This window comes from Arcicella sp. GW822-FHT02H01 (assembly GCF_058802005.1).
Window position 1 is genome coordinate 1,510,172 of record NZ_JBXANT010000001.1, and the last position, 230,686, is coordinate 1,740,857.

Here is a 230,686-nt window from a genome sequence, read left to right on the forward strand (position 1 = left end):
ACCCTTCATGGTGGATTGTACGCTGTATTTATCCACAAAGGAGCTGCTGCAACCGGTCCACAAACTTTTCAATACATCTTCGGGACTTGGTTGCCAAATTCTGAATATGATTTAGAAGACAGAGTCCATTTTGAAATATTGGGTGATAAGTATATTAATGATGACCCGAACTCGGAAGAAGAGATATGGATACCTATTAAGCAAAAAATCATATAATTTTGATGTTAATTGACTGATTTCCTTAACTTTGAAGCAAGATTAGACAACTTTTAAAAAGTTGTCTAATCTAAAATTCCAACACTTATTTCAATAATGTTCCTACAATTTAAATATATGCATAATATCACATTTGAGTGTAAAAGGTGGAATGAGATTCCTAGAGAAGTTAAAATCTCAATGTTAAAGTTGAGGTATAATGTTTTTGTAAAGGAATTAAAATGGACAGCAGGATTAATTATTAATGATGAGATGGAAACTGACCAATATGATAACAATAATGCTATTTATATTTTTTCTAAAACTGAAGAGGGAGAAGTAAATGCCTGTTGTAGACTAATTTCTACTAATTTCCCTTACATGATTCACGAAATATATCCTCAATCTGTTAGCAAAATTGAACTTCCAAAGTGTTCTACAATATGGGAAATTTCAAGATTTTGTACTTCACAAGAAATAAGAGGTAAAACAAAATTAAAAATCATGGCAATGATGATAGGCTCTGTTATAGAATTTGGGTTGAAAAATGGTATTATCAATTATATTTCCCTTTCAACAGACTCGATTCTGCCTGTAATTAGAAGGTATGCTGACTGGGACCCAACTCCTATTGGAAAGTTAATTGATACACCCGACGATAAGTCTTTTGCAATAATTTTAACTGTTAGCGAAGTTATGTTACAACAAGCTTGTAAAAAGGCTGGGGTTGATATGACCCATAAATTCTTATAATAAAAGATACGATTAGACAACTTTTTAAAAGTTGTCTAATCTAAATCCTAAACCTTATACAAACTTTGAACCCATGAAAAATACATTCGCCTTCATTATCACCATTTTTATATTTATTGCTTGTAAACCCAAAACAGAAGTCAATACCAACGAAACATTAGTAAAACAATATTTCGAGTATTTCAACAAACATGAATGGCAAAAGATGGCTGATATGTACACTGAAACTGCCGACTTCAAAGACCCTTCCTTGGGTCAAGGTATTGTTAAACAAACAAGAGCACAAACCTTCAAAAAATACAGCGAGCTGAATCAACTATTTCCCGATTTGAAAGATTCTGTTATTAACATTTATCCTTCGGGTGATAACAATATTGTAGTAGAATTTATCTCTACTGGCACTGCTCCTGATAAATCTGTTTTTAAATTACCTATCTGTACAATTTTCACCATTGAAAATGGACTGATTACTAAAGACTTTACCTATTACGATAATTTTGAATAGCAGATAAAAGCTACTTTTTTTATCGAAACGGAAATATAATACCTACTTATCCATATTTTTCTATAAAATAAGCTTTAAACTGACCTGTTTTGCCTGCTTTTAGGCTTTATAGCCCTTGTTATCCTTATTGAATTTAGCCAACTTGTAAGCACATCCAATCTAATTACGCTCTTATAACTATGGCTAAGTTTTCTCTTATCTTACTTATTAGCTTTTGTACGGCTCTATGGAATAACTTGGTGGCTCAATCAAAAATTGATAGCCTTCTTCCTACGCGTGGTTTTTGTATTACTGCTCCAAAAGCACAAAAAATTGACGATTTCGTTAAGTTTATCCAAGAAGAACTTGCTCCTCGACAAGTAAATACGTTGATTCTACGGGTTGACTATAATTATCAATTTGAAAGTCACCCCGAACTCAGAGACCCTGAGGCTCTTTCTAAAAAAGATGTTAAAAAATTGGTAAAGGTTTGCCAGAAAAACAATATCCGCATTATCCCACAAATCAATTTATTGGGGCATCAGTCTTGGGCAAGCACCACTACTAATTTACTAAAAGTATATCCAGAATTTGATGAAACGCCTGCTGTAAAAATGCCAGAAAAATACGTTTGGCCTAATCCAGACGGATTGTATTGTAAAAGCTATTGTCCTCTACATCCAGGAGTACATAAAGTAGTTTTTGAGCTTGTGGATGAAATCTGCGAGGCATTTGAAAGCGAGGCGTTTCATGCAGGAATGGACGAAGTATTTTATATTGGCGATGATAAATGTCCAAGATGTTCGGGAAGAGATAAAGCTGAATTGTTCGCAGGAGAAGTAAATGAAATCAGAAATCATTTGGCATTGAAAAATAGAAAACTTTGGATTTGGGGTGACCGTCTAATTGACGGCAAAACAACGGGCATTGGTATGTGGGAAGCTAGTTTTAACAACACTCACCGAGCCATTGACTTGATTTCTAAAGACGTTACCATCTGTGATTGGCACTATGAACGTCCTGACCAAACGGCTGTTTATTTTGCGATGAAAGGGTTAAACGTAATCACTTGCCCGTGGAGAATGCCCAAATTTGCAGTAACTCAAACACAGGATATGGTCAAATTCAGACAGTCGGCAACATCAACGATGAAACCGCATTTTCAAGGAATGATGCAAACGGTTTGGTCTAGTGCTGAAAGTTTTTTAGATGAATTTTATGGAAGAAATTCCAATAAAGTAGCGGAAGAAAACACTTCTGCTAATTGTTTTAGAGCAATGTTTACAGAGATAAATCGCCTTGAGAAATAATAGCTAACTTTATAACCTGATGGAAACCAAACGTATTTTTTCAATCGATATATTCAGGGCATTAACAATGCTGTTAATGATTTTTGTAAATGACCTCTGGACATTGAAAGATATACCTCTTTGGTTAGAACACACCGAAGCCGAGCAAGATGGTATGGGACTGGCTGATACTGTATTCCCATGTTTCTTATTTATCCTTGGCATGGCTATTCCCTTTGCCATTAAAAACCGTATTGCCAAAGGCGATACTTCTCTACAACTAACCAAACACATTATTACGCGTTCGATAGCTTTGCTAATCATGGGTGTGTTTACGGTAAACGTACCCGAAATTAATGAAACAGCTACGGGAATGAGTAGTGAAGTATTCCAGATATTGATGGTTTTAGGCTTCTTTTTGATTTGGAATGTTTATCCTAAAACAGAAGGATTGAAAGGTAAAATATTTTTGGGATTACAGGCTTTAGGAGTAATGCTATTATTAATATTAGCCTATATTTTCAAAGCGGGACCTGACAATAATACAATAGGTATGACACCACAATGGTGGGGAATTTTAGGTCTTATTGGCTGGACTTATCTTACAGCAGCCCTTATTTACTTATTTACCCATCAAAAAACATATTTACTCGTTTTTTTTACTGTGCTTTTCAATCTTTTTGCCATTGCTGGTCATGCAGGATTGTTACAGAAAATTTGGAGTACAGGTCCTTCTGATTGGATTTTGGCGAATGGTGCTTTCTTTGCTTTTGCTTTTGCAGGTATCATGGCTAGTGTGTTGTTAGAACAATATGCTAGTTCTGAAAATCGTCAAAAACTGGTAGGGGTTTATGTGATAATCGGTATCGTATTATTAATACTGGGCTTTATACTAAGACAGTATTTTATTATTTCAAAAATTCTAGCAACGCCTACTTGGGTTTTCCTTTGCTGTGGCATTTCCTTTATTTTTTATGCTTTGATTTACTACGTCGTTGACATCAAAGCAAAGGCTCATTGGTTTAAAAGTATCAAAACTGCGGGTACTAGCACGCTGACTTGCTATTTGATTCCTTATTTATATTATAGCATCGCTAATCTATCAAGTATTGCCTTACCTGCTTTTCTCACTACGGGTATAGTAGGCTTAGTAAAATCATTGATTTACTCGTTTATCATTATTGGTATTGCTACTTTACTGGGTAGGATAAATATTAAATTGAAAATTTGAGATTTGTGGCTCGACTTGGAAAGTCGAGCTACTTATCCTTTCAATTTATCTTTAATCAAGTCTAAGTTATCTTCATACGATGCTCCAATCGGTATTTCTATTCCTTGGATAAAAACTGCTTGGCGGGCTATTTTTTCTACTTTATTATAAGCAATAATGTAGGAACGATGGATACGGACAAATAGCTTTTCGGGTAATACTTGTAAAATATCAGACATGGTTTGACGACTGAGCAATTTGCCATTTTTCAACATAAAGGTGAGGTAATTCCCTTCGGCTTCGATGTATATTATATCATCAAAAAACACTTTTTCTTCTTCATAGCCCGTCTTGATAAAAATAAAATCTCGCTCCTCTCCTTCTTTCAATTGCTTTATAGATAGTGCCTTGTTGCAGGCTTTCATAAAACGAGCCAGTGAAAAAGGTTTCAAAAGATAGTCGAGGGCATCTAGCTCAAAACCTTGAACAGCATATTCAGAATAGGCTGTAGTAAATATCACCATCGGTACTTTCTGCAAACAGTGGACAAACTCTATCCCCGATATGTCGGGCATTTTGATGTCTAAAAAAATAAGGTCTATTTTATTGTTTTGTAGATATGGAATCGCTTCGAAGGCATCAGTAAAAGTTGCCTTCAAATCCAGAAAGGGAATTTTGGAGGCATGAATTTCTATTACTTCTAATGCTTTTGGTTCGTCGTCGATAGCAATGGCTGTCATTTCTTTTTGAGTGATTGGTTTGTTTGAGTGATTAGTGATTGGTAAATAGTGATTAGAAAATTATTTATACGTGATTTCTTTGTTGAAGTGTAATAAATATAGTGTAAAATTAAGACATTAGCTGTTTGCTTTAAAGTAAACACACATCTAATCACCAATCACTATTTATTAATCACTCAACCAATCCCTCAAAAAATAACAAACGTTAATGCCACAAAATAATCCTGTTCCGATTGTTGAATGTCCAAGCTATATCGTTGGGGGTAAATCAACTCTAGTCGTTTTTTTACATTTTCTAGCCCAATCCCAGACGAGTGTTTTTCTGTGTCGTTTTCTTGTTTAGGATGCAAAGAATTATGCACTTTAAAATAAAGTTTATTGGCATCAAATGTAAGCGTAATATATATCCAAGAGGGTTTTCTGAAACTAATACCGTGTTTAAACGCATTTTCTACAAACGGATTCAACAACATCGGTGCTATGTAAATTTCATGATTGAGTGGCTGAATATTTACCCGAATTTCTATCTCGTGAGATTCATCCAAACGCATTCGCTGAATATCGATAAAATTCTCTAAATACTCAATCTCTTTACTTACTGGAATACGGTCTTGGTGGTTTTCGTGCAACATAAACCGCATCATATCGCCTAGTTTCTGAATACCAGTAGAGGTTTTATCTGCATTTTCTTTCAATGCAACAGCGTATAAGGTATTTAAAGCGTTAAACAAAAAGTGTGGATTTATTTGTGTCCGCAAAGTATCCAGTTCAGCAGATTTCTTAAATACTTGTGTTTGTAATTGTTTCTTTTCTTCAAAGAATATCCAACGAATAATGGCTGAGATTCCTCCGAATACATTGGGCAAAATAACCGTTCCTGCAAAATATCCTCTATTGCCCATTCTATACCAAAGTAAATATAAAATGATAACCGACAGGAAATAGGAAAAAATCAATAGTGTAGGTACTATCAGGTTTTCTCGTTTACTATAATTGAGCTTTACAAAATAAGGAATTATCTTTTTATAACAGAAATAATGGATCCCAACCGTTAAGAGAATTTGAGTAACCCCAGTGACAAGCCCCGTACTGCCTACAATTAGGTTTGCTACTTTTCCAAAAAGGGAAAAAAAGGTAATAGCAAATACACTTATCCCAAGAATAACATTACTTAGTATCTGATGCTTAGGTGCTTGTTTGGTTTCATACAATTCGGCAGTATAATAATATAACTGAGCAACAACTTCGTAAAAACCGATGATAATCATTACTCCAAAAGCGTCTGTCAGCACATGTAATTTTCGATAAAGAGAAAACACTTTAAAACCAATAGCATTCCCGTAATCATCATACCGAAACCGCCAAAAAAGTTTAAACTCTTTGAATACATAACAACTAGCTACTACCAAAGCCATTGATAAAAGTAATAGGATAATTGTGGAGGCATCAATATGCTTCTTTTTGATTTCAGGGAAAACAATAAAATGAAAAATACCCCATGCTGTAGTAAAAAGTAGTGCAGCGACTACTGTTGGAAATATATTATTGACATATTGATTATAGTCAGAAAGATCTGCCCAAATAATACGGTTACTTATAGGAATATGTTGCAGGTATTCTATATCAGAATCAAAATCAGAAGCAATCCCAAAGAGCCTTCTGAGGATGTAAAGGGTAATGGCTAAAAGAATAAAAAACAATTCGTAAGGTCTGAGTCTCTCGTGTGCATTCATGTCGTTTTTTTTCTTCAAAACTAGTATGCTAGCCTTTTGCGTATTTTAAAATGTTTTAAACACATGGATATTTGGGGTGAAATGTAAGATGTTATCCTTTTTAGAGGGTAAAGTCAGTATTATTTTATCAAAGTGTCCTGTTTTTTCCCAAAAGAATAATAGAAAAGGACAGAAAAATAAAAAAAATCATTTTTTATTAAATAATTTGGTATTGGAAAAATACAACGATTGCCGTTATTACCATCCTGAATCATGGGCTTTAAAATAGCTATTTGTTCATTATAATTGACAATTTATGGGAGGATAAATCACTATTTTAAGTATATATATCATTAGCATTTTTTTTTGACTTTGCGTAGTGGATATTGATTTTCAGCATTTTTGCACCAATTGACTATATTAATCTATCTATTCACTTGTCTGTTAAAAAGTAAGGTATAACACTTTATTTCAGCTTTTTACGAAATATAACTCATCTGCCTAGTGAGTTAAATATCTTTGCTAATCTCTCGTTTTTTTTTATCAACAAAGTAGTTAGACGATATAGCTTATCCTTAATTATTCTTTTATTTTTTTAAAATATACTCTCCTCTTATTGACCTCCTCAAAAAAATAATTAAAAAAAAATTACAATTCAATGAGTATCAATAATTGCACTATTCCGACATTTAACAGTACTTACAGGATGGTACATGATGGTCAGGGAAAGCTTAATAGGTTATTTTACAATAAATAATTCATAAAATACAAAAATGGTTTTTATGAATTAAATCAAATCAGTCTTTAATAGGCTAGAAAAAACAAACAATTTCAAGATTATTAAACCATAAATCAAACTTTTTTATCCCTAAAAGCTAGTCTAAAAGGGTTTTCCCAAGTCCAAAGTATCATTAAATCACTATATAACACAAACTATTTTATATGAGCAAAACAGTACTTCTTCATAAATTACTTGAAATGTGTTAAGGAGACACATACTCAAACAAAGCCACATTTCATTACCACAATAATTGCTACTATTATATAAGATAACACTCTAAAAAGGGTTTCATCCAATTTTATTTTAAGAATCAATGAAGGTCAAAAATCTTCGTGTGAAACCTGTTTGTTTAAAAATTAGCAAAATCAAAAAATTCAAATCACAATCCTATAATATACATAAACCATAAAGAATGATGTATCAATACTCTTTTCGTTATTTTTTTGTCATGCTTGGCATCGTGTTCACTTTGCTTAGTAGCTGTACTAAAGAAGAGCTGGATATATACAAACGTCCAGAAACATTAGAGCCACCCATTTATCAAACACTCCAAAACAAAGGGAATTTTACCACATTGCTAGGAGTCATTGATAAAAGTGGCTATCAACGTACCCTTAGTAGTGCTGGCTATTGGACATTTTTTGCGCCCAATGATGAAGCCTTCAAAGCTTATTTTGCTACAACAGGCCTTACATTGGCTAGCTTAGATTCTATCAAATCTCGCGAACTTATACAAAACGTTTTAGTTTTTAATGCTTTTGATAAATCTCGTCTGGCTGACTATCAGTCACCCCTAGGCTGGCAAGAATCAAGAGCTTTCAGAAGAAAAACGGCCTTTTATACAGGTTTCTATGATGAAACTACTTTTGAAGGTACTAAACTAAAAGCTGTTTCATTAAACCGCCCTTATAATAACTATATCGTAGGTGATAATAACAACAAGCATATTTCATATTTCATCGACGAATATTTCACAGCCATAGGATTGAGCGCTGCTGACTACAATTACTTCTATCCTACTTCAGCCTATACGGGCTTCAATGTAATGGAAGCGAAGGTAGTGAATGCAGATATTTTTGCTGAAAATGGTATGATTCACGAAATCGATCATGTATTAACACCACAGCCTTCTATCGATGAGTTTCTACGTACTAAGCCTCAATACAGTGTTTTCAGAAACCTGATTGAGAAATACGCTGCAACGTATGCCTTGAATGACCCAATGACTACTAAGTATGCTAACCTAACTGGAAAAGGCGACAAAGTGTATGTCAAAACATTCAACAAACAAGCTAGTAGTGCTAAGTATTTGACTTTCGCTCCTAACTGCGAGAACTTTTTGAAGAATGCAGATAATGATTCTCAGTTAGATATGTGGACGGCCTTTATTCCTACCAATGATGTCCTGACACAGTATATTAATACTGTATTATTAGAAAACTATACTTCGTTGGATGCTATGCCTCCGGGAATTATCATCGACCTTATCAATGCGCATTTGTTCCCGACGACAGTTTGGCCAACGAAATTCAGAAACAGCTTTAATGCTTTGGGCGAAGAAGCTCGTTTTGATGCAGCTAGCAACGTTGTTGAGAAAAAAGTATTGAGTAATGCTTTGTTGTATGGTACTAACAAAGTTCAAGAATCTAACCTTTTCTCGTCGGTTTATTCAAAAGCGTATCTAGACCCTAAATACAGCATCATGACAAGAGTATTGGATATGGACTGGAAAAATACCATCCTTAACCCAAGAGTAAATTATACCTTGTTTATGATTAGCGACGAAGCCTTCAAAGCGGCTGGCTATGACTATGACCCTTCAAAGTTTGTATCAAACGTGGCGAATAGCGAATGGGGATATACCGCACCGGGTACTACTACGCGTACATCTGGTACTTCTATCTTAGCAAACCTTCAAAGAATTGTGGCTACTAGTGTTGTTTACACTCCACAAAATCAATTGAATGATTTATCTGGAAAAGGTGTAATTGATGCAATCAATGGTGAATACATCAAATACGAAAACAACAAAGTAACGTCTACAGGTATTAAAACGGCTCCGTTAAGCATTGTAAAATCTAAAACGGCTTCAAACGGTAAGGTTTATTATACTACTGGTTTATTGAATTTTGCACCAGCTAATACCATCATTGCTGACCCTATCGGTAAAGACCTTTCTGTATTGGGTGCTACTTCAGATTTACCTTATTATAATTTCTATCAATACCTTAAAAACTCAACGATTTTCACGGCTGCTACATTTGCCATTGCCAATGTAAACGAAGGTAGTTTTTATACATTCTTTGTACCTGACAATGCAGCGATTCAAGCGGCAGTAAACGCTGGTGTTTTACCAGGAACGGGTACGGGAGCTGTAAAAACGCCAGATTTCAACCCTGCTAGTTTGCTTGATAAAAAGAAGGTAGAAGACTTTATCAGTTATCATATCCTAAACAAAAAATCAATTGCACCAGACGGTAAAGAATCGGGAGCGATGGAAACCTTGCTTAAAGATGCTGTAGGCGACCCTGTAAAAGTCACTGTACTCAATAGCGTAGGGGCGATGCAATTGGCAGATGCTACTTCAAAGAAATCTAATGTTCGAGTTGATAAAAGTAACAACCTTTCTAACAGAGCGATGATTCATTTGATTGATGGTTATTTAAAGGCCAACTAGACCCCAAGGGTAAACAACTAGTGGATTTATAGGTCATACAACTCGTTTAAAAAAACTTGCAAATAAGCCAATGAAAATTTTTACCAAATTACTAATAATAACAGGTGTATTGCTATTATGCCAACATTTGTCGATAGCACAAACACCCAATTTACATACTGTTAGAGGTAAGATTATTGACCTCAAAGATAGCTCTGCTGTAATAGGTGCTACAGTAGCTGAGCTTGACCGCGACAACCGTATCATCAAAGGGGTAAGCTCGGATGTGGAAGGTAACTTCGTTATCAGGGTTTCTAATGCCAATAACAGACTCTCGATTTCGAGTATCGGGTACAAAACTCAAAAGATTGATATCAAAGGACGTACTTCGATAAAAATCTGGTTTGAGGCAACTACTTCAGACCTTGACGAAGTAGTAGTTTCGGCTCGTCCGACTGATAATGGTTTGATGTCGGTTTCTGAAAGAAATACTACGATTGCCGTTGCGAAAATTGATGCAAAGGCTGTGGAAGATATGCAGGGAACATCTATTGACCAAATGTTACAAGGTCGTTTATCAGGGGTAGATATTACGGCTGCTTCGGGTGACCCGGGTACAGGTATGCAAATCAGAATCAGGGGTACATCATCAATCAACTCATCTGTTGACCCTATGATTGTAGTAGATGGTATGCCTTATGAAACATCTATTCCGTCTGACTTTAACTTTGGTAGTGCCGATGAAATGGGTTATGCTTCTTTATTGAACTTAGCGCCGTCGGATATTAAAAATATTGCTGTGTTAAAAGATGCTGCTGCTACTGCAATGTGGGGTTCAAGAGCGGCTAATGGTGTAGTTGTAATCAATACTAAAAGAGGTACAGTAGGTACGCCTAAGGTTACTTATACGTTTAAAGGTTCGGTTTCTAAACAACCAAATGCTATTCCAATGCTTTCGGGTGACCAATACTCTATGCTGATTCCTGAAGCTGTCATGAACAGAAACGGTGTGCCATTGAATACACAAACAGTAAAAGAATTTCAGTATGACCCAAATGACCCTTATTGGTACAACAACTACGGGCAAAACATCAACTGGGTAGATGCTATTACACAAATTGGTTATTCTCAAGACCACAATGTTTCTATTACGGGTGGTGGTGAAAAAGCTAAATACTATGCTTCTACTGGCTATTTTACTCAAAAAGGAACAACAATTGGTACTGGCCTAGACCGTTTGAATACACGTATTAACCTTGACTATAACGTATCAAACAATATTCGTTTCAAAACTGACTTATCGTTTACACACTCGTCAAATGCAAGAAACTATGTTTCAGCATTAACAAGTAATAAAGATTTAATTCGTTCGGTAGCGTATAGCAAAATGCCTAACATGAGTATTTTTGAATACAATGACTTAGGAACATTAACAGGTAATTACTTTTCGCCATTAACAAACATTCAGGGTGCTTTCCCAGGTACTTATAACCCTGTTGCGATGGTTGAGTCTGCGAAAAACAATATTATTTCAGAAAGAATTATTCCTCACTTTCAAGTACAATACGATTTAGTACCTGAAAGATGGATAGCTACTTTTGATATTCAGTTTGACATCAATAATAATAAAACAAACTCTTTCTTACCACAAGTTGCTACAGGACAAACATTCACTAGCCCTGCGGTAAACGTTGCTACAGATGGTGATGCTGATGGTTTTGCGGTAACAACAAAAACAAGTTTGATTTACACACCAAAATTGAAAAACACCAAACATGACTTCACAAGTTTGTGGGCATTGAATACATCTGATGTAAAATCTGTTTGGCAAGAAGCTTATGTTACCAACACGGCATCATCTGATTTAACAGATGTTACTAACCCCGCTCGTTTAACTACTTCAAAATTATCATCAGGTGTTTCACAGACTCGTAACATTGGTTTGTTATGGAACATTCACTATGGCTTTTTAGATCGTTATATCTTCGATGTTGGTCTTCGTGGTGATGGTAACTCTCGTTTTGGTCCAGACTACCGTTATGGTTTATTCCCTTCTATTTCAACAAAATGGATTATTTCGGATGAACCTTTCATGAAAAGATTCGATAACTTAATTGAGCACTTAGGCTTAAGAATGAGTTACGGACAAAGTGGTAATGCTCCACGCAAAGACTATTTGTTCTATGGCAAGTACAATACTTTAGGATGGTCTTACCTTGGTTCTGCTGGTGTTGTACCACAAACGATGCAGTTGAACAATCTCCGTTGGGAGCGTATCATTGGTAGAAACATTGGTGTCAACTTAATTACTCGTAACAGAAAATTAACGATTGATGCTGAATTCTACAAAAACAGTACTAAAGATTTATTCTTTGAAGACCTACAGATTCCAGCGTTTACAGGTTTCAACACTGTTCAAATGAACGTGGGTACGATGGAAAACTCAGGTTGGGAATTCAGCTTAAACTTGAATGCTTATAAGACTAAATCATGGTTGGTAGATTTCAACATGAACATTGCTCATAACGTCAACGTAATCCGCGAAATCTCAGATTTATATCCTCGTCAAGGTGGTATTTCAACATTGAATGGTGCTTACATGACATATATGCAAGTAAACAATCCGTTTGGTTCATTCTATGGCTACCGTTATTTAGGAGTTTATAAAGACAAAGCAGCTACTGTAGCTAGAGGTAAAAGTGGCGAGCCAATCATTACACCAGATGCTCAGTCGGTTTATATGCGTTTCAATTACCCACAAACTGACTACGTGTTCCAACCGGGTGATGCGATGTACGAAGATGTTAACAAAGATGGAAATATTAACTACATGGACTTAGTGTATTTAGGAAACAGTAACCCAGCTTTCACAGGTGGATTCGGAGCAAGTGTTACTTATAAATCTTTCAAATTGACTACCTTCTTCAACTTCCGTAACGATTACGACGTAGTAAATGCTACACGTATGAATACAACCAATATGTATGGTTTCGGAAATCAAAGTACTGAGGTATTGGCTCGTTGGAGAAAAGAAGGCGATGAAACAATGGTACCACGTGCCTTATACAACACAGGTTATAACTGGTTAGGGTCTAACAGATATGTTGAAGATGCTTCATTCGTACGTTTCAGAACAGCTACAGTAAGCTATACATTCAAGAAAGAGCTTTTGAAAACCTTGAATATTACAGCATTGAGAGCCTATGCAACGGTAGAAAACTTAATGACTTGGACAAACTATAGCGGTCAAGATCCAGAAGTACAGATGCGTGGTAGTGACCCATTCAGAGTAGCGACAGACAACTCGATGACACCAGCACCTAAAACGGTGACCTTTGGTATAGCGGCTACTTTCTAAGCCAACCAAGCATAATCAATATAGATACAACAATTATAGATAAAAATACAATGTTGAAAAAAATATTTTATAACCTGATTTGTGTAAGCTCATTACTGATTGCTAGTTCTTGCGACAGTTGGTTAACACTGAGCCCACAAGACGGAATCGTGCAGAGCCGATTCTGGCAAAATAAAGAACAAGTAGAGTCTGCAGTAGGTGGTATCTATGCTTCTTTGATAGATGGTTTGCCTGAAAAAATGTTCATTCTGGGTGAAATCAGAGCAGATATGGTTACTAGTTCATTCAGAATTACCAATGCTGAACTAGACATCATGAGTAGTAATATTCTACCAACGAATGCCTTGACAGACTGGAGAGATTTCTATCGTATTATTAATTACAGTAATACTGTAGTAGAGTTTGCTCCAACTGTATTAGACAAAGATAAGACTTATACAGAAACAGCTTTGAAAGGGCACGTTGCTGAAGCAAAAGCCATGAGAGCATGGATGTATTTCTATTTAGTAAGATTATACGGAGATGTGCCATTGAAACTGTCGGCAACTAGTAGTGATGATGAGATTGTTCCTTTAGCAAAATCGGGTAAAGATATTATTCTTGCACAGATTGTAAAGGATTTAGAAGAAGCAGAGAAGGATATTCCAAGTACTTATGGCAACAAAGAAAAAGACCATAGTAGAATAACAAAACACATGGTAAATACCTTACAGGCTGATGTGTATTTGTGGATGGAAAAACCAACTGAAGCGTTGGCTGCTACGAATAAAGTAATTGCAAGTGCTAAATTCGGTTTAGTTTCAAGCCCAGAAAGAAGTATATCTTGGTTCAATACCATCAAAGCGGGAAATTCAAACGAAGGTATTTTCGAGTTGGCTCATGGTAGTGATTATGTAATCAGATTTGTAGCTACTACTTATCCTTTCTATGCCATTTTTGGTTCGGGTGCTTCTAGTACTTATAGAAGATACCAATCTACCACTTATGTAACTGAAACACTTTTCACAGAAGATATCATAGACCCTACTAATTATGACACACGTGCTGATGATGCTTCTTTAAGTACAGCTACGGGGGTAATTAGAAAGTACGACCGTCTGACAGGTGATACTCCTTTTAACTTTATCGTGTATCGTTATGCAGATGTACTCTTGATGAAAGCTGAAGCTTTAGCCTTGCTTAATAGAGGAACAGAAGCGTTAGCCATTGTTAAGCAAATTCGTCAAAGAGCTTGGGCAATTCCACAAACTGAAAAGTCGCCAGAGCCTACCAATATTGATGGTGTAGGGGGTGTGTTGGAATATATCTTGGATGAACGTGCCAGAGAATTTGCCTTTGAAGGAAAACGTTGGTTTGATGTACTTAGACATGCCAAAAGAAGTAATTATAAGCGTCTTGACTTATTGATTGATTTAACAGCCAGAAGTGTTCCGAGCGAGAGACAACAATCTGCGATTGCTAAAATCAAGGACCCTAATAGTCACTATTTGCCGATTTATCTATATGAACTTCAAACAAATACACTTTTGGTTCAGAATCCATTTTATAAGTAACCAGCAAAGGTTATAACAAGATTTTTCAAGATGATTTTGGAGACATTAAAAAAATAAGAAAATGAAAAAGTTAATACAATCGCTCACATTACCATTGCTTAGCCTATTAATAGGGCTAGGTATTATGAGCTGTACGGACGTAAAAATTGTTGAAAGCACCACGGGTGATGCCAACTTATATAGTTACCTCCTGAAATACCCTGAAAAGTATTCAGATTTTGCCAAAGTGATTGACAAGTCTGGCTATAGTGGTTTTTTGGATGCTTACGGAGCTTATACGATGTTTGCTCCTACTAACACTGCCGTGAAAGCTTATTTAACTCAAATTGGCAAAACAACAGACCAACTTACTAAAGAGGAGGCTCAAGGTATCGTGAAAATTCACGTAATCAGAGATACCCTTACTACCAACTCTTTTAAAGATGGTAAATTACCTTTAGTAACGATGTATGGACAATACTTGCTATCAGGAGTAACTAATGGCACTGAGGGTTCAAGCTATACATTAAATCGCCAAGCGAATATCACTGAGTCGAACATCAAAACGGGTAACGGAATGTTGCATATTTTGGATGCAGTATTGAAACCTGCTACTAAAACAATTGCACAATTTGTAGGTGATAATCCAGACTATTCAATCTTTACACAGGCATTGAAAGAAACTGGCTATTATGATTCGCTAAATGTCATTAACGAGAATATCGACAAACGCTTTATGACTTTGGTAGCGGAGTCGAACACTGTATTAGCAAAGGGTGGTTTTACAGACTATGCGAAGCTGAAAGCGAGATATTCGAAGACGGGTAATCCAAAACTTAAAACAGACAGCCTTAATATTTATGTGGCATACCATATCCTAGATGGGGCTAAATATTTGGGGGATATTATTACGGCTACGTCACACATCACAAAGGTATCTACAGAACCTACAGTAGTTAGTTCTAAACTAGAGGGACAAACTGTATTATTGAACGACGATATTTTTAACGGAGTAAGAGAAGTAGGTGTTGAATTATCACGTACACTAAGCGACAACACTGCCACTAATGGTGTAGTACACAGCAGTTTAGGAGACTACAACGTAAAGTTACGTTTACCTATCAGAATTGACTGGGACGTTTGCGATTTCCCTGAAATCAAAAAGCTTTCGACATATTATGGTAAAAGAACTTATGCTTTCCCAGTAGGTACTGTATTGAAAGACATCACTTGGGCAAATGCCAGCTTCCCTCCTACTTATGTATATGCGGGTTCTGAAAACGCTGCCAAAAGAGATTACCTACAAGTACCAATGGGTGTACCTAGTAGAAACTTATGGCTTGATATGAAAACGCCAATTATTCCAAAAGGTAAGTATAAAGTATGGATGTGCTACAGACGTCAACGTACATCAAACAGCTTTACAATTACTTGTACAGGGGCTATTGATGGCGAAACGCTTACGCGTCCTTTCTTATTTATCGATCAAGTTCCTTCATTATCTGCTGGAGAATTAGAATCATTAGGTTGGAAAATTTTTATGTCGCCAGGAACAGACATCAATGCGGCAGCACGTTTGCTTGGAACGATTGATATTAAAACGACAGATAGACATACTTTCCGTTTGCAGGCTATCAATGGTACGCACTCGCCAAACAACATCGATATGATTCAGTTCATTCCAATCAATCAGAATCAAATTAGTCCTCGCCATTTACCAGACGGTACGCTGATTAATGAGTAACCGCTTGTATTCCGATGATAGAAACTGGTCAATAAAGAGACTTATATTATAAATATTAAAAGCATTCAAATGAAAATAAGATACTTATACTTTTTACTAATTGCCTTTTGGGGAACAATCCTACTATCGTGTAAGACTTGGGATGACCGCTTAGTATCTGCAAATGATGATTTAGGAAAAACCTTATTTGCTGAAATTAGTGCACAAACTAACTTGAGTAAGTTCAAAGAACTTTTAGAGAAATCGGGGTATAGCAAAGTACTTTCTTCTTCTAAAAACTATACAGTGTGGGCTCCTACCAACGATGCCTTAGCTAGCTTAAGTACTACCATCATCAACGACTCGGTAGCGTTAAAGGCCTTTGTAGGTAATCACATTGCTTTACAGAGTCATATTATGCCTACCACAACCTCCACCGAAACGGTTGGTTTGGTCAATGGTAAATATGTTACTTTCGGGAAGGATGTTTTTGCTACAGCAGCCATTACATCTTCTAACAAGTATGTAGGCAATGGTATATTACATGTTATTGGTTCGGCGGTTTCTGTATTACCTTCTTTATGGGAATATGTCAATAGTACCAAAGCTACTTTTTCTCAAAATGCAGCCATTATCAACCTTACATCACAGGTATTTAATGCTAGTAAAGCTACGATTGATAGTATTAGCGCAACTACTGGTTTGCCAGTATATCGCCCAGGAACAGGTTACGAAACAGTAAACTCTTTCACAAAAGGCGTATATGATTTGAATGATGAGTCGAAAAAATACACCTATTTTCTTTTGGCAAATGATGTATTCAGTCAGGAAGTGACAAAAATTTCTCCATATTTCAAAACTAGCACAACGGATAGTACTTACCGCAAAGCTGCTTATGAAACCATTAAGGATTTGGCTATTGAAGGAGAATATTCAATCAATCAACTTCCAGCTACGTTAAAATCAAAATTTGATGTAAATCTTACGATTGATAAGTCGGCTATCGTGCAAACGATTAAAGTAAGTAATGGAACGGTATATGTATTGAATAAAATTAGCGTAGCTGTCAACGAGAAGTTTAAGCCAATCATTGTTGAAGGTGAAAATTATGCTAGCAGAATGCCAACAGCATCAAGCCTTGCCTCTACTGTAATTGCGACACGTACTTTATTAAATCCATTGACTAATACAACTTCGAAATCAGTTTTTGTGGTTGGGCATGGTAATGCAGGTTTCTGGCTTCGTTATAACTTACCTGAAACACCATCTATTAAATACAGAGTGTACTGGGTAGCGATAAACGATTTGTATGCTTCAAACACTGCAACGGGCGAAACAGCCACTTTTACCATTAACCAAAAGTTAGCGATGGCCTCGTTGAGTTCAGCAACCTTTGCTTATCCAGCAGCGGCACTGCCAGTGAAGAATTATACAGAACAATTACTCGGTGAGTACACAGTAAGTTCTTATGGTACACTAAGCCTATATTTAGTAGCCAACGGAACCAATGCCATGTCTCTGGATTACATTAAGCTTGTACCAGTTCTTTAGTTTGCTACATAATATTTTGCCAAAAAACGAACGATGATTCTAATGAAGTATTTCATAAAAAATATACAAACATTCCCCAAAACGACTGTCGCTTTAGCATCTTTTTGTGGATTAGTACTGTGCGGCTCAGCTGTACAGGCTCAGGAAACCAAAATTCAGGAAGTAGTTAAAATTCATCCAAAATATAATACCGAAATTTCGGGGGTTATTATCAGTGCATCAACAGGTAAACCTGTGACTGGTGCAAGGGTGTATTATAAAAGCATGACTTCGTCTATTACTGCTGAAGATGGTACATTTAAATTAAGTATTCCTAATCCAATGGTTTCAATTTCGGTTGAATGCCCAGGGTATGAGAGTACTGAAATTGCTGTAGCAAAACGCAGTAAAATCAACATTGTTATTCAAGACCAAACTGGCCTTGAAAAATCATATGTTTTGCCAACAGGAATTTCAATAGGAAAGCGTGTAGTAGGTGCTACAAGTTCATTGCCTGTGCCAGATGCTTGGTCAAAAATTACAGATTCTCCAGATAGTTATTTACAAGGTAGAGTAGCAGGTTTGAACAACACACGCTATTCGGGTACTGCTAACAGCGGAACATTCACTACTTTGCGTGGTTTAAATTCATTGCAAGGTACCAATCGCCCGCTTTATGTAGTTGATAATATCATTTATGATGCTGGCGTATATGGAAGCTCGCTGAATAGTAATTATTTCGATAATCCATTAGGATACATTGATGTAAGAGATATCAGTAACATTACGGTGTTAAAAGATGCCTCTGCAGCAGCATTGTACGGAACAAAGGCGGCGAATGGCGTAATTTTAATTACTACATCAAGAGCGAAAGAATTAGGAACAAAAATTGACTTTGCGATGTATGGCGGGGTAAACATGGCTCCTAAAGATTTGCCTGTTATGAATGTTAATAGCTATAGAAGTTATTTATCAGATATTTTATCTTCGTCAGGCTATTCAAATTCACAGATTGAAAGCTTGCCATATATGAATGATAATAAGGCTACCAACCCTGACTATTATACTTATCATAACGAAACAGATTGGCAAAAGAAAGTATATGCTAGCAAGCCATTAACCAACATGTATTTGCGTGTAACTGGTGGTGACAACATTGCAAAATATGCTCTTTCAATCAATTATTTGAGCAATAAAAATGGTGTGGTTGGTTCTACGTTAGAAAAATACAGCACGCGTTTTAATGCAGACATGAACCTTAGCCGTAAGCTTACTGCTGCTGCCAATTTGAGTTTCTCTTATAACGAAGCCGAAACAAAAGATTTTGGTTTTGCTTCTAAGACTAACCCAATCTATTTATCATTGGTAAAAGCACCATTCTTAACAGATTATAGTGTTTCAAATACGGGTATATTCTCGCCATTTTATGCAGACGAAGATATTTTCTCAGTAGGTAACCCTGCGGTGGCTGCTACAAGCACGATTGGTGGTAACAAAGCTTATCGTTTCTTTGGTGTACTTGATTTCCAATTTGCTTTTTCGAGTGCGTTAAAAATCGGAACTAACATTGCTGTTACGTTTGATAAAATCAAAGAAAACCGCTTTATACCAAACTATGGTTTAGTGAGCGATACCCTTAAAAACGTATTGGCTCTTAACCAGTTGAGCTCACAAACGAAGCGTTTGTTCAATGTTTCAAACGAAACGTATTTAGCATTTAATAAAACTTTTAAAAACGTTCATGATTTATCAGGACGCTTAGGAGTACGTTTTATTAATTCAAGAATAGAACAAGACAAAATCTTCGGGTATAACTCAGCTACTGACCAATTAATCAGTGTGGGTAATGGTTCTGTTATTTACAATGATATTCAAGGAGGCATTGGTACATACAACTGGATGAACACTTATTTGAACTTGAATTATGTTTATTCAGACAAATACTTCTTATCATTCAACGTAGCAATGGATGCGTCGTCTCGCTTTGGTAAAAGTGTATCAACCAGCGATGCTATCAGAATTGGCAACACACCATTTGCATTGATGCCTTCGGTTTCTGCGGCTTGGTTGCTTTCTTCTGAACAATTCTTAGCAGATGGTCCTTTCGATTTATTGAAACTTCGTGTATCTACTGGTCGTGTTGGCAATGACGATATCGGTAACTATGCTTCTAAGCAATATTATGTTGGCCAAAACTTATTAGGTCTTCAAGGTATTGTACGTGGAAACATTGCTAATCCGAACTTGAAATGGGAAAGCGTTTCAAAATTCAATGCTGGATTAGACATGAATATTCTTCATGAGCGTGTGAGTTTAAGTGTTGATGTATTTAACAATAAAACAACCGATATGATTGTGGCTGAAAAATTGCCAACAGTAACGGGATTAAGCTATGTAATGACAAACGGTGGAGCGATGAGTACTACAGGAGCAGAAGCTAGTTTGAATATTAAATTATTGAACAAATCAGACTTGAAGTGGGATTTTGGTGTTACCATCGCCACATCAAAAACAAAGTTAGATAAGCTTCCGAATGGTAATGCAGACATCATTTCTAACTACGGACAGGCTTCGTTCTTGAGCAGAGTAGGTGAAAGTCCAAATGCATTCTATGGCAATGTTTCAAGAGGTGTATATGCTACGGATGCGGCAGCAGCAGCAGATGGTTATATGTCGAGACTGGCAGATGGTTCTTTAAGAGCTTTCAAAGGTGGTGACATAAGATTTGAAGATGTAAATGGCGATAAAATAATCGATGACCAAGACAAAAAGATTATCGGTGACCCAAATCCTGATTTTTATGGTGGTATCAACAACCGTATAATCTATAAAAACTGGACGTTAGATGCCCTTTGTAGCTTTGTATCTGGTAACGAAGTATATAATTATACACGCAGAGTGTTAGAGTCTGGTAATGGTTATTTAAATCAATCGCAAGCAATGGTAACTCGTTGGAGAGGAGAAGGACAAATAACAGATATTCCAAGAGCTACGTATGGTGACCCTGTTCAAAACTCACGTTTCTCAAACAGATGGATTGAAGATGGTTCATATTTTAGATTAAAATCAATTTCAGTTTCTTATAATTTCTCTGTCAACAAAAGTCTTTTGAAGTATTTAACAGTGTATGCTTCGGCAAACAATGTATTGACACTGACAAAATACCTTGGGTATGACCCAGAATTTAGTGCAACAAATGCAGTAGTAGGACAAGGCGTTGATAATGCATTAGAGCCTATCCAAAAATCATTTCACTTAGGCGTTAAAATAGGTTTATAAGATTAAGCTTAACAAGAACCCTCAGTAAACTGAAATTATTAATCGTTAAAATTATCGAAATAAGATGAAATCAATTTTTAGAAAAATAATCATCAATCTAGGTGTACTTTCTTGTGTGTGGATTGGTACTTCCTCGTGTTCAAAGGTATTTGACCTTGACCCTGAAGAAGCCCTAACTACCCAGCAAATGTATCGTGACATCTATGATGCAGATGCTGCCATTATTGGCTTATATGGTAAGTTTTCGAAGCTTGCTAAACAATATGTAGTATTAAACGAACTTCGTGCTGACTTGCTCGATGTTACTGAAAATGCTGATTTATCACTCCGTGAAATCAACAATCACAGTGTTTCTGCTAATAATGCTTATGCTGACCCTCGTCCTTATTATGAAGTAATTCTTAACTGTAACGACATCTTGAAGAATTTCAAGATTATGGTGGAGTCTAACAAAATAAAAAGAACCGAATACAACCAACGTTATGCTGATGTAATAGCCCTGAGAAGTTGGCTTTATTTACAATTGGCAATCCATTTCAATAATGTACCCTACATTACTGAAACGATAGAACAAGTGTCAGACGTTTCGGCTATTGCTAGTAAGCCTTCTATTCCATTAAAAGAAATGGTAAAACAGCTTATTACGGCCATGGAAACGATTCCAAGTGTGTATCTTGACCCTTATACGTTAGATAACACTTTTGTGTCAAACAACGTAGATGGCTACTCTCCTACTACTTTCTTTATTGAAAAACACGTGTTGTTAGGTGATTTGTACTTATGGGATAACCAATTTAACAAGGCTGCTACGATGTATAAATATATCATGACGACATCTGACCGTCTTGGTTATGAAGCAACAGACATCAATACTTGGTATCACTTATACAAAATTACACGTGGACAAATATCAAGTGGTATGGGGCCAGTAGCGGTAAGTTATGATAGTAATATCAACGACGAAAGTAGATTATTGGATAACAATAGTACTGGCTGGCGTTCACTTTTCGCACGTGATCGTTCGAATACTAACTATAATGGTACTTCTAATACATCCTCTATCTCGCGTGACCCTGAATGGTTGTGGTTACTACCATTTGACAATAAATTTTTACCTCAAAACCCATTCATTGATCTTTTCTCGAATGTAGGTGGTAGCTATTTATTACAGCCTTCGCAACAAGCACAGGATATGTGGAATTCGCAAACACAAACGAACAATTTCTCATTCGATGCCCGCGGAAGAATGTCGTATAAAATGGTCAATGGTAGACCTGTTGTGTACAAGTATTTGTATAACTATCTTAATCCAAACTTAACGGGTTCGGTACTTACTTTAGTTGGTAAAAGTTTACAAGAAAAGAATGGTCGTTGGTTCTTGAACAGAGCAGCTAACGTACACTTAAAATTTGCTGAAGCAGCCAATCGTGAAGGTCGTAGAAAATTGGCCTTTGCTTTAATGAACAGTGGAGTAGCCGCTACTTATAATGGTACATCTACTGATAAAACTAACTTGATGAATACTTTTGATGTTCCTCCTTATGACTTTGATGCAAGAAACGGTGATGCCCCAGTGCGTTATCGTTCATCATGGCACTTGGCTACGGGAATCAGAGGTAGAGCGATGTTGAAAGACGTAGCAGTAGTTGGTGATAGTACATTATCTATTGAAAATTCTATCTTAGATGAAGGAGCTTTAGAGCTTGCTTTTGAAGGCCACCGTTGGAGCGACCTTTTAAGAGTAGCACTTCGTAGAGATAACCCTGCATTCTTAGCAGATAAAATCTATGATAAATTAAGAAAAGCTAACAACCCTAACGCAGCTGCGATAAGAAGTAAATTGATGAATAAAGACAATTGGTTTTTGCCTTTTAAGATTCAATAGATATATTGAGTCAGAGATTGGTCAACTTTTTAAAAGTTGACCAATCTGATATTGACGAATCTAATAAAATCCATCCGTTCTAGTAGAGCGGATGGATTTTTATTTATTAGTCTTTCCTGACCGCAGTCCCATATCTCTTATACAAAACCAACGATATGATAGCGGTAACAATAATCAATATCAATAAAGCCATTACTATTTTAACATCCTTGAATATTGAGGTGAGTGTGCTGAATAATAATGATTCAATAAAGAAAACAAGTCCTGTATATATCCACCATGCATTATAAGTAGGTAGGTTTTCCAGTTCAATATTTACGGTAAAGTTATCTGAGAAGAAAAGTGTTTTCCATTTAGGGAAATCCCACAGTAATAATCCGATTGAGGCTATCAATAATAAGAATGTGATATAGACTGTCCCCGCAAAATTCATCGAAAAGGTTATCAGAAAGATATTGGTAATGATACCTAAGAAAATAAGGTTTCCGATGGTAGCAAACCGTTGTGTCATTAATAATAATGCAGCAAGTATTTGTGTAAAACCTAAGAATTGCCAGTAGATACCTGTTTGGTACATGGCTTCAAAGAAGAATCCGATTGGATTAGAAATTGGGATAGTTGTAAAACGGTTTCCCATTAATTTGGTAAGCCCAGAGGGCACAAAAGCAAAACCAATGAGATACCTCATCCAAATCACAAAAAATGAAAGGTACTCGTTACGTCGTACACTAAGGTAAAGGTTGTATAGTATATTCACAAAGTTGTGGGAATGGTTTAGTTGAAGATATTCAAATATAGTAAATTATATAGGTTTGTCAACTTTTTGAATAGCTTTGACAACTTTTAAAAGTTGTCAAAGCTGTAATTCCTCACTGCATATTCCAATACGCTACACTCCAAATCAATGTGCTTCTAACCAATTCAAGCCAACGCCCATACCTGTTTCCATTTTTACAGGGAAAGGAAGCGCATTTACCATTAATTCATTTACTTTTTCTTTCATCAATTCCAATTCTGATTTATGTACATCGAATACTAATTCATCATGCACTGTCAGAATCATACGTGATTGTAATTTTTCTTCTTTGATAAAGTTATTTACTTTAATCATCGCCAACTTAATCATGTCCGCAGCCGACCCTTGAATCGGTGCGTTTACGGCGTTACGTTCAGCAAAACCACGCTCTACCATGTTATTTGAATTGATGTCACGCAGGTAACGTCTTCTTCCCAAAATGGTTTCTACATACCCTTTATCACGCGCATTGATTACAGCAGTATCCATGTATCGTTTAATAGCTGGGAACTCTCGCCAATAGCTATCAATAATTTCTTTGGCTTCGGTTCTGGAAATAGCAATTTGCTGTGCCAAACCAAAAGCCGAAACGCCGTATATAATACCAAAGTTTACGGTTTTGGCTTTTCTACGCATATCAGAGGTTACTTCATCTAAACTAACATTGAATACCTTGGCTGCCGTAGTTGCGTGAATATCTCGCCCTTGGTTAAAGGCTTCAATCATCGACTCGTCATTGGCAACAGCCGCCATAATACGTAATTCTATCTGCGAATAATCGGCTGAAAGAATTAAAAAATCATCATTTTTAGGAATAAATGCCTTCCTAATTTCACGACCTCGCGGTGTACGAATAGGAATATTCTGTAAGTTAGGATTGGTACTTGACAAACGACCAGTAGCGGTAACAGCCTGATTAAATGACGTATGAATACGACCAGTTCGTGGAGAAATCATCAATGGCAGGGCATCTACATACGTAGATTTAAGCTTTTGTAATTCTCTAAAATCCAGAATTTTACGAGCAATCTCGTGTTCAGATTCCAATTTAGACAATACCTCTTCACCCGTCATATACTGACCAGTCTTTGTCTTTTTAGCTTTAGGGTCGAGTTTTAATTTATCAAATAAAATCTCTCCTAATTGTTTTGGCGAGCCAATATTAAATTCTTGTCCTGCTAATTCAAATACTTTGGTTTGTACCTCTAGCATATCTTTCTCCAAAGTTTTTGACATCACTTTTAAGAAATCTATATCTAGCTTCACTCCCTCCATTTCAATATCACAAAGCACTTGGGTCAGAGGCATCTCTACTTCTTCTAATAGCTTTACTGCACTCGGATTTTGGGCTAGAATAGGATGTAATTTCCCTTTTAACTGTAAAGTAATATCAGCATCTTCGGCAGCGTATTCTTTGATTTTCTCAAACTCTACCTCACGCATATTGCCTTGTTTAGCACCTTTTTTACCAATCAATTCTTCAATCGAGACGGGGGTATACTGCAAGAAGTCCTCCGCCAAAATATCCATCCCGTGGCGTTTTTCAGGCTCGATGATGTAATGGGCCAACATCGTATCATACGTTTTACCTTTTATCTCCACACCATATTGCGAAAGCACCATTAAGTCATATTTGATATTTTGGGCAATTTTTTCAATTTTCTCATTGGCAAAAATTGGCTTAAATTCATCTACGATGGCTTGCGCCTCTTCTCTGTTTGCAGGGGTAGGTACATAATATGCTTCGCCAGTTCTGTAAGCAAACGACATTCCTACTAATTCTGCTTCTACAGCATCTACACTAGTAGTCTCGGTATCGAAACAAATTTCATCTTGCAAACTCAAAAAATGAATTAATGACTGGCGTAGTTCTGGTGTATCAATCAAATGATATTGATGTACCGTTGTATTAATTGTTGCTTTTTGATGGGATATATTATCATCACCTTCGCTAATATCAAAAAGTTCTAATTTCTTTTCTTCCACAATACTTCCGAACAAATCAAATTGTCCAGTCGCTGTTTTTGATTTACCCGAAGCAATAGATTTTTTCGGTTCCGTATTAACAGAAACTTGCTCAGTATTCTCTTCTCCTAATAATCTTCGGCGTAATGTTCTAAATTCTAGTTCATCTAAAAGCGGAGAAAGTAATTCTTTATTTACGTCACAAACCTTTAAATCCTCCTCATCAAAAATTACAGGTACTTCACAGTGAATCGTCGCCAATTCTTTCGATAACAACCCTTGTACCGCAAAATTTCTAACATTTTCCTGCTGTTTTCCTTTCAGTTTATCTACGTTTTCGATAAGGTTTTCCAAAGTACCATATTCCTGAATGAGCTTTTGGGCAGTCTTCTCTCCGATTCCCGGAATCCCAGGAATATTATCAGATGCATCGCCCATCAAACCCAAAGTATCTATCACCTGCGAAACATCCAGAATACCCCAACGGTCTAGAATCTCTTTTACACCCAATACCTCTGCTGGTTTGCCCATAAAAGCAGGCTTATACATAAAAATACGTTCTTCAACGAGCTGACCGTAATCTTTATCGGGCGTCATCATATAAATCTCCATATCTTCATGTTCGCGAGCAGCCCTTTTGGCAATCGTTCCGATAATATCATCAGCTTCATAGCCCTCCATGATTAACATGGGAATATTCATGGCTGCACAAAGACGTTTGATATAAGGAATGGCAATGGTAATATCTTCTGGTTGAGCCTGACGCTGAGCCTTGTAAGCTTCAAACTGAATGTGTCTGAAAGTCGGAGTAGCCGTATCAAAAGCCACACCAAGGTGCGTAGGTTTTTCCTTAGTGAGTACTTCCAACAATGTATTAGTAAACCCAAACACCGCACTGGTATTCAGTCCTTTAGAAGTAATACGAGGAGTTTTCTGGAAAGCAAAGTGCGCACGATAAATCAAGGCCATTGCGTCGAGAAGAAATAGTTTTTTCATCTGATTGTAACGAAGAGTATATGTCTTGAAAGACAAGATTTCCTCAAAAATACCAAAATCTATTGGTTCTGTTTCACGAAGATTGAAAAGATGGTTAATATTGTGTAAATAAATGAAAAGAAGATGTTACGAAAAGTAAGAATACAGAACTTCAAGAGCCTTAAAGATGTGACGCTCGAACTCCAAAAAGTAAACCTACTGATTGGTCCAAACAATTCGGGGAAGAGTAATTTTTTGAAAGGGTTGGAGTTTTTTACAAAAGAAGATAAAAGTATATATGACAGTACTTTACTTTTTAAGAGGAATTTGGAAAATATTTTAAGCATTTCTTTCTACATAGAAAATTATAACAAAAAAAGCTTAATAAAACTTGAAGGTACAAGTGATAAATTTGGTTTATTCGTATCAGAAGAAATTAATATAAATCTTTCTAACAAAAATTTAGAAGATACAATAGTTCTTGTTAAAAATGGACATGATTCAATATCTTCTTATGTTGAGGAATCCAACATTTATAAACCAGACCCAAATACGTTTACAAAACTTGCGGATTTAAACTCGGCGGATAAATTATTACCTAACTGCTCAAACTTAGTTCCTTTCTTATTTAATTTAGGTCAGAATCATAAAAAGTTATTCAAAACCCTTGAGGATAATTTAGCCAAATGTATAGAGGATTTAGTTTCAATTGGTACACCAGCAGAAGGAAATAAATTAAGATTAAAGCTTTTTGATAAAGAGGATAATGATTACTGGGCAGACGAAGTTTCAGAAGGGGTTTTATACTTTCTCGCTCTTCTCTGTATTATTCATCAACCAAATCCACCCAAATTATTATTATTAGAAGAACCAGAAAAAGGTATTCATCCACGAAGAATTCATGAAATCATGAAATTTATTTTTCAATTAGTAGAAGATAAAGATATTCAGGTAATTATGACAAGTCATAACGAACATGTTTTGGAAGAATTTAGCACAATGCCAGAATCAGTTTTTATTTTTGATAAAGACGAAGAAGGAGCAACTTTTGTTAAAAATCTTCAAAAAGATATTATTGAACCTAGTATTGTTAAAGCAAAAGAATTTGGTATTGAACCAATTAACTATACAGATAATATTGGCGAAAATTGGTTTATGGGTCTAATGGGAGGTGTACCAGCATGAAAGAAAAATTAATCTACACCTTACTTGGCGAAGGATACGCTGAGTATGCATTTCTAGAAACTTATTTGAAAAGAGTTTTTGAAATAGAAAAACCTAATATTCAATTGGTTTCAAGCAGACAAATGAAACCTAGTGGAGGCAAATCAAGCTCATCTGTTATTTTATCGAAAATTAAAGACCATTATATCACATCATTTATAAATAGAAATGATGTAAAACTCTTTATTGCGGGTATTGATTTAGATGAATCAGATTTTGAAGATAATATGCCCAAGTATTATGCAAAAATCGAAGAAATGAAAAATAAGTTAGGAAACCTTTATAGTAAATTTGAAGATAAAACAATATTATTCGTACCGATTCAAGCCATAGATTATTGGATTTTATATCAGCAAAAAAGTGAAAATAAAATCTCAAATAATTCTCTTGAAAGTAGAAATAAAGATGAGATAAAGAAAAGGTTATACGGAGATAGTAACGCAAATCAAATTAAAATCGAAAAGATATCCCTTGAAATTGCAACTAAAGCCGACTTTGAAGAACTAGCCAAACAATCTAAAAGCTTCAAGCTTTTCCATAACCAAGTAAAATCATTTATTGAAACACTCTAAATAAAACAACGGCTGTCTCCATCCCAGAAACAACCGTTATTTTCCTTTAAATCCTTTCAATACTCATCTTTCAACATCTTTACAAAATCATCTTCATAGGCTTTTAGCGCCTTTAATAATGCTTGTAATTCGTTGTATTCCGACGAGCCTTTTTTGGCATTGTAAAGTTTGTCTGCTCGTTCCGAGGCTTTTTCGTATTCAGCTTCGTTTTTAATCTTAATCATTTGATTTATCTGTAATTGTTAGTGTGTTTTTTCTTCCCAAATTTTACACAAATTTACAATAGTTTCCGTAGCTTTTTCCATATCTTGTACAGAAACCCACTCATGTTTTCCATGAAAAGCATGCTCGCCCGCAAAAATATTTGGACAAGGCAAACCCATAAATGAAAGCCTTGACCCGTCCGTACCTCCTCTGATACTCATTTGTTTAGCTTCAATGCCACTTCTTTGAATAGCTTCTAAAGCATAGGTTGTTACTTGTGGTGTTTTGTCCAATACTTCCTTCATATTGCGGTATTGTTCAAATACTTCAAAGATAGCTTTTGAGTGTGAATAATTAGCTAAAACATCGTCCATTATTTCTTTCAATTTAGCTTTATGGGCATGAAGTTTTTCTTCAGAAAAATCGCGAATGATGAATTCAATGGTGGCTGTTTCTACCATGCCCGAAATACCAACAGGATGGATAAAGCCTTCCATGCCTTCTGTTGTTTCTGGCGATAGACTGTCTTTTGGAAGACTCGCTACAATTTCGGCTGCAATTTTCAACGCACTTTCCATTCTACCTTTAGCAAAACCTGGGTGCTGACTTACTCCCTGAATAGTAATTTTCACACCATCAGCAGAAAAGGTTTCATCTTCTAATGAACCTAAAGTTTCGCCATCTATCGTATAGCCAAAGTCTGCTCCTAATTTCTGTAAATCTACTGCTGCTGTTCCTCTTCCGATTTCTTCATCGGGTGTAAACAAAATCTTGATAGTACCATGTGTTATAGCAGGATTATTGACTAAATGATAAGCCGCATCCATTATCTCAGCTACACCAGCTTTGTTGTCTGCCCCTAATAAAGTAGTTCCGCTTGCCGTTATGATATCGTTGCCATATTGATGTGCCAAGTCTGGATGTTCGGTCAATTTGAGGACTTGCGAATTATCATCTGGTAAGGCAATATCTTGCCCTTGATAATTATAATGAATAATTGGCTTTACGCTAGCACCTGAACAGTCGGGAGAAGTATCTACGTGCGAACAAAAGCAAATGACAGGAACATTTTTGGCTGAATTACTAGGAATAGTAGCATAAACATAGCCAAATTCGTCTAAATGGGCATCTTTCACGCCCATTTCAATCAATTCCTGAACTAAAACTTTACTTAAATCCTTTTGTTTAAAGGTAGAAGGTTGAGAAGGTGAATTGGGGTCAGACTGCGTATCAATTTGTACGTATCTCAAAAATCTTTCTGTCGATGTATTTTTATAATTAGTTAGCATTTAGCGTGTTTTAAATTGTCTGTTTAATTATTAAGGTATTTTATTTACAAAGGTAACAAAGGTTTAAATTTTCGTGATTAACTTGCGACGAGATTATTACAGAATATAAGGTTCTTATTGAAAAATAGAATTTTTTCAACAACTATCTAAATTTTGCAAAGAAAAACCCACTTATCCATTAGAAAGAGGATTTTTCATTTAATTTCGTATCAACAAAATAAAAACATATTTTTTCAAGATAAAGCCCAATAAATTATAGGTTATGTCAGAATTTGCAGAACTCTCGTTAGGTGACAAAAAGTATCAATTTCCTGTAATAACAGGAAGTGAAGATGAAAAAGCAATTGATATTGCCAAACTCCGTGATGAAACAGGTCATATCACCATTGATTCTGGTTATAAAAACACTGGAGCAACAAAAAGTGCTATTACGTTTTTGGACGGTGAACTAGGGATTCTTCGTTATAGAGGTTATTCTATCGAAGAATTAGCAGAAAAAGCTACTTTCTTGGAAGTTGCTTATTTGTTAATCTACGGTGAACTACCCACTACAGAGCAATATGCCGCCTTCGAAAACGAAATCAAAATGCACACCATCGTTAACGAGGATATGCGTAAAATTTTTGAAGGTTTCCCTGTAAATGCACACCCTATGGGCGTACTTTCTGCAATGGTTTGTGCAATGTCTGCTTTCTACACAGGCGACAAAGCTGGGGCTGATGAATTAAACATTATTCGTTTAATGGCTAAAATGCCTTCAATGGCTACTTGGTCTTACAAAAAATCTCAAGGTCATCCAGTAAACTATCCAAACAACTCTTTAGATTATTGTTCAAATTTCTTGAACATGATGTTTGCTTTACCAGTTGCTCCTTACCAAGTTAATCCTGTGGTTGCGTCAGCTCTAAATAAATTATTGATTCTTCATGCTGACCACGAACAAAACTGTTCAACTTCTACAGTTCGTTTAGTAGGTTCTTCTCATGCTAGTTTATATGCTTCAATTTCGGCGGGTATCAATGCACTTTCTGGACCACTACACGGTGGTGCTAACCAAGAAGTAATTGAAATGCTAGAAGCTATCAAAGCAGATGGTGGTGATACTTCTAAGTACATTGCGATGGCGAAAGATAAAAACTCTGGTTTCCGTTTGATGGGCTTTGGTCACCGTGTTTATAAAAACTTTGACCCTCGTGCTAGAATCATCAAAAAAGCAGCAGACGATGTGTTAGCAGCTTTAGGTATCAATGATCCAGTATTGAAAATTGCTTCAGAATTAGAAGCAGCAGCTTTGAGTGACGAATACTTCGTAGCACGTAAGCTATATCCAAACGTAGATTTTTACTCAGGTATCATCTACCGTGCATTAGGTATCCCAACTGATATGTTTACAGTAATGTTTGCAATTGGTCGTCTTCCAGGTTGGATTGCTCAATGGAAAGAAATGAAAGCTAACAAAGAGCCTATCGGCCGCCCACGTCAAGTATATGTAGGTGCTACTGAACGTGCTTATGTTAATCTTGCTGATAGAAAATAGTTTTTCTTAACAGATATATTGAAAGAGGTGTTTTGCGATAAGTAAGACACCTCTTTTTTGTTTTTATTGTGGGTAAAAACTCCCATTATCTCACTGATAAGCTATGTCGAACTGAATACAAATTATAAAGTTATGTTAGTTACCTATCTAACCTATCAATTTACATAAAAGTAATTTCAATAATTATCATAAATTATATCCCTAAAAAAACATATAACCATTAATCAAATTTGAAAAACTTAGAGGCTTGTGCAGTAACCGCAGACGATAATACCTGCTCACTAAGCCCACAAAATAATCCTAACAATAAAGCTACTTTTAAATCTTTGTTGATATTAGTAGTTACTAACTGACCAATAGTAATATTTAGAACATTAGTTACAAATATTAGAGCTAGTGTAATTGTTAAAAGACCAGCAAATATTAATCGAATAATAGGTTCTAAGCGGTCTTCTTCTAAAATATGTAGAGTCTCAAATTTCAAAATAGTCTTTCTTGAACCGAAGGATAACCAAACACCCGTCATACATCCACCCCAAATGGCAAAAAAACAAGTAGTTGCCAAATCAATTATATTATATTGTAAATACAAATAAATAGCTATTATAGATGGGATAGCCATATACAAGGCATTTATACCTAATTTTTTCATATAATTATTCTTTAGCCGTCCTCCTTCTCGTGCTACAACGTCTGCTTGATAAATAGCAAGTGCACGAAGTCCATATGATGGCTGTGCAAGAGAACCAACAACAGCAAACTGGCATAAACCCAACAGACTATTATAATAACCCAAAAATTTAGGATTACCATCAGGAAATAAACCTTGAATAACTGTTAAAGTTCGATGAACTTCTTCTGAGAATATTTGCTGGTCTTCTGGGATTTCCGTCACATTGGAAGCAATATGGAAATAAATATCTCTCGAGTCACTGGGATTCTGAGTTACAATAAATGCTCCTATAGCCATTTTTATAATTTTAGACCACAGTGAGGACAAGTAATTGAACCACCATATGATTTAATCCTTTCTGTCAACACTCCTTTTTCGATAATATTAGGAATTACAATGTCTTTATCTAAAAACACAAGTTCTTCTAATAATTTATCTTCGTTAGCACTTCTAGCATTATCTCCCTTGTCAATAAGAGATTTTTTTAATCTACCTAATTGTTCTGTCAGCATAATTATTATATTTCTATTAATTGAAAATTATGTTAAAAATATCTCTTGATAAGTTAATTAAATCTTATACTAAGCTAAATAAAAAATAGAATATAAGTTTCTTCTTTTCTATTTAAGAATATGATTTAAATATAAGTTATGTAAGAACATATTGAAAGAACTATTTGAATAATTATGCAGTATATTTATTATTCGGTACTAATAGTCTGTTATTATAGAGACACGATTAGTTCAAGTGTCAAACAAACCATCTCTTGAACTAATGATGTAACAAATATTTTCGAGATTGCTGATTAGGTTATATCTCATTGCTAATATTCTTGAATATAGTTGATTTATACGCTAAATTAGGTATATCAATATATTATTTAACTTTCGTTGATAATCACTTTTTATTGCTAAAATGAGGATTCAAACTTTATTCCACATTCAGTCATGAATCAGGTAACGCTCAATATTCCCGAAAATAAGTTTGCTTTTTTTATGCAGTTAATTAACTCTTTGAACTTTGTTCAAGTGGCTGACCCTAAAAGCGAGTACAACCCTGAATTTGTAGATAAGATTCAACAAAGCCGACAAGAGTATAAAGACGGTAATTTTATAAGTGTTGAAAAAGAAAATCTTAAAGACTTTTTAGGTATTGAATAAGTTACCGCATAGATTTTATAAACTACTCATGGCATGCCTTTACTAGTTTCATCATATTTGCCAAGCAAATGGAATTCATGCCTAAACCGTGGTCTGTGGCACACAGAACACAATACTTGGCTTGACTATTTTAGTTTATAAACTATGGATATGAAAATTTAGCGTTATGTTCTGTGTGCCACAGACCATGGTTAGAAAATTCAAAGAACATCTCACCCCCAAAACATTCCTAGCTAATTCTTAGAACGAGCAAATGCTCTATGTGGTTTTAGGTATTAGGAAATCCAAAGACCAGTACTTGAACCAATGAGGGAATATAGCCTTTTTTTATTAGATTTGTTAAAATCTAAAATCCTTCATCAATCATGAAAAAAACGCTACTATTTTTAGTTTTACTATTATCTCACCTATCCTTTGCACAGAAAGGAAAGGAGAAGATTTTGGTTACTGACATGACCAAAATCAAACAAGCTGGCAATGTATCTATCTCGCCCGATGGCAAAAGAGCTATTTATGTATTAAGAACCAACGAAGGTAGCGAAACCGATAAACTAGACTTTGATTATCGCTCGCATCTATGGCTTACTGACTTCCAAACGGTTAAACAGTTAACTCGCGGTACTGAAAGCGTAGGTGGTGCTACATGGTCAGCAGATAGCAAACAGATTGCTTTTGCTCGAAGTGTAAAAGGGAAATCGCAAATATTTATTATGCCCTTAGACGGTGGAGAGGCATATCAATTAACAGACTTTAAATACGGCGCTAACAATCCCCAATGGTCGCCAGACGGCTCTAAGATTCTCTTTTCGATAAGTGTTACTTTTTCAGATATATTGAAAGATTCCTTATTGAATCCTAACAAAAAACTCCCTTCTTGGTCGATTGAAAAAGCTGGTTTTAAAAACAACGATTTCTTGAAAGGTGATAAAAAGATTAAAGCGAATCCAAATGGAAGCATTGAAGAAATCAGGGCTTATCTTGAAAAAGATGTGGAAGATAAGAAAGCGAAAGTAATTAACCGTCTGAATTTTCAAGGAGAATCTACGACTGAACCTGAAATTCGTTTTAGCTTATTGTTTGTGGTTGATGCGAAAGAAGGAGCAAAACCTTTTCAGATAACAAAAGGCTTCTGGTCGTATAGTGGTGGAACGTGGTCGGCTGATAGTAAGAAAGTATATGCTTCGAGCGGTAGAGATAGTTTGCAACACCCCGACCGTGAGCTTAATTCAGCTATTGTGTTACTAACCGCTGATGGTTCGGATTCAAAACAACTTATTGCTGAAAAAGGTATTTCGTATAGTGGTGCTACGCCATCACCCGATGGAAAATTGTTGATTGCTACGATGTCGAAAACAGATTGGTTAGGATTCAATCAAATTATTTTAGCCAATGCTGACGGTACGAATAAAACCAATGTAGTATTTGATAGGGCTGCCAATAATTTTGAATGGACAGACGACAGTAAGTATGTTTATTTTACGGCAAGCTCAAACGGGGTACTCCTATCTATCGATTAGATGTTCAAAGCAAGAAAATAGAACGACTAAGCGATTTTGATTCGGGCATTAGCGGTTTTGACATCTCAAAAGAACGTATCGTTTTTGCAAAAACAGAAGTAAAAAATCCTTCTGAATTATATACTGCTGATGTATTGATGAAAAACGCCATCAAATTAAGTGCGCATAATGATGAATGGCTACAAAATAAAGCCTTGAGTTTCCCTGAGAAAAGGGTTTACAAAAACTCTAAGGGACAGTCGGTAGAATACTGGATTATGAAGCCTAGTAACTATGAAGCTGGTAAAAAATATCCTTTATTGTTAAATATGCATGGTGGACCAACGGCGATGTGGGGACCAGGCGAAGGCTCGATGTGGCATGAATTTCAATATTTCTGTGCACAAGGCTATGGTTTAGTATATGCTAACCCACGTGGTTCTGGAGGATATGGAAAAGATTTCCAGTTTTCAAATTATCAGGATTGGGGTAAAGGACCTACGGAAGATGTATTAGCTGCTGCAAGCGATGCTGCTAAAGAAGGTTGGGCGGATACTTCTAAACAGTTAATCACAGGAGGTTCGTATGCTGGTTATTTAACAGCATGGATTATTTCGCACGACCATCGTTTTAAAGCTGCCTTTGCACAAAGAGGGGTTTATGAACTATCTACCTTTATGGGTGAAGGTAACGCGTGGCGACTAACGCCTAATTATTTCGGGGGTTATCCTTGGGAAGAAAATATCAAACCTATCTTAGCACGAGAATCTCCTTATACGTATGTCGATAAAATCAACACACCATTTTTAATCAAGCATGGTGAAAATGATTTAAGAACTGGTGTCATCCAATCTGAAATGATGTATAAATCATTAAAGATTATGGGTAAAGAAGTAGAATATGTACGAATGCCAGGAGGTACACACGAGCTTTCGAGGTCGGGAAATGTTCGTCAGAAAATTGATAGAATGCTTAGAATTTATGAATTCTTTGAAAGATATATCGGGACAAAGTAAGCAAATGAGTATTTTTTACTATAGAAATGGGGAAAATCAACATGATTTTCCCCATTTCTTTTTTGCCCATCTATTCCTTAATAGACGTATAGATATGCAATCGTGTAAAAAATGCCACACATTAAAGGAATTATTAAGATGGAATAGGTTTTTTCTATATCTCTACATCAAACAGAAGAATAATATTTCTATCTCTTCATTAAAATTATTAAAATATGAAAAAGCTATTTTTAACATTCGCCATCCTTGCTACGGCTTTAGTTGCTACAACTCAGAAAGCTACTGCACAATTCTCATTAGGTATTCATGGTTCATATTTCGCTCCAGATGCTAAAGATGCTAAGGGTCTTTATGGTGGTGGTTTACAAGCAAAAGTATTTGTAACTGAACAATTTGCGGTGGGTGTGGGTGTAAAATCTATCCAAGAAGAATTCAAAGGCACTGGCTACGAGTTCACAAATACGATTATTCCTGTTACAGGGATGCTTGAATACTATTTAACAACAGGTGTTGTTCGTCCATATATTGGTGCAGAAGCAGGTGTTTTTACTTCAAAAGTAAAAGGAAATGTATTAGGTGTAAGTTCTGAGAGTAGTTCTTCAAAATTCGGAGCCGCTCCAAAATTTGGTATCGCTATTCCAATCGGTAATCTAGGTATTTTTGCTGAAGGTACTTATAACTTTATCTTCGATAACAAAAACGGAAATGATAATGGCTCACCTACAAATGCAGACTTTAGTACTTCTTCTAAATTCTTCATGGTAAATGCAGGTTTGACTTTCGGATTCGGAGGAAAATAATTCAAATGATTAGTTTTAATCATAAAAAAATGCTTCGCTGTTCGGCGAAGCATTTTTTTTATTCTTTTACTGGTAAACTCATCGGTCTGGTAGCGGTTGAATCCAACCTAAACCTTCCTTCTGAATCTCTGACAACCATCATATACATTGGTTTTCTGCTTAATAACACATCAACCATTGATATTTGTTGAGTACTGTCTATACCCATTGGTATTTCATCTTCCTCTTCATTCAAACTCACAACACCATCACCAAAAGAGAGTACTTTAATCTTAACTGAGGCTGTTCCTATGCCTATCAACCCTAAATCTTTAGCCGCAGCATAAGAAACATCCAAAACTCTTCCTCTACTATGTGGCCCTCTGTCGTTTACTTTCACTACCGTCACCAAACCATTTGAAGGATTGGTTACTTCTAATAAAGTACCAAATGGAAGGTATTTGTGTGCAGCTGTTCTGCGAGTGGCTTTGTAGCGTTGACCGCTTGAAGTTTTTCGCCCTTCGAACTTACTAGCATAATACGAAATCTTTCCATGTAAAGTCTTCTTAGGTTTGGAAGGAGTTGATAAACTAGTAATTGTGGCTGTAAAAAGCAGGAAAACTGTTTTTAAAATCATAATAACATATTTAGAAACCTACCGCAAAAGCCTAGCGATGTAGTACAATTGATATTGAAAAAGATTATATCAAATCGTTTTACAATAAGGGTTTCGTGAAACAATCATTTAATATTCAGATACGCTACCGTTAACTTAAACCTTAAAAAATTGCAAAAAAAATTCACCAAATACTATTTCTTTAAATACCATTTGTTAAATCAAGTGTGCAATTTACACTTTTTTATCCAAAATTCGGATGTATAGACTATGACAATCCTTAACAAGTATCAAGGCTAAATGTATAAAATCAGGTTAATATCTTAATTTCTCAACTATTTTCACTGTACCCCTTACTCCTATTCCACTTGTAAATTAGCTGATTATCAACACTTTTCAAATTTTCAAGCAATAATTCTCTTAAACTGTCCACCTATAGCCTATCTTTTATGAAGTTTTCATATTAAATTTTGAAAATTTTGCTAGTTTAACAAACATTAACAAAGAATCACCAAGGTATATTTATTAAAAAAAGAGGTTTCGCTATCAACGAAACCTCCTCAAAATTTCTCTTCATCTATTCGTTACTACAAAGCTCCAGCTTTTATTTCTTCCACTACTGCTGGGTCTAACAAAGTAGAAGTATCACCTAAATTATTGGTTTCTCCTTCGGCTACTTTTCTTAGAATTCTCCTCATGATTTTTCCAGAGCGTGTTTTAGGCAGGCCACTTACAAATTGTATTTTATCTGGTTTGGCAATAGGTCCAATTACACGGGTTACAGTCGCCAAAATATCTCTACGTGTTAAGTCTGAATCATCTCCCTGAACTTTTTCGCAAATGACATACGCGTAAATACCTTGTCCTTTAATATCGTGTGGATACCCCACTACCGCAGATTCTACAACGCCTAAGTGCATATTAATCGCATTTTCTACCTCTGCCGTACCAATTCTATGACCCGATACATTAATTACATCATCCACACGTCCCGTAATTCTGTAATATCCATCTTCATCACGCATACAGCCATCGCCTGTAAAATAAAGATTTTTATAGGTAGAAAAATACGTTTGGATACAACGCTCATGGTCGCCATAGGTAGTACGAATAATCCCTGGCCATGGGAACTTGATACATAAATTACCCGAAACGCCATTGCCTGTTATCTCCTCTCCTTTTTCATCCACCAAAATTGGTTGCACCCCTGGCAAAGGCAACGTAGCATAAGCTGGTTTTGTTTTGGTAACGCCCGCAATCGGTGAAATCAAAATACCGCCTGTTTCGGTTTGCCACCAAGTATCTACAATCGGACATTTGCCTTTACCGATATTTTCGTTGTACCAATTCCAAGCTTCTTCGTTGATTGGCTCTCCTACTGAACCTAATACTTTTAACGAACTTAAATCTTTTCCGTTGACATAGTCTAACCCAAAGCCCATCAATGAACGAATGGCTGTTGGTGCTGTATATAAAATATCAACTTTATGCTTATCAATCACGTCCCAAAAACGACCCGCATCTGGGTAAGTTGGTACGCCTTCAAACATTAAAGAGGTTGCCCCGTGGCACAATGGACCATAAACGATGTATGAATGTCCCGTAATCCAACCAATATCTGCCGTACAAAAATGAACCTGACCTTGCTGATATTGAAAAACATTGGCAAACGTATAGGTAGCATATACCATATAGCCTCCACAAGTATGTACTACGCCTTTAGGCTTGCCTGTTGAACCAGAGGTATAAAGGATAAATAGCATATCCTCTGCATCCATTTCTTCTGCTGGACAATCAGACGATACCGTTTTTACTTCATTTTCCCACCATACGTCACGACCTTTCAACATTGAAACTGGTGTGCGTGTACGGGTAGAAACAATTACTTTTTGAACGGATGGACATTGAATTAAGGCATCATCTACGGTAGATTTCAGGCCAATTTCTTTATTTCCTCTGAACGAACCGTCTGAAGTAATGACAATATTACATTGTGCATCGTTAATACGGTCGGCAATTGATTGTGCTGAAAAACCTCCGAAAACTACTGAGTGGATTGCTCCGATTCTCGCACAAGCTAATACTGCAATAGCCAATTCTGGAATCATTGGCATGTATATACAAATTCTATCTCCTTTTTTAGCACCGTGTTTCTTCAACACGTTGGCAAACTGACAAACTCTTTGATGAAGCATTTTGTAAGTAAGCGTCACGGATTCCTCATTAGGGTCATTAGATTCCCAGATGATGGCCGCTTGGTCTCCACGGGTTGCCAAATGACGATCAAGCGCATTCTCAGTAATATTCATTTTACCGCCAGCAAACCATTTTGTAGTGGCTGTTGTAAAATCCCATTCCAATGTTTTTTTCCAAGGTTTACGCCATTGAAAATTTTGAGCGATTTCTGCCCAAAAACCTTCAGGGTCTGTTACTGACTGATTATATGCTGATTCGTAATCTTCAAAAGAGCTAATTTGTAAATTCATCATTAATTTGGATATATAAATTGTATGATATTGACTCGCTTCAGAATTTAATATTTTGTACCGTAAAAGTACAAGACATTTTTTTTATTCAAATACACTTTTCTAGGTTTTACGCTAAAATAATATAGCTATTCTTACTAAACAAAGTATAGTTTTTTGATTGATATTTTGAACTTTTACCATAAAAGTATCTTATTTTGCTTAAAAACCTATCAATGACGTATCTATAAGGTGAAATACAAAACATTGCAAGCATCAGGACATTACTACCTCCTAATTTGAAACAATTCCTAATGCCAAAGTATTGATTTTTGCCACTAATGTTCTTGTTGAAAACGGTTTTGAGACATACAAATCTGCACCAGTCAGGTACCCTTTTTCAATATCTGCTTCTTTGTTTTTGGCACTTAAGAATACAATTTTGATATGCTGAAACCGAATGCTTTCTTTGATAATTCTACATACTTCATACCCATCTACACGGGGCATCATAATATCTAATAGAATAATAGAAGGTACTTCTTTTTCAATAATTTCTAAGGCTTCAGAGCCATCACGTGCGATAAAAACACTGTAGCCTTCTTTCTTCATTAAAAATTCTAAAGACATCAAAATGCTAGGTTCATCATCAACGATTAATACTTTTATTATCTTTTTCATATCTTTATTTCAATAGTATATGTGATTATTATTGATGGGTAAGCTAAACAACCGAAATCATAAAAGTGAATTTCGCACCCTTTCCGACTTCACTTTCTACCCAAATTTCTCCGTTATGTAACTCTACAATCTTTTTGGAAATAGCCAACCCTAAGCCACTGCCAATTGGTTTTTTAATGGTTTGGTCTTCTGCTTGAAAAAACTTATCAAAAATCAACCGTTGAGAATGCTTGTCAATTCCAGCACCATTGTCTTGCACACTGATGTAAATATTGTTGTCAGCGTAATGGGTAGCTAATATAATTTCTCCTTTTTGTGGTTCGCAATATTTAACAGCATTCGATAAAAGATTGACTACTACCTGAATTAGTTTGTCTTTATCAGCCTTGAACTTTGGTGCAAAACGGTCAGGAATAAAAACAACCTTTATTTCCTTCTCTTTGGCTTGTTGGTATAGGGCATCGATAGAATCTTTTACAATCTCTTGAATATCAACATCTTCTAAAATCAGCTTTTGCTTACCCGATTCATATTTTTCTAAATCCAGCACTTGATTGATTAGCCTGCTGAGTCTGTCGGATTCCTTTACTACGGTGCTTAAAAAATGTTCTCGTTCCTCCAAGTCCATATCAGGATTATCATAGACAATTTCTGATAATGCCCTGATGGAAGTAAGCGGTGTTCTGATTTCATGGGCAACAGTTGATAAAAAATCGTCTTTGAGTTTATCTGTCTTTTGCAGTATCTCGTTGGCTTCTTTTAGTTCAGTGGTGGCTCTTTCTAAAGCGACAGATTTTCTTTTTAGTTCTTTGTTGGCTGATAATAAACTTTGTGATGATTTCAGTATTCTAATTACTTCTTCTGTCGAAATACTTTCTTCTTTTGAAACCGACGAAATCATCATTCTCGCCGAAGCCGTTCCTACAATACCTGCTAACAATTTTTCAACGTAGGTCACAATTTGTGGGTCAACCTTCGTATTAATCAGCCTAATTTTATGTTTCTGGGCATATAAATTCAATATTTTCTCTGCTCTTTTTTCCCCTAGAAAGTTACTCAATAACGATTGAATATCTGATAAATGAGCCGTCCCTCGCCAAATCGTTGGGTTTTCTACTTGCTCTGAATATTCAAAAATATCTACAAAAATTACTGCCTGATTATGCTCTATCGAACTGACATGACTATTGATGGAGAAATAAACATAACAGAAAATATTCAAGAGTAAGCTCCAGAACAAACCATGCGAAATACTATCCATGCCTTCTAAACCAAACAATGAATAAGGTTTCAAGACCGAAAAGCCCATCAATCCCGTTTCGACAATTGATTCTGGCAGAAAACCAGCCCTCACCATCGACGGGACGACTAAGGTATAAAACCAAAAAAATGTGCCTACTAATAACCCTATTAAAGCTCCTTTTTTAGTAGCATTTTTCCAAAAAATTCCGCCTATAATGGCAGGTCCAAATTGTGATACCGCAGCAAAAGACACCATTCCGTTGGAAACCAACGAGTAATGTTCGGCAATGGTTTTGTAATATAGGTAGGCTAGTAGTAAAATCAAGATAATTGACGCACGACGGATGTATTTTACTAAAGCACTTAAATTCCCTGCAAACCTGTCTTGCATAGTTGTTTTCTTTAGTATCACTGGCATGACGATATTGTTGGAAATCATTACACTCAGGGCGATGGTTTCCACAATAATCATACTAGTGGCTGCCGAAAACCCACCTATGTAGGTAAGGAGGGTAATAAAATCTTGGTTGAATTTTAGCGGAATCGCTAACACGTATCCATCAGAATTCACTAGATGATTGGGAAATAGCAATGCCCCACCCATCGCTATCGGTATTACAAAAATATTGATTAACAATAAATACAAAGGAAAAAGCCAAAGGGCTTTATTGAGGTGCTTTTCATCAACGTTTTCTACGACGGCTACTTGAAACTGGCGTGGTAAAAACATGATGGCCATCATGGATAACAATAAATGCCAAAACCAACCCGAAGTATCCTGTTGGGCGTCTATGACAAAAACTTTCTGTAAGGCAGGGACTTGGGATGCTTTTTGAAAAATATCTCCTAAGCCATCAAAAATAACATAGCTGACAAAAATTCCTACTATCAAAAAAGCGACTAGCTTAATGATAGACTCTACCGCAATGGCTGTTACCATGCCTTCGTGACGCTCGGTAGAGTCGATAGTACGGGTACCAAAGATGATGGTAAAAACGGATAGTACGATGGTAATATAAAAGGCTAAATCATTTGCGAAAAAACCTTGGCTACTGATTTCACCAGAGGCTTCGGCTACAATTAGGAAACTATTTGAAATGGCTTTTAGCTGAATAGCGATGTAGGGTAAAATGCCTAAAATACAGATTATGGTTACGATGACGCCCAAGGTGGCATTTTTGCCATAACGAGAAGAAATGAAATCGGCGATAGAAGTAATCCGTTGGACTTTACAAATCCTGATAATTTTACGAAGGACTATCCACCAAAGGGGCATCATTAAAGACGGTCCGATAAACACCGTTACGAACTCAATGCCATTAGTTACTGCCCTGCCTACTGAGCCATAGAATGTCCATGCCGTACAATAAACTGCTAGAGATAAAGCATAAATATAGGGATTGTTGACAATGCTTTTGCCTTTAGCAGAACGTTGTTCAGCCCAATAAGCTACTCCGAAAAGGAAAACCAGATAGAGCAGAGAGGTTAATATCAATACTGCACTATTCATCTTTATTAATTTCTTGCTCTTTGTTGCGGACGCTCCAATAAATGATAATGATGAATAATACCCAAATAGAAAAGAAATAGAAGTAAAGTGTAGGGATACCATTAATCTTTGTGTCGTGATTGACAATCGAAAGAATAGGGAAATTAAAGAGAATTGTAAACACAACTCCTAAAACCAAAAGTTTTTGATTCTTTAATTTCTCTTTCATGATAAACGATAAGACCTTTGACACCAGACCTTAATTTTATCACAATTTAAGGTAAAAATTTAACTCTTCTCAGAAAGAGATAACTATAGTTGGTAAAATATTATACACAATCATTTTAATAGAAATATCTAAACAAAAAAAATATGAGTCATTTTGATTTTCAATTAAAATAGAGAGGTTTAATAAGCCTCATAGAGGCGATATATCGGTAGTGTTTAAACAACATTTTTCTCTTAGCCCCATCGGGGCGAAATATTTCGCCCCGATGGGGCTAGATTGGGATATTAACATGATATTTCTACCGATATTCTGTTCCTAACGGAACTATCAATCATAAAACATGAGTCATCCCGAATTTCAAAATCATAAAAAAGCGGTTGAAAAACTAATTTGGACCGCTTTTTTATGATTGATGAACAACGAATTCCTACTGTTTGAGCGAAGCGAGTCGGTTCGCCGATGCGATTAGGAATTCTTGATTTTCTTTTGCGGTCCGCCGCGCGGTTACTTTTCTTGTATCAAGACAAGAAAAGTAAGGACAGAACGATAATAAATATCAAACTTCTAAAACTTTTTATTCTAAAGAAAATTTCTTTAAAAACTTTTTCAATTAATTTAATCCTCAGTATCATACTCTCCCGAAAGAGCATACTTTCCAAAAATCAATAATCCTCCAGTAATGATTGGTGTCAATACAATCATGATGATAATACCAAACACTAAATCTTCCTGATTCCCCGAAGCAAATTTAGGAATGCCCAATTCAAAAATCCCAAAATAGGCAGTTGCCAACCCTAAAAGTATCCAAACGATACCTAATATTTTCTTGATGCTATTCATCTCTTTTTAATGATAATGTGTTTTAACATAAATGTTTAATAACGTCGAAATCGTTTAATCTTGAGCAATTAATCTCTGATACTTTTATCCTCCTTGATATATAACAAGCCAATTACAAAACATACGCTTGCTATCAATATTGGATAGTTCAATCCTTCTAAATAAGGCTGAGTATTGATAACAGCCTGCCCAGTTTTTTCAGCTATTTCATTCGTGTCTTTCGCTTTAGTAACCAAATAAGTAGCAATAGCTGGCATTAATCCTCCGAATACACCATTACCTATGTGGTATGGCAGAGACATAGAAGTATAACGAATTTTGACAGGGAACATCTCTACCAAAAAGGCAGCAATGGGTCCATAAGCCATTGTGACAAACACTAATTGAACAAACACTAGCCAAACCAGCGTCCAATGGTCGCTATTGTTGATTTTAACAGTTTTACTGATTTCAGGTTTAGGTTGTTCAGTTTCTGATTTTCCAGCGAGTAAAGTTTGTTTTTTTACTTCTTTATAAGTTGTACCATCTGTATAAACCTTGCTGATAGTCATGGTAATCAATGAATCTGTGGTTGAATTGGCTACTAAAATATGCTTTGTTTCTATTTTTGTTTCAGCACTAATCTCATCTTTATGATTCAAGTTAGTGGTCTGGTACATTTTCTCGTAAATAGGTCGATAGGCAAGAATTGCAAACAACATTCCTGCTAACATGATAGGCTTGCGACCCACTTTATCTGACAACCATCCAAAAAATACAAACAGAGGCGTCCCCATCATTAAGGCAATGATTAATAATGTATTGGCTTGGTCGAAATCTACGTTCATGATTTTCAACAAGAATGTTTGTGCATAAAACTGACCTGTGTACCACACTACGCCTTGTCCCATTGTAGCTCCAAATAAGGCTAATAATACAAATTTGAAGTTTAATTTATTACCAAACGATTCTTTCAATGGGTTGGTTGAAGTTTTTCCTTCCGCCTTGGCTTTGGCAAAAAGCGGTGATTCCGACATATTTTTACGAATCAACACCGATACATAAACCATGATGATAGAAACCATAAAAGGTATACGCCAGCCCCAATCTTCCCATGATTCTTTCGACATCATGTTTTTGGTCAATAATATAACGCCTAGGGAAATAAACAAGCCTGCAGTTGCCGTAATCTGAATCCAAGACGTCCAAAATCCACGTTCATTAGCAGGGGAATGTTCGGCTACATACGTGGCTGCTCCGCCATATTCACCCCCCAAGGCTAGGCCTTGTAAAAGTCTAAGCACTAACACAATCAATGGAGCAAAAAAGCCTATTGTTTCATATTTGGGTACTAAGCCGATGGCAAAAGTAGCTCCGCCCATCAACACTAACGTAACCATAAAGGTATATTTACGACCAATTAAATCGCCCAAGCGACCAAAGAATAATGCTCCGAATGGACGAACAACGAAACCTGCGGCAAAGGTAGCTAACGTAGAAAGGAAAGCTGCTGTAGGATTATCTTTTGGGAAAAACTGGGTTGAAATGATTGTTGCTAAACTGCCAAATATATAAAAATCGTACCATTCAATAAGTGTTCCTACCGACGAAGCGCCAATAATTGCAGCGAGTTGTTTAGTCGAAGTTTTCTTTACTGTGTGTTCTACTGTCATAACGTTAATTAGATAAGGGGTTTTATTTTTAGAGTGAATATTTTATAGTGATTAAAAGCATTAGTACATTATTTATAAGTTTATTGCTAACAGTTATTTCATATTTTAATACAAAAATTCAGTGGCTGAAAACAATTAGTACAATACTAATTTTTATCCTATTTCAGCCATATATTTTTTTGTACTTTAACGTGTTTTTATTGAACACGAACCACCAAAGGTCAAAAAAAAAACTATCTCTTCGACAGCATTGGTATAGTAACGCTATTTAAGTATAGTTCAACAAAAAAAGGGCTAGAAAAATATCCTAGCCCTTCTTCAAATATGTCTTTTATTTATTGACGGAGTATCAAAAATTTAATGTTTCAGACGCTCCCATTTTATCAACATAAACTTATCTCCTAATTCAGTGACAATCATCCCAGAATCCCTCAGATTTTCTCTATCCGCATAAAAAGCCGCTAACTCTTTATGATTCATTATCTTATAGGTAGGGTAATAATCAGAGTTTTTAGGTATTTTGATTTGATATTTTTTCACCCAATTCATCACAGATACGTGCGAAACCCCTAGTAGTCTTTCTATTTCACGATAGCTTACTCCTTCTATATATAATTGTAAAGCTTTGATAACATAATAGGCTGAGATTCCCTTTCCTAGCTTTTCTACTGTAAAGTTATAATTACAGTCTTTACATTTAAAACGTTGTTTTTCTTTGATTACGCCACTTTTAGTAACATTTTGGGAGTCGCAGCGGGGACAATTTGGATTTTTCATAGAAATAATACGATATAGTATATTTAGCAAATATATATCAATTAAGCAACAATACAATACTTAGGATAAACTTATTTTTACACGTGAAAATGGTTTTAAAATCATTTTATTTCAAAATTTTATTTTGAAATAATTAAAATATCAGAATTTTATTCGTTTTGTACAACAAACCATATTAACCCTTGTACATTTCAAAGAAATCAATTCATCAATACTTAGGCTTAACTCAATTTTGCGATTGATTCTTTTATTTTTTCTTTGGCTTGTCTTTTTTGCAAAACATACGGAGGTCTCATTCTCTCTGCACAATCTACAGCTCCACATCTTTCGCACGTTTCATTTACTTTTCGATGTTTCAGGGCTGAATCTTGTAAAAATTGAGCCATACCTTTTAGGGTATCGTCAATGGCAAAACCCAAAGTAACGCTACTATTCATTCTTAAATTTGGAGGCGAAGGCTTTGCCAAACAGATGACTAAATAGTGGTTGCCAGTATCCATGTATTCAGAGACCTGTGCCTTGCATAATACCTTTTCTGCATCATAGCCTTCTGCCTTTTGTATTTTCTCTAAATCTTTTAAAATCGTTAATGCCATCCATCTCCTGCAATAATGTTCGGGGAGTGCCGTGCCATGCGGGGTATGAAGTTTGGCTAGGTGCATTTCTTTGGTTAAATAGAACAAATCATCATCTATTTGATTATTGAAACGAAGGAAAAAAAGATTATTAATCTTAAAATGGTTCGTCATCAAATTAGACAATCTGTGCATAAATATCTCGGGCGTTACATTGAACAATCGCATGATGCTCAACAACATATTTTCGTCCCATTTTGGGGAAGCGAAAAAATATGTCAATCTATCAATCAGAATATCTTTGTTAATCAAAATCGCTCCTGCGAAATAAGATGCCCTAAAATTATTAAGGACTTCTTCGAAAGAATCTACTTCAATAACCGACGAAACATTAGACCTTTTTTTCAATTGTAAAAACTGATAGCCTATTTCTCGCCCATACGTAAAGGTTTTTTGTTCGGTACTTAAATCCTTATTGATGAGTAGTTTTGAAGTAGCTGGATTGAACACCGACCGAATCGAAATTAATTCAGGATATTGTTCTTTTGAAAACTCTTCGATATGATAGCCATAGAAATTTTGAAGGATATCGGCCAAGAGTTTTTCATTAGGCGAGGTAGTAGCAGATATTTCAAAGAGTTTTCTAAATTGCTGGGCTGACTGTTCTAAATCTTCAAAATAGTTATCATACATTTCTTGATATGACCGCAATACTGAAAAGTAAAACTGCTCGACACTCATATCATAATTCCGCCCAATTTCTACAATTGTACTAATAAAGGCACTGATTTTGGCAGGAGCTTCCGACATCAACTCAATAAAGTCAGAAGGTTCAACGCCAAAAATCTCTAAAGGTAACTCCGTAAGAATATTAGAGTTCAATAGTTCAGCAATGGGTTCTAATTGCTTACTCAGCTTTAAGGAAACAAGCGAATCGTAATCTATTGCTAAGGCTTCAGACAAAGCCATTATTTTTTCAGTTTTAGGATATTTCTTCCCTTTTTCAATTTCATTTAAGTATGAAATCGAAAGTTTAGATTTTTCGGCTACTTCGCTTAACGAGAGTTTTTTATCCAGACGCAACTGTCTGATTTTTAGTCCGAATATTATTTTTACTTTATCGCTGTTCACACTCATTGTTATAAAATTTCCACAAAGCTAATACTATTTGCTGGAACATTATACTGGGAAATAAAAATAGCGAATTTTCGCTTTACTCTTCTGTACTCTCCTTTTTTTAATCAATGCTGTGAATTATTTTTCAAATTAATCTAAAAATTGAACTATTATAATATTATACATGAATTTTAACATAAAATTAAATTTATTTTCATATTAGCGAAATTTCGCTTGTTTTTAATTTTACGCTAATATAATTTTGTAAGGCTTTCGAAGGCTTCAATATTTTCAGTTTCGTTTTGATCAAATTAACAATTACAAACATGAAAAATGATACGCTTACTTCTGACCTTAGCGCTATCGCTAAACAAAAAGTGAACCACCCGACCCTAAGCCTTCATACTGATATTCATCTGAATCTCAGTGTTTCAACTTTGATTGAAGAGGCTTTGAAAAACGGAGAAGGAACGCTTACTGACAAAGGTGCATTTATGTGCGACACTGGTAAGTTTACTGGTCGTTCGCCAAAAGACAAGTTTACGGTCTATGACGACAAGACTGCCGACACAGTAGCTTGGGGTGCAATCAACCAAGCCTTTGACCCTGATAAATTCGAGGCTCTTTATCAAAAAATGTTAACATTTGTAGCTAATAAAAAGCTGTACGCTCGTTATAGTTATGCTTGTGCTACTCCCGAACATCGCATCAATGTTTTAATTATCAACACGTTGGCTTGGCACAACCTGTTTTGTCATCATTTGTTTCTCAGACCCACTACAAGTGAAATAGAAATCTTTGAGCCTGAATGGACAATCTTGAATGTGCCTGATTTTGAAGCGAATCCAACGATAGATGGTACTCGTCAAAGTAATTTCACCATCATTGATTTTACCCGAAAAATCATTCTGATTGGCGGAACGGCTTATGCGGGGGAAATGAAAAAGGGAATTTTTACGGTACTGAATTTTACCCTTCCTGAGGAGAAAAAAGTACTTTCGATGCACTGCTCTGCCAATATTGGTGAGGATGGCGACACGGCTTTATTCTTTGGTTTGTCGGGTACAGGAAAAACTACTTTATCTGCCGACCCACACAGAAATCTGATTGGCGACGACGAGCATGGTTGGGACGATAAGCAAGTTTTTAATTTTGAAGGAGGCTGTTATGCTAAAGTAATTAACCTGAGCGAAGAGCAAGAACCTGAGATTTTTAGGGCTATTCGCTATGGTGCTATTTTAGAAAATACTCGTTTCGTTACAGGTACAAAAACGGTAGATTATAGTAACCGAAGTGTGACAGAAAATACTAGAACGGCGTATCCAATTAATTTTATTCCGAATGTAGCAATGCCTTCAGTAGGCAATGCCCCGAAGAATATTTTCTTTCTTACGGCAGATGCCTTTGGAGTGTTACCGCCTATCTCAAAACTGAGTACTGAGCAAGCGATGTACTACTTTGTGGCAGGTTATACGTCTAAATTGGCGGGTACGGAAATGGGCATTAAAGAACCTCAAGCTACCTTTTCGGCTTGCTTTGGGGCTGCCTTTTTACCGCTCCATCCACTTAAATATGCCCATTTACTGGGAGAGAAAATTAAGGCTAGTAACGTACAAGTTTGGCTCATCAATACTGGCTGGTCGGGTGGTGGTTATGGTGTAGGGTCAAGAATAAAATTGACTTATACCCGTGCTATGATTCATGCAGTATTAAAAGGTGAATTAGCGCATACAAATTTCAATAAACATGATATATTTGGTTTAGAAATGCCTGAAGAATGCCCAAATGTGCCAGCAGAGTTGCTTAACCCCAAAAATACATGGGCAGACAAAGACGCTTATGACCAAAAAGCTAAAAGTCTAGCGAAGGCTTTTGAGGAAAATTTTTTAGCGATAAGCTTTTGAGCTGTGAGCTGTGAGCTGTAAGCTTTGAGCTATCAGCTTTCGGTCGTCGGATTTTTTAGCTTTGAGCTATGAGCAGTGAGATTTGAGATTTAGCACCGATTTGCATAAAAAAACCCTGTAGCGGTAACCGCTACGGGTTTAATAAGTTTAAAAACCAAATTCAGTACTTGTATATTCAATACGTGCATATATTATACTTAATACTTAAAAGCTGAAATCCCAAAGCTCATAACTCACGGCTGACAGCTCAAAGCTAAAAAAATCCGATGACCGAAAGCTTACAGCTCACGGCTCAAAGCTCATATCTCACAGCTAAAAAAACCCTTTATACTATGACTAATAATCTGACACTAGCTTTACCTGTTGGCACAACGCTTGATAGATTTATTAATCGTCAACAGGAGGCTTTCCCTTATGCAAAAGGCGAGCTATCGCAATTATTACGAGATATTGCCCTTGCTTCCAAAATCATTAACCGTGAAATCAATCGCGCAGGCTTGATTGATATTACAGGTGCTTTAGGGAGTTCAAACATTCAAGGGGAAGCGCAACAGAAACTGGATATGATTGCTAATATCCGATTTATTCGGGCATTAGTAAATGGTGGTGAAGTAGTGGGGATTCTTTCTGAGGAAGACGATGAGATTATTCAAACAGGGAATTATAATGCCAAGTATGTAGTAGCAATGGACCCCCTAGATGGTTCGTCTAATATTGATGTAAATGTTTCCATCGGAACGATTTTTTCGATTTATAGACGTGTAAGTGATATTGGCTCTCCTGCGGTTGAAGATGATTTTTTACAAGGCGGACGCAAGCAAGTGGCAGCAGGGTATATTCTGTACGGCTCGTCGACTATCATGGTTTATACTACTGGCAAAGGTGTGAATGCCTTTACTTATGAAAATTCATTAGGCGAATATTTTCTGTCGCATGCAGATATAAAAATGCCTGAAGAGGGTAAAATTTATTCCGTGAATGAGGCTTACTTTGAAGAATTCACTAATCCTGTGAAAGACTTTATTCAAGATATGCGCAAGCATTCTGGATGTATGGCTCGTTATATTGGTTCTTTAGTTGGCGATTTTCACCGAAATCTATTGAAGGGAGGTATTTATATGTATCCCCCAACTCGAAAAGCAAAAGAAGGTAAACTAAGATTGCTGTATGAATGCTATCCGTTGGCTTTTGTGATTGAACAGGCAGGCGGATTGTCGTCTGATGGTATGCAAAGTATTTTAGATGTTGTTCCTGAAAGCATTCACCAACGGAATACCGTCTATCTGGGTTCTAAAAATCAGTTAACGCAGTTACAGAAGAAACTGGAAAAATATCACACTTTTTTAATGGAACAAATAAAAGCAGGGCTTTAGTATCCTTCCAAAAATCAATCTCTATTGATTAGTAACATAAAACAAATAAGGCAGGATAATACTTCCTCAACAAAAAAGATTATTTTGCATTCCGATACAATCTCTGTGCAAAATAATCTTTTTAACATGAAAAATATTTACCATATCATCTTCATCATTGGCTTATACTTCATTAACCATTTTGATATAAAGGCTCAATCTAAAAATGCAGAAATTTGGCTGACGAGTCCTGATAAATCTATATTATTCCAGAAACAAGCAAAGACGTTTAACTTTGAAGTTACCAGTAACACTTTGCCCAGTATCATGGTAGACGAAAGTAAAACTTTCCAGAAAATGGATGGTTTTGGGTTTACCCTTACGGGCGGAAGTGCGATGTTGATTAATCAAATGGGGGCTAATGAAAGAAGTGCTTTGTTAAAAGAGCTTTTTGCGACCAATAACAACAATATTGGTGTCAGTTATCTAAGAATTAGCGTGGGTGCTTCCGACTTAGACGACCATGTTTTTTCTTATGATGATTTGCCTAACGGACAAACAGATACTGAACTAGCTAAATTCAACCTCGCTCCCGACCAACAATACCTTATTCCAGTATTAAAACAGATTTTAGCCATTAATCCCGACATTAAAATTCTTGCTTCACCGTGGTCTCCGCCGACTTGGATGAAAACGAATGGGAGTTCAAAAGGTGGAAGTTTGAAGCCCGAATATTATACTACTTACGCTAAATATTTAGCTAAATATGTGCAAGAAATGAAAAAGGAAGGTATCAGAATAGATGCCATGACTGTTCAGAATGAGCCATTACACCCTGGCAATAATCCAAGTCTATTAATGTTGCCAGAAGAACAGGCACTGTTTGTAAAAAAACACCTTGGCCCAACTTTCAAAACAGCGAAAATAGACACCAAGATTATCATTTATGACCATAATGCCGACCGCCCAGATTATCCTATCAGTATTTTAGACGACCCCGAAGCCAAAAAATACATTGATGGCTCAGCCTTTCATTTATATGGCGGAAGTATCCACGCTTTGACGGATGTTCACAATGCCCATCCTGATAAAAACCTATATTTTACAGAGCAGTGGATTGGCAGTCCGGGGAATTTCCCAGGGGATTTAGGCTGGCATATCAAAAGCTTGATTATTGGTGGTCCACGAAACTGGTGTAAGACTGTGTTGGAATGGAACTTAGCCGCCGACCCTAAACAAAACCCACATACTGAAGGTGGCTGTACGGAATGTTTAGGAGCCATTACGATTGATAAAAATAATATTATCCGTAATCCTGCTTATTATATCATTGCCCATGCCTCTAAATTTGTCCGACCAAATTCTGTAAGAATAGCCTCTAACAATACGATGACATTGACAAATGTAGCATTCAAAACGCCAACAGGCAAAAAGGTTTTGATTGTACAAAATGAAAGCATTAAGCCTCAGAAATTCAACATTTCCTATCAAGGCAAAAAAGCAGTGCAGACGTTAGAAGCGGGAATGGTGGCTACTTATGTTTGGTAAGTGTCTTTGAGGAGTATTTATTAATAAAATAAATACTCCTCAAAGTTTTATTGAAACATCTAAATGTCCGTCTAAACCTAGTTCAACAATTCTTTAAAATTTTTATACCCTTTTTTTAATTTCTCTCGCCGTGCTGAGCCACGTTTGCTGTAATACTTATCCTTAAATTTATCAAGGGTTAAAATATTATTTTCTGTTTTCATATTCTTCTTTTATTACATCAAAAATAACACTTCTAACGATAACACGATTCTTAATCAATTAAAAAAATCCCCCACTATCATCCACAAATCCACAAAAGTCATTATTTTTGTTTATACACTTAATACTACACTAAATGAACGAAGCCTTTCTACACTTTCTATGGCAATTTCAATATTTTGATAAATCTTGCCTACAAACTACTGATGATGAAACGATTCAAGTTTTAAGAATTGGACAGCCCAACACCAACGCTGGGGCAGATTTTCAAGATGCCAGACTACTGATTGATGAGGTAGAATGGGCTGGTACGGTTGAAATTCATGTAAAATCTTCTGATTGGAATATCCATGCCCATGATTCGGATGTGGCGTATCAAAACGTAATTCTTCATGTGGTTTGGCAAGATGACAAACCTATTGTAAGAAGTGACAAAACCAAAATACCAACACTGATTCTTTCTAATAAGACGGATTATTCTTTGGCACAGAAATATCAGGCTTTGCTTGAAAGCAAACAGTCTATGGCCTGTTATTCGCAATTCCAGAAGGTATCTGGAGTAAAGAAATATGCGATGCTTGACAAGGTATTGATGCAACGACTAGCAAATAAAGCTTTGTTTGTACATCAATATTTATCCGAAAACAACCAAGATTGGGAAGAAACGGCGTATCAAACATTGGCAAAAAACTTTGGTTTTAAACTAAATGCTGAACCCTTTTTTCGCTTAGCAAAAGCTTTACCTTTGAAAGTACTGGGCAAACATCGTGATAACCTTTTTCAGCTTGAAGCATTGATTTTTGGTGTAGCTGGTTTTTTATCAGCGAATAGTTTGGAGGATGAATATCAAACAAAACTAGCCAAGGAATTTCAATTTCTTTCGGCTAAATACCAACTACAAGGTGATATTCTTGGAGCACACGAATGGAAATATTTACGACTAAGACCTGCTAATTTCCCGACAGTCAGGCTAGCACAATTTGCTAAGATCATTCAAGAAAATATCAATCTGTTTTCGGTAATACTGCATCTCGACAATATCGAAAATGTTTCCAAGACCTTTAAGATAGAACAATCGGATTATTGGCAAGAACACTATGTTTTTGGGAAGGAAGCAACGGGGAAAGTCCCGATTATTGGAGAAACTTCGGTAGAGAATATTGTCATCAATACCGTTGTACCATTGCTAGTATCTTATAGCAAACAAAAAGATGATGAAAGATACCTCGAAAAGGCTATCCGATTTTTAGAAGAATTGCCTGCTGAGAACAATAAAATCACTAAACATTGGCAAACATTAGATTTGCCAATGAAAACAGCTTTTGATTCCCAAGGGGGTATTGAATGGTTCAATCAGTTTTGTAGTACCAAGAAATGCCTTTCTTGTGAAGTAGGCATTAGCTTGTTACGAGAAAAGCTATAATTTCAACCCAAAAGCTAAATCGCCAGCATCACCTAAGCCCGGAACGATGTAATATTTTTCATTCAGATGGTCATCTATTGTTCCAACGAAAAACTCGGCTTCGGGCATATTTCGTTGTAAGTAAGCTATTCCTTCGGGGGCAGTAATGGCAGCAGCAATAATTACTTTGGCAGGTTTGCCGTAGGCTAAGAGTGCCTCATACGATTTTAACAAAGATTTCCCCGTTGCCAACATGGGGTCTATTAAAATAATAGTTTTGCCCGTTAGGTCTGGACTTGCCAAATAATCCATTTGAATGTCAAATGTTTCATCTGCCCGATGTTTACCTCGATATGCCCCAATAAAAGCATTCTGTGCCTTATCGAATACATTAATAAACCCTTGATGAAAAGGCAAACTAGCCCGTAAAATAGCCACCAAAACAGGTTGTTCACTCAAAAGCTCTGTTTTAGCAATGGCTAATGGACTTTGGATAAAAGCCTTTTCATAACTAAGTGTTTTAGAAATCTCATACGCCAATACCTCTCCTAGTCGCTCCATATTTCTTCTGAAACGCATCGCATCTTGTTGAACGGTTACATCACGCAATTCAGCGATAAAATGATTGGCAATTGTGTTGGTTGAAGTTAAGATAAACATAAGTAGTGAGTAGTAAATAGTGATTGGTGAACGATCCGCAGTCGCGGTAGAATTCCTAATTATCCGTTATTTACGATAAATAAAACGTTTCTTCAATTGTATTGATTACTTAATTGTCTGTCTTTTTAGATAGTATTTCAAAGATAATTAACCATTTTTGAACAATCAACTTACTCTATCACAATATCATACTGATATAATAATCCTCTCAATCCATCATAAGAAAACCTTGCTTTTTTGATGGTATTCTTTTCAGGATTAATCGCAAAATGTTCTGCACTCCTAAAGTCTGTTTTTGACAAATTGGTTTGTTCAAAAACAGTATTCAACAAATCGCACTGATTGAAGGAAGCACCCGTCAAATCTGCCTCTGTAAAATTTGCTTCTTGAATTTGGCAATTATCAAATTTCGTTTTCTGAAGTTTCTTTTTGAAAAAGTAGGTATAATTTAAAGAGCAATTTTTGAAATATACTGCAAACAAAAACTCTTTACTGATGCTAAAATCTACCCCTATTATTTTACAATCAATAAATTTTACGGTTTTTAAACTGGTATTATTGATGTTAGCGCTACTAAGATTACAACTTTCAAAAGTACAATCTATAAAATCGTTATTGGAAAGGTTAGCATTAGAAAAATCACAGTTTTTAAAGGTGCAACTATCGTATTCTTTATGGGTAATTGCTTGTTTTGAAAAATCAATCTTCTCAAAAGTTTGCTCATAGAATTCTTCTTTCATTATTGGGTTAGATAATGTTAAGGGCTATTTGGTATTATTATTTTCCAGTTTTTTACTAATTTCAGTCAATAAAGCAAATTGTTTGGCTTGTGTTTCAAAAAGTGTTTTGATTTGCTCTTCCAACAATAAATCCATCTTTTGCTGTAAACTCCTGATTTGAGTTTCTGCTTTGAGGTTAACCAAATAGTCATTTTCGCTTTGTATCCTGTCTTTTTCTTCTTGTCGGTTTTGACTCATCATAATGATGGGTGCTTGCAAGGCTGCAATACATGATAACACCAAGTTCATTAAAATAAAAGGATAAGGGTCAAATCGGAATTTTGCAACTATCAGTGAATTAAAAATTATCCATACAGTAAGGATACTGATAAACATGATAATAAACTTCCAGCTTCCCCCAAATTGAGCTACTTTATCCGAAATAGCTTGTCCTCGTGTAATATTTTCTATCGGTGGATTTAGTTGATCCTCTACGATAAGGCGTTCCGATTTAATCGTATCTTCAACGATTTGGTGAAGTTTTTCAATATGTTGGCTTTCATCAGCTAAAAGCTTGTCTATTTCAGAGTTCTTTTTCATGATTGTAATTGTGAGTTAGTGGGTTGTGAGTTAGTGAGTTTTTAATTAGTGAATTGCGAGTTAGTGTTTTTTTAGTTAAGAGGAATTGTAAATTGTTGGTATTACTTATCAACGTAGAAAAGTTAATTCATTAATTATCAATTAAAAATTCACTAACTGATAATTCACTAACTCACAATTCGCAACCCACTAACTCGCAATTCACTAACTAAAAACTCACAATTGAAACAGTTTCTCCAAATGATGGTATTCAATACCAAAATAAGCTTTGGTTGCTTTTAGTTTTTCTAAAATCTCTGGGTTCTTTTGTTGCACTTTCGGGTTCCTAATGCCTACTACTAATACATTTTTAGGCGTATGGGCATCCGAAATAAATTGAAACACTTTGGTTTTATAGCCAAAATATTCCAGAATCATCGCCCTGATACCATCCGTCACCATTTCTGCCTGACGTTCCAGAAAGATACCATATTTTGTCAGGAAGTCTAGTTCATTACTAGCTTTATGTTTTTCTATTTCTCGTCTAATCTGTTTATGACAACACGGAGCTACCACAATCAAATCGGCTTGGGCCGTGATTCCTTTATAAATAGCATCGTCAGTTGCAGTATCGCAGGCATGAAGAGCAATTAAAATATTCGTGCCAATGCTATTATAGTCTTCAATGGTACCTTCTACAAAATTAAGCTTCTCAAAACCCGTATTTTGGGCAATACGATTACATAATTGCACCATATCGGGTCTAAACTCTACGCCTGTTACCTCCGCTTCTAGTTTTAATACATTCGTCAGGTAGTCGTATAACGCAAAGGTTAAATATCCTTTCCCCGAGCCCATATCTGCTACTTTCAAAAGGTTTTGTGTAGGAATATCTTTGATTAACGTGCTTAGTATTTCTACATAATGGTTTATCTGTCGATATTTATCTTGTGCATTTTTATAGACATTCCCCTCTTCATCCGTAATCTTCAATTCATGCAAATAAGGCTTTTCTTGCGGTTTTATTAAGCGATTTTTAGCCTTGTCGTGTTCTAAAGAAGTAACATTCGGATTGGTAGAAGCATTTTTTCGAAGTACTGTTTTCTGATTGATTTTTTCTATCATCAAATCAAACTGTGTGCTAAAAAGCGTAGCAATATTAAAGCCTTCTTGTAAAGCTTTTTCTATTAAATCGATGCCTTCTGTTACACCAAAGTTTTTTACAATGTCTCGGGTTTTATAGCGATATGTAAAACTAAGTTTCTCTTCTTTTTTTATTAAAACTCTTTTGATATAAATATTTTTGAGTTGTTCTTCAGCACCTTTATAATTGCCTAATGATATTTTAACGAAAGAATTATTGAGCAGACTTTCATGGATAGTCTGGATAAATGTCGCTAAGTGTTCTGGTTGGTTCATGGTATGTGGATATTACTCAGCGATTTCAAATATTTTTGGCAAGCCCATTTCTCTAGCATAATGCGCTGTGCCGTGCTTGTGAACGAATCCTAACAAAGTGTTAGTATCAGCATGAAAGTCAAACTGAATATCTGGGTGAAGTTTCACGAGCTTTTTCAATAAAAAATCTACTCGTTTTACGATATAAAGGGCTAATGTATCCGACTTTGAATTGTACTTTTCTATCCATTTCAGTTGTTTCTCAAAACAATCTTTCAGGAGCTTCAACGTCAATTCTACTTCACCATACTTATCTTTCGTCACTTTTACATGACGGGTAATCTGAGCGTTGGTAAAACGCATATCCATCATCAAATAACCCGATGAGAAAACAGGCGTATCATATAAAGTATCAATGATGATTTTGATATCTTCTCGTCTCGACTCAACCGTTAGCCCTTCTTCTACCAAAGTAAAGGTTAATTGTTGAATCAATACCTCATCTTTGCCAATAAGCCTTAATAATAATTTATCTTTATCCTTCTGAGGCATTGAAACAATTGCCTGTTGTAGTTCTTTTTCTAATTTTGCCATTCCTAATACAAAAAGTGAAGCAATGATTTGTTGTTATCTTCATAACAAAGTTACGGATAAATGAGTTTTTAACGTATTAAACTGAAATTACTTGCTCGGGTACATCTTTTCCATGAGACATAAAGGACTATTCTTTGCCATCAGCATCATTTCGCTTTGGGCATTGTCGCTATTATATTTACTGAATTACCCAATCGATTTCGCTAATCCTTTGGTGTATGTTTTTATATTAATACAAATGCAGTTGTACACAGGCATTTTTATTACTGCTCACGATGCAATTCATGGCGTAGTGACACCCGATAACAAACGATTGAATAATGCCATTGGCTTTGTTTGTGCTACGCTTTTTGCCTTTAATAATTATTATAAATTATCAAAGAAGCATCATCTACACCATAAAAACGTAGTGACCGATGAAGACCCAGATTATTATGCAGGAGGGTTTTTCAGATGGTATTTGAAGTTCGCTTTAGAATATGTAACCCTCTGGCAGATTTTGTTGATGGCTATTACTTATAATTTATTAAAGCTGGTGTATCCGATGGAAAACCTCATTGTATTTTGGGAAATTCCTGCTATTCTGAGTACGCTACAGCTTTTTTATTTTGGCACATACCTCCCCCACCGTGGCGAACATGAAGCCCACGACCTCCACAAAGCTCGTAGCCAAAAACTAAACCATGTTGTGGCGTTTATTTCTTGCTATTTTTTTGGTTATCATCACGAACACCATGCTTACCCCTATTTACCTTGGTGGAAATTGGCGGAGGCTAAAGAACAAGAAGAATTGATAAATAATAAAGCATAAAAGGGAAATGTAAATCCCGAAGAGATGTCAGGATTATAGCAATGATTGCATTGTTGTTTACAGAACCCTGAAAGGGTGAAAGAAAAGTTGTAAAGAATTCCTGTATCACCCCTTTGGGGTTTTAGCTTATTTGCTATTTTCTTGTCTATAATCCTGATATCCCTTCGGGATTGGCTTTATTCAGCTTTCTAAATTCACTTCACATTCAAAACTCAAAACTAAGAAAGTCCTAATTGTTTCAAATGATGGTCAAGATGGCGAACATAATCATTTGCCACAAATTCAAGGGTCACTAACTCTTGTCCCAACATAGGGGTCGTTGCATTTCCCCAATTAGTGATAGTGTCATAGTTCTCTTTGGGTAAATTAAGCAACACCCTACAAAAATGCTTGTTTAACAACACCCACAATTGCAGTAAATCTTTGCTATCATAATGTTGGTAATCAGCGGCTTTTACCCATTCGTTTTGTCGGTAAATAATATGTGCATTTTCTTGATATTGCCCTACTACCATTCTGCGAATATTACTTTGGGCAGAATCTATCAGATGTCCTAATACTTCTTTCTTAGACCACTTCTCTGGACTTCCTTTGGTTGCTAGTTCAGCTTCTGAGCATTGCGAAATATAGTTTTCTACTGCTGTAATTCTATCTTGAAGGGTAGCGACTACTGTTTCCATGCTATTGATATTCGGGATGTTTGGCGATAAATTTACGAAGGTTTCCCATAGCTCGCTCTCTTACTTGTTTTTTCAAGAAGGGAGTCCAACCTAAGAGCTTTCCTATCATTCCTAACGACTGCGACGACCAGCGATAAAAACTGAATTTATCACGATGCGTGAGAATCTTACCGTCTTTAAAAGTAAAACTAGCCTCTATGATATTATGCACTTTATTGCCCGATTGCGAGAAAGTGTACCACGCCTCCCAGTGTGCCTGCCCTGTATTGTCATCTGCTTTTACATCTGAATATTCTATGATGGTGCTTGCTCCTACTCCGCAAAGCATTCGCCACATGGCAGGAATTTCTTTGCCTTTCAAGTCAAAGGCTTCGTCTTTAAAGGTAGCTTCTGGATGATAACAATCACCCATTGTCTTGAAGTCTTTTACCTTAAAAGCTTCATAAAATGTCTGTATTAGTGTTTCGTTGGGAGTCATATTAAGTTTTGAGTTGTGAGCTGTGAGCTTTGAGCCGTGAGTTTTGAGCAGTGAGTTTTGAGCAGTGAGCTATGAGATTTCTTTAACTTATCAAACCTCTACATTAACATAGTCAAAAATATAATAATTGAATTTAATTTCTATTTGCTTATAAATAAGTTGATATTTATGTCAACCTATTTTAGGCAAACACACATAAAATCTCATAGCTCACTGCTTATAGCTTATAGCTTATAGCTTATAGCTAAAAAAAGCTACACCTTCACTTCCTTACCCGTCTTAGCTGCTTTAAAAATAGCTTCAATCAGTTTCATATCTCTTAAACCTTCTTCTCCAGGGGTAATATTAGGTTTGTTATTGATAATACAGTCGCAAATACCATCCAGTTCAAGTACTTGATGATAAACGATTGGCAATTTCATTTCTCCTTTTGATGTTTTTCCTTTTAATGGACCATAATCATAGGCGGGCGACATCTCTAAATTTCCATTTTCATAGCCTACATACAAACGTTGCAAACCACTGTTATAAGTAGTAGTATGGTTTGAAACCGCTCCACTCGGAAATTTCATTTGCCAGAAAAGCGTTTCTTCTACGCCTGGTAAGTATATATCTGGTCGTGTTTTTACGGTTTGTGCCGTCACTGAAATTGGTTCTTCGCCGGTGGCATACCTAGCCGCATTTAAGGCATAAATCCCCACATCCATCATTGGCCCTCCGCCTGACAATTTAGGGTTCAATCGCCACGCTTTTAAGTCACGCAACGGAAATCCGAAACTTGCCTCTACAAAAGTAACCTTGCCAAAATCTTTGTCTTTTGCCAAACGCATTACTTCGTTGGTAAATGGTTCGTAATGCAAACGATAACCAATAGCCAACTGAACATTGGCAGCTTTGCAGGCAGCAATCATTTCTTCGGCTTCTTTTACCGAAACAGACATCGGTTTTTCGCAAATCACGTGCTTGCCAGCTTTGGCAGCACGAAGGGTAAACTCGTGGTGCATTGAATTGGGCAATACCACATACACCACATCAATGTCTGGATTGTTGGCAATTTGGTCAAAATTTTGATAATTGTAGATATTTTTGTCTGGAATATTATACTTTTTCTTCCAAGTTTCCGCTTTTTCAGGCGTGCCCGTCACGATACCAACTAATCGGCAATTAGTCGTTTTTTCTAGTGCTGGGGCTAATTGATAGGTAGCATAATAACCCAAACCTACCAAGGCAACGCCTAATTTTTTCTCAGGAAAAGCGGCTTCGGCTTGTAAAGCTGAAAGCATAGGAACAGTAAGCGACGTAGCCGCAAAGGTTTTTAGGAAATCTCTCCGTGTGTTTTTCATAGTTAATCAGGAATATAAAATGGGGTTTATCGTTATTCAGTCTTGTATAGTTAACAGTATTTCAATTGATTTTCTTAATTTTAACGAATACATTTTTAAACTATTCGTCATCGACATTCACTCAATAAAATACCTTTATGAAAACTTATTTTTATGCCATTGCCTTCCTCCTATTTACTTGTTCGTTATCAGCAGACAAACCTGCTTATATGCTTTATAACAAGCAATTAAAAGAAACTTCTTACCAAAAGATGATAAAAGAATTGGCAACAGCCGATATTGTTTTCTTTGGTGAATTACATGATAATTCTTTAAATCATTGGCTTGAATTACAGGTTACTAAGGATTTATTTGCGCTCAAAAAAGAAAAATTGGTACTCGGTGCCGAAATGTTTGAGGCGGATAACCAAACTGTGTTGACAGAATACCTCAAAGGTTTTATTACTGCCAAACAATTGGAAACCGAAGCAAAAGTATGGCAAAATTATCAAACTGATTATAAGCCTTTGTTAGATTTTGCGTTGAAAAATAAATTGAACTTTGTAGCCTCTAATATTCCTCGTAGATATGCCAGTATGGTATCAAAAGGTGGATTAGAAGCCCTCAATCAACTATCAGAAGATGCCAAAAAGAATATTGCTCCCCTACCCATCGAAGTAGATTTAACATTGCCTGCCTATGCCGAAATGATGAAGATGGGCGGTATGCACGGCAGTGGTGGCTCCAATATCTCTGCAGAAAATATTACCAAAGCACAAATTATTAAGGATGCCACAATGGCAAACTTTATTTTAAAGAATTGGCAACAAGAACAGTGTTTTTTACATTATAATGGAAGTTATCATTCAAATAATTTTGAAGGGATAGTTTGGCATTTGAAAAGAAAGAATCCTGCGTTGAAAATCGTGACGATTAGCACGATTGAAGAAAGTGACATTGAACATCCATCAGACAAAGCTAAAAACTCAGCAGACTTTATTATTGCTATTCCTGATGATATGACGAAAAGCTACTGAGGGGGTTAAGGACTAAAGGACTTTATGACTAGAAGACTAAAGGATTTTAGACACAAGATATTAGACTTTAGGATGTTGGGAATTAGAGAAAAAGAAGGAAATATTAAATCACTAATTAAAAAACAATCACCAACTCACAACTCACTCAATCACTAACTAAAAACAATCACTAATTCACAACTCACTCAATCACTAACTAAAAACAATCACTAACTCACAACTCACTAACTCACAATTAAAAAAATGCAAGACATAGAACCATTTTATAATTGGGAAAACCTTTATGTAGCTTCCAAAGATCCACGCTCACCTTTTTATGAGCGTCTTTATAATACGTCCTATTATGAACACGATATTTATGGCTACTTTATTCATCCTTTTTGGGATGAATTTGAATCGGAAACATTATATTGTAAGATATTATTTTGTGATTACGACCTCCGTTTTGTCATCATCGAAATGTTTGGTGAATGGAATGATACCCTCCACAATGATATCATGTGGTTTAAACGAAATGTGATAGACCACCTCATCAATCAAGGTATCAATCAATTTATCTTGGTGGGCGAAAACGTGCTGAATTTCCACGGGAGCCACGAGGACGATTATTATGCTGAATGGTTTGAAGAGGTAGAAGATGGCTGGATAGCAGCCTGTAATTTCAGAGAATTTATCCAACAGGAATGGACAAAATTTCGACTAGATTATTATCTTAACTTTGGCGGAACGCTAGATGTAGTAAATTGGCGAGTATTAGCTCCCCGACAATTTTATGAAGTAATCAAAGCATTAATGACACGACGATTAAACTAATATTTTCCTTACAAAAGCAATGAGCGTAATTTTCACCACTATTACTAAAGACGAAGAAATCTGGCAGTTATTGGATTTACAACAAAAGAACTTAACCCGAAATATTTCAGAGAATGTAGCCAACGACCAAGGCTTTGTAACGGTTGTTCATAATTTCAAATTGCTTGCTCGCATGAATGATGCCTATCCGCAAATCATTGCCAAAGATGGCGACCAAGTGGTGGGCTATGCATTGGTAATGCCCGAAAGTTTTAGAAATGATATCCCCGTGCTTACTGCCATGTTTACGATGCTCGATGAACTGGAATATAAAGGCAAATTGGTGAAAGATTACCGCTATTATGCAATGGGGCAAATTTGTGTGGCGGAGGGCTATCGTGGGCAAGGACTTTTTGATGGACTATACGCCAAACATAAAACTGAATTGTCAGATAAATTTGAGCTATGCGTTACCGAAATTGCCAAACGTAATACTCGTTCTTTGGCAGCCCACAAAAGAGTAGGCTTTGAAATTATTCACGAATATTTTGATACTACCTATCCTGAGCTTTGGGAAGTGGTAGTGTGGGATTTGAGGGAATAGTAGTTCATAATTAATAACTTCCTCTTAGCGAGCGACTTATTAGCTTTCATAAAATAACCGTTCCTTTTGTATTTTGGTTAATGTTTTTACAGATTGTTCCAAGAAAGTCCTCTATGTTCAACAATCCTACGTCATCATAATTTTGATGTGTAGCTAACAAAGGCTAAAAGAACGATTATTTCATGAATCTTAATAAGTCGCTCGCTAAGAGGAAGTTATTAATCCGTATTCTGTATGCCTAACCCGTGTTCTGTGGCACACAGAACACAACATTTGACTATTTTGGCTTATAAAAACATTGATATGAAAATTTAGCTTTGTGTTCTGTGTGCCACAGACCACGGTTATAATTTTTAGCCACAAGCATATAAGTATTTCAAAATCAATAACTTATCACTAGCGAGGGACTTAAGTCCCTCGCTAGTGATAAGTTAGAAATTACCAAACAATCGTTTTGCCAAAACTAAATCTACCAATCCATCCTCTGGAATTTCTAAGAAATACGCTAATTGCCATTGTTGGGTCTTCAAAGCTTGTTTGCTATTGGCAATATCCCAAGGAGGATATACTCTAAGGGCTCTTTTCCCTTCTTTATGATTACCTGACAATATCCCTTTTTGGAGTAAAACAGCCTTAGGAAAGATAAATTGCCCAAAATGATTGTCACTTCTGGCGCTAATTACTACTAAATCTATCTCATCATCAATGTCGTAAGGTTCAATAATTCCTTCGTTATTTCTTTTCCATAAGGTAACAAATTGCCCCGTTTTTGTTGGTGTAATTTTAGCCATACGATATTTGATATTTAGACTATCAAGCTTAAAATCACAAGCACCATATTCAGCACTTTCAGCTTCTGGAGTAGGTGTAGTACAATTGACACTACATTGATTATATACTAATGCTTTAGCAAGGAGAAAATCATTAGTATATAATTCGTTTTTTGATTTCATTACTTATTTTTTACTCTTATATATTTCTCCACAATTACGCGGTCGACGCCTAGTTTTTCTAGCTTCTCTACGCCTTTTTGGATTAAAGTATCGTTCTGGATTTTCACGACAAAAGTGAATTTATTATTCTCCCAATTTTTGTCGATAAAATACTCTAAGTATTCAGTGTAAACACTATCTACCAACGTATACTCACCTCCACCCGCTGTAAAGGCAATGGCTGAATCTTGTTTAGCAATTGGGTGGCTTAAAAAAGCAAAATGACTGGGGTTGATAATTTTAATCATTTTTACTTTCGTGTTAAAGGTTGAAAAGGAAGTATCTTTTTCAATGGTTTCTGCCGAAACCAATTCCCATGTGCCAATGATAGGAAGGCTCTCTTTTTCTTTAACTTTACAAGCAAACATGGTAGAACATAGCAGTCCCCCTAAAATAATTCTAGTTGTTATTTTCATAGTTTTTAGTTTTTTACAAAAATCAAATTATTCCCTTGAATTTGTAGCTTGTACTATCCAGATAGAAAACAAAGACACGCCTTTGATGAAGCGTGTCATGGTATTATTATCACGCGTGTTCTAACCCGTGGTCTGTGGTACACAGAACACAAAACTAAATTTTCATATCCATGGCTTTACCAACCAAAATAGTCAACTATTATGTTCTGTGTGCCACAGACCACGGTTGAAGAATATTTTTGGGTTTCAATCTTTATTTTTAGCGAGGGAATTAAGTCCTACTGATTACCCACATCTTTTAAAAAGTTGAAATGGAAATGTTATTATTGATTAAATTAGCTTAAATGTACATAAATAGTCTTTAAAACCAGCCATTAAATCTCTCATCTCTAGCGAGGGACTTAAGTCCCTCACTAAAAATAAATTATCATCAACCTACACCTTCCCCTTTAAACTTTTTAGCTCTTGAAAAATCTAAGCCTAGTACAAGGATTATTATCAACTTCAGATTCCTTACAGAATCCTTCCTTAACTTTGTTTCATCAAAATCAATAATACATCAGCATTTATATAAAATCGTATGAATAAATTACTAATTGTAGTGTTACTTGTCATGAGTAACTTTTTTGTCTTTGCACAAACTAAACCAAGTAACAGCCTATCTGGTAAATTGATTGATGGTACTACTAAAGAGCCTCTCCCTTTTGCTTCTGTTATTGTATTAAAATCGCTTGAAACTGGAAAAGATTCTTTGCTCAAAGGCGTTAATGCTAACGAATTAGGCATGTTTCAACTCACTAATTTGCCTGCTGAAAAACTTAAAATCAGGGTATCTTTTGTAGGCTATCAGAACTATGAGCAAGTTGTTGAATTAACCAATCTGGAGACTGTCTTGGCTGACATCTCTCTGTTGCCAGAGCCTAAAATGTTGAAGGAAGTAACGGTAACGGCCACCAAAAGTACTACCTCAATGGGGATGGACAAGAGGGTTTTTAATGTAGAACGAAACCTCACTACGGTAGGTGGTACGGCTGAGAATCTACTGCGTAATTTGCCTTCGTTAACTATTAATGCAGATGGCTCTGCTAATTTAAGGAATATGGGGGCTACGATTTATATCAACGGTAAACCCACACAATTGAGTTTAGCACAAATTCCAGCGGGACAAATTGAATCGGTTGAAGTAATTTCAAACCCTTCGGCTAAGTATGAAGCAGCGGCTTCGGGCGGAATTGTCAACTTGATTTTGAAGAAAAATCGTGAGGCTGGTTATAACGGTACCGCAAGTGTAGGTATTGGCAATAATTCACGGTATGATGGCATGGTAAACCTGAATGTGAACCAAGGAAAATGGAATTTTTCAACCATCTATAACTTTAATGCGACCAAAAATCCGCTGAATGGTTATGCTTATCGTACAAACTTCACTAATACAGGGGTTATTGCAAGTTATTATAATCAAAATACGGATGTTTCCTTGAACAACCTTTTTCATAATATACGTTTGGCAACAGATTATAACCTTGATAAAGCTAATACACTTTCGTTGGCGGGTAGTTATGTGACGGGTGAATATAATTCAGAGACCAACCAACAGTATCAGAATTTAGATGCTAATAAGGCATTAGTAAGTTATGGTGGCAGAACTACGAAACCGCACAACACTTTTAATAACGTGGGTCTTGAATTCGACTGGAAGCATAATTTTGCTCAGAAAGGAAGAACGTTGAGTTTTGTGAGTTCGTTTACCAGAAATAATTTATCGAATGCTGCCAATTGGTTTACAACGGCTTTGAATGCCGATGGGAATAGTCAGGCGGGGTTTCCTGAAACGGATATTATTGCAGGAAATACCGTGGGAAGCCAGATACTTGCCCAATTGGATTATGTAAAACCTATCAACGATTCTACTAAGCTTGAGATGGGCGTAAGAAGCTATACCTATATACGTGACCAACAATATCTTTTTTCAAAACTAGATGAAGCAAGTAATACCTTGATTCTTCAGAAGGATTTTTCACAGGATGCTAACATTACAGAAACCATCAATGCTGTTTATGTGATGTATGCTACCAAATGGAAAAGGAATGTTAGTTTTGAAGCTGGCTTACGCTTTGAACAGTCGAGCCTGACGGGCATTTCAAACCTTGATGCTAAATCTAGCTTTGGCTATAAATTTCCCTCAAGCGACGGCTCTAATTTAATTAAAGCGTTGTTCCCTTCGCTATCTATCAGTAAAAAACTGAATGCCGACTCGGAGGTTGGTATTAATTTTAGCAGAAAAGTTGGTCGTCCTAATTTCAGACAATTGTTTGTCGGAATTCAGGCAAATGATAAACAGAATATTACGATTGGTAATCCACAAATTCAACCTGAGTTTGTTAATACTGCTGAGTTGAACTATAATACTTCGTTAGGAAAGGTAAACTGGCTGTCGAGCTTCTATTACGTATATGAAGACAACACTATTAAGCAAATTGTACAAGCGTCGCCAACAGACCCTTCTGTATACGTCACTACCTTTATTAATGCACAGGCTGATATTCAAACAGGTTTTGATAATACATTGACTTTTGCGATAGGTAAACGCCTTAACTTCTTAGCCAATTTGAATGTACTCAATATGGTATTGAAATCGGCAGATTATGAAAAAAGGTTATGGCGTTTTAATAGTAAGTTGAACATTACTTATAAAGTAAGCAACAGTATTTCGGCTCAATTGAATTCAAATTATGACAGCAAATCGGCACAACTACAAGGCTATCGTCAAGGGATAAAAGCAATGGACTTTGCCCTTAGAAAAAGCTTTATGAACAACAAGGCTAGCGTATTGTTTACGATTAATGATATTTTTAATTCAAGAAAACCTATTACGATTTACGACCAGCCAACGTCATACCAAGAGTCGATGAACAGAAGGGAAGTAAGATTTTATAAAATCACCTTGCAATTGCCAATAGGTAACAGCACTGCTGCCAAGAAGAAGGAGCAAAAAATTACGCGTCCAGATGTTGATTTTAATAATTAGATTGATTACTGATGGCATGACTTGAAGTCATGCCATCAATGAAACCCTTCCTATTTTTTAAAATTATCCATCAACGTATATTATGAGCGTTATAAAATATAAGCAACTATTTCCACTCCTTGCATGACTAATACTACATAGTCTTGTAGTGAAATGCCTATCTTTTGCTTTGGTAAAAAATACCACAGCACTGCAGAAGCAAAGCAGAAGCAAATACCACAGCACTGTAGAAGCAAAGCAGGAGCAACTACCACAGCACTGCAGAAGCAAAGCTAGTATAATAAAACTATTAAAACTTAAGAAAACTATATAAACCATTAAAACAATAACAACAACAATGATAAAAAAAAGTATTGTTGTTAAGATGAATAACAATGCTTTATTTTTTTTGCCTTTGATTGCTATGACAAAATCAAGGGCAAAAATCAGGTGGAAAGGTTTTGTTTTTAAAAGAAAAATCGCTATATTTATATAAAGTTTTACAGCCTGTTATCTTCCGTGTTTTTGTTAAAATCAAAAAATCTTGCGCAGTTTTTTTATGGATGGGAATATTTATTGTTCCCTGATTAAGCTATTTTTTGTCCCCAAAAACCCTACTATACCTACCCCGTGAGACCACAGGAGAGTTTTAGAGCGTTGTAACCCTTAATTTGTATTATCATTTAAAAAAGATAAGATAGTCTTATTTTAATACAACGATTTCTTTTTTTATAGGACTTTATACATAATTCAACGCTATCACATTCAAGATGAATAAATTTAAGGGATTATTATTGGGTATTATTTCCACATTTTCTTCTTTGTACACTTTTGCTCAATCGCCAACTAGCTTCAAATTTGACTTTGGTGCTGGAAAAGTTGCTAAAGGATATACACAGGTCTTGCCTGAATCCGTTTACACCAAAGAAAAAGGTTTTGGCTTTTTGCCAAATGCACCCATCGTTTCAGAAACCAGAAAAGGTAAAGATGCGTTGACCTCAGATTTCTGTACCAGTACGCAGTCTTTCTATTTTACGGTAGATATTCCAGAAGGGAATTATAATGTAAAGTTATACCTAGGAGATACAAAAGGCACTTCAACCACCACCGTGAAAGTGGAAAACCGCAGGTTGATGTTAGAGAAAATAATTACACCAACAGGCAAAGTTGAAACCAAAGAATTTACGGTAAATGTAAGAACTCCTCGTATCAATGATACTGAAAGTGTAAAACTTAAACCGAGGGAATTTGAATACTTGCATTGGGATAATCAGTTGACATTTGAATTCGCTGATGTGAATCCTAAAATCTGTGGCTTAGAAATCACTAAAGCAGATGATTCAGTTATAACTGTTTTTTTAGCAGGCAATTCAACGGTAGTAGACCAAATCCAAGAACCTTATGCGGCTTGGGGACAAATGATTCCTAGGTTCTTTAAAGCCAAGGAGGTAGTTTTTGCCAATTATGCTGAATCAGGAGAGACTATCAAAAGTTTTGCAGGTGCCAAACGTTTGGATAAAGTAATGAGCCTAATGAAAGCTGGAGATTATTTCTTTATAGAATTCGCCCATAACGACCAAAAGGCGGGCTCTGGCGTTGAAGCAAATACGACGTACAAGGAATTTCTAAGATCATACATTCAGAAAACAAAAGAAAAAGGTGGCATTCCCGTGTTGGTAACTTCTATGCTTAGAAGAAATTTTGATGATAGTGGTAAAATCATCAACACACTAGGCGACTTTCCCGATGCGATGCGTCAGGTAGCGAAAGACGAAAATGTAGCTTTGATAGATTTGAATGCCATGAGCAAAGTGCTTTTTGAAACGATGGGACCCGACAAATCAATGAAAGCCTTTGTGCATTACGAAGCCAATACTTTCCCTGAGCAAACAAAGGCTATCCACGACAACACGCACTTTAGCAATTATGGTGCTTATGAAATAGCCAAATGTATCATTGAGGGCATTAAGCAAGCAAAATTAGGCATTGCTACATCAATCATCAGTGATTTACCTAGTTTCGACCCTGCTCATCCAGACGACGAAGCTAGCTTTAATTTTCCCCACAGTCCACTAGTACATGTTGTTAAACCTGATGGTAATTAAGACGCTCTAACTCAACTAACAATGAAATTAACTATTTTAAAAAGTATCATTTTCCTTTGTGCAGTATCGTTCCAAACGTCGGCACAACGTTTAATGGAAAACCTCAACAGAGGTATCATCGCCATCAACCAAGGCGGTGGGAAAGTATTTGTAAGCTGGCGTTTATTGGGTACGGAAGCACCTGATACCAAATTCAACCTTTACAAAACAACAGGCAATGCCAAAGCCGTTAAGCTTAATAAAGAGCCTTTGACAAAAGGTACCAACTTCGTAGATGAAAAGGTAGATTCTGCTAAAGTAAATACCTATTTCGTGAAGACTATTACGGGTAAAACAGAAGGAAATGCGAGTGAGTCTTTTGTACTAGCAGCTAATTCCCCTGCACAAAACTATCTTTCTATTCCTTTACAAACGCCTGACAGATATACTCCAAACGACGCGTCGGTAGGTGATTTAGATGGTGATGGTGTGTACGAAATCATCCTTCATCAAACAGGTATCGCTAAAGATAACTCTCAGAAAGGGGTTACTGATGAGCCTATTTTTGAAGCATATAAGCTAGATGGCACATTACTGTGGAGAATTAATTTAGGTAAAAACATTCGTGATGGGGCACATTACACGCAGTTTATGGTATATGACCTTGACGGTGACGGGAAGGCTGAATTTGCTTGTAAAACGGCTGATGCTACAATCGATGGCAAAGGCAAAGTAATAGGCGATGCTAAGGCTGACTATAGAAATGCTGATGGCAAGATTTTAGATGGCCCAGAGTTCTTTACCATTTTTGATGGCTTAACTGGTGCGGCTTTAGCGACTACCGATTATATCCCTGCCAGAGGTGACCTTGGCGGATGGGGTGGCAAAGGTGGAAACGGTGGCAATGACAAATCAGGTAATCGTAGCGACCGTTTCTTGGCATGTGTGGCTTATTTAGATGGAAAACTACCGAGCGTAATCATGTGTCGTGGATATTACGGAAGAACCGTTTTAGCTGCTTGGGACTGGCGTGGTGGCAAGCTAACCTCTCGTTGGGTGTTTGATTCTAAAGATGGCAGTAACCCTTTTTCAGGACAGGGTTATCATAACTTAACGGTAGCAGATGTGGATGCTGACGGCAAAGATGAAATTGTCTATGGCTCAATGGTCGTTGATGATAACGGGCAGGGGTTGTTTACGACTGGCTTGCGTCATGGTGATGCACTGCACGTTACAGATTTAGACCCTTCTCGCCCTGGCTTAGAAGTATTTGGTGTACATGAAATTGAAGAAAAAACCGAAGGTCCAGGTGCTGCTTTGTATGATGCTAAAACGGGTGAAATCATCTGGCGTAAAAATGAAGGACAAGACGCTGGCAGAGGTGTAGCCGAAGACATTGACCCTAGTAACGAAGGGGCAGAAATGTGGTGGTCGGGCTCAGGCGGACTGTTTAATGCAAAAGGTGATAAAATTGGTGATAATCCGAGTTCAACCAACTTTGTGATTTGGTGGGATGGTGATTTATCGCGCGAGCTACTAGATGGCAACCATATCGACAAATACAAAGTGAGCAGGTTGTTTACTGCGGAAAACTGTTCTTCAAACAATGGTACAAAATCAACGCCTGCATTGAGTGCCGATTTATTTGGCGACTGGCGTGAGGAGGTAATTTTTAAAACCAACGATAAAAAGGAATTGCGTATTTTTTCAACGACGATTCCTACAGAACACCGTTTACCGACGTTGATGCACGACCCGCAATACCGACTAAGCATCGCTTGGCAAAATGTAGGCTATAACCAACCGCCACATACAAGCTACTTTTTAGGAACAGGCATGAAAACTCCACCGAAGGCGAATATAAAAGTGAAGTAAATTATTGAGTGAGTGAGTGATTTGTGATTGAGTGATTGATTTAGTTGCGAGTTACGAGTTAGTAAATTGAAAGTCAATGAGTTGATAAATATTATAACACATCTATCATTCATTTGCAGCTAAAACAATCACTAACTCACAATTCCCTCATTCACAACTCACAACTAAAAACAATCACTCAATCACTAATTCACTAACTCACAATTCACTAACTCACAACTAACTCAAACAAAAGATATGAAAAAAAACATAACAACGCTCTGTCTTCTTGCACTGATAAGTATCTGTCAGCTACAGGCACAGAAACTTCCTAAAAAGCAGGAAATGTTAAAGGCTTTAACAGTAGCCAACGATTATTTTATGACCAAATGGGCTGATGTTTCTGCCCCGATTGTGCGTCCTGATAAAACTCGTCCAAGTAATATTTGGACACGGGGGGTATATTATGAAGGGTTGATGGCCTTGTATAGTGTTGACAAACAAAAACGTTATTATGACTATGCCGTGGCATGGGGAGAAGCCCATAAATGGGGTTTGCGTAATGGCATCAAAACTCGTAATGGCGATGACCAATGTTGTGGACAAACCTATTTGGATTTGTATTTGATTGACCAAAAACCTGAAAGAATCCGTGATATCAAAGCATCAATCGATAGCATGGTAAACAGTACTAAAAAAGACGATTGGTCGTGGGTAGATGCTTTGCAAATGGCAATGCCTGTGTTTGCTCGTTTAGGACAAATCTACAAAGATGATCGTTATTACGAAAAGATGTATGAGATGTATATGCATACCAAGACGATTCATGGAGACAAGGGATTATATAACCCTGCTGAAGGACTTTGGTGGAGAGATAAAGATTTTGACCCTCCTTATAAAACGCCTGCTGGTAAAAACTGTTACTGGTCGCGTGGAGATGGCTGGGTAGTGGCTGCGTTAGTAAGGGTTTTAGAAATTATGCCTAAAAACGCCCCCCATCGTGAAGAATACCAAAAGACTTACTTAGAAATGATGAAAGCCTTGCCTCCACTTCAACGTGCTGATGGCTTCTGGAATGTAAGCTTAACTGATGAAACTGATTTCGGTGGTAAAGAATTAACAGGTACGGCTTTGTTTACTTATGGCATGGCATGGGGTATCAACCACGGACTATTGAGCAAAAAACAATACTTGCCTATCATCGCCAAAGCAAGCAATGCGATGCTGAAAGACTGTGTACAACCTAATGGATTTTTGGGTTATGTACAAGGCACAGGAAAAGAACCTAAAGACGGACAGCCTTTGAGCGTTGACAAACAACCAGATTTTGAAGATTTCGGACTAGGCTGTTTCTTATTAGCAGGTTCAGAGGTTCTGAAAATGAAATAGGCGGTTAAGCGTTAATCCTTCCTATTAGCTGGTGACTTAAGTCACCAGCTAATAGGAATAAATTTGATAATCAAAGTATAAAAACAACAACATGAAGCGCATTTTAATTCTATCAAGTATTATTTTTCTTTCTTTTACCTTCTTTAAAAAAGAAAAACCTACGCTGTATATCATCGGTGATTCTACCGTGAGAAATGGCTCAGGTAAAGGTTCTGACGGACAATGGGGTTGGGGAAGTGTAATTCAAGATTATTTTGATACCACTAAAATCCATATCGAAAACCATGCGATTGGTGGCAGAAGTAGCCGTACATTCTTGACAGAAGGACGTTGGGATAAAATCATGGCTAATCTTAAAAAAGGAGATTATGTGATGATACAGTTTGGTCATAATGACGGCGGAGCATTGAATGACAGTACACGTGCCAGAGGAAGCATCAAAGGAATCGGCGAAGAGACCGAAGAGATTGATAACATGATGACTAAAAAACATGAAACCGTACATACTTACGGCTGGTACATGCGTAAATACATCAATGAAACTAAAGAAAAAGGTGCGCAAGCCATCGTATTCTCGCCAGTGCCACGCAATGTGTGGAAAGGTGGAAAAATCCCGAGAGATACTTATGGAAAATGGGCTGCTGAAACAGCTAAAACTACGGGGGCTTTCTTTGTAGATTTAAACGAATTAGTTGCAGTAAAATACGAGCAGTCGGATGAGGCTACTTTAAAGAAAAACTACTTCCCTATCGACCATACACATACTAATTACGAAGGAGCAAAAGTGAACGCTCAGACAGTAGTAGAAGGCTTGAAAGGAGTGAAAAAATGTAAATTGAATAAATATCTAAAGTAATCATACTGATTGCCAATCTCAAAAATACTGAGGATATGACTTGGAGTCATACCATCAATGCTCTTATCACTAGAGAGGGACTTAAGTCCCTTTCTAGTGATTAACTATTTAATTATCAAAAACTTACAAACTTATAGATAATCTATAAAACTTAAGTCTCTCTCTAGGGATAAGGATTCCCTACTCTCCACAGAACCATACAAACCAACTTGTACATTTCGACTTATACACTTAACTTGGAAGACTATGAAAATTCAACTCTAAACAATTCCTCCAATGTCCAAACATACCTTGTTGCTGTTATGTTGTGTAATAATTTGTTTTTTAAAGTCAGTCAGTGCTCAAAAAAAGGCTTCCCTTTATAAAGGCACTCCCTATCAAGATGCTTTGTATAAAAAGGGCGCACAGAAAATCCCAGGAAAACTGCAATGTGAATACTATGATTTGGGAGGTGAAGGTATTGCTTATCATGATGCTGATAGCATTAACTCAGGAAGCGGTCGCCTCAATAAAGTGGATGGCAGTTATTTACATTCCTTTCGTATTAACGAACCCGTTGATATTTCATACACTAAGTTTCAAGACCCAGCCATCGACAATTCAAGCTATAATTTGGCACCCACCAAACCAAATCAATTATATGTGGGCTGGACGATGCCCGGTGAATGGATAAAGTACACTATCGACGTTCAACAAGCAGGTACTTATCAATTAGGAATCATGTTTACTGCCAATAAAAACGGGGTAATTTCCTTTTCGGTAAATGATGTCGCTAAAACGGGGCAGATTACCATTCCTTCGACCTTTGCAGCCGCAGATACCATCGCTTGGCGTCAGTGGCATCACTGGAATTATCTTGATAATATAGCAACAATTAAACTTCAAAAAGGCATTCAAACTTTTACGATTCATACTGTTGATGTAGGTAATATGAATTATGATTATATTAATTTTAGGAAGATAGATTAAGTGTTTTTAAGTTTTGTAATCGCTCACAACATAAGTACAAAAAAGAATTCTTCTTATTGTATCATTCTGATACATTTTTGTATTATTTTTGAAATGAAAGGCTAATTTTCAATCAAAAACAATCAATCGTATCTTATTTGTATTCCTCCTCGATTATGAAAAATCCCAGATTATTCACCAAAATCATGGCTCAGTGTCTGTTGATGACTTGGCTGATATTAGGTAATGCTTTGTATTCCTCAGCACAAAGTCCCAACAATAAATTACTTTTCGGGGTAGCTTATTATGACGAGTATATGCCTTACGAACGTTTGGATAAAGACGTTACCATGATGAAAGAGGCAGGTATTAACGTAGTTAGGATTGCAGAATCGACATGGAGTACCGTTGAACCACAAGATAATGTCTATGATTTTTCGCATATCGACCGTGTATTAAATGCCATGCACAAAGGAGGAATCCATGTGATTATCGGAACGCCTACTTATGCCGTACCGACTTGGTTAGTCAAAAAATATCCTTCGGTATTGGCTACTACTGCTCAGGGACAAAACCGATATGGCGTTCGTCAGAACATGGATATTACGAATGAACACTTTAGGTTTCATGCAGAAAGGGTGATTCGTAAAATAATGGAACATGTAAAAGACCACCCTGCCATCATTGGCTATCAGGTAGATAACGAAACCAAGCATTACAACACCGCAGGCGATAATGTTCAAAAAGCATTTGTAGCCTATATGAAAGCAAAATACAAAACTTTAGAGGCTATCAACAAAGCTTTTGGGTTAGACTATTGGAGCAATAGAATTAATAATTGGGATGATTTTCCATCGACAGTGGGTTCTATCAACGCCAGTTTGAATGCTGAATTTTCTAAGTTTCAAAGACAATTAGTGACTGACTACTTGGCGTGGCAAGTGGCTTTGGTAAAAGAATACAGCAAACCTACTCAGTTTGTTACTCAAAACTTTGATTTTGACTGGCGAGGAATTTCTTATGGTATTCAAACCGATGTAAACCATTTTGATGCAGCCAAAGCAATGGATTATGCGGGTGTTGATATTTACCACCCAACACAGGATTTTTTGACAGGTATCGAAATTTCTTTTGGTGGTGATTTAGGTCGTTCGATGAAGAATGGCAAAAACTATTTGGTGATTGAAACAGAGGCACAGGGTTTTCCGCAGTGGGTTCCCTACCCTAATCAGTTACGTTTACAAGCCTTTAGTCATATTGCCTCTGGGGCAAATATGTTGGAATACTGGCATTGGCATTCTATCCATAACTCAGCAGAAACCTACTGGAAAGGCTTATTAAGCCACGATTTTGAACCAAACCCTACTTACAACGAAGCAAAAACGATTGGTAAAGACTTTGAAAAATTAAGCCCAAAGTTAATCAACCTCAAAAAACAAAATGATGTAGCCATCCTATTTAGCAACGAAGCCCAAACGGCATTCAATGCTTTTAGTTTTGGTTGGGGCGCTAGAGAGCGTTATAATGATATTCTTCGTCCGCTTTACGACGCCCTTTATCGGATGAACGTCGGCACCGACTTTATCGACCCGAGTACTGCTAATTTCGAAAAGTATAAATTAATTGTGGTACCTGCACTATATGCTGCCTCTGACGAACTATTGAACCGACTAAACACTTTTACCAAAAACGGAGGGCATGTAATATATACCTTTAAAAGTGGGTTCTCGGACGAAAACGTAAAAGTAAGAACTAGCCTTCAGCCCGGTATCGTCAATGAGGCGTGCGGTATTTCATACAGCCAGTTTACTATTCCCAATAATGTTTCGTTGAAAGGCGACCCTTATCAGGTAGGAACAGCCAACAACAAAGTAAACACGTGGATGGAGCTTATCACGCCAACGACTGCCAAAGTATTGGCGTATTACGAACACCCAGCTTGGGGTAAATACGCAGCCATTACTCAAAATGAATATGGCAAAGGCGTAGCAACCTATATCGGCTGTATGACGACTGAAAAAATTACAGAAGGCGTATTGAAAGAAGCACTAAAGAAAGCGAATCTTTGGGGAGCGAATCAGAACTTGTACTTTCCTTTAATCACTAAAGAAGGCACGAATATGGCAGGCAAAAAAATCCATTATTACTTTAACTATTCTGCCGAAAGTAAAAGCTTAAAGTATCCTTTTAAATCAGGGAAGGAATTGATTTCAAACACTGGTATTCAGCTAAATCAAAATATTGATTTAGAGCCTTGGGGATTTAAGATTGTTGAGGAGGAATAGGGTTTGCTTGCTTCCCTTCTCCGTGGTCTGTGGCACACAGAACACTTACTCCACTGTGTTCTGTGTGCCACAGACCACGGGGAAGGGAAGCAGATAATAACGACAATATTTTTACAACAACTATAATGACAGATATAGACCAAAAACTTGAAACACTCTACGATTTGTTAATTGATAATTCTGAGCTACTTGAAGCTGAGTTAAAAGACTTAATTGCTAATCCAAACAAAATTAAAGATACTAACAAATTTGCATCATTATTAAGTGAACTACACAATTCAGCTTTTATCAATCCGCTATTGTCAACAATTAGTCTATCTGATAAAGATGATATTTGGTTAAGCGATTTTTTATATGCTGTAGTAAATTTATTGGAAGAGAGTTCAGAAAATGATGCCTTTGATGTGCCAGAAAACCTTGTTGACAATTTAAGCATTTGGATTCTTGAAAACAAAGGTGAACTATCTTGGAAAGCTGTCATCTTATTAAAATTCTACCAGTCTGAGGTGGCAGAGGAGATATTTTTGAAAAAATTAGAAGAACGGGATGATTTCTTTTTAACTTATATAGAATGTGTTTCAGGTCTTTTAAAGTATGATAAAGATAAATATTTCCCATTATTGGTACAAATTGCCAATGATGAAACAAGAGATATTCATCTAAGAGAATTTTGTACTGAAAATATACTAAAATACAGTTAATCTGTTTTTGCATCTGTATAAAAAACATCAACCTAATATCTTAATTTTGTTTACTCTATGACATTAATTGCAATATTCTTCCCTTTTCTTTCATTCCTTCTGCGTGGAAGAATACTCACTGGGATTATCTGTTTGCTTTTACAGATAACATTAATTGGTTGGATACCTGCGGCAATATGGGCTGTTATATCATTACAAAATGCTAGAGCAGAACGACGTAATGACAAATTGATTAAAGCTATTAAATATAGATAGGCAACGTATGATTTTTATATCTCTCACCGTGGTCTGTGGCACACAGAACACTTCGCTAATGGTGTTCTGTGTGCCACAGACCACGGAGAAGAGAAAGAACCACGGAGAAAGAACACAGGCGATAATCAATCCCCATCATCCATAATAATCCGCGACAAAAGCCAGCGGGTCATCAGGTGTTAGGATGATTTTTTCGTCTTCGGTTGTTCTTACCAAAACGGTATTGTCTTTTCTGGTGGCATACCATGTCATACTTCCCATTTTGGTATTGGCAAATTTCCCGAAATACCCATAGTATCCTCCTACGCCAAAGGTTCTGAGTGAATAAGCTAAGTTTTCAGGATTTAATACCTCCACACTCACGATTTTATACCGCTCTATCGCTAAATCTTTGATGGGTCTGTGGATAATAAGGCTACTATCGTTGATGGTATAACTCATAGGTCGATAAGCATAAGCTAGTCCGAAGACTAATAGCAAGAATATTCCTGTTATCAATTTAAACTCTAACCCAACTTCTTTCATTACTGTAAAGAAACTGATGATTGAAACGGCGAATAAGATATTAATTGCAACCGTCGTTACTTTTACGAATTTATCTAAGGAAGCTGTATGTGTCATAATCTGTTAGCTAAAAGGGTTCATAGAAATCAATGGCAAAGTAATCACTAAACCGATAACTTAAATTCAACGACAAACGTTGTTCCTTTATTTACTTGACTAACAACTGATATAGTAGCATTGTTCAGCTCAACAAATCTCTTAACCAACATTAAGCCAATACCAATGCCTTTTTCTTTTTTAGTGCCATAGGTAGAGATACTTTTCCCCGACTCATGAAATATTTGTTTTAGCTTTTCTTCTGACATTCCCAAGCCGTTGTCTTTTACTAAAACTTTAATATTGTCTGCTGTCTGCTCATAGCTTATCATAATTTTACCAGTGGGTTTGGTAAACTTAATAGCATTGGCAATGAGGTTCTGAAAAATGATACGAACCTGATCAGCATCTGCTTGTATGATGGTTAATGCTTCTTTTTCATGAATAATTTCTATCTTTTTTTCATTGGCCACAGCTACAAAAACACCTAATATTTCATCAATTACCCCTGTTAACGATAAATCTATTATTTCAGTTTTCAGACCATCGCGTTGGCTATTTGCCCATGTCAACAGGTGTTCAAGCATGGCTGATGTTACCGTCATTTGCTCAAATACTTTGTCGAGCATCATCTGTTTTTCATCCTCCTCTAACTCTTCCGATTTAAATAGTTCTAATGTACCCAACATCGCTGCGAAGGGACTTCTCAGGTCGTGCCCTATGATAGAAAACAGCCTATCTTTCGTTTGGTTAGAATTATTTAGTTCATCATTTTTCTGTTCAATCAATTGATTTTGGGTATTGATGTAATCAGATTTCTTCTGTAAATCGTCGTATAATTTCTTCGTTCTAGAGGCAGTCCTAAAAGCCATTACCGCAATCACCATCAAGAATAAAGCGACAAGGATAATGAACACAATAAGCATCCTATCGGCAAGCTGTTTTTCTTGTGCTATTTGATTCTCTTTGGTCAATACTTCATTTTCAGCCTGTTTTTGTTTCAGATAGAGGGCGTTTATTTCTTTATCCTTCGATTCATTAAATAGGCTATCGCTATATTGTTTATCCATCAAAAGGTACTGATAAGCCTTGCCTGAATCTCCGACAGCACTATAAGATTGATGCAATATCTTTAAGGCTTGCTCTATATCCCACTTAGTATTTGTCTTTTGAGCTAACACAAGTCCTTTGCGACTACAGAATACAGCCGCTTTATATTTGCCCAATTTGTAATAACATTTCGCCAGACCTGTATAGGCAAAACTATTCTCCCAATCGTTCTGATAACTAGTATTTTTAATGACAGATGAATAGTAGAAAATGGCTTTATTTAATTGTTCTTTCTGTAGATAATAATCTCCAAGCCTGTTGTCTGCCATAGCCAACAAATGCTCTTCATTGATTTGTTTACTTACTGATTTAGACAGCAAGAGGTAGTAAATAGTGCTATCAGATTTATTTTCCAGATAACACAAGCCAATATTAAAGTAGTTGGCCGAAAGCCTATTTAGTTTATTAAGGCTTTTATTGACGGCTGCTGCTTTTAAAAATTCTTTTAAAGCTAAATTAATTTTGTTCTGAGCAAGATAAATAAGTCCGACGATATTTGAAGCATTAGCCACCCCCAATTTATCATTATTTTGGTTACTAATCGTTAAAGCTATCAGGCTATTGTTTAATGAAAGGTCATAATTTCCTTTCATGTAATGCATCTTGCCAAGCATGGCATAAGCCCTTGCACGACCTTTATTATAATTTATTTGCTCTGCTAATGCCAATGCTTTGTTAGAGTAAATAAAGGCACTATCAGATACCGTTTCCATGTATTCAGAGGAAATGGCATTTAATAAATTAATCGTTGCAGTATCAGGTTTTGTCTGATTTACAACCGTAAGTTTATTCCATTTAGAGAGCAATTGCTCTAGCTTTTTTTGTTGAGAAAAAACGATGAAAGGAAATAAAAGAAGAAAGATTATTAACCTAAAAACTTTAAAAAACATAATCTTAAAAGGATAATATGGTAAAAATACTGCTTGGGCATTCATTCAGTAAGTTATCTCAACTTAGCTTACTATAAATATAGTATAAAGAAATTTGATTCTTGAATACATATCGGATAATTTTAAATGGAAAGTTTTGTTTACCCCCTTGCTTATTTATGTTTCATAAATAAGCAAGCAATATATTTAAAGCTTACCCTTTTGTTAGCAAAAATCATATCTTATGATAATTACTAAAAATTAATATCGCTTGTTTCTATAGATTAATTAACTAAAAATGATACCTTAAATTAGAAATATCGGAAACAAAAGAATCAGACTTTAATTCAGACTCCTCTTTAATACTAAAACACTTAAAATTATGAAACCTTCAAATGAAATTCAATCTCTTCGTTCTGCTTTTTTTGATAATGCTGAGCTACATTTTTTACTATTTGATAGTGACTTGCACGTATTGGATGTTAATGAATCTTTGCTTAAACATTACCATTTAGACAGAGAAGTATTAATTGGGAAACATATATTCGAGATTTCTCCGAATGCTAAAGAGAGAGGCTTGCATGAAAAATATATGGAAGTAATACGTACTGGTAAGCCTATCATTATAGAAGAAAGCGTTACTCACCCCATCCATGGCAATCAAAGTAATCGATTAAAAGCCTTTAAGGTGGGTAATGGCGTTGGGGTAACTGCCTCCAATATTACTGAATATAAAAATGCCATCGAATCATTAGAAGTGTTTACATATAGGCTCTCCCACGATATTAAAAGCCCTATCTCAAGTATTTTAGCACTAACAGCGCTTACTCTTGATGAAGAAGAACCGATTGATTATACTACCTTAAAGACTTATTGCGGATTAATTCATGAAAGTGCAAGTAGATTGTTGGAAACCGTAAAACAAGTAAATCAATCTTTGAAAATTCAAAAACAGGCTCCCTCCTTTGAATTGATAGATTTTTATACTGTAATTAATGAGGTAAAAAAATCCTTGGCTAGTATGGAAGGTTACAATCATATTGACTTTGTAGAAAACATAGCATATCCTTTTGATTTTTATTGTGACAAAACCATCATAGTCTCATTATTTCAAAATATTATTGATAATGCCATTAAGTATAGAAATATTAATAAAGAAGATTCTTTTCTAAAAATAGAAATTTCAGGGGATAATAGTTTGATAAAGATTGTTTTCTATGACAACGGTATTGGTATTAAAAAAGAACTCCAGAAAAACATCTTCAAGTTATTTTATCGTGCTACGAAACAATCTGAAGGTACCGGGCTTGGACTTTATACCTTAAGGTATCTAATAGAAAAGCTAGGAGGTTTGATTGCTTTTGAAAGTACAGAAGGAATTGGCACTATTTTCAGAATTACTTTACCTAATAAAACTAATAGTATTGCATTATAACAAACATATGAAATTTAATAGTCTTAGACCCATCCTGTGGACGAATCAATTAATTGAAACAATTGATTTTTATACCAAAATATTAGGCTTTGCTGTAGCTGAACAAAATGAAACATGGGGATGGGCTTCTCTGTACAAAGATGGAGTAGAAATTATGCTGGCTAAACCCAACGAGCATATCCCTTTTGATAAGCCTGTTTTTACGGGTAGTTTTTACATCAATACCGATAAGGTGGATGAACTTTGGGATGAATTAAAAGATAAAGTAGAGGTGTGTTATGAAATTGAAGAGTTTGAGTGGCAAATGCGGGAGTTTGCTATTTATGATAATAATGGGTATTTGATTCAGTTTGGGCAAGATATTATTGACAAGATGTAGATTGATTATTAAAAGATTTTTTTATTTACCTCACCCCCAACCCCTCTCCTTCAGAGAGGGGAGCAAACTTTGTTACTTAAAGCTCCCCTCTCTGAAGGAGAGGGGTTGGGGGTGAGGTTTGGAGGACAGAAAACAAAGAGTACAATCCTACAATTTTCTAAATACCAAATCTAACTTAATAGGTATCTCATCAGCGATTAAATCGTCTTTAATCGTTGAAATAAAATTGGGTGTTTTATAAGTGATTCCCCATCTGGAACGATAGATACTCAAATCACCTTTGGCAACAACATTATCTTTACTAACATTAATAAAAGCTGTAAAGACAATTTGGTTGGAGATACCCTTCATAATAAAATTCCCCGTTACCGAATATTTATTAGGCTGAGCCGTTGGTTGGACTTTAGTGATGATAAAATTCGCTTGTGGATACTTGCTGACTGCAAAAAAATCCTCTGCTTTTAAATGTTCCTCTAAATTCCGTTGTCCTTTTAAATCTTTTTGGTCGGTATTTTTGATGCTGTTCATATCAATGACAAAAGTGCCTCCTTGTATCTTTCCATCATTTGAAACAATCATATTTCCAGACGAAAACTTTAAAGTACCTTCATGTCCTCCATAACCAAATGCGGGCGTACCTTTCCAAAAAATCTGACTTTCGGTAACTGACAAATTGAATTTTTGTTGAGCATAACCTGATAAATAACCAAACAACAAGAATAAGGTGATAAGTTTTTTCATAGTAAACAGGATTTAGAGAAAGAATATTTTAGCTATCGGTCAATTACCTATTCAACCGTGATTTCATTATGGGGTAAGGCATATTGGTCAGAACTGGTTAATAAAACTATCGTATCCCCTTTTTTGCATTTTGTCAACACGTTTTGAATATCAATATTGGGAAACACTTCTTTAAAAGAAAGCTTTATCGTTCCTGTTTTTTGGTCTTTGATAGCGATGCTAAAAGGTATATTATTAATAGCCTTTGCCTTATCCTGTGATAGTTCAACAGTACTGACTGCCAAAGAACCTTTGGCATTTAATGAAACCTTACATTTTGATAAATTATCATATTTCTCAACAATCATTTTGCTATTTAAGAAGGCAGCGGTGCAGTCAGTAAATGTACTTTGTGCTAGCAAAGAATGAGAAAAAATAAGTAACGAAAAGATGAGTATTTTTTTCATGATGATTACGAAAGTTTTAGGATATATTTATCGATTACTATTAGGGTGCGACTTAAGTCGCACCCTAATAGTAAGTAAGATTTGAGTAACCGTTTTTACACTTCAAACCTTTTTCCTTATTCACTTACTTTATTAGCATCAACTTGTTTATCTGTACTAGCTAATAAAACTGATGCGTCCTTCTTTTTGCAGGTAACAGGAACATTATTAATATTAATTTTTGGGAAGATTTCATTAAAAGAAAGCATCTTTTGTACTAAATTTTGGTCTTTGATAGCAACACGGTAAGGGAAAGTAGAAGTAATTGCTTTCGTTTCTTTTTTTGATGATTCAATAATAACCGTTTTAACAACTGTTTTGGCTTTTGATGATGGCTTACAACATTTCTTTGCATTAAACTTTTTAACCATTGTTTTACTATTAAACAATACGTCTGAATAATTTTTAGCAGGTGTCTCTGCTACTAAAGCATAAGAAAATAGCATAAGTGAAAGGGTGAGCATTTTTTTCATGTCGATATTTGTTTATGTTTGAATTAACTGACACAAACCTATCTAATGGAAGGTGGTAGGTAGTAAATCAAATGTAAAAAAGTGTAAAAGCCATGTAAATACAATTGAAACAAGCTATTTATCCTTTAAATTGCCCCTGATTATGAAAACAAAATTTTATATACTATCTGCCGTGCTAGTGATTGGGTCGTTATTTTTTATGGCTACTACTACCACTAAAAATGACGACTATGCAGAAAAACACCTGATAGTGGTGCTACGCGACATTGGGCATCAGTTACTATTACATGCTAAGGACTCAACGTCTCGAGTGTTGCCCATCAAGAAAATCAAAGACAATACTTTCCAGATTACTTTTCAGAGCAATTTTACCTTTGTGTCTGATACGCTTGTAAGCTTGGTAGATAAGAAACTAAAAACGACTAATTTACCCACAGAATACATCGTAAATGTGATAGATTGCGGTAATAAGGAATTGATTTTTGCCTACGAAGTAAGTATTAAAACGGACAATATTTTGCCTTGCTTGGGTAGAAAACAACCCGTAGGGTGCTACATGATTCAAATTGAGTTTTTGAAAACAAAATCACTCAGTCTTTACAATTATCTATTGCTGTTAATTCCTTTGGGTATAGTCGGGTATTTTATGCGGGGTAACTATTTTAACCGTAAACAAAGTACTACCCCTCCTCCACCGCCTATTTTAGATTATACTAGTATCGGTAAATATGCTTTTTATCCTGATAAAAGTATCTTGAAGTGGGATGATGAAACCATAGAACTGTCTGAACGAGAGGCAAAACTATTAGCAATATTTGCCATCAATCAGAACCAATTGATTGAAAGGGAACGACTTTTGAAGGAGGTCTGGGAAAATGAGGGCATATTTGTGATAAGTAGAAACCTAGATGTATTAGTATCGAAACTTCGTAAAAAATTGCAGAAAGATGACCTTGTAAAAATTACTAATCAGCATGGGAAAGGGTATAAATTGGAGGTAGGAGTGTAAAGTTTTCAATCCTTATTACTAGCGAGGGACTTAAGTCCCTCGCTAGTAATAAGGATTGAAAAAATACTCATGGCATGACTTGAAGTCATGCCATGAGTGACAGCATTTTTATTTAATTAGTCGTAGGCTTCTTAACCTTCAGTTCATCTGGAGCATCCTTTGTATAAGTTTTGAAGGTTGATTTATAGTTTTTATCAAACAATGCCTTTATTTCTTTGATATCCACCGAAGAAGATGGATTGAATCGCTCGGAATTCATATATGTTTTCAAGCTGTATAATAATTGACTAGCGACAAAACGTTTGTCAGGGTCTGAACTTAAATCGGCACTTGAAATAATCAGTTTACCTTTTCCTACTTTAGCTTCTAAGATTAATCCCAATTTACGGTTCAAAAACCAAGTATCTATCGGCTGAACAATAGGGCGAAAGCCTGCTGGAAAACTATCCAATAACATCACCTGCGAACGATTCACGATTTCCCACCATTGCAAATTACTATGAAACTCTGTAGGGAAGTTTTGGAACGCAGGATGGGCTGGGTCGACTAAAAATCCTAAAGTATGTGGCGGACGCATCTTAAACCAAGAGGTATTCCAGAACACAGGTTGGAAATAGTTGACTACTTCTTTGCCTTTTTCTACTTTCCCTGCGGCTTCTAAAAATACTTTCCCACCATTTTGTAAAACCTCCTCAGCCTTGGCATCCAACTCTTTACAGAAATAAATTTGGTCGGTATTAATAGTAGGTAGCGTTTGTGGATATACCCAAAACTCCCAATTATTTTTAAAGTTGGTATCGTCAATTCGTACTTCAAATACTAATTTCTGAGCCTTCTCAATGCTACTCAATGGAAAAGTCACATTACCGATATGGAAATTGTTTCCAATCGGAATATTCGTTTTATCAAATTTCCCTTTGGCAATTACTTGCTTATTTCCATCCAGAATTTGCCATGAAATTGTTGCATTTATTAGGGCTTCTTTCCCAAAATGATACATTTCAATATTGGCTTCAAAGCTTTCTGAGTTCTTGTAAACAAACTTTGGAATACGTGCCAAAGGAACGGTGGTATTACAAAACTGGGCAAATTCTGGCTGGGTAATGTAGCCTTTTTCTTCCCAGAATGAATCTAAGATACCAACCAGTGCTGTTCCTTGACCAGAGTAGTCGTTTAGTCCCAACATCTGAATTCCTGCTGAAATAGGCGTTCTTAAAGCCATTTCTATTTCAGTTTTATAACTCAATGCTTGTAGTTTTCCCGAAGCCATGAAAAATTTCTCGCCAAGGTCTCCCATGTCTTTATCTTTTAGGTCTTCTTCAAAAAGCTCGTAGTTTTTAGCTTTATAAACCCCAGTATATTTTTTAATTTCCTTAAAATTCGGGAATACACACCATTGTCCTAACTCATGTGTTAGATAGGGTACTTTAAAATCTTTTACTTTATCCGCAAAATCTTCATTACTACTCGGTAGCTTGTTCCAAGGTAAGCCTCTTGGCCCCGATTTAATCATGTATTCATTGGAAGGGACTAAAGGCCAGCTCATGGCTACTGATGCTCCAGTGTACTTACGACGAGGGTCTTTAGTCTTCCAATAGTTTATGAATTTGGTTAGGTAATCTACTTGTTTGCCTCCTCTTGGCTCATTTCCATAAGCCAACATACAATAAGAAGCATAATTTCCATAGGCTTTTGCCATACGGTTGGTTTCGTCCATGATAAATTGGTCGATAGGATGTCCATCGCCTAAAGACGAACCATGATTGGCCCAACTTGGGCCTTCGGGTTGTAAATAAATACCCACGATGTCGGCTGCTATAAAAGCCGCTTCTGGTGGACAGAATGAATGAAAACGAAAATGGTTTAATCCATAAGCCTTGGCTGTTCTAAACACTTTTTCCCAAGATTTTACATCCATTGGTGCATAGCCCGTTAATGGAAACTGACAGTTTTCTACGGTTCCTCTGAGGAATATAGGGCGACCGTTAATTTCAAAACGAGTGCCTTTTATGGCAAAATCACGCATCCCAAACTGTACTTTTCGGGCAGACTGTACCTGTTTTTGTACAATGACTTCAGCAGATAGATGATACAAGGCTGGGGTGAATTCATCCCAAGTTTGAAAATCATCACCCATCGGATAATCGATAGTAATGGTTTTTTCTTGGTCATCTATCTGGAAATCGGTTACGAGTAAATTGGGTGTGTGTGATTTAATGCTGTTAAAACTTTGGGCTTTTATTTTTATTTGCCCATTAATAGGCTTTTTGTATGCATTTTTCAAAACGATTTTTACCTGTGCTGAATGTTTTTTCAAATCAGGGTAAATCTGAATATCGTCAAACCAAATTTTACCTTCGGCTTCTAATTCTATTTTGCCTACTATCCCATTCCAGTTTCCTTGGGTATGGTCGGTCAAGCTGTGTGAATCTTTCCCTACATTAATGGCTTTGATACGGTTATCTACCCTGATAGAGATGGTATGCTTTCCAGTAGAAAGCTTATCGGTCAAATCAAAGGTTTGGGCAACACACATCGAGTTTTCTAAGCCTATTTCTTCATTATCAATCCAAACGCGGGTCTCAGTATGTGGTCTTTCTAAGGTCAGCACAATACGTTTATTCGACCAATTTTTAGGCACATTTACTTCTTTTTGATACCATGCTGCCCCAACATAATATTTAGCAGGTGTCAACCAAAAAGGAAACTTTAGGTTATCAGGTGTACGGTATTTAGCTAAATGCGGATTAAAATACCATGAGCTATCGTATATACTACCCGTCCACTGTGTATTAATCGTTACGCGGTTTCCCTTTCCATTTTCAAGCATCGAGCCTGGTAATTTGATGGTTTCGGGAAGTTTAGTATTAAACCATTTATCTTTTACGCCAATATCTGTTGAATCAGTTTTAAAACGCCAATCACCAGCCAATGAGATTTTCTGGGCAGAGACCATATTGCTCACCAGCAAGCATACAATAAAGCAATAATATTTAAACATAAGTTTGAAAGATAATTTTAATGATTTGTCGATTTAGGTTCTCTTTTTATATGATACAAAGCCTCGATAATAACTCCCTTTAGGTATAAGAAACCCTGCCGAACATACTCTCAGCAGGGCTTAGTCTTTACACCAAAAAATCTATTTTATAATGCTTTTGTTATTTTCAATCAAAAACAAGGTAGTCGAACTATCAAGGATATTGCTAAATGTTTCCGTTATGTTGGAAACACATACTGCCAATTTTGTAAATATTCTTATAAAGAAAAAATATTTTATAAAGAATCTCGTTGCTGAAATACAAATTTAAAATGTATAAATTTGATAACAAATATTGATTATCAAAGAAAAAACACTATCCTGTGCCTTCCTGCTATAGCGTCCTCACTAAACAAAGCAGGAAAGTTAAACACAATAACAATTTGTACTTTTACAATATTTACCACTAAGGTTGATATAGTGGAGATTATTTAATAGTATCTCACTTTTATAAGAAAAATACAACGATTTTAGCATGTCATCGTTATCGGGAACGTTGCCATAAAATCGTCAATGGTGTATTTCCATGAAATTGATATGCCAAAAAAATTGTATTTATTCAAAGTGGGTTTTGGCATTAATGTATTTTACCATTATTCAAACTGGAGAGCAAATAAGAGAGGCTTAAAAAAATATTTTTCATTTATTTTTTAAGCCTGCCCCAGTACTCGAAAATCATGGTTGATTTTTATCAGAATGTCTCTTCTAAAAAATTATATATTTTCAGAAAATATTACTAAACGCATGACATCACAGGATGCTTCAGGTAAGTCGTTGATTTTTCTTTGCAAGAAATAAAAACCATATTTGATGAAACAGCATAGATCAACAAAAGCCTTTCAAACTTTTTTTCTCTTATCAATTACTTGCTCTTTAAGTTTCGGACAAGCAAAGTGGAAACCAATCACGCAACAAACCAAACCTTGGTCACGCTGGTGGTGGGAAGGTAACGCAGTTAATCCCAAAGATTTAACGTATAATATGGAAACCTACCAGAGAGCAGGTCTGGGCGGTTTAGAGATTACACCTATCTATGGTGTAAAAGGGGAAGAATCGAAATTTATTGATTTTCTTTCACCAAAATGGGTAGAAATGTTCAAGCATACCTTGAATGAAGGTACTCGCTTAGGCTTAGGTATCGACGTTGCCAATGCTTCGGGCTGGCCTTTTGGGGGCAGATGGGTAACCCCAGAAGATGCTTGTAAGAGTGTCAATTTCAAAACCTATCAACTAAAGGAAGGTGAAAAGCTTTCGGAGGTGATTACCTTTCAGCAAGCTCCATTGCTACGCTATGTTTTGCCAAATAAAACAGAACTTTCTGCCTTAAAATACCCTGTTTCTAAGAATGAGAATCTCCAAGAATTAGCGATAGACCAAGTAAGATATGAAAGACCATTGCCATTACAAACCCTGATGGCGTATTCGGATAAAGGCGAGGTGCTCAATTTGACGGCTGAGGTTAGTGCTATGGGACAATTAAATTGGCAAGCCCCTAAAGGAAGTTGGAAGCTGTATGCTATCTTCCAAGGTTGGCATGGCAAATTGGTAGAACGTGCTGGACCAGGTGGCGAAGGCGATGTAATCGACCACTTTTCAGAAAAAGCCATTCAGAATTATTTAAAAGAATTTGATAAAGCCTTTGCGAACACGGATGTTTCGAGCATGCGTGCTTTTTTCAATGACTCTTACGAAGTAGACGATGCACGTGGACAGTCGGACTGGACAGAAAATTTATTCCAAGAATTTCAGCAAAGAAGAGGCTACGATTTAAGAAACTATCTCCCTAACCTTTTCAGTAAAGAAAATACAGATTTAAACCATAGAGTATTGTTCGACTACAGGACGACAATCGGAGATTTGATTCTGGAAAAATACACTGGCGAATGGGCTAAATGGGCACATGGACGTGGTAAAATTGTCAGAAATCAGGCACATGGTTCACCTGCTAATACCCTTGATTTATACGGATTGGTAGATATTCCAGAAATTGAAGGGACTGATTTATTGAGAATCAAATTTGCCTCATCAGCTTCCAACGTATTAGGCAAGAAACTAACGTCATCAGAATCGGCCACTTGGGAAAACGAACATTTCCTATCATCATTAAGCGATGTTAAAAAAGCATTAGACCTATTCTTGGTCGGTGGTGTAAACCATATCTTCTATCATGGGATTAACTATTCTCCTAAAGACGAAGCCTTCCCGGGTTGGTTATTTTATGCAGCCGTACACTTTACGCCACACAACCCTTTTTGGAAGAATTTCTCTACTTTGAATGGCTACGTAGCCCGTACACAGGCATTCTTGCAAGATAGCAAACCTAATAACGACGTATTGTTGTACTTCCCCATTACCGACCGCCTTACCGAACCTTCACATAAAGGTTTATTAGAACACTTTGATGGCGTAACACCAGAATTTAACGGAACAGACTTTAAAGAGGTAGCCCAAAAGATGATTGACCGTGGTTATGGCTTCGATTTTATCTCGGATAAACAAATTGCTAATCTACAATCTCAAAATCAGCAAATTATTACTGGTGGCGTTGCCTACAAAACAGTACTATTGGCAGAGAGCGAGCAAGTACCTTTGGAAACGTTGGAAAAATTGGTGCAGTTGGCAAAACAAGGTGCGACTATTGTTGTTCATCATAAATTACCTGCTGATGTACCGGGCTTAGGAAACTTAAACGAACGCAGAGCGAAATTCAAGGCATTGTTAGCAGTATTGAATTTTACCAAAGTAAACGACAAAGTAAGCCAAGCGAAGATTGGCGAAGGTTCGTTTTTATTAAGCGATGATTTAGAAGCCATGATGACTTACGCTAAAGTGTATCGTGAAACAATGACCGATAGTGGCTTGCAATTTGTTAGAAAAACAAGTGCTAAAGGTAACTATTACTTTATCAATAACAAATCTGGGAAACCTTTTGAAGGTTGGGTAAAATTGGAAGTTGAAGCAAAATCTGCGGCTTTGTACAATCCTATGACTGAAGCATTGGGCATGGCAAAGTTCAGAAACAGCAACGAAGTTTATTTGCAATTGGCTATAGGAGAATCGTGCATTCTTGAAACATTAAAAGCAGTAGAAAAAGGTGCGGAATATCCTTATTGGAAAGCAAGTGCTGATGCTGTGGAGTTGAAAGGTACATGGAAAATATCATTCTTGGATGGTGGACCAACTTTACCTAAAACACTTGAAACGACTAAGTTAGGCTCGTGGACAAAAGCAGGTAAGGAATATCAGGATTTTTCAGGAACAGCTTCATACCAATTGAATTTTGCGAAGCCTAAAACTGTTGCCAAAGGTTATTTGTTAGACTTAGGTAAAGTAGCGGAAAGTGCTTCGGTAACTTTAAACGGGAAATCATTAGGTACTTTATTAGGTCCAACTTACAAAGTTTTTGTGCCTACTACTTTATTAAAAGCACAAAATGTGTTAGAGGTAAAAGTATCTAATTCAATGGCAAACAGGGTAACGGCCTTGGAAGCACAAGGCGTAGTTTGGCAGAAGTTTTATAACATCAACGTATCGGCAAGACTAAAACAAAATCTAGGAGACAAAGGCTATTTTACTACTAAAAACTGGGAACCAAAGGAATCTGGATTATTAGAAAAAGTAACGTTAACGCCTGTGGAATCATTGAAATAAAGGTTTGAGACTGAGATACGTTGAATGCAGATTTGTATTTTCAACCATTTTAAACAATATATCAATCATGTTAAAACGTATCTCAATTTTTACTATTTACCTGTTTATCGCCACTTTTAGTAGCTTAACTTTTGCCAAGCCTCAATCGGAGTATTACGAAACTAGGGTATACAGTTTCAAAAGCGTAGAGCAGAAAAAGGTAGTAGAAGATTATTTCAAAGATGCTGCCATTCCTGCGTTCAATCGTTTAGGAATTAGTCCCGTAGGTGTTTTTAATGAAGCTGACCAGAAAGATGGCATTAAGCTATATGTATTGATTCCTTATAAATCGTTGGATCAGTTTAGCAAAATAGCGAGTAAATTATCGGCTGATGCGGTATATCAAAAAGCGGCAAAAGCGTATTTAGATGCCAATTTTGCCACACCAGCTTACGAACGTTATGAAAGTTCGCTGTCGGTAGCTTTTAAAGACTGGACGAAATTGAAAGCACCTACTACTACTGCACCAAAGGCTGAAAGAGTATACGAATATCGTTTGTACGAAAGCCACAGTGAAGTAAAAGGATTAAGCAAAATTCATATGTTCAATCAAGGTGGCGAAATCAATATTTTTGTAAGATTAGGATTTAATCCTGTGTTTTATGCACAGACTATCATTGGTGGCAAACAGCCTAATTTGGTGTATATGACCACTTTTGATAACAAAGCATCGAGAGATGAACACTGGAAGGCTTTCGGGGCAGACTCTGAATGGAATCGTATTAAAGGACTCCCTGAATACGACCACGCCATGACTAAAGCCGAAATCCATTTCTTAACACCCACAGATTTTTCACAAATCTAGATAGCGTTTATGAGTTTAAGGTTTTGATTCATAAACACTAAACTCATAAACTTTAAACCCTAAACTCAAAAACACTAAACTCAAAAAAATGCAAGAAATCGCTTTTACGATGAAGCTCAAAAAAGGATTTGAGCAAGAATACAAAAAACGTCACGATGAAATTTGGCCAGAATTGTCTGAGTTACTAGTAAAGTCTGGTATTACAGAATATGCTATTTATTTAGATGAAGCGTCTGGAATTTTATTTGCTGTTCAGAAAAGAGTAGATAATCATACTCTTGACGAATTACCAGAAACTGAAATCATGAAAAAATGGTGGGCATTTATGGGTGATATTATGGATACTAATCCAGATAACTCTCCTGTAGTTACCAATTTATCTTGTGTATATAGAATGTCTTAATGACAGATTTCCGAGTGCAGTTGTATCATAAAAAAGCACAGCTTTAATGTTTATCAATGTGAAGATTGATGACTTAATCTGTGCTTTTTTGATTCAGCGGGTTTATTTTTTCCCGCTGATTTACGTGGAGAAATTAAAAAATCTCCAAAATCTGCGATTGTTTATCTCTGTGAATCTGCGGGTAAAAAAATAATCCCGCTGATATACGCTGATTATTATCGCTGATTTTCGCAGACAAATAAAAATCATTTTTTAATTCACTAATTCTCAACTATCTAGTCTATGAAAAACCTAAAACTATTTTTCATTTGCATTTACGCTTTACTTGTTCAACATACTTTTGCACAAGGTAAAATCGACAGAAAGGCTTTGGTACAACGCCACACAGTTGTACTATCCAAGATTGACACCTTAGCATCATTGTCTGTGGGCAATGGAGATTTTGCTTTTACTACCGACATTACGGGTCTACAAACTTTCCCTGATTTTTATGCCAAAGGCATTTCATTAGGCACTCAATCCGTTTGGGGCTGGCATCGTTACCCCAATACAGAAAACTATAAAATAGAAGAGACCTTCAAAGAGATTAATTCGCACGGTCGAAAAATACCTTATGCCGTACAGGCCTCAAATAGTGAGCGCGCCAAGGCTGCTAATAACTTCCTCCGCCAAAATCCACATCGTTTACAATTAGGCAATCTCGGTTTTGAACTCTTCAAAAAAGACGGTTCTAGCGTAAAACCAAAAGATTTAACCAATATTCACCAAACATTGAATGTTTATACGGGTGAAATTACTAGTCAGTTTGCTGTCGAGGGCGTTCCTGTAAAAGTGATTACAGTTGCTCATCAACAAAAAGATTTGATTTCGGTAAAAGTGCAGTCTGAATTATTGAAAACTGGTCAGTTAAAATATCGTTTACGTCTGCCTTACCCAACCAACCAGTTTACAGATGAAGGAAATAATTGGAAGAATGCAGATAAGCACCAGTCTTCGTTGATGTTATCAACAGATAAATTTTTCGTTTTCAACCATCAATTAGATGATACTGAATACTTTATCAAAATAGAAAGTAGCCAGCCGTCGAAGGTACTACAAAGCGAAGCCCATTATTTTGTGGTGAGTCCAGATACAAAAGAAAACACGCTTGAATTCAGTGTAATGTTCTCTGAAAAGCTTCCAAAAGAAACAATTCCAAATTTTACCAACACTTTATTGAGTACAAAATCAACTTGGAGAACTTTTTGGAATACTGGGGGAGTCGTAGACTTTGCAGGAAGTACCGACCCAAGGGCAAAAGAGTTGGAGCGACGCATTATTTTATCACAATATCTTACCAAAATTCAGTGTGCTAACAACGAGCCTCCACAAGAAACTGGCTTGACTTATAATTCTTGGTTTGGCAAACCGCATTTAGAAATGCACTGGTGGCATGGTGTTCATTTTGCTTTATGGAACAGAACTGATTTGCTTGAAAAAAGCATGGGTTGGTACAAAAAAGTAGAGCCAGAAGCTAGAATCATTGCAGAGAGACAAGGTTTTGAAGGTGTTCGTTGGCAAAAAATGACCGACCCCGATGGTAAAGAAGCACCATCGTCGGTAGGAGCGTATTTACTTTGGCAACAACCTCATTTTATTACGTTTGCAGAATTGGCTTATCGGAAACACTTAGATAAAGCTACTTTAGAAAAGTATAAAGACTTAGTATTTAAAACAGCCGACTTTATGGCGTCGTATGCTTATTTCGATACTGAAAAAGGCAGGTATATTTTGGGCAAAGGAGTAATTCCTGCTCAGGAGCGTTTTAAACCCGAAGAGACTTTTAATCCGACATACGAGTTGGCTTATTGGCAATGGGCATTGACGACAGCACAAACTTGGCGTGAACGTTTAGGATTGAAAAGAAATGCTAAATATGATGATGTGCTGAAAAAACTATCTCCCCTACCCGTACAAGATGGGGTGTATTTAGCCACAGAAAGCGCTAAGGATTCTTATACTAATCCTGTGTTTTTAACCGACCACCCGAGTGTGCTTTGTACCTTAGGGATGTTGCCAGCAAGTACGATGTTGAACATGACAACCATGCAAAGCACTTTTGATAAAGTATGGAAAATATGGCATTGGGATGATACTTGGGGTTGGGATTTTCCGATGGTAGCCATGACTGCTACTCGATTGGGACAGCCAGAAAAGGCAGTGGATGCATTGATGATGGACATCAGAACGAATACCTATTTACCCAACGGACATAATTACCAAGATGCTCGCTTACGTTTGTATTTACCAGGAAATGGTGGCTTACTATCAGCAGTAGCCATGATGTGTGCAGGGTATGATGGTTGTAAAACAGTTAATCCCGGTATTCCTAAAAATGGCAAATGGAAAGTTCGTTGGGAAGGGCTGAAGAAAATGTATTAAGCAATTGTTATTTAGTGAGTTAGCGATTGAGTGAATGAGTGATTTTTATAATAAGTTTGTTTTCAATCTCACAATGTACAATCACTAAATCACCATTCACTAAATCACTCAATAACAAACAAATATCTCTCAAAATAATAAATTATGAAAAAAACGTATTTTGTTTTTGCACTTTTGCTATCATCAGTAAGCTCTTTTGCCCAAAAGAACCTTACACTTTGGTACAAACAGCCTGCTCGGAATTGGAATGAAGCCTTGCCTATTGGCAATGGACGCATCGGAGCAATGATTTTTGGAAGACCCTCCAACGAATTGATTCAACTCAATGAACAAACACTTTGGTCGGGGAAGCCTATCAATCCGAACCCCAATCCAGAAGCCCCAAAGTATCTTCAACAAGTAAGAGAAGCGCTGTTTAATGAAGATTATAAAAAGGCAGAACAACTTACACACAAATTACAAGGACTTTATTCAGAGGCTTATCAACCATTGGGAGATTTGCTTTTGCAACAAGATTTTAAAGGAGAAGTAAGCAATTATTACAGAGATTTAAACATTGCTGAGGCAACTGCTAGTACACGTTTCAAAGTAGGTGATACAGAATTTACCCGTGAGTTTTTTGTGTCTGCACCTGCGCAAGTGATGGTTATTCACTTAAAAGCGAGTGCTAAAGGAGCATTGAATTTCACTGCTTCTACTACTTCACCACACCCTATTCAAAAATCTATTTTAGGGACAAATGAATTGGGAATTAGAGGTAAAACACCTGCGCATGCCGACCCTAATTATGTCCGCTATAATGAAGTTCCTGTTATTTACAAAGACTCTACAGGTTGCGGAGGCGTTCGTTTTGACTGGAGAATTAAAGTAAAATCTACCGACGGAAAAGTAACAACCAATGCAGAGAGCATCACTATTTCAGATGCCAGCGAAGCTGTATTGATTATTTCAGTAGGAAGCAGTTTCAATGGTTTTGACAAATGTCCTGATTCGGATGGAAAAGATGAAAAAGCCATTGCAGATAAATTCCTTAAAGCATCATTGCCACTCAGCGTAGATGCCCTGAAAAAAGCGCACATTGCTGATTATCAAAAGTATTTCAAACGTGTAAGCTTCTCTTTGAATGGAAATCCTGCTGTAGATTTACCAACCGACGAACGATTGATACAGTATGCTAATGGTGGTAAAGATTCTGCCTTAGAAAGTCTTTATTTCCAATTTGGTCGTTATTTATTGATTTCCTGTTCTCGTCCTGATGGCATACCAGCCAACCTACAAGGTATTTGGAATAACTCGGTTCGTCCACCTTGGAGTAGCAATTTCACCACCAATATCAACACACAAATGAATTATTGGATGGTTGAGATGTGTAATTTATCTGAATTGCACACGCCATTATTGAAATGGATTGGCTACATGGCTAAAACAGGAAAAGAAACCACTAAGAATTTTTATAATGCCCGTGGCTGGACGGTTCACCATAATTCAGACATTTGGGCTTTATCCAACCCTGTGGGTGACAAAGGCAAAGGGTCGCCTTCATGGGCCAACTGGGCAATGGGTGGTGCATGGCTAAGTCAACACTTATGGGAACATTATGCTTTTACGGGGGATAAAAACTACTTACAAAATACAGCTTATCCATTAATGAAAGGTGCGGCGATTTTCTGTGAGGATTGGCTCGTTGAAGACAAAAACGGATATTTAGTAACGGCACCCTCTACGTCACCAGAGAATGTTTTTATTACTGAAAAAGGTGAAAAAGGCTCTGTTTCTATCGCTTCTACCATGGACATGGGTATTATCTGGGATTTGTTTACTAATACGATTGAAGCCTCAGAAAAACTAGGCATTGATGCTGATTTCAGAAAAGAATTGATTGCTAAGAAAGCAAAAATGTTCCCTTTGCACATCGGCAAAAAAGGGAATTTGCAAGAATGGTACAAAGATTGGGAAGATGTTGAACCACAACATCGCCATGTTTCGCATTTGTTTGCGTTGCACCCTAGTCGCCAAATTTCCCCTCTTCGTACCCCTGAATTTGCCAATGCTGCTAGAAAAACGTTGGAAATTAGAGGTGATGACGGCACAGGGTGGAGTAAATCGTGGAAGATAAATTTCTGGGCTAGGCTACACGACGGTAACCATGCCTACAAACTAGTGCGTGAACTATTGAAATTGACAGGTATGGAAGGTACTAATTACACAAATGGTGGTGGTACTTATCCAAATCTATTCTGTGCACATCCTCCATTTCAAATAGATGGTAACTTTGGTGGTACTTCTGGTATTTCAGAAATGATTATCCAAAGTCAAGACGGACTTATTAACATTTTACCTGCTATTCCAGACGACTGGCAAGATGGTGAAATCAAAGGAATGAAAGCTCGTGGCGGTTTTGAAGTAGATATTACTTGGAAAAACAAGCAAGTAACGCAATTAGTTATCCGTTCATCAATAGGTGGAATTTGTAGTATTAAAACGCCTAATCAATTGAAATTAGCAGGAAAATCAACCTTGAAAAAAGCTAAAGCATTTGATGCTTATAATTTCCAAACGACTAAAGGAGGCGTTTATATTTTAAAGAGTTTGTAAGGTATATTATTTATTAAGTTAACAGATGGCATGACTTGGAGTCATGTCATCTGTGTTTTATAGCGAAATGCTAGTAGATGAACACTTATTTTTAAACCCTGAAAGGGTGAAATGATTATAGAATAACAATTGCAAATATCTCTTAGTTTTTCATCTTTCTTCCATTAAATTTGAGGCTTATTCAATCAAATGAATACTCAAAATTCTATTTTCTACAAAACATGATTCTTACCCTATGGAAACTTTTTACACCAATGAGCAAATTTTCATCCCTATAATCTCAGACTATGGATTTAAGGCAACTTTTGGAAATGAAACTAATACACTCTTTTTACGCAAAGCTTTACAAGCATTAATAAAATCTAAAATACCTATTAAAGAAGTTAAATTTGATAAAAACACTTTCGAGGGAATAACACCAGATGGTAGAGGCGGAATTTTTGATTTAGCTTGTACTGATGAAAATAACAATCATTTTATTGTAGAGATGCAATATGGCGAAGCTCCATATTTTGTACAACGCATGAAATTCTACGCATTGCATAAATTCAATGCGATGGTGAAACGAGGCAAATTTGATTATGGAAGACTTACTAAAATCTACTGTGTTGCTATTTTAGCAAACAATATTTTCCCTTACCCTCAATTTCATTCAGTTGCTAATCTAAGAAATGAACAAGGTGAACTTTTTGATGAACAAATGTCGTTTATTACGGTAGAATTAGATAAATTTGTTTTACAAGAGTCTGATTGTCAAACCGATTTAGAAAAACTGATATATACCATGAAAACGATACATACAGTTACAAAACCAACTCAATTCCCTCAATTTTGGGATGAAGAATGGTTGAAAATTGCTATTGATGAATTGGATAGCAGAAAAATGACTCCAGATGAAAAAGCATCCTTTGAGATACTAATTGCTCGAAATGCTGAAGCTGTAAAGGCTGAAAGTAGAAAAATCAAGCAAGCAATAGAGAAAGACAAGGTTGAAACTATTAATAATGCTTTAGAAATGGGATTAACGATAGAACAAATTGTTAAGCTAACTGATGTTTCAATTGAGTTTGTTAATAATATTGTACAAAATAATTTGAAATAATATACATAGTTTATCATGTAAACTTGAGGAGTAACTGATGGCATGACTTGAAGTCACGCCATCGTATTTTATAGAATAATTATTCCAAATATATCCCTAGCTTTCCTCCATTCTTCCTGTAAATTTAAGCCTAATTCAATCAAACGCAATAAATATGCAATTAATACCCTTCTTACAAAAAGGCTTTGCACTGTCAAATAACAGAATCACTAAGCTGGCTAGTTTAATTAATCAAGAAGAAGCCTTTTTCCGTCCTTATGATAAGGTAAATCATTTTACATGGGAACTTGGGCATGTAACTTTTATTAGGAATACCATTATCAAACTATTGAATCCGACTGAAAAGCTATCAGCTTTTGATAACGAACGCATAACCTTTGCACCAGGCACAGCACTGTTGGAGAATGAAATGTATCCGACCTTGGATAATCTAGTAGCTACTTTTCAACAAAGAGGAGAAAGAATTATAGCATTGCTTGCTGAAATAAATCAAGAAAGATGGGATACTGAAAGTCCTTATAAATTGCCAGCAGGGAATACCGTAGGCGACCAAGTTTCATTTTTCCTTCTACATGAAAATACACATTATGGAGAGATGAGTTATTTGAAGAATATTATTGTCAGATTAAGAACCGAATAATTCAAAGCTGAGGAGTGAGCCTTTCAAAAAGCACACTCCTCAACTAATATTATAACTTACTGACTTCACTGCTAAACAGAGCAACCACCATTGCTACAACTATGATTACTACACAAGCTAACGCTTTGCAGAAAAATTTTAAACAGTCTCTCATCTTAATTTGAAGTTTATCCCAATATTGAATCCAATTTTATTGGGCTTTATTAATAATAACGAATTTGAATCACTCTGCTGATTCAACGAATAACTAAAGGTCGGCTCAACAAACAAATAAGCCTTATCTCCTATCTGTCTGGTAATACCATAGGCTATATTTGCAAACCCATTTAATTGGCTAGTGCCATTAATTTTGTAAGCTCCCTCCACTCCTACATTCACATAATGTGAAAGTGATTCGCCTCTCAGAAAAGTATATTGTAATTCTACCTTAGTACCTAAATAGTAAGCAGACTGTGAATACACTTTTTTAATCTCTGCAAAACTTACATCTACGCCTGAATTGTCAGGCGACTGAACTACCAATGAATCTGTACGCACCTGATAACTAAAACTATGATTGGTTTTAGTAAAAGTCAGCCCCGTTCTAAGCTTAAATCTGTCTGATAAAGTAAATACTAAACCTGCCTGTGTGTAAAAGCCCAGTCTGTCGGCATCATCATTCACCGCAATTTTATACACATAATTAGCGTCGTTTCCATTAGCAGTGATGGTATAGTAATTAATAAGTGGCATCGCACTTACATACCATTCTAATGGTTTAGATTCTTTAAAATATACAGTAGGCTTTGGCCCACGATATCTTATTTTAGGTGTTCTAAAATGATTGGTAAACGGATGATACTCTTTTGAATCAAGTGCTGAAAGCATCTTAAAACGATTTTCTGTTACTTCATTTAATTGATTATTACTATTTACTACATTATCATTAACTGTGTTGTCGGTTCTATCTGAGAATACACCAGAACGCCCCTTTGTATTGCTTTTGTTAAAGGAATATTTCTGAGTATTACTATATGTTATATTCCCTTGTTGTTCACCAGCACTTGACAATTCACTTTGATGATTGTCTGTCGGTGTAATAGGTGGTACTTCGCCAATATAAGTTTTATTACCTTTCTTAGCTTTTGAACCTATCTGCTTTTTATACGATACTATTTCCTCTTTTTTATGGATACTTGCCCATTTGGATGCATTTATCTTTGAAGATATACCTACTGATTCTTCTGTTAATTCATTACTATTTGTAGCATCATTAGGGTTTTTAGTTATATTTTTTGATGACAAAGCACTTATCTCTTCAGTAGGTAAATCTTTCGCTATATTGTCTGATTTATTTGTTTCAACGTTACGGTTTTCATTGTTCTCACTATTTTTCTCTGCCTCTTTCGGGCTAACTACAAGCTTTTCGGCAGGCTGTTCTATCTTGGCTTCAGTATCGTTATTTATTTCAGAAGGCCATAGGTATACTCCTATGCCCGTCAGCAATAATAAGACAGCCACTGCGGCAAATTGCCAATAAGGTATTTTCCTTGCTGGATTAGCAGGAAGTTGAGGCTCTATAGCTTTCCAGAGTTTGTCGTTTGGTTCTGACTCAAAATCAAACAAGTTATCTCGGAAAAGGTCCTCAAAAGGATCTTTATCTTTATCAAGTGCGCTCATAGCTGATAATTCCCAGTTGTTTTAGTTGCTTTCTAAGCAGTTCTTTTGCTCTTGAAAGCTGTGATTTTGAAGTATTCTCGCTCACACCCAACAGCTCCCCTATCTCTGCATGATTATAACCATCTATCACATAGAGGTTGAAAACCATGCGGTATCCATCAGGCAATTGGTTAATCAGCGCAAGAAGTTCTTCGCTTGTAAGAGTTGATAATAGGTTGGGGTAATCATCATTGCTTAGTACAATATTTTCATAGTCTGTATTTTGTTGAAATTTTAAATTAGCATGATAATAATTGATGGCAGTATGTATTACCGCCTTTCTAACCCAAGCACCTACGGCCTTGGGGTTTTCTAGGGAATGAATATTATTAAATATTTTCACAAATGCTTCTTGGTAAATGTCTTCGGCTTCCTCGGGCGTGCGAGTATAACGACGACAAACACCCATCAACTTACTTTTATACAGGTTATAAAAAGCAGTTTGGGCTTTGCGGTCGTTTTTTTGGCAGGCTTTGACTAATTCCTGTTCGTTGAGCATTTAGTGAGTTTTATTAAATGATGAATTGTTTAAAGAGAATACACCATTTATACAAAGTTTATGGGCTGCCTCTTTAAAATTTATCATTTATTTTTTTATTCTTATGGTAAAATTGGCTTTCAGTATCTCTCCATTGGTAGTAGTAATAACATACTTAAATTGATCCGTATACTCTTTGCCATCTTGTTGTTTAAGCTTATACAAAAGCTTTTTGTCTTCAATGCGTATCATTCCATAAATGGGTTGGGTTTCAATAGTTATACTTTTTACACCTACACAACTAGCCAGATATAATCTGTAAGGAAGTTCAACCTCTGAACTTTGTACTTGACTAGCCGACAATTCCATTTCTCCATTTTTTATATAAGCCTTACAAGCAGGAATTGTGCGAATCAATATTTCGACAAACATTTTTTGTGGATTATTCCCGTTTTTGTCATAAATGGTATATTCTAACAAATCGTTAGCTTCTTGCTTGATTGTCTGGCTGTATTCAATTTCTGAATTGGCATTTACAGTTGCCTTACCAAACTGTGGATTTATCGAAACCTTTAAACTTTTTATATCATAATCATCACAAATTTTATCGTTTTCCAACACCTTTATTTTCTGTACAGAAGTATCGTATTTATCCACTACAATCACATCGGGAATCAAAATATTTTTACACCACGTACCTTCTACATCAACCCTCACGCCGACAATCCTACAAACTGGATTACTCCCGCCCGTGCATATTTGATAAAAGAAAATATCATCTTGGTTGCCACTACTCGGTGTATAAACAATCTTATTTTTGATGATTTCTACCGTTCCAAAAGCAGGTTTGTCTAAAATGGCTAATGAACTAGAATCCACGATGGCATTACAAAAACGGTCGTTTTTCAATACATCCAACACCGTTGGCGTATTTACTTTTACCGTAAAGAAATCTGGAATGGCTCCAGCATTACACGGAATCTTATTGTTATCAGAAGTAATATTTACTTTTATAGTATCGCGTTTAATCGCGTTGCCATTTGTCATCTTATAAATCAGCAATTCAGATACTTCGTTTTTCGTAGAATCTGATTTGTAAATTAGATACCCTGTTTTTGAAAAAGAATATTTGCCATATTGAGGCGCACTTTCAATTTTAATGGAGGTATATCCTGATGATTTCAATAGTACTTTAAGATCAATAGCAATAAAATTATTAGGGGGTGTGTAATAATTTTTTGTATCAATCAACGAAATAGTAGTTGTGGTTGGTTTTATAGCGGGCTCGACTTCAATAATTTCGTCGCACGCACAAACCAAACATAACACCATCATAAAAAATATTCCTACAAAAATTCTCATATTGTTTTCAAAACAGAACAGTTGTGGTTAGTCATTCCTACAACTGTTCTGCCTTTTACTATTTATCTTTTTTAGCAGCTATAAAAGCTCCGTCCTTATCGAAATAAACATAGTATTTGTCTGTACCAAAGGTAATAACCACTAAATAAGCCTGTGCTACATCGTTATTTAATGTAATGCTTCCTTTACTGAATACCCAGCCAACATATACTTTATTTAAATAGTCTTTAATTACTTGCGGAAGGTCATTGGCAGATGCAATGCTCTTTTCTTCAAATTTAGGAACTGTTGGTAATTTCGGTTCTAAAACACTGATAAATTTACCACTTCCATCAAAATTGAGGGTAGCAATTTTACCGTCTTTTGAAATAGCCACCGTATAAGAATCTGGCAAGGTATCTTTTAAAATAACAATCCCTTTCTCATACTTCCATCCCGAATAATTAGTACTAAGATAATCTTTAATTGCTTTGGGTAGCTCTGAATCCTTCAAAGTTTTAACTTCAAGCTTCGGCAATTTCAATTTTATCGCGTTCTTACTTTTCAACGTACCTGCACCATCAAAGGTTAATTCATACAACACATCGCCAATTTTAGCCGAAACAAAATAACTCTTCGTTCCATCAGCATTAGTTTTTACAAACGCCCTTTCAAATTCATAGCCGCTCAACTGACTTTGAATATTGGCTGGTAAATCTGTCAAACTCACTGAATACGTTTTAGGCGCATTTTTTGGATCAGGCTTTTGACTTTTCGGTTCTGTGAAAGAAGCCACAAAAGTACCCGTAGCATCGAAGAGTAACGTTATTCTTTGGTCATTGAAAACTATCAAAATTTTGTAAGCATCCTTACCATTGGCATCTTTCCCTACTGCTACTTTTTCAAGCTTATAACCTTTGTAATTCGTTTCAAGATATACCTTGATGGCATCTATCAAAGCAGCTTTAGTAGTATCTGCCTTGACGGTATAGGTGCTCAAAATTTTGCCTGTAGCCGAAACTGTAGCTTCGTGGGCAACACCATTTACTGAAAAATCGCAACCATATACTTTATTTGAATCTATCGTTGTTACTAAAAGTTCTGTAGCCGTTGGGTAATCTTGTTTAATTACTGCCGAAACCTTGGCCACTGCTGCCGCATTGGTTGTTGTTTGGCTTTGGCTCTGTTGATCAAGATTTATGTTTTCTTTACAGCTCGTTAAAATGCCCGTCAATGCGAATGCAATGACAAAAAGGATTTTTTTCATAATTTCACACAAATTTGGATTACACTTTGATTGAAAAGTTAAAACTGTTTCCCCTGATTTTTTGATCAGGAAAGTCAAGGGAAGATTTGAGATGCATTTCAAAGAGATAGACAACCCAACCTAATAAAAGGGTTGCATGAACCAAAAATAATTTGCAAAAGAAGGGAAAGAAAAAGCTGTTTATCAAATACTTAGTTAGCTCTTGATAGTAGGACGTTTAAATTTCTTCCAGCCTATAAAAGCCAGTATCAATAATACTATAACGCCCAGCACATACCACATAGTATAAGATGAATTTAAAGCGGAGGCATCGCCCACCAATACGGCTCCTGCCCAAAAAGTAGGTAATTGGTTTTCGCCTGTTTGACTTTGCAAGAAGGCTATTTTAGCCTTTTGTAGGGCTACGTCTTTGGTAAGACCTTCAGACAAGTATTGATAAAATAATTCATTTAAGGAATAGGTGGCTCTGTTTTCCACACTCCAAAGCGTTGTTAAAGTAGCAGGAATGCCTAATGTGGCAAAACCTCTGGATAAGCTCAGAATGCCTTCGCCCGTGGCATTTCTGCCTACTGCTGTCTTACAGGCTGATAATACCAATAATTGCGTTTTGAATCTGTTCAATACCCCCAATTCTGATAGCTTTAAGACAGAATCGGCAAAGTAAATCATCGGTTCTTGGTCGCTATCATCTGCTTGGGCGTGGGTGTATAGATGCACAATCTGATAATTATGGGCATTATCAAAGAATGTTTTTTTGTCTGCAGCTTGATTGATAAAGGTTTTCCCGAAATAGAAAAAGTCGGACACTTTTGCTAACGACTTCTCCGAATCAGTCAGTTCTGTTTGGTTCAAGTTTTTCTGATAACCTACAGGCGCCATTCCAAAGAATTTCTTTGTCAAAGAGAAACTTTCGTTGCTGATATTTTTCAATAAAAATTGTACCGAATAGGTATAGCTAATCGCATAGTCTTTCAGTAAATATTCAGATTTTCTTGAAGACTTACTCATGGCTTCAAAAGGTAAAAAATATCCATCTTGTGCGATGATTACCCTACCTTTGGGGACATCTAGTTTCGCAAAAAGTTGTTGATACAATTGATTTCCTACTTTCAAAAAACCAGAGAAATCGGCATTAGCTTGTTGATTATCGGCACAGTATTTCAAAAATGCTTTTGAATTTTCTTCATAGTTAACCAACGAAATTTTCTGTAGATAGGCTTGGTCTGGCAATACTTTCATGGCATAGATGGCATCGTTGCCTACAAAATATTCTACTAAGCAAATGTCTTCCTTCGTAAACTGTGCAGGTTTTTTAAGGTATTTTTGCACATCCGCTAAGCAAGCCGTCGTGGTATCGTATTTATACTGATAGTAAGTTGGGTTTTTAAGCTCAAGGCTTTTAATAAAAGCTGCTTGCTCTTCCTGAGCCTCTAATAACTGATTTTGTAAGGTTGTATTTTTAGCATTGTTACTATTTTGTCCTACCAGTTTAGTATTATACTCCGTGATTTTTTGTTGTAGCGATTTCTCTTTTTGTAAATCTTCGGGCGAAAGTTGTTGCTTAGCACTTAGTTCATTCAGTCGGTCATTTAGCAAGACGGCTTTACTTTTCTCGAAAAAATAAAATGCTTTTTCGTAGTTCTTTAATAGGTAACAGGTTTCAATAGCCTGTTCATAAAGATGATGTGTTTTGTTTCGCCAATAAAGCTTCGATTCCGTGCCTGCGTGTTCAAAACGCATTAAGTCTACCAACTGATCGGCTACGATGTAGGTTTTCAAGGCATTTCTTAAATAATCTTTTCGCTGGGTGGCTTTGTGATATTCCAGCCAAGTATCTGCTTTATCTTGCAGGGTAGTTAATAAATAAGATTTAAAGTCGGCCGCTTGTAATGATTTGATAGAAGGAATATCTGCTAGTTGTCTCGATTTAAAGCCGATTGGTGCTATTTCAAAGGCTTTTTGATAATATTCAAACGCTTTTGGATAATCTTTTTTCTTCCAATACACCGCCGCAATATCATCATAGATAATTACTTTCATGTAGGCATTATCCATCGTTTGCAAGGCCATCAAATAGTTTTGTAGGGCTTGGTCATAGTCTTGCAAATACTGATAATAGGTAAACCCAATGTCTAAAAAATTCAAAGAGTAACTATAGGTATTGTTACTAAGCTTGTAAAGTTGTTGGCTTTTCCGATAAGATGAGATGGCTTCCTTGTAATGTTGTTGAGCCGTATATAATTGCCCTGCCCAATAATAGGCATAGGGTAAATAACCAAGGGGGTCTTTTTCTTCTAATAATTGTATTACTTCTTTCAGGTTATCACTCGCCTTATCGATTTGTGACATCATCGTGAGTGTCTTTACTTTTTCAATCAAACTAAAGGCTAATCCTTCATGATTTTTGGTTTGTTTGCCAAAGCTAATGCCTAAATCTACGCTACTGATGGCCTTTTCAAAATCGCCCATTTTACTGAAAATATTGGCTTTTTGGGCATAGGCTTTTGAGAGATAGTTGGTTTTTTCGAGATTAGTTTTGGCAATGGCAATACACTTATCTAGCTCATCTAACGATACTTGGTAATGCCCTAGTTGATTTTCATAGCGAGCTAAATAGAAATAATTAACTTCTAAGCTAAAATGGTTAACATTTCCTCTGCCAGATTGATTGATTTGAATGGCTTTTTTGGTATAGATGATGGCATTATCATAATCTTTATCGTTCGCATAACAATCAGCAATATTTTTAAGAATTGACGTATAAACCGAATCTTGACCAAAACATTTTTCGCTCTTTTTTAACAATAATAAATAGCTTTTTTTTTGTTGAGTAGGTGCTAGTTTTGAGATTTTTTGAAGGGCATTAATGGTTTCATTGCGTGAAGGACAATCCACCTTCGACAAGTAGGATAAGAATAAAATTATAAGGGATAAAATAGCTTTTCTGAACACCAAAGTAATATTTTAAGGTTTTAAAGAGATAATAGGGGATTAAATTAATACTTAAAACCAAGAAAATAATCATTTCAAAAAACTAATTTTCACTTAAAAAAATAAACCCTAGTCCAATTTTCAAGACTAGGGTTTACTATTTATCAACAAGCCTGATAAGCGAAAAATAATCAACTTTAATGAAGTATTATTAAAACAATACTCCTTACAAAGTCACTGCTACAGACCTACTTCTTATCATTTATTTTGACAAGTATAAATTACGTTCTCCGTAAACTTTGCGGAAGAAGTCATCTTTTAATGAATCGATGAAGTAAATTGCTTCACCCGTCGATTTCATTTCTGGTCCTAATTCCATGTTTACATTCGGGAATTTATTGAACGAGAACACTGGAATTTTGATTGCATATCCTTTCTTCACTGGATTGAAAGTAAAGTCTTTTACCTTCGCCCCTAGCATTACTTTGGTAGCATAATTTACATAAGGTTCTTGGTAGGCCTTACAAATAAATGGTACCGTACGTGATGCACGAGGGTTAGCTTCGATGATATATACTACTTCGTCTTTAATCGCAAACTGGATGTTCAATAAGCCTACTGTACGAAGTGCCACCGCGATTTTCTTAGTATGCTCTTCTATCTGGCGAATCACGTTTGGCGATAAATCGAATGGAGGTAATACTGAGTGTGAGTCACCTGAGTGAATCCCCGCAGGCTCGATATGTTCCATGATTCCGATGATATACACATCTTCGCCGTCACAAATAGCATCTGCTTCTGCTTCGATAGCATTTTCTAAGAAGTGGTCAAGCAAGATTTTATTGCCCGGAATGTCTCTTAGAATATCTACTACGTGTTGTTCTAGTTCCTGTTCGTTGATTACAATCTTCATCGACTGTCCACCCAATACATAAGAAGGACGAACCAATAAAGGATAACCCAAAGAGCGACCCAATTCTACGGCATTGTCTGCGTCTTCGCACACCCCGAATTTAGGGAAAGGTATATCGTTTTGTTGTAATAAAGTAGAGAACGCTCCTCTGTCTTCTGCTAAATCTAGGGCTTCAAACGAAGTACCGATGATTTTGATGCCGTGCTTAGTAAGTTTCTCTGCTAATTTCAAGGCAGTTTGTCCACCCAATTGTACGATTACTCCTTCAGGTTTTTCATGCTGAATGATTTCGTAAACGTGTTCCCAGAAAACTGGTTCGAAATATAGTTTATCAGCAATATCAAAGTCTGTCGAAACTGTCTCAGGGTTCGAGTTAATCATGATGGCTTCATAACCTGCTTCTTTAGCAGCCAAGATTCCGTGTACACATGAATAATCAAATTCGATACCTTGACCGATACGATTTGGCCCTGAACCTAATACTACTACTTTTTTCTTTCCTGTTTTTATTGACTCATTATCCAGCGTTTCTGAACCTTGCGAGAAAGTTGAGTAGAAATAAGGTGTTTTGGCTTCAAATTCTGCCGCACAAGTATCTACACATTTATATACACGCTTGATACCCAAGCTATTTCTTTTCTCAAAAACTTCTGATTCTAAACAACGTAGAGAGTAAGCAATCTGACGGTCGGCAAACCCTTTGTGTTTTGCTTCTTCCAATAATTCTTTTGGAACTGAGCTTAACGTATATTTCTCTAACGTGTTTTCAACTCTTACTAAATCTTCAATTTGGTATAAGAACCATTTGTCGATTTTAGTTGTCTGCTGAATCGTTTTGAAAGAAATACCCATTTTGAAGGCATCATAGATATGGAATAGACGATTCCAAGATGGATTTGCCAAAGAGTGCATAATGGCATCTTGGTCAACCAATCCCTTGCCATCTGCTCCTAAACCATTACGTTTGATTTCAAGTGATTGACAAGCCTTTTGAAGTGCCTCTTGGAAGTTACGTCCAATACCCATTGTTTCACCAACAGATTTCATTTGTAAGCCCAACGTTTTGTCAGCACCTTTGAATTTGTCAAAGTTCCAACGTGGTACTTTTACTACTACGTAATCAAGTGCTGGCTCAAAGAAAGCCGATGTTGTACCTGTGATAGCGTTTGTCAATTCATCCAAGTTGTAACCAATCGCCATTTTAGCAGCAATTTTCGCAATTGGATAACCTGTTGCTTTAGAAGCCAAGGCAGAAGAACGAGATACACGTGGGTTGATTTCGATAGCGATGATGTCGTCGTTTTCTGGATTTAAAGAAAACTGAACGTTACATCCACCCGCAAACTGACCGATAGCGTTCATCATTTTGATAGCCATGTCACGCATTTTCTGATAGATTGTATCAGGCAATGTCATGGCTGGTGCTACCGTGATTGAGTCTCCCGTGTGAATACCCATTGGGTCGAAGTTCTCAATCGAACAAATGATGATTACGTTTCCTAAATTATCACGTAATAATTCTAACTCATATTCTTTCCAACCCATGATAGACTGTTCTACTAGTACTTCGTGTGTTGGCGATGCATGCAAGCCTTTGTTTAAGGCAGCATCAAAATCTTTTGGATTGTTTACGAAACCTCCACCTGTTCCGCCCAAAGTGAATGAAGGACGAATTACTAATGGAAAACCTGTTTCTTGTGCAATCTCTTTACCTTCCAAAAACGAACGAGCAGTGCGTCCTTTACAAACGCCTATACCAATTTCAATCATTTTCAGACGAAACTTCTCACGGTCTTCCGTTGTCTCGATTGCCTTGATATCAACACCAATAATGCGTACACCATATTTTTCCCAAACACCCGAAGCATCACAGTCGATGGCTAAGTTCAAAGCCGTCTGCCCTCCCATTGTTGGTAAAACAGCATCTATTGGCATGCCTTCAGCTTGGTGTTTTTCTAAGATTTCGATGATTGAATTCTTATCAAGGGGTTTTAGATAGACATAATCCGCATTAAGTGGATCAGTCATGATTGTAGCGGGATTGGAATTAATTAAAGCAACTTTGATACCTTCTTCTCGGAGTGAACGAGCTGCCTGCGAACCTGAGTAGTCGAACTCGCAAGCCTGACCGATGATAATTGGACCTGAACCGATAATCAAAACGGACTTGATGGATGAATCTTTTGGCACTTTTTGTATTAGTTTTTGAGTTGGATAGTTTTAATTTAAAGACATTCTTTAAGGTATTTACTTCCCAATGTTCTATGATAAGAACAATATCCAAGAATTAAAAAAATTAAAACCACTGATTTTGGAAAGCGATTTGGGTAATTTTTGAAGAGATACTTAACTCGGAGACTAGCATAATGGATAACTATTAACGAATAACCGATAACGTATCCCCAAAAATTGTACAAAGGTAATAGAAACCAACGAAAGTAAAAGGCTAAGATTTCAATTTAAGGATTAATTAAATTTATTCTTTCCTTAATTATATTTTTACAAATCGCTATTATTGGATTTATCCAAGACGCTCTACTTTAAAAATTTATATTATATACTTAAAATATGATATTAATCTAATAAACTTTATCTTTGCCTCATGAAGTGCATTTTAATAAACATATTTTTTCAAATGAAAATCACATTCTTACTTTTCATAAATTTTTTATTTGTTTTAAATTTTGACGGCCTTTCCCAAAAAAAGGTAGAAATATTATTAATTGGGACTTCGCATAACTACGAACTTAACGTAACCAATGATTTTGATTATGTAAAAGAGGCGGTTAGGAACTTCAAACCTGATATTTTTTGTACAGAATACCTGTCAAAAGACAATGAATCTCAATCTGTGATTGAGACATATTATGGCGAGCGCATGACTCAGAGAAGAGATTTACTACTCGCCAAAAAACCCATAGAAGAAAAAGATATTCCAGAAATCATTAAAAAAAGTTATAAAACCTTAAAGGCAAATCCCGATTCTAAACAAGCTAGAGTAGATTTAGCCCATGCTTTGTACCTCAATGAAGATTTAGGCAATGCCCATTATCAGATTTATCAATTGATGAAAGCTGATTTAAACAAAGAAGAAAGTGACTATTTGAGCAATACATTCGATGTGAAAGATTCTCTTATCAAATATACCTGTCGTAAAAATAACGAATATACTAACCTTGTTTTTCCTTTGGCTGATGAATTGAACATCCAAAAACTATATGGTTTCGATTGCCAGCGCTTTGACCCTCTTTGGAATATAGCTTGGGAAAAATCAGATAGCCTTTATACAGCGTTTGAAGATAAATTAAAAGCAGATACCAACGATTTAAACAGCAAGAAGTCGTTGAAGACAATAGATGCTTTTATGAAAGAATATTATGCAAGTCAAAAAAGACTAAGAGCAGCCTATCAAGAAGGAACGCAAATTCATTTTTTTAATACCAAAGAGTTTGATGACCTCGCTGAATGGGGAGATTTTTTAAGAGAAGATATTTATCAATTAGAAGATTTTCCGTTGGAGGCCTACCAAGAAAAAAGAAAATATTGGCAACAACGGAATGAGCAAATGGTACAAAATACCCTAAAGGCCGTCAAGCAAAGTAAAGCTAAGAAGGTAGTGGTTTTTGTAGGAGCTTCGCACAGAAGGCTACTTGCACAAATGTTTGAACGCAATCCTAACGTAAGTGTTAAGACAATCGACCAAGTTAATTAGTCATCTTTCATATTAAATTTTTCAAATAAGGCTTCTGTAGAACACAGAGGCCTTATTTTGTATTATTCCATGATTAACTATATTATATTTAATTTCATTTAAACTTTGAAACATTTTTTGTTAACCTCCTGTTTTTCAAATAATTCAATTCCAGTTATCTGAGCGAATTGAACAGGTTAATTTAAAGGAAGCCGATATTTTATCTTTCGTGTTTCCAATAAATTATCATTAAATTTGCAGCATATTCAAAGTATTAAGACTATTTTTCCTTCTAAAATGAAAATAAACTTTCAGTATCAAGAAAAATTTGAGAATCGCCACAACAATTCAAATGTTGCAGACCGTGAGGAAATGCTCAGCACTATTGGGGTTGATTCTATTGAAACACTCATCAATCAAACTGTCCCTGCTGCCATTCATTTATCTCGTCCACTGAATCTTCCAAAGGCAAAATCTGAAGCCAAATTTTTGAAAGATTTCAAGAAACTATCACAATTGAACGACACTTACAAGTCTCATATTGGGATGGGTTATTACGATACCAATACACCAGCCGTTATTTTAAGAAACATTCTTGAAAACCCGGGTTGGTATACAGCTTACACGCCCTACCAAGCAGAAATTGCCCAAGGTCGTTTAGAAATGTTGTTGAATTACCAAACCATGATTATTGATTTAACTGGAATGGAAATTGCCAATGCTTCTTTATTAGACGAAGGTACGGCGGCGGCGGAAGCCATGACGATGCTTCACGGACAAAGAAAAGCTGGAAAGAAAAATGCTGAAACCATCTTCGTTTCTGAACATTGTCATCCACAAACAATCGATGTACTGAAGACAAGGGCATTGCCATTGGGTATTAAATTATTAATTGGCGACCACCGCTCTGTTGACTTAACCCAAGAAGACATCTATGCGATGGTATTGCAATATCCTGCCTCAGACGGACAAATATTTGATTATACAGATATTATTGCCTCGGCTCATGAACTAGGTATCAATGTAGTAGTGGCTTCTGATTTGCTAGCCCTTACTTTATTGAAATCACCAGGTGAGATGGGTGCTGATGTAGTAATTGGTACTTCACAAAGATTTGGTGTGCCTATGGGTTTTGGTGGTCCACATGCTGCCTTCTTTGCGACAAAAGAAGAATTCAAACGTCAGATTCCGGGTCGTATCATTGGTGTTTCTGTAGATGCTGAAGGAAATCGTGCATTGCGTATGGCTTTACAGACGCGTGAGCAACATATTCGTCGTGAGAAAGCTACTTCAAACATCTGTACCGCACAGGTATTATTATCAGTAATGGCTTCGGCTTATGCTATTTATCATGGGCCAGAAGGCTTGAAAGCTATTGCAGAAAGAGTACACGGTTTGACAAAATTAACAGCACTAGCTTTAGAAAGTTTGGGCTATGATATTGAAACAGATTCATATTTCGATACTATTAAAGTGAGAGTAGGCGAAAATGAAAAGCGCTTGAAAATGGAAGCTGTAGCCAATGGCGTAAACTTTCGTTATTACGAAGACTATAATTATATCGGAATCTCTCTGGATGAAACTTGTACGGTAGAAGACGTAGAGACGATTGTTTATATTTTTGAAAAAATCGGCAGAAGAGAAGTAGAAGTTGCTACGCTGTTTGATAAAGTAGACTACGCATTCGATGAGTCGCTAAAACGTACTTCAACGTATTTAACACATCCAGTATTCAATAGTTATCATTCAGAACATGAAATGCTTCGTTATTTAAAAGCATTAGAAAACAAAGATTTATCAATGGTACATTCCATGATTGCTTTGGGTTCTTGTACGATGAAATTGAATGCTACTACCGAAATGATTCCTGTTACTTGGGCTGAATTTGGTAACGTGCATCCGTTTGCTCCGAAAAATCAAGTTGGTGGCTATACTCAGATGATTAGTGAATTAAACGATTGGCTTTGTGAAATCACAGGTTTCTCAGCGATGTCGTTCCAACCAAACTCTGGCGCACAAGGTGAATATGCTGGTTTGATGGTAATTCGTGCTTATCACGAGTCTCGTGGTGATTTCAACAGAAATATTGCTTTGATTCCTTCGTCTGCACATGGTACCAACCCAGCGTCGGCAGTAATGGCGGGCATGAAGGTTGTCGTAACCAAATGTGATGAAAACGGAAATATCGACCTTACAGATTTAAGAGCTAAGGCTGAACAATATGCTGCAAACTTATCATGTTTGATGGTGACATACCCTTCAACACATGGCGTTTTTGAAGAATCTATCAAAGAGATTTGTGCGATGATTCATGAGTTTGGCGGACAAGTATATATGGACGGCGCTAATATGAATGCTCAGGTAGGCTTAACGTCGCCAGCTACGATTGGTGCTGATGTTTGCCACTTAAATCTTCATAAAACATTCTGTATTCCTCACGGTGGTGGTGGTCCAGGCATGGGGCCTATCGGTGTGGCGAAACAATTAGTACCTTTCTTACCAAGCCATGCTGTCGTAAAAGATACTGGTGGAGAATTAGGTATTACAGCGGTTTCTGCTGCTCAATTCGGTTCGGCATCTATCCTTACTATTCCTTATGCATACATTGCGTTGATGGGTGGCGATGGCTTGACGCGTGCTACTGAAACTGCGATCCTGAATGCTAACTATGTAAAAGCTCGTTTAGAGGGATACTATCCTGTACTTTATACAGGTTCGCAAGGACGTTGTGCCCACGAAATGATTTTGGATTGTCGTCCTTTCAAATTATCTGCAGGTGTGGAAGCAGAAGATATTGCTAAGCGTTTGATGGATTATGGGTTCCATGCTCCAACGCTTTCATTCCCTGTAGCAGGTACATTGATGATAGAACCGACTGAATCAGAATCAAAAGCTGAATTAGATCGCTTCTGTGATGCCATGATTGCCATTCGTGAAGAAATTCGTGAAGTAGAAAATGGTCAGGCGGATAAAGCAAACAATGTATTGAAACACGCACCACATACACAGTCGGTAGTGTTATCAGAAACATGGGACAGACCATATACACGTGAGAAAGCAGTATTCCCACTTCCGTATGTGAAAGCTACTAAATTCTGGCCAGCAGTTTCAAGAATTGATTCAGCTTATGGCGACCGTAATTTGGTTTGTAGCTGTTTGCCTATCGAAGAATATGCACAGGCTTAAAGCTTGAATTTTCCAACCTCACCCCCAACCCCTCTCCTTCAGAGAGGGGAGCTTTAAGTACCAAGGTCCGCTCCTCTTCTCTGAAGGAGAAGGGGCTGGGGGATGAGGTTATTTTACAGAATAATATTTGATTATAAAACTTTTCAGACAATCTCTTTTTATTAATACCTCACCGCAGTATAGTCAACGTACCATTATATTGAAAAATGGGATGGTCTGGATACAGGATAATTTTATAAATATAAGTACCTTCATATAATTGATTTCCCGAGTTTGTTCCATCAAAAGGCGCATAATTCCCTTTGGAATAAAATACTACATTTCCCCATCTATCATAAACATATATTTCGGCATCAGGATAATTGTTGATACCAGATAATTCCCATTTATCGTTTTGACCATCTCCATTAGGAGAAAAAGCGGTTGGCACGTATACTTTGTCGTAAACTAGCACAGCGATAGAATCTTTGGCACTACACCCTCTGGGACTGGTTGCTAAAAGTGTATATCGAATACTCTGACTGGGTGATGCAACAGGATTGGGAGCATTAGGATTATCAAGGTAATTCCTTGGCAACCATGCATAGGTATAGTCTGAACCGATATAGCCCTTCAATGTTACGCTATTTCCTTTGGCTAAATATATATCATTGCCTAAATCTAATTTGGGAAAGGCTTCAATATAAACTTCTTGGCTAAGCTCGCCATTTAAACAGCTCAACACTCCATTTATTTTATACTTAATAACGTGCTTACCAATACCTGCTTTTTTATAATCAAATACTGTAGCCGTTGTGTTATCAATCGTAAAAATACCTCCAGACGGAGAGCCTTTTAACGTAACAGGCTGATGTTCTGTTCCACAAACAGAAGCAACGGTTTCCATTGAAGTAGACGAGCTATTAAAAAAAGCTATTTTAACAGGTGCTGAAGTATCATTACAATTTAGTTCGTCGGTTACTTTTAGGGTATAATCTCCGTTAGTCCTTACTTGTATGTCTTTGTCGGTACTAATACTGTTTCCATTCAAAAACCAATTATAGTTAGTTAGTCCTGTTGGCCCTTTCAAGGTTACTAAATCTCCTTCACAAAATTCTGTTCTGTTTGGGTCATTGGTGATAGTTGCCTTGGGGGCAGCAATGGTAATTGTAACTTTCTCAACAATTTCAGGACAAGCTCCCGTATTAGGTACGGCATAGGAAACTTCATGCTTGCCTACTCCTGCGACAGCAGGGTTAAAAGTACCTAATGTTTTATCCGTCACTCCTATTCCTCGATATTCTCCGCCAGCGGGAGAGCCTTGAAGATTGAAAGGAACAGTATTTAGCCCGCAAATAGTGGGCACTGTATTTAACTGAACGACAAGAGAGGAAAAATAACTTAATGTATAAGGCTGTGACTCAGTAGTACATCCATTCTGATCAGTAACATGGAGTTTATAGGTTCCTTTTTTTTTAGCTGTTATAAAAAGCCCATCATCTTTTAAAATAGTACCCTCATATTCCCATTTATAAAAAGCTGTCAGTGATTGGTTGGCATCTAGCCTTACTTCATCGCCTTGACAAATCTGATTGACATTAGGCACAGGCGTGATAATTGACTGTGGTGCAGGTAATATAACTACATCTAATTGTTTAGAATACATTACCACACCGTTTACATCTATTACCTTTAGCCTATAAGGCAAAGCTTCGTTGTGGCTAAGTGATGGATTATTGGCAAAAGGAACAGCAGACCAGCCATTATCACGAAGGATTTCCCAAGAGTAGAAAACGTAGTTAGGATTCGGGTCTATGTATACCCTAATTTGTCCCCCTGGACAAAGACCAGCCGCATCTTTTTTTAAATCAAAAGCATCAAGTACCTGCGATTTAGCCTGCTGTGAAAAACTCAGCAAGACTATCATGAAAGTAAAATAAATACGCAATGCTTTTTGAAGATGAAACACTCTGTTGATGATTTTTCTGTTTGGAGGCAATTTATACCTAATAACAAATTTGGCTATTCCTAAAAACGACTGGCAGTAATAAATATTATCAATCGTCTGACTTCTACCAGATTGAAAATTAAGTAATTAAATTGATTAATTACTCATTATCAGCTTTCGGATTCAAAATTAATCATCCTATAGAAAGAAAGCAACTTGAAAAATGAATAGAAGGCGGTAACTTTGCTGATAGAAATAATCATTAAGCAATCATTCCATGTCTAATAACGATATTTTAAAAAAGCTAAGGGTAGCTCTTCAATTAAGAGATGACCAAATTGTAGATATTCTAAAATTGGTAGATTTCAACGTATCAAAAGCAGAAATTGGTGCTTTGTTCCGCAACGAAGACCACCCAAATTTTAAACCTTGTGGAGACCAGATTCTAAGAAACTTTTTGAATGGCTTAGTAATTCATTTAAGAGGTCCTAAAGAAGACAAAAAGCCATCGCCAGTAAAGTAATAGCTTATTAGTAAGTAATCTATGCACAACAAGCTATAAAACTGAATATCAACATCCTAGACTGAAAGCTCAAAGCTTATTACTAACGTTTTGTTTGCCAATCTTGCTGTTGGCTTTTTGTCAGGAATGTCCAAGCAAGTATTCTGCTTACTTTTTGACCTTGTGCCATATCAATGGTTTTTACCTCTAATGCCTTTACTTTTTTTAATAAAGCATATGCTTTTGGCAAGGTGGTTTTCTTGGAAATAAGCGAAGTAAACCATAAGCAATTATTAGCAAACATCGTACTTTCAGTTATCATATTTGCTACAAAAGCTTCTTCGCCACCTTCACACCAAAGTTCATTATTTTGTCCTCCAAAGTTAAGTACCTTATTATTACTTTTCCCTAAATTTTTCCATTTGCGCTCAGTGCCAGCTTTTGCCTCGGCTAAGGAAGCATGAAAAGGGGGATTGCATAAAGTCAAATCAAAGTATTCGTCTTGTTGGATAATTCCTTTAAAAATATTCGTAGCAGATGACTGACATCTGCATTCCACTGTATTTTTCAAAGAATCATTGGCTTCAATAATTGTCTTGACCGATTCTATGGCTTTCTTATCAATATCTGCTCCTACAAATTTCCAACCGTATTCATGGCTACCGATAATGGGATAGACACAGTTTGCACCCACGCCAATATCCAATATTTGTATCTTATTTCCTCTTGGTATATTTCCATTATTGCCGCTAGCCAGTAAATCTGCTAAATAATGAATATAGTCTGCCCGACCGGGGATAGGTGGACAAAGATAATTGCGTGGAATATCCCAATGACTAATACCATAAAAATGCTTTAATAAAGCCTTATTAAGTACTTTCACGGCTTCTGGATTGGTAAAATCTATGCTTTCAACATCAAATTGATTGTAAAAAACAAATTTTGCTAGCTCGGGTAAACTAGCAGTCAATGCCTTAAAATCATATCGAAAACGATGAGGATTTCGAGGATGTAAGCCTGATTTTTCAGAAGTATTTTTTACAGAATCTTTAGTCAAGTTCTTTTAGTAATATTTTTAGTGATTGGTCAATAGTAATTAGGTGTGCTTGTCTAAAATAAGTTAAAATTTATGTCAACCAATTTTAGGCAAGAACAAGGAAGAGGTCACTCATGGCATGACTTTGAGTCATGCCATGAGTATTTTAATCTGCTATTCAGAAAAAATTACAATCTCAAATCAAATAATTCTTTTGAGCGAATCCATACGATGGTTACAATGATTAAGGTCATCGCTCCGCCAAATATTACAGATGGTACTGTTCCCATTACTTTAGCCAAAAATCCTGATTCAAAAGCCCCTAATTCATTAGATGAACTCACAAAAATGCCATTCACAGAAGAAACTCTTCCTCGCATTTCGTCAGGAGTAAAGAAACGTAAAACAGTTTGGCGAATAATAACACTTACGCTATCGAACACGCCTGTAAAAAACAAAGCAACAACCGATAGCCAAATATTAGTAGATACTGCAAAAACCAACGTAGCCAAGCCAAAACCTGCAATCGCTAAGAGTAAGTTACGCCAAGCTTTCCCTAAAGGTGGGATATAAACCATCACAATCATACACAAGACAGCCCCAATTGAAGGAGCGGCTCTTAGAATCCCCAGCCCTTCGGCACCTACATGGAGTACATCTTCTGAATACACTGGTAATAAGGCAATTACCCCTCCGAAAAGCACTGAAAACAAATCTAATGAGATAGCATAAAGGATAATCTTTGTTTTGAAAACATACACGATTCCTTCACGAAGCGAGAAAAAGATATTTACTTTTTGCTCATTTTGCTGAGGAATTGGCGGTGCCGTAATCATAGAAATGAGTATCATTACCAACACAAATAACCCTACCACGCACCACAAAGCATGCGTAAGCCCAAGATAAGCATATAAAAAACCCGCAAGACCTGGGCCTAAAATAGCTCCTGCTTGCCAAAAAGAACTCTGCCAAGTAGCAGCATTAGCAAAAACGTCTTTGGGAATTAAAAATGGATTCAATGAGCTTGACGCTGGGCTATAAAAACCCCTTGAAAAACCAATCAGCATAATTACGCCATAAACAACCATTAACATTTGAGCTTGGGTCAGACCACTCGTAGGATTAGTTGCCCAAATTAACACGACTGAACCCAAAGTAATAAAAGCTAAACTAATTTGCATGATGGTTTTCTTATTTCTACGGTCAGCAAAATGTCCTCCGAACAATGCTAATGAAATATAAGGTAAGGCTTCTGCCAAACCAATTAAACCAAGTGCCAGAGGGTCGTGGGTGATTTTATAAATAGAATATCCAAGAATTACTTCTTGAATGAGCAATGCCATCGTAACAAAACCATTGGCAAAAATGAAGGCTACAAATTCTGGATATTTAAGGGCTTCGTAAGGAGATTGTTTGGGGGATAAATCTGTCATATTTTTAAGTTTGTTCTCATTAATGATTAGCGTAATCCATTTTTCAAGAGAAACCCATTAAGAAATTCCTATTTCAAATTGAGGCAATTTTCTAGTACTTATCACATTGACATTATCGCCAAGCTGTATGGTATCCAACACAGTTACTAGTAAGTTTTGTCCAAACAATACTTTTTTACCTGCCCTTCTATAGGTTGATAATGTATAGAGGGGGTCTTTGCCTGTTTTTTCTCCAGACTCTTGGTCTACCGTCGTCATGATACATCTGCTACATGGCTTCACACCCCAAAAGGTGGTTTTTCCTATCTGCACTTCGTACCAATTATCTTCTTCATAAGCTTCTCCTCCTTTGAAAACTAAATTCGGACGAAAACGATTCATTTTTACACGCTCTTTTAAACGATTATTTAAATCATCTAAAGACGATTGCCCGATTACCAAAAAAGGATAAGCGTCTGAAAAAGACGTTATCTCTTCGCCAGTAATGGCATATTTTTTATCTACCTCTCTCCTACTGTCTTCAGGCATATAAACCAATCTTATGGTCATTGCCAAAGCCTTTGAAAACCATTCGTTGGCTTCAGTGCTTACTTCCAAGGCATCTATGGTATCATCCCACACTTTTACACGCACATATTCTTGATGATTGGGTGGCGTAATACTTACTTTAAGAGGCTCAACAATATCTTTCCTATGGGTAATCGTCAAGAATTCATCATCAATACTAGGCTGAAAAAGCGCTAACTGTGGGAATTGTCTTTGGGTAAGGAAAGTGCCTTCTTCGTTTACTAAAAGCCATCTTCGGTCATTCTCAATGCCTCTTTCGGTAACTTTTGCTTTTTGAAGACTAATGCCTGCGAGCGATTTTACGGGGTAAATCCAGATTTCAGAGAGTTGAAGCATAATATTTATAATTTCCCCCAAAAGTACAAAAACCTGTGGAATTTGATGATTCACACAGGTTTTTGTTTTCTTAAAAAGAACGTAATTCTTCTTCTTACTCTTGTTCCAATGCTTACTTTATCAGCATCTAGTTTAGATTTTAGTTACTGCTTTTACCGTATAACCTTGTTTTTTCAATAAGGTTAATACTCCTTTTGTACCTCCTAAATGCCCCGCTCCTACGCCAAAAAAGGTAGCTTTTTCTTTCATAATAGTAGCCATTCTAGGAATCCAATTGGCGTTTCTGGTTTCGAGCAAATCTTTTTCAAAACCAGCATCTGATGTCGGTGAGTTAGTTATGTCCGACAGCAATGCTTCTATATCTTGTTTTTTATAGTCTTTAATCAGCTGCTTTAATTCCTTCTTTCCATCTGTCCAGTTATCTACCATTTTTACTAGCATCAAATCGGCTTGTTTTTCCATGCCCATTTTATCTACGGCATCAAACTGTTCTTGTACTAACTCAAGCCCTTTTACTTCTTTTTTCTGTTCTTGTGCCATCTTGATAAAAACCTCCTCATAGCCTTGCATTGGGCAACCTAACATACTAGGAATACTCATAGAGCTTAGGATAAAAGGTTTCATGCCATCCATAAAAGCAATATTGGTTTTTAAAGAGTCTTTAAAAAACTTGGCTACTTTGGTATAATCTGCTTCCGACATGATTGTTTTCAACGTCTTACCGTCGGGCATCATCATATTTTTTTGCATTTCTGTCATCATCGACGGGTCATCCATATCGATTTCTAAATAAACTTGCTGAGCTGAGGCAAACTTATTTTTTACAACTTCTGGCAAGAAAAAATCATCTTTACAAATAACATGTATGGTACCAAAAATATAGGAAGGTTGTGAAAGTCCATTGCCTGAAATTTCATACAGTAATGATTTCTCTTCTTTTTGTCCATAAATCTTAGAGAAATATAGAAAGCTAAAGATTAATGAAATGGTAAAGAATTTAATAGGATTTGCCATTGGGGGAATAAATATTAAAGGTTTTGTTTCTTGCTTGTATATAAAATCTTTGTCCGTGTGTGTACCAATATCGCTTAGTCTATGCTCTCTTCTAATTCCGCTAAACAGCTTTTTAGTTTGTCTAGGTGCTGTCCATATACTTTACGGATATAAAATTTAACCCAAAAATAGCCTAAAGGAGAAGTAATTACGGTAATAGCTATTAAAAATGTTAAGGATAATTCTTGCCCTGTCAATTCTACACCCACTACCATTCCATAAAACATCATCGGAAAAATCAGCACATAATTGATAATCATGTAGATAAGTATAAATTTTGAGCATTGTTCTACTGTAATACGTAACGAAGTAATTAAGCTTAATCTTGTTTCAAAGGCTTGCAGAGAACGATATTCAAACCAAAAGACAGCTAGCGTAACAATAGTAGTAAAAGTTAGGATTGAGCAAATATATTTATGAAAAACAGGAATATCGGTAAAAAAAATAAAGTATAGGAAAATGGGGATAAACAAAATGCTTATGCTGAACTCAAACATCATGTTTTTTTTGAGTCTTGCTATCACATCATTTGATTTACCCTTCATCATCATTGAAAACTCATCGTTTTCAATCACTTGAGCAGACATATTTTCAAGGGATGTTTGTTGCCAAATATTTTTTAATTCGTCTAATTCCATCTTTTGTTTTGGAGCATAATAGTTTTTACAATAGTTGTGAAACTATTTGGCATTAGCCATCAAAGTTCTTAGTTTTTCACGTATTCTAGTCATTTTTACTCTTACATTATTCTGACTAATACCGATTATCTCAGCAATTTCTTCGTTGTTCTTTTCTTCAAAATACAGCATAATAATAGCCTTTTCAATTTCAGATAGTTGGTCGATGGCCTGATACAATACCGTTAGTTTTTCTTCAATACCATAGTCGTACTGACTGTCTGAAATATTGGTAATTGTTTCCGACAATTCTACTCGGATAGGTTTTCTACTTTCTTTTCTAAAATCAGAAATGGCGACATTTAGTGAAATTTGATATATCCATGTTGAAACCTTTGCTTCGTGCCTAAACTTCGGAAAAGCTTTCCATAATTGAATCACAATTTCTTGAAACAAATCTTTACGGTCATCATGGTCACGACGATACATCCCGCACACTTTATGCACGATGCCCTGATGGATTTTGATTAATTCAACAAATTGATTTTCTACTATTTGGTTCAATACATTGGAGGTTTTGAATGATTAGTCGAACGAGCATTCTAATAATTACATAAAAAAGAGATTATTTTTAATAGTTGTAATTGAGTTCTGTCCTTGTTGGAGTTATTTCGGGAAGGTCAACAAAGGCAAATAATACAAAATCTAACATATTGTATCTATTTTAAATGGAAAATAACATTAAATTGCATACATAAAATCGCCAAAGATTGACAATAAAACTTCTACAAAATGCCTAAAATTTTAGAATACTTTGGATTTATTTTCTACTTCTATTCGAACGAACATTTACCAATCCATGTTCATGTGTCATACAATGAATATGAAAGTGTTTTCGAGCTTTTATTTGAAAATGGAAATTTAGTTTCTATAGAACATCGAAAAGTTTCTGGTATAGAGTCGTTGCCTGAAAAACAAAGAAAAGAAGCATTGAAAGTTGTAGAAACGTATTCGTCCTACATTACTAATGCTTGGATGGACTATTTCGTTTTAAATAAAAAGACAAAAAGTAAAAAAATCACAAAAAAAGTATGAGCATTAGTGTAATAAAAGCTGAATATATAGACGGACTTATACTGAATATTACTTTTTCAGATAATAGTCAAAGAAAAGTGGATTTCGAACCATTTTTAACGGGTAAAGAACATGCTATCTTTAAGTTTTATAGAAAAGTAAAAAACTTTAAGCGCTTTAGTGTTGAAAATGGCAAACTAGTTTGGGGAACCAATTGGGATTTAATATTTCCAACATCTCAGCTTTATAATGGACAAGTTCTAGTTTAAAATTACTTACACAACATTTAAAAAAAACCACATAAAATAAAACGCATACCTACTTCAATCTCTCTAAGATTTTGTTTAAATTGAATGATTCTTAATATCTCTAAAAGTCAATTCAAAATTATGCAAAAGCTACTCATAACCTGCTTATTATTCCTCACTTTCTTATCTAATGCTCAAAAACGAAAAACCCCTGTCCCTGACCGATTTGCGGGTTTAGATACTGCCTTAAACCATATTCTTGTAGACTGGAAAGCACCAGGTTTTGCAGTAGCCATCATCCAAAAAAACAAAGTGGTATATGCAAAAGGATTTGGCTACCGTGATTATGAAAATAAGTTACCTGTTACACCGAATACTGTATTCGCAATCGGTTCGTGTACAAAAGCCTTTACGGCTTCGCTGATTGGTCTTTTACAGAAAGATGGCAAACTGGAATTAGACAAGCCTGTGAGTAATTATTTACCTGAACTGAAGTTCTACAACGATGATATGAATAATAAAATCACCCTTCGTGATATGATGACCCATCGTACAGGACTTCCCAGACATGATTATTCTTGGTATTTTTCTCCTACCTCTCGCGATAGCATTTTAACACGTATTCGTTTTTTAGAGCCTTCTACTGGTATTCGTGAACGCTGGCAATACAATAATTTCATGTTTGCGGCTCAGGGTATTGTAGCACAAAAACTCACTGGCAAAAGTTGGGAAGATAATATCAAAGAGCGTTTTTTTAAGCCGCTAAATATGACAAACTCTCATTTCTCTATCAAAGAATTTGATAAAAGTAGTGATGTGGCTAAAGGGTACGGATTAAAAAAGGATAGCTTGATTTATCGTTTAGATTATTTTAATATCGATGAAATGGGCCCTGCGGGTAGTATTAATAGTAATGTATTAGAAATGGCGAATTGGGTATCCGCTTGGATTAATGGTGGTAAATTTGAAGGGAAAGAAATTCTATCTCCTCAATATGTTACAGATGCGATTTCTTCTCAGATGGTCATAAACGGTGCTTTGCCCAGTAAAGAAACCCCTGACCTCCACCTATCTACTTATGGATTTGGGTGGCTTCTTTCCTCCTATCGTGGACATTATCGGGTAGAACATGGTGGAAATATTGATGGTTTCAGTGCCAACACCTCTTTTTTCCCGAGTGATAGTTTAGGTATTGTTGTGCTGACAAATCAAGATGGTTCTGCAATTCCTACGCTTGTGCGTAATGTCATTGCCGACAAAATGCTCGACCTTAAATATTATAATTGGAGTGGACAACGGTTGAAGTCGTATAAAAAAGCCATCAAAGAGTCAAAAGAAGCGCAAAATAAACCAACAAGCAACAGAAAAACGAATACAAAACCTTCGCACAGCCTTACCGACTATACTGGTATATTTGCTAGTGATGGTTATGGGAAATTAAATGTCAATCAAAAAGGCGATTCATTGTTTTTACAATCGCCCAATCATAAATGGTGGCTTTCTCATTATCATTATGATACTTTCTTGAATTTTGACACTAGATATGGCATTGATACGACGAATAAAAGTTCTATATTTTTTCAATTCAACACTGGGGTTAACGGTGAGATTGAAACATTATCAGCCATAGGATTGGAACCTACTATCGGTAAACCAGTTGTATTTAGTAGAGTGATTCCTATCAAGCCTATTTCGGCAGAAGAATTGAAAAAGTATGTAGGGGAGTTTGATTTAGGAGGTGTTACGATTAAAACGTATGTTAAGAATGATAAAACGCTCTATGTCTTTATCCCCGGTCAGCCAGAATATGAATTAGCCTCTATTGGCAATCATAAATTTAACCTTGTGAAGCTGAAAGGTTATAGTGTTTTGTTTGACATAACGCCAAGCCTCGAAGTGACTGCGCTTACTTTTGTTCAACCAAATGGTAATTTTAAAGCGACTAAAAAGAAATAACATAAGTCATCCCGAATTTTAAAACAAAAAGCGGTCGAAAACTAATTTAGACCGCTTTTTAAATTTATGGATAAAGATTATAGTTCCGTTAGGAACACTATATCGGTAGCCTCATTGTACACAGCTCTCCTTCAAGCCCCATCGGGGCGAAATGTTTCACCCCGATGGGGCTTGAAGGGACTAATAGTAATAAATAGGTGCTTCTACCAATATTTCGCCTCTATGAGCTATTTTGTCAAACTTTCCTACTTCAACTCCACATTCCACACTCAAAACTCCATTTACTTTACTTCCATCAAACAAACCTTAGTAGTCTTTTCAGTTACCTTAAATCTATCATCAATTCTAAAGCCAATTACCCAAACTATCGAACCGTTTGATGTAAGCAGGTATACTTCTTTTTTCAAGTTCAAAGGTACTTTTTGGTCAATCAGGAAATCACTGATGAGCTTTTTTTTATTCATTCCTAGCGGGCAAAACCAATCACCTTCTTTCCACTTACGTAGCTGTAACGGAAAGCGAACCTTGTCGGCATCCAAACAAGCTAATTTTTTAGCCGTAGGCACTACAAAATCTTCTTCTATTTCTGTAAACTCACCAATGTTCAACATTCTATCGCCAAACTCCACTACTACATTATTTGTCTCAATGGTTTTGCTTGTAAAAGCCTGTAGATTCTTCGGGGTAATTACCAGTTCTGTACGGTCTTTTACCAAGGTATGTGTTGGGGTAAGAAACATTTTGCCTGCTTCTTTATCAAAAGCTTCAACAATATCCTGACTTTGTTGATAGCTAAAATTGTAAGGTTTTAACAATTCTGCTAGTTTAATCACAGGTTGCGAAAGCGTTTGAATGGCTTTATAATTCACATAAACTGCCTGTGAATCTGACCAAGTGATTTGCTTTCTGAGCATTTCCATTTCTTGTTCAAAAATATCTTCTACTGCCGAAATTCTTTCTATGGTTTGCTGAATGGTATTTTCAAGATTTGGATTGATTTGTTTCAACAAAGGCACTACTTCATTACGAATCAGGTTACGTTGGTATTTATTAGATTCATTAGAAGAATCTTCACGCCAGATAATCTGATTTTCTACGACATATTCAAAGATGCTTTCTTTTTCAGCAAACAACACTGGACGAATAATATGACCGTTTTTTACCCTGATACCATGCAAGCCCGCTATGCCTGTTCCTTTGGTCAAATTCAATAATACTGTTTCGAGTACGTCATTCTGATGATGCGCCGTAGCGATGTAGTCAAACTGATGTTGGGTTCTTATTTTTTCAAACCATTCATACCTTAAAATACGCGCAGCCATTTGCGTAGAAATCTTTTCATTTTCAGCAAAATCAGTCGTTTGAAAGGTAGTTACGTAAAAAGGTACTTTGTATTTAATAGACAGTTTCTTCACAAACATTTCATCTTCATTTGATTCCTCGCCACGAAGTCCAAAATTGCAATGGGCAATCGCAAAGTTAAGTTTTGCTTTGCTGAAAAGGTCGCACATCACGACAGAATCCATACCACCACTTACCGCTAAAAGTACTTTTTGAGACGGTTGAATAAGATTTTGTTTGTTAATAAACGTTAAAAACTCGTTGAGCATGATTTTATTTGGCTAATTTTGCAAGCACAAGATTTATGAAATATTCCACAAAAATACATCAAATAAAAGTAATTCCAGAATCGATGAAAGCATTTGAAATAGTCAAATCCATTTCCAGTACTTTATCGTATATTTTTATAGGATTAATTTTATCGTTTTTTACTTTTTTTTCAGCTAATGCCCAAACTGCTGGTGGAAGCCAAGTAGATATCATTAAAGCCGATAGTTTGATTGGTCAGAACCAGCCATTTATGCAAATGAAGAAGCTGATTGGCAATGTCGCCTTGCGACAAGGCACTACGCTGATGTATTGTAATCTGGCTATTTTGAACGAAACAACGAATATTCTTGAAGCTTACGGAAAAGTAAAAATTATTCAAGCAGATACTGTTACGATTACTGGTGATACTGCCTATTATTTCGGTAATGATAGAAAAGCAATCATCAATGGTCATGTGAAGTTAGACGATAAAACAATTTTACTTACTACCAATAAGCTAGATTATAATCTAAACACTAGCATTGCCTACTATAATACTGGCGGTAAAATCATTGATAAAAAAAGTACGCTGACCAGTAGAGAAGGCTATTATAATACTGTTACAAAGCTATTTGATTTTAAAACGGATGTTCACGTTATCGACAAGGATGGTAGCCTAACGGGAGATTCGTTACGGTATAGCACCTTATCAAAAGAAGCTTTTTTTATAGCCCCTACCTTGGTTGTTAATAAAAAAGATACCACTTATGCCAACCCCGGTAGCCAGTATAATACTGTCACAAAAATTTCGAACCTAAAAGGGCGGTCAACTGTAAAAACGGAAGATTATACCATGACGGCCGATACGATGATTTATGACCCACCAACCGAAATTGGTATTGCGATTGGGAATATTCATTTCGTCTCGAAAAAAGACAAGGCTATCCTTACGGGCGACCGTGGTAGATATGCTAAGAAAACTGGGGTTACTAGAGTATTCGGACATGCTTTATTGAAGAATGTTTTTGAGAATGACACACTTTTTTTAACGGCAGACACCTTGGTTTCATTGGATAACAAGGAAACCAAAACGAAGAAAATGTATGCTTATAAAAGAGTCATGATTTCTAAAAGTGATTTTGCCGCAAAGTGCGACTCGCTGAGTTATAATGTTTCAGATTCAACCATTTATTTTTATCAGAAACCTATTCTCTGGAATTTAAAAAATCAATCGGAAGCTGATTCAATCAATATTTTGCTGAAAAGAAATAAAATCAGTGTGATGAATATGAAGGGCAAGTCTTTCGTGATTGCCACAGATACACTAGCTAACTATAACCAGATTAAAGGCCGTAAAATGGTGGTTAGGTTTACAGATGATTCTAAAATTGAACGTGTGAATGTGGAGGGAAATGGGGAAAGTATCTATTACGCAATTGATGAAAAAAATACCCTAACTGGGATGAATAGGGTACAATGTGGGAAAATGAATATGAATTTTGCTAAAAACAAGATATCTCGCATAGCTTTTTTAGCTAAACCAGATGGTAAGTTTATTCCGCCCAAAGAAGTAAAAGAAGACGATAAAGAGTTGGATGGATTCAGATGGCGAATAAACGAAATGCCTAATAAAGCAAGTATTTTAGCAAGAGTTGCACGTCCTATTATTACCCCTCCATTAACTGCTTCAAAGGATTCTATCTTGATAAAAAAGGTAGAAAAAAAGATAGAAAAGAAAATTAATGAATTGCCGCATAATAAAATAAACAAAAAATCGTTGCCGAAACTTTGAAAATTGAACTTTTTTAATATATTTTTGTTCTATAAATAAAATATTTAAAAGCAAAAGCAACCTTTCAAACGATTTTTAGGTCTATAATAAAATAGAGGCGTAAAAATATTTATCAATTGATTAATGTTGTCTTCATAAAGAAATACTAAATGAGATGAAACCTATACTCTTTAATACAAAAGCTTGGTTAATTTGGGGATGCTTGATATCATCGATATCAGGGATTGCTCAGACTACTGAGAATCGCTACAAAAGTCGCTTGGATGTTAAGCCAAAGCAAAAGACTATGAGCCAGATTACAAGTTCGTCATCTTACAAAAAGATGCCTTTCTCATATTTCCAGCCATCGCATCTTTCTCTTGATAGGAATGTAAACTATCAGAGTGCTGCCATTAGTCAGTATTTTACTAATTCGTTGATGGTACAAACGCCTAAAAATTACGCTGTAAAAAATGATTCTCAAGTGGTGGCATCAACAACATCTATAGAGACCAAAGTAGAAGAATCTTTTAGTGCTGACGATAAACTATTCAATAACGACAAAATATCTATCTGGAATATTTATCCTAATCCAGCAGACGATATTGCGACGATTAAATATAGTATTTCATCCCAAGTAAACGAAGTAAAAATCACATTTTACAACGTTTTGGGGAGTGAGATTAAAGAAGAAGTTTTAGACAAAGATGCCTCAAGAAAAGAGATTTCTACCAAAGACTGGGGAAATGGCATTTATTTATATCAACTGTCTGCTGATGGCAGATCACTTGTGACCAAAAAACTTTTGGTTAGACACCAGTGAATAGAAGCTAAAGAGTAACAAATATGAATCATCCCAAATTTTTTCTAACAAAAGCGAGTTTTAGATGATTTTTGAGCTTTTGGAATTTATTCTCGTCCTTACTTTTTGCCTTGATGCAAAAAGTAACAAAAAAATCAAGAATTCCTAAACTCGCTTCGCTCAAACAGTAGGAATTCGGTGTACATCAATCATAAAAAAGCGGTCGAAATTAGTTTTTCGACCGCTTTTTTATGATTTTAAAATTCGGGATGACTCATGTTTTTCCCCTGAGCCTTTATTATTGTCCTGCTGTTAGTTCTTTATACAAGGCTAATACTTGGTCTAACAAGGGTTCTTTCTCGTCGTTATTAATTACAAAATCAGCAATTTTCAATCTTTCACTTTCAGATATTTGTCTGGCAATGATGGCTTCAATTGCTTCCTCTGTACGTCCGTCTCTTTCCTTTACACGCTTTATTCTTAGGGCTTTTGGAGCATCTACCACAATTACTTTATCAAAGGCATTTCCATCCCCCGCGGCTTTCATGAGTGCAGCTTCATACAATACAAATGAATCTTGTTGATGTTCTTCAATCCATGTTCGGGCATCTTGCCGAACTGCTGGATGTATTAGTGCATTTAATTGAAGTAGTAAATCCGCATTATTGAATACTTGCGAAGCTACCCATTCGCGGTTGTATTCACCACTGGCAGTGTAAGTATTTTCTCCTAATAATTGAATAATCGAATTTTTGAGCGAAGTATCATGAGCGACAAGCCATTTAGCACGTGTATCGGCTTCATAAATTGAGATACCTAATATAGAAAAAATCTTACACACAAGACTTTTGCCCGAACCGATCCCCCCTGTAATGCCAATTACCTTTGTCATTATTTCAATAATTCTTCAACCTCAAAACTTACATTGATTTTATTCTTGCTAGTTTTCAACATACCGTTTTTAGCAAAAGGCAACCCTATTTCATCATCAAAATTATCTTTAATCTGTTGCCCAGGCACCTTGATATAAATCGTGCTATCCATGTCTTTCAACATAGATTCTGGACCTTCTATCGTCAATATTCTCGGGCTAAGGTTAATCACACTAGAAACTACGTAATGCTCTTTCAAAGGAATATGTAAGCTATCTATTTTTAACGTAAATTCTTTCTTGATTTTCCTGTCAAATTCAAGTTCAAAACGGTCGGCTACTATATAGTTTACCTGTACATCTCTGATATATTCAGCAATAGAATCTGTCAGCATGCCAGTATTCAAAAACTTAGTCTTCAGAGGCTTAGTGATAGCATATTGAATAGGCGTTTTATTAAAAGCAAATGACTTGCGTAATAAATCCCATCCGCTACCAGAAACATTGACAGAAATTTTTTCAGGAAGTGGCTGAGTTGGTATGTAAAGAGAATCGTCGTAAGTAATACGAATAGGAAAGGAAATTTTTTGTGAATAGCCTTCTTTGTTCAAGGCATTCATTATCCAAAAAATAATAGCAGCTAATAGGCTCACTATTACAGCTTTGAAATCAGTTTTTTTAGGAGCGGGTTTCATCTGAAAGAATTTACAAATTGAAGTTATCTCAAAACTATCATGCCTAATGTACTATAGTTTTAAGCCAATGACATTACGCAGATATTTTAAATACTAAAACTATCGTGCCTAACATCTCATCGTTTTGAGGTAACTTCAATTAGGGAAATGACAAATTTTATTCGCCAATCTGTGCTGAAGAGTCTTTAGAAATGGCTGTTTTCAAAAATACCATTCTTACTCCTTTGCTTGAATCTACTTCTAATACAACTGTTTTTTCTCTTACAGAAGTAACAGTACCGTGCAAACCACCAATCGTTACTACTTTATCGCCAGCTTTTAATGCATCAACATATGATTGTTGCTCTTTCTGTTTTTTTTGTTGAGGACGAATCATGAAAAAATACATGACAACGAACATACCACCAATTAATAAAAGAGAAGATGCACCACCTCCACCGAGCATTCCTTGTAATAAAATACTGTTAAACATATTTGTTTTTTGTTTGATTAAATATTCTTTGTGGTTTTACTATTTCTTTAGTACTTCTACTTTAAAAGAAAAAGTGTTTTCGGCAGGAGTTGTATTAGCTATCGCTGTTACTGTTTTACTCAGCTTTCCTTCTTTGCCTTTACTATCAAATTTCACCTTAATAAAGCCTTGCTCACCCGGTTGAACTGGGGAAGTAGAGTACGATGGCGTAGTACAACCACACGATGCATTTACACTACTTAGCACTAATGGCATATTACCCGTATTTCTAAATTTATAAATGTGAATAATGGTGTCGCCTTGTGTAATTACACCTAAATCTACCGATTGTGAATCAGCTTGCATCACAGGGAATTTATCACTCGTCGGTTTATATGCAGATGCAGAGTCTGCCATTGTCTGGCTATCGGTCTTTTGTTTATTTTGACAAGCAAAAAAAACACTAATACCCAATGCCAAAATGATTGCTTTTTTCATACGATGAATATTCAAATTAATTTCAAAAATTAGGCTTTAGCTTTAATCTGACTCATCATGCTTTCTACATCTTCTAATAAACGTTCTGCTTTTTCACGTGCCTCGTTTACAACTTTCTTACCTTCAGTTTTGGCCATTGTTTCAGGGATTTCTTTTCCATCAATCAAATCTGAAATTAAACCTTGTAATTGGTCACGATACTTTTGAAGTTGATAAAACAGTTTGTTACGGGTATTTTCTCCTTTATCAGGCGCATATAAAATTCCTAAGGCAGCTCCAACGGCAGCGCCAGTCATGAATGCCCAAAATGTTTTTGATGATTTACTCATTGTATTGCAAGTTATCGGTTAAAAAATCAAATTTATAGATTATGCCTGTGGCGTTGTTCAAATAACCATTATTTATTATCAATCAATCCTCGTCCCGACTTTCTGATGATTCCTTCTTTCTGTAATTTCTGTGAAAGTACGTCTAATAAACCATTGATAAACTGTCCTGACTTTGGTGTTGAATAGTTTTTTGCCAATTCAATGTATTCGTTGATTGATACTTTTACTGGAATACTGGTAAAATGAATCATTTCTGCCAAACCCAACTTCAAGATAAGCATATCTGTCATCGCCAGACGGTCGCCTTCCCAGTTTTGTGTTTGGTCTGTAATAATTTTCTCATAAGATTCGTCATTATCCAGCACATTATTAAAAAGGTCTACGAAATAATGCTTATCGTCGTCCCAATTTAATGCCAAAGGCTGTAATGTTAAATCTTCCACTTTTTCAATCTTAAAAGTCTTTACACAAAGGCTTTTAAGTACATCCTTATTTTCGTTCCAATTTAGGTCTTTTTCCTCAAAATAATCAGCAATCAGGTGATGTTTCAGTATGAAAGTTTTTACAAGATACTGAACCAACGCCAAATCTTCCTCAAAAGTATGTTTTGTTATACGAAGGTACGACTGGAAAGTAGTATCAGGCAAGATTGCTTCTAAGAAAAGTTTACGCAAAAGGTTTTGGTCTTCTTCTCCCCACTTAGCATTGCTCCTGATAATACCCGTAGTAAACATCGGTAAATTCTTCAAGGCCATCAATACTTGATTTCTCGCTAATCTTGACGTACGGTGGTCTGTTTCAACCAAACGACGTTGCTCATCCCAAACAGCAATCTCAGTGATTTCCAACAACAATTGAAGCATTTTCAGATAAGCATCATATACTCCTTCCACCTCCGCTACCATGTTATCAGTAATCGTAGCTTTGTCTTTTTTTACATAACTTTTATATGACTCCAATGCATATCTTGCTGCATTTTTAGCCTCAGCAGGAATGGTATCATCTGTCGATTTCAGATTGAATAGCTCCTCAAAGCGCTGTTCAGCCAACTTACGCAAAGCATCTAGCTTTAGCATTTGTTGCTCTTTAGGAATCATTAAGTCAAGATTTGGGAGAAAAGAATCAGCAATTTGGTCAAATGCTAACTGATAATCAGCACGTTCCGCTTGGCGGAAGGCATAAAGGCTTTGAAATGCCTTTGTTCGGAGAAGTCGTCTGTTTACCATTGGGTAATTTAGAAAGAACGTTTTGGTAGTGAAGCTTCGGTAAAGTAATATTACTTTATCCAAAGAGGGTGCAAAATTAGTATTTTTTAAAGAAAAAAGCATTATTCAAGCACAAAATTTTCAATATAAATGATAATTTTACTGAATACTAAAAGTGCATAATGGATGAAACCTTTACTTTCCTCCGTTGGTTATTGAAATATGAAATCCCTAAAGCATCTCAACCAATACTTTCTCAAATATAAATGGTACCTTATTCTAGGTACACTTTTCACATTCATTTCCAATCTTTTTGGTGTAGTTCCTGCTCAAATTGTACGCTATGCGCTCGATTTGGTCAAAGAAACCATCGATTTATACTTTCTGTATGATGGCTTTGCTTCGCAAAAAATGGTCTATGAATTCTTCGCCTTTTCAATCTTGTTGTATGGCTCATTAATCATGATTCTGGCTTTATTAAAAGGATTTTTCCTTTTTTTAGTACGCCAGACACTCATCGTAATGTCCCGCCATATTGAGTTCGATTTAAAGAACGAAATCTATCAGCATTACCAAACCCTTCCACTGAGTTTCTATAGAAAGAACAATACTGGCGATTTGATGGCCCGTATTTCAGAAGATGTCAATAAAGTACGTATGTATGTTGGTCCTAGCTTAATGTATGGACTGAACCTTATATCAGTGTTTATTCTAGTGGTTTGGTACATGCTTTCAGTGAACGAGAAACTTACTTGGTATGTATTATTACCTGTTCCTTTTCTATCGGGTAGTATATACTTTGTCAATACCATCATCATGCGAAAATCTGAACAGATTCAAGCAAACTTATCTAAGATTTCTACTTTTACACAAGAAGCCTTTTCAGGCATTAGGGTATTAAAGGCTTTTGTACAAGAAGAACCCTCAACGATAGCTTTTACCAAACAAGCCAATGTTTATCGCGAAAAATCATTAGATTTAGTAAAAGTTGATTCATTGTTTACTCCTCTGGTTTCGGTATTGGCAGGTCTTAGTTCTGTGATAGTAGTATATGTGGGTGGCTTAGAGGTAATGGCTGGCAGACTTACCGCTGGAAGCATCACCGAATTTATTTTGTATGTCTACATGCTGACATGGCCAATGATTGCCTTGGGCTGGACAACCTCGCAAATACAACGAGCGGCCGCTTCTCAGCAAAGAATCAATGAATTTTTGAAGATAAAAACTGATATTGTTTCTAAAGAAGACATTAATCATACCATTGAAGGAGCTATTGAAATGAAAAACGTTAACTTCACTTATCCAGATTCAGGGATTGTGGCTTTAAAGGATTTCTCAATGACGATTAAGCCGGGCGAATCTATTGCTATTTTAGGCACTACAGGCTCAGGAAAAAGTACAGTAGCCAATTTGCTTTGTAGAATGTATGATGCCTCGGCAGGAGAAATAAACATTGACAGCTTGCCCATCAAAAGCTTGAATGTAAATATGTATCGTTCACAAATTGGGTATGTGCCTCAAGATGTTTTCTTGTTTTCAGACTCTATCCGAAACAATGTTAGCTTTGGAAGTAGTGACATGACTGAGGAAACCATCATCAAAGCTGCCAAAGACGCTGATTTATACAATAATGTGATAGATTTTCCTGAAGGTTTTGATACGGTTTTAGGAGAAAGAGGTGTAACTTTATCTGGCGGACAAAAACAACGCTTATCTATTGCACGTGCCATTGCGCGTGAACCAAAAATCTTAATATTAGATGATTGCCTTTCAGCTGTAGATACCAAAACTGAAAACCAGATTTTGAACAATCTACAGGAAATTATGAAAGGCCGTACATCAGTGATTATTTCACACAGGGTTTCTTCTGCTAAATTAGCAGATAAAATCATCATGCTCGATGATGGAAACATCATAGAACAAGGTACGCATGAGGAACTGATGAATGCCAATAATGTGTATAGAGAACTTTACGAAAAACAATTACAAGTGGAAGAAGTATGAGTTGTGAATTGTGAGTAATAAGTTTAATATACAAGCGTCCTTTATTTTATATATGCTTATTAGTTTTATAATTTTATAAAATCATTTTATCGAATGAATAGCAATTGGTCAAGAAAAGAAATCTATAACGTACTGGAAGTAACACGAGGTAAAAAAAGCAAGGCTTCGTTATTTTTTAACTCCATTTTATTAACAACGATTTCTCTGAACACCTTCGCTATCATTTTGCATTCAGTAAAAAGCCTAAGACATGATTTTGTCACTTTCTTCAGTGACTTTGAATACTTCTCCGTTATCTTCTTTACGATAGAATATTTCGTTCGACTGTGGGTTTGTGTTGAGAATGAAAAATATCGTCATCCTCTTTGGGGTAGAGTTCGTTATATGTTTTCAGCAGGGGCGTTGATTGATTTATTAGCAATTATGCCTTTCTATCTATCTAATTTCACGTCAGATACTAGTTTAATCAGGATACTTCGTTTATTCAGAATTTTCAGGTTATTCAAATTTTCAAGATACGTACATGCCTTAAAAGTAATTGAAAGTGTATTTAAAGACAAACGAGAAGAGCTTATCTTAAGTTTTGTGTTTTTTATCTTTACGCTACTGATTGCATCTTCTACGATGTATTATATCGAAAACCCTGCACAACCCAACGTTTTTTCAAGTATCCCAGCTACGCTTTGGTGGGGCGTTACTACTATCACTTCGGTAGGATATGGAGATGCTTATCCCATTACACCACTTGGAAAATTATTAGGAGGTATTGTTGCAGTAGCAGGGGTTGCGATGTTCGCTTTACCAACGGGTATTTTTGTCTCAGGCTTTAACGAACACATAAAATCTTCTAAACAAGATAAAAAGGACTTTAAGTTTTGCCCGCATTGTGGCGAACAATTATCTTAAAGTCCTTTTGTTTTATTTACTCAGTTTTCTGTATGCTTCAGAATTATTAGGGTCAAGCGAAGTAAGCAATGGCACTATCTTTTTTCTTTCATCAAGCGGAGCATCGCCATAGATATTCAATAATTCCGTAGATTTTGCTTCAAAGAAAAGGCGATACCAAATTTGCCCTGGGCGGTTCTGAATTACCTGCTTAATGGTATTCAAGTATTCCGTAATCTGTTTTCGGCTACCAGCAGGGTCATTCGCATAATTATCCATCGCAACGCGATGATAGGTATAGAAGCCCTCACGTAGGCTCTGTAGCTGTTGATTCAACATATTTTCCGCTACCCAATATCTACTCCGAATATCATTTGAAGACGACCAACCTCCGCCAGCATTTTGTGCTAAATTCACTACGTTCAATGCTTTCTGAGCGGCATTGATACCTCCCATTTTTTCAAAGGAATCATAATCGAAAGCCAAGGCGATATAGGCATAAAAGGCTAATATCTGGGTTAGGTTGTCGTTATAATTATTATCATTATAAGTAAGGGGTGTGCCTGAGATATATTTGAATACGAAGTTTCTATCTACATAATTTAAAATGACGGTTTCATAAGCAGAGCCATATACTGGGCGAGTAACCTGAAAACGAGCGTTGGCTTCATAGTCGCCTGTAGCAGTGGCTTTGGTAATAATCACGGCTAGCGAACAATTGATTTTTTCTTCTGGAGCAAAATTATCATTTGTCCAACGGCGATTGTTCATAAATTCTTGCATGATATTTTGCAATTCGGTATAAATCTGGGTAGCACCGCGCTGTTCATTTACTTGGATTTGGTCTGTAGAAATGGTTACTCTACAATTAATTTCTTGGGCTCGTAGCGGCTGTGACAAAGCCAATATTCCCATTACAGCCATCACCGAACAAAGTGTATATTTATAAAAAGTATAATATGTAATGCTATTTTTCATCAATGTTATTTTTCGAAATTGATTCATTTACTTTCTATTCACTCATCATGGTATTGATGATGGCGTCTATAATGTCTTGAGCAACATCTTGTTTTGATTTTAAATCAAACTCAATGATGCTATCATCTTTTTTAATAATGCTTATCTTGTTAGTATCATGCCCAAAGCCTGCCCCTGCGTCTTGTAGAGAATTCAAGACAATCATATCCAGATTTTTAGACTTGATTTTTCCTTTTGCATTCTCAACTTCATTATCTGTCTCCAAGGCAAAGCCAATCATTAATTGGTCTGAACGTTTCTGTTTCCCTAAGGTTTTGGCAATATCGGTGGTCTTGATAAGCTCTATACTAAACGTATCTTCTTTCTTTTTTATTTTCTTATCTGCCACCACCGCAGGGGTATAATCAGCCACGGCCGCCGCCAGAATAATGATGTCTGCTACTTCAAAATTTGCCTGCGTAGCAACATACATTTCTTGTGCTGAATGTACTTTGATCAAATTGATACTTTCATCTGTTTTTTTCAAAGCTACTTGTCCACTTACTAGCGTTACTTTTGCGCCAGCTTTGGCTAACTTATTAGCAAGGGCATAACCCATTTTTCCAGTAGAATGATTGCTGATAAAACGAACAGGGTCGATAGCCTCTTGGGTTGGCCCAGCGGTAATCAGTATATTTTTATTGGCTAATACAGGATTGACAGAGAAATGTTTTTGCAGGACTTCCAGTAATTCTTCGGGTTCGGCCATACGCCCATCTCCTACTAAGCCACTGGCTAATTCGCCATAGCCTGCCTTGATAATGTAGTTCCCATATTCAGTCAACTTAGCAAGATTTGCAATCGTACTCGGATGTTTGTACATATCCAAGTCCATCGCAGGTGCGAAATATACATCACATTTAGCCGAAAGATAAACCGCAGTAAGCAAATCATCACAAATGCCATTCGCACATTTTGCCAACGTGTGGGCTGTTGCGGGGGCAATCAGTATCACATCTGCCCATAAGCCCAAGTCAACGTGATTATTCCATTGTCCAGTTTCATCTTTTACAAAAGCCGACAAAACTGGATTTTTTGAGAGTGTCGATAATGTAAGCGGTGTAATAAATTCTTTAGAGGCTTCTGTCATTACAATCTTTACCTCTGCTCCTTCTTTCACCAAAAGCCTAGTAAGTATCGCAATTTTATAAGCAGCAATGCTACCCGAAATACCTAATAATATTTTCTTGCTTTTAAGCATCTTATTCAACACTGGTTTATAGATACAAACTTAATCAAAATCAAAAAGGTCAAATGTAAAACATCTGACCTTTTTGATTAATAATTAATAGAAAACTCCTAGTCTTCCGAACCTTCATCATGTTTTGGCAAAACGAAAGTGAATTTATCTTCCATAAATTCGTCGATTGCTAATGACGTTGGCTTTGGCAAACGCTCATAGAATTTTGAAATTTCAATTTGCTCACGGTTTTCAAAAATTTCTTCTAAGTTATCTACTGAAGAAGCAAACTCTGATAATTTATTGTTCAATTCTTCTTTAGACTTCAAAGCAATTTGTCTTGCACGTTTCGAGATGATTGCTACGGCTTCATACGTATTTCCGCCTGCTTTAATAGCTAGTTTATCTACGTCTCTGGTAATGATTGATGGATTCGTTGCCATATCTTTGGTTGTTCTACTGTTTCTTGTTAAATGTTTTCAATAAAATACTGATTACTTCTGTTTGTCGCCAGCACCCACTTTAGCTGTATTAGATTTCTCTTTGTCTCTAGCAGCTTTGTACTCGGCTTCAAGTTTTGCAATTCTGTCACTTTCTTTAAAGCTGATGTCGTATAATTTCTCAGCTTTTTTCAAGAAGTCACTCTTTGGATATTTATCCACTAAATCTTGATAAAACTTAATAGCATCATCAAAACGCTCTTTTTGTTTACTTTCGATAGTACTCTGAGCCAAATCAAATTGTGATTGAACTTTCAAGTACGCTAGCTCTTCGTTATAATCTGAATCTGGATAATCTCTCTGAAAATTGTTGATTTCAATCACAGCAGACTTCAAAGAAGCAATATTGAATTCACTAGTTTTATAGTAAAGTTTTACTTTTTCGTAAGACTTCTTCTCTAATTTCTTTCTTAGCTCCTTAATCAAATCAGACGTTTCTTCTCTAAACTTGCTGTCTGAGTAGTTATTAATAAAGTTTTGCAACTCATTAATGGCTGTAATCGTCCCGCTTTGGTCAAGATTGAACTGCGGAGAGTTTTTATACAATGAATAAGCAGACATATATACTGCTTCCTCATAATATTCGCTTCTCGCAAAAGTTTCAGCAAAACGTTTGAAATGGAAATTTGCCATTTCATAATTGCCTGTATGATAATCGCAATAAGCTTGATAAAACGTAGCGATTTCTTGTTGGTCTGTTCCCGTTAAAATTGGTAACAATTCCTCGAAGAGTATGCTTGCTTTGTCGTATTGACCTTTCTTGAAAAAACGAATAGCGGCGTCATACTTTTTCTTCTCATCAGTCATCTTTCTGATTTTTTCGAAATTGCTACACGCACTGAGGGTCAAAGCAAACAGTATAAATAATAAAAATTTGTGAGTTCTCTGCATAAGTTCGCAAAGTTAAGTAATTTTTGGGAGTTTGAAAATCAATACTTGTATTTGTTAATCAGAAATTAAGCAAAGTCAAATTTCGTCATTAAAAAGACCGTAATCATTAGTATTCAATAAGTTTTAACGAATTTTAACATATAATCTTATTCTGTTAGGCTAATAGATTTTATAAAACAGACAGTTTTGCCTTTTTAACATGGTTTTATGGCTATATTTTTCCTGACTTAGTTTTTTTTATTCGTTATAAATGGAAGTTACAGTTCTATAGAGTTCTCTTTTTTTCAGCTTATCACCTACAACAAAGTACAAGTTTATATCACTAATTTAATATTTTCGGGTTTATCATTCAGTACAAATCACGGCAATATTACTTTTAGGTGAAAAGTATTATTGAAACTATTGTTCATAAACCATATTTTCCATGTCAAATAAATTATCCACTAAACTTCGTTTTGGAATCCCAGCAATTTTGCTTGGGGGTGCATTACTTACAACTGGTTATCAAAATTCTCCATCCAGTCGCTTTATTAATCATTATGTAGATTCGGTGTTGACAGAAGCTCAAAAAAGATTACCCGATAATTCGCTGGAAGGTGTAAAAATGACAGATGGATTAGCTGTAAAAACCTTTGCAACTGAGCCAATGTTGATAAATCCCACGGATATTGATGTGGATGCCAAAGGGAGAGTTTGGGTATTAGAGGCTTATAATTATCGCCCTAATATTACACTCAACCCAACCAAAAAAGAAGGGGATAGAATTGTTATTCTGGAAGATAAAGATGGTGATGGCAAAGCAGACGGCAGTAAAATATTCTATCAGGATGCTTCATTGAATGCTCCTTTGGGAATTGCCGTATTAGGAAATGTGGTATTGGTTTCACAAAGTCCTTATGTCTGGAAATTGACTGATACCGATGGTGATGACAAAGCTGATAAAAAAGAGATTTTATTTCAAGGCATAGGTGGCGAACAGCACGACCACGGTATGCATACGTTTGTTTTTGGGCCAGATGGTAAACTCTATTTCAACTTTGGAAACGAAGGACGTCAATTAAAAGATGCGAATGGTTATATTGTAAAAGACCAATTTGGCAAAGAGATTTCGCCTAAAAACTACCAAGAAGGCATGGTATTCCGTTGTAATATAGACGGCTCAGAAGTAGAATGTTTAGGACAAAACTTTAGAAATAACTATGAAGTAGCGATTGATTCTTACGGCACAATGTGGCAATCGGATAATGATGATGATGGCAACAAAGGGGTAAGAATAAATTATGTAATGGAATATGGCGACTTTGGCTATAAAGATGCCATGACGCACGCTTCATGGCCAAGTAATCGTACCAATATTGAAGAAGAAATACCAAGACGCCACTGGCATTTAAATGACCCTGGGACTGTACCCAACCTTTTACAGACAGGTTCTGGCTCACCAACGGGAATGATTGTGTATGAGGGCAATTTATTACCAAGTGCTTTTCAAGGACAAATGATTCACTGCGAACCGGGACATAATGTGGTGCGTTCGTATCCAGTTCAAAAATCGGGTGCTGGCTATACTGCTGATATTGTGAATATCATGAAACAGGAGAAAGACCAATGGTTCCGTCCTGCTGATGTTTGTGTGGCTCCTGATGGTTCATTAATCGTAGCCGACTGGTATGACCCAGGCGTGGGTGGACACCAAGCAGGTGACCAAACGCGTGGAAGGATTTATAGAATTGCCCCTAATAATACGCCTTACAGCGTTCCAAGTTTAGATTTATCAACTCCTACAGGTGCTATTTCGGCTTTAACAAGTCCTAATATTGCTACAAGGTATTTAGCATGGGAAGCCTTGACTAAATTTGGCAAAAGTGCTGAGCCTGAATTATTAAAACTGTGGGCATCAGACAACCAAAGAATGAAAGCACGTGCTTTCTGGGCTTTGTGTAAAATTGTCGATGGTAAAAAATATGTAGAAATAGCCTTAGCTGATGCTAATCCAGATATTAAGATAGCAGGCTTGCGTGCAGCACGCCAGTTGAAACTAAATGTGATTGAATATGTAAAACAATTGGCGACTAGCAACGACCCTCACATTTTGAGAGAATGTGCCATTGCACTGCACGGTAATACTTCTGCTGAAGTTCCTACCATTTGGGCAGACTTAGCATCAAAGTATGATGGAAAAGACCGTTGGTACCTTGAAGCATTGGGCATTGGTGCAGAAAATAATTGGAATGCTTGTTTTGCAGCTTACCTCAAAAAAGTACCAGACCCAACGTTAACCCCAGCGGGAAAAGACATTGTTTGGCGTGCTAGAACAACTGAATCTGTCAAGTTTTTGGCTAGCTTGGCAACCGATAGTCATATCAGCTTAAAAGAACGTTTACGCTATTTCAGGGCTTTTGATTTTATCAAAGGAAAAGAGAAATCCGAAACGTTATTATCATTGCTAAAAGGCAATGCTACTGACCAAAACGCCATTAATAAATTAGCCTTAAACCATTTAGATGTAGATTTTGTAAGAACCTCTCCCCTAGCCAAACAGTCGCTCAGTAAATTATTGAGTACCTTGAGTGGGAAAGAATACATAGAGTTACAAACTAAATATTTATTACCAGAAGAAAACTCTCGCTTGCTAAGCATGGTCAGTAAAGGCGAAATGCCACGTCAGGCAGCAGAGGCTTTGATAAAATCTCCAGAAGGGTTAATCATCGTAAAACAAACCATCAATGACCCTAAAAAAGAAGTGTTGGCACTTCAATTATTAAACGGCATTAAATCAAATGGAGGGCAAGTATCGATTGATATACTAAAGGGTTTGATGCTTAATAAGACACGTTCTGTAAGTATTCGTCGTGAAGCTACAAGGGCTATTGGCGACAGTGACAGCGGACAAAACTTGATTCTGGCATATTTGAAAGAGGGTAAAATTGAGAAAGATTATATTCCTTTTGCCGTAGAGGGTGTTAGTAAAGCTTGGCGTAGAAATGTACGTATTGAAGCATCAAAATATTTGGGAGCATCAACAAGTACCGCTAAAAAGCTACCTCCTGTAACAGAATTGGTTGCTTTAACGGGTGATGCTAAAAGAGGGGCTGCGGTATTTGCTAGCAATTGTTCGGTATGTCATCAGATAAATGGCGATGGTATGGATTTTGGGCCAAAGCTTTCTGAAATTGGGTCAAAACTAGGAAAGGATGGTCAGTATTTTGCTATTATGTATCCAGATGCAGGTATTGGTTTTGGGTATGAAGGATGGGATATTAAAATGAAAGATGGCTCAACCATGAGTGGTATTATTGCTTCAAAAACTGAAACAGATATTAGCTTAAAAATGCCAGGAGGAATTGTTCAAAATATCAAAACCAGTGCTGTAAAATCAATGAAGATGATGAATAATTCAATGATGCCTACGGGATTGATGGACGGAATGAGTAAAGAAGAGGCAGTAGACTTAATTGAGTTCTTGGCAAGTTTGAAGAAGAAGTAAAATAAAGCTGTAAGCTTAATAGCCGTGAGTTATGAGCTTTTGATAGTGTATCATAACACATAAGCTATTCCGAATTTTAGCATCAAAAAGCGGTCAGAAATTAGTTTTCTGACCGCTTTTTATGATTAATACGTAACGAATTCCTACTGTTTGAGCGGAGCGAGTTTAGGAATTCTTGATTTTTTTGTTACTTTTTGCATCAAGGCAAAAAGTAAGGACGAGTATAAATCCTAAAATCTTTAAAATCTCACTACTTTAATAAGAAAATTTGCAATAGAATAACTCATATTTGATTCAATCTATCCAATAATACTATCTCAATAACTCTATCCAACCTTTTAATTTAACTGTTGGATAACTAGGGTCTAGCATTAAGAATTTCACTTCTGCGTTGTAGAAATAAGTTCCTACTGGCAATTCTTTTCCGTTAGTGTCAGTACCATTCCAAGCTAATTTTGGTCCGGTATAATCATATACTTTTTGTCCAGCACGGTTGTATACACTAAACGTCAAGCTTTGAACAAATCTTGGGCATCTCATTGCTTGGAAAATATCGTTCTTACCATCACCATTAGGCGTAAATACGTTTGGCAATTCAAAACTAGGACAGTTATCCTTGCAAACTTTATTACTTGGCGCACTTTCAGTTCCATATTTATCCGTAGCAGTCACATAATAACAACCCAAATATGAATCATTTTTTATGTGGGTAAACGTCTGCGCTGGCGGTGTCGGGCTGGTTACTTCTCCAACTTTCGTGTAAGTACCATCCGAGCTTTCAGCATAATATATCGTGTATTTTACAATATCCTTCGTACAATCACTTCCAGAAGCCGATTTATCTGGATTAGTCCACGTTAACTTATTCTCGAATGATGTTAAATCACAATTGGTATTATCCTTTTTGTATTTATCACAGTCAAGTAAATCAATGGTCAATTGTGGAGGACAAGGCACAATATCACTCAAAGGTGTTGCACAGATAATCTGCGAGAAGTTATAATAGATATCAGGCTTAATCCTTGCATCACCATAAGTACCCACTGTTTCTACTTTATAACAATAGCTAGAATCTTGCGACATTTTTGCAAGGGCTATTCCGTCGGCAGCATAAGTATCTGCCCCTGTATCAGTAAAGGCAAAAGTCCCTGCTGTAGTGACAGGCACATCAGCAATACGGTTAAATACACCTGAACCCGAACGCGTTTCTCTATAAACTCGGTGAATTTGGTTTTCGTTTTTCCAAGGTACTATTGCTTGCCATGTCAAACGAACTGATTTTTTATCAGGTGTTGCAGCCAAACGCACACTACTTGCTTTATCTGTACTATCCAACAATGTTAAGCCTGTATTGCTTGTATAATAAAATGCAATGCGATAGGTATAAGCATTAGCTGTTGTATTCAGGTTTTTATCTACAAAAATTGTATCAGCCTTGCCTGACAAATCGGTATCAATGTTTGGAGAAACTTGTACAAAGTTTGTTCCGTTCAATCCTGTTGCTCTTGACAAACGATATTGATATGGTCCTTTGAAAACATTTTTATCCAAACCAAGTGGGCGAGTCCATTTCACGGTCATCTCGCCAGTTGCTGCATCTGTTTTGTCTACCGTTACATTCGTCATGACAGACATCTGTATTGGCAAGTTAGTACAAGTTTGGTCTGACACAATGCTTTCAGCTTTATTAATACCATTCGTAAATACCACTACTGTTCTATAACTATAATCAGTATTTCTTTTTAAGTTTTTATCAACATAGCTTGTGGAAGATACAGGTACTCTCGCTACCTCTACATAGCCTAAGCTTGCTGGCAAGCCTGTATCACATGAGTTAGGAGTATAGTTCGTACAACCCTCTTTACGATAGATAACTATTTCAGAACCTGCATTTTGACAAGCGTAACTATCCCAAGTTAATGTAATTGTTTTGTTGGCAGCATCGCCTGTTGCTTTCAGGTTTTTAATTCTTGGAGCTACTATCCTAATCTTCCAGATTTTACTATCTACCAAGCTAGGAATAAGCGCACTCCGTGGTAAATCCTGTGCTTTAAAGAGAATATCATAAGGCTCTTGACGAATATGGTTACAACCCGTTTGCCACACAAATCTACCAGAAGCAGGTGATGCTTGATTAGCAGTTGATGTAAACGTAGCATATTGTGGACCAATGAAAGTAGTGCCATCAGGTAATCTATAAACAGCTCCTGTTGAGATAATTGTCATATTATCTACTCTGCCAGAGTTAGAAGGCGTATCGGTAGCTGTAATAGTTTGGCTAATTAATGTACCCGCCTCCACACAAATATCATCAGGTACTTTAATCACTGGAGGTTTATTGTCGGCATCTTTTACTTCAATTTGCATATCTCTTTCTGTAATAGAAATCAATACACCATTTCGCCACTCTTCTACATAAAATGCACAGTTATACAAGCCGATTTCTTGAGGCACATCCCAAATCAAATCACCCGTTAATGCATTAATTGTAAAGCTACTTGGTGTAGTAGCTACTTCGTTAGGCTGACGGAAACCTGGTACTGAATCTCCTTTTCTATCAGTACAGTTATCTTGGTCACCTCTTCTACAAAAAGTAAGACGGTACGCCAAACTATCGCCATCTACATCAATGGCATTGGGATTATGAATAAATTTTTGACCTACAACGGCTGTTAAATCAACCGCAGGATTTAATAACACTGGCGTAGAGTTAAGTCCTAGTCCTGGGTTTACTTTAAAAATAGTTTCTACATAAAAGGCCACTGCATCAGATGCCCCACCGATATTTCTTACTCCTTGGTTTCGGTTAGAAATCGCTACAGTTACTTTATAATCTGCCGCACCCGAATAGGTATAAATTGCTTTATAGATACCTTTCCCGATTCCATTACCAATATCTTCCCCATTACCACCGCCGTTGATACGAGGAGCCCTGATACTACCAATACCATCACCAAAACAAAAAGACGCATCGCGTTGGTCTTGCCACGCTCTAAATCCTGTGTTTAAGTCACAATAAATTGTTAGTGTAAATTCATAGGTAAATGAAGTTGATGAAATTCTTTTTACAGAAATTTCTCCGCCTCTCATGTGTGTTGCGAAAGACTCTGTAGTGAAAAGTACCAGTAAAAGGCCTAATACAAAAAGGTAAAATTGTTTAAATCTCATAAAAATTTAGAATATAAAATTCGGATGATTTGCCTACAAGTTATATATTATTTTTTTGGCTAACTAACGAAACAAAAAATCGAACATTAAGTTAAATTACAAGAGCCAGCAGGAAGGCTCTTCAAAATTAATCTTTAACAATAAAAACAAGATCTAAGTCTTATTTTATTGTAAAAAAACGTAAAAACATTATAAATAATTGCTAAAAAGTGATAGATAATTTGATACACAATTGTTTGGGTCGTAGTTTTGGGGAGGATATTTAGTTTTAAAATACTAGATACTGATTATTCGTGACATTTAGCCTTTCAAAGAATCAAATTCACCCATGATTATTATCTACTCACCTAAAACTATTAACCATTTTACTGATAACTAAAACAATTAAAAGATGTCTTGGGTAACAAAAACACTAACGAGTTCACTGGGTAGAAAACTACTGATGGCCATTACGGGATTATCGTTGATAGGCTTTCTTGTAGTACACTGTGGAATCAATGCATGTATTTTTTTAAACGACGGTGGCGAAACTTTCAATGAAGCAGCAGAATTTATGGCGCACAACTGGCTAATCAGGACTGCAGAAGTAGGCTTGATGCTAGGCTTTATTATCCACATTGTGGATGGATTGATGCTTTGGAAGACAAATTCAGAGAAGCGTCCTGTAAAGTATGCTATCGTAAAAGGAGAAGCTAATTCTACATGGTATTCACGTTCTATGGGACTATTAGGTTCATTATTATTGATTTTCCTAATTATTCACCTTCGTCATTTTTGGGTAGTTAGCCGTTTTACTGATGAGATTACAAGTGGAAGAGAAACTCTTTTCGGTGAAATGAAAGAAGTTTTTGAAAACCCAATTGTTGTTGTTGTTTATGTATTGGGTTGCATTTCTCTGGGCTACCATTTATTACATGGTTTCCAAAGTGCTTTTCAAACGATGGGATGGAATCACCCGAAATATACTCCATTTGTTAAGTCATTGGGTACTGGGTTTTCGATTATCGTACCCATTATTTTTGCAGCAATGCCAATAGCAATGTATTTCGGATGGATTGCATAATGAAAAAGTATATATGATATAAATGTATACATTTCATGATACTCTTTCATCACTCCATCACACGATTCTCAATCATAATTCTTAATCAAAAATTATGTCAACTAAATTAGATGCTAAAATACCAGGAGGATTATTACCAGAAAAATGGACAAAGTTCCGTTCTACTGTACCCTTGGTAAACCCCGCAAATAAGCGGAATATTGAAATTATTGTTGTAGGAACTGGCCTAGCTGGTGCTTCTGCGGCAGCCTCTTTAGCTGAAATGGGATATAAAGTTAAGGCTTTCTGTTTCCAAGATTCTCCTCGCCGTGCACACTCAATCGCTGCACAAGGTGGGGTTAACGCTGCTAAAAATTACCAAAACGATGGTGACTCTGTTTACCGTCTTTTTTATGATACTATCAAAGGTGGTGACTACCGTGCTCGTGAAGCAAACGTTCACCGTCTGGCTGAAGTATCTGGTAACATCATCGACCAATGTGTGGCTCAGGGTGTTCCTTTTGCACGTGAATACGGTGGTTTGTTATCTAACCGTTCTTTCGGTGGTACACAGGTACAACGTACTTTTTATGCGGCAGGACAAACTGGTCAGCAATTATTATTAGGTGCTTATTCTGCTTTACAACGCCAAGTAGGTTTAGGTAATGTAGAATTGTTTACGCGCCACGAAATGATGGACGTAGTAATGGTAGACGGCAAAGCACGTGGTATCATCGCTCGTGATTTGATTTCTGGTAAATTAGAACGTCACTTTGGTCACGCTGTGTTGTTGGGTACTGGTGGATACGGAAACGTATTTTACTTGTCTACCAACGCAATGGGTTCAAACGTAACGGCGGCTTGGAAAGCGCATAAAAAAGGTGCTTTCTTCGGAAACCCTTGCTATACACAAATTCACCCTACTTGTATTCCAGTTTCTGGCGACCACCAATCAAAGCTTACTTTGATGTCGGAATCATTACGTAACGATGGTCGTATCTGGGTGCCGTTAAAACAAAACGATACTCGTCTAGCTATTGATATTCCTGAAGAGGAACGCGATTATTACTTAGAGCGTCGTTATCCTGCCTTCGGTAACTTAGTACCTCGTGATATTGCTTCGCGTGCGGCTAAAGAGCGTTGCGATGAAGGGTACGGTGTGGGTGCTTCTAAAAAAGCGGTTTATCTTGACTTCGCTGCGGCTATCTTGCGTTATGGACGTGGAGAGGCTACGAAAAAAGGGATGCACAATGCTACTACTGAAGAGTTGCAGACAATGGGTAAAGAGGTTGTGAAAGAGAAATATGGTAACTTGTTTGATATGTACAAGCAAATTACTGGTGAAGACCCTTACGAATTGCCAATGCGTATTTATCCTGCAGTTCACTATACAATGGGTGGACTTTGGGTTGATTATAACTTAATGACTACTGTTCCAGGGCTTTATGCAATGGGCGAGGCTAACTTCTCTGACCACGGTGCTAACCGTTTGGGTGCATCTGCATTGATGCAAGGTTTGGCTGATGGTTATTTCGTGATTCCTTATACTATCGGTGCTTATTTATCTGGTGATATTCGTACTAAAGCGATTCCAACAGATGCTCCTGAGTTCGTTGCTGCTGAAAAAGCTGTACAAGATACTATCGACAAGTTGATGTCTATCAAAGGGACAAAATCTGTTGATTATTTCCACAAGAAATTAGGCTTAATTATGTGGGATAAATGTGGAATGGCTCGTAACGAAAAAGGATTGAAAGAAGCTATCATTGAAATTCAAGAAATCAAAAGACAATTCTGGTCGGATGTACGTATTCCAGGTGATGCTGATGAATTTAACCCTGAATTAGAAAAAGCAACGCGTGTAGCTGACTTTATCGAACTAGGAGAATTGATGTGTATCGATGCCTTGAACCGTAACGAATCTTGTGGTGGTCACTTCCGTGAGGAATACCAAACAGAAGAAGGAGAAGCCCTTCGTGATGACGAGAACTACGCTTACGTAGCTGCTTGGGAATACAAAGGCGACTCTCAATTCGAATTACACAAAGAGGAATTGATTTATGAGAATATTAAGATTGCTCAGAGAAGTTACAAATAATTTGAAAATTTGATGATTTGAAAATTTGAAAATGAAAGTTTTGAAAGTATTAGGCAAAGAATTTGAAAGAGATGTTTTATTTTAGTGTAAAATAAAGCGCTTAAAATTTAAAGCCTACACCTTATGCGAAACGACAAAGAAAATCTTATTGTAAGCAAAACACTTTTATTTTCAATACAAATCATCAAATTCAGTGAGATATTAGAAACCAATAGAAAATTTGTTGTTGCCAAACAATTATTGAGAGCAGGAACATCTATTGGAGCAAATGTTTGGGAAGCTCAGAATTCAGAAAGTAAAGCAGATTTTATTCATAAGATAAAAATTGCTGCTAAAGAAGCCGACGAAGTAACTTATTGGCTAAAACTTTGTGAGTTATCAGCATCCTATCCGCAACCAGAACAAATTATCATTGAAGAATTAACTCAGATTATTCGAATACTATCAAGAATAATTAGTAGCTCAAAAATGGATAAAAAATAATCTTTCATCTAAATATTATTTTTATTCATTTTCAAATCTTCAAATTTTCAAATCTTCAAATTGATTCAGAAATGGAAGGAAATATGAATTTGACGCTAAAGGTTTGGCGTCAGAAAAATGCAAATAGCGAAGGCAATTTTCAGCAATATGATGTAAAAGGCATCTCTGAAGATATGTCATTCTTAGAGATGTTCGACGTATTAAACGAACGTCTTATCACCGAAGGCGAAACTCCAGTAGCTTTCGACCACGACTGCCGTGAAGGTATCTGTGGGATGTGTTCAATGTACATCAATGGTGAGCCACACGGGCCAAACAAAGGTGTTACGACTTGTCAGCTTCACATGAGAAGCTTTAAAGATGGAGACACTATTACTGTAGAACCTTGGAGAGCAAAAGCATTCCCAATCGTAAAAGATTTAGCTGTAAACCGTTCTTCATTCGACCGTATCATTTCTGCGGGTGGATATATTTCGGTAAACACGGGTAATGCACAAGATGCGAACTCTCTACCAATTGCTAAACCAGATGCTGACGAAGCTTTCGCCGCAGCAGCTTGTATCGGTTGTGGTGCTTGTGTAGCCGCTTGTAAAAATGCTTCTGCGATGTTGTTTACATCAGCAAAAATTTCACAATTGGCTTTACTTCCACAAGGACAAGCTGAACGTACAATTCGTGCTGAAAACATGGTGGCTCAGATGGATGTTGAAGGCTTTGGTGCTTGTACAAACATAGGTGCTTGCGAAGCTGAATGTCCAAAAGGTATTTCACTAGAAAATATCGCACGTATGAACCGTGAGTATTACGGAGCAGTACTTACTTCGAAATAAGCATATCGCTTTGATTATATTACAAGAAACCCCCATTTACCAGAATTGGTGAATGGGGGTTTTGCAATATGTATCTTACCCTCAATTAAAAGAATGTCTAAATTCTAACGGAGAAACATTGGTTTTGTTCTTGAATAATTTACTGAATGACTGTGGATGTTCAAACCCTAATTGATAGGCTATCTCACTAACAGATAAAGAGGTTGTTGTCAATATCTCTTTTGCTTTTTCAATCAGCTTTGTATGGATATGATGCTGTGTACTTTGCCCTGTTAAACTCCTAAGCATATCGCTTAAATAATTCGCCGAAACATTCAATTGTGCCGAAAGGTATTGAACAGTTGGTAAGCCTAATTGTTGATTTTTACCCGAATCAAAATAACTTGCCAGCAACTCATCTAGTTTTATTAAAAGTTCGTCATTAGCCGTTTTACGGGTAATGAACTGTCTGTTATAATATCGATTACAGTAATTTAGTAATAGCTCTATATGAGAAACGATGACATCCTGACTAAACTTATCAATCACAGAACCGTATTCCTGTTCGATATTTTTAATGATAGTATCTAGCATAGCCTCCTCTTTTTCAGAGAGATGAAGTGCCTCATTTACTGCATAAGAGAAAAAGCCATACTCTTTAATCGTCTTTTGTAAGGAATAATTACGGATAAAATCAGGATGGACAACCAACCACCAACCTTTTAAAGCAATATCTTCTGTCACGACCGTTGAGATGACTTGTCCAGGCGAGAAAAACGTCATTAATCCTTCATCAAAATCATAATAGTTTTGTCCATACTTTAACTTGCCTGTAAAATCCTTTTTGATACAAATAGAATAAAAGTTATAGATAACACTCTTCATATTATCATCAAAATGACAATTAATGCTGTTCATACTAATTACACTTACCAAAGGGTGTTCGGGCTTAGGTAAACCCAACAGGCGGTGTAATTCAGAAATTGAATTGATGATATATGGCAGATTGGTTTCTTTTTTCATTTTCGTAAATGTTTCAAAAAAGATAAAACAGGAAAGTCTTTTAAAGTCTTTCCTTAAAATATCATTCTTACTACCCTACCATAGACATCCCCCAAGCATCGTAACGGTCGCCTGTTGATGTGCCTAATGGAACGATACTTTCTAATCTATTTAATTCGTCGGTACTTAAGTGAATATTGATTGTCTCAATATTTTGCTCAACATATTTCACTCGTTTCGTTCCTGGAATTGGCAAATATCCTTTAGAGATAATCCAAGTGATGGCTAATTGTGAAGGACTAATACCTTTTTCATCAGCAAGCTTTTTGATTTCGCTCACCAATTCAAGATTTTTATAGAAGTTTTCACCTTGAAAACGAGGAATACTTCTTCTAAAATCATCAGCAGGAAAATCATCTGGACTTTTAATTTCAATATCTCCAGAAAGGAATCCTCTTCCTAAAGGAGAATAGGCTACAAAGCCAATATTCAATTCCTCTAGTGTTGTTAAAATACCTGCTTCTTCAACAGTCCTTTCAAATAAAGAATACTCTGTTTGTATCGCTGTTAATGGATGTACATGATGTGCTTTCTTGATGGTTTCAGAAGACACTTCCGAAAGCCCGATATAGCCCACCTTACCTTCTTTTACCAAATCAGCCATTGCACCAACCGTATCTTCGATGGGCGTATTAGCATCTAATCTATGAAGATAATATAAGTCGATATAATCTGTCCCAAGGTTTTTCAGCGAACGCTCAACGGCTTTTTTAACATATTCAGGTTTACCATTTATTTGCCAAGTAAGCTGTTCATTTTCATCAATTTCAAACCCAAATTTTGTAGCAATAATGTATTTATCTCTGTTACCTTTAATAGCTTTTGATATCAGCCTTTCATTTGCCAATGGACCATACAAATCGGCTGTATCTAGGAAGTTCCCTCCTAATTCTAATGAACGATGAATAGTAGCAATTGATTCAGCTTCGTCGGCTTTTCCATAAATATCTGCTCCAGCTATTTGGGTCATACCCATACAGCCTAAGCCAATTTTTGGCACTATTAATCCTTGATTTCCTAATGCAATTTTATTTAAGTTGTTCATGATTTAATTTTTAAGATGAGTGTTTATCTTTAACATGACAAAGTTCTATAAACACCAATTTAAAAAAGTAGCCAAATCCCTTGATATTGTATCCAAAATGAGGCAGGTGATTATCTTTTCAACCTGATATAGACCGACTAATCAGTAGATTACTTAGAAATTTAGCTTTATAAAGCATCACATCAATCCTTAAATATTATTCCTATGAAATTGAAACTATCGTTTATTTTCTTAATATTTTTCGTTTTCAATGCCTTTTCTCAGAAAAACAATTCATCTTTTGAGTTTACACCCACTATCAACATTGTCTATTCTTCGCAACATCCTTTAGTAAACACTACTGCTGAGTTATTTAAACAAGACATTGAACAGGTTTTTGGGATAAAGGTAAATCTTAATCAAAAAACAGATCCTCAGATTATTCTAAGAATTGTTGGCGACAAAGTACCTGCTGAATTGAAAAACTTAATCACACAAAACGATAAAAAAATAGCAGGGAAATGGGAAGTATTTAGTTATAGCAACCAAAGTAAAGGGAAAAAGCAAATATTAATAATTACAGGTAGCGATGCCCGAGGATTGGCTTATGGCGTATTCGAGCTTTCTAAAAAATTAGGAGTAAATCCTTGGTATTTTTGGGATGATATACCGATTGCTAAATTGACAAGTAAAAAAGTTATTATCAGAGACACTATCAGCGCAGAACCTTCGGTAAAATACCGTGGTATTTTTATCAATGACGAAGATTGGGGCTTACAACCTTGGGCTGCCAAAACATTTGATACACACACAAAAGATATTGGTCCTGCTACTTATGCCAAAGTTTTTGAATTATTACTAAGACTAAAAGCTAACACTATTTGGCCAGCAATGCACCCTTCTACAAAGGCTTTTTATCATTTCCCAGAAAATAAAGAAATAGCTAAAAAGTATGGAATCATTATGGGGACTTCCCACGCAGAACCTATGATGCGAAATAATGTAGATGAATGGATAGATAAAACTATGGGCGACTATAATTATTTTACCAACAAAGATAAAATTATTAACTATTGGGAAAGTAGAATTAAGGAAATTAAAGATTATGAAAACTTTTATACCCTAGGTATGCGTGGCAAGCATGATAGTGGTATGGAAGGGGTAAAAGACATTAGCAAAGCCGTAGAAACAACAGAGGAAATTATACAACTCCAAAGAGATTTGCTAAAGAAAAACCTCAACAAACCATTGGAGGACATCCCGCAAACGATGACACTCTACAAAGAGGTATTGCATCTTTATGAAAATGGCTTGAAAGTGCCCGACGATATTACGCTAATGTGGCCTGATGATAACTATGGATATATTAAAAATTTAAGCAACGAGGCCGAAAGAAAACGCAAAGGAGGCTCAGGAGTTTATTATCATATTTCATATTGGGGCAGACCACACGATTATCTTTGGCTAGGTACTACTCACCCTGCTTTAATTCATTTTGAAATGAACAAAGCCTATGAAATGGACGCTAGAAAGATATGGATAGTGAATGTTGGAGATATTAAAGCCAATGAATATGGCACACAATTGTTTTTGGATATGGCTTATAATATCAAGCCTTTTCAACAAGGAAAAAGCATCAAAGAACATTTAAGTAACTGGACTTATTCGCTCTTAAAAAGTACTAAGCCTGCTGATTTACTATGGAAATATTATCAATTGGCCTTTGTTCGTAAGCCTGAATTTATGGGCTGGAGCCAAACAGAACCTACAAGGGCTACACATCCTACAGATTTTAGTGCTGCTGAAATAGACGAAAGACTAAAGGATTATTTACAATTAGAAAAAGAAACACTTGACAATCGTCCTGCTGATAAATCATTGTCTGATGCTTATTTTCAGTTAGTTGAATATCCTATTTTGGCTGCTAGTAAAATGAATCAGAAATTCTTGTATTTGGATAAGTTTTATGAAAAACCAATTGACCAAAGAGACAATGCAGATGAAAATCTAAAGGCTTCGATAAAAAGCTACCAAGGTATTCAGGAGTTGACAAGTTATTATAATAATCAATTGGCGGGCGGGAAATGGAAATTTATGATGGATGCTTCGCCTAGAGATTTGCCTGTATTTAACAGTCCAGAGAAGTTATTAAAAGTTGAACAAAAGAAAACTGTTGTCACACAAAAGACAACAAAGATTCCTGCTGGAGACTTTATCTCTGTAAAACAAGGGGCAAAAGCTTTTTGGAAAAAGATAGCTGAACCTAGTTTCTCAGGCTCATCCGTAGTGAGTGGACCATTTCAATTAGGCACATCTCTTGATAGCACCAATCTCGGCGAACTTCCTACTTTGACTTATCGGTTCAATGTTAGCGAAAAATCAGCATTAAAATTAACAGTCGTTGCATTGCCATTACACCCTCTTCAGTTTAGTATAGGACAAAGAATAGGCATACAGATTGATGATCAAAAGGTACAATTTGTTAATTTTCAGACGTACGATAGAAGCGAAGAATGGAAACAAAATGTATTAACGAATACCGCTAAAAGAATATTAAAAACAAAGGAATTAAGTTCGGGAGAACATACTTTCAAGATTTTCATGATTGATATAGGTGTAGTGCTTGATCATTTTTTGTTGAGTTTTAACCCTTTATAAAAGTTTTCACATATAATACTACTTTTGCTTTTAGTAATTTGTTAATTACCTTCACGCTAGCTTTTAACTTTTCCTTAAAATATAAACTACAAATAATTGATGAATAATAAATATCTCAACTACATTACAGACGAACATCTACTAGAGTGTATTGCAAACCTTCATAATGCTTATTTAAGAGCTAAAAATAATATAACAAAGAAGAGTTTTTATAGTAATAAAGTTGATACAATTAAACTAACCTTTGATGCTAAGTTTAATGATATTGATGAAGAAAGTCTTATACAAGCTGAAATTTTAAGACAAATAGACAAATCAATTAATAACTCAATTGGCACTTTTCATGAGCAAATTCTAGGAGGAATTGAAGGGTTTGAAGTTGGAAAATTGAGTGGGTTTGATATTAAAGCAAAAGACAACACTTTATTTGCAGATATAAAAAATAAGCACAACACGATGAATAGTAGTTCCGCAGAAAGCTTATTTCAAAAGCTGGCACGGTATGCAGACAATTATAAACAATCAAAATGTTATTGGGTTCAAATTTTAGCAAAGGGGAGTTTCAACGAAAAATGGTATGGAGAGATAAATGGAAAAGAATATAGCCACAGTCGTGTTTATAAAATATCAGGTGACCAATTTTATGCCACATTGACTGGTAATGAGGAAGCATTTCTTCAACTATACAAAGTGCTTCCTATTGCCATTAAGGAGTATCTTGACACTATAGAAAAAAATGGAGAATTGGCCCAAAATTCGGCATTAGACGAAATTAAAACTAAAATCGAAATAACACATAAAAGCATTTTAGACCAAATCTCATTTGAAAATTATAATTATTATTTGGGTTTTGACAAGCTATAATATTGATTTAAAAACTTTATAATTGAATAGCCTACTTCTCTTCCTAAATTTACAGGAACAGCATTACCTATTTGCTTATATTGTTGAGCTATCGAACCTTCAAACTTCCAATCATCTGGAAAAGTCTGTATACGCGCATACTCACGAACAGTAAAAGGTCTGGTCTCTTCAGGATGACATCTTTCAGTTTGTTTTTGGGCTGGACTACAAGTCAACGTTAAACAGGGTTCATCCCAACCTATTCTTCTTGCAATACCTGTTTTCCCTCCTCCTAAAAAGAAACTCCCTCCCATAAACTGTTTTTGAATATCTAATGGTAAGTCACGCCAATATCCTTTTTGAGGGACTAGTTTTAAAACATCGATTTTGCTTTTAGGATACTTTGCTCCCTCTGATTTAGGCACATCTGTATCAAACAGCTCTCCTTTTTTTAAAGCATCTACTAGGTTATATATCTTTTTATAAGGTTTAGGATATTCATATTCCAAATCAATATCTTTTCTAATTCCTACTAATATGAGTCTCTCTCTTTTCTGAGGCACTTTATAATTAATAGCTTTCAACACTTGTATGGGAACGACTTTGTAGCCAATTTCATCTAATATTGAAATCATTCCTTGTAAAGTCTTACCATTTTCGTGGCTTAATAAGCCTCTAACATTCTCTCCAATACAAATTGGTGGATTAACTTCACTTACGACTCTGGCAAATTCATAGAAAAGTGTTCCTCTTGCATCAGCTAGACCAAGTTTCTTTCCAGCATAACTAAAAGCTTGACAAGGAAAACCACCAGTCACAACATCAACTTTATTATGATATTCCGAAAAATCAAAATCTTTAATATCGCCTTCTAATACGTTCCAATTTGGTCTATTAATTCGTAAAGTCTGACAAGCCCATTTGTCTATTTCATTAAGTGCTACACATTTAAGTCCTGCTTTTTCCATTCCAACTGCCAACCCTCCAGCACCTGCGAATAGTTCTAATACAGAATATTCATTCTCAGGTTCTACATAATTTGAAATACTTTCTTGGATTGTTTTTGCATAAAATGTTGCAAAAAGGGTTTCTACTTCTTGTTTTCTATATACTCGGTAATTGCTCATAGGTTCACGAACAGCGGATAATTTACCTTCCTTATCCCAACGTCTTAATGTTTCTTTACTTTTTCCAATTAATTCAGAAGCTTCCGCTAATGTCAAATATTCATTCATAACCAAGTTATTTAACCTTACACAATGGTTACAAATATATACTTTAAAAATTAACTACACAAACCGTCAAAAAATTCATTTCAAATAATGAAATAAAATTCTTTACTTTTATATAATCGTATTTATACCATTAAAAATAGTTTTCTATTTTACCAGAGCAATTCATTTTTAAAATCCCACTCTACAAAAATATTTTTTGAAGAGCAGGTTCTTACTTTCATTAATCTATAAGAGCCTTAAATTGCTCAATCAAAGCAATAAATCGTCAATTTATCTCTCTCTACGTTAATAATCGCCTTTAATATCGCTCCTATACAGAATTTATCAGCCTTTTTGTTTTCTGTTTTATATAATTTTCCAATCTTTGAGCAATCTTGTATTCGATTATATTAAAACCAATTAATTTTTATGAATAAAGTCTATTTGAGTGATTCTGGTCCAAAGGTTTCTGAGGCAATCTATGGGTTTTGGAGATGGACAGACAATGGTGCTGAGACTGTTGCTAATATGGAGAGGATTGTTAATTTATGCTTGGAATTAGGTATCAATACTTTTGACCATGCAGATATTTATGGCAATTATACCATCGAAGAATATTTTGGGAAACTCATTCAGCAAAAAGCAATCAAAAGAGAAGAGATTGTCCTTTTCAGCAAATGTGGCGTTCGTAAGTCTGATAAGGGTTATACTTATTTTGACAACAGCGAAAAGTATTTGCTAGAAAGTGTAAACAACTCTTTAAAAAGACTTAAAACTGATTATCTCGATATTTTCTTGTTGAATCAAATCGACATGATTAGTAATCCTGAAGAAACAGCACAGATATTAAGAGAGTTGGTAAACAGCGGTAAAATCAAACACGTAGGCGTTAGTAACTTAACCGTATTTCAGCATCAGTTACTAGAATCGTATTTACGTAAACCCATCGTAACAAACCATATTGAACTAAACCTTATCAATACCTCAGCGATTGAAGATGGTAGATTAGACTTTATTAAACAACGTTTTAGCAAGCCTTTGGCGTGGGCTCCGTTGGCTGGTGGTAAGATTTTGGATGGTACTGATGCTAAATCGTCTATTATAAGAGCCAAATTGACAGAAATTGGCGAAAAATATGATGCTAATGTTGAACAAACTGCGGTAGCTTGGCTTTTACAATTAGGTACTTTGCCGATTATTGGTTCACTCTCTGAGGAAAGAATCCGTAATGCAGTGAGTGCAACAGACATTAAATTGAGCCATGAAGATTGGTATGAGATTTATAATTTGGCGATGATGAAGTAAGTATTTCTGTTTGCTTTATTGCTAACTAAAAAGGCAAGTGAAACATATATCACTTGCCTTTTTGCTCTATCAAGTCCCACAGATTACCATATAAATCTTTGAAGACAGCTACAATTCCATAAACTTCTTCAACAGGTTCTCTCACAAATTCAATGCCTTCACTTTTCATATATTGATAATCTCTCCAGAAATCATCCGTATTTAAAAACAAGAATACTCTACCTCCCGATTGATTACCCACCGCTTTCATTTGTTCTTGATTAGCGGCTTTGGCCAACAGCAAACAAAAACCATTTGAATTTTGTGGACTTACTAAAACCCATCTTTTGGTTTCACTCAATTGAGTATCTTCGATAAGTTCAAATTGCAATTTCTTTGTATAAAATTCAATTGCCATATCGTAATCATCTACTACTATCGCAATTTGTATAATACTCTGTTTCATTCGTATATCTATTTTAAAGGTTTAAGATACAAACCATAAAAACAGTGTTAGTAATAATTAATTCCTGTATTCTCTCAAATATTTAACTGGCACATTATCAGTAAGCCAAACGCCATTCTCAGATAAATAGAACTCGAAGCCATCTGAATGCATAAGCTCTGCTAACACTTCAAACACAAAAGGTTTTCCGTGTCGTGTACCTACTACCAAAGCAGTATCCACATCTTTACTTAGATGAACATGATGGCGACTTTGTTTCTCTAAACCTGTTTGTAAAATTAATGCTACTGATTTTTCACTTGTCCCATGATAAAGAATTACTGGAGGAATCTGAGGAGAATAACCAAGTTCAACCTCAACTGAATGTCCTTGATTAGCCCTTATTTTATCGAAGTTGTCATTAAAAGCAAATCGTTTTTTTGCATTCGTCTCAACAATAAATTTAAGTATCTCTCTATCAAAATGATATCCAAATTTATGTGCATTTTCAATTAATTTATCAACACTAGTCCAGCCATTCTCATCAAGATTTATTTGAATAGTTTCTGGTTTGTGGCGTAATACTGAGCTTAGAAATTTACTAATCTTAGTATTTTCTTTTTCGTTTATCATTGTCGTGTATTCACTAATTTTTAAAGGTACTAAAAGCAGATACAATTTCACATAATACAACCATAACTTTATTAATTGATATTAATCTTCATACAATAAAAAAAGGCAAGTGAATTTCTTCCTTTGCCTTATACTCTATATTGATGTAATTTCTTATCTATGGAAGCACATACACCGTCAACCCTCTAGCTCCATGCGCCCCTATTACCAAGCTTTGTTCAATATCGGCTGTTTTAGAAGGTCCCGAAATAAAAGTTCCGAAGCCTGTTTCATCTACTTTTATGCGTTCATAAGCACGATGCATATTAGTTACGATTTCAGAACCTTTGATAATCATCACTAAGTACTGGGTAATCATCGGTAATACTCTATGTGGTAGCTGTTTTTCAGAAACCCAAATAGCCCCATTTTCTGCCACTCCAAAATCGCCTCTGATGATGGCTAAATTCAAGGTTTCTAGCTCATGTGGGTCACTAATATTCAAACTAAAGTCGGCTAACTCAGCTAGTTCCTCTACTGTAGAAGCAATATTTGTTACGCCTTGATAATGTGCCTGAATATCTGCTTTTATTTCTTCATACGAGTTCACAGCAACGGCTTTACCCCCTACAAAACTGAGAATCTCAGCAAACTTATTGAAATTATTTTCATAAGCCGTATCAAACTTAAACTGAACAGTCAACTCTCTATATTCAGGCTGGTTCTGTTTGATAAGTGATAATATTTTTTCTCTGCTTGACATCTTTTTATTTTTTTGACTTTAGGATTTGGGGACTTTAGGACTGGAAGATGTAAGGTATTAGACGTTAGATATTAGATGCTAGACGCTAGATGTTCATATCTAATACCCGTGGTCTGTGTCTTCACAGACCACAGCGAACGACATTGGACGATAGTGGTCTGTGAGGACACAGACCACGGTTGTAGGAACTCACTGAACAAGTCTAATGTCTAGTATCTCACGTCTTAAATCTTAAATTCCTAAAGTCTTATAATCCTTTTTCACGAACATACCACTCTCTAAAGCTTTCTTTAGGTGGCTCAGGCATTTCTCTTTGGTTGTACCAAGGATTCAAGCCATTGTTTACTAAGAAAGGAGTATTTTTCATAAAGAATCTTCCTAGTTTACCTGCTGTTCTAAAGAATTTAGGAGAGTTTAACACCATTGCCATGGAATTAATACCAGCAGCTTTTACTTTAGAAACATGCCCGCCTTGCACCAATACTTGGCGCCATTTATATAATTGGTCATGAATATCGATTTTAACGGGACAAACATTTGAACATGATCCGCAAAGCGTAGAAGCAAAAGGTAAATCTGCATTCTTTTCCATATCCAAGTTCGGAGCCAATATAGAACCAATTGGTCCAGCCACAGCCGAGTGATAACTGAATCCCCCTGAACGACGGTACACTGGACAGGTATTCATACAAGCCGCACAACGGATACATTTCAAAGAATTTCTGAAATCTGGACGACCCAATTGAGTAGTCCTGCCATTATCTACTAAGATAATATGCATTTCTTGCCCTTCGCGTGGTGTATGAAAATGACTAGAGAAAGTAGTAATCGGTTGCCCTGTAGCACTTCTTGCCAATAATCTCAAGAAAACACTCAGGTGTTCAGCACGAGGTATAATCTTTTCAAAACCCATCGAAGCAATATGCACATCAGCCAAGTGGGCACCCATATCTGCGTTACCCTCGTTGGTACAAACTACAAAACCTCCTGTCTCAGCAATGGCAAAGTTTACGCCTGTCAAAGCTACTTTTCTGATCAAGAAAGTATCTCTTAAATGCTGACGAGCAGCCTCTGTAAGATATTGTGGGTCGGTAGCGCCTTTTTCAGTCCCTAAATGTATATGGAAAGTTTCACCAACGTCAGCTTTTTTGAGGTGAATAGCAGGCAATACAATGTGTGAAGGTGGTTCATTTCTCATCTGAACAATACGCTCGCCCAAATCAGAATCGATTACTTCTATGCCTTGTTCTTCCAAGAAATGATTTAAATGACATTCTTCCGTTAACATAGACTTCGACTTTACCATACGAGTAATGCCTTCTTTTTTCAAGATAGCATGTACAATCTCGTTATGTTCTTTTCCGTCAGCAGCCCAGTGAACTTTGATACCATTTGCGGTCGCTTTTTCTTCAAACTGCACTAGCAAATCATGCATATTTGATAATACATGATTTTTGATTTGCGAACCTGCTTCCCGTAATTGTTCCCATTCAGGGATTTGAAAAACGGCTCTGTCACGTTTTGAACGTACAAACCAAAGCGTTTCGTCATGCCAATTTACGTAGTCTTCGTCTTTATTGAACTCGATCGACGCCGTAGCGTGATCTTTGATTGGATTATTCATCGAATAAAAATTTCACAAATGAGTATTTAATTGTGATTGAGTGAGTGGTGAATTAGTGAATTTTCCTAATAGTCTATCTAGTGTCTGAAGTCTATTGTCTTAAATCTTCTATTCACTAATTCGCTCAATCACAACTCATAATTAGTCTTCCCTACTTGCTATTTAAAATCTCAGCGATATGTTTTACTTTCACGTTCGAGCCTTTTCTTCTTAAAATTCCCTCCATGTGCATCAAACATGAGACATCAGCACCTGTGATAAATTCGGCTTCATGGCGCAAATGATCAGCTACTCTATCTTTGCCCATTTTTGCAGAAACAGCCTCCTCCGCCACACAGAATGTTCCACCAAAACCACAGCATTCATCTTTTCTATCCAATTCAATGATAGATAAGCCATCAACCATTTTCAGTAATTTTTCAGGTTTTGAATAAGGTTGGGCTACTAATTCAGACATCTGGGCAAGCTTCAGTCCACGTTGCCCATGACAACTTTGGTGTAAGCCTACTTTATGTGGAAAGTTTGCTTGCAGATTTTCTACTTTCAATACATCTACTAAAAATTCTGTTAATTCATAGATTTTAGCATTTTCATCACCTTTGCCCAATACATGGTCTTTTACATGTAGTGTGCAACTCCCTGATGGTGAAACAATGTATTCATAGCCTTTAAAGTTTTCAAGAAAGTTTTTATCACATCCTTTGGTAAGGTGTTCAAAGCCAGAATTTGCCATGGGTTGCCCACAACAAGTTTGGTTTAGTGGATAATATACTTCACAACCAAATTTCTCTAGTAGTTCCAAGGTAGCAATTGCCACATTTGGATAAAACTGATCGATATAACAAGGAATAAACAGCGCTACTTTCATTATTATGGGGCTTCAATTCAATCTTTACGATAAAGCTCAAAATTACAGTCAAAATACTCATGTAAGCATACTGTACTCTTATGCGGAAACTACACCTGATTGAAACTGTCTGTGAAAGCTCTGCGAAATTGAGAAGGGCTTTTTCCTTTGAATTCCCTAAAGACTCTCCCAAAATAAGATACATTATTAAACCCACAATGAAAACAAACATCTGTAATGTCCTCCCCTTCCAACAGCATTTTGCAAGCCTGATTTATCCTGAATTCATTTACAAATTCAGTAAATGTTTGGTTAGCATTCTTTTTAAAGTAATTACAAAAAGCAGGAATAGTAAGATTGGACAAATCAGCAACTTCCTGTATATCAATTTCTTGCCTATAATTACCTTCTACAAATTTGTAGATTTTATTAAGTCTTTCTTGATCTTTTAGGCTGAAATTATAGCGTATATCCGATGCATTTAGCAAAATATATTCAGTAGATTTTGCTAAACTTTGAAGGATATTAAGTAATGCTACAAGCCTTTCAAAAGCAGTAAGTTCAAGTAATTTTTTAATACGTTTACTAAGCTCTTCGTATGTTTCACCATAAAAAGAAATTCCTTGTTTGGAACGCTCAAAAAGTAATTTTATAGAAGACATCTCTCGAGATTCAATAAAACCTTCTCCTAAAAAATTCTCTTTAAACTGAATCACGATTTCCTCATGCACACCGATGGCGCCATAACCAAAGCCAGAATGGGGCACATCAGAAGCTATCATCACTAAATCGCCATCAGCATAATAGCTTAAATGGTTTCCTACGTGTCTTCTACCCTCTCCTTGAAACACCAAAACGATTTCATATTCTGGATGATAATGATAACTCCATCTGAAATCACCAGATGACCCCGCGGGTACTTTGTGATATAACACCCTAAAGGAACTTCCTTCGTCAGGTTGAATTATTTCAAATTCAGCTTTCATTTAATATTTTTTATACAAATTATAAATATTTTCATTTTTATTGCTAATTTACTGAAAAAACTACTTAATAATAATAATGCTTATTAATATAGTAATATTTTATAATAATGAAAGAGTAGTTTATTTATACTTATTTACGGAATTTTGCATCAAACATTAACCATTTATATAACTATTCTGATCACTGAGCCAACAAACACAAGAAGCGGACTTTTGTTCGCTTCTTTTTTACTTATTACACAAGCCGCCAATTATGAACAACTGGAAAATTAAGGTATCGATCTTTATTAATTATTTCCTATTTGCTATTTTACTCAACAGTGTGGGAGCAGTAATTCTACAGGTTCAAAACACTTATGGCATTTCTGAATCAGCGGCTTCTGTCTTAGAGGCCTTCAAAGATTTAAGTATTGCGGTCGTTTCGTTTTTGGTAGCTTCGTTTATTGTTAAAATTGGTTATAAAAATGCTATGCTGATTGCCTTGGCAATTGTAGCATTTACTTGTTTGATGATGCCTATCTTGAATGAGTTTTGGATGACTAAGCTCCTATTTGCTTCAATTGGCACGTCCTTTGCTTTGATAAAAGTATCTGTGTATGCAACCATCGGATTAATTACAAAAGATAAAAATGAACATATCAGCTTAATGAATTTCATTGAATCATTCTTTATGATTGGGGTGCTTACAGGCAGTTTTATTTTTAGTGCTTTTATTGATGACTTAAATCCACAATCACCCGCGTGGGTCAATGTTTATTATTTATTGGCAGGTTTGGCGGTTTTTGCTTTTTTACTTTTATTAACGTCACCTTTGGACGAATCGAGCATAAAAGCACAACCTGATGAAAATACAATGGGTGGGTTTAGCGATATGCTTCGCTTGGTAGTAGTGCCAATGGTTTTGGTATTTGTGGCAAGTGCTTTTATTTATGTGTTGATAGAACAAAGCATTATGAGTTGGCTACCTACTTTTAATAGTAAGGTATTACATTTACCAGCAAGCCTCAGTATTCAAATGGCAAGTATTTTGGCGGCCTCAACGGCTGTTGGTAGATTTTTAGCAGGAATTGTCCTTAGAAAAATCAAGTGGCTTTATGTATTATTGACTTGTGTAATATTGGCTGGAGCATTAGTATTGATAGCTTTACCACTTGCCAAAAATTTAGGCAGTGAAGTAATTACTGGCTGGGGAAATGCCCCAATAGTAGCATTTATTTTTCCGATGATAGGCTTAGTAATTGCACCGATTTATCCAGCTATTAATTCAGTAATCTTGAGCTCACTTCCTAATCGTCAGCATGGAATAATGTCGGGTCTGATTGTAATTTTCTCTGCACTGGGTGGAACTACAGGTTCATTGATAACAGGACATATCTTTGAAGCTTACGGCGGTGAAAGTGCCTTTTATTTTTCATTAATTCCACTTACCATTTTAATTGTTTGTTTAATTGTTTTCAACAAGTTATCAAATAATGAGAATGTTGAATTGAAGAGTACTGGAGGACATTGATTATTTTTTAATAGATTGCACATTATTTTAATATCATTTATAAACAATCACATAAAATTAAAACTAGAAAGCATTCGTAATTCAAAAGATTGCTTTTCGCTTTGTAGTAATGAATAACGATGTCCATAAACAATACTTCAAAATCAAATCATCCCTTCGATGAATTGTTTGTCGATGTGCAGATGAGTGATATTTTTCCTGATTCCAAGACTTTTAATGATTATATACCTAAGGAATCTTCTGAAAAAATATTAGAGAAATATCTCGAAGAAAAAAGTAAGTCTAATTTTGATTTAAAGCAGTTTATTCATACCAACTATATCGCTAATACAGTATCTGCCAACGATTATAAAAGTGATACTTCAATACCTATTGCTGAACATCTGTCAGCATTATGGCCTATTCTTACGCGTGAGCCAAATCAACAAGCACAAGACGGTTCTTTGATTGCTTTACCTTCAAGGTATGTAGTGCCAGGAGGCAGATTCCAAGAAATTTATTATTGGGATAGCTACTTCACCATGCTAGGCTTACAAGAAAATAGGCAAATTGATTTAATAGAAGGTATTATCGACAACTTTAATTACCTCATCAACAAACTTGGTTATATTCCCAACGGTAATCGCACCTATTTCTTAGGGCGTTCGCAACCTCCTTTTTTCTCTTTGATGGTCGAATTATTGCGGGAAGAAAAGGGCGACGAAGTGTTGCTAAAGTATTTGCCTGCTTTAGAAAAAGAGTATGATTTCTGGATGACAGGTAAAAATAAACTTGTCAAAGATAAAGCAAGCATTGCTACTGCAAGAGTCGTAAAAATGCCTAACGGAACTATTCTGAATCGCTATTGGGATGAAAACGATACACCCCGACCAGAGGCCTATAAAGAAGACATAGAATTGGCAGAAAAGTCTGGGAAAAATCCTTCGGAAATCTATCGTCATATCAGAGCGGCCGCTGAATCTGGTTGGGATTTTAGCAGTCGTTGGTTTAAGGATGGAAAAAATATGACGACTATTCATACTACAGACATCGTTCCTATAGATTTAAACTGTTTGCTCCTGAATCTTGAAAAAACTTTATTCCGTGCTTTTCTTTTACTAGACGATAAATTTTCAGCCAATAAATTATACAATGCTTCAAAATTGCGTGAAAAAGCTATCAAGAAATATTGTTATAGTGTAGAAGAAGGCTTTTATTTTGATTATGATTTTGTGATCCAAAAGCATACGGACTCTTATTCGTTGGCATCTAGCTTTCCTTTGTTTTTTGAAATTGCCAATAAATTTCAAGCAACCAATGTAGCCAAAAAAATAAAGGATAGTTTTTTGAAAGACGGTGGTTTAATTACTACAACAATCAACTCTGGACAACAATGGGATGCTCCTAATGGATGGGCTCCTTTGCAATACATTACTTACCAAGGCCTTAGGGCTTATGGGTTTGATATTTTGGCTGACAAAGTAAAAACACGCTGGATACAAACCAACGAAAAGGTATATTTAAAAACGGGCAAAATGACCGAAAAATATAATGTACAAACACCAAATATCGAAGCGGGCGGTGGGGAATATCCTAACCAAGATGGCTTTGGTTGGACTAACGGCGTATTATTAACCTTTCTAAATAGTTAACCATTATTTTTTCTTAAACACATGATGTTTTTCAATCCTTTGATAAATATCATGTGCTTTTTTATGCCCTCCCCTCTCTGTTCTCTCAAAATATCTATGCAAGCTTGCAACAAAAGTAGTTTTTTCACTCTCTGTTAGATAAATGTTAAAGAATGTTAATTAGTTTTTATATAACTAATAAATTAGTTAATTTAGCGTTTATAATTAAACCTCCACATAATCAACTCTATCATCATGTATAAATCTACTTTGCTTTTATTACTCTGCCTGTTTTCCTCTATCCTCGTCAAAGCTCAAAATCCTACAAGAGTAACGATTAAAGGTATTGTTCAAGACACCAATTCAGTAGTAATGTCGGGAGCGACGGCAATGCTTTTACAACCAAAAGATTCATCATTAGTCAACTTCTCCAGAGCGAACGATAAAGGAGTATTTGAATTCAGAAATGTAAAAAATGCTCCTTATCTACTTAAAATTTCATTCGTGGGTTTCTTACCCTACCAACAAAACATTAAAATTTCAGAAACTGAAATTGCTGATTTAGGGCCTATTAAAATCAAACCTATTTCTCAAGAATTACTAGAGGTAGTTGTAAGAACAGCCAAAGCTCCTTTAACTATTAAAGGTGATACGATTGAATACAATGCATCGTCGTTCAAAGTACCTCCTGGGTCATCGGTAGAAGATTTATTACGCCGTTTGCCAGGCTTAGAGATTGATGCTAGTGGTAATATCAAAGCACAAGGTAAAGATGTAAAGAAAGTACTGGTAGATGGTAAAACGTTTTTTGGTGACGACCCCAAAGCAGCTACCAAAAATTTAGGTGCTGAAACTATCTCTAAAATACAAGTTTTCAATGGTAAGTCAGACCAAGCATTGCTTACGGGCGTAGATGATGGGAAAAAAGAAAAAACCATTAACCTAGAGCTAAAGGATGAATTCAAGAAAGGCTCATTCGGAAAAATTACAGGGGCTATCGGAACAGAATCTAGAGGGGCTGCCCGAGGAAACTATAACCGTTTTAATAAAAAAGAACAGTTTTCAATATTGGGTTATGTCAACAACATCAACGAAACGGGGGTAAACTGGGGTGATTATGGCGAGTTTAAAGGAAATAACTCTTTTAATCAAAATGATAATGGTGATTTTGGTTTTGGAAGTAGCGGTCGTTATTTCTTTTCTGATGGTGGAGGAATTTTAAACAACTTTGATGGAAGAGGTTTTACAAACAACTTTGGTAGCGGGGTAAACTATAACTATACCTATCAAAAAACGAAATTGAGTACTAGCTATTTTTATAACCAAACAAAACTTACGCTTGATCAATTTCAAACGAAAAGAACATTCTTACAAGATAATTCATTTACTACTACTGATACGACTCATACAAACAATTTCAGAGGTAACCATAGCCTCGCAGGTCGTTTTGAACAAATGTTAGATTCAAGCAATACCCTGATTACGAAAGCTAATTTACGTTTTAGTAACTCTAATAGTACAGATATAAACAGTCAGCGATATATTAACCAAGATAATGCGCTTAAAAACTCTGTAGCTATCAATAATGGGTCGAATTTGAATGCTTTTAATTTTTCTGGAACAGCTATTTTCAGACATAAATTCAAAAAGAAAGGTCGCACATTTGCCTCAAGTCTTTCTTATAATGTGTCGTCATCAGATGGAACCGATAAAATTAACTCATTGACGAAGTTTTTTAATGCTCAGAATGTAAACGACCAAATTAGAGCCATTAGTCAACTCAACCAAAATGCCAATACGACCAATGCATTAAACGGAGGTTTAAATTTTTTAGAACCACTTTCTAAAAAAGTGTATTGGGAGACTTTCTATAACTTTAGCAATAACAAGCAGAGTGTTGGCAGAGATGCTTTTAATGGCGTTTCAAACAATGAACGATATGATAGTTTAAGTACATTCTATAAAAATGACATTACTTATAACAGACTAGGAAGTAGCTTGCGTTATTCACACGCTGGTGTTAATATTTCTACGGGTTTGGCTGTGTTACGCTATGACTTAACGGGTCAGCTTTATGGTAAAGAGAATGCTCCGCTAAAAGCTGAAATCAATAAAAGTTATGATGCCCTTACGCCTAACCTTTCGGCAAGTATCGAATTCAAGAACAATGCTTATGCGGGCTTGAGCTATAACTTGAACGTACAGGCTCCTAGTATTAGCGACCTTCAGCCAGTGGTAAACAATAACAATCCTTTTTATATTACTACAGGTAATCAGGATTTGTTACCAACCAAAAGTCATGAAATAGGCGTAGATTTCTATAAATTTGACCCTGCTACTTTTACGAATATAAGCTTGTGGTCAAGTTATAATTATTATCAAAGCCAGATTGTCTATAATCAAACAGTGGATGCCAATTTTGTAACGAGAACACGTCCAGAAAATATCTCGGGAGGAACACGTTTTAATACAGGTTTGTACACAAGTTTCCCTATCGTAAAAACAAAATTCACCGTGAATTTGAATGGTAGTGTTAACATCAGTAAAAATCCAACCTTTATTAATGGGGTTAAAAACGAAACACAAAACCAAGGGTATAATGCTACTTTAGGCTTTAATATTACGCCAAGTGATAAATTATTGATGAGCCTTAGCGGAAATTTAGGCTTTAATAATATAAAATACTCTATTGAAGAAGGACAAAACCAGAATATCAAAACTACAGGCGTAGATGCCTCAATCAAATGGAATTTTGCTAAGAAAACTTTCTTTGAAACCAACCTTGATTACAATGGTTATGAAAACGACCGTTTCGGATTCAAGCAAGATATTCCTATCTTGAACTGTTCTGTAAGACGTTTATTGATGAAAGATAACAAAGTTGAACTTCGTTTAGCGGCATTTGATGTTTTCAACAAAAGACAAACCATTACGCAACAAGGTTATCAAAACTATGTGACTAACCAAACTTCGTTAACATTAGCTCGTTATTTTATGTTAAGCATTACTTACAACGTAAAAGGTCATGTTGATAAATTAAAGAAAAATAATGGCTGGTAGATAAAAGAAATATCGAATTAAGGGCGATGCGTTTTCAACGCTTATGATAGCTGCGAAAGCGCATCGTCTATAAAACTGAATCATATCAATAATTACAAACTTGAAATATGAAAAAAATATTAATCATAGCACTTATTTTATCGTCCATTCAGCTTTTTGCACAAACCAATGAGGGCATAGTGCATTATACTCGTACTACTTATTGGACAAAAATGAACAACCAATTAAGTTATATCAGTAAGCAAGAAAAGGAAAGAATGACTTATATGTTTGCAGGAAAGGATGATTGGAAGGTTTATACCACTCTATACTTTAATGAAAACGAAAGTAGGTATATCGATTCTGATGAAAAACCAGAGGAAGACCAAGGCTATGCAGGAAGAAAAGAGGAATTTAGTGTGAACAGGAATTTTGCCAAAAACACCATGACTGATGTTTTTGAAATGTTAGGCAAAACTTATATCATCGAAGATTCTTTACAAATGCCTAATTGGAAAATCTTGAACGATATCAAAGAAGTAGCAGGGCATATTTGTATGAAAGCGATGATTGAAGATCCTATTAAAAATCAAAAAATCATTGCTTGGTTTGCACAAGATATTCCTATAAATGCTGGTCCAGAAAGGCTTTGGGGATTACCTGGAATGATTCTTGAATTAGATATCAACGATGGCACTGTAACGATAATAGCGTCAAAAATTGAATTTAAAAAATTAAATCAAGAGCTGGCTTTACCAAAGAAATTAAAAGGAAAGAAAATAACTGAAGCAGAATATAAAGACATGCAAATAAAGTTTATCAAAGAGAAAACCAAAGAAGAACGAAATCCTTTTTGGTTCCTTCGATATTAGTATAAATTTTTATTCTTTATCACTAGCGAGGGACTTAAGTCCCTCGCTAGTGATAAAGAATATTTTTTTAAAAATGCTATTCTTGAAACTTTAATACTTACGATTTCAGTCAGCTTTATTTTTCTCTTTTTCCTTTTTCTTGAAAAAGCCTCTGAATAAGAAATTATGCTGAATCGCTTCAAGGTCTTCATCTAGTTTTTTACTACCAGTCTCCAGATTCTTCAAGGTCATTTTTATTGATGTGGCTGATGCTGAATCATTCAACAATACTCCTACTGTATTATCTTTTCTATTCATTTTTTCGCTCACCATTCTTAAGTTTGCTGTAAACTTATTCACAGAAGCCGATGCACTTTGTAACTGAGTGACGGTACCTACAATTCGATTATATACAAGCGTATCACTAGCAAAATCATTAATAGAATTGCCAGGACGATTAATTTTACCAGAGAATTCTTCAAAATTCTGCATAGTCGTCTTACTATTTTCTGAAACAGTTTTAAGATTACTAGCCATTTCTTGCAGATGATCTACGGTTTTGTTCAACTTTATAGCAAAGCTAGGGTCGTTTAACAAACTCCCCAAACTACCTTTCCCTGCATTCATTTTACCACTAATGCTCTTGAAGTCGTTAGTGATGGCAAGCAAGTTTTTATTATTTGCTTGAAGCGTTGCTAGCATATCATCAGTACTGATGCCATCTTCTACTTTCAGTAAATCATCTTTTTGTACTGGCGGATAAGCGGGCGTGCCACCATAGATAACTACTATTTTATTCCCAATGAAGCCATCTGAACCAATTTTAGCCTTGGCGTCTTTACGGATATGGCTCTCAGCATCTTTTTCTATGTTCATCGTAACTTCTACTTGAGAGTTACCATAAAACCCGATTTTCTTTACCGTCCCTACTTTTACACCCGAAAACCAGATGTTAGCACCAACTGATAAACCACCCACATCGTTAAAAATAGCCTTTACAGTGAATGATTTCACAAAGGTTTCTTTTTGTCCGCCTATGGTAAACAGGGTAAGGAATAGAATTACTATCCCCAAAAGGATGAAGATTCCAACAACTACGGGGCGATTATTTTTTACCATTTTCATTTATCGTTAATAAAATTATAGTCATAAAAACTTCTCAGACTCTCATCATCTGAGCTAAAAACTTCTTTGAAAGTACCAATTTGTGGAAATTTTCCTTTCTGCAACATCGTCACTTTATCGGCAGTTGTTTTAGCACAAGTAAGGTCATGAGTAATAATTATTGAACTGGTTTTATATTCCTGCTGTACTTTTACAATTAAGTTATTAATTTCAATAGAGGTAATAGGGTCGAGTCCAGAGGTAGGTTCGTCATACAACATAATCTCTGGTTTCAGAATGAGTGTCCGTGCAATACCAATACGCTTTCTTTGTCCTCCAGATAGCTCTGAGGGCATCTGGTTGATCGTTTGAGACAACCCTACTTCATGCAATACTTCCTCAATGGCATTGTTTACTTCGCTTTTACTTAAATCACGCTTATTTCTTACCAGTGGGAACTCTAAGTTCGCTCTTACGCTCATACTATCATACAAAGCGCTATTCTGAAAAGAAAAACCTATTTTCATCCTCAGTGCTCGCAAGTCTTCACCACTGAGTTTATCTATTTCCTGCCCCAGAACCTTTACAGTACCCGCATCTGGTTTTAATAAACCTGATATTATTTTGATTAACACCGATTTCCCAGTTCCCGAGCGCCCCAATACGGCCACATTTTCACCTTTGTAAATGGTCAAATCAATGCCATCAAGCACTTTTAGCGTATCAAAAGATTTTTTCAAATCCTTGATATCAATTACGATTTCCTTATCTATGGTTTTATCTTTCATTCCTTTTTACCTAATAGCATTCACAAATTGTACAATAACCATTTCTTCTACGAAAATTAAAAACATGGATATTACTACTGCCGTATTAGCAGCTTTGCCCACCCCTTGCGTACCATTTCCTGCATGATAACCTTGATAGCAGCCTGCTACGCCAATGGTAAAACCATAACAAATGGCTTTGAAAATAGAGGCATAAATATCTAAAAAGGTAATGTTAGCAAAAGCACTTTTAAAAAAAGCAACAAAACTGGTTAGCTCGGTTTTGTGGATATTTAAGTAAGAGCCCATCATACCTACAAAACCTGTGTATAATACCAAAATAGGAATCATGATTGTAATGGCGGTAATGCGGGTTACTACCAAATATTTGAATGGATTGGTGGCTGATACTTCCATCGCATCAATTTGTTCGGTTACTTTCATCGAGCCTAGCTCGGCTCCCATGTTAGAACCTACTTTGCCTGCCGCAATTAATGACGTAACTAATGGTGCCAAGGCTTTAACGATAGCAATAGATATTAATGAGGGCAACCACGAGGTGGCGCCAAAGTTTGCCAATGATGGGCGAGACTGCTTGGTAAACACGATGCCCGTGATAAAACCTGTTAAAGAAATTAAGGCTAGTGACTTATAACCAACCAAATAACATTGATTAATGATTTCCTTGAATTCAAAAGGAGCTGAAAAAGCTTCTCTGAAAAATCGAAGAATAAACATATAGACATTGTATAAATCTATAAAAAAAGCATCTATCTTTTTTGAGATAACGTATTTTTTCCCTACTTCAACTTTTGACATTTCTGAATCTGTTTTCATAAAATCTCATTCCCTATACCACAGGGCTTTAAACGGTATATAACTTTGTTAATGAAAGTAGTTAGGACAGGATATGGCTTTCAAGCGTATATCAGCATTACAAAGATTTATTTTTCTTTGTAATTGTTATACTATTTAGACCTTCCCCGAATAAGCTATGCATTAATATCGTTATGTTATTAAACTTATTTTTCAGTACTGATAAAACAGATGGCGATATTAACATTGATACGGCACGGACAATCGTCCTATAATTTAGAAAATCGTTTCACTGGAAATGTAGACGTAGCATTGACTCCTTTAGGAGAACAAGAAGCTTTGTCGGCAGGAAAAAAGATTAAAGCAATCAACTATAATATTGCTTATACCTCAATGTTGAAACGTGCTCAGAAATCGTTAGCAATTATTCTACAAGAAATCCATCAAAAAACTATGCCAGTTGTTAGAAATGGCGCTTTGGATGAACGCAAGTATGGAGATTTGCAGGGGCTCAATAAAGAAGAAACAGCCACAAAGTATGGAGAAGAACAAGTATTGATTTGGCGAAGAAGTTTTGCTGTTCGTCCACCCGGAGGGGAGAGTCTGGAAGATACTTTTAATAGAACTGTTCCCTATTATCAGTCAGAGATAGAACCAAAGTTGAAAAATGGAGAAAACGTGCTGATAGTAGCACATGGGAATAGTTTGAGAGCCTTAATGATGTATTTAGAAAAAATTGATAATGAGGCAATCTCGAAAGTAAATATTCCAACAGGTTCGCCAAGGAATTATACATTTGATGGGCAACTGAATATCCTGAAAGTTGAATATTTATGAAGTATATTATTCGCTTAGTTGGCTCTTCACCTTATTGTAATCATTTTCAATGAAAGACAACTGCGTGGCAATCATAACGACGTATTTATCCTCAAGGGTTTTCAGATAGTCGTCAAGTATTTTTTTGTATATTATTAGAGCAATATTTTCTCCAAAAAGACACGATTGTAGGATAGATTTATTAGCATGATTTGTAAACCACGTTTTGATTTCCATCCAAATTCTTAGGAACTTAAAAGCAGTTTTGGTTCCTTTTATAGGTTCGCCTCCTAATTGTTCTACTTCCAGAATAAGGGCTTTGTTATTTGCTTTACTTGTTTGAATACAATGCGTAAACAAGGTTTTTAAGGATGTATCGAAGGTTTCATTAAAGGCAGTTTCATAACCTACGATACGGTCATTATTTACTTGAATAAGTTTATTGAGTGCGTCAATCTTTTCTGCCTTTTTCAATGGTACGTGTGGAGGAATAATGGAGGTTTATTTTAATAAGGCTTCATTACATTTAGCACGAAGAATATTAAAAAAGTTTGAGGTGTGAATTAGTCAACGCATTCACTAGCTCACACCTCAATAAATAATTAAAGTAAAAGAATCAACAATAAAACAATAATGATAATTGCACCTGCTGAAAGGTAAACGCCTCCGCCTACTTCTTTCATAGATTTTTTGATTGAACGAACTTCTTGTCGTAAGGCTTTCTTTTCAGCCGAACTCATGTTCGATTTATCCATTGCTTTTATTTCCTCTAGCCTATTCATCATAGACTTTACTTCGGCCTTCACCTCGGGAGATGCTTCTTTTTCAGTTTTTACTTTTTCTAGTTCAGAGGTCTCTGCTTGCACCGAAACAGGCACCACGAGCATGAATAACAGTGTAATTAAGAAATAGTTTTTCAGGTTTTTCATCTTTTGTTATTTTTTAAGTACTTGGTTTATAATATGTATTCGACTATTTAAATACCAAATTTTTATGCCAGATTAAGTAAAATTCAGATGATTTGCCGTTTTTTTTAATATTTTTTTAAAAATTTTTCTATTTTTAAAATCAATGATATGACTATTGCTATAATATTAATTATTAGACTTTTATTGAGAGTGAAATTAGTTATCATTACCAATTAAGACCTTTGATAATTGGTAAAATAGAATACTGATAGCCCTGTTAAATTTCTATATCAAAATCATACAAGTTAAAATCTTCGACTAAACTGTAAAATCCTGTTGATGCTTTCTCTGAAAGTATAATAGTTTGCACTACTTAGGATAACTATCATTAAGGGAAAAATAAATCTTTAACAACAAATCATTTGTTAGTTTAATAATTATATCAAAGTCTTCTATTTGTCTAATAGAAGAAATCACCCCTTCTAATTCTATATTCTTCCAATCTTGATATTTGTTTGTAAGTAAATTATCTCGATATTCAAAATTACCTCCATCAAAAAACAACACTCGATTTGATTGACATAAAATGAATATTAATTCAATCAATCCATTGCTATCGTGACGATACTTAATCGAATTAAAACCTATATCCATATTACATTGTTTATTTGCTTCCTAATTTACACCAAAAACAAAAAAAGGAGCTACAATTTCTTGCAACTCCTCTATTTTCAAATGTCGGGATGACAGAATTTAAATGGTAACGACCGCCCATCTTCAATCATATCATCCTCTCAAATACTATTATCTATTCATCGAAACCAAGAACTCTTCGTTGGTTCTAGTACCTTTCATTTGTTGTTGTAAAAACTCCATGGCCTCTACAGAATTCATGTCGCTCATGTGTTTTCTCAGAATCCATACTCTTTGTAGGGTTTCTTTATCCATCAACAAGTCTTCACGACGAGTACCTGAAGCGGTAACATCAATGGCTGGATACATTCTACGGTTAGACAACTTACGGTCAAGCTGTAATTCCATGTTACCAGTACCCTTGAATTCTTCAAAAATCACTTCATCCATTTTTGAACCTGTATCTATCAACGCTGTAGCGATAATTGTTAACGAACCTCCGTTTTCTACATTTCTGGCAGCACCAAAAAAACGTTTCGGTTTGTGCAATGCATTGGCATCAACACCACCTGATAAAATTTTTCCTGAAGAAGGAACGACTGTATTATACGCACGTGCTAAACGGGTGATAGAATCTAGTAAGATTACTACATCGTGTCCGCATTCAACCATACGTTTGGCTTTCTCTAAAACAATACTTGCTACTTTTACGTGGCGTTCAGCTTGCTCATCAAACGTTGATGATATTACTTCCGCCCTAACGCTACGTTGCATATCTGTCACCTCTTCTGGACGTTCGTCTATCAACAAAATCAATAAATAAACTTCTGGGTGGTTTTTAGAAATAGCATTCGCAATTTCTTTCAACAATACTGTTTTCCCTGTCTTAGGCTGGGCTACAATCATACCACGTTGACCTTTACCAATTGGGGCAAATAAGTCCAAAATACGGGTTGAATATTGGTCTGGGCGAGAAGAAAGCTTTAATTTTTCTTCTGGGAAAAGAGGTGTTAAATATTCAAAAGGAATTCTATCTCTGATTTCTTCAGTCGTTTTTCCGTTGACAGATTCTACTCTTAAAAGGGCAAAATACTTCTCTCCTTCTTTAGGAGGGCGAATCGAACCGCGAACGGTATCTCCTGTTTTTAAACCAAATAGCTTGATTTGCGAAGGTGAAACATAAATATCATCAGGCGAAGCTAGGTAATTATAGTCTGCTGAACGTAGGAAACCGTATCCTCCATCTTGCATAATTTCAAGCACACCTTCATTTTCAATGATGCCATCAAACTCACGAATGGCTTGATTATAGATTGGTTTTTTGAAATTACCGTTATTATTCTGACGAGTCACTTCATTGCTCCGTACTTCCTGTTCTTGTGGTAAACCACCCGTAGGCTCATCAGGGGTAATAAATGATGTATCAATAGCAAATTCTTCTTCTACTTCAATGGGGAAATCTACGATTGGATCTTCATCAAATTCATAGGCTATTTCTGTTACTACCTCAGGTTTAACTTTTATTTCTTTTACTTCTTTTGTCGGTTTTACCTTAGGTTGTTCTATAGGGCTTGTTTTGGGTGTTGCGCTTTTAGCACTCACTGCTATATTTTCAGCATCTTCTTTAGAAATACGCTGTCTTTTAGGACGAGGACTATCTGAAGCTGCTCCGGAATCTTTCCTCACTTTTCGTTCTGTTTTATTATCGTCTTGCATAGTATCTTTGCTGGAAGGTTTGCGGCTTTTTGTGGGCATTACCGCCTGTTTATCAAGAATTTTGTAGATGAGTTCTTTTTTTGGAAGGTCATTAACATTAGAAATGGCATATTCTTTGGCAAGCTCATGAAGCTCAGAAATAAGCATCATGTCTAATTCTTCAATTTTGTACATAAGGGTTAATGAATAGACTATCTACAAACAAAGTCTTTCTAAATTGTGGTTAAAAAATATTAATAAAAAACATCTTAAAAAAGATTGTCAACTTTAAAGTCAAATTTGGGAAATATTAGAATGATGTGGATGTATGATGTTAAGTATTTAATAATCAAAATCTTAACGGAAGAAACACACAGGATTGTGAATTGTTCTGCAATGATAATTCCATTATTTTAAATAATCAAATATTTTTGCTTATTTTTTATTACATTTTTTTTAACATTCTCATAATCAGTACCGTCACTAGCGTATTATATTTTCAAAGGCTAAACAGATATTCTTATTTTAGGATTTATCTTTTAGCAGGATTTAAATTGATAATTCATAGAATCTGATTAAAAAGGGTTAAACTTTATGATAAACTTTTTTAATTGGGAATCCCCTGTTATTTTTGTGTCATCAAACCAGAATATCACGGAAAAAATGAATCGCAAAAATATTTTAGCTATCGCCAGTATCGCTTTGTTAGCCATCGCTTGTGACTATCAAAAAAATAATACCATCAAACAAGCAGACCTTCATGAAGGAGATGAATATGTGTATGGTGTACATCCAGATTCTGCTGCTCGTCAGACAAAAAATAAATATACAGCAAAGCCTGAAAACGAAGTAAGAGCAATCAAAATTCGTGAAAAACTATTCAATGATAGTACGGGTACTAAAAGTAATTAATCTTTACTTCTTGGATATAATTTCTACCTAATATTACATCTCAAAAGCGTTGCAAATCACATTGTGACGCTTTTCGTATTTCTTAACTTTGAACCAATATAATGAACATAGCTCTTGTAACAGGCTCTGCTGGATTAATCGGCAGCGAGGCAGTCGCTTTCTTTTCAGACAAATTTGATTTAGTAATAGGTATTGATAATAATATGCGTCAATACTTCTTTGGTAACGAAGCCTCTACTGCTTGGAACCGTAATCGTTTGGAAGAACAATATTCTAATTACAAACACTATCAAGCTGATATTCGTGAGGTTCCTCAACTAGAAGTAATCTTTAAAGAATACGGTACTGATATCAAGTGTGTGCTACATACTGCTGCACAACCATCACACGATTGGGCGGCAAAAGAACCTTTCACAGACTTCTCAGTGAATGCTAACGGTACATTAAATATGTTGGAAATGACACGTTTACATGCACCAGATGCTGTTTTTATCTTTACGTCAACGAATAAAGTTTATGGGGATAATCCAAATTATTTACCATTAATCGAAACCGAAACACGTTATGAGATTGACGCAAGTCACCCTTATTTTGAAAACGGTATCGACGAAAATCATAGCATTGACCATACGAAACACTCATTATTTGGTGCTTCTAAAGTAGCAGCAGACGTATTGGTGCAGGAATATGGCCGTTATTTCGGCATGAAAACAGGTATTTTCCGTGGAGGTTGCCTAACAGGACCAAACCACTCGGGTACTGCTCTACATGGCTTCTTGTCTTACCTGATGAAATGTGCTATTACTGGTAATCACTACACCATCTTTGGCTACAAAGGCAAGCAAGTGCGTGATAATATTCACTCTTATGACTTAGTGAATATGTTCTGGAATTTCTATCAAAACCCTCGTGCTGGCGAAGTTTATAATGCTGGTGGTGGACGATTCGCCAACTGTTCAATGCTGGAGGCTATTGCTATTTGTGAAGAAATGACAGGCAAAAAAATGAGCTTTAGCTATTCGGAAACTAATAGAATCGGCGACCATATCTGGTACGTTTCTGACCTTTCTAAATTCAAGTCTCATTATCCAAACTGGAATTGGACTTTCGGATTAAACGAAACTTTACAACAAATTCATGATGGTATTGCATCTCGTTTATAAGAGATTCAATGCCTTTGATTTCGCTTTAAAATATTAAATTAAAAGATGAATCCGTTTGATAGCAAACGGATTCATTGTTGATAGCAATGAAACTTAGTGTAGTAATTCCAGCATACAACGAAGAAGAGTCAATTCCTGAAACGTTGAGGTCATTATATCATACCCTTCAAGAAAATGGTATCGAGCATGAAATTTGTGTAACAAACGATAACTCAAAAGACCATACGGAGGCTGTTTTGCAAGCACTACAAAAGGAAATTCCTACACTAGTTTATTTTACCAACAAAGGCCCTAACGGTTTTGGCTATGCTGTCAGATATGGCCTTGAACGTTTTACTGGCGACTGCGTAGCGGTAATGATGGCAGATATGTCTGACGACCCTAACGATTTGGTAAAGTACTACAACACCATGCTTGAAAAAGACGTTGACGCCGTTTTTGGAAGCCGTTTTATGAAAGGTGGAAAAATAATAGATTACCCACCTTTGAAACTTTATATCAACAGAGTAGCCAATCTTATCATTCGTTTTTTAGTGGGTATCAAATACAATGATACCACCAATGCCTTTAAATTATACAAAAGAGAAACCATTGAAGGCATTAAACCATTCATGTCTCCACACTTTAACTTAACAGTAGAATTACCCCTAAAAGCCTATGTTAGAGGTTATTCTTTTGCGATTGTCCCTAATAGTTGGACAAATAGAAAGTATGGAGAATCAAAACTAAAAATCAAGGAAATGGGAAGCAGATATTTCTTTATCTTGCTTTATTGTATGATTGAAAAGTTCTTTTCGCGTGGAGATTATAAGAAAAAATAATCAAACAAATAGTGATTTCAACCACGTAATCTGGAAAATTAGATAACTAAAAATAATACCCCAAGATACCGCAAAAAGTAGCATTGTAAAGAAAATCTTTGCAAAGGGTACTTTAAAAGATAAAGCTAAAAGTGTTCCACCGATTGGTGTAAAAAATAAGGGAGTAAAACAAGCAATACCCCAAATGCCTAGTTTTTTCCAGATTTTAACAGCAAACCTTGTTCTTTTTGAAAACAATTTTGGTTTTGATTTTCGATATTTAGCTATTAACGTTTGAATTCTTTTTCCTAAAAAAGTAATTAAGGTTACAGTAGTCATCATACCAATGATACAACAAATAGCTGTTTCCCACCAAGTCAATCCCAATAAAATTCCAGCGATAGGGCCATTAAAAAATTTAATGGCTGTTGCAAGCATTACGGTAAAATATTTCCCAAAAGTCATAATTAATGTGTTAGTAGTTGTAAGTCAAGTATTTATACTTTTTATTGATTAAATCTTGTCATGAAATTATTTAATTTTCAATCAATAATTTTAAACTAACTTGCGAAGGTATTAATTGTAAAATGAAATGCCCAAACCTTAATAAAATTATGTATCAAAAATTACGATTTTTTACTCTTTTAGTTTGCTCCTTTGCAAGTATTTATGCTCAAGCACAAAGTGTTTTCGTTCCTCTCAATCAAGACTATTATCATTTAATAGATCGCTATGAAATAAAGCGTGGAAAATTTTCTGAGGGTTTTCATACTACTGTCAAACCTTATACGCGCAAGGGTGTCGTACAATTGGTCGATAGTGTTTGGGCAAGCAATTCGATGATTTTGTCGGACAGAGATAGGTTTAACCTTGAATATCTTGAAAACGATAGCTGGGAATGGAAAAACAACGATACTACGGGCAATAGCAAAAAGCCTTTCTGGAAAATATTTTATCAAAAAAAGGCAGATGCTTATTCTAATTCCGACGATGTTCTTGATTTACACGTCAGCCCTGTGCTTAACTTAGAATATGGTGCGGTATCGGGCGGTACTCAGAACAGTACAAGTATAAATACTCGTGGCGTCGAAATTCGGGGAATGATTAATAGAAAAGTAGGCTTTTATACTTTCATTTCGGAAAACCAAGCTTTTATTCCTGACTACGTAAAGACTTTTGTCGATTCTTATAATCAAAACGAGTTCAGACAAGCCGACCTCCGCCTACCCGGAATGCCCGGTGAAGGATTGACCAAGTCCTTCAAAAATAATCCTTATGGTACAGATTTCTTTGCAGCAAGGGCTTATATTACTTTTCAGGCTACTAAAAATATTCAACTACAATTCGGGCATGATAAGAATTTTATTGGGAATGGTTTCAGATCAATGTTGCTTTCGGATAATGCTGCCCCAAATCTTTTTCTTAAAATCAATACTCATATCGGGAAATTTCAATACCAAAATCTTTTTACTCAGCTAGTCTATACGGGATTACAACCTAACAGCCAGATTTTCCCCAAGAAATACATGGCGATGCACCACCTTAGCTTAAATATTTCTAACAATTTAAATATTGGTATCTCTGAAAGCATTATTTTCCAACGTGATAGCACAAATGGTGATAGATTCGATTTGAATTATTTGAATCCAGTAATTTTTTATCGCTCAGTAGAAAGTTTTCAAGGCAGTGGCGACAATGCCCTTATTGGCCTAGATTTTAAATGGAATTTTGCCAAGCGTTTTTCAATCTATGGGCAGTTAATGTTAGATGAATTTATTGCTAAAGAGATTTTCAAATCATCAGGATATTGGGCTAATAAATATGCGTTTCAAGCTGGAGCAAAATATATTGACGTATTCGGGATAAGTAATCTAGATTTCCAGACTGAAGTAAATGGTGCTCGCCCATATACTTATAGTCATTCCGACGGTTCAAATTATACACAGTATAACCAAGCCTTAGCTCACCCACTTGGAGCCAATTTTGTTGAATGGTCTAATATTATTCGTTGGCAACCTCTCAAAAAACTTAATATCATTGCAACGATTATTTACGCAAAATTCGGCGAAGACAGAACTCCAACTGAAAACTGGGGAGGAAACATTCAAAAAAGTTATGATACCAGAAGTAGAAAAGTATTTTATGGTGATGATTACGGTAATATTATCGGACAAGGTAGAAGCACCAATACGATGATTTATGATGTAAGGGCATCGTATCAATTCAAGCATAATTTTTTCATAGACTTACACTTGCTGAGTCGTAATTACAAAAGTGGCAACCCTTTATTGGATTATACCAATACGATACAATCTTTTGGTATTCGCTGGAATCTTCCTTATCGACAAATGCTATTCTAACGATTAATAGCCATATTCGGTGGTAAAAAGAGCATAGTCTTGTGACTCGTTATGAAGTCTGTCAAAGGAAGTCACACAATAAATATAACCACGGTATTTTTCCACAGAAGTATCGTTAAAAGTATTGCTTTTACCTATGTAAATTATTTTTGCTGCCTTTGATAAGTCTGGCTTTTCTCCTTTTTCAAAACGATATACGACAAAATAATTATTTTCGTCACCATCGGTAGCCTTTTCGCCAGGTTGCCAAGTTAATACAGGGATTCCCTCATCATTTTTCACAACAATTAACTTTTGGGGTGACAAAGGTGGAATGCTATCTTTCCAAGGCATTGCTGGAATAATGGCTGGATAACGGTAATAATCATTCCGTAGGGAATCTTGAAATCCTCCGTAGTTTTCGGTTAAACTTTTTGAACTAAAAAAAATACTTCCTTGAATTGTCGGGTTCGCACGGTTAAATTTAATCTGCTTCGGGGCTTCTGTTAATAACCACCCTGCTTTAATTTTATAGATTCCATGTCCGATATACAGGTGCTTGCCAAAGGTATTTTGCCCCCACCACAATGCTAGCTCGTTATAAGGTATTTTACCATGAGCTTGGTCAAAATAAATTTGTGGTGCAATATAATCTATCCATCCCTGTTGAAGCCATTTACGTGTATCGGCGTATAAATTATCATACGACGTTTGTGAAGCATTGGTCAGTGAGCCTGTGGGATTTTTGGTGCTATAGTTTCTCCAAACACCAAATGGGCTAATGCCAAATTTCATTCTTGGCTTCACTTTTTTGATGGCTTCGCTAATTTGGTATATTAACGAATCAGTATTACTCCTCCGCCAATCTTTGATATTTTTGATACCTCCATTATATTTTCTAAAAGTCTCATCATCTTTCAACACTCCCCCTGCTACCTCATAAGGATAAAAATAATCGTCGAAATGTATTCCATCTATATCATAGTTTTTTGCAACCTGTACTACGATGTCAGTGATGTATTGTCTTACTTCGGGAATACCAAAATTCAATAGTTTTTGTCCATCATACACCAACATCCATTCTGGTTTTGTTACGCTGATATGGTCTGGGGCAATGGTTTTCCCTTTTTTGAAAGTAGCACGATTAAGGTTTAGCCAAGCATGAAACTCTAGGTTTCTGCTATGGGCTTCTTCAATCATAAAATTGAGCGGGTCATAAAATGGTGTGGGAAATTTACCTTGCTGACCTGTTAGAAATTCAGACCAAGGCTCGGTACTTTTGGCATAATAAGCATCGCAAGCATCACGCACTTGTACAAACACAGCATTCAGGTTTGATTTCTTATGCTCGTCTAAGATTCGGGTGAAATCTTGTTTTTGAAGGTCTGAATCATATTGACCATACTTTGGCCAATCGATATTCTCTACGGTAGCTATCCAAACTGCTCTAAATTCGTGTTTCTGAGGTTTACTCAGCTCAGGACTCTGGGCATTACAGCTAAAACAAGTAAGGCTAGAAAAAAATATCAGTATAAATTTATTAATCATCATATACGAAACAAGAGGTGAGATTTCTTAAATAAAAAACATTGTCTAAGAAAATCCTGTGAAAAAAGGCTAAACCGTATTCACACAAAAATAATGAATTATCACCTAAATCGGTAATTCGGGTAAAACTCTCTGGTTCTAAACGAGAAAGCAGTGTATATATTCTTGAGGTGTCAAGAATATATACACTGCTTTTACTAACCTTAATTGCTAATACTATTTAGTCTTCCAAGGTAAACATATAACCAACACCTTTAAGGGTTTTGATATAATGCTCAGGAATCTTTTCTCTTAATTTTCTAATATGAACATCTACTGTTCTTTCTACCACGTACACATCTGCTCCCCATACTTTTTCTAATAATTCGTCGCGGTTGAACACTTTATTAGGATGTTTGGCCAAGAATGAAAGCAATTCAAATTCTTTTTTAGGCATTACTAAAGGGCTTCCATCATTCAATACACTATAGTTTGTACGATTTATCACCAGTTGGCCTATTTCAATTTTCTCATCATTTTCAATCTGCTGTGCATCACGCCTAAACATCGCTTTTATCCTGCTTACCAACGCCCTAGGTTTAATAGGTTTCACGATGTAATCGTCTGCCCCTACATCAAAAGCTGCTACTTCTGTGTATTCTTCCGCACGAGCCGTAAGGAATAAGATATAAACCTCTTTGAACTCTGGAATCAGACGGAGCTGTCTTGCCGTTTCGATACCATCCTGACGGGGCATCATAACATCCAGTAAAATCAAATCTGGTTTGAAAAATTTTGCTACTTCTAAAGCTTGAATGCCATCCAAAGCTGATTGAATTTCAAAACCTTCTTTCTGAAGATTATATTCTAACAACTCAATGATGTCTGGATCGTCATCAACCAGTAAAATTTTGGGAATAGGTAATGCGTTTGCCATATTTTCGTTTGCAGCAATCCATAATTTTCATTAAGAAAACCCTAATTAAATACTTCTTCTGCTCAATTGTTAATGCAAAATTAATAAGCTCAATATTACGGAATTGTTAAATCTAAATCATTGAATCTTTACAGAATCCATGAAAGCAAACATAATGAGGCATTTAAGCAAATTATCATTGGACATTCTTTGAAAATGAAAATGATTATTTGGTATCACCCTCCATTTATCATTTTTTTTCAATGTCAATTTTAATTATTTCCCCTTGCTCATTTGTTACCAATAGCGTATTATTTGTTAAAAAGGTAATGGCTTCTGATTGTTGAAAAGCCAAAAGATAGCATTTCTGAGGATGTTTGAAGTCTATTACATGATTTTTGATTTTGAAAAATACTACCTTGCCATAGGTTATAAGAGCAAATGTTTTTTCGTCGGGGCTTATTGCTGCGCCAGTCACCATAGCATTAATTAATACTTGTCCTTTGGGCAACAATGCATAATTCCCAGCCTTGGTCGGAACGGCATACATTTTCACAAAATCATTGCCTCGGTTTTTTGAAAATAAATATAAGCTATCGCCATGCACAAAAAATGCTTCGCAGTCAAAATTTTTATCTGCTTTATCTGGCGGAAAACGCTCTTGGTCAGCATAATGAAAAGAAATGGCTTCCGTATGAGTAGGATTGTTTTCGTTTATTTTATAAATCGTTAGATTTCTTCTCGTATTACTATTATTACCGATGTCTCCGATATATAAATTCCCATTTTTATCTCTGGTGATTTCTTCCCAATCCTCGCTTTCAATATTATTAAAGTGGATTGTAGATAAAAGCTTTCCATGCATATCTACTTCATAAATTTCAGGTTTACCTCCGCTGTCGTTATGCGTCCAGAAGGTAGTGTCCTTAGCGCTTTTTGTAATGCCCGAGCTTTCATTTACTTCGGGAGCTAATTTCCCAAGGGATGTTATTTTATAAAAATTACCTCCTTTCGAAAAATCACTTTTACTGCTTTCTTTATGACAGCTACACAATAGCAATTGAAGATTGAACAACCATAAAACAATTTTTGAATGGAACATAATAATAGGGATTTAGATTAGTCCTGAATTAACGATTTTTTTAGCAAAACAGAATCAAATCAGTACATTTATCGTTATCATTGCGTGAAATTTAATTAATCAGTAGTTAATTGTTTCCATAATAAAGCAAAATAATATGGTTTTATTTTATGCTTTTACAAATATCAGGTTAGTTTGCTAATAAATATTTGATAACCGATGTCTCAAACGTTGCCCAATAGTTTTTTAGAGGCTCTTTGCCAAAAACATTCAAAACCCAATACTTTTCCATCTACTTCGACGGTGAAAGAATTGTTTACCGACATTTTGTTGGCAATGTTTCCAGAACAAACACAACGCCATTTTGGCTGTGTTGACGAATTGCAAGAAGCCTTTGATCAAATTCAATTGAGGCTCACCCGTGTATTGCGGTCTATGCAACAACATCTTGAAGAGGATGCCCGTACTTTGGCAGAGGCTTATATTCAAAAACTTCCAGAAATTTACAGAGTACTACTAACAGATATACAGGCCATCATGATGGGCGACCCAGCCGCCCAAAGCGAATACGAAGTAATCAGGGCGTATCCAGGTTTTTATGCCATCTTCTTTTATCGCCTTGCTCATGCTTTATTAGAGATGAACGTACCTATTGTTCCTAGGGTGCTGACAGAGTATGCCCACTCAAAAACGGGGATTGATATTCACCCTGGTGCAAACATAGATGAATATTTCATGATTGACCACGGCACTGGCGTAGTAATTGGCGAAACCACCACCATTGGCAAACATGTAAAACTATACCAAGGTGTTACCCTCGGAGCATTATCAGTTAGTAAAGAAATGGCTTCGCTAAAACGTCACCCTACGATTGAAGACCACGTAGTAATCTATGCTGGAGCCACGATTTTAGGTGGAGAAACAGTAGTAGGGGCAAATTCTATCATCGGAGGAAATGTTTGGCTTACCCGTAGCATTCCTTCATTCACAAAAATATATCACCAAGAGCAGGTAAAAATATTGCAGTAACATAATTGAATGGCAACACTCTTAGACTTAGTTGGCAATACGCCAATTGTTGAATTAAACAGAATAAATCCGAATCCGAATGTTAAGATTTACGGAAAACTAGAAGGACATAACCCAGGGGGTTCGGTAAAAGACCGTGCTGCCTATGGAATGATTCGCGGAGCTGTAGAACGTGGCGAGATAAAACCTGGCACAAAATTGATTGAAGCTACTTCTGGTAACACAGGCATTGCCCTAGCGATGATTGCTAGATTATACGACCTTGACATTGAATTGGTAATGCCCGAAAACTCTACCCGTGAAAGGGTATTAACGATGGAGGCTTTCGGAGCTACCGTTACCCTTACGCCTGCTAGTGTAGGCATTGAAGGCTCAAGAGATTATGCTGAAGCTAAAGTAAAAGAGGGTGGTTTTTTTATGTTAGACCAGTTTTCAAATCCTGATAATTACATGGCTCATTATCATTCTACTGGGCCAGAAATCTGGAAAGATACTAATCAGCAAATAACCCACTTTGTAAGCTCGATGGGCACAACTGGAACGATTATGGGTACTTCTAAATTTTTGAAGGAAGTAAACCCTGATATTCAGATAGTAGGCTGTCAACCGACTGAAGGAGCAAAGATTCCGGGGATTCGTCGTTGGGAAAAAGAATACCTCCCTAAGATTTTTGATGCATCGAGAGTTGATAGAATCATGGATATTTCAGAAACAGAAGCACGTGCTATGGCAAATACGTTAGCGAAAGTAGAAGGCGTATTTGGTGGAATGAGTAGCGGTGGGGCTGCGTCAGCCGCTGTTAGATTAGCACAGGAATTAGAATCGGGCGTTATCGTTTGTATTATCTGCGACCGTGGAGACCGTTACCTTTCAAGTGATTTATTCGGAAGTTGATAACATTCTTTGGACATAAAAAAAGCCTTGCTGTGAAGCAGGGCTTTTTTGTTTAATTTGCGATATGTGCGATATGATAGTAAAACGCCAGACGATATACTTTTGTTTCATCATTGAAAAATTATTAAACTATTTTTCAAAATAATATTAAATATTTTCAAAAGGGTATTTAAAAGCCCTCCGTTCCATAAAAAAGAGCAAGTCTCAACAAATTTTCGGAACTTTGTATTTATTAATAGTATCAAAATTTGAAAATCCAAGATTAGCATGCGTCTTCATCGCCCATTAGTGATAGCAACCGTAAAGGCTCTGCAAGAAATATTTTTTGTTAAGAATCCTCGTCAAGCCGACCGAGTAATTGAACAGACATTGAAATCGAACAAGCAATGGGGTAGCCGTGACCGTGCCTTTATTGCCGAAACTACTTATGAAATTGTCCGCTACTGGCGTTTAATACTTTTCTCGAACAATCTTTATGAAGATAAACTGAAAGCTCCTTACTTCTGGCAAATTGTTGGCTCATGGTTATTAATCAAAAAACGTTTGTATCCAAATGCCGATAATGTCGAGTTCTTGCCAAAATGGGACGAATTTTCGCATATCCAAGCGGGCAAAATATTAGACCGCTTTGAAGAAGGTATGTTGATTCGCAAAATTCGTGAATCTGTACCCGACTGGCTCGACCAATTATGTGAAGAAGAAATAGGCGATGAAAAATGGTCTGAAGAAATCATGGCAATGAACGAACAAGCACCCGTAGTGTTAAGAGCCAATAGATTAAAGACCAATCAGGATAAATTACAAGATTTGTTGGATGCTATCGACATTGAAACCATCGTTCCAGAAGGTCTGCCAGATGCGTTGATATTAAAACAACGCCAGAGTATTTTTAGAACTGATTATTTCAGAGAAGGATTCTTTGAAGTACAAGATGCAGGCTCGCAACTGATTGCCCCATTCTTGGATGTACAGCCCGGTATGAGGGTAATAGATGCCTGTGCTGGTGCAGGGGGAAAATCGCTTCACCTAGCGGCTTTGATGGAAAACAAAGGGAAGATTGTAGCGATGGACGTGGAGGAATACAAGTTGGTCGAGTTAATGAAAAGAGCCAAAAGAAATGGTGTAGATAATATAGAAGTAAAATTGATTGAGCCTAAAGTATTGAAAAAATACGAAGCCAGTGCCGATAGATTATTGCTTGATGTGCCGTGTTCTGGCTTAGGAGTTATCCGTAGAAATCCTGATTCTAAATGGAAATTGACGCCAGAATTCATTGATAACCTCAGAGTAACCCAATGGAATATTCTTACTGAATATTCTGCGATGCTGAAAAAAGGGGGAAAAATGGTTTTTGCTACTTGTAGTCTTTTACCTTCTGAAAGCGAAAATCATATTAGACGATTTATGGCTGAGTTTGGAGATGAATGGGAGTTCTTAGGCGAACGCAGAACCTCTACTGCTAAAGAAGGCTATGACGGCTTTTATATGGCTTGCTTACAGAAGAAATAAAGGTTAATTTGAAGATTTGAAAATGTGTAGATTTGAAAATATAAAAGGAACGAATATATCAAGACTTTTTGTTTGAATAGTAAGTGATTTGTCACATTTTCAAATTAACTTATCTTCAAATTTTCAAATGCTGTTTTCATCAACTATCCTTTAATTACACAATGAAAAAATTAATCATTTTATTTTTAATCACACTGATTGGGCAAAACGTAGATGCACAGGTAGCTACTCGTTGGCGAGCAACTATTCAGACCGACGGTGGTTCATTACCTTTTGGCCTTGAGATTAAACCTACTAAAAACAAAAAAAAGTTTGATGTGTATGTTTTGAATGCTGCTGAAAGATTCAAAACAGATGAAGCTACTTTAGAAGGTGACTCGCTGATTATTCCAATTTCACTGTTTGATGCTGAAATTATAGCGAAAAAAGGTGATAAGAACCTTACAGGCTTTTATCGTAAAAATAAGGGTCGTAAATCTTTTGCTCAATCTCCGTTCCAAGCTACTTTAGGATATGCGTTCAGATTCAGAACCAACAAAATGGCGATTCTTGGTAATACTACAGGTAAATGGTCTGTGAATTTTATCAATGCTGAAACTCAAAAAGCTAGTTATGCTGTGGGTACTTTCCAACAAAAAGGAACTACCGTAACGGGGTCGTTCTTGACAACCACAGGCGATTATCGTTATATGGATGGCAATATTGTTGGCGATAGCTTGTTCCTTTCTACTTTCGATGGCTCCCATGCTTTCTTGTTAAAAGCGAAAGTTGAAGGGGATAAAATTACTGGTAAATTTTATGGAGGCATTAAAGGATTCAGAAACTTTGAAGCGAAAAGAGATAACAATGCAAGCCTCCCTGATTTAAGTAAAATCACATTATTGAAAGATGGTTATGATCGTTTTGATTTCTCATTCTTAAATGAAAAAGGTGAAAAAGTATCTCTCTCAGACAATGCTTATAAAGGCAAAGTAGTAGTAGTCCAAATTTTAGGCTCATGGTGCCCAAACTGTATGGACGAAACTAATTACCTAGTACCTTTTTATAATAAAAACAAAGCACGTGGTTTTGAAGTAATTGGCTTAGCCTACGAAAAATCGACCGAAACAGAATTCTTTAAACAGAAAATGGCATTACTTCGTAAACGCTTTGGAATTGACTATCAGTTATTAAATGCTGGGCTAAACAATTCAGAAAGTGCTTCACAAAGTTTGCCATCGCTCAATCAAGTTATAGGCTTCCCTACAACCATCATATTGGATAAAAAAGGAGTCATTCGTTTAACACACGCAGGTTTCTCTGGCCCTGGTACTGGTAAATACTATACTGAATGGGTGAATGAATTTGAAAGTAAGATAGATGAGTTGATTAAGGAATAGGGATAACTTTTCTATTCTTATTAGTGGGTGACTTAAGTCCTATCGATTACCCACAAGTATATAAATAACTGATAATCAATGTACAACAACCTCACCCCCAACCCCTCTCCTTCAGAGAGGGGAGCTTTAAGCTCGATAATCTGCTCCCCTTCTCTGAAGGAGAAGGGGCTGGGGGATGAGGTTTGAAAGGCGCTTTAACCCTATTCAAACCAATTTTATTAATAATCATATCTTCATTTTAACTTTTTAAAAGATGTTGGTAATTGATAGGATTTTAGTCACCGACTTAAAGAAGTTCATTTCTCCTATATCTTTTTAAAGCAGTATCTTTTGAAATCAATGAATCAAAGCATAAATCAACAAATAAGCCCCTACCCCAGCAAAATATCCTAACAATGCTGTAAAGCTAATTTTACGCATATACCAAAGAAAATCTATTTTCTCCATACCCATCACCGCTACACCAGCTGCCGAGCCAATAATCAAAACACTTCCCCCTGTACCTGCACAATAAGCCATAAATTCCCAGATTTTTGAATCTGTCGGGAAAATTGCTAAATCATACATACAGTAAAGGTAGAATAAAATCTATTTTAATTTTAAAGATTCACAATTTTGAAAAGCCTTTATTAAAAATACGAACACCAAAACAAGGGAAAAATGCAAGATTTTCATTCACTATTTACAAAATACCAGCAGAAATGCTCAATAAATTCCTTTTTTTCTTTCGCATCCCATAATACTCTTCTAACTTTGTGGGATTTAATTTTTTAGTAATGAAAGTTCTTCCATAAAGGCTTTCTGATTTCCATAAATAAATTCTAGCAAAAAATGAGTTCAATAGTATCGCTCGCAGACCGCATTAATGCACTGGAGGAGTCAGCAACGCTCGGGATGACAAAAAAAGCCCGTGAACTTGCTGCTCAGGGACACAAAGTTATCAGCCTTTCAGTAGGCGAACCAGATTTCAAAACCCCAAAGCACATTTGCGATGCCGCCAAAAAAGCCATTGATGATGGTTTCCATGGCTATTCGCCTGTAGCTGGTTATCCTGACCTTCGCAAAGCGATTGCTGATAAGCTCAAGCGTGATAATAATATTGAGTGGAACCCTGAAAATATTGTAGTTTCTACAGGAGCGAAACACTCTTTAGCAAACGTAATTTCTACGTTGGTTAACCCTGGTGAGGAAGTAATTATTTTTGCACCATACTGGGTTTCTTACTCTGAAATGGTAAAATTAGCAGAAGGTACTTCTGTGGTAATAAATGGTGCTTTTGATAATAACTTCAAAGTAACACCTGAACAATTTGAAGCGGCTATCACACCAAAAACGAAATTGGTGATGTTTGCTTCACCAAACAACCCAACGGGTTCTGTTTATACTGAAGCTGAATTAAGAGCTATCGGTGCAATCGTAGCAAAACATCCAAATATTTTTGTGATGGCTGATGAGATTTATGAATACATCAACTTTACAGAAGCTGGACATTTTTCTATCGGTTCAATCCCTGAAATTAAAGACCAAGTTATTACTGTAAATGGTGTTGCTAAAGGTCATGCCATGACGGGTTGGAGAATTGGTTTTATCGCCGCTGCGAAATGGATTGCTGATGGTGTTGAAAAACTACAAGGACAAGTTACTTCTGGCACAAACTCTATCGCTCAGAAAGCAGCTACAGTAGCTTTCAATGGTACTTTAGAGGAGGCTTACAAAATGAAGGAGGCTTATCTTCGTCGTCGTGATTTAGTAGTAGGTCTTTTACGTGAAATCGAAGGCTTCAAAGTAAATATGCCTGATGGTGCATTCTATGCTTTCCCAGATGTAAGTTATTACTTCGGAAAATCAGATGGTACAACTACGATTAAAGATTCTGATGATTTCTCAATGTGGATATTAGCAGATGCTTTTGTAGCTACTGTAGCTGGAACTAGCTTTGGTGCTCCAGACTGCGTTCGTATTTCAACAGCGGCGGCTGACGAGCAATTAATTGAAGCTTGCGAAAGAATTAAAACTTCGGTAGCTAAATTAAAATAATAACTTTTCAGCATATCTGAAAACAAAAGTCCACAAGGTATTTACCATGTGGACTTTTGTTTAATCTAGTAAATTACCTATTTATAACCCTTCTTTAAGCCCTAAGGCTTATTTTCTTCTACTAAAATTATACCTAATCTCCCTATTAAAATTTGTAATTGATACTTTTATAAACAATATCTTACACTTATGGAAAATTTATATTAAATATCAATTTAATGAAATTTGTTTTGATTAATTTGTGACGTAATGCCTAACCATTAATGTAAAGTAGTATGGGAAAGAAAAAAATATATTGGACAATTCAACTGACTTGTTGGAGTCTATATATTGTTTATACAACAAGTGAGTATATCTATTATAAAGCAAACATCAATACCGCCATTATTTCTGGCCTTACCAACTTATGTATTTTTATCATTGGTACGCATCTTTATTATTTGGCTGTCAATAACAAACAAATAGAATTATTAAATTGGCATAAGTTTATCGTATTTCCTATTGCGACTAATTTTCTTATTTCAATAATAGTTTATAGCGTCAACTTATTCTTTTGGAATATCACCATTCCTTATTCAACAAATAGCGATACAGACTTTTTAGGACATGTTTTTCATTTTGTTAAAACATTCAGATTAATCATGCCTTGGTTTATTTTTTATCATGGAATTAAGTTTGCAAAACGCTCTATCAATGAAGAAAAAGCCAAACTGGAGGCAGAAATGCATGTAAAAGAAATAGAGTTAGTCAGTTTGAGAAGTCAGCTAAACCCACACTTTTTATTCAATTCTCTCAACAGCATTCAGGCCCTTACCTTAACGGAACCTAAACTAGCCCGAGATGCTACGATGAAGCTTTCTGATTTATTAAGGGTTTCTCTGTCGTTTTACGATTTAAAAGATATTACCTTTAACGAAGAACTCTTGCTGGTTAAAAACTACCTAGACCTTGAAAAAATGCGTTTTGACGAGCGGCTGAATTATAAAACAGATATTAGTAAAACTGTATTATTGGCTAGGGTTCCGCCGATGTCCTTGCAACTATTAGCCGAAAATGCAGTAAAGCATGGAATTAGCAAACATAAAAACGGAGGGAATATTACGGTGTTTGCTCACAAAAAAAATAATATACTAATATTTGGCATTCAAAATACTGGCACAATTTTGGCAGATAACTCTGAACATAAGACAAGAAAAGGAATTGGGCTTGAAAACCTTAACAAAAGACTTCTTATCAATTATGGACTAAAAGATGCGCTTACTATTGAATGTGAAAATAATATTGTAACGGCTCAGGTAAGTATTCCATTTAAGATATAGTTTTTTTATAAAGTTGTTTTTTCTATCCCAAAAAACTATATTTCAACGTTAATCAAAAAAAATTAACGAGAAAATTGCTAATTAACACGCTCATATTCCTTGAAAATGAAATGTAATTTGCTATATTAGCGGAAAATACTAGGTAAGTACTAGAACTACCCCTGAAAGGCTCACAGGTGATGACCTATATTAATTATTGCAAATCAGTTAAGCGAGATGGCTAATAGAAAACCTTACTCTCCAAGAGCTGTTGACCGCCAAAATCAAGACTTGTCCAATATTAAGCCAATGAGTAAGAAAATTAAGACTATCTTGGTGGATGACGAGAGGTTAGCTCGCCAAGAATTAAAGTATTTATTACAAGATTATCAGGATATTCAAATAATTGATGAAGCTGAAAATGTGGACGATGCTATTGAAAAAATCCATAGACTACAACCTGATTTAATTTTTTTGGATATTGAAATGCCTGAAAAAAACGGATTCGATTTATTGGATGAGCTTGAGTTCATTCCTAAAATTGTATTCGTAACAGCATACAACCAATATGCTATTCAAGCTTTTGAATCGGAAGCAATGGACTACCTATTGAAGCCCATGAAAGCCGAAAGACTTGCGAGAACGATAGAAAAAATCCGTGCTGAAATTCAACAAACACGAATCTCTGAAGCGGTATCTGAAGGGCGACTTCCACCTGATAAAAGAATATTCTTGAAAGATGGAGACAAATGTTACTTTGTTCGTCTTACTGAAATATACATGATTGAGTCTGTGGGGAACTATTGCCGTTTCCATTTCGGGAATAACCGACCGATGATTCACCGTTCGCTGAACAAAATTCAGGAGCGTTTAGACCCGAACACATTTTTCAGAGCTAATCGCCAGCAAATTATCAATACAGAATACATTGCTGAGATAGATTCTTACTACAAAGGCGGTATGAAAGTAGTACTAAATAATGGAATAGAATTGGAGATTTCAACAAGAAACTCTGTTGCGTTTAAAGACATGATGGGTATTTAGTACATCCGTATTTATAGCTTATAATTTTAGGAGGTTCTCAAAATTTATATTTTGAGAACCTTTTTCGTTCTGCACTTGAACGGTTTTTTTTAATTCTTACCCTGAAATTTCTCATTTTAAAGCATTTTTTCACTCGTCCAACCCTTAAAACTGACCTCATCATTCTATTTCTGCGAAAGTGTACTTTCTCTTGCTTTTGTTACCTCAAGTTAAGTACATTTACTTAAAGTAATTCAAAAATTACTCTGAAAAAGGTTTAATGGTGGCGGCTATTGAACCTTTTTTATTATCAATCATTTCTACTTTGGAAAGCAACTGAATGGCAGATTTTATTATCTTTGCTATTATGCGTATACTGAAAATTTTATATACCGTTTGGGCTGTTTTCTGGTTCGTTTCTTTATTCCTTATACTTTTTCCTTTTTTCTGGCTTTTCCTACAGAAAGAAGCATGGAAACCCAAAGCACACTATCTAAACCGATTATGGGGTAAAATATATTTCCCTATAATAGGCGTACCCATCCATATTAAATTTGAAACCCCTATTGATGTAAACAAAACGTATGTTTTTTGTGCTAACCATTTTTCTTATATAGATATTGCCGTTATGGGCATGGTTATTCAAAACTATTACGCATTTGTTGGCAAGGCAGCCCTCAAGAAAGTACCGCTGTTTGGCTATATGTTTAGGAAACTCCATATTCAAGTAGATAGAAACGACAAAAAAAGTCGTGCAACTTCGCTAACACGCTCGCTTAGGGCATTAAAAAATGGGAGAAGTGTCATTATATTTCCCGAAGGTGGTATTAAAACCAAGCATCCTCCTCAAATGCATACTCCTCTTAAAGACGGAGGTTTTTTAATGGCTATTAGCCAGCAAGTACCTGTAGTACCCATTACTTTTCTTAATAATTTCCATGTGTTGAAAGATGGTGAGTATTTATTATCTCCCAAGCCTATTAAAGTAATTGTTCATCAGCCCATTGAAACGATAGGAATGACTACTAATGATATTGAGTCTTTGAAAAAACAGTTTATTGATGTTGTTCAGGGAACGTTGAACATGGCGTATCACAAGCAAGGCAATTTTCAAGAAAGTATGCCATAAAATCCAATCAAAAGTTTGTTTTGCCTATTATCCAAAATAATAATATCATTTGACACGATAGAATTTACTTTGAATCAAAATAAACAATCAAAATCTAAAAGGTAAAGTCATGAGATCTCACGAAATAGATTACAAAATTATAGGAGAAGACATCCAACTGGTAGAAGTAGAACTAGACCCTAATGAAACCGTTATTGCAGAAGCTGGAACGATGTGTTATATGGAAGAAGGTATCGTTTTTGAAACAAAAATGGGTGATGGTTCTAGTGCTGATAATTCGATAATAGGTAAATTATTTCAAGCAGGTTCGCGTTTGTTAACAGGTGAATCTTTGTTTATGACACATTTTACCAACCGTGGTTATGGGAAACGCAAAGTAGCTTTTGCGGCACCACACCCTGGAACAATTATACCGATTGACCTCTCGACACTCCCTGGAAATACCTTAATTGCCCAAAAAGATAGCTTTTTGTGTGCAGCTTTAGGGACACAAATTTCAATCACTTTCAATCAGAAAATTGGAGCAGGTTTGTTTGGTGGCGAAGGATTTATTTTAGAGAAACTACAAGGTGATGGTTTAGCTTTTGTGCATGCTGGTGGAACAATTATTGAAAAAAGATTAAATAACGAAACCTTAAGAATAGATACAGGTTGTATTGTTGCCTTTGAACAGACACTAAGTTATGATATTCAGAAGGCTGGAAACCTAAAATCGATGGTTTTTGGAGGAGAAGGTATCTTCTTGGCTACCGTTCGTGGAACTGGTCGTGTTTGGATTCAGTCGATGCCATTATCAAAATTAATCCGCACTTTATCGCCATACGGAGGCAATACGAATAAAGAGAGTGGCTCTGTGATAGGTGGTTTAGGAAATATATTTGGCGATTAATCTATTAACTAAATTATCGGCTTATTTTTGTTGATAATTTTGATTGATACTATTTATGATGATTAAAAAAAGATTTCTTTTTTATAGCAGTGCAAGTCTATTGGCTTGCACTTTTCTTATTTTGAGCCTAAGCAGTTGTAGGAAAACGCAAGACAATAACGATTATGTACCTAAGCCAAAAGGGTTTAACCGTATTGATTTACCCCCTACGAAGTATGTTCAGTTGCTTGAAAATCATCCTTATACTTTTCAGTATTCTAGCCAAGCCATTATAAAGCCGGATACTGTTGCATGGGCAGAGCCCCATTGGATATACATTTATTATCCAGCCTATAAAGCAGTGATTCAGTTAACCTATAAGGACCTTAATAATGACCCCAATAAATTATCGAAGCTCATTGATGATGCCTACAAATTAGCGGCGAAACATAATCAAAAAGCTTCATCTATTCAAAATTATGTATTAACGACGGGAGCAAAACAAAAAGCAATGTTGATACAGCTTGAAGGAGAAGTACCTACTTACCTGCAATTTTATACCACAGATTCTACTCAACACTATTTACGTGGGGCATTGTATTTTAATACAGCTCTCAAAAGTGACTCTCTGGAACCAGTTATTGAATACCTAAAAAAGGATGTGATTCATCTGGTAAATACCTTGCAGTGGAAAAAATAATATCATGCATATATCAATCTCAAAAGCTAGTCTCCAAAGGACTAGCTTTTTATTTTAAGGATTTTCGAGTAAATTACACTTACAAATTATCCTAATTCCCATATATGTCTGACTCCCTTTTTAAAAGTATTGTTGAGAGACGTCGCTCTGTAAGAGTTTTTGATAACAATGCTCCTTTCGATGATTCAGTAGTTTCTAAAGCCTTATCGTTTGCCGTACTTTCTGCCAATAGTAGCAATATGCAACTTTGGGAATTTTATCAAGTAAAAACACAAAGTGTACATGAAGCCCTTAACAAAGCTTGTATGGGGCAATCGGCGGCAAAAACAGCCAATCAATTAGTAGTTTTTGTTACTCGCCAAGATAAATGGAAAGAGAGAGTACAATGGAATTTAGCTAATCTACACAAACAATTTGAAGGCAAAACATTAACCAAGAAAGATGAGCGAGCTTTGGCTTATTATCAAAAATTGATGCCCTTAGTATATCGCAACGATTTTTTTGGAATCAATACGCTTATACGTAGCATTATTGTTTTTTTCATGGGTTTTAATAAACCCTTTTTGCGTATTCGCAATCATGGCGACCAGCGCGTGATGTGTCATAAATCATGTGCGTTAGCAGCCCAAACTTTTATGCTGAGCATGGCGGCAGATGGATATGATACTTGTCCAATGGAAGGTTTTGATAGCGATTTAGTCAAGAAGATTTTGAAACTCCCTTCTGCTGCCGAAATCAATATGATAATTGCTTGTGGCGTCGGTAAATCAGAAGGTATTTATTCAGACAGGATAAGAGTACCTAACGAAGATGTAATTTTTGCAGTATAATTAACAAACTATCATCACTTTATGAAAAAACCATTATTACTAGCCCTCACGCTAATGTCATTTTTGGGGAATGCCCAAAAGAAAAAAACAGCCCCAGTTGCTACTGATGCCGATAAACAAACGGTAATCAGCAACATCGATAAACGCTTTGATGAATACGCTGGTATATCGAAGCAAATCTGGAATTTTGCAGAATTGGGCTATATGGAAGAAAAAAGCTCTTTGCTTTTGCAAGAGCAACTCAAGAAAGAAGGCTTTACCGTACAAGCAGGCATTGCAGGCATTCCTACAGCTTTTGTAGCCACTTTTGGAGAAGGCAAGCCCGTTATTGGTATTTTGGGTGAATATGATGCCCTACCAGGCTTAGCACAACAGGCAGTTCCAGAAGTAAGTCCTATTCCTAACCAAAAAGGTGGACACGGTTGTGGACATAACCTATTCGGAACCGCTTCTGTAGCAGCGGCGGTTGAGGTAAAAAACTATCTAGTAAAATCAGGTCAGAAAGGAACCATCAAAATTTACGGCTGTCCTGCTGAAGAAGGAGGTTCAGGGAAAGTATATATGGTGCGTGAAGGTTTCTTCAACGATGTGGATGTAGTATTACATTGGCATCCAGGTGCAGTAAACTCAGCCGATGCAGGTACTTCTTTAGCCAATAAAAATGCTAAATTTCGTTTCAAAGGAATTGCCTCACACGCGGCGGCTTCACCTGAACGTGGACGCTCTGCTTTGGACGGTGTAGAAGCCATGGACATGATGGTAAATATGATGCGTGAACATATTCCTCAGGATACTCGTATTCATTATGTTATCACTAAAGGTGGCGATGCACCAAACGTAGTACCTGCCTATGCAGAAGTGTATTATTATGCTCGTCATAAAGACCGTGAAATATTAAAAAGTGTTTGGAAACGCATTGAAAATGCGGCACAAGGTGCTGCTTTGGGAACTGGTACTAAAGTAGAATGGGAAGTATTAGGAGGCGTATTTAACTTATTACCAAACATTACTTTGGCCAATGTAATGCATGCTAACTTAGCTAAAGTAGGAGGCGTAATTTACAATGACGAAGAAAAGAAGTTTGCCTTATCACTCAGCGAAACCCTTGGCGAACAAAAACAACCTATCGAAAATGCGGCACAAGTAAAGGATTTTCGTGATGGTGCCGAAAGTGCGACAAGTGGAGGCTCTACAGATGTAGGTGATGTTAGCTGGACAGTTCCGACGGTAGGTCTGCAAACTGCTACTTGGGTTCCAGGTTCATCGGCACATAGCTGGCAGTCAACAGCGGCGAGTGGTATGGGTATTGGGCAAAAAGGAATGATTGTGGCGGCTAAAACCATTGCTTGTACAGCCATAGATCTTTTGAAAGACCAAACATTAATCGACAAAGCAAAAGCTGAGTGGGAACAAAAAAGAGGCGCTAATTTTAAATACGAAGCTTTATTGGGAGATAGAAAACCTGCGTTGGATTATCGTAAATAGGTTAGAGGATTGTTTTTTTGCTATAAACATTTAAATCTTAACGGTTTTGTAGTTTCAAATCCCAAAGGAATTAAATGTTTATAGCAAAAGAAGTTAGGTCAATAGTATTAAATATTTTTTATAATAACACCTACTGCAATTTAAAATACTTCATCGTCAGATTACATGAAAACATATTCTCCATATTAAAGTCAGTATGTCCGATGCTTTTCAAATGGTCAGACAACACATCATTTAAAGCTGATACGTGATTTACTTCTAAAAAGCCTAAAACTCTTTGATAAGTTTTAATCAAAAACTCATCACCGAACTGGCAAGAAATCATTACCGTTCTTATATTATTTGAAGCACGTGCCATTCCAAAATAGAACACAGATTGGTCTATTTCCGAATCTTCATAAAGAACAGGATTTTCTGGATTTTCAAGCGATTGATATAAGATTGGATTCAACTCATTCAGTAAAGAGGTCGATTCATCCACTTGTGTTTTAAAATGTTGTTGCAATTCTGGCGTATAGACTGTCTCAGACAGTTTGCAATACACTTCTATACGTTGACGATTAATTTTAAAGATATTAATCAAGCCTTTCAATATTTCTTCATTGGTAATTTTCATGATATGTGTGTTGATGTTATAAAATGGATGACGACTCTATCTTTATTAATCATTCGCAAAAAAATCCTATAATTTTTGTAGTGAATATTACCATATTCAGGCAGATAAGCTGGTAAGTGTAGTAAGCATATTTATTAAAAAATTATACCAGCTATTATAAATCGTCAATCTTTTCATTTTTTTGAGTAAATAGCTCCACGAGATAGGTCTATAAGGGGAAAAAAATCATTATTATTTGCTGATTGCTCCAAATTTGCTACAACATTGTTTTATACTATTGCATCGTCAATCTAAAACAATAAACAAATGAAATCTACTATCTGTCATTATAGACATCTTCTGACTGCTGAGGTTAAATGAGACTAAGAAAAGGTTGATTGTGAAGATGAGGCTAGCGAAAAAGATTACCTTTTTGATGCACAGGGGAAGGTTGTAGAAAAAATTTAATAGTTTTCTTTATTAGATAATCTGGATTTAGATTTGTCAACTTTTAAAAGTTGACAAATCTTCTACAAATAATATTACCCGTTTTGATATACGTTTTAAGCCATGACCTATTGAGTAATCACTTTTTTAATAACAAAGTTGCCAATATTAGCTCCTTGTTGTGCCCCATATTCTATAGAATCTTTGAAGTGAATACCTCCATAGAATCGAGAAATAGCCGCTTCCGCCGCAGCCTGTTTGAAGGATTTAAACGAACGTTTTGGAATACCAAATTCTACTTCTACAACATCCGTATAGACAAAATTATCTCCCACTAAATGCGTCAGAAGGGTTGCCACTGCCGAAGAGATTACACTATGTCCGCTGGTATATTCAGGGAAAGGCGGAGTCTGTAATAATCCTCTCCAATTAGGATCTATTTGCTGATTGATGGCAGTTTCAGGTCTAATTCTATTACTTCTATATTTTTCATCCCAACAAGAAATAAAAGCATCAGCCATCGTAATACCGACCATCGCATGCCAACGTACTGCTTCGGCTAGATTGACTTTTTTCTGTAAACAAGCTATTCCAGTAATGCCCATCCAGTGTCCGCCTGGAGATATTTTTTTGGTACCAAAACTAACATGCCCTTTTTGATTCAAGAAGAAAGGATTACAATCCCAAAAACTGGCAATATGAATCTGTTCTTTGGTAAGATGTATCGTAGCATCATACACTTCTTTTACAATTCCGTAAAAGGCACTATTTTTATCTTTACTATATGGAATAGCTGGATGTGGCTTGAATTGAGCGGCACTATCCAACACAAAAGGACGGAGCGTACGCCAATGTGGCTCGTAAGCTTCTGTATATGCAGGCGGTGTTGGTTGCCAATAACCTTCTTTATTGATAGGCGTATATCTTAAATAACCACTCGTTTTTACATAGCCGTCCTTCGCTGCGTATTTCACTAAGCGTTTTACGACAGAATCGGCATAAGCAATAGAGACTTGTAAGGTTTGTGGACTTAATTTTCGAGATTGTTCAACATTTTTCACTAATTCTTTACGAGCACTTTCTAAAGTATATCCCGACGGCAACAAATCTTCGCCCATTCTTAACAGCGAATAAATAGCCGCAAAATCTTCTGCAATGGGTACAGCAGATTTTAAATCATCAAAATTAGGATAAGCATTTAACTTCCCTTTCAATTTCCTTAATTTGACATTAGCAACATTATGTGATAAAATTTCATAGGGTGCTAAGTTGGCATAAGCATAATAACGTGCGGCTGCACAGGGGCCCGTAACATCGCTCACCATGACGTCGGTAAGTTGCTTTAAAGCTTTTACATAAGCCTTTGTATCCGTCAGAGAAGGCGTCTCTTTAGCATATAAGCTAGTTTGTAATAACATTCCCAAACATATTATTACATAGATAAAACCCTGTTTTTTCATTTTAATATTTTTTTATGCGTGGTTAGGTTATAAGTTATACTAATTATTATTCCTTAATTGATAAGTCGAAATGGTATCGTTATTTCTAAAAAAATGTAGCTGTTGTCCCTTTTTATTTTTCGTAATTACAATATCTCTCACTTCTCCTTTCACCTGCAAACCTGTTTGAGATTGTGGTAAATATTCAAATTGACAATTACCTTTATTTAAGAACAGCATTCCATAGTTAGCATCCATCTTCCCTATTTTGATACGGCTATGAAACTGGTTCCCTGCTAGTATCAAATCCTTTAGGCCATCTTTGTTTGCATCTATTAAACTAATGGCATAAACGGGGGCAAATTGTGCCTCAATAGGCAAGTATATAGGCTTAAATGTGCCATCTCCTTTGTTTTCTAGTACAACCGATTGAAAAGTATTCGCTGTTAACGTATCTGCTAGTTTGAGTTGCTCCGCATTTAGCATATCTTTTAGCTCGGCATTGGCGTAAGCGGCATAGGTTGTAAATTTTCTACGCAAGGCAAATACTTGATTCAAGGCTTCGTCACGACTGACTAAAGGATATGCTTTTCCCTGAACATAATAACAAAGAAATGGGTCAATTGCTTCATTTTGGTCAAAATCGCCATAAACTAAAGATACAGGCTCTTTGTCTGAAGGTTTTAGCTGATTGTTTAAGCCATAATTGCCCATAATCACATCCAAATCTCCATCGTTATCTAAATCGGCTAATTCCATCGTATTCCACCAACCTTTCAATTCACTCCCTACGATAGCATTAGTATTTTGAATAAATGTACCTTTATTGTTAATCCAGACAGTAATGGGTTGCCAATCACCAGCAATAATAAGGTCGTCCCAACCATCTTTATTAATATCTAAGCTTTGAGCAGTCGTAACCATCCCTAACTTTTCAAAGGCTGGGGCTAGTGTTTTGGTGACATCTGTAAAAAAACCTTTCCCATCGTTTTGGAGCAATCTGCTTGATATTGCAAGTGGATATGCACCAGGGACTCCTCTCCCACCAATGAATAAATCTATGTCTCCATCATGGTCAAAATCTAGGGCAGTTATACAGGCATCACTATTCACATCACCCGTAATTAGATTATCTTCTGCTTTTTTAAAAGACCCTTTTCCATCATTGAGATACAGCCTATCTTGCAGTAATAAATCATCTGGTAAATAAGCATAACCTCCGCTTACGACATATAAATCAAGGTCACCGTCTTTATCTGCATCAAAAAATAAAGCATCAGTATCCGTACACATAATATCTGAGTCTATACTTGCCTGTTCAGTCCCTATCCATGAACCATCTGCCTGTTGAAGTACAATAGCCCCTGATTGTCCTTTTGAACCTCCGATATAGATATCTTCTAAACCATCACCATTGACATCCCCTTTGGCTACTTTCGGACCAATATATGACAGCATATTGGGCAATAATAACTGGCGTTTGAAGTCATTATAATCATCCTCCACGTTTCCATAGGGAATTGTATCTTTTTTAACTGCAACAAATAAACTGACTGTAGCTTTTGGAAGGAAGTCTTTAACGCTTTTCTCTGGACTTACGTTTAAAACTTGATTTGCCTTTACTGATTTAAATAGCTGAGAACGCTGATTAGCAAAAACTACCTTGACGCTATCAATTAAAGTATGTTCACCTATGCCAAAATGCAAGGGCATCAACATACATGATTGAAATCCGCGGGTTGGGTAATGCTCACGATATTGCATTTTTCCTTGATTATATACCCAAACTTTGGCACCATACGTACTACTTTTACCCATATCGTCAAGTTGTACTTTTAGGTAATGCTGTGAGGTTTGTTCATTTTGATAAATTGCGGCCTCTTTATTAACGTTATTGGTAATAATTTCAAGGTCTCCATCATTATCCAAATCTGCATATACTGCTCCATTCGACAACAAAAGCTGATCGCAGTGCCAATCTTTGGTTTTATTTTCAAACTGTAACCTTCCGTTATTTCTAAAAATATAGTTCTGAGTAGCCGTAGAAGGCATTTCTTTCAAAATATCCATCATGGCAGTAGGACTTCCCTGAGCGGCTTTGAGTTCTTTGTCTGCATAAAACTTCATGAAATCCATGTTGGTATAATCACGGAGGTATCCATTGGTAACAAACAAATCTTTAAAGCCATCATTATCAAAATCAGCCACTAATGGCGACCAACTCCAGTCTGTATTCGAGATACCACTTAGCTGAGCAATTTCGCTGAATGTACCATCACCATTATTGAGTTGAAGCATATTCCGCATAATCTGATGATAAAAACCATTGCGAATCATACTTTTATAATTTTCGTAATTCTCTGGGCCATACAACAACTTTTGTCGGCGATTGTCTTCAGGAAGCATATCAAGGGTGAAAATGTCAGGTAGACCATCATTGTTCATGTCTACCACTTCATTACCCATTGAAAACTGGCTCAAATGTCCAACTGACTCCTCCAATTTATCGGTAAAAGTACCATCGCCATTATTGATGTACAGATAGTCTTGTTCGATATAATCGTTTGAAACATAAATATCAGGCCAACCATCAAGGTTAATATCAGCAATTGCGATACCTAATCCAAAACCTAAAGGATTACCTTTGATATGAGCCTGTATACTAACATCTACAAACTTTCCCTTTTCATTTTTGAGCAAACGGTCACCAGCGGTTTCGTCACGCTGAGATTTTAGCACCGAGGCATCAAAGCGTTTATAATCTTTGATGCTATGGTTGAGTAAAAAGCAATCTAAATCACCGTCTTTGTCATAATCAAAAAATGCAGCTTGGGTAGAATTCGTGGGTAAATCAAGGCCGTAATCTGAGGCCTTTTCTTGAAAAATGAAGTTTTTTTGATTGATATACAGCTTATTGCGTCGGGAATTTGCATCACCATCTCCAGAATAGCATACATAAATATCTAGCCAACCATCTTGGTTAATATCTACTAGGGTTACACCTGTTTTCCAGCCATTACCTTTACTTATTCCTGCTTGTTGAGTAACATTTTTAAACTTCAAATTACCCAAATTTTGGTAGAGATGGTCTTGCACCATATTACCTGTAAAATACAAATCGAGTAATCCATCGTTATTCAAGTCGCCAACCGCTACGCCACCACCATTGTAAAAGTATTCATAAGCTAATACATTCTTTTTTTCGGTTTCTGTCAACTGATTCACGAAAGTTACACCAGACTCCGTGGAGGGTACAAACCTGAATTGGGCGTTTACAGAGACTGTAATTAACCCAAACAACATTTGTAGGAACAATGCATAAGTCAATTTCATACGCTTCTAAATTTGTGATGAATTATTGGTTAGGGAGTATTACAAATCAAAATATAACTTAATATAATTAAGATACAAAATTTAGAACTTCTCTATCACTCAAAATGCCTCCGTAAACAGAGGCATTTTGACAATAGTTTCAATATTATAAGTTGTACACAAGAGCTTTAGGTTTGGTTAACCTAAAGCTCAAAAGAATATTATTATTATTTATCCCACCACATACGAGTAGTAAACAAGTCAGCTCCTTGTTGTGCAATTACTGCATTGTACTGAGCAGCATTTTTACTTGCTTCCGACTGAGGGTATTTTAAACGGCGAGGAATAACACCAGCAGTTTCGTTACCTACATAGTTAGTCGGCGTCAATACAGGGTATCCAGTACGTCTCCAGTTTGCATACGCTTCATAAGAGTTCAAGAAGTTAACAGCCCAATATTGCGTATGGATTTGTTGCATCTGAGCATCAGTAGTCGTAGCAGTATATGGGTGAGCTACCAAATAAGTAGTAACTTCTGCATCAGAAATAGTTGCACCATATAAACTAAACATTTTCATAGCAGCCGTAACACCTTTGTTGTAGTGAGTAGCCGCTTGGCCATCGCCCCAACCACGAACTGCAGCTTCAGCTAATAGATACTCAACTTCTGCATACGATTGGAATACTGTTGGAGCTGCTGGACTAGCGATATAGTTTAGGTTTGCTTCAGAATATTCAGCCAAAGAATTGTCGCCCCAAGTAGGAATCAACGTTTTGATTGTCGTATTGTCATAACCATTTGGTAAGCCTTTTTGTACAGCAGGAAGAGAGCTTGTTGGCAACTGTGTTGCATCAGCATTTCCTTGCCACAAAGTAGCAATGTATGGCAAACGAGGGTCGTTGTTGTTTTTCAAGAAAGAAACAAACGTATTACTCAATTTGCTATTCGCTTTACCTTTCAAGTTAGCTGCATCATACTCTTGTGTTCTCAAGGTATTACCATCTAAATTACGGTTGTTATCGTTGGTATTTTGGTGATTAATCTTAGCAAGATCATCATTGCTTTGCATTACACCACCAGCGATAGCTTTTTTCACCCATGTCTGAGCAGCAGCAGCATCAACTTTAGTCAAACGCATACCTAAACGAAGCATCAATGAGTTAGCAAAACGTTTCCATTTTGCAACATCACCAGCATATACAGGGTCAGCAGTACCATAAGTTGCTTTTGAAGCATCTAAAGCAGTACCAGCCGCTTCCAATTCTTTCAACAAGTCTGCATAAATATCTGCTTGCTTGTCATATTTTGGAGAATACACGTTATTCAAATAGCCTTTACCAGCTTCAGAGTAAGGAATATCTCCGTAAAGGTCAGTCATACGACTATAGATATAAGCTCTCCAGATTCTAGCAATGTTATATTTGTTACTTAACGCAGTATTATCTTTTGTTAACGCTACGATTTGCTCAATTTCTTTTACTTGGTTTTGGTAACCAGTATCAAAATAAGCACTATAGTATTCAACATTCGATAAATATTTATCACCCGACCAGTAAGTAGTCAATGAAGCAAAATGTTGAATCATTGCACCACAGTAAATCAAATTGGCACGGTGGTTTTCGTATCCAGTACCAGCAGTTTTAACGATGTTATAAGTAAACAAGTTTTCTAAAACTGGGTCAGTAAGTGCGTTAGGGTTCTTGTTCATTTCTTCGAAACCACTATCGCATGATGACACTAACAATGAGGCAGCCGTAAGCATACCTGTTAGCATTAATCCTCTTTTTTGTTTTATATATCTAATCATTATTTCAAAAGTTTTGAGTAAAAAAACTAGAATTTAGCCATTAAGTTTAAGCCGAAACTACGTGTAGTTGGCACACCAAACATTTCTAAACCTTGAGCGTTACCGTTGTTGTAAGTAGATTCTGGGTCAACATTTGGCACGTTGTTGAACAACATCAACAAGTTACGAGCTACAAAAGAGATACTTAATGATTGAATTGGTGATTTACCCAATACTGATTTAGGGAAAGTATAACCAAATGTCAATTGTCTCAACTTTGCGTAATTAGCATTATAAACAAACTCATCTGTGATAGTAGTTGAGATACCAGTGAAGTAATCTTGTGCAGAAATCGTTTTAGTAAATGCTTCACCATTTTCATCAACACCTTTTACTGTTACACCAGTTTCTCTGATACCATTTTCAGCAGTTCTTTGCGCCAAACCATATCTAGTAGCAAAAGCATTAGTTGCTGAATATAACGAAGCACCAAATTTAGCATCAATCAAGAAACTCATGTTGAAGTTTTTGTAGCTAAACGAGTTAGTTAAACCCATTGTTACTGGAGGTACGCCTCTAGCGATTTGTGTAAATTCTCCTTGGATTGGTAAACCAGTAGCTTTGTTATAAACAATATTTCCAGCAGCATCTCTCTTAGCTTTGTAACCAGCAATCATACCGTATGCTTGTCCTTCAAAGTTATAGATATAAGCGTTACGAGTTCTTGACTCATCCATTGAAAGTGTTTTCAAACCAGGAGCAATCGTTACTACTTTATTATCATTGTATGCTAAGTTGTAACTAACATCCCATTTGAATGAACTTGTTCTTACTGGGTTACCAGTTAACAATACTTCAATACCTTTGTTTTCAACGCGACCCACGTTCAACAATACATCTTGGTAACCACTTGCTGAAGAAACAGAAGCTTTAACAGCATCATTAGTAGTAACACGGTTATATAATGTTAAATCGATTCCTAAACGATTGTTCAAAGTTTTCAACTCAATCCCTAATTCAGATGTAGTAGTAGAGTTTGGTTTTAACGTTGAGTTTGGAATTGTGTTGCTACCGATATTCATCAATGGATATGAGAAATATGGATTTGACTGCAAAGTATATGGCAAGTTCAATGCATATTCTTCAGGATATCCACCACCTACAGTAGCCCACGAAGCACGTACTTTACCATAAGTCAACCAGTTTGGACGTTCAGCTAAAGCGTCAGAGAATACAAAACCTGTACTTACACCTGGATAGAAGATATTATTGTTCTTAGGATCTAATGTAGAGAACCAGTCGTTACGACCTGTCAATGTTAAGAACAAAATATTTTTGTAACCAAAGTCAGCAGAACCATATACAGAGTTTACAGCACGTTTCTTATATTCATAGTTCCAGTTACTTGAAATCAAGTTACTTGGGAAATAGTTGAATGGAACGTTAAACTGGCTACCGCTAATACCTGTAGATTCATTCGTTCTTAACATCTTGTTACCACCAACAAAAGCGTTAATCGATAGATTACTGATTTCTTTTTGGAATCCTAAAATCACCTCAGCGTTAGTTTCGATAATTTTACGCTCGCTTTGGCTCATGCTACCAAGTGTGCTATATGCAAGACCAGTAGGCTCTATTTGCCAGAATTTCAATTGGTTATAGTCTGTACCTAAACGACCTTTTGCATAGAAATTATCGTTGAAGTTATAACGTAAGTTAAATGAACCCATGAAACGGTTACGATCATCAGTATTTTTTACTTTAGTAGTAGCAAAATATGGGTTTTGAGAATACACGTTACTATTCCAAAGTGATTCATAACCACGGCTATCAACACCTGGAGCCAAAGTACGAATATCGATACTTGTAGCCAATAATTGAGCCGCTACGTTAGGGTTCTTAGGAGTATCAGACAAGAATGAGCGGTTTTCACCTTTTTCAACGTTGTACTGTACAACACTTTCAAATACAATTTTATCAGAAAGTTTTCCGTTTGTACTCAAGTTAAATGATTTACGTCCGAAAGTAGAGTTAGGAACAACACTTTTTGAATCTGCATTTGACATAGAGAAACGGAAATTCAAATTCTGGCTACCACCCGATACTGCAAGCGTGTTAGAGAATGTACTTCCTACATTGTAGAAGTTTTTGATATTATCTTTTTGAGCTACGTATGGACGAGCAACACCATCAGCTTGGATTACTGAAGAGCCATCTAACTTAGCACCCCATGACATTGTACCAGCATCAATAGCTTCGGCAGCAGTTGTTGGTTTTGCACCACGCGTACCAGAACCATATTGATATTGATAATCAGATAGCTTCAATGGCATTTCAGCAGTATAAGTAGAGTTGAAGTCAACACCTAAGCCTTTTTGTCCTTTACCACTTTTAGTAGTAATCAAAATTACACCACTACCAGCACGGAAACCGTATAGGGCAGCAGATGCACCACCTTTTAATACTGTAACAGATTCGATATCATCTGGGTTGATTGAGTTCAAACCGTCACCTGTATCGAAACCACCCCACATACCAGCAGAGTTTACGTTAGAGTTGTCCATAGGAACACCGTTGATTACATACAAAGGTTGGTTGTTACCACCCAAAGAACCGTTACCACGAATGATTACACGGCTAGAACCACCAGGACCTGTAGCAGTACTCGTAGCATTCACCCCTGCAATTTTACCAGAAAGGGCATTACCAAGGTTTAATTCACGAGCTTGCGTAAACTCGCTACCTTTTAACTCACTTACAGCATAGCCAAGCGCTTTCTTGTCTTTCTGAACACCTAAGGCAGTTACCACTACCTCATCAAGACTTTCAGCCGTAGCTTCTAACACAACATCAACAACAGCGCGGTCTCCAACTTCTACTTCCTTAGTAGCGAATCCTAGCGAGCGAAAAATCAATGTACTACCTTTTGGTACATTGAGCGTATAGTTACCTAAAACATCGGTAACTGTTCCTTTGGCAGTTCCTTTGATAAGGACGTTAACACCTACCAATGGTGATTGACTACTGTCGGTTACTTTACCTTTTATAGCCTGAGCAAAAAGCTGTGAGCTTGAAAAGAGTAGTAATGCAGTAATTAACATAGTAAAATTACTTTTGCATGCTTTCATTTTTTTTAAGATTACAGTGAAAAATAGACTTCTTTAATAAACTTGGCCTAGACCAAAAAAATGTAATAATGACTTTAAGGAGGGAATTGGGTTTTGGAGTACATAACTTTATTTATTAATTAATTTGTTGCTTAATTGATTTGTTTTAGTCACACAGCCCAGCCCACTTTTGTTGTTGAGAAATACTATTTATTTAATTTAAATTAGCACAATTCTCTTTATTTGTAAATAAAATTTATATATATTTAATACATAATAAATTTATTTAAAATATAGATTTTCGACACATAATCTAAAAAGTGAATAAATATAAGAAAATACTATAAGTTCTAACCAAAATAATTGAAAAAAGTAAAAAAAAATGTAAAAATTTCTTTTAATCGGAAACATATTACACAATTTAAGATTATTTTACACCAATCGATAAATTTAGAATTTTGGTAATTAGTAAAAATTATTAAAAAGTATTTAAAAAATAAATTAGGTAAAGGATAGCTCGGTTGTAGAGGAAATTATTTTTTTGTTCTTTTGTAATGAAACCCATTTAACTATCGCTTTTATATCAGATAATTCGTTTTAATATGACTATTTATCGAGATATAAAAGCCAAAGATTGATAACCTTATTTTTCACATAAACTCCATTTATTCAAACATGTCTTTTCCTTCCCTAGAATCTTCTGAGATAGAAGTATTTGATAAAGAGTCCATCGTAGATAAGAAAAAAAATAGCTTAAGACGTAAAATATTACAAGACTTATACTTCAATGGTAATAAAACAATTGCTCAGTTAACTAAAGAGATCCATACCAGTGTTCCCTCTGTTACGGCATTGCTCGAAGAATTGATGGTTGAACGTTGGATTGTTGAAATCGGTCCTGCGGAAGCTCAGTTTGGAAGAAAGCCTATTCTTTATACCTTAAATCCTAAACAACGCTATACTATTATCTTAGATATTGCTATTCATGGTTCTAAAGCAGCCATTATCAATTTGCAAAATCAAGTAGTATTTGAACAAGACATTCATTTTTGTTTAGAAGACAATCCAGCTATCTTAGATAAAATCTGTACTTCCATTGATACCATCTTATTAAAATCTGACATTCAGTTACAGGAAATCATCGGCATTGGCATTTCTATGCCCGGATTGATTAATCCAAACAATGGCTATAATTATACCTACAGAAAAATAAATCCTGAAAACCAATCGCTGGTTGAATGGCTCAAAAACAATTTTTCTATTCCTTTTTACCTTATTAATGATACCCAAGCGACTATCATTGGCGAAAACCAATTTGGGTTATCAAAAGGAATGCAAAATGTATTGTCTGTCAACATGGATTGGGGTGGAGTCGGATTAGGTATTGTATTAAATGGAAAAGTATTTCAAGGCTCAACTGGTTTTGCGGGCGAATTAGGACATATTCAAGTAAAGGAAAATGGTGAACTATGCTCATGTGGCAAAGTTGGGTGTTTGGATACCCTCACCTCGGCAGCATCATTAATTCGGAGAGTAAAAGAATGTTTAAAAGAAGGAAAAGTTTCCAGACTTGCCAAAGCTAATCTGGCTGATATTGATATTGAATTGGTGATTGAAGTGGCCAATGGTGGCGACGCCTTGGCGATTGATTTACTACATGATATTGGGAAGGAAATGGGTAAGGGCTTATCTATCGCTGTACATTTATTTAATCCAGAAGCTATCGTTATCAATGGTATTCTAGCAAAAGCTGGGCGATTCATCAGTAATCCAATAGAACAAGCTATTAATAAATACTGCTTGGTCGATTTCAAGAGTAATTTAAATATTGAAGTATCGTCTTTGGGTGAATCGGCTCGTTTGTTAGGAACGCAAGTTTATTTAATTGAACACATCTTAGTTTCCTAATCTTTTAATAAAGCTGAGATAGCTTACTATATTATATATAGTAAGGATTCATCATAATAAAAAAATAAACCTCTGCCTTAAAAGTACTGTTATAGCTAATTATTTTTTTGAATTAGTTACCTAAAAATATCATTGTATATCACTAATGTTTGTTTTTTTCCAATAGCTCATAATTTTCATATTGATAATGATAGGAAATTTGGAATTTAATTAACTTTTTGATTACTTTTATGGTCACGCCTTTTAACTAATTCACCAGAAGCAATGAAAAAGATTCTGTTCATCATTAGTATCCTATCTCTAACAAGCTGTCAAAAAAACGTTTATTTGACAGGTTCATTAATGCACCAACTTCAAGAGAATGAACTTGACCTTACTAGAATTCAATTTTATAACGACAATCCCCTTTATTTAGAAAGAGAAGTGCCATCATCTGATGCCAATATTAAATCTGGAAAGGTGGTTTTCAAAAATGGAAGATATATCAATAGGATTACACTAGAAAAAAACACGCCCGGTTTAGTACAAGTAGAAAACAACGGACATTTAATGATTGCCTTTGAAAAAAGTAATGAAGAAAGTTCTTTAAGATTTGGCCCAGTAGCTGGCGAAAAAGGAGAATATTATTATCAATTGGTTGATCCTAATGGCAATCCTATGTTTTCTCGTATAGATTACGAAGGTAGCAAGTACCTTGTCGTTTATAAAAAACCAAGGGTACGTATTATGCTTTCAAGAAGCGTTTTTACAAACATGAAAGTAAAAGTACGCAGAATGAAAGGAAACAAGATAAAGTAATAGTATAATCCTCTGATTTTAACGATATAATTTGAAGAGTAAGCTTTAGAGGCTTGCTCTTTTTATTAATACAACATGGAAATCTACTTTATTAAAGACTTCATCCAAATTTGCGGACTTACCCCTTTTGCTTTCTTAAAATACCTATTGAAGTAATTGATATCTACAAAACCACATCTCCATGCGGCTTCATTAATTTTTGTATCAGGGAAAGCATCTAGTATAGAACAGACCATTCCTAAACGATATTCATTAAGATAAGTAGTAAATGTTTTGCCTGTTTCTTTCTTAAAAAAAGAACAAAAGGCTGCTGGACTCATAGAGGCTATTTCTGAAATCTTTTCTAAAGGGATTTTTTCACGATAGTTTTCCATGATATATTTTACAATGGACTCCATACGCTTCATATTCTTGCTAATACCACTTGACACCTTGTTGTTGGGACCAATTATTAAAAAGTCTTCCTGTTTTTCGAGCAAGCTTATCAGTTTCATCAAGGAAATCAATCTTGAAATATTATCTTCATGATACATTTTTTCTAGTATCACAATTATCTTCTCGGCGGTTTCGCCCACTACCCTCACCGCATGCTGAATAGCCCGTAATCTATTGATTAAAGAACCCCATTCACTGAAAAACGCTAGTCCACTGCTTAAAAACGATGGATGAAACTGTACAAACAGTACTTCTCTGGAACCATCGGGATGACAAGTCAAAGGATCGAACATCCAACAGTGCGGCAAGTTAGACGGGGCAAAAATAACCTCTCCTTCATAGAAGGATTCGACAAAATCGCCCACCATACGGTATCCCGCACCCTTTTTGACATACAGTATTTCGAGCTCTGGATGAAAATGAAGTGAAATCTCTTGCTTATAATGTTTCTTCGAAGATACATAACGATAGGAAGCCTGAAAATCGGCATCTATTTGTTCAAATTTCACCTTATCAGTCATTGTTAAAGCTTTTATTTAGTAATAATACAAAAATAAGACAATAACTGAGTAATTCAGAACAATTTGAATCGCTATGATTTTGGTTGATTTGCATCCTATTTTAAAATCCTTACTTTAATAAAAATGAAAAAAAATATTTTTGCCCTGTCAATGGGTGCGTTTGCTTTTGGAATGGCAGAGTTTCTAATGATGAGTATATTGCCTGATGTGGCTAATGGATTAAACATTTCTATATCCAAAGCTGGCAATCTAATCGCTTCCTACGCGCTTGGTGTGTGTGCTGGAGGCCCACTCCTGATTACGATTACCCGTAACCTAAAACTGCGTACTATCTTAATAATACTCCTATCCATTTTTATGCTAGGAAGCTTAATCACCGCTGTAAGCAATTTTTATCTTATCACTATTATTGGGCGATTTGTTTCTGGTTTGCCCCATGGTGCATTTTTTGGTGTAGCAGCTATCGTGGCCAACAAGCTAGTACCCAATGGGAAGGGTACTTCTGCGGTAGCAGCAGTCATGATGGGCATGACGGTAGCTAATCTACTGGGCGTTCCTCTGGGCAATGTGATAGGTCATTATATCTCTTGGCGGGTACTTTTCCTTTCAAACGCTCTCTGTGGATTGCTTTCTATTTATTTTATTTATAAATGGATACCCGAACTTCCTGCCCTGCCTAGCACAAGGGTAAGAGAACAGTTTAGGTTTTTAAAAAAACTAAACCCTTGGCTCTTGATTATCGTCACTGTTCTTATTAATACTGGTATATTTTCTTGGTACAGTTATATCAATCCTTTTATGACTGATGTAACTAAAATAGATGTAAAATTTATGCCCTTACTGATGGTTTTGTCGGGGGGAAGTATGTGTATTGGAAATTATCTAGGTGGAAGGTTATCAGATAAATTTATGCCCAAAACCACAATCATTTATATGCAAATAGTATTAGCAATAGCATTGGGCATACTATATTTATGGGGTAGTCAGCCAATCGTTTCGTTAATAATGCTATGTATAGCAGCATCTTGTTTTTTTGGACTTTCTGCGCCTATACAACAACTATTTATCTTGAATTCAAAAGGTGGAGAAATGATGGGAGGAGCTCTGGGGCAGCTTGCTTTCAACTTGGGTAATGCTATCGGGGCAATTATAGGAGGAATTGCCATCGTCAGAGGTGGAGGAATGGAATACACCGCGTATACAGGAGTAGTTTTTCTAGTAATGGGTATCATCGTGTTCTATATTTTTAAGCGTAGGAATCAAAGCGATTCATACAAAATATCAGAAAATGTAGCGAATGATCACTTTTTGCTAAGTTAGTCTTTCTTTTAAAGTTATGCTTGTCCCTTCTTCTATGAAATACGTATTCATGGAAGAAGGGCTTTTTTTTAAAATTGTATCTATATTGATTCATTTTCAAAATTATAATATCAACAAAATGATTAATTTAGTAGTATGCTTGCATAATAATTTTTTCCTTCTCATTTTTACAATATTATGCAAAGCATAACAATAATTAAATATCCAAAACAGAACCCATTCTTTATAAATAATTAACCAATATGAAAGCAGACAAAACTGTAGATTATCACATCAAATCTGGTTGGCACGCCATTAGCAGGATGTACAATTCATTTGCCGCACCATTCGACATGACGATGGCAATTGGTTATGTATTATTGAATATTGATAAAAAGGGAACTCCTGCGACCAAAATCGCTCCTGCTTTGGGTTTAGAACCCCGTAGTTTAACAAGAATGTTAAAATCTTTAGAGGATAAAAAATGGATAAGAAGAGAAACCGACGAAGAAGACCGTAGGGTAGTAAAAGTATACCTAACCGAAGAAGGAAAAAGGAAAAGAGATAAAGCACGAGAAGGAGTATTAATTTTTAATAATGCTATTTATGAAAAAATAGGAGCCGAAAAATTGGAGATTTTCTTTGAAGTAATGCAAAAAATCAGTGAAGTAGTAGATATCGATACTGCTGGCTACAAAGCTGATAACATTGGCGAAGATGAGTTTATTTAAAGAATTAGAGAACACGAAAATAATTTTAAATGTTATGCTTGCATAACATTTTTTTTATTGCTTATCTTTACATAAAATAGTATGTAAGCATCATATTTTAGGCTTTTATTCAGAATAAATTTATAAAGACATGACAATCACAGCTAATAAAGCTTCCATCAAAGGGGGTGAGTTTTTAATTAAAGACATTGACGCTTCGCAAATTTTCATTCCTGAAGATTTTACAGAAGAGCAACAAATGATTGCACAGACTTGCTTGGATTTTCTTCGTACAGAAGTGCATCCACGCCTAGATGATATCGATTATGCCAAAAATACTGATTTAATGGTATCACTAATGGACAAAGCTGGTGAGCTTGGTTTATTAGGGACAGCTATTCCTGAAGAGTATGGCGGATTCGGAATGAATTTTAATACTTCGATGTTGGTAGCTGAGGCTTGCGGAGGTGGACATTCATTTTCGGTAGCTTTATCAGCACATACTGGTATTGGTACATTACCTATTTTATACTACGGAACTGAAGAGCAAAAAACTAAATATTTGCCAAGGTTAGCCTCGGGCGAATGGAAAGCTGCTTACTGTTTAACTGAACCAGATGCAGGTTCTGATGCTAATTCAGGGAAAACTAAAGCTGTGTTATCGGAAGATGGAAAACATTATATCATCAATGGGCAAAAAATGTGGATAACCAATGGTGGCTTTGCCGATTTGTTTATCGTTTTTGCCAAAATTGATAATGATAAAGCTTTAACAGCATTTATTGTTGAAAAAGATTTTGGTGGTATTACGATGAATGAGGAAGAACGCAAGATGGGGATAAAAGGCTCATCTACTCGTCAGATTTTCTTCAATGATTGCAAAGTACCTGTTGAAAATCAACTATATACGCGTGAAGGTGGATTCAAAATTGCGGTTAATATCCTGAATATTGGTCGTATTAAATTGGCTTCTGCGGTGGTGGGTGCGGCTAAGGGTATTATTGGCAAGGCAGTAAATTATGCCAACGAACGTAAACAATTTGGTACTTCTATCAGCAATTTCGGTGCAATAAAATATAAAATTGCCGAAATGAATGTTAAAATATTTGCTTCTGAATCAGCGTGTTATCGTGCTGGACAAAACATTGATGACGCCATTGAAGATTTATTGGCATCGGGTGTAGAGTCGGCTCAGGCAAAACTAAAAGGTGTTGAGCAATTTGCCATAGAATGTGCTATGTTGAAAGTACATGGGTCGGAAGTATTAGACTATGTTGTTGACGAAGGCGTACAAATTTATGGTGGTATGGGCTTTTCGGCAGAAGCACCGATGGACAGAGCTTACAGAGATTCTAGAATTAACAGGATTTTTGAAGGTACTAACGAAATCAACCGCTTGCTTGCTGTAGGAACAGTTGTGAAACGTGCGATGAAAGGCGAAATCAATTTGATGCCTGCTGCAATGGAAGTTGGCAAAGAAATTATGTCAATTCCAGATTTCAGTGTTTCGGATGACGAAGGTATTTTTGTAGCAGAGAAAAAGGTAATCAAAAACCTGAAAAAATCCATCTTGATGGTGGCTGGTGCTGCCTTACAGAAATTCATGATGAAGTTTGAACACGAACAAGAAATTATCATGAATTTGGCAGATATGATGATTGAGCTTTACATAGCTGAATCAACATTATTAAGGGTTGAAAAGTTGATTGCTGTGCGTGGAGAAGCTGCGTGTGCTTTACAAAAAGATGCCGCTTTAATTTACTTACACACTGCCGTAGAGAAAACAAATAATGCTGGTAAAGCAGCGATTACAAGTTTTGCTGAAGGCGACGAACTTCGAGTGATGTTGATGGGATTGAAACGTTTTACTAAAATAGAACCTATCAATTTAAAAGAAGCACGCAGAAGAGTTGCAGAAGTGGCTATCGAAAAAAACAGTTATGTATTTTAGTATTTTTTGGTTAGAAACAAAAAGGTCGTTCAATATTGAACGACCTTTTTTTATTGAAAAATCAGTATGATTATTTTTTCTTAACCAATTCTCTAACTTTTGCAGCTCTACCTTGTTTTCCGCGTAGATAAAATAATCTAGCACGACGAACTTTACCTCTACGCAATACTTCGATTTTCTCGATGTTTGGTGATAATAAAGGGAAGATTTTTTCTACACCAATACTGTTTGAAATTTTACGTACTGTAAACATTTCACCAGCACCGCTATTACGACGTTGGATTACAGTTCCTTGGAATACCTGAATACGTTCTTTAGCTCCTTCACGGATTTTGATGTAAACATTGATGGTATCACCTGCTGAAAACTCGGGCAATTCTGCACGGCGTGCAGCATTTTCAGCTTCTACGAATTTAATTAACTCGTTCATTTCTTGATTATTTTGCTGTTAAATTCTTAAATAATTTATCCAAAAGACAACCAGCGGTAACTTTAAAGGTCTGATAAACAATTGCTTGCTTCATACAGATTGCCCAGCCACATAATTGCTCTTTAATTGGGGTGCAAAGTTATGGATATTTTTCTAAATTTCAATAATGAAATTCAAAAATTATCCATAAAAAAAGAGTCAGACTTCATTATGATGAAGTCTGACTCTTTTTTGAGTTTAAGGTTTATGAGTTAAAAGTTTAAAGTACAATAATGCAATAGAATTATTTACTATAGCTTTTCATAAGCTTTAAACTAAATGAATACTAAAACTAAACTCTTCAATCCTAAACTTTAAACTCATGAACTCTAAACTACTATAAATATTGATTAGCATTCGCTGCGTTCAAATCTTCAAAAGCTAATTTCAAACGGCTAACAAAAGTTTCCTCACCTTTACGTAACCATACACGTGGATCGTAGTATTTCTTGTTTGGTGAATCTTCTCCTTCTGGGTTACCGATTTGTCCTTGTAAATAACCTTCTTTTGCTTTGTAGTATCCTAAGATACCTTCCCATAATGCCCATTGTAAGTCAGTATCAATATTCATTTTGATAGCTCCATAAGAAAGTGCCTCACGGATTTCTTCACGAGATGAACCAGAACCACCGTGGAATACAAAGTTGATTGGTTTCTCAGCAGTTAAACCATATTTTTCTTTCACAAATTCTTGAGAATTATGAAGAATAACTGGAGATAACTTTACGTTTCCTGGCTTGTAAACCCCGTGTACGTTTCCGAAAGCAGCAGCAATCGTGAAACGGTGAGAAATTTTGCTCAATTCTTCATAAGCATAAGCTACTTCTGAAGGCTGAGTATATAATTTTGAAGAATCTACGTCTGAATTATCAACGCCATCTTCTTCTCCACCTGTTACCCCTAATTCTATTTCAAGCGTCATGCCTAATTTAGCCATTCTCTCAAGGTATGTTTTACAGATTTCGATGTTCTCTTCGATTGGCTCTTCAGAAAGGTCAATCATGTGTGAAGAAAACAATGGCTTACCATGTAGTTCATAAAACTTCTCACCAGCGTCTAACAAACCGTCTAACCAAGGTAACAATTTCTTAGCACAGTGGTCAGTGTGTAAAATCACTTGAACACCATAAACCTCTGCTAATTGGTGTACGTGATGAGCACCTGAAATAGCACCTGCGATAGAAGCCTCTTGTTTACCGTTTGGTAACGATTTACCTGCATAAAACTGAGCTCCACCATTTGAGAACTGGATGATTACTGGTGAATTTACGGCTTTTGCTGCTTCTAAAACGCCATTTACTGTATCTGTTCCTGTAACGTTTACGGCTGGTAAAGCAAACTGGTGCTTTTTAGCGATTTCGAAGAGCTCTTGCACTGCATCTCCATGCAATACGCCTTTTTGAGAAGATAAACTTGACATAGTTTAATTTTTTCTTGTTAAAAACTTATTTCAACTGATTTTTTGGATAAAAGAACCCAAAAATAATTATTTTAATTGGCTTTCTTAGGTTTTACAGAATAATATTCGGCACTGACCCAATAGACCAAATATTATAAAAACTAATCTAATAACATTTAGACAAAGATACAAATTGAATTTTCGATTTTATAGTTTTCTACTAAGTACTTCATTATCAATTATCAAATGTTAAAAAATCTTAATATTTATCATTTTAAAAATACAAAATCAAGTCGGTCGTTCTCACCAAAACATTAATTGCACACATAATATGAAAACTAATTTTTTACTTATTTTTTTCTTCTTACCATTAACTGTTGCATTTGCTCAGAAATCTCCTGAAGCAAAACAACCTTTTCGTTGTCTTACTCTACAAATGACAGGCAAAACACGCAATATTCATTTTCATGAAGGCAGTGATATTATTTTAAAAACGTTTGGCAATAGGAAAAAGCAACACCTCACAATCGTTCAGTTAAGTGATAGCTCATTTTTTTATTTTCCTTATGAAGAACAACATAGTATTTTTGATCTTCAAGAAATAAAATTCAGGAATATTAAAAAAATATACTCACAAGGGCAAAAACAGCTATTTGCCCTAAAGGGTGTGGGTGCATTGGGCGGAGCAGGCGTTTTTTTATTTTCATTTGATGTACTAAACCAACTCAAGAGCCCTCCTATTGTTATTAATCCCGCTATTGTAGCGATTAGTACAGGCTTTATAGGACTTAGTTTTGTCATCAATAAACTTCAACATCCTGCTTACAAAATTTCAAACCGCCATTATTTACGGTTGTATCATATTGAAAATCCAAAATGGCATACTAAAAGTACTTTTTAATGGCTATCGGAAAATCAGGAATCGCAATTTCTGGTTCTTGAATTTCTGGATGCCAAAGTTTTTCCCATTCAAAACTATAATAACCTTTGTATCCACCCTTTGTTAATACTTTTATCGCTTCTGAAAGGGGCGTTTCGCCCTTGCCCAACAGTACGTATTCCTCTTTGCCATTTACCAAATTGGCATCTTTGATATGCGTATGTCGAATATATTGATGCAATTGTTGGTAAACAAAAGTAGGGCTTTCTTTGGTGACAGACCACATATTAAAAATATCCCAAATCATCCCAATATTCGGGTGTTCGGATGCTTTCATTATCTTTAATAGTATATCAGCCTGAATAACTTTCCCGTGAGATTCTAATAGAACGGTAACCGACGAACCTTTGGCATAGTCGCCAAGTTCCAATAATCCTTTGATGATTAAATCTATCGTTTCGTCATCATTTTGGTCTTTGGGTAAATCATTAGGGAATACCCTTATAAAGGGACAATCTAGCTTTGAAGCTAAATCGATAAATCGTTTAGCATCGTCTAATTGTGCCTTGCGTTTGATAGGATTGGCATGGTGCAATTCTGTAGAAGAACCCAAATCGACAATTTTTAACTTATTATCAGCAACCTTTCTTTTAGTCGCTGCAATATTTACTGCACTAAACTCAGGGCATTTTGTCAAATCCAATTGCTTTTGAATTCCCCTGATTTCAATACCATCATAGGCATTTTCTACGGCATATTTCAAAATGGTATCAAAAGACCAATTAGGACAGCCTAGTGTTGAAAATGACAATAAGGGTTTAGTTTTCTTGAAATCTAAAGAAACTTCAAACATAGCCAACCCCGCTATGGCGAGTGAATTAATAAGAAAATCCCGACGAGTATTTGTATTCATAATAGCTATGAGCTTTAAGTTATGAGCTTTGAGTGTTGAATTGCGAATGAGTGAGTTGTGAATTAGTGATTGAGTGATTTTTCAAACTATGAAAGAATTTTCTTATCACAATTCACAACTTGTCATCCCCTAATTTCTTGCGTCTTGTGTCTAGCGTCTTGTATCTTATGTCTAATTTCTTGCTTCTTACGTCTAATCTCTTGCTTCTCACAGCCTCTGTGCTTTCATCTGCTTTACCGCATAATCAACTGCCCTAGCAGTAAGAGCCATATACGTAAGTGATGGATTTTGAGTAGCCGTAGAGGTCATACAAGCGCCATCAGTGACAAATACATTTTTACAAGTATGCAACTGATTCCATTTATTGAGCAACGACGTTTGGGGGTCTTTGCCCATTCTGACTCCTCCCATTTCATGATTCTCTGAACCTGGCATTCTGTGGGTTTCATGCAACTGAATATTACTAAAGCCTGCCTTCGTGTACATTTCGGCAAATTGCTCATGAAAATCCTTCATCATTTTGCGGTCGTTTTCATCAAACTTTACTGATATTCTCAATTGTGGAATCCCATATTTATCTTTCAAATGTGGGTCTAACCTCACTGTACTTTCTTCTTTAGGAATGGTTTCGCCCATCATGTGTGAGCCTATTTTCCACGGGCCTAAGTCATTCTTCAACAAGGCACTTTTTAGGTTTTCGCCCATTTCATCAAAAGACTGAATAGGGCTCCTCGAAGCGGAAAAGCCAGCAGCATAGCCTCTTAGAAAGTCAGTTTCTTGTTTGAATACATTTCTGAACCTTGGTATATAGCTTGCATTGGGTCTGCGACCGTCAGTCGTAGCATCTAACATACCATCATATTCTGCTGAAATTCTGCCTTGATAGGTATGAAAAGCAATGTATTTTCCCAATAGTCCATTATCATTCCCTAATCCGTTTGGAAAACGCTTTGAAGTGGAGTTCAATAAAATCAGGTTGGAATTGATGGCAGAAGCATTCAAGAAAATGATGTTCGCATAATATTCCGTCATTTCTTGGGTAATAGCGTCAATTACTCTCACCCCTTTGGCTTTTCCTTTTTGCTCATCATAAATAATAGAATGTACGACCGAATGCGGACGAAGCGTAAGATTCCCTGTTTTCTCTGCCCAAGGAATAGTGGAAGCATTACTACTAAAATATCCCCCAAACGGACAGCCTCTTTCGCATAAAGTACGGTTTTGACATTTCCCACGTCCTTGCTTTACATAAATCGGCTTGCTTTCGGTAATGTGGGCTGCTCTTCCGATAATTACATGCCTGCTGGTTGCATAGTTTTTAGCTACTTGCTGTTTAAAATGTTTTTCAACACATGACATTTCGTGGGGTGCCAAAAATTCGCCATCTGGTAATTCTGGCAATCCATCTTTATTGCCAGTAATACCTGCAAATTTTTCAACATAGCTGTACCAAGGGGCAATATCTGCATAGCGAATGGGCCAATCTACGGCAAATCCATCACGAGCAGGCCCTTCAAAATCAAAGTTGCTCCATCGTTGGGTTTGTCTAGCCCATAAAAGCGACCTCCCTCCTACTTGGTAGCCTCGCATCCAAGTAAACGGATCATCTTGAATATATTCTTGTTCAGCATCTTTTACTAAAAAATGTAAGGTACTTTCTCCGAAAATATAATGGTCGCGTGGGATTTTATATTCGTCGTGCAGTGCTAATGGTACTTTCCCATGATGTTCAAATTCCCACGGGTTCATCATTGTAGTTGGATAGTCGGTTACATGTTTTACATCTCTCCCTCGTTCTAAAACCAACGTTTTTAAACCCTTTTCTGTTAATTCTTTTGCAGCCCACCCTCCACTGATTCCAGAGCCAATTACGATGGCATCAAAAGTTTGTTTTTTACTACTATCAATATTAAAGTATGTCATATTTTAAATTACACTTGATGAGTCTATAGCCTAAAAAGCTAAATTTTTAGTTCAATTACTTAAATTAATCAATAGATTTTTTAACTTTATCCTGATTAGTAAATCTAATTCCTCAATGCAACGCTTTATACTGCTTTACCTGTCTATATAATTACTACACACCAACCCTTTTTATTAAGATTTATACCTCCTCTACAGCTTACATTAATCATCATATTTCTTATAAATTCATGAGTTAGAATTCATGTTGGATTATTTCATAACCTGATTGAAATGCAAAAATTTTTACTTGTCAGCATATTTTTTGTTTTATCAACTATTTACAGTTTTGCACAAACAGACTGTACAAATATTGGTTTTGAGCTTGGTAATATTAGTGGTTGGACTATTACTTCAGGAACCATCACAGATAATGGCGCAAAGACAGAGTATGGTCCTGAACAATCTGGAGGAATTTATAAGATTACCAGTAGTTCAAGTGGTTTTGACCCTAAAATAACAAATGAAAGAATTGCGATGGTAGCACCGGGGAGTAGCTATTCGATTCAGCTAGGTAATACGACTGAGACTAACCCAGGAGGGGTATATCATCGATTAAGAACTTCGTTTATGGTTACGCCAGACAATACTTTGTTTCAATATAAGTTTGCAGTTGTGCTTCAAAATGATAATAATAACCATACTGATGCACAAAAACCAGCCTTCAACATCAGTATTACGGATGAAAACGGAGACCCACTAACTTGTAGTAACTTTAATATCCAACTTTCAAGGTCTGGAACAGCGTCTAATTTTAGTGTGCAAAATTATACAAGTGGAGGTAATATTGAGTACCGTAACTGGACAGTTGGCTCTATTAACTTGTTAAATTATATTGGAAAAAGAATTAATATAGAAGTGACGGCTCATGGCTGTACCAAACAACGACATTTTGGCTATGCTTATTTTGATGCACAATGCTTGAAATCTGAAGTCAAACCTGTTTCTGCCTGTCCAGATGCAGATGGTTACATGGTATTGAGTGCTCCTGATGGTTTTGAAAAATATACTTGGAGTAACGGGGCGACGACACCGTCTATTAGAGTGTTGGCGAAATTAGGCGATAAATATTCTGTAAAAATATTACCACAATCTAGTTTAGATGCTTCTTGTGAATTGAATTTAGATTACACTATTAAATACCAACACCCCTATAATACTATTAATGCTACCATTTGTGAAGGAGAAAAATATACGCTCGGCACTGACGTTTATGAGACTAGTGGTACCTACATAAAAAATATACAAAGAACCAATGTCTGCGATAGTACCATCACATTGAACCTTACCGTTACTCCTTTAGCACGAAAGAAACAGGATATTGTGATTTGTGCAGGAACAACTTTCAAAGTTGGTACTGAAGTATATAATACGACGGGGACGTATATCACCAAGATTCCAAGGGCTGGTCAGTGTGATAGTATCGTAACGACAAACCTGAAAGTGATTGACTTTGATGTCACGCTACAAAACAAGGATTTTAATATCCTCTCGGGTGATAGAGTGCTACTCAAAGCCATTGTATCCACTACGGGGAATTATTCTTATTTATGGCAACCTGCGACTGATTTAAGTTGTGCTAATTGTGCGGAAACGTGGGCTAGCCCCACATCAACCAGACAATATTCCGTCTATGTAAGTAGTTTAGATGGCAAAGCATGCGAAAAAATAAAAGTAGCCAATATTTCTGTAAGGAGTTGTGGATTGGTCTTTCTACCAGATGCCTTTTCTCCTAATAACGATAATAACAATGATACTTTTTATGCTTTTGCCTCTGGCTGTGTAAAGCAAATTAAAACCATGAAAGTGTTTGACAGATGGGGAGAAGTTATTTTCTGGAAAGACAACATCGTTCCTTCACAAGCTAGTTACGGGTGGGACGGCACACATAATGGTTTACCTTCAGACGCAGGCATATACGCCTATGAGGTAGAGGTAGAACTCAATGATGGCACCACTTATAACAGTCAGGGAAGTATTACGCTATTGCGATAATCGTTTATTGTCAAGAATTAGCAAGCATTAACTAATTACCTCCAACAAGTAATATAATACCGAATTTGATTTTAAAATTAAACCATACCCTCCTATTTTCTAGTCATTTATGCCTATTTTACTAGTTTATTGAGTATTTATAGACTTTTCCTTCCCTTATAATTAGTAATTAGAAGTAATTAATCCTTACTTTGTTTAACTAATTATTACAAGCGATGCGTGATTTTGTATATCCAACGAGGAAAATCGCGACAATTATCCAAATTTAAAGTATATGAAAAAATTATTCCTTACTGGAATAATTGGGTTGAAACTGTGCTCTTCGTTCGCCCAAGTTATTCCTGAACCCCTTCAATACCATTGTTTCCGAACTACAGCACCCTTAAAAATTGACGGTAAGCTCTCTGAACCAGCATGGCAAAAAGCTAAGTGGACAAGCCTTTTTGTAGATATTGAAGGAGATAAAAAACCGAACCCTTTGCAAACTACCAAAGCCAAGCTTTTATGGGATGATACGCATCTTTATATAGTTGCTGAACTGGAAGAAAAAAATATCTGGGCGTATCAAAACAAAAAAGACCAGATTGTTTTTTTAGAAAACGACTTTGAAGTTTTTATTGACCCAGACGGAGATGCCCATAACTACTTTGAATTAGAGATAAACGCTATCAACAATACCTTTGATTTGTTTCTGCCAAAGCCCTATAGAAATGGTGGCAATGCCTTAATCAATTGGGATATTAAACAACTTAAAACGGCAGTAAGCATAGACGGAACGATAAACAATGCTACAGATACGGATAAACGTTGGGTAATAGAAATAGCAATTCCGTTTGCTTCAATCAGTTTGGATAATCATTTAAACAAACCTGAAGATTTGTCGATTTGGCGAATAAATTTTTCAAGGGTTGAATGGAATCATGAGGTGCAGGAGGGTAAGTATAGTCGCAAGAAAAAGGAAGATGGTCAAGGTGTGCTTCCAGAATACAATTGGGTTTGGTCGCCACAAGGCAAAATTGATATGCACATGCCCGAAAATTGGGGCTACTTAGTGTTTTCTGATAAAAAAGTAGGAACAGAAGATTTTGATTTCCCTATTCCTGACATTGAGAAGGTAAAGCAAATAGCATGGGATATTTATCATAAACAAAAGGAGTACTTTGCTAAAAATCACCAGTATGCCAAAGAATTGTCGCTTTTGGCGATAGACCCTACTTTTAAAACTAGCGAATTAACCCATAGCATAGAAATAGAAGCTACTAGTCAAACTTTTGTGATAACGATTATTGACAAAGCCGAAAACAATAAAATATCCCTCAATCAGGACAGCCTCCTCAAGATAAGCAAATTGAAGTCTTTATAATTGTAACAATCTTCAACAAAAAACAAAGCAATGGAAAAACGTACTTTCTTAAAACAAATGGGCTTAGGAGCATTAGCTGTTGGGCAAAGTGCTAATTTACTGCAAGCACGCCCTTTAGTTCCTGAGAAAAAAAGCACTCAGCTAAAAAACTGGGTTTGGATAAACCCTGACCATAAGGA

At 36.1% G+C, this 230,686-nt stretch carries 183 protein-coding genes and 1 pseudogene (2 of these 184 cut by a window edge); 94 read left to right on the forward strand and 90 right to left on the reverse strand.

Annotated features, from left to right (window positions below):
• From AC1RNE_RS06500 to AC1RNE_RS06520, 5 genes are all read left to right on the forward strand, one after another.
• Nucleotides 1-216 carry the end of a GyrI-like domain-containing protein gene (locus AC1RNE_RS06500; RefSeq protein ID WP_492800212.1) on the forward strand. 273 nt of this gene lie to the left of the window's left edge, so 216 of the gene's 489 nt are visible here — the last part of the coding sequence; its start codon lies off the left edge, out of view; its stop codon occupies nt 214-216.
• Nucleotides 217-333: 117 nt separating this feature from the next.
• Nucleotides 334-948, forward strand: coding sequence for an acyl-homoserine-lactone synthase (locus tag AC1RNE_RS06505; RefSeq protein ID WP_492800213.1), 615 nt, complete (start codon nt 334-336; stop codon nt 946-948).
• Between the two features lie 73 nt (nt 949-1,021).
• The gene (locus tag AC1RNE_RS06510) at nt 1,022-1,453 is read left to right on the forward strand and encodes a nuclear transport factor 2 family protein (RefSeq protein ID WP_492800214.1); all 432 of its coding nucleotides are present in this window, start codon (nt 1,022-1,024) and stop codon (nt 1,451-1,453) included.
• A 179-nt stretch (nt 1,454-1,632) separates the two neighbouring features.
• A complete protein-coding gene (locus AC1RNE_RS06515) occupies nt 1,633-2,742 on the forward strand; it encodes a family 20 glycosylhydrolase (protein WP_492800215.1) in 1,110 nt (369 codons plus the stop codon).
• A gap of 19 nt (nt 2,743-2,761) precedes the next feature.
• Nucleotides 2,762-3,952: a DUF5009 domain-containing protein gene (locus AC1RNE_RS06520; protein WP_492800216.1), complete on the forward strand. Its 1,191-nt coding sequence runs from the start codon at nt 2,762-2,764 to the stop codon at nt 3,950-3,952.
• A 32-nt stretch (nt 3,953-3,984) separates the two neighbouring features.
• Here AC1RNE_RS06520 and AC1RNE_RS06525 read toward each other — a convergent pair whose 3' ends face one another.
• Nucleotides 3,985-4,671 (reverse strand): LytR/AlgR family response regulator transcription factor, encoded by a 687-nt coding sequence (locus AC1RNE_RS06525; RefSeq protein WP_492800217.1) that lies wholly within the window; start codon nt 4,669-4,671, stop codon nt 3,985-3,987.
• A 188-nt stretch (nt 4,672-4,859) separates the two neighbouring features.
• Nucleotides 4,860-6,404: a sensor histidine kinase gene (locus AC1RNE_RS06530; RefSeq protein ID WP_492800218.1), complete on the reverse strand. Its 1,545-nt coding sequence runs from the start codon at nt 6,402-6,404 to the stop codon at nt 4,860-4,862.
• Nucleotides 6,405-7,576: 1,172 nt separating this feature from the next.
• Between AC1RNE_RS06530 and AC1RNE_RS06535 the strand changes: the two genes are divergently transcribed.
• From AC1RNE_RS06535 to AC1RNE_RS06565, 7 genes are all read left to right on the forward strand, one after another.
• Nucleotides 7,577-9,841 (forward strand): fasciclin domain-containing protein, encoded by a 2,265-nt coding sequence (locus AC1RNE_RS06535; RefSeq protein WP_492800219.1) that lies wholly within the window; start codon nt 7,577-7,579, stop codon nt 9,839-9,841.
• Between the two features lie 70 nt (nt 9,842-9,911).
• Nucleotides 9,912-13,178 (forward strand): SusC/RagA family TonB-linked outer membrane protein, encoded by a 3,267-nt coding sequence (locus tag AC1RNE_RS06540; RefSeq protein WP_492800220.1) that lies wholly within the window; start codon nt 9,912-9,914, stop codon nt 13,176-13,178.
• A gap of 50 nt (nt 13,179-13,228) precedes the next feature.
• Nucleotides 13,229-14,731, forward strand: a complete 1,503-nt coding sequence (locus AC1RNE_RS06545) for a RagB/SusD family nutrient uptake outer membrane protein (protein ID WP_492800221.1) — start codon at nt 13,229-13,231, stop codon at nt 14,729-14,731.
• 61 nt (nt 14,732-14,792) lie between these two features.
• Complete coding sequence (locus AC1RNE_RS06550) at nt 14,793-16,454, forward strand: fasciclin domain-containing protein (protein WP_492800222.1); 1,662 nt, start codon at nt 14,793-14,795, stop codon at nt 16,452-16,454.
• A gap of 69 nt (nt 16,455-16,523) precedes the next feature.
• Nucleotides 16,524-17,984: a fasciclin domain-containing protein gene (locus tag AC1RNE_RS06555; protein ID WP_492800223.1), complete on the forward strand. Its 1,461-nt coding sequence runs from the start codon at nt 16,524-16,526 to the stop codon at nt 17,982-17,984.
• A gap of 42 nt (nt 17,985-18,026) precedes the next feature.
• The gene (locus AC1RNE_RS06560) at nt 18,027-21,242 is read left to right on the forward strand and encodes a SusC/RagA family TonB-linked outer membrane protein (RefSeq protein ID WP_492800224.1); all 3,216 of its coding nucleotides are present in this window, start codon (nt 18,027-18,029) and stop codon (nt 21,240-21,242) included.
• Between the two features lie 64 nt (nt 21,243-21,306).
• Nucleotides 21,307-23,127: a RagB/SusD family nutrient uptake outer membrane protein gene (locus AC1RNE_RS06565; protein ID WP_492800225.1), complete on the forward strand. Its 1,821-nt coding sequence runs from the start codon at nt 21,307-21,309 to the stop codon at nt 23,125-23,127.
• A gap of 106 nt (nt 23,128-23,233) precedes the next feature.
• Here the strand turns inward: AC1RNE_RS06565 and AC1RNE_RS06570 are convergent, their stop codons facing one another.
• The gene (locus tag AC1RNE_RS06570; protein ID WP_492800226.1) at nt 23,234-23,815 is read right to left on the reverse strand and encodes a hypothetical protein; all 582 of its coding nucleotides are present in this window, start codon (nt 23,813-23,815) and stop codon (nt 23,234-23,236) included.
• A 213-nt stretch (nt 23,816-24,028) separates the two neighbouring features.
• The gene (polA, locus tag AC1RNE_RS06575) at nt 24,029-26,884 is read right to left on the reverse strand and encodes a DNA polymerase I (protein ID WP_492800227.1); all 2,856 of its coding nucleotides are present in this window, start codon (nt 26,882-26,884) and stop codon (nt 24,029-24,031) included.
• Nucleotides 26,885-27,007: 123 nt separating this feature from the next.
• On the opposite strand from polA, the gene AC1RNE_RS06580 reads away from it, so the two are divergent.
• Nucleotides 27,008-28,048 (forward strand): AAA family ATPase, encoded by a 1,041-nt coding sequence (locus AC1RNE_RS06580; RefSeq protein ID WP_492800228.1) that lies wholly within the window; start codon nt 27,008-27,010, stop codon nt 28,046-28,048.
• Nucleotides 28,045-28,659, forward strand: a complete 615-nt coding sequence (locus tag AC1RNE_RS06585) for a hypothetical protein (protein WP_492800229.1) — start codon at nt 28,045-28,047, stop codon at nt 28,657-28,659. Before AC1RNE_RS06580 ends, AC1RNE_RS06585 begins: the two co-directional genes overlap by 4 nt.
• 56 nt (nt 28,660-28,715) lie before the next feature.
• On the opposite strand, the gene AC1RNE_RS06590 is transcribed toward AC1RNE_RS06585, so the two are convergent.
• Both AC1RNE_RS06590 and pepT read right to left on the reverse strand, forming a co-directional pair.
• Nucleotides 28,716-28,883: a hypothetical protein gene (locus tag AC1RNE_RS06590; protein ID WP_309914503.1), complete on the reverse strand. Its 168-nt coding sequence runs from the start codon at nt 28,881-28,883 to the stop codon at nt 28,716-28,718.
• A gap of 18 nt (nt 28,884-28,901) precedes the next feature.
• On the reverse strand, nt 28,902-30,152 hold the full coding sequence (gene pepT / locus AC1RNE_RS06595; RefSeq protein ID WP_492800230.1) for a peptidase T: 1,251 nt from the start codon (nt 30,150-30,152) through the stop codon (nt 28,902-28,904).
• Between the two features lie 262 nt (nt 30,153-30,414).
• On the opposite strand from pepT, the gene AC1RNE_RS06600 reads away from it, so the two are divergent.
• Nucleotides 30,415-31,689 carry a citrate synthase gene (locus AC1RNE_RS06600; RefSeq protein WP_492800231.1) on the forward strand — a complete coding sequence of 425 codons (1,275 nt, stop codon included), beginning with the start codon at nt 30,415-30,417 and terminating at the stop codon, nt 31,687-31,689.
• 220 nt (nt 31,690-31,909) lie between these two features.
• Here AC1RNE_RS06600 and AC1RNE_RS06605 read toward each other — a convergent pair whose 3' ends face one another.
• A complete protein-coding gene (locus AC1RNE_RS06605; RefSeq protein WP_492800232.1) occupies nt 31,910-32,659 on the reverse strand; it encodes a hypothetical protein in 750 nt (249 codons plus the stop codon).
• Nucleotides 32,660-32,661: 2 nt separating this feature from the next.
• Nucleotides 32,662-32,874, reverse strand: coding sequence for a hypothetical protein (locus tag AC1RNE_RS06610; RefSeq protein WP_492800233.1), 213 nt, complete (start codon nt 32,872-32,874; stop codon nt 32,662-32,664).
• A gap of 435 nt (nt 32,875-33,309) precedes the next feature.
• Between AC1RNE_RS06610 and AC1RNE_RS06615 the strand changes: the two genes are divergently transcribed.
• From AC1RNE_RS06615 to AC1RNE_RS06630, 4 genes are all read left to right on the forward strand, one after another.
• Complete coding sequence (locus AC1RNE_RS06615; RefSeq protein ID WP_492800234.1) at nt 33,310-33,522, forward strand: DUF2683 family protein; 213 nt, start codon at nt 33,310-33,312, stop codon at nt 33,520-33,522.
• A gap of 365 nt (nt 33,523-33,887) precedes the next feature.
• Nucleotides 33,888-35,039, forward strand: a complete 1,152-nt coding sequence (locus AC1RNE_RS06620) for a TolB family protein (RefSeq protein WP_492800235.1) — start codon at nt 33,888-33,890, stop codon at nt 35,037-35,039.
• 137 nt (nt 35,040-35,176) lie between these two features.
• Nucleotides 35,177-36,034 (forward strand): alpha/beta hydrolase family protein, encoded by an 858-nt coding sequence (locus tag AC1RNE_RS06625; RefSeq protein WP_492800236.1) that lies wholly within the window; start codon nt 35,177-35,179, stop codon nt 36,032-36,034.
• A 215-nt stretch (nt 36,035-36,249) separates the two neighbouring features.
• On the forward strand, nt 36,250-36,834 hold the full coding sequence (locus AC1RNE_RS06630; protein ID WP_492800237.1) for a hypothetical protein: 585 nt from the start codon (nt 36,250-36,252) through the stop codon (nt 36,832-36,834).
• 58 nt (nt 36,835-36,892) lie between these two features.
• Here AC1RNE_RS06630 and AC1RNE_RS06635 read toward each other — a convergent pair whose 3' ends face one another.
• From AC1RNE_RS06635 to AC1RNE_RS06675, 9 genes are all read right to left on the reverse strand, one after another.
• The gene (locus AC1RNE_RS06635; protein ID WP_492800238.1) at nt 36,893-37,450 is read right to left on the reverse strand and encodes a septal ring lytic transglycosylase RlpA family protein; all 558 of its coding nucleotides are present in this window, start codon (nt 37,448-37,450) and stop codon (nt 36,893-36,895) included.
• A 566-nt stretch (nt 37,451-38,016) separates the two neighbouring features.
• Complete coding sequence (gene acs / locus AC1RNE_RS06640) at nt 38,017-39,930, reverse strand: acetate--CoA ligase (RefSeq protein ID WP_492803609.1); 1,914 nt, start codon at nt 39,928-39,930, stop codon at nt 38,017-38,019.
• A 258-nt stretch (nt 39,931-40,188) separates the two neighbouring features.
• A complete protein-coding gene (locus tag AC1RNE_RS06645) occupies nt 40,189-40,575 on the reverse strand; it encodes a response regulator (protein ID WP_309914481.1) in 387 nt (128 codons plus the stop codon).
• 43 nt (nt 40,576-40,618) lie between these two features.
• Nucleotides 40,619-43,327 carry an ATP-binding protein gene (locus AC1RNE_RS06650; protein ID WP_492800239.1) on the reverse strand — a complete coding sequence of 903 codons (2,709 nt, stop codon included), beginning with the start codon at nt 43,325-43,327 and terminating at the stop codon, nt 40,619-40,621.
• Nucleotides 43,320-43,535, reverse strand: coding sequence for a hypothetical protein (locus tag AC1RNE_RS06655; RefSeq protein WP_309914475.1), 216 nt, complete (start codon nt 43,533-43,535; stop codon nt 43,320-43,322). Before AC1RNE_RS06655 ends, AC1RNE_RS06650 begins: the two co-directional genes overlap by 8 nt.
• Nucleotides 43,536-44,150: 615 nt before the next feature.
• Nucleotides 44,151-44,375 (reverse strand): DUF6814 family protein, encoded by a 225-nt coding sequence (locus AC1RNE_RS06660; RefSeq protein WP_492800240.1) that lies wholly within the window; start codon nt 44,373-44,375, stop codon nt 44,151-44,153.
• A gap of 68 nt (nt 44,376-44,443) precedes the next feature.
• A complete protein-coding gene (locus tag AC1RNE_RS06665) occupies nt 44,444-46,027 on the reverse strand; it encodes an MFS transporter (protein ID WP_492800241.1) in 1,584 nt (527 codons plus the stop codon).
• A 357-nt stretch (nt 46,028-46,384) separates the two neighbouring features.
• Nucleotides 46,385-46,804, reverse strand: coding sequence for an IS1/IS1595 family N-terminal zinc-binding domain-containing protein (locus tag AC1RNE_RS06670; protein WP_309914468.1), 420 nt, complete (start codon nt 46,802-46,804; stop codon nt 46,385-46,387).
• A 221-nt stretch (nt 46,805-47,025) separates the two neighbouring features.
• Entirely contained in the window at nt 47,026-48,516 is a 1,491-nt protein-coding gene (locus AC1RNE_RS06675; protein WP_492800242.1) for a helix-turn-helix domain-containing protein, read from the reverse strand.
• Between the two features lie 305 nt (nt 48,517-48,821).
• Here AC1RNE_RS06675 and pckA point away from each other — a divergent pair, with 305 nt between their 5' ends.
• The 3 genes from pckA (at nt 48,822) to AC1RNE_RS06690 (ending at nt 53,299) form a co-directional block, all read left to right on the forward strand.
• Nucleotides 48,822-50,399: a phosphoenolpyruvate carboxykinase (ATP) gene (gene pckA, locus AC1RNE_RS06680; RefSeq protein WP_492800243.1), complete on the forward strand. Its 1,578-nt coding sequence runs from the start codon at nt 48,822-48,824 to the stop codon at nt 50,397-50,399.
• Nucleotides 50,400-50,731: 332 nt separating this feature from the next.
• The gene (gene fbp, locus AC1RNE_RS06685; protein ID WP_492800244.1) at nt 50,732-51,772 is read left to right on the forward strand and encodes a class 1 fructose-bisphosphatase; all 1,041 of its coding nucleotides are present in this window, start codon (nt 50,732-50,734) and stop codon (nt 51,770-51,772) included.
• A gap of 126 nt (nt 51,773-51,898) precedes the next feature.
• Entirely contained in the window at nt 51,899-53,299 is a 1,401-nt protein-coding gene (locus tag AC1RNE_RS06690; protein ID WP_492800245.1) for a glycoside hydrolase family 30 protein, read from the forward strand.
• Nucleotides 53,300-53,376: 77 nt separating this feature from the next.
• Here the strand turns inward: AC1RNE_RS06690 and AC1RNE_RS06695 are convergent, their stop codons facing one another.
• Nucleotides 53,377-53,502: a hypothetical protein gene (locus AC1RNE_RS06695; protein WP_492800246.1), complete on the reverse strand. Its 126-nt coding sequence runs from the start codon at nt 53,500-53,502 to the stop codon at nt 53,377-53,379.
• Between the two features lie 134 nt (nt 53,503-53,636).
• Between AC1RNE_RS06695 and AC1RNE_RS06700 the strand changes: the two genes are divergently transcribed.
• Nucleotides 53,637-54,923: a DUF2851 family protein gene (locus tag AC1RNE_RS06700; protein WP_492800247.1), complete on the forward strand. Its 1,287-nt coding sequence runs from the start codon at nt 53,637-53,639 to the stop codon at nt 54,921-54,923.
• Here the strand turns inward: AC1RNE_RS06700 and upp are convergent.
• From upp to AC1RNE_RS06725, 5 genes are all read right to left on the reverse strand, one after another.
• Nucleotides 54,918-55,562, reverse strand: coding sequence for a uracil phosphoribosyltransferase (gene upp, locus AC1RNE_RS06705; RefSeq protein ID WP_492800248.1), 645 nt, complete (start codon nt 55,560-55,562; stop codon nt 54,918-54,920). The two genes, AC1RNE_RS06700 and upp, sit on opposite strands and share 6 nt — an antisense overlap.
• A gap of 170 nt (nt 55,563-55,732) precedes the next feature.
• On the reverse strand, nt 55,733-56,302 hold the full coding sequence (locus tag AC1RNE_RS06710; protein WP_492800249.1) for a pentapeptide repeat-containing protein: 570 nt from the start codon (nt 56,300-56,302) through the stop codon (nt 55,733-55,735).
• 24 nt (nt 56,303-56,326) lie between these two features.
• Nucleotides 56,327-56,881, reverse strand: a complete 555-nt coding sequence (locus tag AC1RNE_RS06715; protein ID WP_492800250.1) for a DUF1003 domain-containing protein — start codon at nt 56,879-56,881, stop codon at nt 56,327-56,329.
• Between the two features lie 216 nt (nt 56,882-57,097).
• Nucleotides 57,098-58,279 (reverse strand): class I SAM-dependent methyltransferase, encoded by a 1,182-nt coding sequence (locus tag AC1RNE_RS06720; protein WP_492800251.1) that lies wholly within the window; start codon nt 58,277-58,279, stop codon nt 57,098-57,100.
• A 12-nt stretch (nt 58,280-58,291) separates the two neighbouring features.
• Nucleotides 58,292-58,852, reverse strand: a complete 561-nt coding sequence (locus AC1RNE_RS06725; protein ID WP_492800252.1) for a hypothetical protein — start codon at nt 58,850-58,852, stop codon at nt 58,292-58,294.
• A gap of 112 nt (nt 58,853-58,964) precedes the next feature.
• Between AC1RNE_RS06725 and AC1RNE_RS06730 the strand changes: the two genes are divergently transcribed.
• Nucleotides 58,965-59,663: a fatty acid desaturase gene (locus AC1RNE_RS06730; protein WP_492800253.1), complete on the forward strand. Its 699-nt coding sequence runs from the start codon at nt 58,965-58,967 to the stop codon at nt 59,661-59,663.
• Nucleotides 59,664-59,881: 218 nt separating this feature from the next.
• Here the strand turns inward: AC1RNE_RS06730 and AC1RNE_RS06735 are convergent, their stop codons facing one another.
• The 3 genes from AC1RNE_RS06735 to AC1RNE_RS06745 all read right to left on the reverse strand — a co-directional run bounded on the left by AC1RNE_RS06735 (nt 59,882) and on the right by AC1RNE_RS06745 (nt 62,164).
• On the reverse strand, nt 59,882-60,343 hold the full coding sequence (locus tag AC1RNE_RS06735; RefSeq protein ID WP_492800254.1) for a DinB family protein: 462 nt from the start codon (nt 60,341-60,343) through the stop codon (nt 59,882-59,884).
• A 1-nt stretch (nt 60,344) separates the two neighbouring features.
• Nucleotides 60,345-60,821, reverse strand: a complete 477-nt coding sequence (locus AC1RNE_RS06740) for a nuclear transport factor 2 family protein (RefSeq protein WP_492800255.1) — start codon at nt 60,819-60,821, stop codon at nt 60,345-60,347.
• Nucleotides 60,822-61,075: 254 nt separating this feature from the next.
• Entirely contained in the window at nt 61,076-62,164 is a 1,089-nt protein-coding gene (locus AC1RNE_RS06745) for a Gfo/Idh/MocA family protein (RefSeq protein WP_492800256.1), read from the reverse strand.
• Nucleotides 62,165-62,301: 137 nt separating this feature from the next.
• Here AC1RNE_RS06745 and AC1RNE_RS06750 point away from each other — a divergent pair, with 137 nt between their 5' ends.
• The 3 genes from AC1RNE_RS06750 (at nt 62,302) to AC1RNE_RS06760 (ending at nt 64,576) form a co-directional block, all read left to right on the forward strand.
• The gene (locus tag AC1RNE_RS06750; protein WP_492800257.1) at nt 62,302-63,180 is read left to right on the forward strand and encodes a ChaN family lipoprotein; all 879 of its coding nucleotides are present in this window, start codon (nt 62,302-62,304) and stop codon (nt 63,178-63,180) included.
• A gap of 243 nt (nt 63,181-63,423) precedes the next feature.
• Nucleotides 63,424-63,993, forward strand: a complete 570-nt coding sequence (locus AC1RNE_RS06755; protein ID WP_492800258.1) for a hypothetical protein — start codon at nt 63,424-63,426, stop codon at nt 63,991-63,993.
• A 19-nt stretch (nt 63,994-64,012) separates the two neighbouring features.
• Complete coding sequence (locus AC1RNE_RS06760; RefSeq protein WP_492800259.1) at nt 64,013-64,576, forward strand: GNAT family N-acetyltransferase; 564 nt, start codon at nt 64,013-64,015, stop codon at nt 64,574-64,576.
• A 431-nt stretch (nt 64,577-65,007) separates the two neighbouring features.
• Here the strand turns inward: AC1RNE_RS06760 and AC1RNE_RS06765 are convergent, their stop codons facing one another.
• Nucleotides 65,008-65,529 carry a MepB family protein gene (locus tag AC1RNE_RS06765; RefSeq protein WP_492800260.1) on the reverse strand — a complete coding sequence of 174 codons (522 nt, stop codon included), beginning with the start codon at nt 65,527-65,529 and terminating at the stop codon, nt 65,008-65,010.
• Entirely contained in the window at nt 65,529-65,984 is a 456-nt protein-coding gene (locus AC1RNE_RS06770; RefSeq protein WP_492800261.1) for a hypothetical protein, read from the reverse strand. The genes AC1RNE_RS06765 and AC1RNE_RS06770 overlap by 1 nt, the downstream gene beginning before the upstream one ends.
• 580 nt (nt 65,985-66,564) lie before the next feature.
• On the opposite strand from AC1RNE_RS06770, the gene AC1RNE_RS06775 reads away from it, so the two are divergent.
• The 9 genes from AC1RNE_RS06775 to AC1RNE_RS06815 all read left to right on the forward strand — a co-directional run bounded on the left by AC1RNE_RS06775 (nt 66,565) and on the right by AC1RNE_RS06815 (nt 79,363).
• Nucleotides 66,565-69,012 (forward strand): TonB-dependent receptor, encoded by a 2,448-nt coding sequence (locus tag AC1RNE_RS06775; RefSeq protein ID WP_492800262.1) that lies wholly within the window; start codon nt 66,565-66,567, stop codon nt 69,010-69,012.
• Between the two features lie 749 nt (nt 69,013-69,761).
• The gene (locus AC1RNE_RS06780) at nt 69,762-71,096 is read left to right on the forward strand and encodes a rhamnogalacturonan acetylesterase (RefSeq protein ID WP_492800263.1); all 1,335 of its coding nucleotides are present in this window, start codon (nt 69,762-69,764) and stop codon (nt 71,094-71,096) included.
• A 21-nt stretch (nt 71,097-71,117) separates the two neighbouring features.
• Nucleotides 71,118-72,950, forward strand: a complete 1,833-nt coding sequence (locus tag AC1RNE_RS06785) for a rhamnogalacturonan lyase (RefSeq protein ID WP_492800264.1) — start codon at nt 71,118-71,120, stop codon at nt 72,948-72,950.
• Between the two features lie 237 nt (nt 72,951-73,187).
• Nucleotides 73,188-74,318 carry a glycoside hydrolase family 88/105 protein gene (locus tag AC1RNE_RS06790; protein WP_492800265.1) on the forward strand — a complete coding sequence of 377 codons (1,131 nt, stop codon included), beginning with the start codon at nt 73,188-73,190 and terminating at the stop codon, nt 74,316-74,318.
• Nucleotides 74,319-74,409: 91 nt separating this feature from the next.
• Nucleotides 74,410-75,174 (forward strand): rhamnogalacturonan acetylesterase, encoded by a 765-nt coding sequence (locus AC1RNE_RS06795; protein ID WP_492800266.1) that lies wholly within the window; start codon nt 74,410-74,412, stop codon nt 75,172-75,174.
• A 276-nt stretch (nt 75,175-75,450) separates the two neighbouring features.
• A complete protein-coding gene (locus AC1RNE_RS06800) occupies nt 75,451-76,143 on the forward strand; it encodes a carbohydrate-binding protein (protein ID WP_492800267.1) in 693 nt (230 codons plus the stop codon).
• A 155-nt stretch (nt 76,144-76,298) separates the two neighbouring features.
• Nucleotides 76,299-78,407, forward strand: a complete 2,109-nt coding sequence (locus tag AC1RNE_RS06805) for a beta-galactosidase (protein WP_492800268.1) — start codon at nt 76,299-76,301, stop codon at nt 78,405-78,407.
• Nucleotides 78,408-78,532: 125 nt separating this feature from the next.
• Nucleotides 78,533-79,108: a hypothetical protein gene (locus AC1RNE_RS06810; protein ID WP_492800269.1), complete on the forward strand. Its 576-nt coding sequence runs from the start codon at nt 78,533-78,535 to the stop codon at nt 79,106-79,108.
• 57 nt (nt 79,109-79,165) lie between these two features.
• Entirely contained in the window at nt 79,166-79,363 is a 198-nt protein-coding gene (locus tag AC1RNE_RS06815) for a YqaE/Pmp3 family membrane protein (RefSeq protein WP_492800270.1), read from the forward strand.
• A 135-nt stretch (nt 79,364-79,498) separates the two neighbouring features.
• On the opposite strand, the gene AC1RNE_RS06820 is transcribed toward AC1RNE_RS06815, so the two are convergent.
• Together AC1RNE_RS06820 and AC1RNE_RS06825 are read right to left on the reverse strand one after the other, a co-directional pair.
• A complete protein-coding gene (locus AC1RNE_RS06820) occupies nt 79,499-79,984 on the reverse strand; it encodes a PH domain-containing protein (protein WP_492800271.1) in 486 nt (161 codons plus the stop codon).
• 47 nt (nt 79,985-80,031) lie between these two features.
• A complete protein-coding gene (locus AC1RNE_RS06825; RefSeq protein WP_492800272.1) occupies nt 80,032-82,008 on the reverse strand; it encodes a tetratricopeptide repeat-containing sensor histidine kinase in 1,977 nt (658 codons plus the stop codon).
• Nucleotides 82,009-82,324: 316 nt separating this feature from the next.
• Here AC1RNE_RS06825 and AC1RNE_RS06830 point away from each other — a divergent pair, with 316 nt between their 5' ends.
• A complete protein-coding gene (locus tag AC1RNE_RS06830) occupies nt 82,325-83,377 on the forward strand; it encodes a PAS domain-containing sensor histidine kinase (RefSeq protein WP_492800273.1) in 1,053 nt (350 codons plus the stop codon).
• 7 nt (nt 83,378-83,384) lie between these two features.
• Complete coding sequence (locus tag AC1RNE_RS06835; protein ID WP_492800274.1) at nt 83,385-83,756, forward strand: VOC family protein; 372 nt, start codon at nt 83,385-83,387, stop codon at nt 83,754-83,756.
• A gap of 147 nt (nt 83,757-83,903) precedes the next feature.
• On the opposite strand, the gene AC1RNE_RS06840 is transcribed toward AC1RNE_RS06835, so the two are convergent.
• The 3 genes from AC1RNE_RS06840 to AC1RNE_RS06850 all read right to left on the reverse strand — a co-directional run bounded on the left by AC1RNE_RS06840 (nt 83,904) and on the right by AC1RNE_RS06850 (nt 85,455).
• Complete coding sequence (locus tag AC1RNE_RS06840) at nt 83,904-84,497, reverse strand: YceI family protein (RefSeq protein WP_492800275.1); 594 nt, start codon at nt 84,495-84,497, stop codon at nt 83,904-83,906.
• A 47-nt stretch (nt 84,498-84,544) separates the two neighbouring features.
• Nucleotides 84,545-84,943, reverse strand: a complete 399-nt coding sequence (locus AC1RNE_RS06845; RefSeq protein ID WP_492800276.1) for a hypothetical protein — start codon at nt 84,941-84,943, stop codon at nt 84,545-84,547.
• 116 nt (nt 84,944-85,059) lie between these two features.
• Nucleotides 85,060-85,455: a hypothetical protein gene (locus tag AC1RNE_RS06850; protein WP_492800277.1), complete on the reverse strand. Its 396-nt coding sequence runs from the start codon at nt 85,453-85,455 to the stop codon at nt 85,060-85,062.
• 142 nt (nt 85,456-85,597) lie between these two features.
• Between AC1RNE_RS06850 and AC1RNE_RS06855 the strand changes: the two genes are divergently transcribed.
• Nucleotides 85,598-86,464: a helix-turn-helix domain-containing protein gene (locus AC1RNE_RS06855; protein ID WP_492800278.1), complete on the forward strand. Its 867-nt coding sequence runs from the start codon at nt 85,598-85,600 to the stop codon at nt 86,462-86,464.
• Between the two features lie 112 nt (nt 86,465-86,576).
• Here AC1RNE_RS06855 and AC1RNE_RS06860 read toward each other — a convergent pair whose 3' ends face one another.
• Nucleotides 86,577-89,465, reverse strand: coding sequence for an exo-beta-1,4-galactosidase (locus tag AC1RNE_RS06860; protein WP_492800279.1), 2,889 nt, complete (start codon nt 89,463-89,465; stop codon nt 86,577-86,579).
• 849 nt (nt 89,466-90,314) lie between these two features.
• Between AC1RNE_RS06860 and AC1RNE_RS06865 the strand changes: the two genes are divergently transcribed.
• The 7 genes from AC1RNE_RS06865 (at nt 90,315) to AC1RNE_RS06895 (ending at nt 101,160) form a co-directional block, all read left to right on the forward strand.
• Entirely contained in the window at nt 90,315-93,155 is a 2,841-nt protein-coding gene (locus AC1RNE_RS06865) for a glycosyl hydrolase (protein WP_492800280.1), read from the forward strand.
• 67 nt (nt 93,156-93,222) lie between these two features.
• Nucleotides 93,223-93,999 (forward strand): NIPSNAP family protein, encoded by a 777-nt coding sequence (locus AC1RNE_RS06870; protein WP_492800281.1) that lies wholly within the window; start codon nt 93,223-93,225, stop codon nt 93,997-93,999.
• Between the two features lie 88 nt (nt 94,000-94,087).
• Nucleotides 94,088-94,402 (forward strand): L-rhamnose mutarotase, encoded by a 315-nt coding sequence (gene rhaM, locus AC1RNE_RS06875; RefSeq protein WP_492800282.1) that lies wholly within the window; start codon nt 94,088-94,090, stop codon nt 94,400-94,402.
• Nucleotides 94,403-94,684: 282 nt separating this feature from the next.
• Nucleotides 94,685-96,823, forward strand: a complete 2,139-nt coding sequence (locus AC1RNE_RS06880) for a hypothetical protein (protein ID WP_492800283.1) — start codon at nt 94,685-94,687, stop codon at nt 96,821-96,823.
• A gap of 144 nt (nt 96,824-96,967) precedes the next feature.
• Nucleotides 96,968-99,418 carry a glycoside hydrolase family 95 protein gene (locus AC1RNE_RS06885; protein ID WP_492800284.1) on the forward strand — a complete coding sequence of 817 codons (2,451 nt, stop codon included), beginning with the start codon at nt 96,968-96,970 and terminating at the stop codon, nt 99,416-99,418.
• 235 nt (nt 99,419-99,653) lie between these two features.
• Complete coding sequence (locus AC1RNE_RS06890) at nt 99,654-100,520, forward strand: Rpn family recombination-promoting nuclease/putative transposase (RefSeq protein ID WP_492800285.1); 867 nt, start codon at nt 99,654-99,656, stop codon at nt 100,518-100,520.
• Nucleotides 100,521-100,674: 154 nt separating this feature from the next.
• Nucleotides 100,675-101,160: a DinB family protein gene (locus AC1RNE_RS06895; protein ID WP_492800286.1), complete on the forward strand. Its 486-nt coding sequence runs from the start codon at nt 100,675-100,677 to the stop codon at nt 101,158-101,160.
• 150 nt (nt 101,161-101,310) lie between these two features.
• On the opposite strand, the gene AC1RNE_RS06900 is transcribed toward AC1RNE_RS06895, so the two are convergent.
• The 6 genes from AC1RNE_RS06900 to carB form a co-directional block, all read right to left on the reverse strand.
• Complete coding sequence (locus tag AC1RNE_RS06900; RefSeq protein WP_492800287.1) at nt 101,311-102,819, reverse strand: hypothetical protein; 1,509 nt, start codon at nt 102,817-102,819, stop codon at nt 101,311-101,313.
• On the reverse strand, nt 102,806-103,357 hold the full coding sequence (locus AC1RNE_RS06905) for an RNA polymerase sigma factor (RefSeq protein ID WP_492800288.1): 552 nt from the start codon (nt 103,355-103,357) through the stop codon (nt 102,806-102,808). Before AC1RNE_RS06905 ends, AC1RNE_RS06900 begins: the two co-directional genes overlap by 14 nt.
• Before the next feature lie 87 nt (nt 103,358-103,444).
• Nucleotides 103,445-104,698: a hypothetical protein gene (locus AC1RNE_RS06910; protein ID WP_492800289.1), complete on the reverse strand. Its 1,254-nt coding sequence runs from the start codon at nt 104,696-104,698 to the stop codon at nt 103,445-103,447.
• Between the two features lie 58 nt (nt 104,699-104,756).
• Nucleotides 104,757-105,944: a PepSY-like domain-containing protein gene (locus tag AC1RNE_RS06915; RefSeq protein WP_492800290.1), complete on the reverse strand. Its 1,188-nt coding sequence runs from the start codon at nt 105,942-105,944 to the stop codon at nt 104,757-104,759.
• Between the two features lie 195 nt (nt 105,945-106,139).
• The gene (locus AC1RNE_RS06920) at nt 106,140-108,839 is read right to left on the reverse strand and encodes a CHAT domain-containing protein (RefSeq protein ID WP_492800291.1); all 2,700 of its coding nucleotides are present in this window, start codon (nt 108,837-108,839) and stop codon (nt 106,140-106,142) included.
• Nucleotides 108,840-109,137: 298 nt separating this feature from the next.
• Complete coding sequence (carB, locus tag AC1RNE_RS06925) at nt 109,138-111,978, reverse strand: carbamoyl-phosphate synthase large subunit (RefSeq protein WP_492800292.1); 2,841 nt, start codon at nt 111,976-111,978, stop codon at nt 109,138-109,140.
• 445 nt (nt 111,979-112,423) lie between these two features.
• Here carB and AC1RNE_RS06930 point away from each other — a divergent pair, with 445 nt between their 5' ends.
• Together AC1RNE_RS06930 and gcvP are read left to right on the forward strand one after the other, a co-directional pair.
• Nucleotides 112,424-113,500 carry a DUF5694 domain-containing protein gene (locus tag AC1RNE_RS06930; RefSeq protein WP_492800293.1) on the forward strand — a complete coding sequence of 359 codons (1,077 nt, stop codon included), beginning with the start codon at nt 112,424-112,426 and terminating at the stop codon, nt 113,498-113,500.
• Nucleotides 113,501-113,776: 276 nt separating this feature from the next.
• Nucleotides 113,777-116,665, forward strand: a complete 2,889-nt coding sequence (gene gcvP, locus AC1RNE_RS06935; RefSeq protein ID WP_492800294.1) for an aminomethyl-transferring glycine dehydrogenase — start codon at nt 113,777-113,779, stop codon at nt 116,663-116,665.
• A gap of 169 nt (nt 116,666-116,834) precedes the next feature.
• Here gcvP and AC1RNE_RS06940 read toward each other — a convergent pair whose 3' ends face one another.
• Nucleotides 116,835-118,643, reverse strand: a complete 1,809-nt coding sequence (locus AC1RNE_RS06940; RefSeq protein ID WP_492800295.1) for a T9SS type B sorting domain-containing protein — start codon at nt 118,641-118,643, stop codon at nt 116,835-116,837.
• A gap of 226 nt (nt 118,644-118,869) precedes the next feature.
• Here AC1RNE_RS06940 and AC1RNE_RS06945 point away from each other — a divergent pair, with 226 nt between their 5' ends.
• Nucleotides 118,870-119,115 (forward strand): DUF1456 family protein, encoded by a 246-nt coding sequence (locus AC1RNE_RS06945; protein WP_309914291.1) that lies wholly within the window; start codon nt 118,870-118,872, stop codon nt 119,113-119,115.
• 82 nt (nt 119,116-119,197) lie between these two features.
• Here AC1RNE_RS06945 and rlmF read toward each other — a convergent pair whose 3' ends face one another.
• The 6 genes from rlmF to AC1RNE_RS06975 all read right to left on the reverse strand — a co-directional run bounded on the left by rlmF (nt 119,198) and on the right by AC1RNE_RS06975 (nt 124,700).
• Complete coding sequence (gene rlmF, locus AC1RNE_RS06950; protein ID WP_492800296.1) at nt 119,198-120,151, reverse strand: 23S rRNA (adenine(1618)-N(6))-methyltransferase RlmF; 954 nt, start codon at nt 120,149-120,151, stop codon at nt 119,198-119,200.
• 167 nt (nt 120,152-120,318) lie between these two features.
• Complete coding sequence (locus AC1RNE_RS06955) at nt 120,319-121,563, reverse strand: MFS transporter (RefSeq protein WP_492800297.1); 1,245 nt, start codon at nt 121,561-121,563, stop codon at nt 120,319-120,321.
• Between the two features lie 57 nt (nt 121,564-121,620).
• Nucleotides 121,621-122,466, reverse strand: coding sequence for an MOSC domain-containing protein (locus AC1RNE_RS06960; protein ID WP_492800298.1), 846 nt, complete (start codon nt 122,464-122,466; stop codon nt 121,621-121,623).
• Between the two features lie 132 nt (nt 122,467-122,598).
• A complete protein-coding gene (locus tag AC1RNE_RS06965) occupies nt 122,599-123,480 on the reverse strand; it encodes a TraB/GumN family protein (RefSeq protein ID WP_492800299.1) in 882 nt (293 codons plus the stop codon).
• Between the two features lie 74 nt (nt 123,481-123,554).
• Nucleotides 123,555-124,157, reverse strand: coding sequence for a hypothetical protein (locus AC1RNE_RS06970; RefSeq protein ID WP_492800301.1), 603 nt, complete (start codon nt 124,155-124,157; stop codon nt 123,555-123,557).
• Between the two features lie 42 nt (nt 124,158-124,199).
• Nucleotides 124,200-124,700 carry an RNA polymerase sigma factor gene (locus AC1RNE_RS06975; protein ID WP_492800302.1) on the reverse strand — a complete coding sequence of 167 codons (501 nt, stop codon included), beginning with the start codon at nt 124,698-124,700 and terminating at the stop codon, nt 124,200-124,202.
• 228 nt (nt 124,701-124,928) lie between these two features.
• Between AC1RNE_RS06975 and AC1RNE_RS06980 the strand changes: the two genes are divergently transcribed.
• From AC1RNE_RS06980 to AC1RNE_RS06990, 3 genes are all read left to right on the forward strand, one after another.
• On the forward strand, nt 124,929-125,231 hold the full coding sequence (locus tag AC1RNE_RS06980; protein WP_492800303.1) for a DUF4160 domain-containing protein: 303 nt from the start codon (nt 124,929-124,931) through the stop codon (nt 125,229-125,231).
• Entirely contained in the window at nt 125,228-125,479 is a 252-nt protein-coding gene (locus AC1RNE_RS06985; protein ID WP_492800304.1) for a DUF2442 domain-containing protein, read from the forward strand. Before AC1RNE_RS06980 ends, AC1RNE_RS06985 begins: the two co-directional genes overlap by 4 nt.
• Nucleotides 125,480-125,599: 120 nt before the next feature.
• Nucleotides 125,600-127,414, forward strand: a complete 1,815-nt coding sequence (locus tag AC1RNE_RS06990) for a serine hydrolase (protein ID WP_492800305.1) — start codon at nt 125,600-125,602, stop codon at nt 127,412-127,414.
• Nucleotides 127,415-127,695: 281 nt separating this feature from the next.
• On the opposite strand, the gene tilS is transcribed toward AC1RNE_RS06990, so the two are convergent.
• A complete protein-coding gene (gene tilS, locus AC1RNE_RS06995) occupies nt 127,696-129,024 on the reverse strand; it encodes a tRNA lysidine(34) synthetase TilS (protein ID WP_492800306.1) in 1,329 nt (442 codons plus the stop codon).
• Between the two features lie 35 nt (nt 129,025-129,059).
• On the opposite strand from tilS, the gene AC1RNE_RS07000 reads away from it, so the two are divergent.
• A complete protein-coding gene (locus tag AC1RNE_RS07000) occupies nt 129,060-130,796 on the forward strand; it encodes an OstA-like protein (RefSeq protein ID WP_492800307.1) in 1,737 nt (578 codons plus the stop codon).
• 154 nt (nt 130,797-130,950) lie between these two features.
• Entirely contained in the window at nt 130,951-131,598 is a 648-nt protein-coding gene (locus AC1RNE_RS07005; RefSeq protein ID WP_492800308.1) for a T9SS type A sorting domain-containing protein, read from the forward strand.
• Between the two features lie 277 nt (nt 131,599-131,875).
• Here AC1RNE_RS07005 and coaE read toward each other — a convergent pair whose 3' ends face one another.
• The 6 genes from coaE to nusB form a co-directional block, all read right to left on the reverse strand.
• Entirely contained in the window at nt 131,876-132,469 is a 594-nt protein-coding gene (gene coaE / locus AC1RNE_RS07010) for a dephospho-CoA kinase (RefSeq protein ID WP_492800309.1), read from the reverse strand.
• The gene (locus AC1RNE_RS07015; protein ID WP_492800310.1) at nt 132,469-133,143 is read right to left on the reverse strand and encodes a YbbR-like domain-containing protein; all 675 of its coding nucleotides are present in this window, start codon (nt 133,141-133,143) and stop codon (nt 132,469-132,471) included. Before AC1RNE_RS07015 ends, coaE begins: the two co-directional genes overlap by 1 nt.
• A 157-nt stretch (nt 133,144-133,300) precedes the next feature.
• Entirely contained in the window at nt 133,301-133,615 is a 315-nt protein-coding gene (yajC, locus tag AC1RNE_RS07020; protein WP_492800311.1) for a preprotein translocase subunit YajC, read from the reverse strand.
• 39 nt (nt 133,616-133,654) lie between these two features.
• A complete protein-coding gene (locus AC1RNE_RS07025; protein ID WP_492800312.1) occupies nt 133,655-134,092 on the reverse strand; it encodes a DUF1573 domain-containing protein in 438 nt (145 codons plus the stop codon).
• A 29-nt stretch (nt 134,093-134,121) separates the two neighbouring features.
• Complete coding sequence (locus AC1RNE_RS07030; RefSeq protein ID WP_492800313.1) at nt 134,122-134,421, reverse strand: YtxH domain-containing protein; 300 nt, start codon at nt 134,419-134,421, stop codon at nt 134,122-134,124.
• Nucleotides 134,422-134,489: 68 nt separating this feature from the next.
• Nucleotides 134,490-135,749 (reverse strand): transcription antitermination factor NusB, encoded by a 1,260-nt coding sequence (gene nusB / locus AC1RNE_RS07035; RefSeq protein WP_492800314.1) that lies wholly within the window; start codon nt 135,747-135,749, stop codon nt 134,490-134,492.
• Between the two features lie 99 nt (nt 135,750-135,848).
• Here nusB and AC1RNE_RS07040 point away from each other — a divergent pair, with 99 nt between their 5' ends.
• Both AC1RNE_RS07040 and AC1RNE_RS07045 read left to right on the forward strand, forming a co-directional pair.
• A complete protein-coding gene (locus tag AC1RNE_RS07040; RefSeq protein WP_492800315.1) occupies nt 135,849-137,630 on the forward strand; it encodes an ABC transporter ATP-binding protein in 1,782 nt (593 codons plus the stop codon).
• 93 nt (nt 137,631-137,723) lie between these two features.
• Nucleotides 137,724-138,536, forward strand: a complete 813-nt coding sequence (locus AC1RNE_RS07045) for an ion transporter (protein ID WP_492800316.1) — start codon at nt 137,724-137,726, stop codon at nt 138,534-138,536.
• A 12-nt stretch (nt 138,537-138,548) separates the two neighbouring features.
• Here AC1RNE_RS07045 and porD read toward each other — a convergent pair whose 3' ends face one another.
• The 4 genes from porD to AC1RNE_RS07065 all read right to left on the reverse strand — a co-directional run bounded on the left by porD (nt 138,549) and on the right by AC1RNE_RS07065 (nt 142,103).
• Nucleotides 138,549-139,493, reverse strand: coding sequence for a type IX secretion system protein PorD (porD, locus tag AC1RNE_RS07050; protein WP_492800317.1), 945 nt, complete (start codon nt 139,491-139,493; stop codon nt 138,549-138,551).
• 34 nt (nt 139,494-139,527) lie between these two features.
• The gene (coaBC, locus tag AC1RNE_RS07055) at nt 139,528-140,733 is read right to left on the reverse strand and encodes a bifunctional phosphopantothenoylcysteine decarboxylase/phosphopantothenate--cysteine ligase CoaBC (RefSeq protein ID WP_492800318.1); all 1,206 of its coding nucleotides are present in this window, start codon (nt 140,731-140,733) and stop codon (nt 139,528-139,530) included.
• A 98-nt stretch (nt 140,734-140,831) separates the two neighbouring features.
• Nucleotides 140,832-141,155: a DNA-directed RNA polymerase subunit omega gene (locus AC1RNE_RS07060; RefSeq protein ID WP_323246029.1), complete on the reverse strand. Its 324-nt coding sequence runs from the start codon at nt 141,153-141,155 to the stop codon at nt 140,832-140,834.
• 51 nt (nt 141,156-141,206) lie between these two features.
• Nucleotides 141,207-142,103 carry an outer membrane protein assembly factor BamD gene (locus tag AC1RNE_RS07065; RefSeq protein WP_492800319.1) on the reverse strand — a complete coding sequence of 299 codons (897 nt, stop codon included), beginning with the start codon at nt 142,101-142,103 and terminating at the stop codon, nt 141,207-141,209.
• 424 nt (nt 142,104-142,527) lie between these two features.
• Between AC1RNE_RS07065 and AC1RNE_RS07070 the strand changes: the two genes are divergently transcribed.
• Nucleotides 142,528-145,587: a PVC-type heme-binding CxxCH protein gene (locus AC1RNE_RS07070; protein WP_492800320.1), complete on the forward strand. Its 3,060-nt coding sequence runs from the start codon at nt 142,528-142,530 to the stop codon at nt 145,585-145,587.
• Between the two features lie 312 nt (nt 145,588-145,899).
• On the opposite strand, the gene AC1RNE_RS07075 is transcribed toward AC1RNE_RS07070, so the two are convergent.
• The gene (locus tag AC1RNE_RS07075; RefSeq protein WP_492800321.1) at nt 145,900-148,755 is read right to left on the reverse strand and encodes a T9SS type B sorting domain-containing protein; all 2,856 of its coding nucleotides are present in this window, start codon (nt 148,753-148,755) and stop codon (nt 145,900-145,902) included.
• Nucleotides 148,756-149,146: 391 nt separating this feature from the next.
• Here AC1RNE_RS07075 and AC1RNE_RS07080 point away from each other — a divergent pair, with 391 nt between their 5' ends.
• The 4 genes from AC1RNE_RS07080 to AC1RNE_RS07095 all read left to right on the forward strand — a co-directional run bounded on the left by AC1RNE_RS07080 (nt 149,147) and on the right by AC1RNE_RS07095 (nt 153,208).
• On the forward strand, nt 149,147-149,818 hold the full coding sequence (locus tag AC1RNE_RS07080; protein WP_492800322.1) for a succinate dehydrogenase cytochrome b subunit: 672 nt from the start codon (nt 149,147-149,149) through the stop codon (nt 149,816-149,818).
• Nucleotides 149,819-149,912: 94 nt separating this feature from the next.
• Nucleotides 149,913-151,895: a fumarate reductase/succinate dehydrogenase flavoprotein subunit gene (locus AC1RNE_RS07085; protein WP_492800323.1), complete on the forward strand. Its 1,983-nt coding sequence runs from the start codon at nt 149,913-149,915 to the stop codon at nt 151,893-151,895.
• A gap of 123 nt (nt 151,896-152,018) precedes the next feature.
• A complete protein-coding gene (locus AC1RNE_RS07090; RefSeq protein ID WP_492800324.1) occupies nt 152,019-152,378 on the forward strand; it encodes a four helix bundle protein in 360 nt (119 codons plus the stop codon).
• Nucleotides 152,379-152,461: 83 nt separating this feature from the next.
• Nucleotides 152,462-153,208 (forward strand): succinate dehydrogenase/fumarate reductase iron-sulfur subunit, encoded by a 747-nt coding sequence (locus AC1RNE_RS07095; RefSeq protein WP_492803611.1) that lies wholly within the window; start codon nt 152,462-152,464, stop codon nt 153,206-153,208.
• Nucleotides 153,209-153,289: 81 nt separating this feature from the next.
• Here the strand turns inward: AC1RNE_RS07095 and AC1RNE_RS07100 are convergent, their stop codons facing one another.
• Together AC1RNE_RS07100 and AC1RNE_RS07105 are read right to left on the reverse strand one after the other, a co-directional pair.
• Nucleotides 153,290-154,210: a helix-turn-helix domain-containing protein gene (locus AC1RNE_RS07100; RefSeq protein ID WP_492800325.1), complete on the reverse strand. Its 921-nt coding sequence runs from the start codon at nt 154,208-154,210 to the stop codon at nt 153,290-153,292.
• A 70-nt stretch (nt 154,211-154,280) separates the two neighbouring features.
• A complete protein-coding gene (locus AC1RNE_RS07105) occupies nt 154,281-155,294 on the reverse strand; it encodes an aldo/keto reductase (protein ID WP_492800326.1) in 1,014 nt (337 codons plus the stop codon).
• A gap of 204 nt (nt 155,295-155,498) precedes the next feature.
• Between AC1RNE_RS07105 and AC1RNE_RS07110 the strand changes: the two genes are divergently transcribed.
• On the forward strand, nt 155,499-157,931 hold the full coding sequence (locus AC1RNE_RS07110) for a glycosyl hydrolase 115 family protein (protein WP_492800327.1): 2,433 nt from the start codon (nt 155,499-155,501) through the stop codon (nt 157,929-157,931).
• A gap of 99 nt (nt 157,932-158,030) precedes the next feature.
• A complete protein-coding gene (locus tag AC1RNE_RS07115; protein ID WP_492800328.1) occupies nt 158,031-158,795 on the forward strand; it encodes an Eco47II family restriction endonuclease in 765 nt (254 codons plus the stop codon).
• Here the strand turns inward: AC1RNE_RS07115 and dcm are convergent.
• Entirely contained in the window at nt 158,771-160,009 is a 1,239-nt protein-coding gene (dcm, locus tag AC1RNE_RS07120; RefSeq protein ID WP_492800329.1) for a DNA (cytosine-5-)-methyltransferase, read from the reverse strand. The two genes, AC1RNE_RS07115 and dcm, sit on opposite strands and share 25 nt — an antisense overlap.
• Nucleotides 160,010-160,417: 408 nt before the next feature.
• Here dcm and AC1RNE_RS07125 point away from each other — a divergent pair, with 408 nt between their 5' ends.
• Entirely contained in the window at nt 160,418-161,293 is an 876-nt protein-coding gene (locus AC1RNE_RS07125) for an aldo/keto reductase (RefSeq protein WP_492800330.1), read from the forward strand.
• 49 nt (nt 161,294-161,342) lie between these two features.
• On the opposite strand, the gene AC1RNE_RS07130 is transcribed toward AC1RNE_RS07125, so the two are convergent.
• The 6 genes from AC1RNE_RS07130 to AC1RNE_RS07155 form a co-directional block, all read right to left on the reverse strand.
• Nucleotides 161,343-161,738, reverse strand: coding sequence for a VOC family protein (locus AC1RNE_RS07130; RefSeq protein ID WP_492800331.1), 396 nt, complete (start codon nt 161,736-161,738; stop codon nt 161,343-161,345).
• Between the two features lie 57 nt (nt 161,739-161,795).
• Nucleotides 161,796-162,350 carry an RNA 2'-phosphotransferase gene (locus AC1RNE_RS07135; RefSeq protein WP_492800332.1) on the reverse strand — a complete coding sequence of 185 codons (555 nt, stop codon included), beginning with the start codon at nt 162,348-162,350 and terminating at the stop codon, nt 161,796-161,798.
• Nucleotides 162,351-162,507: 157 nt separating this feature from the next.
• Nucleotides 162,508-163,092 carry a LutC/YkgG family protein gene (locus tag AC1RNE_RS07140; protein WP_492800333.1) on the reverse strand — a complete coding sequence of 195 codons (585 nt, stop codon included), beginning with the start codon at nt 163,090-163,092 and terminating at the stop codon, nt 162,508-162,510.
• A 247-nt stretch (nt 163,093-163,339) separates the two neighbouring features.
• Nucleotides 163,340-164,716, reverse strand: coding sequence for a lactate utilization protein B (locus AC1RNE_RS07145; protein ID WP_492800334.1), 1,377 nt, complete (start codon nt 164,714-164,716; stop codon nt 163,340-163,342).
• A gap of 151 nt (nt 164,717-164,867) precedes the next feature.
• Nucleotides 164,868-165,584, reverse strand: a complete 717-nt coding sequence (locus AC1RNE_RS07150) for a (Fe-S)-binding protein (protein ID WP_492800335.1) — start codon at nt 165,582-165,584, stop codon at nt 164,868-164,870.
• 89 nt (nt 165,585-165,673) lie between these two features.
• Nucleotides 165,674-166,549 carry an AraC family transcriptional regulator gene (locus AC1RNE_RS07155; RefSeq protein WP_492800336.1) on the reverse strand — a complete coding sequence of 292 codons (876 nt, stop codon included), beginning with the start codon at nt 166,547-166,549 and terminating at the stop codon, nt 165,674-165,676.
• Between the two features lie 253 nt (nt 166,550-166,802).
• Between AC1RNE_RS07155 and AC1RNE_RS07160 the strand changes: the two genes are divergently transcribed.
• The 4 genes from AC1RNE_RS07160 (at nt 166,803) to AC1RNE_RS07175 (ending at nt 173,580) form a co-directional block, all read left to right on the forward strand.
• Nucleotides 166,803-168,059 carry an MFS transporter gene (locus AC1RNE_RS07160; RefSeq protein WP_492800337.1) on the forward strand — a complete coding sequence of 419 codons (1,257 nt, stop codon included), beginning with the start codon at nt 166,803-166,805 and terminating at the stop codon, nt 168,057-168,059.
• Nucleotides 168,060-168,178: 119 nt separating this feature from the next.
• Nucleotides 168,179-169,690 carry an alpha,alpha-trehalase TreF gene (treF, locus tag AC1RNE_RS07165; RefSeq protein ID WP_492800338.1) on the forward strand — a complete coding sequence of 504 codons (1,512 nt, stop codon included), beginning with the start codon at nt 168,179-168,181 and terminating at the stop codon, nt 169,688-169,690.
• Between the two features lie 234 nt (nt 169,691-169,924).
• Nucleotides 169,925-172,729, forward strand: coding sequence for an outer membrane beta-barrel protein (locus AC1RNE_RS07170; RefSeq protein ID WP_492800339.1), 2,805 nt, complete (start codon nt 169,925-169,927; stop codon nt 172,727-172,729).
• A 107-nt stretch (nt 172,730-172,836) separates the two neighbouring features.
• On the forward strand, nt 172,837-173,580 hold the full coding sequence (locus AC1RNE_RS07175) for a GLPGLI family protein (protein ID WP_492800340.1): 744 nt from the start codon (nt 172,837-172,839) through the stop codon (nt 173,578-173,580).
• 105 nt (nt 173,581-173,685) lie between these two features.
• Here the strand turns inward: AC1RNE_RS07175 and AC1RNE_RS07180 are convergent, their stop codons facing one another.
• The 3 genes from AC1RNE_RS07180 to AC1RNE_RS07190 are packed head-to-tail and all read right to left on the reverse strand — an operon-like array spanning nt 173,686 to nt 176,249.
• Nucleotides 173,686-174,684, reverse strand: a complete 999-nt coding sequence (locus tag AC1RNE_RS07180) for an MlaD family protein (protein WP_492800341.1) — start codon at nt 174,682-174,684, stop codon at nt 173,686-173,688.
• Nucleotides 174,681-175,451, reverse strand: a complete 771-nt coding sequence (locus AC1RNE_RS07185) for an ABC transporter ATP-binding protein (protein ID WP_492800342.1) — start codon at nt 175,449-175,451, stop codon at nt 174,681-174,683. Before AC1RNE_RS07185 ends, AC1RNE_RS07180 begins: the two co-directional genes overlap by 4 nt.
• Nucleotides 175,452-175,457: 6 nt before the next feature.
• Complete coding sequence (locus AC1RNE_RS07190) at nt 175,458-176,249, reverse strand: MlaE family ABC transporter permease (RefSeq protein WP_492800343.1); 792 nt, start codon at nt 176,247-176,249, stop codon at nt 175,458-175,460.
• Nucleotides 176,250-176,477: 228 nt separating this feature from the next.
• On the opposite strand from AC1RNE_RS07190, the gene AC1RNE_RS07195 reads away from it, so the two are divergent.
• Nucleotides 176,478-177,083 (forward strand): 2,3-bisphosphoglycerate-dependent phosphoglycerate mutase, encoded by a 606-nt coding sequence (locus AC1RNE_RS07195; protein ID WP_492800344.1) that lies wholly within the window; start codon nt 176,478-176,480, stop codon nt 177,081-177,083.
• Between the two features lie 6 nt (nt 177,084-177,089).
• On the opposite strand, the gene AC1RNE_RS07200 is transcribed toward AC1RNE_RS07195, so the two are convergent.
• The 4 genes from AC1RNE_RS07200 to rho form a co-directional block, all read right to left on the reverse strand.
• On the reverse strand, nt 177,090-177,536 hold the full coding sequence (locus tag AC1RNE_RS07200) for a PA2169 family four-helix-bundle protein (RefSeq protein WP_492800345.1): 447 nt from the start codon (nt 177,534-177,536) through the stop codon (nt 177,090-177,092).
• Between the two features lie 128 nt (nt 177,537-177,664).
• Nucleotides 177,665-177,991: a hypothetical protein gene (locus AC1RNE_RS07205; RefSeq protein ID WP_492800346.1), complete on the reverse strand. Its 327-nt coding sequence runs from the start codon at nt 177,989-177,991 to the stop codon at nt 177,665-177,667.
• 348 nt (nt 177,992-178,339) lie between these two features.
• Nucleotides 178,340-178,624, reverse strand: coding sequence for a hypothetical protein (locus tag AC1RNE_RS07210; RefSeq protein ID WP_492800347.1), 285 nt, complete (start codon nt 178,622-178,624; stop codon nt 178,340-178,342).
• Between the two features lie 150 nt (nt 178,625-178,774).
• Entirely contained in the window at nt 178,775-180,493 is a 1,719-nt protein-coding gene (rho, locus tag AC1RNE_RS07215) for a transcription termination factor Rho (RefSeq protein ID WP_492800348.1), read from the reverse strand.
• A 399-nt stretch (nt 180,494-180,892) separates the two neighbouring features.
• On the opposite strand from rho, the gene AC1RNE_RS07220 reads away from it, so the two are divergent.
• The 3 genes from AC1RNE_RS07220 to AC1RNE_RS07230 all read left to right on the forward strand — a co-directional run bounded on the left by AC1RNE_RS07220 (nt 180,893) and on the right by AC1RNE_RS07230 (nt 183,194).
• On the forward strand, nt 180,893-181,210 hold the full coding sequence (locus AC1RNE_RS07220; RefSeq protein WP_492800349.1) for a hypothetical protein: 318 nt from the start codon (nt 180,893-180,895) through the stop codon (nt 181,208-181,210).
• A 101-nt stretch (nt 181,211-181,311) separates the two neighbouring features.
• Nucleotides 181,312-182,373 (forward strand): NAD-dependent epimerase/dehydratase family protein, encoded by a 1,062-nt coding sequence (locus AC1RNE_RS07225; RefSeq protein ID WP_492800350.1) that lies wholly within the window; start codon nt 181,312-181,314, stop codon nt 182,371-182,373.
• A gap of 86 nt (nt 182,374-182,459) precedes the next feature.
• Nucleotides 182,460-183,194 carry a glycosyltransferase family 2 protein gene (locus AC1RNE_RS07230; protein WP_492800351.1) on the forward strand — a complete coding sequence of 245 codons (735 nt, stop codon included), beginning with the start codon at nt 182,460-182,462 and terminating at the stop codon, nt 183,192-183,194.
• Here the strand turns inward: AC1RNE_RS07230 and AC1RNE_RS07235 are convergent, their stop codons facing one another.
• A complete protein-coding gene (locus AC1RNE_RS07235) occupies nt 183,195-183,638 on the reverse strand; it encodes a small multi-drug export protein (protein WP_492800352.1) in 444 nt (147 codons plus the stop codon).
• Between the two features lie 149 nt (nt 183,639-183,787).
• On the opposite strand from AC1RNE_RS07235, the gene AC1RNE_RS07240 reads away from it, so the two are divergent.
• Nucleotides 183,788-185,533, forward strand: a complete 1,746-nt coding sequence (locus AC1RNE_RS07240; RefSeq protein WP_492800353.1) for a capsule assembly Wzi family protein — start codon at nt 183,788-183,790, stop codon at nt 185,531-185,533.
• Between the two features lie 3 nt (nt 185,534-185,536).
• Here the strand turns inward: AC1RNE_RS07240 and AC1RNE_RS07245 are convergent, their stop codons facing one another.
• The 3 genes from AC1RNE_RS07245 to AC1RNE_RS07255 form a co-directional block, all read right to left on the reverse strand.
• The gene (locus AC1RNE_RS07245; RefSeq protein ID WP_492800354.1) at nt 185,537-187,063 is read right to left on the reverse strand and encodes a glycoside hydrolase family 10-like protein; all 1,527 of its coding nucleotides are present in this window, start codon (nt 187,061-187,063) and stop codon (nt 185,537-185,539) included.
• A gap of 217 nt (nt 187,064-187,280) precedes the next feature.
• Nucleotides 187,281-187,976 (reverse strand): response regulator transcription factor, encoded by a 696-nt coding sequence (locus AC1RNE_RS07250; RefSeq protein ID WP_309914109.1) that lies wholly within the window; start codon nt 187,974-187,976, stop codon nt 187,281-187,283.
• A gap of 229 nt (nt 187,977-188,205) precedes the next feature.
• Nucleotides 188,206-189,057 (reverse strand): SdiA-regulated domain-containing protein, encoded by an 852-nt coding sequence (locus tag AC1RNE_RS07255; RefSeq protein WP_492800355.1) that lies wholly within the window; start codon nt 189,055-189,057, stop codon nt 188,206-188,208.
• Nucleotides 189,058-189,255: 198 nt separating this feature from the next.
• Here AC1RNE_RS07255 and AC1RNE_RS07260 point away from each other — a divergent pair, with 198 nt between their 5' ends.
• From AC1RNE_RS07260 to AC1RNE_RS07275, 4 genes are all read left to right on the forward strand, one after another.
• Nucleotides 189,256-190,065 (forward strand): serine O-acetyltransferase, encoded by an 810-nt coding sequence (locus AC1RNE_RS07260; RefSeq protein WP_492800356.1) that lies wholly within the window; start codon nt 189,256-189,258, stop codon nt 190,063-190,065.
• 9 nt (nt 190,066-190,074) lie between these two features.
• Nucleotides 190,075-190,959, forward strand: coding sequence for a cysteine synthase CysM (gene cysM / locus AC1RNE_RS07265; protein ID WP_309914102.1), 885 nt, complete (start codon nt 190,075-190,077; stop codon nt 190,957-190,959).
• A 267-nt stretch (nt 190,960-191,226) separates the two neighbouring features.
• Nucleotides 191,227-192,468 carry an RsmB/NOP family class I SAM-dependent RNA methyltransferase gene (locus AC1RNE_RS07270; protein WP_492800357.1) on the forward strand — a complete coding sequence of 414 codons (1,242 nt, stop codon included), beginning with the start codon at nt 191,227-191,229 and terminating at the stop codon, nt 192,466-192,468.
• Nucleotides 192,469-192,629: 161 nt separating this feature from the next.
• A complete protein-coding gene (locus AC1RNE_RS07275) occupies nt 192,630-193,847 on the forward strand; it encodes a peroxiredoxin family protein (protein ID WP_492800358.1) in 1,218 nt (405 codons plus the stop codon).
• 336 nt (nt 193,848-194,183) lie between these two features.
• On the opposite strand, the pseudogene AC1RNE_RS07280 reads toward AC1RNE_RS07275, so the two are convergent.
• A pseudogene (locus tag AC1RNE_RS07280) lies at nt 194,184-194,414 on the reverse strand (sodium:proton antiporter); the annotation flags it as partial.
• A 264-nt stretch (nt 194,415-194,678) separates the two neighbouring features.
• Between AC1RNE_RS07280 and AC1RNE_RS07285 the strand changes: the two are divergent.
• The 8 genes from AC1RNE_RS07285 to AC1RNE_RS07320 all read left to right on the forward strand — a co-directional run bounded on the left by AC1RNE_RS07285 (nt 194,679) and on the right by AC1RNE_RS07320 (nt 203,217).
• Complete coding sequence (locus AC1RNE_RS07285) at nt 194,679-195,884, forward strand: pyridoxal phosphate-dependent aminotransferase (RefSeq protein ID WP_492800359.1); 1,206 nt, start codon at nt 194,679-194,681, stop codon at nt 195,882-195,884.
• A 275-nt stretch (nt 195,885-196,159) separates the two neighbouring features.
• Nucleotides 196,160-197,203, forward strand: coding sequence for a sensor histidine kinase (locus AC1RNE_RS07290; RefSeq protein ID WP_492800360.1), 1,044 nt, complete (start codon nt 196,160-196,162; stop codon nt 197,201-197,203).
• 216 nt (nt 197,204-197,419) lie between these two features.
• Entirely contained in the window at nt 197,420-198,226 is an 807-nt protein-coding gene (locus AC1RNE_RS07295) for a LytR/AlgR family response regulator transcription factor (protein WP_492800361.1), read from the forward strand.
• Between the two features lie 319 nt (nt 198,227-198,545).
• Nucleotides 198,546-199,334: a lysophospholipid acyltransferase family protein gene (locus AC1RNE_RS07300; protein ID WP_492800362.1), complete on the forward strand. Its 789-nt coding sequence runs from the start codon at nt 198,546-198,548 to the stop codon at nt 199,332-199,334.
• Between the two features lie 109 nt (nt 199,335-199,443).
• Entirely contained in the window at nt 199,444-200,223 is a 780-nt protein-coding gene (locus tag AC1RNE_RS07305) for a TIGR00266 family protein (protein ID WP_492800363.1), read from the forward strand.
• A gap of 55 nt (nt 200,224-200,278) precedes the next feature.
• On the forward strand, nt 200,279-200,902 hold the full coding sequence (gene gldD / locus AC1RNE_RS07310; RefSeq protein ID WP_492800364.1) for a gliding motility lipoprotein GldD: 624 nt from the start codon (nt 200,279-200,281) through the stop codon (nt 200,900-200,902).
• Nucleotides 200,903-201,006: 104 nt separating this feature from the next.
• Nucleotides 201,007-201,732, forward strand: a complete 726-nt coding sequence (locus tag AC1RNE_RS07315) for a nitroreductase family protein (RefSeq protein ID WP_492800365.1) — start codon at nt 201,007-201,009, stop codon at nt 201,730-201,732.
• Nucleotides 201,733-201,753: 21 nt separating this feature from the next.
• Complete coding sequence (locus AC1RNE_RS07320) at nt 201,754-203,217, forward strand: amidohydrolase (RefSeq protein WP_492800366.1); 1,464 nt, start codon at nt 201,754-201,756, stop codon at nt 203,215-203,217.
• 130 nt (nt 203,218-203,347) lie between these two features.
• On the opposite strand, the gene AC1RNE_RS07325 is transcribed toward AC1RNE_RS07320, so the two are convergent.
• From AC1RNE_RS07325 to AC1RNE_RS07345, 5 genes are all read right to left on the reverse strand, one after another.
• Nucleotides 203,348-203,833 carry a hypothetical protein gene (locus tag AC1RNE_RS07325; protein ID WP_492800367.1) on the reverse strand — a complete coding sequence of 162 codons (486 nt, stop codon included), beginning with the start codon at nt 203,831-203,833 and terminating at the stop codon, nt 203,348-203,350.
• A gap of 554 nt (nt 203,834-204,387) precedes the next feature.
• On the reverse strand, nt 204,388-205,719 hold the full coding sequence (locus tag AC1RNE_RS07330; protein ID WP_492800368.1) for a vanadium-dependent haloperoxidase: 1,332 nt from the start codon (nt 205,717-205,719) through the stop codon (nt 204,388-204,390).
• Nucleotides 205,720-205,758: 39 nt separating this feature from the next.
• Complete coding sequence (locus AC1RNE_RS07335; protein ID WP_492800369.1) at nt 205,759-209,031, reverse strand: VCBS repeat-containing protein; 3,273 nt, start codon at nt 209,029-209,031, stop codon at nt 205,759-205,761.
• Nucleotides 209,032-209,237: 206 nt separating this feature from the next.
• Nucleotides 209,238-210,818, reverse strand: a complete 1,581-nt coding sequence (locus AC1RNE_RS07340) for a SusD/RagB family nutrient-binding outer membrane lipoprotein (RefSeq protein WP_492800371.1) — start codon at nt 210,816-210,818, stop codon at nt 209,238-209,240.
• 26 nt (nt 210,819-210,844) lie between these two features.
• The gene (locus tag AC1RNE_RS07345; protein WP_492800372.1) at nt 210,845-213,925 is read right to left on the reverse strand and encodes a SusC/RagA family TonB-linked outer membrane protein; all 3,081 of its coding nucleotides are present in this window, start codon (nt 213,923-213,925) and stop codon (nt 210,845-210,847) included.
• Nucleotides 213,926-214,579: 654 nt separating this feature from the next.
• Here AC1RNE_RS07345 and AC1RNE_RS07350 point away from each other — a divergent pair.
• Together AC1RNE_RS07350 and AC1RNE_RS07355 are read left to right on the forward strand one after the other, a co-directional pair.
• Complete coding sequence (locus AC1RNE_RS07350; RefSeq protein WP_492800373.1) at nt 214,580-215,812, forward strand: ROK family protein; 1,233 nt, start codon at nt 214,580-214,582, stop codon at nt 215,810-215,812.
• A gap of 264 nt (nt 215,813-216,076) precedes the next feature.
• A complete protein-coding gene (locus tag AC1RNE_RS07355; RefSeq protein WP_492800374.1) occupies nt 216,077-216,610 on the forward strand; it encodes a hypothetical protein in 534 nt (177 codons plus the stop codon).
• 83 nt (nt 216,611-216,693) lie between these two features.
• On the opposite strand, the gene AC1RNE_RS07360 is transcribed toward AC1RNE_RS07355, so the two are convergent.
• Nucleotides 216,694-217,566: a helix-turn-helix transcriptional regulator gene (locus tag AC1RNE_RS07360; protein ID WP_492800375.1), complete on the reverse strand. Its 873-nt coding sequence runs from the start codon at nt 217,564-217,566 to the stop codon at nt 216,694-216,696.
• Nucleotides 217,567-217,689: 123 nt separating this feature from the next.
• Here AC1RNE_RS07360 and AC1RNE_RS07365 point away from each other — a divergent pair, with 123 nt between their 5' ends.
• From AC1RNE_RS07365 to AC1RNE_RS07375, 3 genes are all read left to right on the forward strand, one after another.
• Nucleotides 217,690-218,886, forward strand: coding sequence for an MFS transporter (locus AC1RNE_RS07365; RefSeq protein ID WP_492800376.1), 1,197 nt, complete (start codon nt 217,690-217,692; stop codon nt 218,884-218,886).
• Between the two features lie 242 nt (nt 218,887-219,128).
• Nucleotides 219,129-219,596, forward strand: coding sequence for a MarR family winged helix-turn-helix transcriptional regulator (locus AC1RNE_RS07370; protein ID WP_492800377.1), 468 nt, complete (start codon nt 219,129-219,131; stop codon nt 219,594-219,596).
• Between the two features lie 130 nt (nt 219,597-219,726).
• The gene (locus AC1RNE_RS07375) at nt 219,727-221,526 is read left to right on the forward strand and encodes an acyl-CoA dehydrogenase FadE (protein ID WP_492800378.1); all 1,800 of its coding nucleotides are present in this window, start codon (nt 219,727-219,729) and stop codon (nt 221,524-221,526) included.
• A 70-nt stretch (nt 221,527-221,596) separates the two neighbouring features.
• Here AC1RNE_RS07375 and rplS read toward each other — a convergent pair whose 3' ends face one another.
• Together rplS and fbaA are read right to left on the reverse strand one after the other, a co-directional pair.
• Nucleotides 221,597-221,956 carry a 50S ribosomal protein L19 gene (gene rplS / locus AC1RNE_RS07380; RefSeq protein ID WP_309914035.1) on the reverse strand — a complete coding sequence of 120 codons (360 nt, stop codon included), beginning with the start codon at nt 221,954-221,956 and terminating at the stop codon, nt 221,597-221,599.
• Between the two features lie 376 nt (nt 221,957-222,332).
• On the reverse strand, nt 222,333-223,415 hold the full coding sequence (gene fbaA / locus AC1RNE_RS07385) for a class II fructose-bisphosphate aldolase (protein WP_492800379.1): 1,083 nt from the start codon (nt 223,413-223,415) through the stop codon (nt 222,333-222,335).
• A gap of 310 nt (nt 223,416-223,725) precedes the next feature.
• Between fbaA and AC1RNE_RS07390 the strand changes: the two genes are divergently transcribed.
• Complete coding sequence (locus AC1RNE_RS07390) at nt 223,726-224,295, forward strand: hypothetical protein (protein ID WP_492800380.1); 570 nt, start codon at nt 223,726-223,728, stop codon at nt 224,293-224,295.
• Here AC1RNE_RS07390 and AC1RNE_RS07395 read toward each other — a convergent pair.
• Entirely contained in the window at nt 224,279-225,187 is a 909-nt protein-coding gene (locus tag AC1RNE_RS07395) for a sugar phosphate isomerase/epimerase family protein (protein WP_492800381.1), read from the reverse strand. The two genes, AC1RNE_RS07390 and AC1RNE_RS07395, sit on opposite strands and share 17 nt — an antisense overlap.
• A 207-nt stretch (nt 225,188-225,394) precedes the next feature.
• Nucleotides 225,395-227,110, reverse strand: coding sequence for a GMC oxidoreductase (locus AC1RNE_RS07400; protein ID WP_492800382.1), 1,716 nt, complete (start codon nt 227,108-227,110; stop codon nt 225,395-225,397).
• A 273-nt stretch (nt 227,111-227,383) separates the two neighbouring features.
• Between AC1RNE_RS07400 and AC1RNE_RS07405 the strand changes: the two genes are divergently transcribed.
• The 3 genes from AC1RNE_RS07405 to AC1RNE_RS07415 all read left to right on the forward strand — a co-directional run.
• The gene (locus AC1RNE_RS07405; protein ID WP_492800383.1) at nt 227,384-229,144 is read left to right on the forward strand and encodes a T9SS type B sorting domain-containing protein; all 1,761 of its coding nucleotides are present in this window, start codon (nt 227,384-227,386) and stop codon (nt 229,142-229,144) included.
• 274 nt (nt 229,145-229,418) lie between these two features.
• A complete protein-coding gene (locus AC1RNE_RS07410) occupies nt 229,419-230,507 on the forward strand; it encodes a carbohydrate-binding family 9-like protein (RefSeq protein ID WP_492800384.1) in 1,089 nt (362 codons plus the stop codon).
• A 30-nt stretch (nt 230,508-230,537) separates the two neighbouring features.
• Nucleotides 230,538-230,686: the start of a family 10 glycosylhydrolase gene (locus AC1RNE_RS07415; protein WP_492800385.1), read on the forward strand. 931 nt of this gene lie beyond the right edge of the window; 149 of the gene's 1,080 nt are visible here — the first part of the coding sequence; the start codon lies at nt 230,538-230,540; the stop codon falls past the right edge of the window.

What these genes read in the sequence shown, in the direction of transcription:
- AC1RNE_RS06505 (WP_492800213.1), top strand. Translation starts at nt 334, where the DNA reads ATGCATAATATCACATTTGAGTGTAAAAGGTGGAATGAGATTCCTAGA.
- AC1RNE_RS06510 (WP_492800214.1), top strand. Translation starts at nt 1,022, where the DNA reads ATGAAAAATACATTCGCCTTCATTATCACCATTTTTATATTTATTGCT.
- AC1RNE_RS06515 (WP_492800215.1), top strand. Translation starts at nt 1,633, where the DNA reads ATGGCTAAGTTTTCTCTTATCTTACTTATTAGCTTTTGTACGGCTCTA.
- AC1RNE_RS06520 (WP_492800216.1), top strand. Translation starts at nt 2,762, where the DNA reads ATGGAAACCAAACGTATTTTTTCAATCGATATATTCAGGGCATTAACA.
- AC1RNE_RS06525 (WP_492800217.1), bottom strand. Translation starts at nt 4,671, where the DNA reads ATGACAGCCATTGCTATCGACGACGAACCAAAAGCATTAGAAGTAATA.
- AC1RNE_RS06530 (WP_492800218.1), bottom strand. Translation starts at nt 6,404, where the DNA reads ATGAATGCACACGAGAGACTCAGACCTTACGAATTGTTTTTTATTCTT.
- AC1RNE_RS06535 (WP_492800219.1), top strand. Translation starts at nt 7,577, where the DNA reads ATGATGTATCAATACTCTTTTCGTTATTTTTTTGTCATGCTTGGCATC.
- AC1RNE_RS06540 (WP_492800220.1), top strand. Translation starts at nt 9,912, where the DNA reads ATGAAAATTTTTACCAAATTACTAATAATAACAGGTGTATTGCTATTA.
- AC1RNE_RS06545 (WP_492800221.1), top strand. Translation starts at nt 13,229, where the DNA reads ATGTTGAAAAAAATATTTTATAACCTGATTTGTGTAAGCTCATTACTG.
- AC1RNE_RS06550 (WP_492800222.1), top strand. Translation starts at nt 14,793, where the DNA reads ATGAAAAAGTTAATACAATCGCTCACATTACCATTGCTTAGCCTATTA.
- AC1RNE_RS06555 (WP_492800223.1), top strand. Translation starts at nt 16,524, where the DNA reads ATGAAAATAAGATACTTATACTTTTTACTAATTGCCTTTTGGGGAACA.
- AC1RNE_RS06560 (WP_492800224.1), top strand. Translation starts at nt 18,027, where the DNA reads ATGAAGTATTTCATAAAAAATATACAAACATTCCCCAAAACGACTGTC.
- AC1RNE_RS06565 (WP_492800225.1), top strand. Translation starts at nt 21,307, where the DNA reads ATGAAATCAATTTTTAGAAAAATAATCATCAATCTAGGTGTACTTTCT.
- AC1RNE_RS06570 (WP_492800226.1), bottom strand. Translation starts at nt 23,815, where the DNA reads ATGAGGTATCTCATTGGTTTTGCTTTTGTGCCCTCTGGGCTTACCAAA.
- polA (WP_492800227.1), bottom strand. Translation starts at nt 26,884, where the DNA reads ATGAAAAAACTATTTCTTCTCGACGCAATGGCCTTGATTTATCGTGCG.
- AC1RNE_RS06580 (WP_492800228.1), top strand. Translation starts at nt 27,008, where the DNA reads ATGTTACGAAAAGTAAGAATACAGAACTTCAAGAGCCTTAAAGATGTG.
- AC1RNE_RS06585 (WP_492800229.1), top strand. Translation starts at nt 28,045, where the DNA reads ATGAAAGAAAAATTAATCTACACCTTACTTGGCGAAGGATACGCTGAG.
- AC1RNE_RS06590 (WP_309914503.1), bottom strand. Translation starts at nt 28,883, where the DNA reads ATGATTAAGATTAAAAACGAAGCTGAATACGAAAAAGCCTCGGAACGA.
- pepT (WP_492800230.1), bottom strand. Translation starts at nt 30,152, where the DNA reads ATGCTAACTAATTATAAAAATACATCGACAGAAAGATTTTTGAGATAC.
- AC1RNE_RS06600 (WP_492800231.1), top strand. Translation starts at nt 30,415, where the DNA reads ATGTCAGAATTTGCAGAACTCTCGTTAGGTGACAAAAAGTATCAATTT.
- AC1RNE_RS06605 (WP_492800232.1), bottom strand. Translation starts at nt 32,659, where the DNA reads ATGGCTATAGGAGCATTTATTGTAACTCAGAATCCCAGTGACTCGAGA.
- AC1RNE_RS06610 (WP_492800233.1), bottom strand. Translation starts at nt 32,874, where the DNA reads ATGCTGACAGAACAATTAGGTAGATTAAAAAAATCTCTTATTGACAAG.
- AC1RNE_RS06615 (WP_492800234.1), top strand. Translation starts at nt 33,310, where the DNA reads ATGAATCAGGTAACGCTCAATATTCCCGAAAATAAGTTTGCTTTTTTT.
- AC1RNE_RS06620 (WP_492800235.1), top strand. Translation starts at nt 33,888, where the DNA reads ATGAAAAAAACGCTACTATTTTTAGTTTTACTATTATCTCACCTATCC.
- AC1RNE_RS06625 (WP_492800236.1), top strand. Translation starts at nt 35,177, where the DNA reads ATGAAAAACGCCATCAAATTAAGTGCGCATAATGATGAATGGCTACAA.
- AC1RNE_RS06630 (WP_492800237.1), top strand. Translation starts at nt 36,250, where the DNA reads ATGAAAAAGCTATTTTTAACATTCGCCATCCTTGCTACGGCTTTAGTT.
- AC1RNE_RS06635 (WP_492800238.1), bottom strand. Translation starts at nt 37,450, where the DNA reads ATGATTTTAAAAACAGTTTTCCTGCTTTTTACAGCCACAATTACTAGT.
- AC1RNE_RS06645 (WP_309914481.1), bottom strand. Translation starts at nt 40,575, where the DNA reads ATGAAAAAGATAATAAAAGTATTAATCGTTGATGATGAACCTAGCATT.
- AC1RNE_RS06650 (WP_492800239.1), bottom strand. Translation starts at nt 43,327, where the DNA reads ATGAATAGTGCAGTATTGATATTAACCTCTCTGCTCTATCTGGTTTTC.
- AC1RNE_RS06655 (WP_309914475.1), bottom strand. Translation starts at nt 43,535, where the DNA reads ATGAAAGAGAAATTAAAGAATCAAAAACTTTTGGTTTTAGGAGTTGTG.
- AC1RNE_RS06660 (WP_492800240.1), bottom strand. Translation starts at nt 44,375, where the DNA reads ATGAATAGCATCAAGAAAATATTAGGTATCGTTTGGATACTTTTAGGG.
- AC1RNE_RS06665 (WP_492800241.1), bottom strand. Translation starts at nt 46,027, where the DNA reads ATGACAGTAGAACACACAGTAAAGAAAACTTCGACTAAACAACTCGCT.
- AC1RNE_RS06670 (WP_309914468.1), bottom strand. Translation starts at nt 46,804, where the DNA reads ATGAAAAATCCAAATTGTCCCCGCTGCGACTCCCAAAATGTTACTAAA.
- AC1RNE_RS06675 (WP_492800242.1), bottom strand. Translation starts at nt 48,516, where the DNA reads ATGAGTGTGAACAGCGATAAAGTAAAAATAATATTCGGACTAAAAATC.
- pckA (WP_492800243.1), top strand. Translation starts at nt 48,822, where the DNA reads ATGAAAAATGATACGCTTACTTCTGACCTTAGCGCTATCGCTAAACAA.
- fbp (WP_492800244.1), top strand. Translation starts at nt 50,732, where the DNA reads ATGACTAATAATCTGACACTAGCTTTACCTGTTGGCACAACGCTTGAT.
- AC1RNE_RS06690 (WP_492800245.1), top strand. Translation starts at nt 51,899, where the DNA reads ATGAAAAATATTTACCATATCATCTTCATCATTGGCTTATACTTCATT.
- AC1RNE_RS06695 (WP_492800246.1), bottom strand. Translation starts at nt 53,502, where the DNA reads ATGAAAACAGAAAATAATATTTTAACCCTTGATAAATTTAAGGATAAG.
- AC1RNE_RS06700 (WP_492800247.1), top strand. Translation starts at nt 53,637, where the DNA reads ATGAACGAAGCCTTTCTACACTTTCTATGGCAATTTCAATATTTTGAT.
- upp (WP_492800248.1), bottom strand. Translation starts at nt 55,562, where the DNA reads ATGTTTATCTTAACTTCAACCAACACAATTGCCAATCATTTTATCGCT.
- AC1RNE_RS06710 (WP_492800249.1), bottom strand. Translation starts at nt 56,302, where the DNA reads ATGAAAGAAGAATTCTATGAGCAAACTTTTGAGAAGATTGATTTTTCA.
- AC1RNE_RS06715 (WP_492800250.1), bottom strand. Translation starts at nt 56,881, where the DNA reads ATGAAAAAGAACTCTGAAATAGACAAGCTTTTAGCTGATGAAAGCCAA.
- AC1RNE_RS06720 (WP_492800251.1), bottom strand. Translation starts at nt 58,279, where the DNA reads ATGAACCAACCAGAACACTTAGCGACATTTATCCAGACTATCCATGAA.
- AC1RNE_RS06725 (WP_492800252.1), bottom strand. Translation starts at nt 58,852, where the DNA reads ATGGCAAAATTAGAAAAAGAACTACAACAGGCAATTGTTTCAATGCCT.
- AC1RNE_RS06730 (WP_492800253.1), top strand. Translation starts at nt 58,965, where the DNA reads ATGAGACATAAAGGACTATTCTTTGCCATCAGCATCATTTCGCTTTGG.
- AC1RNE_RS06735 (WP_492800254.1), bottom strand. Translation starts at nt 60,343, where the DNA reads ATGGAAACAGTAGTCGCTACCCTTCAAGATAGAATTACAGCAGTAGAA.
- AC1RNE_RS06740 (WP_492800255.1), bottom strand. Translation starts at nt 60,821, where the DNA reads ATGACTCCCAACGAAACACTAATACAGACATTTTATGAAGCTTTTAAG.
- AC1RNE_RS06745 (WP_492800256.1), bottom strand. Translation starts at nt 62,164, where the DNA reads ATGAAAAACACACGGAGAGATTTCCTAAAAACCTTTGCGGCTACGTCG.
- AC1RNE_RS06750 (WP_492800257.1), top strand. Translation starts at nt 62,302, where the DNA reads ATGAAAACTTATTTTTATGCCATTGCCTTCCTCCTATTTACTTGTTCG.
- AC1RNE_RS06755 (WP_492800258.1), top strand. Translation starts at nt 63,424, where the DNA reads ATGCAAGACATAGAACCATTTTATAATTGGGAAAACCTTTATGTAGCT.
- AC1RNE_RS06760 (WP_492800259.1), top strand. Translation starts at nt 64,013, where the DNA reads ATGAGCGTAATTTTCACCACTATTACTAAAGACGAAGAAATCTGGCAG.
- AC1RNE_RS06765 (WP_492800260.1), bottom strand. Translation starts at nt 65,529, where the DNA reads ATGAAATCAAAAAACGAATTATATACTAATGATTTTCTCCTTGCTAAA.
- AC1RNE_RS06770 (WP_492800261.1), bottom strand. Translation starts at nt 65,984, where the DNA reads ATGAAAATAACAACTAGAATTATTTTAGGGGGACTGCTATGTTCTACC.
- AC1RNE_RS06775 (WP_492800262.1), top strand. Translation starts at nt 66,565, where the DNA reads ATGAATAAATTACTAATTGTAGTGTTACTTGTCATGAGTAACTTTTTT.
- AC1RNE_RS06780 (WP_492800263.1), top strand. Translation starts at nt 69,762, where the DNA reads ATGAATAAATTTAAGGGATTATTATTGGGTATTATTTCCACATTTTCT.
- AC1RNE_RS06785 (WP_492800264.1), top strand. Translation starts at nt 71,118, where the DNA reads ATGAAATTAACTATTTTAAAAAGTATCATTTTCCTTTGTGCAGTATCG.
- AC1RNE_RS06790 (WP_492800265.1), top strand. Translation starts at nt 73,188, where the DNA reads ATGAAAAAAAACATAACAACGCTCTGTCTTCTTGCACTGATAAGTATC.
- AC1RNE_RS06795 (WP_492800266.1), top strand. Translation starts at nt 74,410, where the DNA reads ATGAAGCGCATTTTAATTCTATCAAGTATTATTTTTCTTTCTTTTACC.
- AC1RNE_RS06800 (WP_492800267.1), top strand. Translation starts at nt 75,451, where the DNA reads ATGTCCAAACATACCTTGTTGCTGTTATGTTGTGTAATAATTTGTTTT.
- AC1RNE_RS06805 (WP_492800268.1), top strand. Translation starts at nt 76,299, where the DNA reads ATGAAAAATCCCAGATTATTCACCAAAATCATGGCTCAGTGTCTGTTG.
- AC1RNE_RS06810 (WP_492800269.1), top strand. Translation starts at nt 78,533, where the DNA reads ATGACAGATATAGACCAAAAACTTGAAACACTCTACGATTTGTTAATT.
- AC1RNE_RS06815 (WP_492800270.1), top strand. Translation starts at nt 79,166, where the DNA reads ATGACATTAATTGCAATATTCTTCCCTTTTCTTTCATTCCTTCTGCGT.
- AC1RNE_RS06820 (WP_492800271.1), bottom strand. Translation starts at nt 79,984, where the DNA reads ATGACACATACAGCTTCCTTAGATAAATTCGTAAAAGTAACGACGGTT.
- AC1RNE_RS06825 (WP_492800272.1), bottom strand. Translation starts at nt 82,008, where the DNA reads ATGAATGCCCAAGCAGTATTTTTACCATATTATCCTTTTAAGATTATG.
- AC1RNE_RS06830 (WP_492800273.1), top strand. Translation starts at nt 82,325, where the DNA reads ATGAAACCTTCAAATGAAATTCAATCTCTTCGTTCTGCTTTTTTTGAT.
- AC1RNE_RS06835 (WP_492800274.1), top strand. Translation starts at nt 83,385, where the DNA reads ATGAAATTTAATAGTCTTAGACCCATCCTGTGGACGAATCAATTAATT.
- AC1RNE_RS06840 (WP_492800275.1), bottom strand. Translation starts at nt 84,497, where the DNA reads ATGAAAAAACTTATCACCTTATTCTTGTTGTTTGGTTATTTATCAGGT.
- AC1RNE_RS06845 (WP_492800276.1), bottom strand. Translation starts at nt 84,943, where the DNA reads ATGAAAAAAATACTCATCTTTTCGTTACTTATTTTTTCTCATTCTTTG.
- AC1RNE_RS06850 (WP_492800277.1), bottom strand. Translation starts at nt 85,455, where the DNA reads ATGAAAAAAATGCTCACCCTTTCACTTATGCTATTTTCTTATGCTTTA.
- AC1RNE_RS06855 (WP_492800278.1), top strand. Translation starts at nt 85,598, where the DNA reads ATGAAAACAAAATTTTATATACTATCTGCCGTGCTAGTGATTGGGTCG.
- AC1RNE_RS06860 (WP_492800279.1), bottom strand. Translation starts at nt 89,465, where the DNA reads ATGTTTAAATATTATTGCTTTATTGTATGCTTGCTGGTGAGCAATATG.
- AC1RNE_RS06865 (WP_492800280.1), top strand. Translation starts at nt 90,315, where the DNA reads ATGAAACAGCATAGATCAACAAAAGCCTTTCAAACTTTTTTTCTCTTA.
- AC1RNE_RS06870 (WP_492800281.1), top strand. Translation starts at nt 93,223, where the DNA reads ATGTTAAAACGTATCTCAATTTTTACTATTTACCTGTTTATCGCCACT.
- rhaM (WP_492800282.1), top strand. Translation starts at nt 94,088, where the DNA reads ATGCAAGAAATCGCTTTTACGATGAAGCTCAAAAAAGGATTTGAGCAA.
- AC1RNE_RS06880 (WP_492800283.1), top strand. Translation starts at nt 94,685, where the DNA reads ATGAAAAACCTAAAACTATTTTTCATTTGCATTTACGCTTTACTTGTT.
- AC1RNE_RS06885 (WP_492800284.1), top strand. Translation starts at nt 96,968, where the DNA reads ATGAAAAAAACGTATTTTGTTTTTGCACTTTTGCTATCATCAGTAAGC.
- AC1RNE_RS06890 (WP_492800285.1), top strand. Translation starts at nt 99,654, where the DNA reads ATGGAAACTTTTTACACCAATGAGCAAATTTTCATCCCTATAATCTCA.
- AC1RNE_RS06895 (WP_492800286.1), top strand. Translation starts at nt 100,675, where the DNA reads ATGCAATTAATACCCTTCTTACAAAAAGGCTTTGCACTGTCAAATAAC.
- AC1RNE_RS06900 (WP_492800287.1), bottom strand. Translation starts at nt 102,819, where the DNA reads ATGAGCGCACTTGATAAAGATAAAGATCCTTTTGAGGACCTTTTCCGA.
- AC1RNE_RS06905 (WP_492800288.1), bottom strand. Translation starts at nt 103,357, where the DNA reads ATGCTCAACGAACAGGAATTAGTCAAAGCCTGCCAAAAAAACGACCGC.
- AC1RNE_RS06910 (WP_492800289.1), bottom strand. Translation starts at nt 104,698, where the DNA reads ATGAGAATTTTTGTAGGAATATTTTTTATGATGGTGTTATGTTTGGTT.
- AC1RNE_RS06915 (WP_492800290.1), bottom strand. Translation starts at nt 105,944, where the DNA reads ATGAAAAAAATCCTTTTTGTCATTGCATTCGCATTGACGGGCATTTTA.
- AC1RNE_RS06930 (WP_492800293.1), top strand. Translation starts at nt 112,424, where the DNA reads ATGAAAATCACATTCTTACTTTTCATAAATTTTTTATTTGTTTTAAAT.
- gcvP (WP_492800294.1), top strand. Translation starts at nt 113,777, where the DNA reads ATGAAAATAAACTTTCAGTATCAAGAAAAATTTGAGAATCGCCACAAC.
- AC1RNE_RS06945 (WP_309914291.1), top strand. Translation starts at nt 118,870, where the DNA reads ATGTCTAATAACGATATTTTAAAAAAGCTAAGGGTAGCTCTTCAATTA.
- AC1RNE_RS06955 (WP_492800297.1), bottom strand. Translation starts at nt 121,563, where the DNA reads ATGACAGATTTATCCCCCAAACAATCTCCTTACGAAGCCCTTAAATAT.
- AC1RNE_RS06960 (WP_492800298.1), bottom strand. Translation starts at nt 122,466, where the DNA reads ATGCTTCAACTCTCTGAAATCTGGATTTACCCCGTAAAATCGCTCGCA.
- AC1RNE_RS06965 (WP_492800299.1), bottom strand. Translation starts at nt 123,480, where the DNA reads ATGGCAAATCCTATTAAATTCTTTACCATTTCATTAATCTTTAGCTTT.
- AC1RNE_RS06970 (WP_492800301.1), bottom strand. Translation starts at nt 124,157, where the DNA reads ATGGAATTAGACGAATTAAAAAATATTTGGCAACAAACATCCCTTGAA.
- AC1RNE_RS06980 (WP_492800303.1), top strand. Translation starts at nt 124,929, where the DNA reads ATGCCTAAAATTTTAGAATACTTTGGATTTATTTTCTACTTCTATTCG.
- AC1RNE_RS06985 (WP_492800304.1), top strand. Translation starts at nt 125,228, where the DNA reads ATGAGCATTAGTGTAATAAAAGCTGAATATATAGACGGACTTATACTG.
- AC1RNE_RS06990 (WP_492800305.1), top strand. Translation starts at nt 125,600, where the DNA reads ATGCAAAAGCTACTCATAACCTGCTTATTATTCCTCACTTTCTTATCT.
- tilS (WP_492800306.1), bottom strand. Translation starts at nt 129,024, where the DNA reads ATGCTCAACGAGTTTTTAACGTTTATTAACAAACAAAATCTTATTCAA.
- AC1RNE_RS07000 (WP_492800307.1), top strand. Translation starts at nt 129,060, where the DNA reads ATGAAATATTCCACAAAAATACATCAAATAAAAGTAATTCCAGAATCG.
- AC1RNE_RS07005 (WP_492800308.1), top strand. Translation starts at nt 130,951, where the DNA reads ATGAAACCTATACTCTTTAATACAAAAGCTTGGTTAATTTGGGGATGC.
- coaE (WP_492800309.1), bottom strand. Translation starts at nt 132,469, where the DNA reads ATGACAAAGGTAATTGGCATTACAGGGGGGATCGGTTCGGGCAAAAGT.
- AC1RNE_RS07015 (WP_492800310.1), bottom strand. Translation starts at nt 133,143, where the DNA reads ATGAAACCCGCTCCTAAAAAAACTGATTTCAAAGCTGTAATAGTGAGC.
- yajC (WP_492800311.1), bottom strand. Translation starts at nt 133,615, where the DNA reads ATGTTTAACAGTATTTTATTACAAGGAATGCTCGGTGGAGGTGGTGCA.
- AC1RNE_RS07025 (WP_492800312.1), bottom strand. Translation starts at nt 134,092, where the DNA reads ATGAAAAAAGCAATCATTTTGGCATTGGGTATTAGTGTTTTTTTTGCT.
- AC1RNE_RS07030 (WP_492800313.1), bottom strand. Translation starts at nt 134,421, where the DNA reads ATGAGTAAATCATCAAAAACATTTTGGGCATTCATGACTGGCGCTGCC.
- nusB (WP_492800314.1), bottom strand. Translation starts at nt 135,749, where the DNA reads ATGCTTTTTTCTTTAAAAAATACTAATTTTGCACCCTCTTTGGATAAA.
- AC1RNE_RS07040 (WP_492800315.1), top strand. Translation starts at nt 135,849, where the DNA reads ATGAAATCCCTAAAGCATCTCAACCAATACTTTCTCAAATATAAATGG.
- AC1RNE_RS07045 (WP_492800316.1), top strand. Translation starts at nt 137,724, where the DNA reads ATGAATAGCAATTGGTCAAGAAAAGAAATCTATAACGTACTGGAAGTA.
- porD (WP_492800317.1), bottom strand. Translation starts at nt 139,493, where the DNA reads ATGAAAAATAGCATTACATATTATACTTTTTATAAATATACACTTTGT.
- coaBC (WP_492800318.1), bottom strand. Translation starts at nt 140,733, where the DNA reads ATGCTTAAAAGCAAGAAAATATTATTAGGTATTTCGGGTAGCATTGCT.
- AC1RNE_RS07060 (WP_323246029.1), bottom strand. Translation starts at nt 141,155, where the DNA reads ATGGCAACGAATCCATCAATCATTACCAGAGACGTAGATAAACTAGCT.
- AC1RNE_RS07065 (WP_492800319.1), bottom strand. Translation starts at nt 142,103, where the DNA reads ATGCAGAGAACTCACAAATTTTTATTATTTATACTGTTTGCTTTGACC.
- AC1RNE_RS07070 (WP_492800320.1), top strand. Translation starts at nt 142,528, where the DNA reads ATGTCAAATAAATTATCCACTAAACTTCGTTTTGGAATCCCAGCAATT.
- AC1RNE_RS07075 (WP_492800321.1), bottom strand. Translation starts at nt 148,755, where the DNA reads ATGAGATTTAAACAATTTTACCTTTTTGTATTAGGCCTTTTACTGGTA.
- AC1RNE_RS07080 (WP_492800322.1), top strand. Translation starts at nt 149,147, where the DNA reads ATGTCTTGGGTAACAAAAACACTAACGAGTTCACTGGGTAGAAAACTA.
- AC1RNE_RS07085 (WP_492800323.1), top strand. Translation starts at nt 149,913, where the DNA reads ATGTCAACTAAATTAGATGCTAAAATACCAGGAGGATTATTACCAGAA.
- AC1RNE_RS07090 (WP_492800324.1), top strand. Translation starts at nt 152,019, where the DNA reads ATGCGAAACGACAAAGAAAATCTTATTGTAAGCAAAACACTTTTATTT.
- AC1RNE_RS07095 (WP_492803611.1), top strand. Translation starts at nt 152,462, where the DNA reads ATGAATTTGACGCTAAAGGTTTGGCGTCAGAAAAATGCAAATAGCGAA.
- AC1RNE_RS07100 (WP_492800325.1), bottom strand. Translation starts at nt 154,210, where the DNA reads ATGAAAAAAGAAACCAATCTGCCATATATCATCAATTCAATTTCTGAA.
- AC1RNE_RS07105 (WP_492800326.1), bottom strand. Translation starts at nt 155,294, where the DNA reads ATGAACAACTTAAATAAAATTGCATTAGGAAATCAAGGATTAATAGTG.
- AC1RNE_RS07110 (WP_492800327.1), top strand. Translation starts at nt 155,499, where the DNA reads ATGAAATTGAAACTATCGTTTATTTTCTTAATATTTTTCGTTTTCAAT.
- AC1RNE_RS07115 (WP_492800328.1), top strand. Translation starts at nt 158,031, where the DNA reads ATGAATAATAAATATCTCAACTACATTACAGACGAACATCTACTAGAG.
- dcm (WP_492800329.1), bottom strand. Translation starts at nt 160,009, where the DNA reads ATGAATGAATATTTGACATTAGCGGAAGCTTCTGAATTAATTGGAAAA.
- AC1RNE_RS07125 (WP_492800330.1), top strand. Translation starts at nt 160,418, where the DNA reads ATGAATAAAGTCTATTTGAGTGATTCTGGTCCAAAGGTTTCTGAGGCA.
- AC1RNE_RS07130 (WP_492800331.1), bottom strand. Translation starts at nt 161,738, where the DNA reads ATGAAACAGAGTATTATACAAATTGCGATAGTAGTAGATGATTACGAT.
- AC1RNE_RS07135 (WP_492800332.1), bottom strand. Translation starts at nt 162,350, where the DNA reads ATGATAAACGAAAAAGAAAATACTAAGATTAGTAAATTTCTAAGCTCA.
- AC1RNE_RS07140 (WP_492800333.1), bottom strand. Translation starts at nt 163,092, where the DNA reads ATGTCAAGCAGAGAAAAAATATTATCACTTATCAAACAGAACCAGCCT.
- AC1RNE_RS07145 (WP_492800334.1), bottom strand. Translation starts at nt 164,716, where the DNA reads ATGAATAATCCAATCAAAGATCACGCTACGGCGTCGATCGAGTTCAAT.
- AC1RNE_RS07150 (WP_492800335.1), bottom strand. Translation starts at nt 165,584, where the DNA reads ATGAAAGTAGCGCTGTTTATTCCTTGTTATATCGATCAGTTTTATCCA.
- AC1RNE_RS07155 (WP_492800336.1), bottom strand. Translation starts at nt 166,549, where the DNA reads ATGAAAGCTGAATTTGAAATAATTCAACCTGACGAAGGAAGTTCCTTT.
- AC1RNE_RS07160 (WP_492800337.1), top strand. Translation starts at nt 166,803, where the DNA reads ATGAACAACTGGAAAATTAAGGTATCGATCTTTATTAATTATTTCCTA.
- treF (WP_492800338.1), top strand. Translation starts at nt 168,179, where the DNA reads ATGTCCATAAACAATACTTCAAAATCAAATCATCCCTTCGATGAATTG.
- AC1RNE_RS07170 (WP_492800339.1), top strand. Translation starts at nt 169,925, where the DNA reads ATGTATAAATCTACTTTGCTTTTATTACTCTGCCTGTTTTCCTCTATC.
- AC1RNE_RS07175 (WP_492800340.1), top strand. Translation starts at nt 172,837, where the DNA reads ATGAAAAAAATATTAATCATAGCACTTATTTTATCGTCCATTCAGCTT.
- AC1RNE_RS07180 (WP_492800341.1), bottom strand. Translation starts at nt 174,684, where the DNA reads ATGAAAATGGTAAAAAATAATCGCCCCGTAGTTGTTGGAATCTTCATC.
- AC1RNE_RS07185 (WP_492800342.1), bottom strand. Translation starts at nt 175,451, where the DNA reads ATGAAAGATAAAACCATAGATAAGGAAATCGTAATTGATATCAAGGAT.
- AC1RNE_RS07190 (WP_492800343.1), bottom strand. Translation starts at nt 176,249, where the DNA reads ATGTCAAAAGTTGAAGTAGGGAAAAAATACGTTATCTCAAAAAAGATA.
- AC1RNE_RS07195 (WP_492800344.1), top strand. Translation starts at nt 176,478, where the DNA reads ATGGCGATATTAACATTGATACGGCACGGACAATCGTCCTATAATTTA.
- AC1RNE_RS07205 (WP_492800346.1), bottom strand. Translation starts at nt 177,991, where the DNA reads ATGAAAAACCTGAAAAACTATTTCTTAATTACACTGTTATTCATGCTC.
- AC1RNE_RS07210 (WP_492800347.1), bottom strand. Translation starts at nt 178,624, where the DNA reads ATGGATATAGGTTTTAATTCGATTAAGTATCGTCACGATAGCAATGGA.
- rho (WP_492800348.1), bottom strand. Translation starts at nt 180,493, where the DNA reads ATGTACAAAATTGAAGAATTAGACATGATGCTTATTTCTGAGCTTCAT.
- AC1RNE_RS07220 (WP_492800349.1), top strand. Translation starts at nt 180,893, where the DNA reads ATGATAAACTTTTTTAATTGGGAATCCCCTGTTATTTTTGTGTCATCA.
- AC1RNE_RS07225 (WP_492800350.1), top strand. Translation starts at nt 181,312, where the DNA reads ATGAACATAGCTCTTGTAACAGGCTCTGCTGGATTAATCGGCAGCGAG.
- AC1RNE_RS07230 (WP_492800351.1), top strand. Translation starts at nt 182,460, where the DNA reads ATGAAACTTAGTGTAGTAATTCCAGCATACAACGAAGAAGAGTCAATT.
- AC1RNE_RS07235 (WP_492800352.1), bottom strand. Translation starts at nt 183,638, where the DNA reads ATGACTTTTGGGAAATATTTTACCGTAATGCTTGCAACAGCCATTAAA.
- AC1RNE_RS07240 (WP_492800353.1), top strand. Translation starts at nt 183,788, where the DNA reads ATGTATCAAAAATTACGATTTTTTACTCTTTTAGTTTGCTCCTTTGCA.
- AC1RNE_RS07245 (WP_492800354.1), bottom strand. Translation starts at nt 187,063, where the DNA reads ATGATGATTAATAAATTTATACTGATATTTTTTTCTAGCCTTACTTGT.
- AC1RNE_RS07250 (WP_309914109.1), bottom strand. Translation starts at nt 187,976, where the DNA reads ATGGCAAACGCATTACCTATTCCCAAAATTTTACTGGTTGATGACGAT.
- AC1RNE_RS07255 (WP_492800355.1), bottom strand. Translation starts at nt 189,057, where the DNA reads ATGTTCCATTCAAAAATTGTTTTATGGTTGTTCAATCTTCAATTGCTA.
- AC1RNE_RS07260 (WP_492800356.1), top strand. Translation starts at nt 189,256, where the DNA reads ATGTCTCAAACGTTGCCCAATAGTTTTTTAGAGGCTCTTTGCCAAAAA.
- cysM (WP_309914102.1), top strand. Translation starts at nt 190,075, where the DNA reads ATGGCAACACTCTTAGACTTAGTTGGCAATACGCCAATTGTTGAATTA.
- AC1RNE_RS07270 (WP_492800357.1), top strand. Translation starts at nt 191,227, where the DNA reads ATGCGTCTTCATCGCCCATTAGTGATAGCAACCGTAAAGGCTCTGCAA.
- AC1RNE_RS07275 (WP_492800358.1), top strand. Translation starts at nt 192,630, where the DNA reads ATGAAAAAATTAATCATTTTATTTTTAATCACACTGATTGGGCAAAAC.
- AC1RNE_RS07285 (WP_492800359.1), top strand. Translation starts at nt 194,679, where the DNA reads ATGAGTTCAATAGTATCGCTCGCAGACCGCATTAATGCACTGGAGGAG.
- AC1RNE_RS07290 (WP_492800360.1), top strand. Translation starts at nt 196,160, where the DNA reads ATGGGAAAGAAAAAAATATATTGGACAATTCAACTGACTTGTTGGAGT.
- AC1RNE_RS07295 (WP_492800361.1), top strand. Translation starts at nt 197,420, where the DNA reads ATGGCTAATAGAAAACCTTACTCTCCAAGAGCTGTTGACCGCCAAAAT.
- AC1RNE_RS07300 (WP_492800362.1), top strand. Translation starts at nt 198,546, where the DNA reads ATGGCAGATTTTATTATCTTTGCTATTATGCGTATACTGAAAATTTTA.
- AC1RNE_RS07305 (WP_492800363.1), top strand. Translation starts at nt 199,444, where the DNA reads ATGAGATCTCACGAAATAGATTACAAAATTATAGGAGAAGACATCCAA.
- gldD (WP_492800364.1), top strand. Translation starts at nt 200,279, where the DNA reads ATGATGATTAAAAAAAGATTTCTTTTTTATAGCAGTGCAAGTCTATTG.
- AC1RNE_RS07315 (WP_492800365.1), top strand. Translation starts at nt 201,007, where the DNA reads ATGTCTGACTCCCTTTTTAAAAGTATTGTTGAGAGACGTCGCTCTGTA.
- AC1RNE_RS07320 (WP_492800366.1), top strand. Translation starts at nt 201,754, where the DNA reads ATGAAAAAACCATTATTACTAGCCCTCACGCTAATGTCATTTTTGGGG.
- AC1RNE_RS07325 (WP_492800367.1), bottom strand. Translation starts at nt 203,833, where the DNA reads ATGAAAATTACCAATGAAGAAATATTGAAAGGCTTGATTAATATCTTT.
- AC1RNE_RS07330 (WP_492800368.1), bottom strand. Translation starts at nt 205,719, where the DNA reads ATGAAAAAACAGGGTTTTATCTATGTAATAATATGTTTGGGAATGTTA.
- AC1RNE_RS07335 (WP_492800369.1), bottom strand. Translation starts at nt 209,031, where the DNA reads ATGAAATTGACTTATGCATTGTTCCTACAAATGTTGTTTGGGTTAATT.
- AC1RNE_RS07340 (WP_492800371.1), bottom strand. Translation starts at nt 210,818, where the DNA reads ATGATTAGATATATAAAACAAAAAAGAGGATTAATGCTAACAGGTATG.
- AC1RNE_RS07345 (WP_492800372.1), bottom strand. Translation starts at nt 213,925, where the DNA reads ATGAAAGCATGCAAAAGTAATTTTACTATGTTAATTACTGCATTACTA.
- AC1RNE_RS07350 (WP_492800373.1), top strand. Translation starts at nt 214,580, where the DNA reads ATGTCTTTTCCTTCCCTAGAATCTTCTGAGATAGAAGTATTTGATAAA.
- AC1RNE_RS07355 (WP_492800374.1), top strand. Translation starts at nt 216,077, where the DNA reads ATGAAAAAGATTCTGTTCATCATTAGTATCCTATCTCTAACAAGCTGT.
- AC1RNE_RS07360 (WP_492800375.1), bottom strand. Translation starts at nt 217,566, where the DNA reads ATGACTGATAAGGTGAAATTTGAACAAATAGATGCCGATTTTCAGGCT.
- AC1RNE_RS07365 (WP_492800376.1), top strand. Translation starts at nt 217,690, where the DNA reads ATGAAAAAAAATATTTTTGCCCTGTCAATGGGTGCGTTTGCTTTTGGA.
- AC1RNE_RS07370 (WP_492800377.1), top strand. Translation starts at nt 219,129, where the DNA reads ATGAAAGCAGACAAAACTGTAGATTATCACATCAAATCTGGTTGGCAC.
- AC1RNE_RS07375 (WP_492800378.1), top strand. Translation starts at nt 219,727, where the DNA reads ATGACAATCACAGCTAATAAAGCTTCCATCAAAGGGGGTGAGTTTTTA.
- rplS (WP_309914035.1), bottom strand. Translation starts at nt 221,956, where the DNA reads ATGAACGAGTTAATTAAATTCGTAGAAGCTGAAAATGCTGCACGCCGT.
- fbaA (WP_492800379.1), bottom strand. Translation starts at nt 223,415, where the DNA reads ATGTCAAGTTTATCTTCTCAAAAAGGCGTATTGCATGGAGATGCAGTG.
- AC1RNE_RS07390 (WP_492800380.1), top strand. Translation starts at nt 223,726, where the DNA reads ATGAAAACTAATTTTTTACTTATTTTTTTCTTCTTACCATTAACTGTT.
- AC1RNE_RS07395 (WP_492800381.1), bottom strand. Translation starts at nt 225,187, where the DNA reads ATGAATACAAATACTCGTCGGGATTTTCTTATTAATTCACTCGCCATA.
- AC1RNE_RS07400 (WP_492800382.1), bottom strand. Translation starts at nt 227,110, where the DNA reads ATGACATACTTTAATATTGATAGTAGTAAAAAACAAACTTTTGATGCC.
- AC1RNE_RS07405 (WP_492800383.1), top strand. Translation starts at nt 227,384, where the DNA reads ATGCAAAAATTTTTACTTGTCAGCATATTTTTTGTTTTATCAACTATT.
- AC1RNE_RS07410 (WP_492800384.1), top strand. Translation starts at nt 229,419, where the DNA reads ATGAAAAAATTATTCCTTACTGGAATAATTGGGTTGAAACTGTGCTCT.